General features: G+C 65.7%; 195 protein-coding genes and 6 pseudogenes (2 of these 201 running past the window's edge). 98 read left to right on the top strand and 103 right to left on the bottom strand.

All coding sequences use genetic code 11. From position 1 onward, the window contains the following. Positions 1-2: a 2-nt sliver of an IS1182-like element ISThsp16 family transposase gene (locus THIX_RS02265; RefSeq protein ID WP_112484377.1), read on the bottom strand. Its footprint begins 1,354 nt before the window's first position; just 2 of its 1,356 coding nucleotides fall inside the window; its start codon straddles the left edge of the window (only 2 of its three bases are visible, at positions 1-2); the stop codon falls past the left edge of the window. 94 nt (positions 3-96) lie between these two features. Here THIX_RS02265 and THIX_RS02260 point away from each other — a divergent pair, with 94 nt between their 5' ends. The 7 genes from THIX_RS02260 (at position 97) to THIX_RS02230 (ending at position 7,057) form a co-directional block, all read left to right on the top strand. Then, complete coding sequence (locus THIX_RS02260; protein WP_112484664.1) at positions 97-1,272, top strand: UxaA family hydrolase; 1,176 nt, start codon at positions 97-99, stop codon at positions 1,270-1,272. Positions 1,273-1,439: 167 nt separating this feature from the next. Further along, the gene (locus THIX_RS02255) at positions 1,440-2,444 is read left to right on the top strand and encodes an ABC transporter substrate-binding protein (protein ID WP_112484663.1); all 1,005 of its coding nucleotides are present in this window, start codon (positions 1,440-1,442) and stop codon (positions 2,442-2,444) included. Positions 2,445-2,519: 75 nt separating this feature from the next. Further along, complete coding sequence (locus tag THIX_RS02250; RefSeq protein WP_112484662.1) at positions 2,520-3,323, top strand: ABC transporter ATP-binding protein; 804 nt, start codon at positions 2,520-2,522, stop codon at positions 3,321-3,323. Continuing rightward, positions 3,316-4,194, top strand: coding sequence for an ABC transporter permease (locus THIX_RS02245; RefSeq protein WP_112484661.1), 879 nt, complete (start codon positions 3,316-3,318; stop codon positions 4,192-4,194). The genes THIX_RS02250 and THIX_RS02245 overlap by 8 nt, the downstream gene beginning before the upstream one ends. Positions 4,195-4,239: 45 nt before the next feature. After that, the gene (locus tag THIX_RS02240; RefSeq protein WP_112484660.1) at positions 4,240-5,175 is read left to right on the top strand and encodes a hydroxyacid dehydrogenase; all 936 of its coding nucleotides are present in this window, start codon (positions 4,240-4,242) and stop codon (positions 5,173-5,175) included. A 27-nt stretch (positions 5,176-5,202) separates the two neighbouring features. Further along, the gene (locus tag THIX_RS02235) at positions 5,203-6,207 is read left to right on the top strand and encodes an Ldh family oxidoreductase (RefSeq protein ID WP_112484659.1); all 1,005 of its coding nucleotides are present in this window, start codon (positions 5,203-5,205) and stop codon (positions 6,205-6,207) included. A 100-nt stretch (positions 6,208-6,307) separates the two neighbouring features. Next, entirely contained in the window at positions 6,308-7,057 is a 750-nt protein-coding gene (locus THIX_RS02230) for a sulfite exporter TauE/SafE family protein (RefSeq protein ID WP_112484658.1), read from the top strand. Between the two features lie 111 nt (positions 7,058-7,168). Here THIX_RS02230 and THIX_RS02225 read toward each other — a convergent pair whose 3' ends face one another. From THIX_RS02225 to THIX_RS02200, 6 genes are read right to left on the bottom strand one after another with little or no spacing between them, the layout of a single operon-like run. Then, positions 7,169-8,920 (bottom strand): L-aspartate oxidase, encoded by a 1,752-nt coding sequence (locus THIX_RS02225; RefSeq protein ID WP_112484657.1) that lies wholly within the window; start codon positions 8,918-8,920, stop codon positions 7,169-7,171. A gap of 13 nt (positions 8,921-8,933) precedes the next feature. Beyond that, positions 8,934-9,548: a fumarate hydratase C-terminal domain-containing protein gene (locus THIX_RS02220; protein WP_112484656.1), complete on the bottom strand. Its 615-nt coding sequence runs from the start codon at positions 9,546-9,548 to the stop codon at positions 8,934-8,936. 2 nt (positions 9,549-9,550) lie between these two features. Beyond that, positions 9,551-10,426 carry a fumarate hydratase gene (locus THIX_RS02215; RefSeq protein WP_112484655.1) on the bottom strand — a complete coding sequence of 292 codons (876 nt, stop codon included), beginning with the start codon at positions 10,424-10,426 and terminating at the stop codon, positions 9,551-9,553. Between the two features lie 34 nt (positions 10,427-10,460). Next, positions 10,461-10,817: a succinate dehydrogenase, cytochrome b556 subunit gene (sdhC, locus tag THIX_RS02210; RefSeq protein WP_112484654.1), complete on the bottom strand. Its 357-nt coding sequence runs from the start codon at positions 10,815-10,817 to the stop codon at positions 10,461-10,463. Next, on the bottom strand, positions 10,814-11,155 hold the full coding sequence (locus tag THIX_RS02205; RefSeq protein WP_112484653.1) for a succinate dehydrogenase: 342 nt from the start codon (positions 11,153-11,155) through the stop codon (positions 10,814-10,816). Before THIX_RS02205 ends, sdhC begins: the two co-directional genes overlap by 4 nt. Beyond that, the gene (locus THIX_RS02200; RefSeq protein WP_112484652.1) at positions 11,152-11,877 is read right to left on the bottom strand and encodes a succinate dehydrogenase/fumarate reductase iron-sulfur subunit; all 726 of its coding nucleotides are present in this window, start codon (positions 11,875-11,877) and stop codon (positions 11,152-11,154) included. The genes THIX_RS02205 and THIX_RS02200 overlap by 4 nt, the downstream gene beginning before the upstream one ends. A 194-nt stretch (positions 11,878-12,071) precedes the next feature. Here THIX_RS02200 and THIX_RS02195 point away from each other — a divergent pair, with 194 nt between their 5' ends. From THIX_RS02195 to THIX_RS02175, 5 genes are all read left to right on the top strand, one after another. After that, positions 12,072-12,968, top strand: a complete 897-nt coding sequence (locus THIX_RS02195; RefSeq protein WP_112484651.1) for a LysR family transcriptional regulator — start codon at positions 12,072-12,074, stop codon at positions 12,966-12,968. Between the two features lie 296 nt (positions 12,969-13,264). Continuing rightward, entirely contained in the window at positions 13,265-13,843 is a 579-nt protein-coding gene (locus THIX_RS02190; RefSeq protein WP_112488082.1) for a ferritin-like domain-containing protein, read from the top strand. A 238-nt stretch (positions 13,844-14,081) separates the two neighbouring features. After that, on the top strand, positions 14,082-14,639 hold the full coding sequence (locus tag THIX_RS02185; RefSeq protein WP_112484650.1) for an RNA polymerase sigma factor: 558 nt from the start codon (positions 14,082-14,084) through the stop codon (positions 14,637-14,639). After that, positions 14,636-15,403: an anti-sigma factor domain-containing protein gene (locus THIX_RS02180; protein ID WP_158540780.1), complete on the top strand. Its 768-nt coding sequence runs from the start codon at positions 14,636-14,638 to the stop codon at positions 15,401-15,403. Before THIX_RS02185 ends, THIX_RS02180 begins: the two co-directional genes overlap by 4 nt. Before the next feature lie 97 nt (positions 15,404-15,500). Then, on the top strand, positions 15,501-15,890 hold the full coding sequence (locus tag THIX_RS02175; RefSeq protein WP_112488081.1) for an HIT family protein: 390 nt from the start codon (positions 15,501-15,503) through the stop codon (positions 15,888-15,890). A gap of 25 nt (positions 15,891-15,915) precedes the next feature. Here the strand turns inward: THIX_RS02175 and hemN are convergent, their stop codons facing one another. Next, a complete protein-coding gene (gene hemN, locus THIX_RS02170) occupies positions 15,916-17,313 on the bottom strand; it encodes an oxygen-independent coproporphyrinogen III oxidase (protein WP_112484648.1) in 1,398 nt (465 codons plus the stop codon). Positions 17,314-17,489: 176 nt separating this feature from the next. Here hemN and THIX_RS02165 point away from each other — a divergent pair, with 176 nt between their 5' ends. The 4 genes from THIX_RS02165 to THIX_RS02150 all read left to right on the top strand — a co-directional run bounded on the left by THIX_RS02165 (position 17,490) and on the right by THIX_RS02150 (position 22,375). Then, on the top strand, positions 17,490-19,376 hold the full coding sequence (locus THIX_RS02165; RefSeq protein ID WP_233224348.1) for a potassium transporter Kup: 1,887 nt from the start codon (positions 17,490-17,492) through the stop codon (positions 19,374-19,376). Positions 19,377-19,527: 151 nt separating this feature from the next. After that, positions 19,528-20,487 (top strand): AAA family ATPase, encoded by a 960-nt coding sequence (locus tag THIX_RS02160; protein WP_112484646.1) that lies wholly within the window; start codon positions 19,528-19,530, stop codon positions 20,485-20,487. Between the two features lie 190 nt (positions 20,488-20,677). Further along, positions 20,678-21,301 (top strand): MarC family protein, encoded by a 624-nt coding sequence (locus THIX_RS02155; RefSeq protein WP_112484645.1) that lies wholly within the window; start codon positions 20,678-20,680, stop codon positions 21,299-21,301. 297 nt (positions 21,302-21,598) lie between these two features. Then, entirely contained in the window at positions 21,599-22,375 is a 777-nt protein-coding gene (locus THIX_RS02150) for a TSUP family transporter (RefSeq protein WP_112484644.1), read from the top strand. A gap of 34 nt (positions 22,376-22,409) precedes the next feature. Here the strand turns inward: THIX_RS02150 and THIX_RS02145 are convergent, their stop codons facing one another. Together THIX_RS02145 and THIX_RS02140 are read right to left on the bottom strand one after the other, a co-directional pair. Further along, positions 22,410-23,384 carry an MBL fold metallo-hydrolase gene (locus tag THIX_RS02145; RefSeq protein ID WP_112484643.1) on the bottom strand — a complete coding sequence of 325 codons (975 nt, stop codon included), beginning with the start codon at positions 23,382-23,384 and terminating at the stop codon, positions 22,410-22,412. Between the two features lie 207 nt (positions 23,385-23,591). Then, positions 23,592-23,792, bottom strand: a complete 201-nt coding sequence (locus THIX_RS02140; protein ID WP_112484642.1) for a DUF2892 domain-containing protein — start codon at positions 23,790-23,792, stop codon at positions 23,592-23,594. A 419-nt stretch (positions 23,793-24,211) separates the two neighbouring features. On the opposite strand from THIX_RS02140, the gene mnmG reads away from it, so the two are divergent. Genes mnmG through THIX_RS02115 form a run of 5 tightly spaced genes read left to right on the top strand, consistent with a single transcriptional unit; the run spans position 24,212 to position 29,279 of the window. Beyond that, positions 24,212-26,140 carry a tRNA uridine-5-carboxymethylaminomethyl(34) synthesis enzyme MnmG gene (gene mnmG, locus THIX_RS02135; RefSeq protein WP_112488080.1) on the top strand — a complete coding sequence of 643 codons (1,929 nt, stop codon included), beginning with the start codon at positions 24,212-24,214 and terminating at the stop codon, positions 26,138-26,140. A 13-nt stretch (positions 26,141-26,153) separates the two neighbouring features. Further along, on the top strand, positions 26,154-26,921 hold the full coding sequence (gene rsmG, locus THIX_RS02130; protein ID WP_112484641.1) for a 16S rRNA (guanine(527)-N(7))-methyltransferase RsmG: 768 nt from the start codon (positions 26,154-26,156) through the stop codon (positions 26,919-26,921). 9 nt (positions 26,922-26,930) lie between these two features. Further along, positions 26,931-27,725, top strand: a complete 795-nt coding sequence (locus THIX_RS02125) for a ParA family protein (protein WP_112484640.1) — start codon at positions 26,931-26,933, stop codon at positions 27,723-27,725. 4 nt (positions 27,726-27,729) lie between these two features. After that, a complete protein-coding gene (locus tag THIX_RS02120) occupies positions 27,730-28,368 on the top strand; it encodes an alpha/beta hydrolase (RefSeq protein WP_112484639.1) in 639 nt (212 codons plus the stop codon). Then, the gene (locus THIX_RS02115) at positions 28,365-29,279 is read left to right on the top strand and encodes a ParB/RepB/Spo0J family partition protein (protein ID WP_112484638.1); all 915 of its coding nucleotides are present in this window, start codon (positions 28,365-28,367) and stop codon (positions 29,277-29,279) included. The genes THIX_RS02120 and THIX_RS02115 overlap by 4 nt, the downstream gene beginning before the upstream one ends. A 796-nt stretch (positions 29,280-30,075) precedes the next feature. Here THIX_RS02115 and THIX_RS02105 read toward each other — a convergent pair. Together THIX_RS02105 and THIX_RS02100 are read right to left on the bottom strand one after the other, a co-directional pair. Next, a complete protein-coding gene (locus tag THIX_RS02105) occupies positions 30,076-31,305 on the bottom strand; it encodes an FIST N-terminal domain-containing protein (RefSeq protein ID WP_112488079.1) in 1,230 nt (409 codons plus the stop codon). Between the two features lie 260 nt (positions 31,306-31,565). Beyond that, positions 31,566-32,417, bottom strand: a complete 852-nt coding sequence (locus tag THIX_RS02100) for a PhaM family polyhydroxyalkanoate granule multifunctional regulatory protein (RefSeq protein ID WP_199195219.1) — start codon at positions 32,415-32,417, stop codon at positions 31,566-31,568. A 253-nt stretch (positions 32,418-32,670) separates the two neighbouring features. On the opposite strand from THIX_RS02100, the gene THIX_RS02095 reads away from it, so the two are divergent. Further along, entirely contained in the window at positions 32,671-32,910 is a 240-nt protein-coding gene (locus THIX_RS02095) for a hypothetical protein (protein ID WP_112484636.1), read from the top strand. A 24-nt stretch (positions 32,911-32,934) separates the two neighbouring features. On the opposite strand, the gene THIX_RS02090 is transcribed toward THIX_RS02095, so the two are convergent. Next, positions 32,935-33,921, bottom strand: coding sequence for a fumarylacetoacetate hydrolase family protein (locus THIX_RS02090; RefSeq protein ID WP_112484635.1), 987 nt, complete (start codon positions 33,919-33,921; stop codon positions 32,935-32,937). 272 nt (positions 33,922-34,193) lie between these two features. On the opposite strand from THIX_RS02090, the gene THIX_RS02085 reads away from it, so the two are divergent. Then, positions 34,194-35,450 (top strand): DUF3108 domain-containing protein, encoded by a 1,257-nt coding sequence (locus tag THIX_RS02085; RefSeq protein WP_233224347.1) that lies wholly within the window; start codon positions 34,194-34,196, stop codon positions 35,448-35,450. 82 nt (positions 35,451-35,532) lie between these two features. Here THIX_RS02085 and THIX_RS23910 read toward each other — a convergent pair whose 3' ends face one another. The 3 genes and pseudogenes from THIX_RS23910 to THIX_RS02075 form a co-directional block, all read right to left on the bottom strand. Beyond that, on the bottom strand, positions 35,533-35,700 hold the full coding sequence (locus THIX_RS23910; RefSeq protein ID WP_233224346.1) for a hypothetical protein: 168 nt from the start codon (positions 35,698-35,700) through the stop codon (positions 35,533-35,535). Between the two features lie 23 nt (positions 35,701-35,723). After that, a pseudogene (locus THIX_RS02080) lies at positions 35,724-36,425 on the bottom strand (methyltransferase, TIGR04325 family); the annotation flags it as partial. 71 nt (positions 36,426-36,496) lie between these two features. Beyond that, on the bottom strand, positions 36,497-36,766 hold the full coding sequence (locus tag THIX_RS02075) for a hypothetical protein (protein ID WP_112484634.1): 270 nt from the start codon (positions 36,764-36,766) through the stop codon (positions 36,497-36,499). Between the two features lie 173 nt (positions 36,767-36,939). Here THIX_RS02075 and THIX_RS02070 point away from each other — a divergent pair, with 173 nt between their 5' ends. Beyond that, positions 36,940-37,911: a cupin gene (locus THIX_RS02070; RefSeq protein WP_146748434.1), complete on the top strand. Its 972-nt coding sequence runs from the start codon at positions 36,940-36,942 to the stop codon at positions 37,909-37,911. 99 nt (positions 37,912-38,010) lie between these two features. On the opposite strand, the gene THIX_RS02065 is transcribed toward THIX_RS02070, so the two are convergent. Beyond that, positions 38,011-39,654 carry an L-lactate permease gene (locus THIX_RS02065; RefSeq protein ID WP_112488077.1) on the bottom strand — a complete coding sequence of 548 codons (1,644 nt, stop codon included), beginning with the start codon at positions 39,652-39,654 and terminating at the stop codon, positions 38,011-38,013. A 471-nt stretch (positions 39,655-40,125) separates the two neighbouring features. On the opposite strand from THIX_RS02065, the gene THIX_RS02060 reads away from it, so the two are divergent. Continuing rightward, the gene (locus tag THIX_RS02060) at positions 40,126-40,410 is read left to right on the top strand and encodes a DUF3567 family protein (protein ID WP_112484632.1); all 285 of its coding nucleotides are present in this window, start codon (positions 40,126-40,128) and stop codon (positions 40,408-40,410) included. 74 nt (positions 40,411-40,484) lie between these two features. Here THIX_RS02060 and THIX_RS02055 read toward each other — a convergent pair whose 3' ends face one another. After that, the gene (locus tag THIX_RS02055) at positions 40,485-41,825 is read right to left on the bottom strand and encodes an MFS transporter (protein ID WP_233224345.1); all 1,341 of its coding nucleotides are present in this window, start codon (positions 41,823-41,825) and stop codon (positions 40,485-40,487) included. Between the two features lie 184 nt (positions 41,826-42,009). On the opposite strand from THIX_RS02055, the gene THIX_RS02050 reads away from it, so the two are divergent. Further along, complete coding sequence (locus THIX_RS02050; RefSeq protein ID WP_112484631.1) at positions 42,010-42,357, top strand: helix-turn-helix transcriptional regulator; 348 nt, start codon at positions 42,010-42,012, stop codon at positions 42,355-42,357. Positions 42,358-42,506: 149 nt separating this feature from the next. Then, entirely contained in the window at positions 42,507-44,306 is a 1,800-nt protein-coding gene (locus THIX_RS02045; protein WP_112484630.1) for a cation:proton antiporter, read from the top strand. Between the two features lie 100 nt (positions 44,307-44,406). Here THIX_RS02045 and THIX_RS02040 read toward each other — a convergent pair whose 3' ends face one another. Continuing rightward, positions 44,407-44,973: a CoxG family protein gene (locus THIX_RS02040; protein WP_112484629.1), complete on the bottom strand. Its 567-nt coding sequence runs from the start codon at positions 44,971-44,973 to the stop codon at positions 44,407-44,409. A gap of 254 nt (positions 44,974-45,227) precedes the next feature. Between THIX_RS02040 and THIX_RS02035 the strand changes: the two genes are divergently transcribed. Then, on the top strand, positions 45,228-46,235 hold the full coding sequence (locus THIX_RS02035; protein ID WP_112488075.1) for a D-2-hydroxyacid dehydrogenase family protein: 1,008 nt from the start codon (positions 45,228-45,230) through the stop codon (positions 46,233-46,235). 69 nt (positions 46,236-46,304) lie between these two features. Here THIX_RS02035 and tatA read toward each other — a convergent pair whose 3' ends face one another. The 6 genes from tatA to rpmH form a co-directional block, all read right to left on the bottom strand. After that, positions 46,305-46,598: a Sec-independent protein translocase subunit TatA gene (tatA, locus tag THIX_RS02030; protein ID WP_112484628.1), complete on the bottom strand. Its 294-nt coding sequence runs from the start codon at positions 46,596-46,598 to the stop codon at positions 46,305-46,307. A gap of 86 nt (positions 46,599-46,684) precedes the next feature. Beyond that, positions 46,685-48,109 (bottom strand): tRNA uridine-5-carboxymethylaminomethyl(34) synthesis GTPase MnmE, encoded by a 1,425-nt coding sequence (gene mnmE / locus THIX_RS02025; RefSeq protein ID WP_112484627.1) that lies wholly within the window; start codon positions 48,107-48,109, stop codon positions 46,685-46,687. A gap of 67 nt (positions 48,110-48,176) precedes the next feature. Beyond that, positions 48,177-49,847 carry a membrane protein insertase YidC gene (gene yidC / locus THIX_RS02020; protein WP_112484626.1) on the bottom strand — a complete coding sequence of 557 codons (1,671 nt, stop codon included), beginning with the start codon at positions 49,845-49,847 and terminating at the stop codon, positions 48,177-48,179. 69 nt (positions 49,848-49,916) lie between these two features. Next, positions 49,917-50,252: a membrane protein insertion efficiency factor YidD gene (gene yidD, locus THIX_RS02015; RefSeq protein WP_112484625.1), complete on the bottom strand. Its 336-nt coding sequence runs from the start codon at positions 50,250-50,252 to the stop codon at positions 49,917-49,919. Beyond that, positions 50,249-50,857, bottom strand: coding sequence for a ribonuclease P protein component (locus THIX_RS02010; RefSeq protein ID WP_158540779.1), 609 nt, complete (start codon positions 50,855-50,857; stop codon positions 50,249-50,251). Before THIX_RS02010 ends, yidD begins: the two co-directional genes overlap by 4 nt. A gap of 244 nt (positions 50,858-51,101) precedes the next feature. Continuing rightward, entirely contained in the window at positions 51,102-51,236 is a 135-nt protein-coding gene (gene rpmH, locus THIX_RS02005) for a 50S ribosomal protein L34 (protein ID WP_018912706.1), read from the bottom strand. Positions 51,237-51,728: 492 nt separating this feature from the next. On the opposite strand from rpmH, the gene dnaA reads away from it, so the two are divergent. The 3 genes from dnaA to gyrB all read left to right on the top strand — a co-directional run bounded on the left by dnaA (position 51,729) and on the right by gyrB (position 57,163). After that, positions 51,729-53,174 carry a chromosomal replication initiator protein DnaA gene (dnaA, locus tag THIX_RS02000; RefSeq protein WP_112484623.1) on the top strand — a complete coding sequence of 482 codons (1,446 nt, stop codon included), beginning with the start codon at positions 51,729-51,731 and terminating at the stop codon, positions 53,172-53,174. A gap of 211 nt (positions 53,175-53,385) precedes the next feature. Continuing rightward, the gene (gene dnaN, locus THIX_RS01995) at positions 53,386-54,504 is read left to right on the top strand and encodes a DNA polymerase III subunit beta (RefSeq protein ID WP_112484622.1); all 1,119 of its coding nucleotides are present in this window, start codon (positions 53,386-53,388) and stop codon (positions 54,502-54,504) included. 121 nt (positions 54,505-54,625) lie between these two features. Further along, on the top strand, positions 54,626-57,163 hold the full coding sequence (gene gyrB, locus THIX_RS01990; protein ID WP_112484621.1) for a DNA topoisomerase (ATP-hydrolyzing) subunit B: 2,538 nt from the start codon (positions 54,626-54,628) through the stop codon (positions 57,161-57,163). Between the two features lie 162 nt (positions 57,164-57,325). On the opposite strand, the gene THIX_RS01985 is transcribed toward gyrB, so the two are convergent. The 5 genes from THIX_RS01985 to THIX_RS01965 form a co-directional block, all read right to left on the bottom strand. Next, positions 57,326-57,784: an LEA type 2 family protein gene (locus tag THIX_RS01985; RefSeq protein ID WP_158540778.1), complete on the bottom strand. Its 459-nt coding sequence runs from the start codon at positions 57,782-57,784 to the stop codon at positions 57,326-57,328. Further along, positions 57,777-58,322 (bottom strand): adenine phosphoribosyltransferase, encoded by a 546-nt coding sequence (locus tag THIX_RS01980; RefSeq protein ID WP_112484619.1) that lies wholly within the window; start codon positions 58,320-58,322, stop codon positions 57,777-57,779. The genes THIX_RS01985 and THIX_RS01980 overlap by 8 nt, the downstream gene beginning before the upstream one ends. Positions 58,323-58,359: 37 nt before the next feature. Next, positions 58,360-59,208, bottom strand: coding sequence for a BPSS1780 family membrane protein (locus THIX_RS01975; RefSeq protein ID WP_112484618.1), 849 nt, complete (start codon positions 59,206-59,208; stop codon positions 58,360-58,362). Positions 59,209-59,406: 198 nt separating this feature from the next. Beyond that, positions 59,407-60,819 carry an MFS transporter gene (locus THIX_RS01970; protein ID WP_112484617.1) on the bottom strand — a complete coding sequence of 471 codons (1,413 nt, stop codon included), beginning with the start codon at positions 60,817-60,819 and terminating at the stop codon, positions 59,407-59,409. 115 nt (positions 60,820-60,934) lie between these two features. Further along, complete coding sequence (locus THIX_RS01965) at positions 60,935-61,828, bottom strand: pirin family protein (RefSeq protein WP_112484616.1); 894 nt, start codon at positions 61,826-61,828, stop codon at positions 60,935-60,937. A gap of 306 nt (positions 61,829-62,134) precedes the next feature. Here THIX_RS01965 and THIX_RS01960 point away from each other — a divergent pair, with 306 nt between their 5' ends. Next, positions 62,135-62,986, top strand: coding sequence for a pirin family protein (locus THIX_RS01960; protein ID WP_112488074.1), 852 nt, complete (start codon positions 62,135-62,137; stop codon positions 62,984-62,986). Between the two features lie 227 nt (positions 62,987-63,213). On the opposite strand, the gene THIX_RS01955 is transcribed toward THIX_RS01960, so the two are convergent. The 4 genes from THIX_RS01955 to THIX_RS01940 form a co-directional block, all read right to left on the bottom strand. Continuing rightward, positions 63,214-64,410 carry a PA0069 family radical SAM protein gene (locus tag THIX_RS01955; protein ID WP_112484615.1) on the bottom strand — a complete coding sequence of 399 codons (1,197 nt, stop codon included), beginning with the start codon at positions 64,408-64,410 and terminating at the stop codon, positions 63,214-63,216. Between the two features lie 164 nt (positions 64,411-64,574). Further along, positions 64,575-64,907: an AzlD domain-containing protein gene (locus tag THIX_RS01950; protein WP_112484614.1), complete on the bottom strand. Its 333-nt coding sequence runs from the start codon at positions 64,905-64,907 to the stop codon at positions 64,575-64,577. Beyond that, positions 64,907-65,668, bottom strand: a complete 762-nt coding sequence (locus THIX_RS01945; protein ID WP_112484613.1) for an AzlC family ABC transporter permease — start codon at positions 65,666-65,668, stop codon at positions 64,907-64,909. Before THIX_RS01945 ends, THIX_RS01950 begins: the two co-directional genes overlap by 1 nt. A 10-nt stretch (positions 65,669-65,678) precedes the next feature. Continuing rightward, a complete protein-coding gene (locus tag THIX_RS01940; RefSeq protein ID WP_112484612.1) occupies positions 65,679-66,563 on the bottom strand; it encodes an AraC family transcriptional regulator in 885 nt (294 codons plus the stop codon). 121 nt (positions 66,564-66,684) lie between these two features. Here THIX_RS01940 and THIX_RS01935 point away from each other — a divergent pair, with 121 nt between their 5' ends. Together THIX_RS01935 and THIX_RS01930 are read left to right on the top strand one after the other, a co-directional pair. Beyond that, entirely contained in the window at positions 66,685-67,428 is a 744-nt protein-coding gene (locus THIX_RS01935; protein WP_112484611.1) for an SDR family oxidoreductase, read from the top strand. 17 nt (positions 67,429-67,445) lie between these two features. Further along, the gene (locus THIX_RS01930; protein WP_112484610.1) at positions 67,446-68,078 is read left to right on the top strand and encodes an FMN-binding negative transcriptional regulator; all 633 of its coding nucleotides are present in this window, start codon (positions 67,446-67,448) and stop codon (positions 68,076-68,078) included. 187 nt (positions 68,079-68,265) lie between these two features. Here THIX_RS01930 and THIX_RS01925 read toward each other — a convergent pair whose 3' ends face one another. Continuing rightward, positions 68,266-68,907 (bottom strand): response regulator transcription factor, encoded by a 642-nt coding sequence (locus THIX_RS01925; RefSeq protein WP_112484609.1) that lies wholly within the window; start codon positions 68,905-68,907, stop codon positions 68,266-68,268. After that, complete coding sequence (locus THIX_RS01920; RefSeq protein ID WP_112484608.1) at positions 68,900-70,051, bottom strand: sensor histidine kinase; 1,152 nt, start codon at positions 70,049-70,051, stop codon at positions 68,900-68,902. Before THIX_RS01920 ends, THIX_RS01925 begins: the two co-directional genes overlap by 8 nt. Before the next feature lie 272 nt (positions 70,052-70,323). On the opposite strand from THIX_RS01920, the gene THIX_RS22855 reads away from it, so the two are divergent. After that, entirely contained in the window at positions 70,324-71,289 is a 966-nt protein-coding gene (locus THIX_RS22855) for a hypothetical protein (protein WP_146748433.1), read from the top strand. A 16-nt stretch (positions 71,290-71,305) separates the two neighbouring features. Then, entirely contained in the window at positions 71,306-73,165 is a 1,860-nt protein-coding gene (locus tag THIX_RS01910; RefSeq protein WP_146748432.1) for a hypothetical protein, read from the top strand. A 307-nt stretch (positions 73,166-73,472) separates the two neighbouring features. On the opposite strand, the gene THIX_RS01905 is transcribed toward THIX_RS01910, so the two are convergent. Further along, positions 73,473-75,011, bottom strand: a complete 1,539-nt coding sequence (locus THIX_RS01905; protein WP_112488073.1) for a cytochrome-c peroxidase — start codon at positions 75,009-75,011, stop codon at positions 73,473-73,475. A 142-nt stretch (positions 75,012-75,153) separates the two neighbouring features. Continuing rightward, positions 75,154-76,893 carry a phospholipase C gene (locus tag THIX_RS01900; RefSeq protein WP_112484605.1) on the bottom strand — a complete coding sequence of 580 codons (1,740 nt, stop codon included), beginning with the start codon at positions 76,891-76,893 and terminating at the stop codon, positions 75,154-75,156. A gap of 279 nt (positions 76,894-77,172) precedes the next feature. Here THIX_RS01900 and THIX_RS01895 point away from each other — a divergent pair, with 279 nt between their 5' ends. From THIX_RS01895 to THIX_RS01880, 4 genes are all read left to right on the top strand, one after another. Then, positions 77,173-78,429, top strand: a complete 1,257-nt coding sequence (locus tag THIX_RS01895) for a GGDEF domain-containing protein (protein WP_112484604.1) — start codon at positions 77,173-77,175, stop codon at positions 78,427-78,429. A 155-nt stretch (positions 78,430-78,584) separates the two neighbouring features. Continuing rightward, positions 78,585-79,376 carry a hypothetical protein gene (locus THIX_RS01890; RefSeq protein ID WP_112484603.1) on the top strand — a complete coding sequence of 264 codons (792 nt, stop codon included), beginning with the start codon at positions 78,585-78,587 and terminating at the stop codon, positions 79,374-79,376. Between the two features lie 241 nt (positions 79,377-79,617). Further along, on the top strand, positions 79,618-81,180 hold the full coding sequence (locus tag THIX_RS01885) for a sensor domain-containing diguanylate cyclase (protein ID WP_112484602.1): 1,563 nt from the start codon (positions 79,618-79,620) through the stop codon (positions 81,178-81,180). A gap of 70 nt (positions 81,181-81,250) precedes the next feature. Continuing rightward, a complete protein-coding gene (locus THIX_RS01880; RefSeq protein WP_112484601.1) occupies positions 81,251-82,840 on the top strand; it encodes a diguanylate cyclase in 1,590 nt (529 codons plus the stop codon). A gap of 281 nt (positions 82,841-83,121) precedes the next feature. On the opposite strand, the gene katG is transcribed toward THIX_RS01880, so the two are convergent. Beyond that, entirely contained in the window at positions 83,122-85,404 is a 2,283-nt protein-coding gene (gene katG, locus THIX_RS01875; protein ID WP_112484600.1) for a catalase/peroxidase HPI, read from the bottom strand. A 341-nt stretch (positions 85,405-85,745) separates the two neighbouring features. Between katG and queA the strand changes: the two genes are divergently transcribed. The 6 genes from queA to tgt all read left to right on the top strand — a co-directional run bounded on the left by queA (position 85,746) and on the right by tgt (position 91,751). Next, complete coding sequence (gene queA, locus THIX_RS01870) at positions 85,746-86,825, top strand: tRNA preQ1(34) S-adenosylmethionine ribosyltransferase-isomerase QueA (protein ID WP_112484599.1); 1,080 nt, start codon at positions 85,746-85,748, stop codon at positions 86,823-86,825. Positions 86,826-87,067: 242 nt separating this feature from the next. Then, entirely contained in the window at positions 87,068-88,060 is a 993-nt protein-coding gene (locus THIX_RS01865) for a polysaccharide deacetylase family protein (protein WP_112484598.1), read from the top strand. Next, on the top strand, positions 88,057-88,500 hold the full coding sequence (locus THIX_RS01860) for a GNAT family N-acetyltransferase (RefSeq protein ID WP_112484597.1): 444 nt from the start codon (positions 88,057-88,059) through the stop codon (positions 88,498-88,500). Before THIX_RS01865 ends, THIX_RS01860 begins: the two co-directional genes overlap by 4 nt. Positions 88,501-88,551: 51 nt before the next feature. Next, positions 88,552-89,589, top strand: coding sequence for an IS630 family transposase (locus THIX_RS01855; protein ID WP_112488072.1), 1,038 nt, complete (start codon positions 88,552-88,554; stop codon positions 89,587-89,589). Between the two features lie 23 nt (positions 89,590-89,612). Continuing rightward, positions 89,613-90,362 (top strand): GNAT family N-acetyltransferase, encoded by a 750-nt coding sequence (locus THIX_RS01850; protein ID WP_146748431.1) that lies wholly within the window; start codon positions 89,613-89,615, stop codon positions 90,360-90,362. Positions 90,363-90,608: 246 nt separating this feature from the next. Next, entirely contained in the window at positions 90,609-91,751 is a 1,143-nt protein-coding gene (tgt, locus tag THIX_RS01845) for a tRNA guanosine(34) transglycosylase Tgt (RefSeq protein ID WP_112484595.1), read from the top strand. A 71-nt stretch (positions 91,752-91,822) separates the two neighbouring features. On the opposite strand, the gene THIX_RS01840 is transcribed toward tgt, so the two are convergent. Both THIX_RS01840 and THIX_RS01835 read right to left on the bottom strand, forming a co-directional pair. Further along, positions 91,823-93,157, bottom strand: coding sequence for an MFS transporter (locus THIX_RS01840; RefSeq protein ID WP_112484594.1), 1,335 nt, complete (start codon positions 93,155-93,157; stop codon positions 91,823-91,825). A gap of 172 nt (positions 93,158-93,329) precedes the next feature. Next, the gene (locus THIX_RS01835) at positions 93,330-95,054 is read right to left on the bottom strand and encodes an L-lactate permease (RefSeq protein ID WP_112488071.1); all 1,725 of its coding nucleotides are present in this window, start codon (positions 95,052-95,054) and stop codon (positions 93,330-93,332) included. 296 nt (positions 95,055-95,350) lie between these two features. On the opposite strand from THIX_RS01835, the pseudogene THIX_RS01830 reads away from it, so the two are divergent. After that, positions 95,351-95,986, top strand: a pseudogene (locus tag THIX_RS01830) (sulfurtransferase); the annotation flags it as partial. A 65-nt stretch (positions 95,987-96,051) separates the two neighbouring features. Beyond that, positions 96,052-96,306 (top strand): histone H1, encoded by a 255-nt coding sequence (locus THIX_RS01825; protein ID WP_112484593.1) that lies wholly within the window; start codon positions 96,052-96,054, stop codon positions 96,304-96,306. A gap of 283 nt (positions 96,307-96,589) precedes the next feature. On the opposite strand, the gene THIX_RS01820 is transcribed toward THIX_RS01825, so the two are convergent. Continuing rightward, positions 96,590-97,447 (bottom strand): hypothetical protein, encoded by an 858-nt coding sequence (locus tag THIX_RS01820; protein ID WP_112484592.1) that lies wholly within the window; start codon positions 97,445-97,447, stop codon positions 96,590-96,592. Positions 97,448-97,594: 147 nt separating this feature from the next. On the opposite strand from THIX_RS01820, the gene THIX_RS01815 reads away from it, so the two are divergent. Next, positions 97,595-98,422 (top strand): DDE-type integrase/transposase/recombinase, encoded by an 828-nt coding sequence (locus THIX_RS01815; RefSeq protein WP_112484590.1) that lies wholly within the window; start codon positions 97,595-97,597, stop codon positions 98,420-98,422. Positions 98,423-98,519: 97 nt separating this feature from the next. Here the strand turns inward: THIX_RS01815 and THIX_RS01810 are convergent, their stop codons facing one another. Further along, positions 98,520-98,957, bottom strand: a complete 438-nt coding sequence (locus tag THIX_RS01810) for a hypothetical protein (protein ID WP_112484591.1) — start codon at positions 98,955-98,957, stop codon at positions 98,520-98,522. Positions 98,958-99,104: 147 nt separating this feature from the next. Between THIX_RS01810 and THIX_RS01805 the strand changes: the two genes are divergently transcribed. The 4 genes and pseudogenes from THIX_RS01805 (at position 99,105) to THIX_RS01790 (ending at position 102,394) form a co-directional block, all read left to right on the top strand. Beyond that, positions 99,105-99,932 (top strand): DDE-type integrase/transposase/recombinase, encoded by an 828-nt coding sequence (locus THIX_RS01805; protein ID WP_112484590.1) that lies wholly within the window; start codon positions 99,105-99,107, stop codon positions 99,930-99,932. Positions 99,933-99,969: 37 nt separating this feature from the next. Further along, a pseudogene (locus THIX_RS24735) lies at positions 99,970-100,302 on the top strand (hypothetical protein); the annotation flags it as partial. Continuing rightward, a complete protein-coding gene (locus tag THIX_RS01795) occupies positions 100,236-100,760 on the top strand; it encodes a DUF2147 domain-containing protein (protein WP_199195218.1) in 525 nt (174 codons plus the stop codon). The pseudogene THIX_RS24735 and the gene THIX_RS01795, both read left to right, overlap by 67 nt. Further along, entirely contained in the window at positions 100,757-102,394 is a 1,638-nt protein-coding gene (locus THIX_RS01790) for a gamma-glutamyltransferase family protein (RefSeq protein ID WP_305798514.1), read from the top strand. Before THIX_RS01795 ends, THIX_RS01790 begins: the two co-directional genes overlap by 4 nt. A 106-nt stretch (positions 102,395-102,500) precedes the next feature. On the opposite strand, the gene THIX_RS01785 is transcribed toward THIX_RS01790, so the two are convergent. The 3 genes from THIX_RS01785 to THIX_RS01775 all read right to left on the bottom strand — a co-directional run bounded on the left by THIX_RS01785 (position 102,501) and on the right by THIX_RS01775 (position 104,139). Continuing rightward, a complete protein-coding gene (locus THIX_RS01785; RefSeq protein ID WP_112488068.1) occupies positions 102,501-103,439 on the bottom strand; it encodes a DMT family transporter in 939 nt (312 codons plus the stop codon). A 91-nt stretch (positions 103,440-103,530) separates the two neighbouring features. Next, positions 103,531-103,794 (bottom strand): DUF167 domain-containing protein, encoded by a 264-nt coding sequence (locus tag THIX_RS01780; protein ID WP_233224344.1) that lies wholly within the window; start codon positions 103,792-103,794, stop codon positions 103,531-103,533. 153 nt (positions 103,795-103,947) lie between these two features. Continuing rightward, a complete protein-coding gene (locus THIX_RS01775) occupies positions 103,948-104,139 on the bottom strand; it encodes a ribbon-helix-helix protein, CopG family (protein ID WP_112484588.1) in 192 nt (63 codons plus the stop codon). Between the two features lie 67 nt (positions 104,140-104,206). On the opposite strand from THIX_RS01775, the gene hyfB reads away from it, so the two are divergent. The 6 genes from hyfB to THIX_RS01745 are packed head-to-tail and all read left to right on the top strand — an operon-like array spanning position 104,207 to position 111,362. Next, positions 104,207-106,210 (top strand): hydrogenase 4 subunit B, encoded by a 2,004-nt coding sequence (hyfB, locus tag THIX_RS01770; protein ID WP_112484587.1) that lies wholly within the window; start codon positions 104,207-104,209, stop codon positions 106,208-106,210. Next, on the top strand, positions 106,207-107,157 hold the full coding sequence (locus THIX_RS01765) for a respiratory chain complex I subunit 1 family protein (RefSeq protein WP_112484586.1): 951 nt from the start codon (positions 106,207-106,209) through the stop codon (positions 107,155-107,157). Before hyfB ends, THIX_RS01765 begins: the two co-directional genes overlap by 4 nt. 2 nt (positions 107,158-107,159) lie before the next feature. Next, on the top strand, positions 107,160-107,855 hold the full coding sequence (locus THIX_RS01760) for a formate hydrogenlyase (protein WP_112484585.1): 696 nt from the start codon (positions 107,160-107,162) through the stop codon (positions 107,853-107,855). Further along, positions 107,856-109,310, top strand: coding sequence for a hydrogenase 4 subunit F (locus THIX_RS01755; RefSeq protein ID WP_112484584.1), 1,455 nt, complete (start codon positions 107,856-107,858; stop codon positions 109,308-109,310). A gap of 5 nt (positions 109,311-109,315) precedes the next feature. After that, entirely contained in the window at positions 109,316-110,836 is a 1,521-nt protein-coding gene (locus THIX_RS01750) for an NADH-quinone oxidoreductase subunit C (protein ID WP_112484583.1), read from the top strand. Between the two features lie 10 nt (positions 110,837-110,846). Next, positions 110,847-111,362 carry an NADH-quinone oxidoreductase subunit B family protein gene (locus tag THIX_RS01745; RefSeq protein WP_112484582.1) on the top strand — a complete coding sequence of 172 codons (516 nt, stop codon included), beginning with the start codon at positions 110,847-110,849 and terminating at the stop codon, positions 111,360-111,362. An 88-nt stretch (positions 111,363-111,450) separates the two neighbouring features. Here THIX_RS01745 and THIX_RS01740 read toward each other — a convergent pair whose 3' ends face one another. Further along, positions 111,451-112,602: a ChaN family lipoprotein gene (locus THIX_RS01740; RefSeq protein WP_233224343.1), complete on the bottom strand. Its 1,152-nt coding sequence runs from the start codon at positions 112,600-112,602 to the stop codon at positions 111,451-111,453. 232 nt (positions 112,603-112,834) lie between these two features. On the opposite strand from THIX_RS01740, the gene thpR reads away from it, so the two are divergent. Next, the gene (gene thpR, locus THIX_RS01725) at positions 112,835-113,428 is read left to right on the top strand and encodes an RNA 2',3'-cyclic phosphodiesterase (protein ID WP_233224342.1); all 594 of its coding nucleotides are present in this window, start codon (positions 112,835-112,837) and stop codon (positions 113,426-113,428) included. 25 nt (positions 113,429-113,453) lie between these two features. Here thpR and THIX_RS01720 read toward each other — a convergent pair whose 3' ends face one another. The 14 genes from THIX_RS01720 to THIX_RS01655 form a co-directional block, all read right to left on the bottom strand. After that, complete coding sequence (locus tag THIX_RS01720; protein WP_112484581.1) at positions 113,454-114,974, bottom strand: lipopolysaccharide biosynthesis protein; 1,521 nt, start codon at positions 114,972-114,974, stop codon at positions 113,454-113,456. Then, on the bottom strand, positions 114,958-116,184 hold the full coding sequence (locus tag THIX_RS01715; protein WP_112488065.1) for a glycosyltransferase family 4 protein: 1,227 nt from the start codon (positions 116,182-116,184) through the stop codon (positions 114,958-114,960). The genes THIX_RS01720 and THIX_RS01715 overlap by 17 nt, the downstream gene beginning before the upstream one ends. Positions 116,185-116,272: 88 nt before the next feature. Beyond that, positions 116,273-116,974, bottom strand: coding sequence for a YdcF family protein (locus THIX_RS01710; protein ID WP_233224341.1), 702 nt, complete (start codon positions 116,972-116,974; stop codon positions 116,273-116,275). A gap of 174 nt (positions 116,975-117,148) precedes the next feature. After that, complete coding sequence (locus THIX_RS01705) at positions 117,149-118,084, bottom strand: alpha/beta fold hydrolase (RefSeq protein WP_112484579.1); 936 nt, start codon at positions 118,082-118,084, stop codon at positions 117,149-117,151. After that, a complete protein-coding gene (locus THIX_RS01700) occupies positions 118,077-118,907 on the bottom strand; it encodes a serine aminopeptidase domain-containing protein (RefSeq protein WP_158540775.1) in 831 nt (276 codons plus the stop codon). The genes THIX_RS01705 and THIX_RS01700 overlap by 8 nt, the downstream gene beginning before the upstream one ends. Then, positions 118,904-119,752 (bottom strand): 4'-phosphopantetheinyl transferase superfamily protein, encoded by an 849-nt coding sequence (locus THIX_RS01695; RefSeq protein ID WP_158540774.1) that lies wholly within the window; start codon positions 119,750-119,752, stop codon positions 118,904-118,906. Before THIX_RS01695 ends, THIX_RS01700 begins: the two co-directional genes overlap by 4 nt. A 22-nt stretch (positions 119,753-119,774) precedes the next feature. Continuing rightward, on the bottom strand, positions 119,775-124,784 hold the full coding sequence (locus tag THIX_RS01690; protein WP_112484576.1) for a non-ribosomal peptide synthetase: 5,010 nt from the start codon (positions 124,782-124,784) through the stop codon (positions 119,775-119,777). 25 nt (positions 124,785-124,809) lie between these two features. Further along, positions 124,810-132,195: a polyketide synthase gene (locus THIX_RS01685; protein ID WP_158540773.1), complete on the bottom strand. Its 7,386-nt coding sequence runs from the start codon at positions 132,193-132,195 to the stop codon at positions 124,810-124,812. 314 nt (positions 132,196-132,509) lie between these two features. Next, positions 132,510-133,865 (bottom strand): IS1182-like element ISThsp16 family transposase, encoded by a 1,356-nt coding sequence (locus THIX_RS01680; protein WP_112484377.1) that lies wholly within the window; start codon positions 133,863-133,865, stop codon positions 132,510-132,512. A gap of 216 nt (positions 133,866-134,081) precedes the next feature. Next, positions 134,082-134,981: an AAA family ATPase gene (locus THIX_RS01675; protein WP_112484574.1), complete on the bottom strand. Its 900-nt coding sequence runs from the start codon at positions 134,979-134,981 to the stop codon at positions 134,082-134,084. Between the two features lie 10 nt (positions 134,982-134,991). After that, positions 134,992-136,566: an XrtA system polysaccharide chain length determinant gene (locus THIX_RS01670; protein ID WP_112484573.1), complete on the bottom strand. Its 1,575-nt coding sequence runs from the start codon at positions 136,564-136,566 to the stop codon at positions 134,992-134,994. 134 nt (positions 136,567-136,700) lie between these two features. Then, the gene (locus THIX_RS23295) at positions 136,701-138,956 is read right to left on the bottom strand and encodes an XrtA/PEP-CTERM system-associated ATPase (RefSeq protein ID WP_158540772.1); all 2,256 of its coding nucleotides are present in this window, start codon (positions 138,954-138,956) and stop codon (positions 136,701-136,703) included. A gap of 14 nt (positions 138,957-138,970) precedes the next feature. Next, the gene (locus THIX_RS01660; protein WP_112484572.1) at positions 138,971-140,617 is read right to left on the bottom strand and encodes a TIGR03016 family PEP-CTERM system-associated outer membrane protein; all 1,647 of its coding nucleotides are present in this window, start codon (positions 140,615-140,617) and stop codon (positions 138,971-138,973) included. Between the two features lie 74 nt (positions 140,618-140,691). Beyond that, entirely contained in the window at positions 140,692-141,315 is a 624-nt protein-coding gene (locus THIX_RS01655) for an XrtA/PEP-CTERM system exopolysaccharide export protein (protein ID WP_112484571.1), read from the bottom strand. A 319-nt stretch (positions 141,316-141,634) separates the two neighbouring features. Between THIX_RS01655 and THIX_RS01650 the strand changes: the two genes are divergently transcribed. The 7 genes from THIX_RS01650 (at position 141,635) to THIX_RS01625 (ending at position 149,609) form a co-directional block, all read left to right on the top strand. Continuing rightward, entirely contained in the window at positions 141,635-143,044 is a 1,410-nt protein-coding gene (locus tag THIX_RS01650; RefSeq protein WP_112484570.1) for a TIGR03013 family XrtA/PEP-CTERM system glycosyltransferase, read from the top strand. A 70-nt stretch (positions 143,045-143,114) separates the two neighbouring features. Next, positions 143,115-144,395, top strand: a complete 1,281-nt coding sequence (locus THIX_RS01645; protein ID WP_112484569.1) for a nucleotide sugar dehydrogenase — start codon at positions 143,115-143,117, stop codon at positions 144,393-144,395. Between the two features lie 91 nt (positions 144,396-144,486). Continuing rightward, the gene (locus THIX_RS01640; protein WP_112484568.1) at positions 144,487-145,548 is read left to right on the top strand and encodes an SDR family oxidoreductase; all 1,062 of its coding nucleotides are present in this window, start codon (positions 144,487-144,489) and stop codon (positions 145,546-145,548) included. A gap of 23 nt (positions 145,549-145,571) precedes the next feature. Further along, positions 145,572-146,654, top strand: coding sequence for a glycosyltransferase (locus tag THIX_RS01635; protein ID WP_112484567.1), 1,083 nt, complete (start codon positions 145,572-145,574; stop codon positions 146,652-146,654). Beyond that, positions 146,651-147,550 carry a hypothetical protein gene (locus tag THIX_RS01630; RefSeq protein WP_146748428.1) on the top strand — a complete coding sequence of 300 codons (900 nt, stop codon included), beginning with the start codon at positions 146,651-146,653 and terminating at the stop codon, positions 147,548-147,550. The genes THIX_RS01635 and THIX_RS01630 overlap by 4 nt, the downstream gene beginning before the upstream one ends. A 21-nt stretch (positions 147,551-147,571) precedes the next feature. Beyond that, positions 147,572-148,690: a hypothetical protein gene (locus THIX_RS22850; RefSeq protein ID WP_146748427.1), complete on the top strand. Its 1,119-nt coding sequence runs from the start codon at positions 147,572-147,574 to the stop codon at positions 148,688-148,690. Between the two features lie 112 nt (positions 148,691-148,802). Continuing rightward, complete coding sequence (locus THIX_RS01625) at positions 148,803-149,609, top strand: class I SAM-dependent methyltransferase (RefSeq protein WP_112484565.1); 807 nt, start codon at positions 148,803-148,805, stop codon at positions 149,607-149,609. Positions 149,610-149,784: 175 nt separating this feature from the next. Here THIX_RS01625 and THIX_RS23905 read toward each other — a convergent pair. Together THIX_RS23905 and THIX_RS01620 are read right to left on the bottom strand one after the other, a co-directional pair. Beyond that, positions 149,785-150,259 (bottom strand): annotated as a pseudogene (locus THIX_RS23905) (hypothetical protein); the annotation flags it as partial. A gap of 100 nt (positions 150,260-150,359) precedes the next feature. Beyond that, a pseudogene (locus tag THIX_RS01620) lies at positions 150,360-150,536 on the bottom strand (IS630 family transposase); the annotation flags it as partial. A gap of 149 nt (positions 150,537-150,685) precedes the next feature. Between THIX_RS01620 and THIX_RS01615 the strand changes: the two are divergent. Beyond that, positions 150,686-151,768, top strand: a pseudogene (locus tag THIX_RS01615) (ISAzo13 family transposase); the annotation flags it as partial. A 55-nt stretch (positions 151,769-151,823) separates the two neighbouring features. Here THIX_RS01615 and THIX_RS01610 read toward each other — a convergent pair. The 8 genes from THIX_RS01610 to THIX_RS01575 all read right to left on the bottom strand — a co-directional run bounded on the left by THIX_RS01610 (position 151,824) and on the right by THIX_RS01575 (position 162,663). After that, positions 151,824-153,185: an IS1380-like element ISCARN34 family transposase gene (locus tag THIX_RS01610; RefSeq protein WP_086558171.1), complete on the bottom strand. Its 1,362-nt coding sequence runs from the start codon at positions 153,183-153,185 to the stop codon at positions 151,824-151,826. 401 nt (positions 153,186-153,586) lie between these two features. Further along, positions 153,587-155,221 carry a hypothetical protein gene (locus THIX_RS22840; protein ID WP_146748425.1) on the bottom strand — a complete coding sequence of 545 codons (1,635 nt, stop codon included), beginning with the start codon at positions 155,219-155,221 and terminating at the stop codon, positions 153,587-153,589. A gap of 202 nt (positions 155,222-155,423) precedes the next feature. Continuing rightward, complete coding sequence (locus THIX_RS22835; protein WP_158540771.1) at positions 155,424-156,455, bottom strand: hypothetical protein; 1,032 nt, start codon at positions 156,453-156,455, stop codon at positions 155,424-155,426. A 210-nt stretch (positions 156,456-156,665) separates the two neighbouring features. Next, positions 156,666-157,565, bottom strand: a complete 900-nt coding sequence (locus THIX_RS01595; RefSeq protein WP_158540770.1) for an AraC family transcriptional regulator — start codon at positions 157,563-157,565, stop codon at positions 156,666-156,668. Between the two features lie 304 nt (positions 157,566-157,869). Beyond that, positions 157,870-159,234, bottom strand: coding sequence for an FAD-dependent monooxygenase (locus THIX_RS01590; protein WP_233224340.1), 1,365 nt, complete (start codon positions 159,232-159,234; stop codon positions 157,870-157,872). Positions 159,235-159,262: 28 nt separating this feature from the next. After that, positions 159,263-160,675: an aminopeptidase P N-terminal domain-containing protein gene (locus THIX_RS01585; protein ID WP_112488063.1), complete on the bottom strand. Its 1,413-nt coding sequence runs from the start codon at positions 160,673-160,675 to the stop codon at positions 159,263-159,265. 129 nt (positions 160,676-160,804) lie between these two features. Beyond that, positions 160,805-161,518, bottom strand: coding sequence for an N-acetylmuramate alpha-1-phosphate uridylyltransferase MurU (gene murU, locus THIX_RS01580; RefSeq protein ID WP_112484561.1), 714 nt, complete (start codon positions 161,516-161,518; stop codon positions 160,805-160,807). 47 nt (positions 161,519-161,565) lie between these two features. Further along, on the bottom strand, positions 161,566-162,663 hold the full coding sequence (locus THIX_RS01575; RefSeq protein ID WP_112484560.1) for an aminoglycoside phosphotransferase family protein: 1,098 nt from the start codon (positions 162,661-162,663) through the stop codon (positions 161,566-161,568). Positions 162,664-162,942: 279 nt separating this feature from the next. Here THIX_RS01575 and THIX_RS01570 point away from each other — a divergent pair, with 279 nt between their 5' ends. The 3 genes from THIX_RS01570 to rsmA all read left to right on the top strand — a co-directional run bounded on the left by THIX_RS01570 (position 162,943) and on the right by rsmA (position 167,574). After that, positions 162,943-165,285 carry an LPS-assembly protein LptD gene (locus THIX_RS01570; protein ID WP_233224339.1) on the top strand — a complete coding sequence of 781 codons (2,343 nt, stop codon included), beginning with the start codon at positions 162,943-162,945 and terminating at the stop codon, positions 165,283-165,285. Further along, positions 165,278-166,690 carry a peptidylprolyl isomerase gene (locus tag THIX_RS01565; protein ID WP_233224338.1) on the top strand — a complete coding sequence of 471 codons (1,413 nt, stop codon included), beginning with the start codon at positions 165,278-165,280 and terminating at the stop codon, positions 166,688-166,690. The genes THIX_RS01570 and THIX_RS01565 overlap by 8 nt, the downstream gene beginning before the upstream one ends. Positions 166,691-166,761: 71 nt before the next feature. Further along, entirely contained in the window at positions 166,762-167,574 is an 813-nt protein-coding gene (gene rsmA, locus THIX_RS01560) for a 16S rRNA (adenine(1518)-N(6)/adenine(1519)-N(6))-dimethyltransferase RsmA (RefSeq protein ID WP_112484559.1), read from the top strand. Positions 167,575-167,747: 173 nt separating this feature from the next. On the opposite strand, the gene THIX_RS01555 is transcribed toward rsmA, so the two are convergent. The 4 genes from THIX_RS01555 to THIX_RS01540 form a co-directional block, all read right to left on the bottom strand. After that, entirely contained in the window at positions 167,748-168,194 is a 447-nt protein-coding gene (locus THIX_RS01555) for a barstar family protein (RefSeq protein ID WP_112484558.1), read from the bottom strand. Further along, on the bottom strand, positions 168,157-168,546 hold the full coding sequence (locus THIX_RS01550) for a ribonuclease (RefSeq protein WP_371412987.1): 390 nt from the start codon (positions 168,544-168,546) through the stop codon (positions 168,157-168,159). The genes THIX_RS01555 and THIX_RS01550 overlap by 38 nt, the downstream gene beginning before the upstream one ends. A gap of 440 nt (positions 168,547-168,986) precedes the next feature. Further along, complete coding sequence (locus THIX_RS01545; protein ID WP_112484557.1) at positions 168,987-171,278, bottom strand: NADP-dependent malic enzyme; 2,292 nt, start codon at positions 171,276-171,278, stop codon at positions 168,987-168,989. Between the two features lie 263 nt (positions 171,279-171,541). Then, a complete protein-coding gene (locus THIX_RS01540) occupies positions 171,542-172,897 on the bottom strand; it encodes an IS1182-like element ISThsp16 family transposase (protein WP_112484377.1) in 1,356 nt (451 codons plus the stop codon). Between the two features lie 183 nt (positions 172,898-173,080). On the opposite strand from THIX_RS01540, the gene thiL reads away from it, so the two are divergent. From thiL to THIX_RS01525, 3 genes are read left to right on the top strand one after another with little or no spacing between them, the layout of a single operon-like run. Then, positions 173,081-174,049, top strand: coding sequence for a thiamine-phosphate kinase (gene thiL / locus THIX_RS01535; protein ID WP_112488059.1), 969 nt, complete (start codon positions 173,081-173,083; stop codon positions 174,047-174,049). After that, positions 174,046-174,603, top strand: a complete 558-nt coding sequence (locus THIX_RS01530; RefSeq protein ID WP_112484556.1) for a phosphatidylglycerophosphatase A — start codon at positions 174,046-174,048, stop codon at positions 174,601-174,603. The genes thiL and THIX_RS01530 overlap by 4 nt, the downstream gene beginning before the upstream one ends. Next, positions 174,593-175,135: a CinA family protein gene (locus THIX_RS01525; protein WP_112484555.1), complete on the top strand. Its 543-nt coding sequence runs from the start codon at positions 174,593-174,595 to the stop codon at positions 175,133-175,135. The genes THIX_RS01530 and THIX_RS01525 overlap by 11 nt, the downstream gene beginning before the upstream one ends. A gap of 194 nt (positions 175,136-175,329) precedes the next feature. Here the strand turns inward: THIX_RS01525 and THIX_RS01520 are convergent, their stop codons facing one another. Together THIX_RS01520 and adh are read right to left on the bottom strand one after the other, a co-directional pair. Beyond that, positions 175,330-175,743, bottom strand: a complete 414-nt coding sequence (locus THIX_RS01520) for a DUF779 domain-containing protein (protein WP_112484554.1) — start codon at positions 175,741-175,743, stop codon at positions 175,330-175,332. Positions 175,744-175,879: 136 nt separating this feature from the next. Further along, complete coding sequence (gene adh / locus THIX_RS01515) at positions 175,880-177,400, bottom strand: aldehyde dehydrogenase (RefSeq protein WP_112484553.1); 1,521 nt, start codon at positions 177,398-177,400, stop codon at positions 175,880-175,882. Between the two features lie 300 nt (positions 177,401-177,700). On the opposite strand from adh, the gene THIX_RS01510 reads away from it, so the two are divergent. The 5 genes from THIX_RS01510 (at position 177,701) to THIX_RS01495 (ending at position 182,102) form a co-directional block, all read left to right on the top strand. Then, positions 177,701-179,671: a sigma-54-dependent Fis family transcriptional regulator gene (locus THIX_RS01510; protein WP_112484552.1), complete on the top strand. Its 1,971-nt coding sequence runs from the start codon at positions 177,701-177,703 to the stop codon at positions 179,669-179,671. 197 nt (positions 179,672-179,868) lie between these two features. Further along, positions 179,869-179,997 carry a hypothetical protein gene (locus THIX_RS24550; RefSeq protein WP_256359952.1) on the top strand — a complete coding sequence of 43 codons (129 nt, stop codon included), beginning with the start codon at positions 179,869-179,871 and terminating at the stop codon, positions 179,995-179,997. A gap of 10 nt (positions 179,998-180,007) precedes the next feature. Continuing rightward, positions 180,008-180,793 carry a dioxygenase gene (locus tag THIX_RS01505; protein ID WP_112484551.1) on the top strand — a complete coding sequence of 262 codons (786 nt, stop codon included), beginning with the start codon at positions 180,008-180,010 and terminating at the stop codon, positions 180,791-180,793. 46 nt (positions 180,794-180,839) lie between these two features. Next, entirely contained in the window at positions 180,840-181,640 is an 801-nt protein-coding gene (ypfH, locus tag THIX_RS01500) for an esterase (RefSeq protein WP_112484550.1), read from the top strand. A 54-nt stretch (positions 181,641-181,694) separates the two neighbouring features. Beyond that, positions 181,695-182,102 (top strand): DoxX family protein, encoded by a 408-nt coding sequence (locus tag THIX_RS01495; protein WP_112484549.1) that lies wholly within the window; start codon positions 181,695-181,697, stop codon positions 182,100-182,102. A gap of 178 nt (positions 182,103-182,280) precedes the next feature. Here THIX_RS01495 and THIX_RS01490 read toward each other — a convergent pair whose 3' ends face one another. Further along, positions 182,281-182,901, bottom strand: coding sequence for a glutathione S-transferase N-terminal domain-containing protein (locus THIX_RS01490; protein ID WP_112488058.1), 621 nt, complete (start codon positions 182,899-182,901; stop codon positions 182,281-182,283). Between the two features lie 133 nt (positions 182,902-183,034). Here THIX_RS01490 and purB point away from each other — a divergent pair, with 133 nt between their 5' ends. Then, positions 183,035-184,444, top strand: a complete 1,410-nt coding sequence (gene purB, locus THIX_RS01485; protein ID WP_112484548.1) for an adenylosuccinate lyase — start codon at positions 183,035-183,037, stop codon at positions 184,442-184,444. Positions 184,445-184,566: 122 nt separating this feature from the next. After that, positions 184,567-184,926 carry a phage holin family protein gene (locus THIX_RS01480; protein WP_112484547.1) on the top strand — a complete coding sequence of 120 codons (360 nt, stop codon included), beginning with the start codon at positions 184,567-184,569 and terminating at the stop codon, positions 184,924-184,926. A 68-nt stretch (positions 184,927-184,994) separates the two neighbouring features. Here the strand turns inward: THIX_RS01480 and htpX are convergent, their stop codons facing one another. The 3 genes from htpX to def form a co-directional block, all read right to left on the bottom strand. Continuing rightward, positions 184,995-185,873 (bottom strand): zinc metalloprotease HtpX, encoded by an 879-nt coding sequence (htpX, locus tag THIX_RS01475; RefSeq protein ID WP_112488057.1) that lies wholly within the window; start codon positions 185,871-185,873, stop codon positions 184,995-184,997. A gap of 108 nt (positions 185,874-185,981) precedes the next feature. Then, a complete protein-coding gene (gene fmt / locus THIX_RS01470) occupies positions 185,982-186,950 on the bottom strand; it encodes a methionyl-tRNA formyltransferase (RefSeq protein ID WP_112488056.1) in 969 nt (322 codons plus the stop codon). 59 nt (positions 186,951-187,009) lie between these two features. Further along, positions 187,010-187,516 carry a peptide deformylase gene (def, locus tag THIX_RS01465; RefSeq protein WP_112488055.1) on the bottom strand — a complete coding sequence of 169 codons (507 nt, stop codon included), beginning with the start codon at positions 187,514-187,516 and terminating at the stop codon, positions 187,010-187,012. A 299-nt stretch (positions 187,517-187,815) separates the two neighbouring features. Here def and THIX_RS01460 point away from each other — a divergent pair, with 299 nt between their 5' ends. The 4 genes from THIX_RS01460 (at position 187,816) to THIX_RS01445 (ending at position 191,647) form a co-directional block, all read left to right on the top strand. Beyond that, entirely contained in the window at positions 187,816-189,000 is a 1,185-nt protein-coding gene (locus tag THIX_RS01460) for a LysM peptidoglycan-binding domain-containing protein (RefSeq protein ID WP_233224337.1), read from the top strand. A gap of 22 nt (positions 189,001-189,022) precedes the next feature. Next, positions 189,023-190,183: a DNA-processing protein DprA gene (gene dprA, locus THIX_RS01455; RefSeq protein ID WP_371412868.1), complete on the top strand. Its 1,161-nt coding sequence runs from the start codon at positions 189,023-189,025 to the stop codon at positions 190,181-190,183. Positions 190,184-190,317: 134 nt separating this feature from the next. Beyond that, positions 190,318-190,776, top strand: coding sequence for a DUF494 family protein (locus tag THIX_RS01450; protein WP_112484546.1), 459 nt, complete (start codon positions 190,318-190,320; stop codon positions 190,774-190,776). Positions 190,777-190,855: 79 nt separating this feature from the next. Continuing rightward, complete coding sequence (locus THIX_RS01445) at positions 190,856-191,647, top strand: hypothetical protein (RefSeq protein ID WP_112484545.1); 792 nt, start codon at positions 190,856-190,858, stop codon at positions 191,645-191,647. Between the two features lie 82 nt (positions 191,648-191,729). Here the strand turns inward: THIX_RS01445 and secF are convergent, their stop codons facing one another. From secF to THIX_RS01425, 4 genes are all read right to left on the bottom strand, one after another. Then, on the bottom strand, positions 191,730-192,683 hold the full coding sequence (gene secF, locus THIX_RS01440; protein ID WP_112484544.1) for a protein translocase subunit SecF: 954 nt from the start codon (positions 192,681-192,683) through the stop codon (positions 191,730-191,732). A 33-nt stretch (positions 192,684-192,716) separates the two neighbouring features. Further along, on the bottom strand, positions 192,717-194,669 hold the full coding sequence (gene secD, locus THIX_RS01435) for a protein translocase subunit SecD (RefSeq protein WP_112484543.1): 1,953 nt from the start codon (positions 194,667-194,669) through the stop codon (positions 192,717-192,719). Positions 194,670-194,770: 101 nt separating this feature from the next. Then, on the bottom strand, positions 194,771-195,103 hold the full coding sequence (yajC, locus tag THIX_RS01430) for a preprotein translocase subunit YajC (protein WP_112484542.1): 333 nt from the start codon (positions 195,101-195,103) through the stop codon (positions 194,771-194,773). Between the two features lie 74 nt (positions 195,104-195,177). After that, positions 195,178-195,567: a DUF2784 domain-containing protein gene (locus tag THIX_RS01425; RefSeq protein ID WP_112484541.1), complete on the bottom strand. Its 390-nt coding sequence runs from the start codon at positions 195,565-195,567 to the stop codon at positions 195,178-195,180. Positions 195,568-195,789: 222 nt separating this feature from the next. On the opposite strand from THIX_RS01425, the gene THIX_RS01420 reads away from it, so the two are divergent. The 4 genes from THIX_RS01420 (at position 195,790) to THIX_RS01405 (ending at position 207,234) form a co-directional block, all read left to right on the top strand. Further along, positions 195,790-196,971, top strand: a complete 1,182-nt coding sequence (locus THIX_RS01420) for an acyl-CoA dehydrogenase (RefSeq protein ID WP_112484540.1) — start codon at positions 195,790-195,792, stop codon at positions 196,969-196,971. A 37-nt stretch (positions 196,972-197,008) separates the two neighbouring features. Continuing rightward, positions 197,009-197,329 (top strand): ATPase with chaperone activity, encoded by a 321-nt coding sequence (locus THIX_RS01415; protein ID WP_112484539.1) that lies wholly within the window; start codon positions 197,009-197,011, stop codon positions 197,327-197,329. 256 nt (positions 197,330-197,585) lie between these two features. Then, a complete protein-coding gene (locus tag THIX_RS01410; protein ID WP_112488052.1) occupies positions 197,586-198,365 on the top strand; it encodes a slipin family protein in 780 nt (259 codons plus the stop codon). 139 nt (positions 198,366-198,504) lie between these two features. Beyond that, positions 198,505-207,234, top strand: coding sequence for a GH36-type glycosyl hydrolase domain-containing protein (locus THIX_RS01405; RefSeq protein ID WP_371412867.1), 8,730 nt, complete (start codon positions 198,505-198,507; stop codon positions 207,232-207,234). Positions 207,235-207,299: 65 nt separating this feature from the next. On the opposite strand, the gene THIX_RS01400 is transcribed toward THIX_RS01405, so the two are convergent. From THIX_RS01400 to THIX_RS01390, 3 genes are all read right to left on the bottom strand, one after another. Further along, on the bottom strand, positions 207,300-207,455 hold the full coding sequence (locus tag THIX_RS01400; protein ID WP_112484538.1) for a DUF3096 domain-containing protein: 156 nt from the start codon (positions 207,453-207,455) through the stop codon (positions 207,300-207,302). Between the two features lie 159 nt (positions 207,456-207,614). Beyond that, positions 207,615-208,655, bottom strand: coding sequence for a GGDEF domain-containing protein (locus THIX_RS01395; protein WP_158540769.1), 1,041 nt, complete (start codon positions 208,653-208,655; stop codon positions 207,615-207,617). A gap of 44 nt (positions 208,656-208,699) precedes the next feature. Then, positions 208,700-209,095, bottom strand: coding sequence for a hypothetical protein (locus tag THIX_RS01390; RefSeq protein ID WP_199195217.1), 396 nt, complete (start codon positions 209,093-209,095; stop codon positions 208,700-208,702). A gap of 485 nt (positions 209,096-209,580) precedes the next feature. Between THIX_RS01390 and THIX_RS01385 the strand changes: the two genes are divergently transcribed. Continuing rightward, on the top strand, positions 209,581-210,171 hold the full coding sequence (locus THIX_RS01385) for a bacterioferritin (RefSeq protein ID WP_112484536.1): 591 nt from the start codon (positions 209,581-209,583) through the stop codon (positions 210,169-210,171). A 108-nt stretch (positions 210,172-210,279) separates the two neighbouring features. Here the strand turns inward: THIX_RS01385 and THIX_RS01380 are convergent, their stop codons facing one another. Then, positions 210,280-211,449 (bottom strand): IS4 family transposase, encoded by a 1,170-nt coding sequence (locus THIX_RS01380; RefSeq protein ID WP_112484535.1) that lies wholly within the window; start codon positions 211,447-211,449, stop codon positions 210,280-210,282. A 142-nt stretch (positions 211,450-211,591) separates the two neighbouring features. On the opposite strand from THIX_RS01380, the gene dksA reads away from it, so the two are divergent. The 5 genes from dksA (at position 211,592) to THIX_RS01355 (ending at position 214,931) form a co-directional block, all read left to right on the top strand. Further along, positions 211,592-212,035, top strand: coding sequence for an RNA polymerase-binding protein DksA (gene dksA, locus THIX_RS01375; RefSeq protein ID WP_112484534.1), 444 nt, complete (start codon positions 211,592-211,594; stop codon positions 212,033-212,035). A gap of 13 nt (positions 212,036-212,048) precedes the next feature. Continuing rightward, positions 212,049-212,528: a hypothetical protein gene (locus THIX_RS23705; RefSeq protein WP_199195216.1), complete on the top strand. Its 480-nt coding sequence runs from the start codon at positions 212,049-212,051 to the stop codon at positions 212,526-212,528. A 120-nt stretch (positions 212,529-212,648) separates the two neighbouring features. Beyond that, entirely contained in the window at positions 212,649-213,095 is a 447-nt protein-coding gene (locus tag THIX_RS01365; RefSeq protein WP_112484533.1) for a universal stress protein, read from the top strand. 120 nt (positions 213,096-213,215) lie between these two features. After that, positions 213,216-214,079, top strand: a complete 864-nt coding sequence (locus THIX_RS01360) for a transglutaminase family protein (RefSeq protein WP_112488049.1) — start codon at positions 213,216-213,218, stop codon at positions 214,077-214,079. A gap of 111 nt (positions 214,080-214,190) precedes the next feature. Then, on the top strand, positions 214,191-214,931 hold the full coding sequence (locus tag THIX_RS01355) for a serine protease (protein WP_112484532.1): 741 nt from the start codon (positions 214,191-214,193) through the stop codon (positions 214,929-214,931). Between the two features lie 68 nt (positions 214,932-214,999). Here the strand turns inward: THIX_RS01355 and THIX_RS01350 are convergent, their stop codons facing one another. The 10 genes from THIX_RS01350 to THIX_RS01305 form a co-directional block, all read right to left on the bottom strand. Next, the gene (locus THIX_RS01350) at positions 215,000-215,194 is read right to left on the bottom strand and encodes a hypothetical protein (RefSeq protein WP_112484531.1); all 195 of its coding nucleotides are present in this window, start codon (positions 215,192-215,194) and stop codon (positions 215,000-215,002) included. 77 nt (positions 215,195-215,271) lie between these two features. After that, positions 215,272-215,487 (bottom strand): glycine zipper 2TM domain-containing protein, encoded by a 216-nt coding sequence (locus THIX_RS01345; protein ID WP_112484530.1) that lies wholly within the window; start codon positions 215,485-215,487, stop codon positions 215,272-215,274. 262 nt (positions 215,488-215,749) lie between these two features. Next, positions 215,750-216,061 (bottom strand): BON domain-containing protein, encoded by a 312-nt coding sequence (locus tag THIX_RS01340; protein ID WP_112484529.1) that lies wholly within the window; start codon positions 216,059-216,061, stop codon positions 215,750-215,752. Positions 216,062-216,157: 96 nt separating this feature from the next. After that, positions 216,158-216,316, bottom strand: a complete 159-nt coding sequence (locus tag THIX_RS01335; protein WP_112484528.1) for a DUF3309 family protein — start codon at positions 216,314-216,316, stop codon at positions 216,158-216,160. 113 nt (positions 216,317-216,429) lie between these two features. Continuing rightward, complete coding sequence (locus THIX_RS01330) at positions 216,430-216,636, bottom strand: CsbD family protein (protein WP_112484527.1); 207 nt, start codon at positions 216,634-216,636, stop codon at positions 216,430-216,432. A 180-nt stretch (positions 216,637-216,816) separates the two neighbouring features. Then, positions 216,817-218,067, bottom strand: a complete 1,251-nt coding sequence (locus THIX_RS01325; RefSeq protein WP_112484526.1) for a beta-ketoacyl synthase — start codon at positions 218,065-218,067, stop codon at positions 216,817-216,819. Between the two features lie 155 nt (positions 218,068-218,222). Beyond that, complete coding sequence (locus THIX_RS01320; RefSeq protein ID WP_112484525.1) at positions 218,223-218,513, bottom strand: acyl carrier protein; 291 nt, start codon at positions 218,511-218,513, stop codon at positions 218,223-218,225. Next, positions 218,510-219,946, bottom strand: coding sequence for an NAD(P)/FAD-dependent oxidoreductase (locus THIX_RS01315; protein ID WP_112484524.1), 1,437 nt, complete (start codon positions 219,944-219,946; stop codon positions 218,510-218,512). Before THIX_RS01315 ends, THIX_RS01320 begins: the two co-directional genes overlap by 4 nt. Beyond that, positions 219,946-220,707 (bottom strand): trans-aconitate 2-methyltransferase, encoded by a 762-nt coding sequence (locus THIX_RS01310; RefSeq protein ID WP_112484523.1) that lies wholly within the window; start codon positions 220,705-220,707, stop codon positions 219,946-219,948. Before THIX_RS01310 ends, THIX_RS01315 begins: the two co-directional genes overlap by 1 nt. Positions 220,708-220,759: 52 nt before the next feature. Continuing rightward, positions 220,760-221,821 carry a type III polyketide synthase gene (locus THIX_RS01305; RefSeq protein ID WP_112484522.1) on the bottom strand — a complete coding sequence of 354 codons (1,062 nt, stop codon included), beginning with the start codon at positions 221,819-221,821 and terminating at the stop codon, positions 220,760-220,762. 482 nt (positions 221,822-222,303) lie between these two features. Here THIX_RS01305 and THIX_RS01300 point away from each other — a divergent pair, with 482 nt between their 5' ends. Together THIX_RS01300 and THIX_RS01295 are read left to right on the top strand one after the other, a co-directional pair. Further along, positions 222,304-223,620, top strand: coding sequence for a PHB depolymerase family esterase (locus THIX_RS01300; protein ID WP_112484521.1), 1,317 nt, complete (start codon positions 222,304-222,306; stop codon positions 223,618-223,620). A 142-nt stretch (positions 223,621-223,762) separates the two neighbouring features. Continuing rightward, positions 223,763-224,203 (top strand): PRC-barrel domain-containing protein, encoded by a 441-nt coding sequence (locus tag THIX_RS01295; protein ID WP_112488048.1) that lies wholly within the window; start codon positions 223,763-223,765, stop codon positions 224,201-224,203. Positions 224,204-224,350: 147 nt separating this feature from the next. Here the strand turns inward: THIX_RS01295 and THIX_RS01290 are convergent, their stop codons facing one another. From THIX_RS01290 to THIX_RS01275, 4 genes are all read right to left on the bottom strand, one after another. Continuing rightward, the gene (locus tag THIX_RS01290; RefSeq protein WP_112488047.1) at positions 224,351-225,043 is read right to left on the bottom strand and encodes a Crp/Fnr family transcriptional regulator; all 693 of its coding nucleotides are present in this window, start codon (positions 225,041-225,043) and stop codon (positions 224,351-224,353) included. Between the two features lie 167 nt (positions 225,044-225,210). Further along, on the bottom strand, positions 225,211-225,933 hold the full coding sequence (locus tag THIX_RS01285) for a Crp/Fnr family transcriptional regulator (protein ID WP_199195215.1): 723 nt from the start codon (positions 225,931-225,933) through the stop codon (positions 225,211-225,213). Positions 225,934-226,119: 186 nt separating this feature from the next. Then, a complete protein-coding gene (locus tag THIX_RS01280) occupies positions 226,120-227,001 on the bottom strand; it encodes an outer envelope protein (RefSeq protein ID WP_112484520.1) in 882 nt (293 codons plus the stop codon). Positions 227,002-227,198: 197 nt separating this feature from the next. Further along, positions 227,199-227,999, bottom strand: a complete 801-nt coding sequence (locus THIX_RS01275; protein ID WP_112484519.1) for an ABC transporter permease — start codon at positions 227,997-227,999, stop codon at positions 227,199-227,201. Positions 228,000-228,220: 221 nt separating this feature from the next. Here THIX_RS01275 and THIX_RS01270 point away from each other — a divergent pair, with 221 nt between their 5' ends. Beyond that, positions 228,221-229,446 carry the 5' portion of an IS1182-like element ISThsp16 family transposase gene (locus THIX_RS01270; protein WP_112484377.1) on the top strand. It continues 130 nt past the right edge of the window, so the window shows 1,226 of its 1,356 coding nt (coding positions 1-1,226); its start codon is at positions 228,221-228,223; its stop codon lies off the right edge, out of view.

Genomic DNA, 229,446 nt, shown 5'->3' with positions numbered 1-229,446 from the left:
ATCGGCTCGGGCTCTCGGTTGTGCAGCAGCAATTGTCTCGGATAGCGTCTTCATCCGGAAGACCGCAAAGTCCGACAGTCTCCTAGAGGAAAGCCAATGCCAACCATTTCCAAAGACACCACGATCCTGGGTTATCGCCGTGAAAACGGCCGGGTGGGTGTACGCAACCATGTCATCATTCTTCCCCTGGATGATCTATCCAACGCCGCCGCCGAGGCCGTGGCCCACAACATCAAGGGCACGATGGCGATTCCCCACCCATACGGCCGCCTGCAGTTCGGTGCCGACCTGGAGTTGCATTTCCGCACGCTGATCGGCACAGGATGCAACCCCAACGTCGCGGCCGTGGTGGTCATCGGCATTGAGGACGGCTGGACGAAGAAGGTGGTCGACGGCATCGCCGCGACGGGCAAGCCGGTGGTTGGCTTCGGCATCGAGGGCCACGGCGACCATGACACCATCAAGCGCGCCAGCCAGGCCGCGCGCGGGTATGTGCAATGGGCCAGTGAGAAACAGCGCGAGCCCTGCCCATTGAGCGAACTGTGGGTGTCGACCAAATGCGGCGAAAGCGACACCACCTCGGGCTGTGGCGCCAACCCGACCGTGGGCAACGCCTTCGACAAGCTCTACGAACTGGGCAACACTTTGGTGTTCGGCGAAACCTCTGAGATTACTGGCGGTGAGAGCATCGTGGCGGCACGCTGCGCCAACGATCAGGTGCGCGAGCGCTTCATGTTCATGTTCAACCGTTACCAGGACATGATCAATCGGCATAAGACGAGCGATCTGTCGGATAGCCAACCGACCAAGGGAAATATTGCCGGCGGGCTGACGACGATCGAGGAAAAGGCGCTGGGCAACATCCAGAAGATCGGCAAGCAATGCCGCGTTGACGGAGTGCTCGACAAAGCCGAGGTGCCGACCCATTCGGGGCTGTGGTTCATGGATTCATCGTCAGCCGCGGCCGAGATGGTCACACTGTGCGCCGCTTCGGGCTATGTGGCGCATTTTTTTCCGACGGGCCAGGGAAACGTGATCGGCAACCCGATCTTGCCGGTGATCAAGCTATGCGCCAACCCGCGCACGGTGCGCCTGATGAACGAGCACATCGACGTCGATGTCTCGGGGCTGTTGCAGCGCGAGATCAACCTCGACCAGGCTGGCGACAAGGCGCTGGAATGCCTTTTGCGCACCGCCAACGGACGCCTGACCGCGGCCGAAGCGCTGGGCCACCGTGAATTCGTGTTGACCCGTCTGTACGAAAGCGCATGAACGTGTCGATCATTGCCGCTGGCAATCACAAGGAGGTTGCGCCCGGCGCGGACCATTCATCGTGCCGGGGTTTAACCAGCGCCTGCAACAGAGGACTGTGAAGGCGCGCAACGGGGAGCGATACCACATCGCCCAACATCATCGCCTGACATTCATGAGGAGACACCATGAAAAAGCATCTGATCGGAGCCACTCTGTTGGCCGGAGTCCTGCTGGCCACTTCTGCGACAGCCAGCGCCGAGGTTAACGAGATATCAGTTGCACGCGAATTCGGCATCAGCTATTTGCCGCTGATCGTCATGCAGGAGCAGAACCTAATCCAGAAGCAAGCTGCCGCGCGGGGCATCAAGGACTTAAAGGTCAAGTGGGTGCAGTTCGCTGGAGGCAACGTGATGAACACAGCGCTTCTGTCGGATAGCCTGCAGTTCGCCTCCGGCGGTGTGGCGCCGATGGTCATTGCCTGGGCTCGTACCCGCGACAACTACAGGATTAAAGGTGTAGCCGCGCTCAATTCCATGCCGTTGTACCTAAACACCTCCGATCCGAATGTCAAGTCCATCAAGGATTTCACGAGCAAGGACAAGATCGGGTTACCAGCGGTCAAAGTCTCGATCCAAGCCGTGACACTGCAAATGGCAGCCGAGCAAATTTTTGGCCCTGGCCAGGAACACAAGCTCGACGCGCTCACAGTATCGATGAGTCACCCTGCTGCGATGGCGGCGCTGGCCAGCGGGGCAATCACTGCGCACTTCGGCGCGCCTCCGTTCCAGTACCAGGAACTGACGATGCCTCATGTCCACACGATACTGAACTCGTACACAGTCCTGGGCGGGCCAGCGTCGTTCAACCTGGTGTGGACTACGTCCAAGTTTTACAAAGAAAACCCAAAAATCTACGCCGCGTTCTATGCCGCTCTTAGGCAGGCGATCAGCGAGATCAACCATGACAAGAAATGGGCTGCCGAGCAGTACCTGAAATCGACCCACGACACCAAGGACAAGGTCGGGTTCATCCTGAACATGCTACAGAATCCGCAGATGGACTACACGACCACGCCCCAGCACGTGATGAAATATGTGCGATTCATGCACAAAGTCGGGACTATCAAGGCTGTTCCGCAGTCGTGGAAGGATCTGTTCTTCCCGAACGTGGACAACCTTCCCGGCAGCTGAGCCGCTGCAGGGCTTGCTTTTGCTTCGACTGATTCCGGCAGCGTTTCCCGTGCCTGAGGAGTTTGTGTAGTGACCATGAATCCATCGGTGAGTCCGAACCCGCAGGTGCTGCTGGACGTGCGGGGGGTGACGCTGCAATACAAGACTCAAAGCCACCTTGTAACTGCGACCTATAGGGTCGATTTCCAGGTCCACAAGTCCGACCGCTACATCGTGCTCGGGCCTTCGGGCTGCGGCAAGTCCACCCTGCTCAAGGCCATCGGGGGGTTTCTCACGCCCTCGGAGGGGGAAATCATGCTGAAGGGGGCGGCGATCTCCAAACCGGGCTACGACCGCATGATGGTTTTCCAGGAGTTTGACCAACTCCTGCCTTGGAAGACCGTCAAGCAGAACGTCATGTTCCCGCTGCTGTCATCCGGAAAATGGAAGGGGCGCGCGGCCGAAGACAAGGTGATGTTCTACCTGGAGATGGTCGGCCTGATGAAGTTCGCCAACCACTATCCCCACATGCTGTCCGGAGGCATGAAACAGCGCGTGGCCATCGCTCGCGGCATGGCGATGGAACCCGACGTGCTGCTCATGGATGAGCCCTACGCCGCGCTCGACGCGCTGACCCGGCGCAAGATGCAGGACGAACTCCTGCAACTGTGGGATGACACCCATTTCACGGTCATTTTCGTCACCCACTCGATTCCCGAGGCGATCAAACTCGGCAACCGCATCCTGCTGCTGTCCCCACACCCGGGCCAGGTCCGCGCCGAACTCGAGGGTCGCGCGCGCGACAGCACCGACCGCGAGGAAGCCAGCCGCCTCGAAGCGAAGATCAACGACCTGCTCTTCGCGGGCGAGAACATGAACCAGGAGGCCCAGCATGCCTGAAAGCGACAGCCTGCAACTGCCGCGTCCCGAGATCTATCGGGAGCCCACCGATTCGGCGAGCTTCGGTGTCGTCGAAAAACCTCTGTCGCGCTTCGAGACCTGCTACAACAGCGCCACGGTGCGCAAAACGGTCATCGTCATCCTGCTGGCCATCGCATGGGAAATCGGCGCGCGCCTGATCAACAACAGCCTGCTGTTTCCGACTTTCTCATCGACCATTCTCGCCTTCGTCAAGGGCATCGTCAGCGGCGAACTCTTGATCAAGATCTGGACCTCTCTCCAGATCTTGCTTATCGGCTATACGCTAGGCGTAGCCTTCGCCGCGGTGCTGACCACCTTTGCAGTGACCACGCGTGTGGGCGCTGATTTTCTCGAGACCTTGACGGCGATGTTCAACCCGTTGCCGGCCATCGCACTGCTGCCGATTGCGCTGATCTGGTTCGGCCTGGGCAACGGCAGCTTGATTTTCGTGCTGGTGCACTCGGTGGTCTGGGCGGTGGCGCTGAACACACAGTCAGGTTTTCTGTCGGTTTCCAACACGCTGCGCATGGTCGGGCGCAATTACGGGCTCAGGGGCTTTCCGTACATCGCCAAGATCCTAATTCCAGCGGCGTTCCCCAGCATTCTCACAGGGCTGAAAGTGGGCTGGGCCTTTGCCTGGCGCACGTTGATCGCCTCCGAGCTGGTGTTCGGCGTCAGCTCCGGCTCGGGTGGCCTTGGTTGGTATATCTACGAAAACAGTAACATTTTGCAAATCTCTAAGGTGTTCGCCGGGCTGCTGACCATCATCATCATCGGATTGATCGTCGAAAACCTCATTTTCCGCACCATCGAGCGCCACAGCGTACGCAAGTGGGGCATGCAGGCGTGAACAGCGCGCGACCGTTGGCCCTGTCCTGATCGAGAAGCAAGCCAGATGAGGATCGTCGTCAGCGAATTCATGGATCAGCAGGCCGTTGCGAAGCTGCGTACCCGCTTCGAGGTCGCCTACGCGCCGCAGCTGGTCGACGACCGCGCCGCGCTGTTGTCGCGGTTGCACGCGGCCGACGCGTTGATCGTGCGCAATCGCACCCGCGTCGATGCCGAACTGCTGGCGGCGACGCCGCAGTTGCGCGTGGTCGGCCGGCTCGGCGTCGGGCTGGACAACATCGATCTGACGGCCTGTGCCGCGCGCGACATCCAAGTCATTCCCGCCTCCGGCGCCAATGCGCGGGCGGTGGCCGAATACGTGATTGCTACGGCCATGCTGCTTCTGCGCGGCGCCTATCTGTCCAGCGCCGAGGTGGCCGCCGGCGCCTGGCCGCGCGCGCACCTGTCCGAAGGACGCGAAATCGCCGGCAAGACCCTTGGTCTGGTCGGCTTCGGCGACATCGGGCGCTGCACGGCGCGCCTGGCCGTTGCGCTGGGCATGCGTGTGCTGGCTCACGACCCGATGGTCGAGCTCCATTCCCCGATGTGGGCGCAGACCGGCGCGGCGCGGCGCGAACTCGACGCGCTGCTCGCCGAATCCGACGTCGTCAGCCTGCACGTTCCGTTGACCCCGCAGACACACCACCTGATCGACGCCGGAAAACTGGCGCTGATGCGCTTCGGGGCGGTGCTGGTGAACACCGCGCGCGGCGGCGTGATCGACGAACCGGCACTGGCCGCGGCACTACGCAACGGCCAGCTCGGCGGCGCCGCACTCGATGTATTCGAGCACGAACCGCTCGCCGCCGGCTCGCCGCTGGCCGGCCTTCGCAACCTGATCCTCACGCCGCACGTAGCCGGTGTCACGCGCGAATCCAACACCCGCGTCAGCACGATGATCGCCGAAAAGGTCGGCGATTTCCTGCAGGCCCTCGCCACTTGATCAGCCGCCATCTCAAACCACTCACCCATGCCTCACATCGCGCTGTCCGCTCTGACCGATCTCGTCGCCAGCGCCTTGCGCCGAGCCGGGGCCTCGCCACCCATGGCACAGTCCACCGCCCAGGCGCTGGTTGCGGCCGAGTCCCAGGGGCTGCCGTCGCACGGCCTGTCGCGCGTGGCGCAGTACACCGCGCATCTGCGCAACGGCCGCGTCAACGGCATCGCCGTGCCGAAAGTGATTCATGCCAAGAGCGCAGCCTGCCTTGTCGACGCCGACGACGGCCTGGCGTTTCCCGCCTGTGCGCTGGCGGTGCGCGAGGCCATCGCCCGCGCGCGGCTCTGCGGCGCGGCTTTCGCCGGGGTCACGCGCAGCCACCACTTCGGCGTCGCCGCCGAACACCTGGGCCCGGTCAGCAGCGCCGGCATGGTCGGGCTGGCCTTCGGCAACTCGCCAGCGGCGATGCCAGCCTGGGGCGGCAAGCGTGCGCTGTTCGGCACCAACCCGATCGCGGCGGTGTTTCCGCGCCGCAAGGCGGCGCCGTTGGTCATCGACCTGTCACTGTCCGAGGTCGCTCGCGGCAAACTGATGGTGGCGGCCAAGGAGGGGCGCAGCATTCCGCTGGGCTGGGCAGTTGACCGCGAGGGTCGGCCAACCACCGACCCGAAGGCCGGACTCGAGGGCTCGATGCTGCCGGCCGGCGGGGTCAAGGGGGCGATGCTGGCGCTGGTCGTCGAGCTGCTGTGTTGCGCACTGACCGGCGCGTCGTTTGGCTTCGAGGCCGATTCGTTTTTCACGGACGCCGGCAACCGGCCGCGCATCGGCCAGGCCTTCATGGTCATCGACCCGGGCGCGCTCGCCGGCAGCGACGTGTTCGACGAACGGCTGGAAACCCTGGTCGCGGCGATGTGCCAGGACCCCGAGGTCAGGCTACCGGGACAGCGCCGTTTCGAACTGGCCGAGAAGGCGCGCGCGGACGGCATCGAGGTCGCCGTGCCCCTGTACGAGCAGCTGCAGGCGCTGGCACGCGGGTGAAGCGGCCGCTGCCCAGGCCCGCAAGGCGAGGGGCCATGCCCCGGCGGCACCGCAACGAGAGCCCGGCCAAGCTCGGCTTGCCACCCACGGCAGCGCGCGCATGGTGATCGATCTGCCGTTTCCGTGGGTCACGCTGCTCAGCGCGACCCTGATCATCGCGCTGGCCTACACCATCTACGGTCTGACCGGCTTCGGCTCGTCGATCACCGCGGTACCGCTGCTGACGCATTTCCTGCCGCTGCGATCGGTGGTGCCGATGATGCTGATCTTCGACCTCAGCGCCGGCATCGTGCTGGGACTGCGCAACCACAGCGCCGTGGCGCGCGACGAGTTGCTGCGCATCATTCCGTTCATGGTCGCCGGCATGCTGATCGGCGTCACGCTGCTTGTGCGCGCGCCGCAAAGACCGCTGCTCATCACGCTGGGCTGCTTCATTCTGGCCTACGCGGCATGGAGCCTGGTGTTCCGGGTGCAGCAGCGGCCAATTTCGGTGGCGTGGGCAGCACCATTGGCCTTGCTCGGCGGCTTGTTCACGGCGCTGTTCGGAACGGGCGGTCCCATCTACGTTGCCTACCTGGCGCGCCGCCTGCCCGACGTGCGCGCCCTGCGTGCGACGATCAGCGCCCTGATTTTCTTCAGCGGCCTCACGCGACTCGTCCTTTTCACATCGGTGGGACTGTACAAACAGCCGCATGTGCTGCAACTTGCGCTCGCCCTGCTGCCCGTCGTGATGGGTGGTCTGTACCTGGGCAGCCACCTGAGCCGCAAGCTGCCGGCACATCGGATCGTGCAGGCAGTATGGGCGATCCTGATCGCCGGCGGCACGAGTCTGATCTGGCACAACCTCTAGCCAAGCCAATCCCGGCAAACAGTCTGCGCGCGCTCAACAGGCCGGGTGCGGCGTCGATCGCGCAACCTAGAAAGTCCAGTGCCGGCGTCATGGCGTCCCGGGTTGCCGGGATCACGCCGCGGCCAACTTCGCCTGCGCCGGGCCGATGTCAACCAGGATGGTCTGCCCGGGTTGGACGCGGGAGAACACCACGGTGTCGTGCGACACGGCAACGCGCTCGCCATCCTGGCGCACGACGCTGTAGGTCGACGTGGCGAGTTCGCCGGCATCCGGAAAGTCCTCGCGAAAATGCGCGCCGCGCGAATTCTCCCGGCTGGCTGCCGCCGCAGCAATCACGCGGCTGACCGCGATCAGGTTGCGCAGGTTCAGCCAGTCGTGCCAGCTCAGGTTGTAGGCACGCTCGCCGTCAGCCACGCCGACCGCGGCCAGTTCGCCTTCCAGTTCGGCCAGCCGGGCCTGGGCCCGCGCCAGTCCGCTCGCGTCGCGCAGCATGCCGACGTCTTCCCACATGCAGCCGTATAGCGCCTCGCGAATCGCATTGAGATCACCTGGCTTTTGCGTAAACGGGGTTTCGTGCGCGGCGATGCTGCGCCGGATCGCCCCCAGATCCGGCTCGCGGCGACCCGGGTTGCCGCGTACCCACAGCGCCATGGTTTCGCCGGCGATGCCGCCGAAGACCGTCGAATTGGCCACGCCGTTGCCGCCCAGGCGGTTGGCGCCATGCACCCCGCCGGTGTCCTCGCCGGCGGCGAACAACCCGTGCAGTTCGGTGCTGCAGTCGGGGCGGAACACCACGCCACCCATCATGTAGTGCGCGGTGGGAACGACCTCGACCTTGCCGCCCGCCAAGTCGAAACCGCAGTCGGCACAGCGCTCGACCATGCCCTTGAACTGCTGCCTGACCTTGTCCGCGCCGAGGTGGGACATCTGGATGTACACGCCGCCGTTGGGCGAGGTGCGCCCGGCACGCATCTCGGCGAAGATGCCGCGCGACACGATGTCGCGCGTGGCGCGCTCGCCGCGCGGGTCGTAGTTGTGCATGAAGCGCTCGCCCCGGCCGTTGAGCAGCCAGCCTCCGGCGCCACGCAGCCCCTCCTCGAGCACGGTACCTGTCATGCGCGTGTGCGCGCCCGCCAGCAGTCCGGTGGGGTGAAACTGCACCATCTCCATGTCGCGCAGCGCCAGCCCGGCGCGCAGCGCCATGGCCAGGCCGTCGCAGCTCTTGTCGCCCGACGGCGTGTTGAACTTGTACATGGTCGGCCCGCCGCCGGTGGCCAGCAGCACCGCGCCGGCGCGCACGAACACGAACCCGCCGCTGCGCATGTCGATCATCAGCACGCCAGCCAGCGCCCTGCCGTCGGGCGTGCGCACGAGTTCGATGGCGCGGTGCTCCTCGAGCCGGTCGATGCCGCGCGCCCAGACCTGCTCGGCCAGGCGATTGATGATCTCGATCCCGGTCAGGTCGCCCTTGTGCACCGTGCGGTCGAAGGTCTGCCCGGCAAAGGCCTTCTGGTGCACGGTGCCGTCCGGGTTGCGGTCGAAAAAGCAGCCGAGTTCGTTTTCAAGCTCGTGGATGCGCTCCACCGCCTTGGTCACCAGGGTCCAGGCCAGATCCTGGTTGGACAGCCACTTGCCTCCCTCGATGGTGTCCATGAAGTGCCGCTCGACCGAGTCGCCCTCGGCGAGGGCAACGTTGTAGCCGCCCTGCACCATGCGGGTGCAGCCACACTTGCCCAGCAGGCCCTTGACCGCGACCGTGATCGACAGTCGAGGGTCGGCTTGGTGCGCGTGCAGCGCTGCGAACAGCCCGGCGCCACCCGAGCCGAGGATCAGGATATCGATGTCGATCCGCTTCAAGTCCATGTGCGCGCTGGCCTCACGCCGTTCTCACGCCGAGCTCGGCCAGCACGCGGGCGCGGCGTTCCTGCACGTCGTGCTTCACGTCGTCGTACAGGCTGTTGCCGTGACTGTCCATCGCCACGAGCAGCGGCCCGAAATCACGGATGCGGAATTTCCACAGCGATTCCGGGTTCAGGTCGTCGAGGTCGACGTCCTCGATCTGCTCGATCCAGGTGCTCTCCAGGGCCGCCGTGCCGCCGACGATGGCCAGATACACGCCGCCAAGTTTGGCGAAGGCCTCGAGCGAGTCGGCGCGCAGGCCGCCTTTGCCGACGATCATGCGCACGCCATACTGCTGCATCAGCGGCCAGGTGAAGCGTTCCATGCGGTCCGAGGTCGTCGTGCCAACGCACACCGGCGCGTACCCCGCCGGGAACTCGGGGCTCGCCGCGACCCGGCGCACGTTCGGCGCGGTGTGGATCACGGCGTGCCCACGCAGATCGAAGCGGGTCGCGCGCCCGCGGTCGAACATGTGGATCTGGGTCGCATCGCGGATGCCGAACAGCGTGGACTGCAGGGTCACCGTGTCGCCCGCGTGCAGCGCGCGTACCTGCGCCTCGCTGACCGGGGTGTTCAGTGCGTGGTGGGCCATGGTCAGAATCCGTAGTGAACGCCGGCCGGGGTGAAGCTGGCGCGGGCGCGGCGTGCGGAATGGCACTGCATGTTCACGGCGACCGGGTTCATCGTGATGTGCGTGGCCGCCAGTTCGATGTGCACGGCAAAGGCGGTGGAGTCGCCCCCGAGTCCCTGCGGTCCGACCCCGAGCTGGTTGACCGCGTGCGACAGCTCATCCTCGAGAAGTGCGCCGTCGACGTCGTCGCAGCGGGTACCGAGCGGCCGCGTGGCAGCGCGCTTGGCCAGCGCGACGCACAGATCCGACGTGCCGCCCAGGCCGACGCCAACGATGGTCGGCGGACATGTCTTGCCACCGGCGGCGATCACGCAGTCGACGACGAAGGTCTTGATGGCGTCGAGGCCCTCCGCGGGGATCGCCATTTTCAGGAATGAGTTGTTTTCCGAGCCGCTGCCCTTCGGGATCATCTCGATGTCAAGAAAGTCCGTCGTATCGACGAAATCGATGTGGATCACCGGCACCTCGATGCCGCAGGAGGTGTGCTCGTTGCGGCGTGTCAGCGGATGCACCACCGACGAACGCAACGGGTACTCGCGCGTGGCCCGCTCGCAGCCACGCCGGATCGCCGCCTTCAGCGCATGACCATCGAACTCGACACCGCTGCCGATGCGCAGGTTGTAGATCGGTACCCCTGTATCCTGGCACAGCAAGTTGTCGGTGCGCTCAGCGACCTCAATGTTCGTCACCATGGTCCTGAGCACGCCTTGCGCGCGCGGCACGCTTTCGCTGCCGACGAGTCGCCCAAAGCCTTGTTTGATGTCGGGCGGCAGCACCTTGAGCGCGCGGATGTAAAGCTCGCGCGCCGTGTCCTCGATGGCTTGCAGGTCGATGTTCATGCCGGATTTCCTCGACAGGTCTGCTTGGGCGCGCTCAACCGAGCAGGGCCAGCGCGAAGGCCATGCCCGCGGCGGCCGCCGCGCCCAGCGCCACCGCGATCCAGTCCTGACGCAGGCCGGACCACGGGGCGAACTCGATGAGCAGCAGGCGGATGCCGCCGGTCATGTGCAGCGCCAGCAGCATCACCAGACCCCACTCGGCGAAGCGGAACAGCGGCTGGTCGGCCAGGCGCAGGAAACCCTGCAGCGAGGCCGCGCCGTGCAGCGCCTGGCCCAGGGCCCAGAAATGCAGCGGCAGGAACAGCGCCAGCAGCAGGCCCGAGACCCGGTGCAGCCAGAAGGCCCAGTACGCCGGGTGGTTGCGGGCCCGAAAGTCGTTGCGGCGCTTCATGACAGCACCACGCCGTAGACCGCGCGCAGCCCGGCCACCAGCACCAGCAGGCCGAAAGCCCCGCCCAGCAGCATGGCCTTCGCGCCGCGCCACGCCAGCCATTCCTCGGCGATGCGGGCCATGCCGACGGGCACGTGCGCCGCGCAGGCCAGCACGAACAGCGCGTAGAAGCCGCCGAACCACGCGTTGTCGTGCAGTCGCCCGAGGATGGCGGCCGCGCTCAGACCCGCGTGCACCGCGTAGATGATGGTGCCCAGGTGGATCAGCACCAGCGGCGCCAGCACCGCGGCGCTGATGCGCTGCCACAGCCACAGCCGCACCTGCATGCGCGTGTTCATCGCCGGCCCAGGAAGCTGCCGCCCAGCGCGAGGCGCTTGAGCCCGGCGATGCCGGCGGTCGGCGCGATCGATTTCGGGCAGCGCTGGGTGCACGAGCCCTGGGTGTGGCAAGCGTGGCAGCCGCTGTCGCCAGAGGTCGCCTGCACCCGCTCGTCACGCAGTACGTCGCGGACGTCGTTCACCAGGGTCCAGGCACGGTTCAGCGCCGCCGGCCCCAGGAACTCGGGTCGCCAGCCGACCACGTCGCACGATGCGTAGCACACACCGCAGCCGATGCACTCGATGCCGGCATCGGCGGCACGGCGCTCGCGACTGGCAGGATCGACACGCGCGAACGCGTCGGAGCGGGTCCTGCTGCCCTGGAAACGGCCCATCGAGCGTGCCCATTTGTCGAAAAATTCCCGCATGTCGGTGACCAGATCCTTGATCACCGGCAAATTCGACAACGGGGCGATCTCCAGCGCCCCGTTGCGTTCGACCTTGGCCACATGTGTGCGGCAGGTCCAGCGCGCCACGCCGTTGACGTTCATCGCGCACGAGCCGCACATGCCCACGCGGCAGGCGTAGCGATAACTCAGGCTGGGGTCGAGCTGGCGCTGAATATAGGTGACGACGTCGAGCACGGTCTGGCTTTCCAGTCTCGGGACGTCGTAGCTGGCGAAACTGCCTTGTTCCTTGCCACGCCAGATCGATACATGAAGGTGGGAATTTTTGTCCGCCATGGGGTTCGAGCGATGGGGCGACTGCGTCTCAATATGACTATTGTGGCCAGCCCCCTTAAAAAAGAAAAGCGAACCTTTGTTTCGTTGAGGACAAGAAAAACTTTAGTATTGCGGATGGATGCTCGTGAAAGCCGCTTCTGCCGCCAAAGCCACGGCAACTGCGCAACGTCAAACCAATCCGAAGCAACCGCCTTATGTCCTCGATCCGCAGCTTCAAGACTTTTCTGGCCGTCGTTCGTCATGGCAGCTTTACCGCGGCAGGCAGGGAAGTCGGCCTGACCCCGGCCGCGGTCGGATTGCAGATGCGAGCGCTTGAGCAAAGCCTTGAGCAGGCGCTGTTTGACCGCGGCCCGCGCTCGGTCGTGCTGAACACGGCGGGCCGGGCCATGGCGCCTCACATCGAGCAACTGGTGCTGCTCTACGACTCCCTGGTCGCCGAGACCGACCAAGATGCGTTGTCGGGCACTGTCGTCGTCGGCGCGTTGATCTCGGCGCTGATGGGAGCGTTTGCCGATGCGCTGCGCGCAGTCAAGCGGCAGCATCCTCGGTTGAAGGTCAAGATCTTGGCCGGCCTTTCAAGCGATTTCGCGGATCGCGTCGAACGCGGCGAACTCGACGCCGCGGTGGTGACGAAGTCGCCCCGCCCGCTGGCTTCCAGCCTACGCTGGACACCCCTGTACACCGAGGCCATGGTGCTGATCGTTCCGCGCCGCGCGCAGTTCAAATTGCCAGACGAACCGCTGGACATGCTTCGCCAAGCACCCTTCATTCGCTTCGACCGACACACATGGACCGGCCATCTGGTGAACGAGGTTTTGCACCGCTGCAACGTATCGACGTCGGACGAGATGGAGTTGAATTCGGTCGAGGCGATGATAGAAATCGTGCGCCAAGGCTTCGGCGTCTCGATCGTTCCGCGCCTGGCCAACGTCAACTGGGCAACCGATCGCTCGCTGCGTGTGATCACGTTGCCGGGGGTCGACGTTCAACGCCATGTAGGTCTGATCGAGCGTGCCAGCCACACCCGCATGCGCTTTACCGACGCCATCAAGCAACACCATTACACAGCAGTTGATGCCAAGAAAACATGAGACCTTGACAAAATTTGCCAGCGACAGAGTGATATAGCGCCCGGCATTCGCTAAAAATTCAATGAAAAGCCAGTTCGAATTTGCAATGATCGACCTTCGGTAAGGGAGCCTTGCCCCCGAGGGCATGCACACCTCGAAGTCATGGAACCATCAACTCCGCGAGTTCAAAGCTCGGTGAAACTTAAGAGCTGCCGATGGGGCAGCATGAATCCAAGTTCCGTATCTCGGCGTAGTGGTTTGCAAGGTCGCGCATCGGCACGGCCTGTTCGTTCAACCACTTTGCCAAGGACATGATCATGGATACCAACGCCCGTATGGATTCTCCCGCACTCGACCGCCGCACCTGGTTCAAGAAAGGCGGCCTGTTCGTCGCCGGCCTCACCGCTGCCAGCGGCCTGGCGTTGCCGGCCCGCAGCTTCGCCGCGTCGATGTCCAACGAAGATGACATCAAGATGCTGAACGTCGCTCTGGGCCTGGAATACCAGGCGATCGCCGCCTATCAGGTGGGCGCCGAATCGGGCCTGCTGCAAAAGCCGGTCTTGGCTGTGGCGGTGGAATTCCAGGGCCAGCACAAGGCGCACGCCGGCGTGCTGGAAAGCACGATCAACAAGCTCGGCGGCACGCCGGTGATGTCGATGAAACCAGCGGCCTACAACTTTCCGACCGACAAGCTGAAGAACCAGGCCGACGTGTTGCGCTTTGCCGCCGGGCTGGAAAAGGGCGCCGCCAGCGCCTATCTCGGCACGGTTCCGCAGTTCCACAACCGCGGCCTGGCCAAGGCTGCCGCCAGCATCATGGGTGACGAAACCATGCACTGGGCCATTCTGCTCAACGCCCTGGGCGAGAATCCGGTTCCGGCGGCGTTCATCGCCTGATGGAACACTGGACTGACCCCGGTCAATCGCAAGCCCACGCTTTCACTGGATTCGTCATGACTGGTTTCAGTCCGGCTGCGCAAGCGCAAGCCCTCCCATTAAGATGCGGCAACGCCCCCGCGCCGGGGCGGCTGCCGCGGCCATCGGGCCTGTTGCAGCTGCGGCTTGAGGCGCGGTGGCGGATGCGCTTGTTCCGCTCTGGTGTGCTGCGCCGGCCCACACCACCCGACCTTCTCCAATGCCCGATCTGGAAAAACTCCTGGCTTACACCGCGCTGGCCGACCAGCAGGCTTTCGCCGCGCTGTACGAAGCCACACGCCGCCGCGGCTGGGCCATCTGCCTGCGCCTGTTGCGCGATCCGGCGCAAGCCGAGGACGCTTTGCAGGATGCTTATGTGAAGATCTGGCATCAAGCCGCCAGCTACCGCCCGACGCAAGGTGCGGCCGAAGCCTGGCTGGCCACCGTGGTGCGCAACACCTGCCTCGACAAGCTGCGCGCCAAAGGGCGCGAACCCGTGGAGAGCCTCGACGCCATGGAAGTGCCGCTGGACCCGGCCGACGCCGCGCCCGGGCCGGAGCAGTTGCTGGAGCGCAGCATGTCGCATGGCTCGCTCGAGCGTTGCTTCGATGAACTCAAACCGCGGCAGCGCGAATTGTTGACCCACTCGTATGTGATGGGCATGTCGCATGGCGAACTTGCCAAGCTCAGCGGCATGGCCCTGGGCACCGTCAAGACCATTCTTCGCCGCGCCATCCTCGCCCTGCGCGCATGCCTCGGGGAGGGCGCCGGGTCATGACGCGCTACCACCAACCCGAACTCTGCAACCGGCTGGCGAGCGATTACCTCACCGGCGGCATGAGCCCGGCCGCGCGGCGGCGCTTCGAGGCGCTGCTGCAAACCGAACCCACGCTGGCGCAAGCCCTGCGGACTTGGCGCCAGCGGCTCGACGACGGTCTGCTCCGCCAGAAACCGCCGGAACGTGCCTGGGACGGCATACTTGCCCGCGTTCAACCTGGCACCGGCACACCCGTGTCGCAGCGGTTCGAAAAGGGCTGGGCCAAACGCACCTGGATGGGCCTGACGCTGGGCTTCGGCGTGCTGACGGCCTCGCTCATGGTGTCGCTGGTCATGCTGCTGCAGCAACCCGGCCCGGGAGCACCATCGGCGGCGCAAATGGCCGCCGTGCTCAAGGGCCCCGAGGGTCACAGCGCCGTGCTCACCGTGCACGGCAGCCGCCTCGTGCTCACGGCGGTGGGTCCGGTGGCCACGCCCGGCAACAAGTCGTTCGAACTGTGGATGCTGCCCAAGCAAGGCAAGCCTCAAGCCGTGGGCCTGGTGCAGCTCCGCTCCTCCGACACGCTGCAACTACCCGCACCGGCGCTGCTGGCCCTGTCCCAGGCCAAGGGCTTCGCCATCAGCGTCGAGCCCGCCGGTGGCTCGCCCACCGGGCAACCCACCGGACCCATCACCTATGTGGGCGATGTCGTGGCGATGACCCGGCTGCAACCCGGCCAGGCGCATCTGGCCCCGGGCCAGGGCGGCGGTGATTTCTACGAATAAGCCGACCGTGGCGCAGGGGCCGGTCGCAGACGCTTTGACGCCAGGGTGCCCGCTTTGCACCGAGCCCGGCGGCTTGCTGGTGTGGAGCGGCGACTGGATGCGGCTGATCCGCGCTGACGATGCGCTGCACCCGGCTTTTTACCGTCTGGTCTGGCAACACCATGCCCGCGAATTCACCGACCTGACCCCGTTGCAGCGCAGCACCTGCATGGACGCGCTGGCGCTGGTGGAGCAGGGCCTGCGCACGCATCTGACGCCCGACAAGATCAACCTCGCCAGCCTGGGCAACGTCGTGCCGCACCTGCACTGGCATGTGATCGCCCGCTGGGGCTGGGACGCGCATTGGCCGCAGCCGGTGTGGGCCGCAGCCCGGCGCACGCCAGCGGATGAGCGCTGTGCCGCCGTGCGGGCTCGCCTGCCAGCCCTGGATGCGAGCCTGCGCGCGGCATTGCACACTCGCTTCGGCTCGCGCGCGCAGGCGGCTTGACCGGCGGCGCGACGGCGCGACGGCGTCAAATCACCCGCGAATAGCGTGGTGCCTGCAACAGGGCGGCAGCGTCGTGCAGGTGATGATCGAACTGCATGGCGATGATGCGCACCAGCAGCCGGCCTTGCGGCGTGACCCGCAGCTTGAGCCCCTCGCGCTGGAGCAAGCCGGCTTGCTCCAGCGGCTGCAGGCGCCGCAGGTCGGCAGAGAAATAGCTCGCGGCATCGTCCACGCCGTGGCGCTGCGCCAAGGCCTGCAGGTCGAGGGCGAAATCGCACATCAGGCGTTGGATGGCGTCGCGGCGCAACAGGTCGTCGGCGCTCAAGCTGAGGCCGCGCTCCACCGGCAGCTCGCCGGCGGCGAGCGCCGCGCCATAGGCCTCCAAGGTCTTGACGCTTTGGATGTACTGACGCCCGAGCTTGGAGATGCCCGAGACGCCAAAGGCCAGCAAGTCCAGATCGGCCTGGGTGGAATAGCCCTGGAAATTGCGCTGGAGCTTGCCCTGCTGCTGCGCGCGGGCGAGTTCGTCGTCGGGCAGGGCGAAATGGTCCATGCCGACATAGACGTAACCGGCATGCGCCAGACGGCGGATGGCCAGGCCCAGCAGCACGAGCTTGGCTTGCGGCTCGGGCAGGTCGGCGGCGTGGATGCGGCGCTGCGGGGTGAAGCGCTGGGGCAGATGGGCGTAGCTGTAGAGCGCGACGCGGTCGGGCCGCAACGTGATGACTTGCTCCAGCGTGGCGGCGAAGTTGAAGGCGTTCTGCCTGGGCAAGCCGTAGATCAGGTCGACGCTGATCGACGCAAAACCGTTGGCGCGCGCGGCGACGATGACGTCCCGGGTTTCCTCGAAACTCTGAATGCGGTTGACCGCCTGTTGCACGGCGGGGTCGAAGTCCTGGATGCCCACGCTCATGCGGTTGAAGCCCAGCGCCGCAAGATGCGCCACGCGCGTGGCACTGACCTTGCGCGGATCGATTTCGATGGAGTATTCGCCGCCGGGTTGCAGGTCGAAGTGGCGCCGCGTCATGTCCATCAGGCGCTCGGCCTCGGCGTCCGACAAGAAGGTGGGCGTGCCGCCCCCCCAGTGCAATTGCGTCACGGGCAAACGCGCGCCCAGCAGGCCGGCCACCAAGCCCATTTCCTGCCCGACCTGGTCGAGGTAGGGGCTGCTGCGCGCATGGTTTTTGGTGGGAATCTTGTTGCAGCCGCAGTAGTAGCACAGGGTTTCGCAAAACGGGATGTGCACGTAGAGCGACAGCGGCGTGACCGTATCGCAGCCGCGTTCGCGCAGCGAAGCGGCGTAATCGGCCGCGCTGAAATCCGGGCGAAAACGGTCGGCCGTGGGGTAGGAGGTGTAGCGCGGACCGGCCACGTCGAAGCGGCGGATCAGCTCGGGCTGGAAATCGAGATTGGCGGGCATCATGGATTGGATGATGGCGGCACGCCGACGGCGTGGTTTTGATGTGGCGCAAAAAAGAGTGTCGGTGGCGCCCTGGCAACAGGGGGAATGCGAGCGATGCTGCAGCGCAAAACAGTCCTAAGATGGCAGTCCCTTCATTCGGGCACGCAGTGTGAGCAGTCGCCTGCGGCGCGCAAACCATGCAAAACACCGAAACACAACACAAGGGATCGATGACCGCCCTCAGTCTGGGCGCCTTGGGGGTGGTGTATGGCGACATCGGCACGAGTCCGCTGTACGCCTTCAAAGAAGCCTTCAACCCGGCGCACGACCTGGGCTACAGCATCCCCAACATCTACGGCGTGTTGTCACTCATTTTCTGGGCGCTGACCATCATCGTCACCGTCAAGTACGTCATGCTGGCGCTGCGCGCCGACAACAACGGCGAAGGCGGCATCCTGGCGCTGATGGCCTTGGTCATGCGGCGCTATGCGCCGCGCACCCGCGGCCGCACCATCGCCGTGGCGCTGGGCCTGATCGGCGCGTCGATGTTCTATGGCGACAGCATCATCACCCCGGCCATCTCGGTGCTCTCGGCCATCGAGGGCACGGCAGTGGCCACGCCGCTGCTGCAGGATGCCGTGGTGCCCATCACCGTGCTCATTCTCATTGGCCTGTTCCTGGTGCAAAAGCGCGGCACCGCGCTGGTGGGCTCCTACTTCGGGCCGGTCATGGTGGTGTGGTTCGGCGTGCTGGGCGTGCTGGGCTTGCTTCAAATCGTGCAAAACCCCGCCGTGCTGCTGGCGCTCAACCCCTGGTGGGGCATGGATATGTTCATCCGCGAACCGGGGCTGGCATTGTTCCTGCTGGGCGCGGTGTTCCTCACCCTCACCGGCGGCGAGGCGCTGTACGCCGACATGGGTCATTTTGGCCGCGAACCCATCCGCTGGGCCTGGCTGGGCGTGGTGATGCCAGGCTTGTTGCTGAACTACTTCGGCCAGGGCGCGCTGGTGCTGGCACGGCCCGAAACGGTGAAGAACCCGTTCTTCTACCTGGCGCCCGACTGGGCGCTGTGGCCGCTGGTCATCCTGGCGGCCATGGCCACGGTCATTGCCTCGCAGGCGGTGATCTCGGGCGCCTATTCCATGACCACCCAGGCCATCAAACTCGGCTATCTGCCGCGCATGAAAGTGCTGTTCACCAACGCCAGCAATCAGGGGCAAATCTATGTGCCCTTCATCAACTGGATGATGCTCATCTTCGTGGTGATTCTGGTGCTGACCTTCCGCAGCTCCGACAACCTGGCGGCCGCCTACGGCATCGCCGTGAACATCACCATGCTCACCACCACCGTGTTCCTGTGGATGGTGGCGCCCAAGCGCTGGGCGTGGAGCTCTCGGCGCGCCAATGTCGTGTTCGCTCCGCTGGCGCTGGTGGAGTTGCTGTTCCTGGCTTCCAACTCGCTGAAAATCGACCACGGCGGCTGGTTCCCGCTGGTGTTCGGCGCGTCGGTTTACGTCATGCTGTCCACCTGGAAGCGCGGCCGCACCTTGCTCAAGCGGCAGTTGCAGGAACATGCGCTGAACCTGAAGGACTTCGTCCACAGCCTGTCCACCTACCCGCCCACGCGGGTGGAAGGCACGGCCATCTATCTCACGCCCGATGTCAACACCGTGCCGCATGCGCTGCTGCACAACCTCAAGCACAACAAGGTGCTGCATGAGCGCGTGTTCTTCCTGTCGGCGCAGGCCGCCGATGTGCCGCATGTGCCACCCGAGCAAGCCATTGAGCTCACGCCGATGGAGGAGGGCATCTACCTGCTGCATGTGGACTTCGGCTTCAAGGACGAGCCTGACATTCAGCGCCTGCTGAAAGACTGCGAACGCCTCTTCGGGCTGGAATTCCACCTGATGGAAACCTCGTTCTTCCTCGCCCGCCAGACCATCGTTCCGTCCAAGATTCCAGGCATGGTGCTGTGGCGCGAAGTGCTGTTCTCGTGGATGAGCCGCAACGCGCAGGAAGCTTCCGACTACTTCCGCATCCCGCCCAACCGCGTGGTGGAACTGGGCACGCAGATCGAAATCTAGGGCCAGCCCCGCATACATGTTTGGGCCAAAGTGTGCAAAAGTTCACGCCATTGGCCCTCGGCCACGGCGAGCAGACTTGCTTGGTGGTCTCGGTCTGGCATGATTGGTGCATGGCCTTGCATGGGCTCTGTGTTTGCCGAGGAGGTGCATCATGATTGCCGTGGCTGCCTACAAGTCGGTTTATGCGGTGGACGAGGTCGAGCGCAAGCTCAAAGGCCTGCCGCCCGAGGCGCATGAACAGTTGCGCCACACCTATGCGCGCATGATCGAGGCTGGCGGCCAGCGCCTGGCGATCAAGCCGGCCGAGCTACCCGATAGGGACACGCTGCATCACGAACTGCCCAACTTCACTGAGCCGCTGGAAGACATCTGCCGCTCCGTCGCGCTCGCAGCCAACAGCCGCGACGCCATCGAGGTCACGCCCATGCTGCTGCTGGGCGAACCGGGCATCGGCAAAACCCATTTCGCGCGCCGCGTCGCCCAGCTGTTGGGCACCACCTGGGCACTCGCGCCCATGAATGCGCTCACCGCCGGGTGGATTCTGTCGGGCTCGTCCTCGCAGTGGAAAGGCGCGCGTCCCGGCAAGGTGTTCGAGACCCTGGTGCAGGGCGATTTCGCCAACCCGGTGGTGGTCATCGACGAGATCGACAAGGCCGCGGGCGGGGCGCAGTACGATCCGCTGGGTGCGCTCTACAGCCTGCTGGAATTCGACACGGCGCAGCACTTCACCGACGAATTCGCCGAAGTGCCGATCGACTGCAGCGCCGTGGTCTGGGTGGCCACCGCCAATGACGCCGCCGGCATTCCCGAGCCCCTGCTCAACCGGCTCAATGTCTATGAAATCGACCCGCCTGACGAAGCCGGGCTGCGCAGCATCGCCGAGCGCCTGTACAGCAGCATCCGCAACAGCCATGACTGGGGCGCCGCCTTCCCGGAAACCCTGAGTCCTGGCGCGCTCGACTTGCTGACAAAATGCAAGCCACGCGAAATGCGTCGCCTCATCACCGGCGCCTTCGGCGCCGCCAAGCTCGCCGGGCGTCGCGAGGTGCTGGCGCAGGATTTGACGCCGCACCAGGCCAGCAAGCGAGGACGCATCGGCTTCGTGCAGTGACGTCGACTTGGCCACGTCCTATTGTGGCGTGGCGCGTCTTTGCCTCCACTCCAAGGCCGCAAGGTCGCGCCCCGGGCGCCGCGTGCGCGGTGTCGGTCGGGCCAGGGCCTTGTCGGGCAACTTCGGCCAGGCGCTTCCTGCAGCGCCCGCCAGGCACTACGCTTGTGGCTGCGCATCCATACCCCACGCCATGAATCTCATCAAACCGTTGGTGGCGCTGCTGGCCATCGTCAACCCTCTGGGCGTGATTCCATTTTTCATCGCCTTCACTGAAAACTTCACGTCGGCGCAGCGCCAGCGCACCATTCTCATCAGCGCGTTCTCCGCTTTTATGGTCATTGCCGTCAGCGCACTCATCGGCATCGATCTGCTGCATTTCTTCGGCATCTCGCTGGCATCTTTTCAAGTTGGCGGTGGCATGCTGCTGCTGGTCTCGGCCTTCAGCATGCTCAATGCCCATCCGGGCGCCGTCAAATCCACGCCGGAAGAGGTGGATGAAGCCGTTGCCAGCGACAGCGTCGCCGTCGTGCCGCTGACCATCCCCCTGCTCACCGGCCCGGCCACCATCAGCACGGTCATCATCTATGCCAATAAGGCGCATCACTGGACCGACCAGTTCGTGCTGGTGGCCTACGGCGTGATCATCGCCCTGGCTTGCGCGCTGGCGTTTCGTGCGGCCCAACCCATTGCCAGGGCACTGGGCAAGACCGGAATCAACGTGATGACGCGGCTCATGGGTTTGATTCTGGCAGCGCTCTCGGTGGAAATGATGAGCGACGGCTTGCTCAAGCTATTCCCCGGCCTGGGACACTGAGCCGAACGGCAGCCCAGTCTTGCTGCAATGCAGCAAAATAGCTCGGGTTTTCCCGCGTGCGCCTTTGCTTGTATGCCTCAATAATCTTGCGTATTCGCAATGCTCACGCGTCAAATGACACAAGGGGAGCACTGAGGAGACAGCCCATAGGGGTAGCGGTCCACCGCAAAATCCCCAAGCCATCAGCGGCCATATGCTGAAACGGGCGCCCGAACCAGCGGTTCAGGCGCCTTTTCTTTTTCGCACCACGGCGGTGCGTCCTCATGCACCCGTCATGCAATCCTCCGTCTCCCGCCTATGGACTATGGCCTGTTGACCCTGGCTCTTGCCGCGCTGGCCGCCGGCTTTGTGGATTCCATTGTGGGCGGCGGCGGGCTGATTCTGGTCCCGGCGCTGTTTTCGGCTTTCCCCACCACGCCACCGGCAACCTTGTTCGGCACCAACAAGGGCGGGGCCATCTGGGGGACTTCCGCAGCCATGCTGTCTTTCCTGCGGCGGGTTCGTATCCCCTGGAGCACGGTTTTGCCGGCCGCCCTGGCTGCCTTCGTCGGATCCTTCTTCGGCGCGCTCGCCATATCGCATGTTGAATCGGGCGATTTTCGCAAGGCACTGCCTTTCATCCTCACCATCGTCCTGGTCTACACCTTCTGGCGCAAGGATCTGGGGCATCATCACAAACCGCACCTGACAGGGCGTACCGAGACGGTTCTTGCGGTGATTGGCGGCGGCGTCATTGGTTTTTATGATGGATTTTTCGGGCCGGGAACGGGGAATTTTCTGGTGTTCCTGTTCGTGCGTGGTTTTGGCTATGACTTTCTTCACGCCACCGCCAGCGCCAAAGTTGTCAACGTCGCCTGCAATCTTGCCGCGCTCATCCTGTTCGCCGCCAAGGGCCATGTGATGTGGCCTTACGCGGCACTCATTGCCGTGAGCAATATCACTGGCAGTGTTTTGGGCACGCGCTTGGCGATGCGCCGTGGCACGCACTTCGTCCGCTGGATGTTTTTGGCCATCGTTGCGCTCCTCATTGCCAAAACCGCCTGGGACGCCTTTTTCGGCGCGGTTGCCCGCTGAGATTGCATGGGCAGCGGCCGCGTTGGGTCGTGGCCTATTTCTTCAGCGTCTCCTGCTGCATCTCCAGGTAAGCGGTGTAGGCATTCAGCCGGTTGGCAGCGTCGAAGGCCGGCATGGACTTCCAGCGTCCCCAGTCGACGCGGTCATAGGCCTCATCAAAGGAGAGCATGTCGTCCGCGCCCCGGCCCATTTGCGCCATGAGAAACTGCAAGTAGTCCCGCGTCATGGCGATGCCCGGCGTCGGATCCTTCGAAGGCTGGCCATGCCCAGGCACCACCCAGGCTGCATCCAGCGTCGTCATCTTGTCCATCGACGCCAGCCAGCCACGCAGATTGGCTCCAACGACATAAGGCACCCGCCCCTGGAAGAACAAGTCGCCAGCGAAGAGCACCCGGGGCTCCTGCGCCCAGAGCAGAATGTCCTCGGCCGTATGCGCCGGGCCGGCATAGATGATCTTGAAGTGGGTGCCGCCCATCTCGAAATGGGTGTCGCCATTCAGCCAGCGATCGGCTGGGACGATTTTTTGGTTTTCGTCCACGTCGGGAAACAAGTCACGCTGACGTTGCTGGAGACGCTGCTTGAAAAGGTCCGTGCCCAACTCATGTCTTGCTTTCACGTCCGCCCAAATTTCAGCCCCCTGATCCTTGAAGGCCTGCAGGCCATAGAAATGGTCCGCGTGGTAATGGCTCACGATCACGAGTTTGATGGGTTGATCCGTGACGGTCTTGATGGCCCGCACCAGAGCTTCGCCCAGCACCGGCGTGCCCAGGGCATCGAAGACCACAACCCCAGCCTTGGTGATGACGAACCCGGCATTGGAGTTGAATCCCCGATTGGCAGAACTGGCGGGACCTGCCTCGCCCACGGCGACATAGACCTGCTCGGTCAGTTGCTTCAGCGCAATCGTCATCGCAGGCGTCGCGGCCTGCACCGATCCCAGGCACAACCACAGCACGCTCACCAAACAGGCGCGCAGGGCATGCCGCCGAAACAGGGATGAATGCTTCATGTCAGGCTCACCCATGGATTGAATTGGATGTAACCGAGTGTAGCTGACATGATGAGACACGGTCTGCTGGAAAGCACGCATCGCGATGAAGACATCGCTGCGCCGACCGACGCGGAACCCCAAAAAAGCGGGGGACGTTCCACGTGGAACGTCCCCCGTTGTTACTGTCTCTTGAGAGCCCGACAGGATCCACAAGAACCCAGTGCATCAGCTTTGGCGATTTTTCACCGGGCAGGTGTTCATGCCAAGCAAGGTATACACAGGGCAAAAACCGAACAGGCCGGTCAACAAGGGAACCACGCCGATGTAACCCCAAACCCCGACGGTCCCGCTTGCAGCAAGTGCAATCAAGACCACACCGACAGCAATGCGGAAACCGCGATCCAACCCACCAGCATTCTTCTTCATCGCACGCTCCTCCAATGGTTGCGTCTACCGACTAGATGCATGGATCCATGGCTTGGATGTAATTTAGGTCATGGACCTGAATCTATCCATGATTCACGTCAAAGGCAAGTGCTGTGCTGGCCTCAATGGCCACCACCGCATAAACGCGTGAGTGCCGGAATTCCCATGAGGCGGCCGCAAACGCGTGGTGCGCGCCGGCCCAGGCAACATATCCACTCAAATTTTGAGCGCCCCCAGGGTCGGCTGCCGACCCGCCCCCGTGGGGGTCAAGGAAATTTGGGACGGCCCCCTGCATTTCCTTGGGAGTGGATATGTTGCGGCTTTGGTTGGTGGTGGTGGTGGCGATGTTTCACGTGAAACATCGCAGCAAGCGAAGCAGGGGCGCCCTACAATCAGCGCGTCGCCGCCAATTGAACCCCATGGACTTTCCCAATATTTTCGATGTCATCGTCGTCGGCGGGGGCCATGCCGGCACCGAGGCAGCGTTGGCGGCTGCGCGCGTGGGCGCGGCGACTTTGCTGCTGACGCACAACATTGAAACCCTGGGTCAGATGTCGTGCAATCCGTCCATCGGTGGCATCGGCAAGGGCCATCTGGTGAAAGAAATCGACGCGCTCGGCGGGGCCATGGCGGCAGCCACCGACGAAGCTGGCATCCAGTTTCGCATCCTCAACGGCAGCAAAGGCCCGGCGGTTCGAGCGACTCGCGCCCAGGCAGATCGACTGCTGTACAAAGCCGACATCCGCAAACGGCTCGAAAATCAGACCCGGCTCTGGTTATTCCAGCAGGCCGTCGATGATCTGATGATCGAATCCACCGGGCAGGGCGATCGCGTCAACGGCGCCATCACGCAAAGCGGGATCCGCTTCCGTGCGCGCAGCGTGGTGCTCACGGCCGGCACCTTCCTCGATGGCAAAATCCACATCGGCCTGGACCATTACGCCGCAGGCCGCGCTGGCGACCCTCCCGCCATTTCGCTCGCGCAGCGCCTTCGCGAACTGAAGCTGCCCCAAGGGCGTCTCAAAACGGGTACGCCGCCGCGTATCGATGGCCGCAGCATCGACTTTTCCAAGATGGAAGAGCAGCCCGGCGACCTCCATCCCGTTCCCGTCTTCAGTTTCCTCGGTCGTGCCGAACAGCATCCAACACAGGTCCCCTGCTGGATCACGCATACTAACTCGCGGACCCACGACATCATCCGCGGCGGCCTCGACCGCAGCCCGATGTACACCGGCATGATCGAAGGTGTCGGACCGCGCTACTGCCCCAGCATCGAAGACAAGATTCACCGCTTTGCCAGCAAGGACGCCCACCAGATTTTCCTCGAGCCGGAGGGTCTGAACACCCACGAGTTCTATCCCAACGGCATTTCCACCAGCCTGCCATTCGACGTGCAACTCGAACTGGTGCACAGCATTCCGGGTTTGGAGCAGGCGCACCTGCTGCGCCCAGGATACGCCATCGAGTACGACTACTTCGACCCGCGCGCGTTGAAAACATCGCTGGAAACCCGGGCCATCGGCGGCTTGTTCTTCGCCGGGCAAATCAACGGCACCACGGGCTACGAGGAGGCCGCGGCGCAGGGTCTGCTGGCTGGGACCAACGCCGCGCTGCAGGTGCAGGGGCGCGAGCCTTGGTGCCCGGCGCGCGACCAAGCCTATCTCGGCGTGCTGGTCGACGATCTCATCATCAAGGGTGTGAGCGAGCCCTACCGCATGTTCACCAGCCGCGCCGAATACCGCCTGAGCCTGCGCGAAGACAACGCCGACCTGCGTCTGACCGAGGCCGGCCGCAAACTCGGTCTGGTGGACGACGCCCGCTGGGACGCCTTCTGCCGCAAGCGCGACGCCATCGAGCGCGAGCGCCAGCGTCTGCGCTCCACCTGGGTACAGCCCGAGGCCTTGCCGCCTGCGGAGGCGCTGCAACTCGTCGGCCAGACGATCGAGCGCGAATACCGGCTCGAAGACCTGCTGCGCCGGCCGGAAGTCGAATACAACCGCCTGGTCAATGCGCTCGAGGGCCGCTTCGCCCCGCCGGAGGCCCTGCAGCCCGAAGAGGCCGAGCAGGTGCAAATTGGCGTGAAGTACGCCGGCTACATCGACCGGCAGCAGCAAGACGTGCTGCGCGCGGCCGAGTACGAGCATCTACCCCTGCCGGCCGATCTCGACTACGACGCCGTTTCCGGCCTGTCCATCGAGGTGCGGCAAAAACTGGGGCGCGCGCGGCCGCAAACCCTGGGCCTAGCCTCACGCCTTTCTGGCGTGACGCCGGCTGCGATCTCGCTTTTGCTGGTGCATTTGCGCAAACGCCGGCTGCGCTCCGCGGCCGCACCGTCACAAGCCGCCTGATTCGCCATTGCCGATGCAACGCCTCCCCGCAAGCCGCGCCAAAGAACATGCCTCGGCCGTCCATGGCCAGGCCAACGTCATCAGCCCCACCAGCAGGCGGCAGCACCCTGCCGAGAACGCGAGCGCATCCGAGCGCCTCGACCGTCTGCTGCTCGCGCTGCAATTGCCAGCCACCCCAACGCAGCGCGCGCAGCTCCTGGCCTATCTGGAACTGCTCGAACGCTGGAATCGGGTCTACAACCTCACCGCGGTGCGCGCGCCGCAGCAGATGTTCACCCTGCATCTGGCGGATTGCCTCGCCCTCGTGCCGGGCCTGGCGGCACGGGCGCCGCGGCGCTTGCTGGATGTCGGTTCCGGCGGCGGCTTGCCCGGGCTGGTGCTGGCCATCATGCTGCCCGAGAGGCCGATCGTGTTGAATGACGCAGTGCAAAAAAAGTGCGCGTTCATGCAACAAGCGGCGGCCGAATTGCGCTTGCCCCAGGTCCAGGTGGCGCATGGCCGGGTGGAACGCCTGACGCAGCCCAGTTTCGACTGCATCACCAGCCGCGCGTTCAGCGACCTCGGCACCCTGATCCAGTTGACCACGCCTTTGCTGGGCGAGGGCGGCTGCTGGGCCGCGATGAAGGGCCATGCGCCGCAAGCCGAATTGGCCGCCTTACCGGCCGAGATCGACGCCCATGTGGAGGCACTGACCGTGCCCGAGCTGGATGCGCAACGCTGCGTGGTGTGGATGCTGCGGCGCAGCATTTCAACATCGCCCGACCCTGTGCAAGGTCAGTAAGGAAACCCCATGGCATCGGTTTTTTGCGTCGCCAATCAAAAAGGCGGGGTCGGCAAGACCACCACCTGCGTCAACCTTGCCGCCGGGCTGGCCCAGGTCGGCCAGCGCGTGCTGCTGGTCGACCTCGACCCGCAGGGCAATGCCACCATGGGCTCGGGCATCGACAAGCGCGGCCTCGCGCCCAGCGTCTACCAGGTGCTGCTGGGCATGGCTGGCGTGGCCGAAGTCCGCCGCCACAGTGACAAGGCCGGCTACGACGTGCTCGGCGCCAACCGCGAACTGGCCGGCGCCGAAGTCGAACTGGTGGACCTGGAGCGGCGCGAACACCGGCTGAAAGACGTGCTCAAGCCGATCGCGCCGGACTATGACTTCATCCTCATCGACACGCCGCCTTCGCTCGGTCTGCTCACCCTCAACGGCCTGTGCGCCGCGCATGGCGTGATCGTGCCCATGCAATGCGAATATTTCGCCCTCGAAGGCCTGTCGGACCTGGTCAACACCGTGCGCCAGGTCCATGCCAAGTTCAACCCCGAACTCGTGCTCATCGGCCTGCTACGCGTGATGTTCGACCCGCGCATCACCCTGCAGCAGCAGGTCAGCGAACAGCTCAAGACCCATTTCGGCGCCAAGGTGTTCGAGAGCGTCATTCCGCGCAACGTGCGCCTGGCCGAGGCGCCGAGCTACGGCCAGCCCGGTGTGGTGTTCGACAAATCCAGCCGGGGCGCGGTCGCCTACATCGAGTTCGCCCAGGAAATGGTGCGCCGCGTCCGCACTCCGGCTACGGCCTCCGTGGCTGCCGCCTGAAGCCATGATCGCCACCCCCACCGTTCTGCTGCTGCCCGGCTGGCAAGGCTCGGGGCCCGAGCACTGGCAAAGCCGCTGGGAAGCGCTGCATGGCGACCTGCGTGTGCAGCAGCACGATTGGGACACCCCACTGCGCGGCGACTGGATCTGCCAGCTCGAAGAAGCCGTCAACCAGGCCCGTGGGCCCGTGCTGCTGGCCGCGCACAGCCTGGGCTGCCATCTCGTCGCAGGCTGGGTCGCGGCCAGTCCGAACTTCAGCCCGTCCAGCAACAACCGCGCCGGGCGGGTGCTAGCAGCCTTGCTGGTGGCGCCGCCCGACTTGACCCGCGCCGACTTGCCGCCCGCCCTGCGCAGCTGGACCAGCCACCCGCTGCGGCGCCTGCCATTTCCGGCGCATCTGCTGAGCAGCAGCGACGACCCGTTTTGCAGCACCCAGGCCGCGGCACGCATGGCCGCAACCTGGGGCGCCCGCCACACGGATGTCGGCGCGCTCGGGCATATCAACAGCGCCAGCGGCCTGGGCGACTGGCCGCAGGGCCGCGCCTGGCTGCAGGAACTGGCTGCGGCTGCCGTGGCGGCGAACCCCGCCGGTTCGGCGGCACCGCCAGCAGCATCCCCATTCCATTCATCGAACCTCCCATGAGCGCCAATCCCTCCACTCCGCCGCCGGCTTCCGGCAAAAAACGCAAAGGCCTGGGTCTGGGCCTCGAAGCCCTGCTCGGCGCGCAAGGGGCCGATATCGCCCCGGCCGGCAGCCCCTCCAGCCTGCCGCTGGAAGTCCTGGTGCCCGGCAAATACCAGCCGCGCACCCGCATGGACGAGGGCTCACTGTACGAACTGGCCGAGAGCATCAAGGCCCAGGGCGTGATGCAGCCCATCCTGGTGCGCCCGCTGGGCGAAGGCCGCTACGAGATAATCGCCGGCGAACGCCGCACCCGGGCCGCGCGGCTGGCCGGGCTGGACGTGGTGCCGGTGCTGGTGCGCGAGGTGCCCGACCAGACCGCGCTGGCGATGGCGCTGATCGAGAACATCCAGCGTGAAGACTTGAACCCGCTGGAGGAGGCCCAGGGCATTCAGCGCCTCATCGCCGAGTTCCGCTTCACCCACGAGCAGGCGGCGCAGGCGGTGGGGCGCTCGCGCACCGCGGTGAGCAATCTGCTGCGCCTCATCAACCTTGCCCAGCCGGTACAGGCCATGTTGCTGGCCGGCGACCTGGACATGGGCCACGCCCGCGCCCTGCTGGCGCTGGACGGCGCCGCCCAGGTGCAAGTGGCGCAACAAGTGCATGCCAAGCGCCTGTCGGTGCGCGAAACCGAGCGCCTGTGCGCCCGCGCCGCGCAAGACGGCAGCGCCAAGCCACGCGCTGCGGCAGCGCCGGACCGCGATGCGCGCGAGCTGCAACGCATCGAAACCGAGCTGGCCGAGCATCTGGCCGCGCCGGTGCACATTCGCGTCAAGGGCAGCGGAGCCGCCTTGCGCGGCGAAATCAGCCTGGGCTTTCACTCGCTCGACGAGCTCAACGGCCTCATCGCCCTGCTGCGCCCAGCGGCCTGAGCCGCGCCCAAAATCCGCCAGCCGGCTTTGCCTCCTGCAGGTGTGAAGGGTGTTCGGTTGCAAAAACCGCATGCCCTTGGAAGCCCAGGCGCCGAGCCGGCGGCGCCCCCTGAGCGGGCGCTGGCAGCCCAGCACTGGCCCCGACACTGCAACCTCCACCCGCTTGATTGGCCTTGGGGTCTTACCGTGGAGCGCGCGCCATCATGGGGCTTTGGTCATCGCCATCGGGCCGCAGGGCCGGCAGGCCCCTGATCTGGCCGCTGGTTGTTCTGCTCGGGCTGGGCGCATGGCTGCCGGCTGCATTGCTGGCGCAACCGCCTCCCTCTGCGCCTTCTGCTCCATTGGCGCCGGCCGCGGCGCCGCTCCATGCCCCAGCCGGCACAGCGTTCATGAGACGTGCTGGAATGCAAGCCATGGCGCGCACCACTGGCGCTTTCAGCCCCCAGGCAAAGCTCGCCACACCGTCTTGAAGCAGCCTGCCGTGCCCGGGGCGCATCACGCTCACGGCTGCCGCCGCGGCACCAGCCCTCTTGCTGCCCCGCGTACCGCTGCCGCAGCGCGCACCCTGAACGGAAGCTGGGCTGCGTTCCGGTTCGTGGCAGCAGGCTGGCGCGAATCTTGAAGCCGCGCAGGTCACACAGCTGCCAGACCGCCTGTTCCAGCGTTCAGCCCACAACAATCTCGGCGTCAGCCGGCGTCCCGTCTGGGTGCGCCTGCGGCTTCGCCACCCTGGGGCGCAGCGCCGGCTTGGCTGCTCGCGAGCCTAGCCAGGCTTGGCTGCAAGCTAAGCGAGTACTTACATTGCCGGGTCTTCGCTGAAGACGGTCAACACCCCGGTGTAGCCGTAAAGGCGGTCACCGGCAATTTCCGCCGCGGCGAAAAAGCCGATCAGCGGCATATCGCCCAGATGCTGGCGGACCAACGCCAACTCAGCCGAAGGTCCGCCGAAATGCGCCCCGCCACGGCCGGTGCACGACACGTAGACCGCCCCACGCGCCGGCACCGAAGCCTGGGGCGCACCAGCGCTGGCGGCGGCATGCTGCAACGTGGTGGCCGTGCGCGCCTCGCGACGCTGCTCCAGTTCCTCGCGCACTTCGGCACACAGGCGGATCAGGTCACGCCGCGCCGCGTGCACATCGCGTCGGCAAAAGCGCAACAGCATGCCCGGCTCGGGAGAGCCGGCAATGGCCACGCCGCGCCCGGATGGGTCCACGCCGATGAGATGGCGCATGGAGGTTTCCGCGCCTATGTGGCGCGGCATGGGCTGCGCCTCGGCAACGCCCGGCGACAGTCCCGCCAGGGTGGCACGCAGCCGCGGCGCCAGACGGGGAAGTTCCAGCACCTCCTCGCCCAGGTCCCGCAGCAGCAAGCCCAGCGCCGGTTCGCCGTCGAGGGCGTAAATCACGTTCTGCGTGCAGCGGGTGATGGCACGCGGCGGCCCCACCGGCTCGCAACCCTGGGTGAGCCCGCCGGCCAAGGCCACCCGCGCGGAAAACGCCACGCCCGAAATGCCACCTTGGAACACGCCGTCGGCAATCTGCACCGCCGCCTGGCGCGATGACACCAGGCCGCCCCAGACGCGGTTCGACGCCGTGCGCCCAGCCATGTCGCGCACCAGGTCATCCATGTCCGGCGTCGCCGGGTCGCCATGCACCAGCGCGGTCTCGGCGCCGCGCCAACCCGTGGATGCCGGTGCCAGCGGCTTGAGTCCGGAGAACACGCGGAAGTCGCGCAAGGGAATTTGCAGCAACATCAAAGCCAGCGCGGGCTGATCAAAATACTCCTGCCCATCGGCCGCGATGCCCACGCCCACGCCGCCGACCCAGTGGGCCACCCCGGTGCGGGCGCGTAACGCCGCCAGCAGCGCCTCGGCAGCGGGGGCGAACGCCTCGGTGAAGTAGACGATGCCCAGATTCGGCCGCGCAATCGTGTCGGGCTGCGCTCGCGCGCGCGCCACTTGGCCCAGCGCCTGCTCCAACGCGGCGGTCCAGTGGGTGTGGCTTGAGTGGGCAGTGATGAAGCGCATGAAGAAATGGTGCAACGAAGGGCTTGGATCAAACGGGCCGGACGACACCGGGCCGACTCCACAAGGGCACGATGCTAGGGCTTGTCGACGCTATTTTCACGCCACGGATGCGGCTAGGTGTGGATGGCGGCCAAGAGCCGGACGCCGACAAGGGTCACGTTCAAGCGCTGAGCCAGGGCCTTGCCCAACCTTCGGCAAGCCACGTCAGCAGCAAGCCCGTCGCTTGCAACCTTTGCTCTGCGCCTGCACGCTACAGCGTGTTATTTGCGCCGCGTCCTGCTTGCTGCCGAGCGCGGCGCACCGGCGGCCTTGCGCACGGAGCTCGGGGCGGTCTGGGTTGGGGCCTGGGTCGAAACTTTGGCGGCGGCTTTGGCTGGGGATTTGGCCGCGGCGTTGGACGCCGCCTGACCACCGGAGCCGCGCACGACGGATTTGGGCTTGCGCGCCACGGGCTTGCTGGCGGATCGACGCGCAGGCGAAGGCGGCGATTCGGACGCGCCGGCAACGCCAGCCGCAGCACCCCCCGGCGGCATGGGCCAGGGGCTTTCGCGCAGCGCCTGCGTCGCCACCTGGGAGAACTGCTGGCTCACCGCATTCCACCACTGCATCGGATCCATCACGCCTGGCAGGGCCGATGCAGCGCCTGGCGACTCGGCCGTGGCGTGCTGCGCTGCCGCCCCGGACTCCGATTCAGGCTCTGGTTCTTCGTCCCAAACCGCTTCGGGCTCAGGCTCATCCTCCGCATGGGATTCCTCCGGGTTCGTCGCGCCACCGGCCGACGGCGCGGCCGCAGCGCCCATGGTCTGGGCGCCGGCCTGCATGGCCTCGGTCATGCGACTGGCCAGATCGCCCAGATCGACATTCATGGTCTTCAGCGCCGACAAGGTCATGCGCTGCACCTCCAGGGTCTGAATCGTGGCCTGGGTCAGGCGCGCATTGGCCTCCAGCCATTGCAGCACCGCTTTCAAGTCGGTGATCTTCTGCTCCAGCTCCTTCGGGTCCATGGTCGGCGCCATCCAGCTGGCAAAACCCGTAGGCATGCCCGAGCCCTTGAGCAGCGACTGGAAAAACTCCATGCCGGGCATGGCTTGACCTTGGGTGTAGGGGTTCATGGCGGGCCTCGCAAGCGATGCGGCCAGCATAGCGCCGCCCGCAGGGCTTGGAAACATGGCTTGGCTGCGCGTGGTGACAAGCGCTTACATCGGCAGGCCGCAGGCTGTCGCAATTCGGCGCGCCGCAACGTTACAGAGCCAAGCCCAAGCCGCCAACTGGCGGGAACGGCGAAACGCAAACTCGCAGCCCTCGCCCGCAGGCAAAGCCGACCAACAACCTGTCGCCCGCAGGCCCATCTCAAGGAGTTATTGCATGCAAAAAATCATCGCCACCCTCACCCTGGGCAGCGCGCTCATCGCCGGCCTGCCGCTGGCCAGCGCCGCGCCGCAGCCGCATATGCATGAAGCCCTGCGTGCGCTGATGGCCGCGCGCCAGCAGCTGCAAGTAGCCAGCCCCAACAAGGGCGGATGGCGTGTGCATGCCATCGCCCAGATCGACCAGGCCATCGCTTCGGTCAAGGCCGGCGTCCGCTACGGCAACCAGCATCCCTGACCACGGCTGCGTCCAGGCGCAGCATCACGCTGCGCCGGCCTGCACCACCCTCTGCTCGATAGCGCCGAACACGCTCTTGCCCTGCGCGTCGAGCATTTCGATGCGCACGCTGTCGCCGAAATGCATGAAGGCGGTGCGCGCCTCGCCATGCTCGATCATCTCCAGCGCCCGCAGCTCGGCGATGCAGGAATAGCCGCGCGCGCGGTCCTGGCTCGACACCGTGCCGGAGCCGACGATGCTGCCCGCCGCCAGCACCCGCGTCTTGGCCACATGGGCGATGAGTTGGCCGAAGTGGAAACGCATCTCCGGCCCGGCGTTGGCCGAGCCCACCAATCGGCCGTTCCACTGCACCCGCATGTCCAGGTGCAGGCGCCCGCCCTTCCACGCCGTGCCGAGCTCATCGGGCGTGACCGCCACCGGGCTGAAACCGCTGGCGGGCTTGCTCTGGAAAAAGCCGAAGCCCTTGGCCAGTTCGGGGGGAATCAGATGGCGCAAGCTCACGTCGTTGGCCAGCATCACCAGGCGAATGTGCTCCAGCGCCGCATCGGCCGTCGTGCCCATCGGCACATCGCCGGTGACCACCGCCACCTCGGCCTCGAAGTCGATGCCCCAGTCTTCGCTGGCGGCCTCGATGGCCTCGCGCGCACCCAGCATGTGGTCGCTCGCGCCCTGGTACATCAGCGGGTCGGTGAAAAAGCTCTGCGGCATGTCGGCGCCGCGCGCCTTGCGCACCAGCTCCACGTGGTTGAGATAGGCCGAGCCGTCGGCCCACTGGTAGGCGCGCGGCAGCGGCGCCATGCATTGCGCCGGGTCGAAGGCGAAAGCCTGCGCCGCGCGCCCGGCGTTGAGCGCGTCCGACAAGTCCTGCAATTGCGGCGCGGCGAAATCCCAGTCGTCCAGCGCCTGCTGCAACCGGGTGATGCCTTGCGTGAACACGGCATGTTTGAGATCGCGCGACACCACGGCGAGCTGGCCGTCGCGCGATCCGTCCTTGAGGCTTGCGAGTTTCATGGAATGGGGGCCTGCTGGCCGCGATGCTGAAGGATCCGAACGATTCTAGGAGCGCGTCGGACTCGGGGGGTGCAGGCAAAAGCCGCGAGCTTGCACTCCGGCGGCGACACACGACAGACCAAGCGCGCACCGCATGCGGCCACATGCTCGTCCCGCCGATTCGCCTCGGGCGCGAGCGTCGAGCCGCGCGGCACAATGCGCACATGCCGCGAACACATCCGCCAACACGCGCCCGACCCCCAAGCCCAGGGGGCGGGCCGGGTTGGCGCCTGATGGGGGTCTGGCTGGCACTGGTGCTCGTGCTGCATGCCCTGGCGCTGCACGCGCTGGGCGATGCCTTCGCCCCGATCGAGCCCGGGCGCCTGCCCGAGCCCATCTTCGCGCGCCTGCTCATGCCCAGCGCCCGCCCGGCCCCAGGTGCCACGCCCGCAACCACCACGGCCCGGCCTGCCGCGGCCGCCGCGCCACATGCCGCCGCGCCTGCGCGCGGCTTGCAACTGAGACCGGCCTCCCCCCAGGCGGCAGCGTCCCGGCCCGAGCTCGCGGCCTCGCAAACCCAGACCGGCATGGGGCCGCCGCCGGTGGAATCGGCGCCGCCCGTGGCGCGCTCCCTGGGTGGGGGGGATGCGTCCGGCCAGGTGGCGGTTTCGCGTCCGCCCGCGATGGCGCCATCGGCGCCGCCATTCCCCGCCTCGGCTGCGACGCCAACCCCGCCGGCGGTCGCGTCGGGTGCGCCGCCCGCAAAGCCCGGCGTGCAGACCGGGACGGCGCCAGGCGGCGCCTCCCAAGCGGCGAAGCCAGCCAGTGCTGCTGGGGCCATCCAGCCCGCCGCGACAGCGACAGCAGCGTCAGCCAGTTCCACCGCATCGGCGCCGGCTTCGACACCCGCCACAACCGACGCCTTCGGCTGGCCGCCATCGACCGAATTGCGCTATGAACTCAGTGGCAACTACCGCGGCCCTCTGCATGGCGACGGCGCGCTGCTGTGGGTGCGCGACGGCAACAGCTATCGGCTTGAAATCTCCGGCGCCGCGCTGGTCAGTTTTTCCTACACCAGCACCGGGCGCATCGACGGCAACTGGCTGGCGCCCGACCGCTATGTCGAGCGCATCTTCACGCGGCGCAAGGCGGTGAATTTCAACCGCGACAAGGGCACGCTCAGTTTCTCCGCCATCAGCACCGTCATGCCGCTGCCGCCACACCTGCAGGACAGCGCCAGCATCTTCATGCAGCTCGCCCACCAGCTCAGCACCCGGCCGCAGGATTTCCGCGTCGGCCAGCATCTGGCCTTCGAAGTGGCCCGGCCCAGCGGCACCACCACCTGGGACTTCACCATCCTCGGGCAGGACACGCTGCAAACCGGCGTCGGCTCGCTCGTCACCTGGCACCTCGCGCACCCGGCCGACTCCCACGGCCTCGGCGCCGAGGTCTGGCTGGCTCCCGCGCTGCAAAACCTGCCGGTGCAAATCCGGCTGCAACAGTCCGCCGACAACTACCTGCTGTTCAGCCTGCGCGAAGCGCGCCAGTAGGGAGGCAACGGACCCTGACGCGATGTGCACTGCGTCAAACGACGCGCCAAGTAGCGCAGCCGCCGGACCTTGCCAGCAGCACTCACACCCCCGTGCGTTGCAGGTAAAAGCCGTGGTAGTGGTGCAGGCTGTGGCGGGGATGAAAGGGTATCTCGCAAGCCTTGTCGGGGTTGGTCCAAGCTTGGCGCCACGACAGGAAGCCCAGCGCGAGCAGCAACAAGTCTCGCAAGCCTTGTCGGGGTTGGTCCAAGCTTGGCGCACGCTGTAGCCCAGTTCGGTCAGCTCTTGCAAAAACCGCTGCGCCGGGTCCACGCGGTAGGGGCAGTACGCCGTGCCGATGCTCTGCAGCGTGAAGTAGGCCTCGTCGGCGTGCAGCGGCGTGAGGTTGACGATGACGTGCCGCGGCAGGTGCGGCAGGCCGCGCAGGCGCTGGCCCAGGGTCTCGGGCAGGTATTGCAGCACCCCCAGGGCCATGAACACCTCGGCCTCGGCGGCCAGGGCGAAATCGGCCTCGAAACTCAGCTTGCCCAGCGTGTCCTTGTTGCGCGCGAAAGCAGCGCCGCGCTCCATCACCGCGGGCACGTCCGACACCATCCAGCGCATGGCTTGCGGATAGGCCATCACCGTCTGGTAGGCGTAGTAGCTGATGCCGATATGCCCACCGAGCTCGAACACGCGCGTGCAGCCCTGGGCGAAACATTGCTGCAACCAGAACAGCACGGGCCAGTCGCTGGGATAGATTTTCTGAAGCCGGTCGCGGTACATCAGCGCCGAATCCGGGTTGTCGTACCCCAGGGGCCGGGTCTTCGGCGCCGAAGCGGCGGCCGCTTCGAAACTGGGATAGACGCCGCGGAACAGGTTTTCGGATTGGTTGCGCGCGAAACGCCGCTCGTAGCGCCTGGCCAGCGCCTGCTGCAAACCCGGCACCGAGGCCAAGCCTGACACCCACTCGTGAACTTGTCCCAGCAAGATCATGTGCGCCCCCGTCAGGAAACCGGGCCGATGGTAGAACGCCCCGTCGTCGGCGGCTTCCCCCGTGTCAGGGGTCATGCCACGGCGCTCAGCCCAGCCGCAAGGCCGCCACTGGCGCCACCACCCAAGCCGCGCTGCAGATCGGTCCAGCGCAAACTCTCCAGCAGGCGTTGGGGCGCCATCGAAGCCCGCTCACCGCGCAGCAGCCGCACCAGAGTCGGCAGCGCGGTGAGCGGGAAGGTCCACAAGGCATAAGCCCCCGACGCGCTGCAGAGGCGGGCGCCGGCGGCATCGTTGAAGGCGTAGGCGGAGACAAAGGCGAGGGGCGCAATGGTGGTGGGCATGGGGCCGCAAAGTCGTGGAACAAGACTTGTCGAGACAGATGAGCCCCCATTAAACCGGGGCTGTCAGACCCCTATTTTCTGCGTAAGCTGTGGTCCACAAATCGCCGTTCATTGCGGGTCCATCATGGTTTGCCGCAACGCATGGCATGTCGAGGGGCGGGATGATGCGGTCGATGCAAACATCGGAAGTCGGTGAGTCCATGGCGCCGGGCCTGACCGGCCAGCAGGTCGCTTCGGGAGCGCAGGCGCAAGGGCACCTTCACGCTGTCGATCCCGCCCGGTTTTCCACCCACCGCATCAGCCCCATCCGGCACGATTTCGACCGCCACCCGCTGATGCAACTGCCCCGTCTGGCCCAACTGGCGCACGACCTCATGCCCAGCCGGCAGTGCCGCTTCATTCGCCCCGGCAGTTCGCAAACCTCGGAGTTCTTTCACACCCCCAAGACGCCTGACGGCCAAGACATCGACGCGGTGTTTGCCCGCATCGAGGAGCCCGGCTCGTGGGTGGCGCTGTACAACGTGCAGACCGACCCGCATTACGCCGCTTTTCTCGACGAAGCCATGGCCAGCGCCCGGCCGCTGATCGAGCCGTCGCAGCCGGGGCTGTTTCGCGTCGCCGGCTTCATCTTCATTTCCGCACCACCTTCGGTGACGCCCTTCCACATCGACCGCGAGAACAACTTCTGGCTGCAGATTCGCGGCCGCAAGATCATGACTGTGTTCGACCACCGCGACCGCGCCGTGGTGTCCGCGCGCGAGGTGGAGGAGTTCATCGTGCACGGCTCGCTGGCCAAGGTCCGGCTCGATCCTGCCTTGCGCGATCACGGGCGCGATTTCGACGTCGGCCCGGGCGACGGCGTCTACTTCCCCGCCACCTCGCCGCACATGACCCGCACCACCACCGACTGGGTGCGCCCGGGCGATGGGGTGTCCATCTCCATCGGCGTCGTGTTCTACACCGCCGTCACCCGCCACCTGGCGCGGGTGCACCAGTGCAACCGCGTGCTGCGCCAACTCGGGCTGCAACCCAGCTTCCCCGGCGCCAGCGCCTGGCGGGATGTGCTCAAGGCGCCGCTGGGGCGGGCCATCGCGGCTTCGCGCGTGCGCTGGCGCAACCATGTCGCGCCACCCGGAGCGTACTGAACACCCGGCGCCCACCCCGGGCCCGCACAGGTCCCGGACATGAAAAAGGCCCGGAACCGCAACGTTCCGGGCCTTTTGGGTTTGGCGATTCGCCGCGGCTTACTTGCCAGGCAGCGCCGGGATCATCCAGGATAGCCAGTGTTGTTGGGCGAAGACGAGCAAGCCCAGCAGCAGGGTGAGCAGCACACTGTGCCAGAAGGTGCGGGCGAACACCGCGCCCTCGTGGCCCTTGAGAGCCGTCGTGGACACGCCCGTGGCGATGTTTTGCGGCGAGATCATTTTGCCCATCACCCCGCCCGAGGAGTTGGTGGCGGCCATCAGCACCGGGTTCAGGTTCAGCTGATGCGCCGCCACCACCTGCAGGTTGCCGAACAGGGCGTTGCCCGAGGTGTCGCTGCCGGAGAGAAACACCGCAATCCAGCCCAGGAACGCCGACACCAGCGGGAAGAGCGCGCCGGTGGAGGCCACGCCCATGCCCAGCGTGTAGCTCATGCCCGAGTAATTGAGCAAGAAGGCCAGGCCCACGATCATCATCACCGTGGCGATGGCGATGCGCGTCTGCACCCAGGTGCGCTTCACACACCCGAAGAACGCCCCCGCGCCGGTGCGCGTCCAAGCCGCCGCGATGATGGCCGACAGCAGGATCGCCGTGCCCGTGCCCATGGGCTGAAAGTCCCACAGCGCCACATAGGGCTTGTGGTACAGGGTGATGAACACCGCCTGGTTCAAGCCGGGCCACAGCACCTGGGTGTCGCCGATCAGGAACAGCTTGAGGTTGACCCAGACGATGACCACCACCGAGACCACGACCCACGGCATCCAGCCGCCATAGCCCACGCGCGCCGCGCCCCGGGCCGGCGCCTGCGTGCGCATCACGGCAAAGGCCGGGTCGGGTTCGGGCTTCCAGGTCTTGAGAAAGGCCACGGTGACGAGGAGCGACACCAGCGAGGCCAGCACGTCGGTGAGCTGGTAGCTGATGAAGTTGGAGGTGGCGAACTGCGTGAGCGCAAAGCTGCCGCCCGAGACCAGCAGCGCCGGCCACAGCTTGGCGATCGATTTCAGCCCCCCGTACAGGCCGACGACATAAAACGGCAGCAGGAAGGCAAAAAACGGCAGTTGCCGCCCCACCATCGCCCCCAGGGTGTCCGGGTGCATGCTGGTGACGGCCCCCAGCACCGTGATGGGCACGCCCAGGGCGCCGAAGGCCACCGGGGCGGTGTTGAAGATCAGGGTGTAGGTGAGGGCCTCCAGGGCGGGAAAGCCCAGGCCGATGAGCAGGGCGCTGGTGATGGCCACCGGGGTGCCGAAGCCGGCGATGCCTTCGAGCAGGCAGCCGAAGGAAAACGCCACCACCAGCAGCACCAGGCGGCGGTCGTCGGGCAGGTGGTCCAGCATCCATTGGCGAAACTGCTCGAAGCGCCCGGACTGGACCGCCACGTTGTACAGCAGCAAGGCGTTGAAGACGATCCACATCACCGGCGCCAGCGCCAGCGCCATGCCCGCGGCAACGGCGTTCAAGGCCAGGCCCACGGGCATGCCCCACACCGCCACGGCCACGAGAAGGCCCACGATCAGCCCGGCCAGCGAGGCCTGCCAGGCGGGGCGGCGCAGCACCCCGAGCAGGATGAGCGCCACCGCAATGGGTATGGCCGCCACCAGAAACGACAGCAGCAGCGAGCCCGCTACAGGCGTCAGCGGCTGCGCAAAAAGAATGCCCGCAGGCAGGGCGGTCGACAGAGTCATGGAGTCTCCTTGTTGGGTTTGCTTCGGGGCCGTGGTTGGTCCACGGTCTTGCATCTGGAAGGGTGTATGGATGCCAGCGAAGTCATCGGCCGCGAATCCAGGCGGACGCATTCTGGCGGGCGCAATGTCGGCTTGCAACCCAAAGTCAGACACTGCTCCAGTATTTACATTTTCTTACCGTATTCACGACCTCACACACATGACAGTTGTGTCGTCCATCAAGGTAATCACGCGGTCTGTGCACGGACGCCGCCAGCACTGCGTTGACCACTGGCGTAGCGGGCCTTCATATAGCCTCCGCGCCAAGTTCGAATCCAACGGGCTTGATTCTTGCTTCTTCGTCCCTATCTGCTGCTCAAAGCCGAAAGCGAACGTTCCATGGCCTGAGCGACAGACACGTCGCCGCCGTGCATGAACCGTTCTGACGTTGCCCTTCACCAGACGTTGTCACCAACATTAACGAGGCTCGCCATGCAGACCATGATTTATGACTCCGACGCCTTCAGCGTCTTCCAGCTCGAATGGGCTGACGCCATCGCCGAGCCCAAAGCGGAAAGCTTCGGCGACGCGCAGCATGGTGGCTTCGAGATCGTCGACAAATTCGCCCGCAAGGAAATTTTCATCGAGGGCTTGGTGGCCGACGGCTTTCGCTTGCGGGTCCAGAGCCTGATGGCCGGCTCGCCGACCACCGACGACATCGACGATTTCCTCGACGGCTTCTCGGCGCTGTCGCGCCAGAACCTGCACGCCCACTGAAGCACCGGGCCGGCTGGGTGCGATCCATGCCGTCGTGGCGCCGCGCACGCACCCACGCACCGCCGCGACGGCCCTCAGGCCTCTGCCCGTAACCTCGGCTGCGGCCGTGCTGCTTCCAAAGGACGGGCGTGGCTCTCGTCCGCCAGCAGCACGCACACCAGCGACACCACCAGCCACGCCATCAGCACGCCGAACGCGGCCTGGAAGGCGAGCGGGTCATACAGGCGCACTCCTGCCTCGGCCCGGCCCGTCCAGAGCGCATCCAGCACCCAGCCGAGCAAAGGCAGTTGCACCAGCGCGCCGATCATCACCCCGGTGTTGTGCACCCCGGTGGCGGTGCCGGCCAGGCTTGCGGGTACCGACTCCTTGGCCCAGGCGAAGCCCACCACCATGGCGCCGGAGCCCACGGCGCTCAAGAGCTGCACCGTCCACAGCACCCAGCCCGGCGCCTGGGGCCACAAGCTGAGTTGGGCGAAGCCCAGCAGCGCAAACATCGCGCCGGTCACATAAGGCAGCTTGCGCCGCCGCAGCCGGTCCGACAGCCGGCCCCAGGCAATGCCGCCGGCCGAAAATCCCACCAGCATGGCCGCAATCATCCACGACGCCTGGCTGCCGCTCATGCCCCGGTGCTGCTCCAGGAAAGGCGCGCCCCAAAGCGTGGTGAAGGTGAGAAAAGCGCCACAAACACCACTCGGCGCGACAAAGAGCAGCGCCGTGTTGCGCCAGCCCCAGACGGCGCGCAAACCCCGCAGCACCTCGCGCGCCGAGGTGGGCGGGCGCGGCGGCAGATAATCGCGGTAGCCGCGCTGATGCGGCGAGTTGCGAATGGTGGCCCAGGCCAGCAAGCCCAGCAGCACACAGATCACGCCCACGCCAGCCAGCGTCCAACGCCAGCCCCACCAGTGACTCATGGCCAGAAGTGGCGCCTGCGCCAGCACCGCGCCCAGCGTGCCCGCGCCCAGCGACAGGCCGGACATGGTGCCGAACACGCGCGGCGCGAACCAGCGCGCTGAAATTTCCAGCAGCGACACCCAGGCCACCCCATGCCCCAGGCCGATGAGCCCACGCGCCGCCAGCGCCAGGGGATAGTTGGGCGCGGCTGCGAACAGCAGGGTGCCGACACCGGTCAGCAAGGTGCCGAACACGATCAGCGCCTTCGGGCCCCAGCGGTCGTTGGCAATGCCGGTGGGAATTTGCGAGGCGGCGTAGAAGTAAAAATAGAACGAGGCCAGATTGCCCAGTTGCGCCGCATTCAGGTGGAAATCGCGCATCAGCGGCACGTTCAACACCCCGGGGGTGACGCGCAGGAAAAACCCCGCCATATAGGCCGCAGCTGCCAGCGCCCACATCGCCAGGGCCAGACGCAAGGGCGGGTAGGAGGGCAGGTAGGTTGGGGGTTGAGAGGGGCTGGACATGCTGGCGGAAGATGGGCCACAAACTCTAGCAGCGCGGGGGCAGCTGTGCTGAGATGCCGTGGACCCGTCCAGCTCCGTCACCCAGCCCTGGGCGATGCAACCCTTGCAAACCTGTTGCGTTGTCGCGCTGAAAACTTGTGATGCATCAAACCATGGTGATGCCCGAATTCCTAGACTCACGCCCATGGAACATGCCACGACCCAGACCGCTTCGCCCGGGGCACGCCCAGGCGCCGCGCGTGCCCAGCGCCTGCAGGGCAGCGCCGGCGACTTGGCCGTGCGCGTGCTCAAGGCCATGGCGCATCACGAGCGCCTGGTCATTCTTTGCCTGTTGATGGACGGCGAGTTGTGCGTGCGCGACCTCGAACGCGGTGTCGGCATGCGTCAGGCCGCGCTGTCGCAGCAACTCGCCCGCCTGCGCGCTGAAAACATCGTCGAAGCCGACCGCCAGGGGCGCTTCATGCTCTACCGCATCAAGACCCCGCAAATCCTGGCCGTCGTTCGCGCCCTCTGCAGCGAACTGGCCGACTGACCGGGGCGGCCTGCGGGCCGAGCCGAAGCTCGAGTTCCGCGGCTCGGCGATCTCCGCGGTGCAACACATGGGTGGTTGAAGCCTCGAGCCGGTCGGCACGGTTCGAACGGTGGGCTGCGCCGGACGCCGCCTCACCCTACCATCGGACCATGTCCGCCACCGCCTTTCTCACCCTGCTGGCCGCCGCCGTGCTGCTCGTGCCGCTGTTCAAGCGCCTCGGGCTGGGCTCGGTGCTGGGCTATCTGGTCGCGGGCGTGGCCGTCGGCCCTTACGGCCTGGGCGTGGACAGCCGGCCCGAGGCCATTCTGCACACGGCCGAACTGGGCGTGACCCTGCTGATGTTTCTCATCGGCCTGGAGTTGCAGCCCAGCCGGTTGTGGGCGCTGCGGCGCCAGGTGTTCGGTCTGGGCACGCTGCAGATGGCCGGCGTGGCCCTGCCAGTCGCCGCACTCGGCGTCGCGTTCGGCCTGGGCTGGAGCGGGGCGGCGTTGGTGGGGGTGGCGCTGGCGATGTCGTCCACCGCCTACATCCTGCCGCTGCTGGCCGAGCGGCGCGAACTCACCACGCGCTTCGGCCGCGAGTCCTTCGCCATCCTGCTGTTCCAGGACGTGAGCGTCATTCCCATCCTGGCGCTGTTGGCCCTGGCGGGCGTTGGGGGCAAGGCCCCGGGCTGGCCGGCGCTGGCGGCGCTGGTGCTGCTGGCCGTGGCGGGACGGCCGCTGCTGGCGACCATGTTCCGCTATGTCGCGCGCTTCGGCGGTGGCAACCGCGAGCTGTTCGCCGCGGCCGCGCTGCTGGGCGCGGTGGGCATCGCGGTGGGCTTGAGCAGTGTTGGCTTGCCGGCTTCGCTCGGGGCCTTCCTCGCCGGAGTCTTGCTGGCCGATTCGGAATTCCGCCACGAGCTGGAAGCCGCGATCGAGCCTTTCGAGAGCCTCTTGCTGGGCCTGTTCTTCATCGCCGTCGGCATGGGCATCCAGCTGTCGCTGGTGGCAGCCCGACCCCTGCTGGTGCTGGGCCTGGGAGCGGGCATCCTGCTGTTCAAGGCCGGCGTGCTGTATGCCGGGCGCCGCGCCCTCGGCGGCGGCGACGCGCTCAGCCGACCGCTGGCCATCATCCTCGCCTGCGGCGGCGAGTTCGCTTTCGTATTGCTGTCCAGCGCCCAGAGCGGCGGCCTGCTCGACCTTTCGACAGCGGCGTTGCTGACGGTGGCCGTGGCCGTGTCCATGGCGCTCGCGCCCTTCCTGCTGATGCTGAACGACAAGCTCGTGGCGCCCTGGATGCGGGAGCGCGCCAAGCCCGCGTTCAGCGCCATCGACGAGCCCGCCAAGCCCGTCGTCATCGCCGGCTACGGCCGTTTCGGCCAGGTGGTCGGACGCATGCTCAACGCCCAGGGTGTGGAGTTCACGGCACTGGACGCAAGCCCGGAGCAGGTCGATTTCGTGCGCCGTTTCGGCAACAAGATCTACTACGGCGACGCCAGCCGCCTGGCATTGCTGCACGCCGCCCATGTGGGCGAGGCGCGCCTGTTCGTGCTGGCGGTGGACGACGTCGAAACCAGCCTGAAGATTGCCGAGTTGATGCGCATGCATTTCCCCGACGTGCCGCTGCTGGCGCGGGCGCGCAACCGCACCCACCTCATGCGCCTGCGCGAGATGGGCGTGCGCGAGGTGATGCGCGAAACCTGGTGGTCCAGCGTCGAGCTGGGCAAGCTGGCGCTGAAAACGGTGCGGCCGGAACTGGATGTGGAGCGCTTCGCCACCTTGTTCGCCGCCCACGACGCCCGTCTGCTGGAGCGCCAGCAGGCGGTGTATCACGACCAGGCGGCGCTCATTGCCCTGTCGAAAACGGCCAGTGCCGAGCTGGAAGACATCCTGCAAGGCGACGCGCAGTTGCGCGAACACCAAACCCAGGCCGAGGCCGCACCCGCGCCAACCACGTTGGCGGGTTGAATCGGCCGGCGAGTCGGCCCGGCGTTCGCGCGCCGACACCGGCAGGCGCTTGCGAGGCGTCGCGTGGCTTCAAGGCCCGGGCCGCGCGCCTGGTGCGCCCTCACCAGGTGCCGTGCAGGCCCCAGTAAATGATGAACACCGCCACCAGCGTGGAGATGGCCCAGGCCCAGGGCGGCATCTTGAGCCACAGACGCTCGACCATGCTGTTGGGCATGAGGCCGCCATCCTCGCCGCGCACATTGCGCTCGAAGCGGGCGAAGAAATCCTCGATCAGCCCCTTGACCGCCTGGTCCACCGCGCTCTGGCCCATCTGCGCGATGGCGCCGCCGACCTCGGCGTTCGCCTGGTAGTTCATCTGCGTGCCGCCGTCACTGGGCTGCAGGGCGATGAGCGCCCGACCCAGGCCGAAGCCCGCATTGCCGCCATTGCCCTCGAAACGCAGCACGTAGCTGTGCGGTGGATTCACGTCTTCCAGCGTCAGGGTGCTGGAAAAACGGGTCTTGTAGTTCGCAATGTTCAAAACCTGCACGACCTCGAACTGGCCGTCACCAGTCTGCGTGACCGACTCGCAGCCCGGAATGCAGGCTTTGAGCATGGCCGTGGTGTTGAGCGCTTCCCACGTTTGTTCCGGGGTGAGGGGGATGTTGCGTTTGCCTTGGACGTCCATGATGGCCTCGTAGATTTTGTGGGGTGAACGCGCTGCGTCCGATGCAATATTGATCTGTACTTATATTCCATCCGCCCCCCTAGATTCAAGCTGCAGTGCAGCAAAACTCGGGAAACCCCCTTTAGGGATTTCGCCAAACCCCCGGGGAGCCCCTGTGAAATCCGGTCGTCACGGGCCACTGGGAACGCGCCCGATGCGACATCGGGACGCAAGTTTGAAGCTTGAGCGTGCGGCAGGCGCGCTACAGTTGCGCCATGAATATCGTGATCCTGGATGACTATCAGGACGCCGTGCGCAAGTTGGCCTGTTTCGCCAGCCTGAGCGGGCACGACGTCAAAGTGTTCAACAACAACGTGAAGGGCTCCGGCCAGTTGGCCGTGCGTTTGCGCGATGCCCAGGTGGTGGTGCTCAATCGCGAGCGCACCACGCTGAACCGTGCGGTGCTGGAGAAGTGCCCCAAGCTCAAGCTGGTGGTGCAGACCGGACGCGCCGGCGCCCATCTGGATGTGGACGCCTGCACCCAGCTCGGCATCGGCGTGGTCGAAGGCAGTGTCGACGCCGCGCCTGCGGCCGAGTTCACCTGGGCCCTCATCATGGCGGCGATGCGGCGCCTGCCGCAGCATGTCGCCAGCCTGAAGCAAGGCGCCTGGCAGCAGCCGGGGCTGAAGTCGCAATCCATGCCCGTGAACTTCGGCCTGGGCCAGCGCCTGGCCGGCAAGACCCTGGGCATTTGGGGCTATGGCCGCATCGGCCGCATCGTGGCCGGCTACGGCCAGGCCTTCGGCATGCGGGTGTTGGTGTGGGGGCGCGAAGCGTCGCGTCATGCCGCGGCGGAGCAGGGCCTGGAGGTGGCCGAAAGCCGCGAAGTCCTCTTCGCGCAAAGCGATGTGCTCTCCTTGCACCTGCGCCTGAACGACGAGACGCGCGGCCTCATCACCCTGGCCGACCTGTCGCAGATGAAGCCTCAGGCCGTGTTGGTGAACACCGCGCGCGCCGAACTCATCGCCCCGGACGCGCTGGTTTCGGCGCTCAACCGCGGCCGCCCCGGCATGGCGGCGGTGGACGTGTTCGAGTCCGAACCCATCATGCGGGGCAATCCGCTGCTGCGCCTGGAGAACGCCATCTGCACGCCTCATGTCGGCTATGTGGAACTGGAGCATTACGAGCACCTGTTCGGCCAGGCCTTTGCCGCCATCGTGCATTTCGCCGCCGGCCGTACCGACGGCCTGCTCAACCCCAAGGCCGTGGAGCGGCTGCGCTGAACCGGTCAAGCCGGCTTCGGGCTCGAATGCACGACGCGCCAGGCGCGAACGTGCCAAGACCGGCCCGCGTCAGCGCGGCTCTTGCGTCGTGGTCTTGGCGGGCACTTCGGCCACGTCCACAACATCGTGCGCCGTCAACTTGCGGCTGACTTCGCCCGCGGCGTCGGCGGCAGAAGCCGACGTCGGCGGCGTCGTTGCGGTGGACGCCGCCGCTTCGGTCGACTCGGCGTCGCGGATGCCGTCCTTGAAGCCCTTCACCGCCTGGCCCAGATCGGTGCCGATGTTCTTCAACTTCTTGGTGCCGAACACCATCATCACGATCACCAGCACGATGAGCCAATGCCAGATGCTGAATTCACCCATGTCTGTCTCCCAATCTACAACGCAAACGATGCGCGCCATACCCCATGTTGGTCGGAGTCGGACGCGCGCTCAATGTTCCCCGCCGTTTACTTGCCGATGCAAAAGCGGCTGAAAATGTCGCCAAGTAAATCATCCGCCGTCACTGCGCCGGTGATCGCCATCAGCGGCTGATGCGCCAGCCGAAGTTCCTCGGCCAGCAGGTCGAGTGCCGGCACGGCCGCCCCCAACAGCCCCTGTCCCACCATGAGATGCGCGGCGCAGGCCTCGAGCGCCTGGACATGGCGGGTGCGGGCGAGAAACACGCCCTCGGGCAGCGTCCGCCAGCCACAGCCGGCAAGCAGGGCCTGGCGCAGCGCGTCCAGCCCGGTGTGCTGGCGCGCTGAAAAATTCAGCGCGGCGGTCTCGTCCTCAGCCCAGCCCATCGCCTGGCAGAATTGCCGGCGCCTGACCTCGGCCACGGACGCGTCCAGCGCGTCGACCTTGTTCCAGGCATGCAACAGCGTCGGGCGGTGCCGCGCCAGGCTGGCGGCAATTTGCGCCTCGGCCAGCGCGTAGTCGGGTTCGTGCAGGCGGGTGAGGTCGTGCAGGAACACCACGGCGTCGGCCTCGGCAATCGCGTCCCAGCTGCGCGCCACGCCGATGCGCTCGACGGCGTCACCCGTGTCACGCAGCCCCGCGGTGTCGATGATGTGCAGCGGCACGCCCTCGATCTGGATGGCCTGGCTGACGCGGTCGCGCGTGGTGCCGGGCACGTCGGTGACGATGGCCAGCTCCGCCCCCGCCAGGGCGTTGAGCAGCGAGCTCTTGCCCACGTTCGGCTGGCCGGCCAGCACCACATGCAGGCCCTCGCGCAGCAACGCCCCCTGGCGGGTGCGCGCCAACATCGCCGCCAGCTGCTCCTGCAACGCCTGCAGCCGGCCGGCCACGCCCGCGGCCCGGATGAAGTCGATGTCTTCCTCGGGAAAATCCAGCGTCGCCTCCACCAGGGCGCGAAGCTCGCGCAGGCGATCCGCCAGTGCGTGCACCCGCTGCGACAACTCGCCGGCGAGTGAGCGCGAGGCGCTGCGCGCCGCGGTTGCCGTGGTGGCATCGATCAGGTCGGCGACGGCTTCGGCCTGCGCCAGATCGAGCTTGCCGTTGAGAAACGCGCGCTGGGTGAACTCGCCCGGTTCGGCCGGGCGCAGACCGCTGTCGCGGCCCAGTTCCAGCAAGCGCAGCAGCAGCAGTTGCAGCACCACCGGACCGCCGTGCGCCTGCAACTCCAGCACGTCTTCGCCGGTATAGGAATGCGGCGCCGGGAAATGCAGCGCCAACCCGGTGTCGATGACGCGCCCCTCGGCGTCGCGAAACGGCAGCAGCGTGGCGTGGCGCGGTTCGAGGTCGCGCCCGCACAGCGCTCGAACCAGGTCGCGCAAGTCGCGGCCCGTGGCCCGCACGATGCCGACCGCGCCGCGACCTGGCGCGGTGGCCACGGCGGCGATGGGGTCCGCCTGCCGCGCCAGCGGGTTCATCGCGGGTCGAAGGTCGCGGACTGAATCCGCGGCCTCACACCGCCCGCGGCAGCAAACGCCGTGCCGTTCACTTGGGTTGGGTGAATTCCGGCACGCCCATTTTCTTGTTGATGAACCACTGCTGGGCGATGGAGAAGATGTTGTTCGTCAGCCAGTACAGCACCAGGCCGGCCGGGAAGAAGAAGAACATCACCGAGAACGCCAGCGGCATGATCATCATCAGCCGCGCCTGCATCGGATCGGGCGGCTTGGGGTTGAGCATGACTTGCAGGAACGAGGTCCCCGTCATGATCACCGGCAGGATGTAGAACGGATCCTTGGCCGAGAGATCGTGGATCCACAAAATCCACGGCGCCCCGCGCAACTCGACGCTGGACAGCAGCACCCAGTAGAGCGCGATGAACACCGGAATCTGAATCACGATGGGCAGGCAGCCGCCCAGCGGGTTGATCTTCTCCTTGCGGTACATCTCCACCATGGCGGCATTCATCGCCGCCGGGTCGTCCTTGTGGCGCTCGCGCAGCGCCGTCAGGCGCGGGGCCACGGCCTTCATCCGCGCCATCGACTTGTAGCTGGCGGCCGTGAGCGGGAAGAACAGCAGCTTGAGCAGGATGGTCAGGCCGATGATGGACCAACCCCAGTTGCCCAGCACCTTGTGAACCTGCTCCAGCGCCCAGAACAGCGGCTTGGCGATGATGGTCACCCAGCCGTAGTCCTTCACCAGCTCGAAGCCGGGTGCCAGGCCGGCGAGCTGGCTCTCGATCTCGGGGCCGACATACAGCGTGTCGCTCTGCACCGTCTGCGCCCCCGGCGCGAGCGTCGGCAGGGGCAGCATCACGCCGACCGCATACAGATTGGGCTCGAGCTTGCGCAGGTAGAACTCGCGGGCGCCCTTGTCCGGCTGCGGCAGCCAGGCGGTGACGAAGTAATGCTGCACCATCGCCAGCCAGCCATCTTCGCTCTTGATGGTCTTGACCTGGTCGCTGATGTCCTTGAACTCGTATTTTTGGAACTTGTCCTTGCTGTCGTAGACCGCGGGGCCGGTGAAGGTGTGATAGAAGTGGGTGCCGGTGCTCGGGTCGTTGCCGTCGCGCACGAGTTGCATGTAAAGCTGGGCCGTCGCTGGCGCCGCGCCCTTGTTGACGATGGTGTTGCGCACCGCGATCACATAGCTGCCGCGCTTGAAGGTGTAGCTGCGCGTGAGCTGCAGCCCGCCCACCACCGGCGACTGCAGGCGCACCGTGAGCGTGTCGGCCGAGCCCATGTCGGTCGGCCCGGGCAGCAGCGTCATCGGTGTCTTGTGGTTGGGGAAGTCGCCGCCCACCAGCCCGCTTTGCGCCATATAGATGTTGCTGCCGCTGTTGTCGAACAGCACCACGTCATCCTTGGCATCGACATGGCTGGTGTAGTCCAGCAGCCGCGCGTAGACCAGATTGCCGCCCTCGCTCGACACCTTCATGTCCAACACGTCGGTGCGGATGGTGGTGAGCCGGGCAGCGGGAGACGTTGCGGCAGTTGCCACCGCGGGCGCGGGCACCCCGCCAGGCGGCACAGCGGCGGTCGACGCGGTGGGCGTGGGCACATCGCCCGAGCGGCCGACGGCCGCAGGCGCAGGAGCCGTGGCCACCGGCGCTTCGCCAAACAGGCCGCTCTGGCCGTTGTAGCGCAGCCAGGAGTTGTACAGAAAGATCACCGAGATGGTGAAAATCACCCACAAAACGGAGCGGCGAAAGTCCATGCGAAATCCTGCGGCAATGCGGTTGAAATTCGGAGAGAAGCTGGAGGGGAGGCTGCGGTCAACCGGGTATTAGACCTGAGGCGGCGTGACAGCATCTTTCAGCGGCTTGCCAGCAGCTGCGGGCGCATCTTGCGCGGGTGAATCGAAGCCGTCGTCCGGCAGCTCGTCGCGGCGCCAGGCAGCCCAGCGAAAGACACGGGGGGCGGGATCGTGGCCACCCTCGCACCAGGGGTTGCAACGCACGATGCGCATCACCCCCAGATAGCTGCCCCGTGCGGCGCCATGCTGGCGCAATGCGTCGAGAGTGTATTGCGAGCAAGTCGGCGTGAAGCGGCATTGACCTCCCACCCAGGGACTGAGCAGCAACTGGTAGCCGCGCACCAACAGCATCAACAAACGCCTCATGACAAACTCCGCACATCGGCCACGGGCAGGCGTGCCAACCGCGCCGAATACTGGCTCAGCAAGGCCTGGAGTTGCTGCCGCACATAGCGGCCCAGCAACGGCGAACGCGCACTGCTGAAGGTTTCGGGCAATTTGCGCGTGAGCTTGAGCACCAGCACCGGCGGCTCCAGCGGCCAGTCCGGCGCCTGCAGCAGATGTGCACGCAAGCCTTCGCGCATATGGCGGCGAATCAGGTTGCGGCGCACGGCATGCTTGCACACCCGCTTGGGCAGGACGAAACCCAGCACGCAGCAGCGAGGCGCCATGGGGCTGGCGCCCGGCCTCACGGGCGCGGCGCCTGCAATCGAACTTTCCGTGTCCGGCCGGGCCGGGTTTGGCGGCGTCAAGCCCAGGCGCTCGGCCTCGAGCGCGAGCAAGCTGCGATGGTGCAGTCGAAACTCCTGCGCCTGCAGGCCAGGCGCACGCAGGCTGGCCAAGAAGGATTGCGGCTGGTCCAGTGGAACGATTCGCACATCGAACAAATCGACGTTCGCATTGGGGGGGAATGCCCCAAACGTGGCTTGCCCCGACACCGTCTGCCCAGCGGCGATCTGCGATGATCTCATCGGCGTTCCCCAAGCTTGTGCGGTGGCTGTCTGCCGTTGCGGCGGTCTACCGGCTGCACCGGGATCAAGACAGCGCATCGAGGTCGTACACCCAGGTTCTCCATCGAAGCGCTGCAAACAGCAAAGCCCACGAGCGCTCGCCTGGGTTCAGGCAGCCTTCATCGTGGGCTGAAACTGGAGCAGCTGGCATGGCGCCGCTGCCCTGGAGGCATGAAAACCGGCGTGCGACCCTGGACCGCCAAACTTAGACCGCCAAGCGCTTGCGACCCTTCGCGCGACGGGCGTTGATCACGGCGCGGCCGCCTGCGGTGCGCATGCGCACCAGAAAGCCGTGGGTACGTTTGCGACGGGTCTTGGAAGGCTGATAGGTACGTTTCATGATGAGACTCGGTGGGGCTGATCTTGGATGATCCTGGCGCGATCGCGATGCCTGCTGGCTTGGTCTGGATGCATTCCCTGGTCCGGACGCATTCGATCCTTATCCCCGCAAGCTCGAACAAAGTCAATGGCCAAGGCCATGTGAATTTTGCGAAAAGCATGTGATTTCAACAAATTAGGCTCAAGATGTCAATGCACGCGAATTAACTTGGCAAACCGGCGCTGCTGGGGGCCGGGTCTTGATGCCATGCACGGCGAGATCGCGATGGCGCGTCTGGCTAAAAATTTGAGTGGCCGGGTCTGTGGATAACTCCGTCTGTTGGACTAAACTGGAAGACCATATATTCCCACCGTCGATGGCTTTTCGGTTGCACGACCGCCGCGTCCATGAAACGCCCGGCTCTGACTGAATCCAGCGATCGCAACGTGGGCGCGGCGATCCCGGTGTCACACACCCGACGCCAGCGAAAACCAACCGTGTCCATCGACCCACATGTCCCTCGAACAGATCTGGCAAGCCTGTTATACCCAGCTTGCTGGCGAAATCCCCGTCCAGCAATTCTCCGCCTGGATCAAGCCCCTCGCGCCGCCTAGTTGGAGCGACGATCACTCCACGGCCACGCTGGCCGTGCCCAACCGCTTCAAAATGGATTGGTTGCGGGCGCAGTACAGCGAGCGCATCAGCCAGGCGCTGGCCAATGCCGCAGGACGGCCGGTGCAACTCGAGTTTGCGATTCAAAAACATGTGCACAAACCCGCCGCTGCGGTGCAGCGCGTCGACGCCGCCGAGGACCTGCAAAACACCGCGGCCAAGAATGGCATGGCCCGTGCCGGGCATGGTGTCCCAAACACCAGTGCCGCGACCCAGGCCGCCGAGGCACGGGCTGCTGCGTCCTTGCAGGAATCTGAGGCGATCGAGCGCTCGCGGCTCAACCCCGCGCTGACATTCGAGAGTCTGGTTCCGGGCAAGGCCAACCAGTTGGCGCGCGCGGCGGCGCTGCAAGTTTCGGAAAATCCCGGCAAGTCCTACAACCCGCTGTTTCTGTACGGGGGTGTGGGCCTTGGCAAGACGCACTTGGTGCAGGCCGTGGGCAACGCCTTGCTGGCGGCCAAGCCCGGGGCGCGCATTCGCTACCTGCAGGCCGAGCAGTTCGTGAGCGAAGTGGTGAAGGCCTACCAGCGCAAGACGTTCGACGAGTTCAAGCGCTATTACCACTCGCTGGACTTGCTGCTGATCGACGACGTGCAGTTTTTCGCCGGCAAGGAAAAAACGCAGGAAGAGTTTTTCTACACCTTTGAAGCCTTGGCGGCGAAACGGGCGCAAATCATTCTCACGAGTGACACCTATCCCAAGGAATTGCAGGAAATCGACGCCCGCCTGACCTCGCGCTTCGACTCGGGCCTGACCGTGGCGCTGGAGCCGCCGGAGCTGGAAATGCGCGTGGCCATCCTGCTGCGCAAGGCCGAGGCCGAGCTGGTGAGCCTGGGTGAGGACGTGGCCTTCTTCGTCGCGAAGAATGTGCGCTCCAATGTGCGCGAACTCGAAGGCGCACTGCGCAAGATCCTGGCTTACGCGCGGTTTTCGGGCGAGGAGATTTCCATCGGCCTGGCGCGCGAGGCACTGAAAGATCTGCTGTCGCTGCAGAACCGGCAGGTCTCGGTCGAGAACATCCAGAAGACCGTGGCGGACTTCTACAAGATCAAAGTGGCCGACATGTATTCCAAGCGCCGCCCCGCATCCATCGCCCGGCCACGGCAAATCGCCATGTATCTGGCCAAGGAACTCACACAGAAAAGCCTGCCCGAGATTGGCGAGCTTTTCGGCGGGCGGGACCACACCACGGTTCTGCATGCCGTGCGCAAGATGACGCAGGAGCGCACGCGCATGCAAGAACTCAACCAGCAACTGCATGTGCTGGAACAAACCCTGAAGGGATGAACAAGGCTGTGGACGGATTGTGGGCCAAGGTTGAACAAGCATGGCCTGACACCGCAGCGGCTCGAGTTGTTCATGTTGACGCGCCTAAACTTGCTGCGTTGTCCCCAGCGCAAAAATTTTGCAAGTCTTTGATATAAAAAAAGAAAATGACTTATCCGCAAGAATGTCGTCTCTCCTGTTACTAGTCCTATTCTGAAAAGGAAGATTCACAATGAACAGACTAAGCGTATCGCGTGAGGCCTTGCTCAAGGGGTTGGGGGGCGTGGCCGGAATCGTGGAACGGCGGCAGACACTGCCGGTACTGGCCAATGTGCTCATGCAGCCGCAAGGCGATGATCTGGCCTTGACCACCAGCGATATGGAAATTCAGATGCGCATGCGCACCGCCGTGGGTGAGGGCCATGCGGCCAGCGCGGATCTGCAACCCACCACGGTGAATGCACGCAAGTTGATCGACATCTTGCGTGCTGCTCCTGCTGCGGACGCGACGTTGGAATGGATGGACGGCAAGTTCACGGTCCGCTGTGGCAAGTCGCGGTTTTCCCTGCAGACCCTGCCGGCCGACGACTTCCCGTTGGTGAAAGAAGCTGCCGACTATTCCGCCCAGCCCCTGGTGATGGCGCAGGGCCAGCTCAAGCGCATGCTGGGGCTGGTGCATTTCGCCATGGCGCAGCACGACATTCGCTACTACCTCAACGGCCTGCTGCTGGTGGCGGACGGTCATCAACTCACCCTGGTGTCGACCGATGGCCACCGCCTGGCGCTGGTGACGACGCAGGTCGAAGGCCTGGCCGACAAGCGCGAAGTGATTCTGCCGCGCAAGACGGTGATGGAATTGCTGCGACTGCTGAGCGACGGCGACGAGCCCATCGAGATGCGCTTCGCCTCGAATCAGGCGCGGCTCACGTTCGGCACCATGGACCTGGTCAGCAAGCTGGTGGAGGGCAAGTTCCCCGACTATCAGCGCGTCGTGCCCAAGGGCCACAAGTTTCATTTGACGCTGGCACGGCAGGCTTTGCTGGCGGCGCTGCAACGCGTGGCCATCGTCACGAGCGACAAGTTCAAGGGCGTGCGCATCAATCTCGAACCTGCGACCCTGCGCATTTCCTCCACCAATGCCGAGCAGGAAGAAGCGCAGGAGGAACTCGATGTGGAATACAACGGCGACGCCATTGAAATTGGTTTCAACGTGGCTTACCTGATCGACGTCCTTTCCAACCTTCCCGGCGAAACCGTGCGCCTCGATCTGCTGGACGGCAACAGCAGCGTGCTGCTGACCCTGCCTGACGACGTCACCTTCAAGTACGTGGTCATGCCCATGCGCATCTGACGCCATGCGCCGACAGACGCGTGTGCCGCGTTCCCGCGCCACACGCGAACACTCTCCAGATTTTCGACCGTGCAGGCATCGACTTGGCCTGTGGTTTCCGATGTTTTGACCGAGCTTTCCCATGAGCGATACCACGAATTCCAGCACCAGCCCGACCCCCAGCGACGCCGCCAACGCAGGACAAAGCTACAGCGAATCGTCCATCCAGATCCTCGAAGGGCTGGAGGCTGTACGCAAGCGCCCGGGCATGTACATCGGCGACACCTCGGACGGCACCGGCCTGCACCATCTCGTGTTCGAGGTGGTGGACAACTCCATCGATGAAGCGCTGGCCGGCTATTGCGACGATATCGTCGTCACCATCCATTCCGACAACTCCATCAGCGTGACCGACAACGGCCGCGGCATCCCCATCGGCATCAAGCACGACGACAAGCACGAACCCAAGCGCAGCGCGGCGGAAATTGCGCTCACCGAATTGCACGCCGGTGGCAAGTTCAACCAGAACAGCTACAAGGTCTCGGGCGGCCTGCACGGCGTGGGGGTGAGTTGTGTCAATGCGCTGTCGCAGTGGCTGCGCCTGACCGTGCGCCGCGACGGCCAGGTGCATGTGCTGGAGTTCGCCCGCGGCGCGGTGCAGAACCGCATCACCGAGTTGCAGGACGGCATCGAACTGTCGCCCATGCGGGTGCAGGGCAAGACGGACAAACGCGGCACCGAGGTGCATTTCCTGCCCGATACCGAAATTTTCGACAACGTCGATTTTCACTACGACGTGCTGGCCAAGCGGTTGCGCGAGCTTTCCTTCCTCAACAATGGCGTGAAGATTCGCCTGGTCGACGAGCGCCAGGGCAAGGAAGAGAACTTCGCCTACACCGGCGGGGTCAAGGGTTTCGTCGAATACATCAATCGCGGCAAGAGCGTGCTGCACCCGACGATTTTCTACGCCATGGGCGAGAAGATGACCGAGCAGGGATCGCCCATCATTTCCGAAGTGGCGATGCAGTGGAACGATGGCTATGCCGAGAACATGCTCTGCTACACCAACAACATTCCGCAACGCGACGGCGGCACCCACCTCACCGGCATGCGCGCGGCCATGACCCGCGTCATCAACAAATACATCGACGACACCGAGCTGGCGAAGAGGGCCAAGGTCGAGGTCACCGGCGACGACATGCGAGAGGGCCTGACCTGCGTGCTGTCGGTGAAAGTGCCCGACCCCAAGTTCTCCAGCCAGACCAAGGACAAGCTGGTGTCCAGCGAAGTTCGCGCCCCGGTGGAAGATGTGGTGGCCAAGGCCCTCACCGACTACCTGCAGGAGAACCCGAACGATGCCAAGGTGATTTGCAGCAAGATCGTGGACTCGGCCCGGGCCCGCGAAGCCGCGCGCAAGGCACGCGAGCTCACGCGCCGCAAAGGCGTGCTCGACGGCATGGGTCTGCCGGGCAAGCTGGCCGACTGCCAGGAGAAGGATCCGGCGCTGTGCGAGATCTACATCGTCGAGGGCGACTCCGCCGGCGGCTCGGCCAAGCAGGGGCGCGATCGCAAGTTCCAGGCCATCCTGCCACTGCGCGGCAAGATTCTGAATGTGGAAAAAGCGCGTTACGAAAAGCTGCTCACCAGCAATGAAATCCTCACCCTCATCACAGCTCTGGGGACCGGGATCGGCAAGGACGATTTCGACGTCGCCAAGCTGCGCTATCACCGCATCATCATCATGACCGACGCCGACGTCGATGGCGCCCACATACGCACCCTGCTGCTTACTTTCCTCTACCGCCAGATGGCCGAACTGGTCGAGCGCGGCCATGTCTACATCGCCCAGCCACCGCTCTACAAGGTCAAGCACGGCAAGGACGAGCAGTACCTCAAAGATGCGCACGAGCTCGACGCCTACCTGCTGCAAGTGGCGCTGCGCGACGCCGCCATTCTCACCAGCGCGCAGCCCGACGCCATCACCCTCACGGGCGATGCCTTGCAGCAACTCGCGCGCCAGTACATGCTGGCCGAGGGCGTCATCACGCGCTTGTCCGCCTTCATGGACGAGGAGGCGCTGCGGGCCATCGCCAACGGCGTGGCCATCGCGCTCGACACACCCGAGCAGGCGACCGATTCCGCCGCCCGGCTGCAGGCCTCCTTGCTGGCGGCCCACGTCAATGGCGTGGTGCCCAATGTGCAGGCTGAAACAGATCCGCGCAGCGACAAGCAATTTCTGCGCATCGCCCGGCATCACCACGGCAATGTGCGCGCAAGCGTCATCACCGCCGACTTCGCGCACGGCGCCGACTACGCCGTGCTGGCGCAAACCGCGCAGACCTTCACCGGCCTGCTCGGCCAAGGCGCCGTGGTCAGCAAGGGCCACGGCGACAACGCCAAACAAACCGCGGTGGCCGACTTCCGCGAAGCCATGACCTGGCTGCTGCGCCTGGCCGAAGCCAGCGTCGGCCGCCAGCGTTACAAGGGCCTGGGCGAAATGAACCCCATCCAGCTCTGGGAAACCACGATGGATCCAGCCGTGCGGCGCATGCTGCGCGTGCAGATCGACGACGCCATCGAGGCCGATCGCGTGTTCACCATGCTCATGGGCGACGAGGTCGAGCCGCGCCGCGACTTCATCGAAACCAACGCCCTGCGCGCGGCGAATCTGGACGTGTAATTCTTCTGGGTCAACCCGGAGTCCCGCTTGGCGACGATGAGTTCCCGTTTCCGTCCGTGTCGCGGGAAAACGCAGGGCTGACGAGCAAGTCTTGGGCGGCGGCGTTCAGTGCGTTTCGCGGTGCTCGTTGGTGTCGACGTTGGCGTCGAGAAGCCAGCAGATTCAACGCAGTGCAATCACGCCTTGGTGGCTGAACGGGATCTGCAGCATGGTCAGGCCGATCTCGGCGTGGCCCTGGAGCTGGTAATTCACCTGGCCGTCGGGGGGCAGGTTGGCAAGGACGCCCAGCAGGCTGGCGCTGTCGACGTCCAGGCGCACCGGCACCATGGCCCGGCCGCCCGCGGGGATGTTGACCGGGGTGGTGCTTTGGCCCTGCGCCACGTCGATGCCGTTGAACCCGCAATGGAAACGCAGCGCCTGCAGCGGCAGGGCCAGACCGGCGGTGTTGCGGATCGACAGCGTCAGGTCCAGCACCGCGGTTTGGCCCTGGAAGTCGATGCCGTTGACGCTGGCGATGGAGACCTCGGGCGCGGTCTGCGCCAGCGCTGCCGGCACGCCGAGCCAGGCACCGAGGACGGTGCAGGCTGCGAGCTTGCAACAGGCGCGGCGGCGCTCAAGCACCGGCGTAGTCCACCAGGGTGAACAGCGACAGCCCGCTGGCGCGCAGCGCGGTCGAGCCCCCGAGTTCGGGCAGATCGACGATGGCGGCGCCTTCGATCACGCGGGCGCCGAGTTTCTCCAGCAGGCGCTTGCCGGCCATCATGGTGCCCCCGGTGGCGATGAGGTCGTCGATCAGCAGCACGCGGTTGTCCGGCCGCACCGCGTCGGTGTGGATTTCCACCGTGGCGCTGCCGTATTCCAGTTCGTAGCTTTCCTCCACCGTGGTGTAAGGCAGCTTGCCTTTTTTGCGGATGGGGACGAAGCCGATATTGAGTTCGTAGGCAATCACCGCGCCGAGGATGAAGCCGCGCGCGTCGATGCCGGCCACCACGTCCGGCCGCAGTTCGGGCGCCATGTAGCGGTGCACGAACTGGTCGATCAGCACGCGGAACACGCGCGGGTTCTGCAGCAAGGGCGTGATGTCGCGGAACTGCACGCCGGGCGCGGGCCAGTCGGGCACGGTGCGGATGTGGTCGCGCAGGTAAGTATTGACGTCCATCGGCGAGGTTTGGTTTTGGGGAAGGAGGAACGCGCTTTCAACCGACGAAGCCAGGCGCCTGATCGCGTGGTTCAACCGGGCTGGATGCTTGCCCGAACACGTCCTGATACGACGCGTACGACGCCCCCGACAACACCGGCAGCAGCACCAGCAGGCCAAGGCCCATCGGAATCATGGCGACGAAGCCGATGGGGATGAGCAGCAGCGTGAACAGCAGCAGCGCGCCGAAGTTGGCGAAGCCGGCCTTGAACGACAGTTGAATCGCATCCCACGGCGGCACGCCGCCCAGCGTGACCAGGGTGTTGACGAACCAGAACGCGACGTTCAGCAGGAACAGTGCGAGCAGCGCCAGCAGCATCAGCGTGAACATGCCGCTGGCGACGGCGCCCAGGCCGGCCATCATCCCCAAGCCCGGCGTCATCAAGTGCGGCAGCGCCCCCATGCTCGCCAGGCCGACGCCGAACAGCGCGCCCACGCCCAGCACCAGCAAGGCACCGAAGGCGCCGCCCAGCACCAGCACGAGCACCGACACCAGCAGCAAGGGGCCGACGCGGCCCTTCCAAAGCTGGGTGGAGTCCCGCAGCGCACCCTCGGTGGCCGGCTCCACCGGCATGCCCTGCGGCGTGATGCTGCGCGCCTGCGCCCAGCGCCGACTGAGGAATGAGGCATACACCGCGCCCAGGGCGAACAGCGGCAGGCTGAGCCATTGCGACAACAGCCCGCCCAGTGGCAAGGCGCGCAACACCAGCAGGATGATCAGCAGGCCGATGCTCAGGCCCACCCAGGGCAGCGGTGCACGCATGAAACTGCGCCAGCCCTCACCCCACCAGGTCAGGGCCTGGCCTGCGGGTACGTGGCGGTACGGCCGGTTGCTTGCGGGATTCATGGCAGCCTCCTGGTATGGGGTGACGCCATTATCCCCGGCCGCGGTGAAGGCGGTCCAGGGATGCTGGTCCGTGGCCGGTGGGACGGAGCGTGCACGCGGCGAGACGCCGCGCAAGGCCTGCCGACAGGCGTACCTCCGTAGCTGGTCCGCGCCGGAGGTACGCGGCAGGTATGCCGCGAGACCCTTCGCGCGCCGCGCTCAGCGGGCGATGTCTTCCAGGCGGCGCTGCGTCGCCTTCGGCCCCATGATGCCGATGACGATGGCCACGCCCACCATGGCGGCGGCGATGAAGGTGAACACGCCGACATCGCCCGACGTCTTGAGCAGGTCGGCAATGATGAAGCCGCTGATCACCGCGCTGATGCGGCTGAACGAATAGACGAAGCCCACGGCCTGGGCTCGGATGCGCGTGGGGTACAGCTCGCTCTGGTAAGCGTGGAAGGCATAACTCATGATGTTGTTGCAGAAGGTCACGAGAATGCCGAACAGGATGATGGCCGCAGCGCCGCCGGCGTTGGCGAACAGCAGCCCGAACAGCGCCACGCCCAGCGCGGGAACCACGATCAGCCATTTGCGCTCGAAGCGGTCGCCGAAGGTGGTGCCGATGAGCGAGGACACCGGGTAGGCGATGGCGATGATGAAGGTGTAGAGCAGCGACTTCGGAATGTCGTAACCCTTGGCGATGAGATAGGTCGGCGCCCAACTGGCAAAGCCGTAATAGCCCACGGTTTGCAGGATGTTGAACACGATGAGCATGACGGTGCGCTTGCGGTATGCCGCGCTCCAGATCTCGCTCCAGCGGCCCTGCACTTCGGCGGTTTCGCCCTGCACCACATGCGGTTGCGGCAGCGCCTGGCCGGTCTCGGCCGTCACCTTGGCTTCGATGCGCTGCAGGATGGCGTCGGCCTCGGCCACGCGGCCCTTGCGCTCCAGCCAGCGCGGCGATTCCGGCAGCCCCAGGCGGATGAACCAGATGGGAATGGCACCCACTGCGCCGATGATGGCCACCCAGCGCCAGCCGTCCAGCCCGGCCAGGGTGTGGGGCACCAGCAGCCAGCCGAAAAACGCGACGATGGGCACGGCGCTGAAGGTGATGAACTGGTTCATCGCAAAGTACGAACCGCGCTTGGCCTGCGGTGCCAGTTCCGAGACATAGGCGTCGATGTTCACCAGTTCGACGCCGATGCCGATGGAGGCAATGAAGCGCCAGATGTCGATGCTCATCGCCGTCTGCTGAAACGCCATGATGAGGGTGGCGATGCAGTACCAGACCAGCGCCCAAGTATAGACCGGCCGCCGGCCGTAGCGGTCCGAGAACCAGCTTACGAACAACGTGCCCACCCACAGGCCCAGGAACAGCGCGGCAACGAAGCTGGCGATGCCCTCGAAGCCGAGAAATGCCTTGGTGGTGGCCGTGAACACCCCGCTCTTGAACATGCCGGGGGCGATGTAGGCGGTGAGGAACAGGTCGTAGAACTCGAAGCAGCCGCCGAGCGACAGCAGCACGACCATGTTGCGCACCGTGTTTGATGGCGGCAGGCGGTCGATGCGGGCGGCGATGGTGGCGGCGGTGGACGTGGGCGCCGCCGACGACGCGGGAATGCTGCTCATGGTTTGTCTCCCCAATTGCTGCTATGTGGAAATCATGGGCGCAAACGCCGGAAAGCTGTGTATCAGAATGCGTGTTTGCGTCACGTTTGACGACGCGACGCATCGGGCATGCCGTCTACCGCACCGGCAGCGGAATGCGCTCGCGCTCGTCGCCCGGGATGGTGGGGAAGCGCTCGGCGGCCCAGTCGGCCCGGGCCTGCTCGATGCGCGCGCGCCGGCTGGAGGCGAAGTTCCAGTGGATGAAGCGTGGACCCTCCAAGGGCTCGCCGGCGATCAGCACGGCTTCGGTGCCGGCATCGGCTTGCACCTCCGCGGTCTGGCCGGGGGCGAGCAGCGCCATTTGACCGGCCTGCAGCGTGATGCCGCCCAGACGGATGGCGCCGCGCGCTGGATAGATGGCGCGCTCGGTGTAGTCCGGTTCAAGACGCCAACCGCCTGCCTCATGCCAGTGGGCATGGGCATAGGCCAGCGGCGAGAGCACCGGCACGGGCGAGGCCAGGCCAAAAGCACGGCCCAGCAGCACGCGCACATGCACCGCGCCCAGCGTGGTCTCGGGCAGATCGCCGGCCGCCGCATGGTGAAAGCCCGGCGCGTCGTCCTCATGCGCCTGGGGTAGCGCCACCCAGAGCTGCAGGCCGTGGCTGGTCCAGGGGCGGCTGCGCAGGTCGTCGGGCACGCGCTCGGAATGCACGATGCCGCGCCCCGCCAGCATCCAGTTCACCGCGCCGGGTTCGATGCGCTGCACGGTGCCGAGATGGTCGCGGTGCAGCATGGCGCCTTCGAACAGATAGGTGACGGTCGCCAGGCCGATATGCGGGTGCGGCCGCACGTCCACGTTCTGGCCGGCGGCAATGGTGGTGGGGCCGAAGTGGTCGAAAAAAATGAAGGGGCCGACGCCCTGCTGCGGATGACCGGGCAGCAGCCGCCGCACGACGAAGCCGCCGCCAAGGTCGTGTTCATGGGCCTGGTAGAGATGGCGAATGCCGGTGCTGGGATCGGGGGTGGTCATGGCTGGGGCTCCGGTCTTGGGCGTTATTGGACGCGTCGGCGTGCTTGGTCCGGGGGAGGCACGCGGGCGGCGCGGACGTCCCGCGAAGGTGGCGCAGGGCAGGGACATCGCCAAGCCCTTGCGTTCGGTGCGGGCGCCCACATATCACCATAATCGAAGATGACCCAACCCGCCGCGCCTGCAGCATTGGTCGGTGCGGCGGCCCCACTGGAGCTTGCCATGTCTGTCACCACCACGCGATCCGATTCCACGGGCCTCGGGCCTTCCGTCGCTGCGCCGGCATCAGCCGTCTCGGGCGACGCTCTCATGCGCGTGGCCCGCGTGGTGGACGGCCGCGCCAGCAGCGACGGCGACGGTGTGAAGCTCACCCGCGTGCTGGAGCCGGAACTCGCGGCGTTGATCGACCCCTTTCTGCTGTTCGACGAGTTCCGCTCCGACACGGCGGCCGACTACATCGACGGCTTCCCGCCGCACCCGCATCGCGGCTTCGAGACCGTCACCTACATGATGGCCGGGCGCATGCGCCATGGCGACAACAAGGGCAACCACGGCGACCTCTCCCCCGGCAGCGTGCAATGGATGACGGCCGCGCGCGGCATCGTCCACGAGGAGATGCCGCAGCAGGAGCAGGGGCTGATGTGGGGCTTCCAGCTCTGGGTGAACCTGCCGGCGGCCCACAAGATGGACGACCCGGCGTATCAGGACATCGCGCCCGAGCGTATTCCTGAGGTGCAGCGCGCGAACGGCGTGCAGGCGCGCGTCGTCGCCGGCAGCTTTGCCGGCGACGACGGCACGCCCGTGCACGGCCCGGTGCGCGGGCGCCCGACCCAGCCCACCTATCTCGACCTGACCGTTCCGGCAGGCCAGACCTTCCACTGGACCGCACCTGCCGGCCACACCGTGCTGGTGCACGGCATCGAGGGCGAATTCGGCGTCGGCCCGGATGCCGCGCCGCTGCGCCCGCACCGCATGGCCATCCTGCGCGCCAGCGACACCGCGTCCGTGCTGCGGGTGCAAGCAGGCGACACTCCGGGCCGCTTCCTGCTCATCGCCGGACGGCCGCTACGCGAGCCGGTGGCGCACTACGGCCCGTTCGTGATGAACACCCGCGAGGAAGTGATGCAGGCCGTGCAGGACTACCAGGCTGGGAGGTTCTGAACGTCCGAGGGGCGCGCCCAAGGAAACGCCGGGCCGTTCCCAAGGTTCCTTGACCCCCTCGGGGGGCGGACGCTGCAGGGCAGCGGCCTGGGGGCACTCCACCCATCAAGCGCTGCGGTCGTGCACCGGCGCCTGCTCGGCATGGGCATGCACGGCGGCGAGCGCTGCGCGATGGCAGGCGCCGCGAGTGGCGAATGCGACAACTGTCAAGACCACGGCAGGGCGCATCAAAACAGCATGCCCTGCCGCGCATCCACCGCCCGCACGCTGCACGGTGGGCGAAACGCGCTGCAGTCCAAGGCCGTTAACCCGCCTGCGCGCAGACCGGCGCGGGCGCTGGCTTTGGCGATGCGTTGGCGGATGAGGTCGGCCCAGGGGCCGGTGCCGTGCATGCGCTGGCCGAAGCTGGCGTCGTAGTCGCGTGCCGGGCGGCCATGATGCGCGGCGCGTTGCGCCGGGACGATGCCGTGCAGGTCCTGCACCCGCGCCATCACCCGCGCGGCGCGCTCGGGGACATGCACCTCCAGCCATCGCCGGAACAGCGGCGCCACTTCCCAGGGCAGGCGCAGCACGGTGTGGTGGATGCTGCGCGCGCCGGCTTCGACCGCGGCCTGGATGATGGTTTCGATTTCGCCATCGTTGATGAAGGGAATGATGGGCGCGACGTTCACGCCCACCGGCACGCCGGCCAGAGCCAGCCTGCGCACCACCTCCAGCCGGCGCTGAGGCGCGGCGGCGCGGGGCTCGAGGATGCGGGCGAGCGGCGCGTCCAGCGTGGTGATGCTCACGCTCACCCAGGCGCGGCCGGTCTGCGCGGCGGGGGCGATGAGGTCGAGGTCGCGCAGCACGCCGGCGGACTTGGTGATGATGGCGTAAGGATGGGCGCAGTCGCCCAGCACCTGCAGCACGGCGCGGGTGATGCGCAGTTCGCGCTCGATGGGCTGGTAGGCGTCGGTGATGGAGCCGATGGCGATGCTGCTGGCCTGGTGGCCGGGCCGTGCCAGTTCGCGCTCCAGCACACTGGCGGCGTTGATTTTCGCCACCAGCCGGGTCTCGAAATCCAGCCCGGGGGAGAGGTCCAGATAGGCATGCGTCGGCCGCGCGTAGCAGTAGATGCAGCCATGCTCGCAACCGCGGTAGGGGTTGAGCGAGAGGGTGAAGGGAATGTCGGGCGAACTGTTGCGCGTGAGCAGGGAACGCGCCTGCTCGTGGGTCACGGTGGTGGCGGGCGGCGGGGCCTCGCCGCGGGTGAGCACGTCTTCATCCAGCGTGCCCCAGCCGTCGTCGAAGGCATCGCGCGCGTTGTGCTCGAAGCGGTGGGCGATGGGCACCGCCGTACCCCGCCCCTTGAGCGCGGCGCGGCCTGGATCGGGAACGGCAGCGGCGACTGCTGCACGGTGGATGGGAATGGTTTTTGCGGGCATCACGATGCCTGAATAACTGGATAAAAACCAGTTTATGCCTGGCCTGGTGCGACCGCAAGGACGGTTCTGATCAAGGCCGACGCAGCCAACGCCACCAAGCCGCTGCCGGCGCGGCGGCTGAAAGGCGCATGACGCAACAGAATGGGGAGAAATGCTGGCGTCGATCAAGTCGCGCCAAAGCCCCAGCGCCACAGCAGATACACCGCCAGTCCCCCGGCGATGGCGGCCAGCAGGCGGCGCGTGCCCAGCACCAGCAAGGCGCTGGCCAGGGCGCCGGCCAGCCAGGGGTTGCGCCAGCTCAGGTCCCAATGCTGGCCGTCGGGCAGCAGCACCATGGGAGCGACGATGGCCGTGAGCACCGCCACCGGCACATGGCGCAGCGCCTGCCGCACACGCGGTGAAAACCGCAGCCGGCTGCCCAGCCCGAACAGGGCGTAGCGGATGGTGAAGGTCACCGCCGCCATCCCTCCGATCACGGCCCAGGGCGTGGCGTTCATCACGCATTCTCCGTGCTGTCGGGCTTGGGTGAGCGCGCGGCGGCGCGCGCGTCCAGCCACACCCCGACCAGCACCCCGGCGAGCGCCGCTGCCAACAGCGAAAGCTTGTAGGGCAGATCGCGCGCCAGCAAGGCCACCGCCGCCGCGGCGAGGCTGGCGGCGATGCTCGGCGCGTCGCGCAACAAGGGCACGACGATGCCCACGAACGTGGCCACCAGCGCGAACTCCAGCCCCAGATGCGCGAGCGCCGGGCTGGCCTGCCCCAGCCACACGCCAGCCGCCGTCCATCCCAGCCAGTTGGCGTACATGATGGCGCCGGAGCCCGCCGTGTACCAGTGCTTGAACGGGGCGCCGTCGTCGCGCGCGTAGCGGTGATACACCACGGCATAGGTTTCGTCGGTGAGCCAGAAGGCCAGCAGCATGCGCCAGCGCTGCGGCAGGCGCGCCACCTGGGGCTGCAGGCTGGCGGAATACAGCACATGGCGCAGATTGACCACCAGGGTGGTGAACACCACGATCAGCCCGCTGGTTCCGCTGCCGAGCAGGCTGAGCGCGATGAACTGCGCCGACCCGGCAAACACCAGCGCCGACATCGCCAGCGCTCCGCTGATGCCAAGCGCGCTACCCGCCGCCAGCGCGCCGAAAATCAGCCCGAAGGGGGCGGCCCCCAGCAGCAGCGGCACGGTGTCGCGCACGCCGCGCCGGAATTCACGGCGGCGGTCTGGCCAGGCGGGAGGGGGCGTGAGGGCGGATGCGGACATGCCGCGCAGACTACAGGGTCTGCGGCAGCTGGTCTTGAACGTTCTTGCGCTGGTATCCGCTATCAGCCCCGCGCTCGATTCGATAGGCCCCCGGGGTCACGCCGAAAGCACGTTTGAACTGCCGGTGCAGATGCGACTGGTCGGCAAAGCCCAGCGCCGCAGCGACCTTCGCCGGAGCTTGCCCACGCCGCAGCAGGGTCTTGGCCTGCGCCAGTCGCCATTGGTTGCGCCAGGCGTGCGGCGGCATGCCGACATCGCGGGCAAACACCCGGTTCAAATACCACGGGCTCAAGCCCACGGCGCTTGCCAACTCGGCCAGGCCCAGTGCTGCCCCGGCATCGGCGCGCAGCAGGTCTTGCGCCCTGCGCACCGCCGTGGTTTCGCGTCCGAGGCGGCGTGGTTCAACCCCGGCGTGCCGCAGCAGCAAATCGCCCATCGTCGTGCGCCAGGCGCTGGCGCGGTGCAGGGCATCGGCTTCCTCATGCAAGAGCATGTGCAGGCGGCGCAAGGCCTGGAACAGCGGCGGGTCGGTGAGCACCGCGGCGCCGAAGGCGGGCGGCGCTTCGGCGCCGCCTGGCAATTCCGCCATCAGCGCAGCCAGCATGTGCGGCGCTGGATAGAACACGCGGTAGCTCCAGCCCCATTCGCAACCGCGCTGCCCAGTATGCGACGCGCCCGGCGGCACGATCACCATGCTGCCCGCCGGAGCCAGCCATGTGTCGCAGCCGCAGCGGAATTGCTCGGCACCCTGCTCGATCAGCGCGATGACATAAGTGTCATGCACATGCGGCGTGAAGCGATGCGCCCAATAGCTTGCAGTAAGCATCTCCATGCCCGCAAAATCCGGGGCGAAGGCGAAGCGGGCTTGTTCGCGTGTCGGGTCTGTTCGGGGCATGGGTTGCGAGCCTGCTGCGTGTGTGGCATTCCAAGGACTTCAGCACGACGTATGGTAGGCCGGCGCAAGCACCGCAAAGGACGAGAATGAGGCCGTGTCCACCTCTGCATGTCGATCGACCATGAAACCTGTTTTGATGGTGACGGGCGGCAACCGCGGCATCGGCGCGGCCACGGCGCGACTGGCCGCGATGGCGGGTTATGCCGTCTGTCTGAGTTACCGCAGCCATGCCGACGAAGCCGCCGCGGTGGTGGCGGAGATACGGATGGGTGGCGGTGAAGCCGTCGCGGTCGCTGCCGATGTGGCGCTGGAGTGCGAGGTCTCGCGCTTGTTCGAGCAGGCCGACGCCCTGGGGCCGCTGCGGGCGCTGGTGAACAACGCGGGCATGCTGGAGCCGCAGGCGCGGGTGGCGGAGATGGACGCCGCGCGGCTGACGCGAGTGTTCGCGGTCAACGTCATCGGCAGTTTTCTCTGCGCGCGCGAGGCGGTGCGCCGCATGTCCACCCGGCAGGGCGGCGCGGGCGGGGCCATCGTCAATGTCTCGTCCGCCGCGTCGCGGCTGGGCTCGCCCGGCGAGTACGTGGATTACGCCGCGTCGAAAGGGGCGATCGACACCTTCACCATCGGCCTGGCCAAGGAGGTGGCGGCCGAGGGCATCCGCGTCAACGCCGTGCGCCCCGGCGTCATCCACACCGCCATCCACGCCAGCGGCGGCGAGCCCGGCCGGGTGGATCGGGTGAAAGCGGGCGTGCCGATGCAGCGCGGCGGCCAACCCGAGGAGGTGGCGCAGGCCATCCTCTGGCTGCTGTCGGACGCGGCCTCGTATTGCACCGGCAGCCTGCTCGACATCAGCGGCGGGCGCTGACATCACGGAGACAGACCATGTACCTGCCATCGCATTTCGCCCAGCCCGACGCGCCGGCCCTGCGGGCCTTGATGCGCGACCATCCGCTGGCCACTCTCATCACACACGGCGCGCCGGGGCTGGACGCCAACCCGGTGCCGCTGCTGTGGCTGGACGACGGCTCACCGCATGGCCTGTTGCGCGGCCATGTGGCGCGGGCCAACCCGGTGTGGCGCGACACGCCGCCGGGCAGCGAGGCGCTGGCCGTGTTCCACGGCCCCGACGCCTACATCAGCCCGAACTGGTACGCCACCAAGCGCGAGACCGGCAAGGTGGTGCCGACCTGGAATTACGCCGTGGTGCACGCGCGCGGCCCGCTGCGGGTGGTGGACGATGCGGCTTGGCTGCGTGAACTGGTGACGATGCTGACCCGCACCCACGAGGCCGCGCTGCCCCGCCCGTGGGCGGTGAGCGATGCGCCGCCGGACTACATCGAGCGCATGCTGGGCGCCATCGTCGGTATCGAGCTGCCGCTCAGCAGCCTGCAGGGCAAGTGGAAGGCGAGCCAGAACCAGCCTGCCGAGAACCGCGAGGGTGTCGTGACCGGACTGCGCCAGCGTGGCGGAGCGGCCGATCAGGCGATGGCCGATGTGGTGGGGCGCGCAGGTTGAGACGGCGCCCTCAAGAAACGCCGGGCCGCCAGCCGCCTGAGTCGTCTGGCCTTCGTGCCGTCCAAGCCTGCACTGGCAGGCTTGGAGCCGCGGCACTCAGCCCCAAGTTTGCTCGGGAGGCGCGGCGCAGAGCATGCGCCGAGGCCATTCGCCTGGCGCGCGAACCGGCGCAGGCCTGGGGGCGATCTCAGGTGATGAGCCCCTGGTGCATGGCGTAGCGCACCAGATCGGCGTCCTTGTCCAGGCCCAGCTTGGCCATGAGACGGGTCTTGTGGGTGCTCACGGTCTTGCCGCTGATGTGCAATTCCTCGGCAATGCCGTTGACGCTGCTGCCTTGCGCCAGGCGCATGAAGACCTGCATTTCGCGGTCCGACAGGCGCAGGTGCGGGGTCTCGGTGCTGTCGCCATCGTCGAGATGGATGGCGAGCTGGTCGGCCACGACGGCGGTGAGATAACGCCCGCCGCGCGCCACTTTGCGGATGGCCTCGATCACGATTTCCGGGCTGCAGCCCTTGGTCAGATAACCCGCTGCGCCGTTGCGCAAGGCGCGCAGGGCGAACTGCTGCTCGGGATGCATGCTGAGGATGAGCACCGGCAGGCCGGGCTTGACGAGCTTGATGCGCTTGAGCAAGTCCAGGCCGTTGCCGTCGGGCATCGACAGGTCCAGCAGCACCACGCTCCAGTCCTCCTCGCGCATGCGCTGCAGCGCCTGGCCGGGGTCGGCGCACCAGGCGGCCTCGATGGAGTTGGCCTGCAGAAACCGCGCCACGCTCTCGGCCAGCAAGGCGTGGTCGTCGACGATGAGCACGCGCAGGTTGAGCTTAAGCATGGCCCGGCTCCTGGGGCGGCAGGCAGACCCGGACCATGGCGCCGCCTTCTGGCGCCGGGCCGTGGCTGAAGCTGCCGCCCATCAGCAGCGCGCGCTCGCGCATGCCGCGCATGCCATAGGTCGGCCGCAAGGCCTCGGCGGGCGCCGCGGCAAAGCCCTTGCCATCGTCGCGCACTTCCAGGCAGACGCCCTCGGGCCCATCGGCCAGCTTCAGCCAGGCCTGGCTGGCCTGGGCATGGCGCGCGATATTGGTCAGCGCCTCCTGGGCGATGCGGAAAATCTCAGTCGCCATCAGTTCCCCAATCGGCGCTTGCAACCGGGCGCTGCAGCGCAGGCGTATGCCATAGCGCGCGCGGTGCTGGTCGGTCAGCCAGCGCAGCGCCGGCTCCAGGCCGAGATCGAGCACGCTGGGCCTGAGTTCCGCGGCGACGCGGCGGCCCGAATCGGCAGCGGCGTCGATCAGCCGGTCCATGTTCTCGAACAGCTGCGCATGGGCGTTGCCGCCGGGTTTGCGCAGCAGATGATGCAAGGAGGCCAGATCCATTTTCAGCGCCGTGAGCACCTGCCCCAGGTCGTCGTGCAGGTCGCGCGCCAGGCGTGCCCGCTCCAGCTCGCGCACGGATTCGAGCCGCACCGCCATGCTGCGCAACTCGGCCGACATGTCGCGCAACTGGCTTTCGCGCAGATGGCTCTGGCTCACATTCAGCATGATGCCCACCGACTCGGCCAACAGCGGGCCGAGCGGTCTGGTTTGCGCCCGGATATTGACCCATTTCGGCCCATGCGGCGTTTGCAGCCGCCCCTCCCAGTTCCACACGCCGACGACCGCGCTGGCCTGCAGCTTCGCATGAAACGCCGGCAGGTCGCGCGCGTCGATCAGGCTGAGGAATCCGGAGCCCTGCGCATTCAGCCCCTCGTAGGCGAGGCCGCAAACCGCCAGGCAACAGGCGCTGGCATAAGTGAAATGCAGTTGGTCGCCGGCATGCTCCAGGCTGAAGACGAAGCCAGGCAAGCGCTCGATCAGGTGACAGGCCTCGGCGGCCGGCAAGGCGGGCGACGGCGCAATTTCTGGCGGCCGCCCGACATGGCTCGGCTTGGCGCCGGTGGCGGGTTCGGTGCGTGAGTCGCGGCTGCCTGCATGCATGGCTTCAAGCCCGAGTTGGCGAGGCGAAACGGAACGGATCCAAACCTTGCAGCAGCACTCTGCGCGGCCGCGGCGTGTTGATACCAGCGGAAGCTGCGGACAGACGCTTGCAAGTGATAGGCATCGAGTTTTCGAGCTCTCGTGGCGGTGCGGACCCCGGAACGACACCCCGCGCAACCGAGGGAATTGTCGGATGCCCTGCCGCGCCCAGGCATCCCGCAAACATGGGTTGTCAGAATATTCCGACACGCGATTCAGTCGATTGCTGACAGTTGCAATCCGAAACACCCGATGGAGATATCACCTGGCGCCCGCCAGAATTCAGCCATCGAAATCCGGCAATCCTTCACATCCAGTTGCCAGGTTTGCGGCTTTTGTCACCCATCAGCCGACAGTGGAGCACAACGCGTGAAAACCTGGCATGCCCCTTCATGGCGCTGGTCGGAGCCTTGGTCATCGGCCTGAGCTTTGGCCAAGCCGAGGCCGCTGCTGAAACCGCCGTTGACGCGCAGATCGGTGTGCCGGGCGGCGTTGTCGCAGAGCAGTGGGCCATCAATTCTCGCTTCACCGCACGCACCGGGATTCATGGGTCGGATGACAGGGGCATTATCAAATCTAGAAAGGTCAAGCCATTACTGGGAAGGCACCCTTTAGAAGCGATCTTCCAGCGGGCTAGCGCGGTTTTCAACAACCGCTTTGATTTGAACGGGCAGCCGCGGCAGCAAATCTATCAAACAAACGGTATGGCCAACATATTGGCGGCCGACGGCTCGATCAATCACAAGGTTTCATTTTCAAAGAACGTCCCTTATTCCGGCTTCGGCTGGGGGAAGCAAGGGCCAACAGAAGGCTGGCAGTTCAGGAGTGACGTTGGCGTGGCTTATCAAGGGCAGATCAATGTGACGGCCGCAGGGCGGGCGTTCAGAGCCAACCTGGATTTCAGGCCTGATTCAGACCGAACCGGCGCGGCTCCTGAACACATTAAGTGGATATCGTTGGCATCCGGTACTCCAGATCGGTATGGCCTACGGTTTTTGAAACCGACCTGCCATTTATTTTATTCGTTTTTGTGGATTGGGCATCATGAATACCAATTATTTAAAAATAAGCGCCTTGGCCATCTTTTTTGCAGCGACCGTATCCGGCTGCGGTGGAGGGGCGGCAAGCACGGTCGGTGCGGCAGGCACGACGACATTTGCAGCAACCGGCGTTGTGCCATGCAAACCCACAGTCAGTAATCCGTCCAATTGCGCCGTGAGTGCCGCAGTCGGCGGTGCGCCCGCAGCGCCAACCACTCCAGTGCCCTGGCGAGTGTGGCAGCCGACGACGCCGGTGACACCGCCGTCCACAACCGGCAAGACCTACTACGTCAGCCCGACGGGCAGCGACGGCAACAACGGCACATCGATGGCGACGGCCTTTGCCACACCCCAACATGCGGCCGATATTGTGCAAGCGGGCGATACCGTATTGATCGCGGCCGGGACCTACCACGGCACCCTCAACCTGATCAACGGCGCCAGTGGCGTGGCCGGCAAGCCCATCACCTTCGGCTCCTACGGCAATGGACCCGTCATCATTGACGCTTCTCCCGTCATCGCAACAAGCGCCTGGAGGCAGGTTTCCGGCTCGGTCTGGCAGGCGCCGCTTGGCGTGACACCCGATGCGGTCGTGGTGAACAGTGTGCCGCTCAGGCCGGCGCTATCGGCGGCGTACCAGGCCACCTCGTCGCCCCCGCCCACCGACGCCAGCCTCGTGACGCCAGGCTCGGGGCTTTGGGCCTACACCTCCGGGGTGCTGAGCGTGGACTTCGGTGGCACCACGCCGGCAGCGGCCAATATCGTCATCCCGGCCCAGTCCAACCAGAATCCGATCTATTGGTTCAACAAGAACTATCTCATCTTCAATGGCTTGACAGCGCAAGGCTCGGGTGCCGGCGGCATCTGGGGCTACGGCAGCAACATCCTCGTCAGCAACTGCAACGCACAGTTCAACGACAAGGCCGGCATCAACTTCATGGCGATCGGTGGCGACGGCGCCAACAACGCCAACAACCAGGCCCTTTACAACCGCGTCTACCAAAACGCCATGCTCAACTGGCCACGCGGCAACAACGGCTTCGCCTCGTCCAGTGGTGGCTGGAGCGGTGGCCTGGTGTTCACCAACAGCCTCAACGGCTTGGCCCGTGGCAATGTGGTCTACGACAACGGTGGCGAAGGCATCATCTCCTACGGCAGCGCCCCGGGCGTGCAAACCGGGGGCACGGTGTTTGAGCAAAACGTGTCGATGGACAACTGGTCGGCCAATATGTACTTCGACAACCAGCCCAACGATATTGCACGCCAGAACATCCTGTACTTCAGCGGCTACAACCAGAGCGACTGGATTCATCCCTACGATCCCAATGTCTACCCATGGAGCACGATGTATAAGTTCAACTCCGGCATATCCATCGGCGATGAATGCGGCTCCTCCGGGGCCAACCCCTGCACCGCCAATCTGGCCAACACGCAGATCTACAACAATCTGATCGTGGGGTTCCGAGTGGGCATTGCCGAGTACTGGGAAGGCAACGCCATGCTCACCAGCAGCAGCCAGCATGGGCTGAAAAATACATTGATCGCCAACAACACCATCGTGATGCCACCGACGACGCCGCCCGGCACATACGCGATCGGGCTGTATCTGTGGGACAACGGCGCCAACAACTACAACAGCCAAGTCGTCAACAACCTCATTGTCGGCTTCGACAAGACCGAGCCGGTGATCTGGTATCAGGGCACTGGGGCCGATCCGGGCGTGAGCATCAACAACAATGCCTACTGGAACGCGGGCTATGCCAACACCTTCAACCTGGGGTTCAATCAGGTGGCGAATGACACGTTCGCGCAGTGGCAGGCCGCATCCGGGAACGATGCGCAGGGCATGTTCGGCAATCCGATGCTGACCAACCTGGGCGCGCTGGGCAATCCAAGCGCAGCCCCGTACAGCTATCTCAACGCGGTTCCCGCCGCGGGTTCCCCGCTGATTGGCAAAGGGCAGACCCTGGCGGCCTTCTCGACCAACTTGGCTGGTGCCGTGCGCTCTGGACCCTGGACTATCGGAGCCTTCTGAGCGCCCCCAGCAGTCCGCCAGCGGACTCCCCCCGAAGGGTCAAGACAACTCGGGAGCGGCCCTGCGTTTCCTTGAGCGTCCAAGAACATGCTGCCTCACGGCAGCCCTCGCAAGCCCACCTCGATGAACGGACGGTGGGCTTTTTTCTGTGCGCCCAGCGGGGGAGTCCCTGCTGAAAGATGAAAGACCTCTACCAGCCCGGTAAGGGGAACGGTTAGACAAAGGCAACGGTTTCATGAGCGACGGACCTGCTCATGCGCTGCCCCTGGGGATTCGTAGCAGGCAGGTTTAGGGTTCGATCAATGGTTCAGTGCGATGGGCGCCAGCCATCGTTGAGCGTCTTGAGGAAGGCGATGATGTCGCGCATGTCCTGCGCGCTCATCGCCGGCTTCTCTCCCGGCTTGCGGTTGAACGGAGGGTCGATGGTGTCGATATTGGCGTGGTATTCGGCGGGAAGATCGTTGTATTTCTCGACCTTGCCATCGGCGCCGACCGGATAGATGGTTTGCGGCTGCACGTCGCGGAAGTTGTAGAAGTCGAGCACCTGCTTCAGGTCGTGATACACGCCGTTGTGGAAGTACACCGGGCGCTGCGCCACATTGCGCAAGGTGGGGGTGAGGAACATGCCGCAGTACTGGGTCTGGTTCTTCAAATCCGTGCGGAAGGGGCCGCACAGGCCGAGGTCGACATAGCGCGGGTTTTTGTTCGCCGGAATGTGCGGATTGCGCGGCACGCCCAGTGCCTCGTACTGCGTGTCGGTGAACAGTGGCGGAAGCCCGTTCGCCGTCGGTTTGTCGAGATGGCAGGCGGCGCAATTGCCCTTGTGCACATCGTTGAACGCCAGATAGCCGCGCATCTGCTGCGCGCTCAAGCGCGCCTTGCCTTGCAGCCAGGCGTCGTATTGGCTCGTGAAGGGATGAAAGCTCGGATCCTCGATCTGGTAGCGGGCGATGGCGAACAGCGCCTCGGCCACGGTTTGCTGCGGATCTAGGAACACATTGGGGCCGAAGAGCTGGGTGAAGTCCTTGGCATACGGCTGCCGCCGCAGGATGGCGGCCACGCGCTGCGGCGAGCCGGCGTCCATTTCCACCGGGTTGAACAGCGGTCCATCGGCCTGCTGCTGCAAGGTGTTGACGCGCCCATCCCAGAACAAGCCGCCCTGCGGCACCAGGTTTTGCGCCGTGGCTGCCGTGCTTTGCGCAGTTTTGGTGATGCGCGCTGCGTCCTGGCCCAACTGGATGAGGCGTTGCAGGGTGATGGTTTCGTTCTCCGCGTTGTCGGGACCGATGGAGAAGTTCTGCTGGCGGTAGAGATAGGCCAGCGAGGGCGGCGGGCGGTAGCCCGGCGTGGTGAGATGCGGGCCGCCCAGCATCACCGGACCGCTGGCGCGGGGAGGATCGTTGTGAGCCCCCACGCTGACCTTCGGTTCGCTGCCCCCCAGGGGGGCCAACCCCGCCCCGGTGCGGCCCAGCGGCGGGTTGTATGCATGAGAAGGATCGTGACACGACGCGCACGACTGCTCGCCGGAGGCCGACAGCGCGGTGTCGAAAAACAGTTGCCTGCCCAGTTGCGCGGCGGCCGACAAGGGCTGGTTCGGTGGCAACAACAGTGGCACCGGATGCGGGTTGCCGCCCAGTGCCAGCGTGGTGCTGTCGATGGGGTGCAGCAGCCAGTCCATCGGCGTGAGATCGGGCTGCTGTGCAGCCACGTCCAGCATGGCGACTGCGGCGAGCGCCACGAGCGATCCGCCGATCCACCAGGCACGCCGCCGCCCCTTGCGCGTGGCGGGCGTCTTGAAGAGCGGTGCCGCAGGTGAAGTCAGACGAGGCTCAGGGGGAGGCGACATGATGTTTGCACTCAACATGACACTCTCCCCACGCGCGGGGGAGGACGGGAGGGGCAGGCGTGAGGGACAGGCGTGAGGGACAGGACCATCCTCCCCACCCCGGCCCTCCCCACCGGGGGGAGGGAGGGCACTTGCGCCGACCTCAGTTCTTCGCCACTGCAGCCGCGCTGGCCTGCTTCATCAGCACCGGCGCTGCGTTCAACGGCGTGCCGTAGGTGGAGTCGAGATACAGCGGCGCGTTCGCCCCGGCGCTGCCGGAAAAATTGAACATGTCCATGATCGACCCCGTGGTGGCGTCGAACGAGCCGCCGCCCAGGCGCTGCCCACCCAGCCAGTTGTCTTCGATGAACCGCACCACCGAAGCCTGTGAGATCGGGGTGTTGCTCACATAGTTGACCTTGGCCCAGGGCGAGATGACGAGGAAGGGAATGCGCGTTCCGGGGCCGCAGCGGCCGTTGACCGGCTTGCCGTTCACACCGTTCATCGGCGTGGCGCCTGCCGTGCCGCAGAGGCCGGGGCCATCGAGCTGGTCGGCCTGGCCGTCGAACGAGGGGTTGGTGGTGGTGGCGAAGGCGTGGTCGTACCAGCCGTCGGAGTCGTCCCAGGTGACGATCACCACGGTGTCTTTCCACTGCGGTTGCTGCTGCAGGAAGTTGACCACCTTGGTGACGTAAGCCTGTTCGTCGAGCGGGTCGGAGTAGCCGGCGTGGCCGTCTTCATAAGCGGGGGCTTTGAGGTAGGACACGGCGGGGAAGTTGCCTGCCTGCACCGTGGCGAAGAAGTCCTGCATGCCGTACTCGTGGTTGGCCGGGTCGGGGGTCTTGCCGTCGGCTTCCAGGGTGTGGCCGATGGCCGCGACCGTGCTTGGCCGTGCATGCGTCGGATTGGCGGTGGAGGCGAAGTACTGGAACCAGTTGTGGTGCTGGATGTAGTCGTTCACATTGCCGCCGACCACCGGGGAATAGGTGCTGCGCTTGCAGCCGGTGGTGCCGTTGGCGTTCACCGTTTGCAGGTTGAAGCCACCCATGAAGCCGCCCCAGGAGATGGTCTTGGCGTTGAGCAGATCGCCGATGTTCTTGCCCGTCATCATCACCTGGTCGGTGGTGCTGGAGCACACGTCGTGGCCGGGATCGACGTCGTTGATCATCGTGAGCCCGCCCTGGCCGTCGTTGACGTAGTACGAGTAGGCGGACGTGGTGAACGGCTGCTTGCTGGTCGCCACGATCTGCATGCCGTTGGTCTGGCCCGACACCACTTCCAGCGCGCCGGGGGTGGAGGGGCCGTAGGTGTCGGTGTAGGCGTTGTCGCTCATGGCGAAGTGCTGGGCGTAGTTCCACATCGCGGTGGCGGTGTTGCCGTCGAAGTAGCCCATCACCTGGCCCTTCGTGCCAAAGGCGCCGACGCCACCCGTCGTGGCCTTGCCGGTGTAGAGCGGAAACAGGTCGGCTTTGCCGCCGTCATACGCTTGCTGCTCGGCCGTGTAGGCGTGGTTCTGGTCGGAGGTGTTGGCCTGGCTGCGGTCGAGGCGGAAGGGCTCGGCGGCGTCGGCTCCGTTGGCGGTGTTGGTGGCGTTGGGGTTGTTGGTGAGCAGATTGGCGCTGACCAGGTTGTTCACCGTTGGCGTGCCGGCAGCGGCGGCAAAGGCGGGCTCGCCGGCGGGGTTGGTCGCCGTTGGATACGTGGCGAAGTAATGGTCGAAGGAGACGTTCTCCTGATAAATCACCACCACATGCTTGATCGGCGTGGCTGTCGCCAGCGCGCTGGCGGCGGTATAGACGGGTGCGGCCGAGGCGGTGGTGGACGAACCGCCACCGCCACAGGCGGCCAAGGCGCCGACGACGGCGGCCGTGGCGGCCGTCGCCAAAAAGGTTTTGCGCAACATCGAAACTCTCCCTGAAGAAGTCGGGCCGGCAATGGGCTGACCCGGTGCATCACCACTTTAGGCAGCCCCCGTGCAAGGAAGATGACAGCGCGCCCCAAAACACCCATCGTTTCACTTGCAACATTCGGTCACGTTCGGAGCCGTGCTCCGGCCCCGGCGCGGCCGTTGCCAGGGCAAGCGGTTCCCCCCTGTCCGAAACGCCTGCGGCCGCGTTAAGCTGATCGGCCTTGCAAACTCCATGCATTCGCGCTTGGCCAGGGCCAATTTCCTTCGATATCGATGCACGCCCCTCGACTCATTCCCGAAGCAGCCTGGCTGGAGCAACTCTCGGCTTGCGTGATCGTCGTCATCGACGGCAAGCTGCGGTATGCGAATGCCTCGGCGCTGTGCTTGCTGCAGGCGGAGTCGCCAGGCGAGGTCATCGGCCATGCCGTGACCGACTTCATCCACCCCCTGGACGTGTCGCGCGTGCTGGCGCGCATCCGCCGCGCCCAGAGCGAGGCCGTGACCAACCCGGCGACCGAGTTCCGCGTCTACACCTGCCGCCGGCGCCTGCTGGTTCTCGCCATGACCAGCACCCATTTCGAGCACGACGGGCAAGCGGGCGTGCTGGCCACCTTTCTCGACATGAGCGAACGCGCGGCGATGGAAACCCGGCTGCGCGAAACCGACGAGAACTTCCAGCGCATGATGAACACCATGCAGGACGTGTTCTACCGCACCGATGCGCAGGGCATCACCCGCTATGTCTGCCCGGCGGTGAAGAACGTGCTGGGCTATGAGGCCGAAGACATCATCGGCTTGCCGGCCGGCGCGTTCTACCCCGATCCCAGCGAGCGCGAGGCGCTGATCGCCGCCATACGCCAGCATGGCCAGGTGCACGATTTCCCCGGCCGCATGCGGCGCAAGGACGGCGCCATCATCGACATCTCCATCAGCACCCATGCGCTGTTCGACGAGCAGGGTCAGTACGCCGGGGTGGAGGGCATCTGGCGCGACATCACCGAGCGCAAGCGCATGGAGCGCGAGCTCGAACGCCTCGCCACCTACGACACCCTCACCGGCCTGCTCAACCGGCGCTGCATCATCGAGCAGTTGGAGCAGGCGCTGAAGCGGTGCACAGACGGCCGGGCGCACAAGCCATTGGCCGTTTTGCTGCTCGACCTCGACCACTTCAAGCGCATCAACGACAGCCACGGCCACGCCGTGGGCGACCGCGTGCTGCGCCAGTTCGTCGATGTGGTGATGGCGCAAAAGCGCGGGTCGGAAGAGTTCGGCCGCCTCGGCGGCGAGGAATTCCTGCTCATCCTGCGCGATGCCGACGAAGACATCGCGCAGCAGGTGGGCGAGCGCATTCGCCAGGCGGTGGAAGACGCGATCATCGCGCTCAAGCCAGGCCTGACCATGCGTTTGACCGTGAGCATCGGCCTGGCCCAGGCCCGCTCCACCGACCGCAGCCCCAGCGATGTGCTGGAGCGCGCCGACCACGCCCTCTACCAGGCCAAGCACCGCGGCCGCAATCGGGTCTGCGCCTGAATCCCGCGCCGTATCGGTGGCCTCGACACGGCAACCACCGCAGCCGGCGTCGCGTCAACAAGCCCTAATTCGCGGCTAAGACCGCCTGCATACATTGCGTTACATGCGGCTGCGCTGACGGGTTGCCGCGGGTCATCATTCAGGGAGCGAAAAACATGGACGCACACAACACACCGCCCGCCTTGGGACATTGGAGCGAACTGGCCAAGGTGCCGGTGCTCATCACGCTGTGGTTCTGGATCATCAAGATCATGGCCACCACGGTGGGCGAAACCGCGGCCGACTTTCTCGCCGTCGACCTCCACGCCGGCCTGGTCGCCACCTCGCTGGTGATGACCGGCCTGTTCGCCGTGGTGCTGACGGCGCAGATGCGGGCCAGACGCTACATCCCCTGGTTGTACTGGCTCACCGTGGTGCTCATCAGCGTCGTGGGCACCCTGCTGACCGACAACCTCACCGACCGACTCGGCCTGCCGCTCGTCGTCAGCACGGCGCTGTTCGCGCTGGCGCTGGCAGCCACCTTCATCGCCTGGTATGCCCGCGAGGGCAGCCTGTCGATTCACAGCATCGTGCGCGGCCGGCGCGAAGGCTTCTACTGGGCCGCCATCCTGTTCACCTTCGCCCTGGGCACCGCCGCCGGCGACCTCGCGGCCGAGCGCCTGCAGTTCGGCTACGCCAACTCGGCGCTGGCGTTCGGCGGGCTCATCGCCTTGGTCACGCTGGCGTATTACGCCTTCAAAGCCAACGCCGTGCTCGCGTTCTGGCTGGCCTACATCCTCACCCGACCCTTCGGCGCGACCTGCGGCGACTGGCTGTCCAAGCCTGCTGCCGAAGGCGGCATGGGCCTGGGCACGGTGGGCACCAGCGCGTTGTTCCTGGTGGTCATCACGCTGCTCGTGACTTACCTCACCATCAGCCGCAAGGACGCGCCGCGCCCTGCCGTCTGAGCTGGACGGGGGCGTGGCCCTGCAGAGCCATGGCTGCGCTCCAGGATTGCCGTTGAACCCCTGCGCCAGATCGGTGCGAGGACCGCGCGCATCTCTGGAGAGGAGCAAGGCAAGGGGCGCGGGAAGATGGGCGCGTTGGGGGAGCGGCAACAGGCACAGGAACGGGCGCGGGAAAGGGCGCGGGAAAGGGCACGGGAAGCGCCTACCATCGAAGCTCAGTTGAAGCTCCGCCGCTGCCCTCATGAGTCCCGATACCCTCATCGCCCAGGATCAGGCACGCAGTCCCATGCGGAGCAACGGCCTGTTCGCGCGACAGGAGGACGAGCAAGCCTTCCGGCGCGGCGAGTGGGACTACATCGGCGCGCGCCTGCGCAGCCTGGGTCTGTGGGGCACGGTCGCCTTCATGCTGGCCTCGATCACCGACTTCACGGTGCTCGGCGCCTCGCCCGTCTATTTCGGCCTGCTCGCGCTGCGCTTCGTCGTGCTCGGACTGGGCGCGCGCCTGGTGCTGCTGGGCCGCAAGCCCGAGGCGCCCGCGCCGCAACGCCTGTCGCGGGCGCTGCTGGTGTTCGAGGTCGCCATCCTCGTCATTTTCCTGCTGGTGGTGGCGGCCTATGGCGGCGCGGTGGACTATCACGCCATCACCGCGCTGCTGCTGACCATCGCCCTGTATACCTACGCGCCGGCCCTGAGCTCCGGCTCGCTCTGGATCGGCCCGGCGTTCACGCTGGTGTTCCTGCTCGAAGCGGTGTTCGTGCTGCGCGCACCGGCCAAGGTCAGCAGCATCGTCGCCGTGCTGCTGGTGTTCGCCAATTTCGCCGGCTGGCAGGTGGCCACGCAGCTCAACCGCATCCAGCGCCTGAATTGGCTCGACCGCCAACGGCTGCGCCGCGAAGTGGTGGAGCGCCTGGCCGCCGAGCAGCGCGCCCTGGCTGGCGAGGAGAACCTGCGACGCCTGTTCGACACCACGCCGGTGCCGATGGTGCTGGTGCACCAGCCCGACGGCCAGGTGCTGCGCTACAACCAGGCGGCCGAAAGCCTGCTCGACCCCGCCGGCAAGGTGCGCGCCGGACTCGTTCCCTTCAGCACCGATTTTTATGCCGACCCGGCACAGTCCGCGCAATTGCGCGCGACGCTGCTGCGCGACGGCCGCCTCGGCCCGCTGGACGTGCAGCTCAAGACCACCGACGGCAGGCCGGTGGAGGTGATGCTGTCGTCGACTCTGATGCAGTTTCACGGCGAGCCGGCCACCATCTCCAGCCTGGTGGAAATCACCGCGCGCAAGAATTACGAACGCGAGCTGCAGCGCCTGGCGCAGACCGATCCGCTGACCGGGCTGCTCAACCGGCGCGGTTTCTTCGGCCAGGCCGCGGTGCTGCTGCATGCCGTGCGATCGCGCGGCGAGACCATGGCCGTGCTGCTGATGGACGCCGACCACTTCAAGCGCGTCAACGACACCCACGGCCATGCGGTCGGCGACGAGGCGCTGCGGCAGATCGGCAGCATCATCCAGGCGCAGTTGCGCGATGCCGACGCCCTGGCCCGCGTCGGCGGCGAAGAGTTCGCCGGCCTGCTGCCCAACACGCCGCTGCCGCAAGCCATCGACATCGCCGAGAGCATCCGCGACGCCATCGCCAGACAAGGCCTGCACTGCGTCGGCGTGCGGGTTCAGGTGAGCCTGAGCGTGGGGGTGAGCTTGGTCGGCGCGTCCGAGCAGCGCATCGACGAAGCGCTCAGTCGCGCCGATCGGGCCATGTACGCGGCCAAGCTGGCCGGGCGCAACCGTGTCGACCAACTGGTCTGATGCGGGCCATCCTCCGCGTCAAACTCCAGCCCCCGCCCGACCGCACGCTCGACTGCCAAGAGACAAGCCGATGTCCGCCCCCAGTTCCAGCACGGCTTCCAACGCCGCCACGGCACCGCCCTCCACCCCGCGGCTGACGGCCAGCGGCCTGTTCGCCGAGGACCTGCAGGACGACGCCTATGTGCTGGCCAATTGGCCGCGCATACGCGGGCGCGTGCGCGACATCGGGGTCTATGGCGGCAGCGCGTTCCTCCTCATGGGGCTGGTGGACTATGCCATTCTCGGCCGCGTGCCCATGCTCGCGCTCATCCTGCTCGGACGCCTCGGCGTGGCCGGTTACGGCTGGCAGGTCACGCGCCAAGGCCGGCGCCCGACCATCACGCTGGAGTTGCTGCCGCGCCTGCGCCGGCAACTCTTCCTGTTCGAGCTGCTCACGGTGCCAACCTTCCTGCTCGAGGCCGGGGTCTTGCCGACCTCGGCTGCCTTCAGCATCATGAGCGCCCTCACCCTGGTGTTCGCGCTCTACGCCTTCGCCCCGCTGCTGTGCCGATATTCCCTCTGGCTCGGGCCTGTGCTCACCCTGCCTTTCATGGGCATGGTCGTTGCCGGGTTTCCGCTGGATTGGCGCTTGCCCGCCAGCGCCGCGCTGCTGCTGGGCTTCGCCAACATCGCCGGTTGGCAACTGGCCGTGGCGCAGGCGCGCCATCTGCGCCTGGCCTGGCTCGACCGCGAAGCCCTGCGGCTGGAAGTGGCCGAGCGCAAACTCGTGGAGCAAGCCCTGGAGCGCAGCCAAACCCATCTGCGCCGCCTGTTCGAGGCGGCTCCGGTGGCCATGGTGTTGCTGCGCCTGGAGGACGGGGCCATCCTGCGCTACAACCAGGCCGCGCGCACCTTGCTCGACCCCAAAGGCCTCAGCCGGCAACCGCTGGTTTCACTCGACTTCTACGCCGACCCGCAGCGCCGCGAACTCTTGCGTGCCCACCTGCGCGCCGGGCAGGCGCTCAGCCAGATCGAGCTGCAACTGCGCAACGCCGAAGGCTTGCTGCGCGACACCCTGGTGTCGGCCCAACCCATCGAGCACGAAGGCCAGGCCTGCGTGCTGATCGGTTTGACCGACGTCTCCGGCCTCAAGCAGCTGCAGCGTCAGCTGCAGCAACAGGCCGAGCAGGACATGCTCACCGGTCTGCCCAACCGGCGGGGTTTCGTCGCCGGCGCCAATGACCTGCTCGACAGGTCCGACTCGGCGCTGGCGCTGCTGATGATCGACCTCGACCATTTCAAGCGCATCAACGACAGCCACGGCCACCGCGTCGGCGATGAAGTGCTGGAGCAGTTCGGCGCCTTGCTGAACGCACACATGCGCCAGGGCGACCGGGTGGCGCGTTTCGGCGGCGAAGAGTTCGTCGTGCTGCTGGCCGTGGCCAGCGGCCGGGCCGCGGTGGACGCCGCCGAGCGCATGCGCAGCTATGTCGAGCAGCACCCCTTCGCCACCAGCGCCGGGGTGCTGCGCCTGAGCGTGAGCATCGGCCTGGCGCTGCGCGAACCCGGCAAGCCCGTGCAGAATGATCTGGCCAGCTTGCTGCAAGCCGCCGACGACGCGCTCTACCGCGCCAAGCAAGGCGGCCGCAACCGCGTGGAGATGCAGGCGCTCGGGGCTTGAGGGGAAACTGAGCGTCTACGGTGGCGAGGTCAAAAAAAACCGGGATCGCTCCCGGTCAAGTCCAGCCTTGATGTGGTCATCCCCATCGACGCGGTGGTTCCAGCGGTCGGCGTCGCCGCTGAGCTTCAGCGGCGACGCCTTGAACCGCGAGGCCTGCGCCGGGCCGCCGAACGAGTTGGGCTCGCCGTAGGCGTCGGGGGGTGTGTGGATTGCCCTGCATGTTCATCACTCCGTCCATGTGGTCATGCGCGAAGGGGCAGCGCGGCTGGTCGACCGGGATATCACGCGAGGTCGAATCGATCGAGATTCATCACCTTGTTCCAGGCCGCCACGAAGTCACGGACGAACGCCTGCTGCGCGTCACCGCACGCATAGACTTCCGCGAGAGCCCGCAGCTGAGAGTTCGAACCGAAGACCAGATCGACGACGGTACCCGTCCACTTGAGCTCGCCCGTCGCCCGATCGCGTCCTTCCAGTACGCCTTCGGACGCGGTGGACCGCTGCCACTTCGTGTTCATGTCGAGCAGATTCACGAAGAAGTCATTGGTCAGCGTCTCGGGGCGCTTGGTGAACACGCCGTGCTGGGCCTGCCCGACGTTTGCATTCAGGGCGCGCATGCCACCGATCAGCACCATCATCTCCGGGGCAGTCAGGTTCATCAGTTGCGCTTTATCCACGAGCAGCGCGGCCGCCGACCCTTCGAGTCCCTTGCGGGCGTAGTTGCGGAACCCGTCCGCCGCCGGCTCCAGCACGGCGAACGAAGCCACATCGGTCTGCTCCTGCGAGGCGTCCATGCGGCCCGGCGTGAAGGGCACGGTCACGTCGTGGCCGGCCTTCTTTGCCGCGGCTTCGATGGCCGCGCAGCCGCCCAGGACGATCAGGTCGGCCAGCGAGACCTTCTTGCCGCCGGACTGTGCGCCATTGAACTCCTTCTGGATGGCTTCCAGCTTCGACAGGACCTTGGCCAGTTCGGCCGGCTGGTTGACTTCCCAGCCCTTCTGCGGTGCGAGGCGGATGCGCGCGCCGTTGGCGCCGCCGCGCTTGTCGCTGCCGCGGAAGGTCGCCGCCGCCGCCCAGGCGGTCGTGACCAGCTGGGAGATGGACAGGCCGGACGCGAGGAGCTTGGACTTCAGGGCCGCGATGTCCTGCGCATCGACCAGCGGGTGGTCCACGGCAGGGATCGGGTCCTGCCAGATCAACGCTTCCTTCGGCACGAGCGGACCGAGGTAGCGGGCGCGCGGGCCCATGTCGCGGTGGGTCAGCTTGAACCACGCCCGGGCGAAGGCGTCGGAGAACTCGTCCGGGTGCTCGTAGAAGCGGCGGGAAATCTTCTCGTAAACCGGGTCGAAGCGCAGCGACAGATCCGTGGTCAGCATGGTCGGCGCGTGACGCTTGGCCGGGTCGTGGGCGTCGGGAATGGTGCCGGCGCCGGCACCATGCTTCGGCGTCCACTGATGCGCACCAGCCGGGCTCTTGGTCAGTTCCCAGTCGTAGCCGAACAGGTTCCAGAAGAAGTTGTTGCTCCACTGCGTTGGCGTGCTGGTCCAGGTGACTTCCAGGCCGCTGCTGATCGTGTCACCGCCTTTGCCCGTGCCAAAGCTGCTCTTCCAGCCGAGGCCTTGCTCCTCGATGCCGGCGGCCTCGGGCTCCGGCCCGACATGCGAGGCGGGGCCGGCGCCGTGGGTCTTGCCGAAGGTGTGGCCGCCGGCGATCAGCGCGACGGTTTCCTCGTCATTCATCGCCATGCGGGCGAAGGTCTCGCGGATATCCTTCGCCGCCGCCACCGGGTCCGGGTGGCCCTCCGGGCCTTCCGGGTTCACGTAGATCAGGCCCATCTGCACCGCGGCGAGCGGATTCTCCAGGTTGCGCCCATTGTCGGTGCGACTCTGCTCGCTGCCGTGCAGGTCCGGGTCGGCAACAAGCACACCGTCGCCGGGTTTTTCCATCGCCTTTTGCCTGCCGTAGCGCGAATCGTCGCCCAGCCAGGTGGTTTCGGAGCCCCAGTAGACGGCCTCGTCCGGCTCCCAGACATCCGCGCGCCCGCCGGCGAAGCCGAAAGTCTTGAACCCCATCGATTCCAGCGCGACGTTGCCGGCGAGGACGATCAGGTCGGCCCAGGAAATTTTCCGACCATACTTCTGCTTGATCGGCCAGATCAGCCGGCGCGCCTTGTCGAGGTTGACGTTGTCGGGCCAACTGTTGAGGGGCGCGAAGCGCTGCTGGCCGGCGCCGGCGCCGCCACGGCCGTCGCCGATGCGGTAGGTGCCGGCACTGTGCCACGCCATGCGGATGAAGAACGGGCCGTAGTGACCGAAGTCCGCCGGCCACCAGTCCTGCGAGTCGGTCATCAAGGCACGGAGGTCCTTGATCACGGCATCGAGGTCGAGGCTCTTGAACTCCTCCGCATAGTCGTACGCCTCGCCCATCGGATTGGACAGCGGCGAGTGCTGGTGCAGGATCTTCAGGTTCAGTTGCTCGGGCCACCAGTCCGCATTGCCTTTGGACCCGGCCATCGTTTGCTTGTGCGCGCCGCCCGAGAACGGGCACTTCGTTTCGCTTGACATGTTCACTCCTTTGGTGGTCTGCAGATCATCATGACGCGGTCCAATTTAGTTTTTGCGCCCGCGGTTCTGGTTGTCGGGCACCGGCGCGCCGTCGGCGGTGGTGAGTGTGGTTGGCTTGCTCATGGTCGGAATCTCCTGGACGTTGGATGGATCGTGCCTGGCATTGGCAAGATCAAAGTCGAAGGTTAGACCGTATCGGTAGAAAATAACAATTGAATGTTCTCATTCAATTGATTGAATAAAACTTTGCAGCGACGCATCATGCCGACCAAGCGGCGAGAATTCTGCTCCCGCATGGCGCGGTTCCGATCCACCCTGCGCTTAAACCCGACCTTCATTCCATGGCATCGCTGTCCATCGCCGATTTCGACTACGCGCTCCCCCCCGAGCTCATCGCCCAGCATCCCTCAGCCGAGCGCGCTGCCGCCCGCCTGCTCGACGCCCGCGCCCCGGTTTTGGTGGACCGCGTGTTCCGCGACTTGCCCACCCTGCTGCAGGCGGGCGACCTGCTCGTGTTCAACGACACCCAGGTCATCAAGGCGCGGCTGTTCGGCACCAAGGCCAGCGGCGGCGCGGTGGAGCTGCTGGTCGAGCGCGTGCTGGACGCCGGCGAAGTGGTCGCCCACATGCGCGCCAGCAAGAAGCCTGCCGCGGGCGCGGTGCTGCAGATGCAAGGCGGCTACCACGCCACCCTGCTCGGACGCTGGCCGGACGCAGCCGGCAGCCTGTTTCGCCTGCGCTTTTCCGCCGACCCTTACATGCTGATGCAGGCGCACGGCCATGTGCCGCTGCCGCCCTACATCCACCATGCCGACGACGCGGACGACGCGCGCCGCTACCAGACCGTGTTCGCCCGCGCGCCGGGGTCGGTGGCCGCCCCCACCGCGGCGCTGCATTTCGACGAGGCCCTGCTCGCCGCGCTGGACGCGCGCGGCGTGCGGCGCGCCCACGTCACCCTGCATGTGGGCGCCGGCACGTTCGCGCCGGTGAAGGACGACGACATCGCCGCCCACCGCATGCACAGCGAGCGCTACGCCGTGCCCGGCGCCACGCTCGAAGCCATCGCCAGCACCCGCGCGGCCGGCGGGCGGGTGCTGGCCGTGGGCACGACCACCGTGCGCACGCTGGAAACCGTGGCGCGGCGCTTGCGCGATGCGCCTGCAGCACCGGGCACTTGGCCCTCGGTGCAGGGCGAGACCGACATCTTCATCACGCCCGGCCATCGCTTCCACATGGTGGACCTGCTGATCACCAATTTCCACCTGCCACGCTCCACCCTGCTGATGCTGGTGTCCGCATTCGCCGGCACCGAGCGCATCCACGCCGCCTACGCCCACGCCGTGGCCCAGGGTTACCGGTTTTTCAGCTATGGCGATGCGATGCTGCTGCAGTTGCCGCCGCCAGACGCCAGCAATGGTTGACGCCGCGCCGATCGCGCGCTCTGGAACGACCCGCGCTCGAACCTCCCGAAGGGCGAATGCACCGACCTCGCAGCCAACGCAAGCCGCCCGAGACAGACAGGCACGCCATCCCATGACCAGGGGTTGCGCTGGCTGGCGCCGCCCTTCTATCTTCGCTGAAGAGAGTTGCAAACATTGCTGATTGATTGAACTACGGGGAAACAGGCCACGCTTCGGCATGGAGAAGCAGATCGGCCCACAACATGCTTGCCGAGTCTCATCCATCCTTGCTGCATGACGAGCATGCCGCCGCGGGGCGCTTGACGCAATTTGTCGGGGCCTCGGCGCAGAGCGTCGCCCTGGCCAGCGGCGTGTCGTCCTGGCTGGCGCGCAGGCAACTCTCCAGGCGCATCCTCATGCTGCACGGCGTCGGTGGGCCGAAACTGCCCGTGGCCGATTTCAAGCGGGCCATGGTCTGGCTGGCGCAAAACTTCCGCATCGTGCCGCTCGACGCCATGGTGAACGATATCGCCACCGCCAAGCCTGTCGCCCGCGATGCCGAATTGGCCATCACCTTCGATGACGGCTTGCGCAACCAGGGGCGGCTCGCCTATCCGATCCTCCAAGCCTTGGGCATCCCGGCCGCCATCTTCATGTGCCCGGGGCTGATCGACAACAAACAATGGCAGTGGAACCATGAGGCTCGCGCACGTCTGAACCGGCTGTCGCCGGCGCAGCGCAACGAATGGGCGCGCGCGCAGCAAGCACCTTCGGCACACATCGAGGCGCTCATCGCCTGGCTGAAGCAGCAGCCGCTGCAGCCACGCCTGCACATCGAGGCCAGCCTGCGCGACGCCACGCCAGGTTTCGCGCCCACGGCCGACGAGCATGCAGCCTATGACCCGATGGATTGGGACGAAGTCGCCGCGCTCGACCCCCGGCTCATCACCATCGGTTCGCACACGGTCACACACCCCATTCTGTCCACCCTGGACGAGACGGGCATCCAGCAGGAGTTGCAAGCCAGCCGGCTCATGCTGGAGGCACGGCTGGCGCGTCCGGTCGAGCTGTTTTGCTACCCGAATGGTTCGCACGATGAACGCGTGCGCCGCATCGCCACCCAGGTTTATCGCGCCGCGGTCACCACCGAAGAGGGGCTGGTGACCGAGCCCGTCGATATCTATGCCATGCCCCGCATTCCCGTCGCCGCGCAGCTGCCCCTGCTGGCGTGGCGCATGCATCGGCCTTGGGCATGAGCAAAAGGCTGGACATGATCCAACTCAGCGTCGTCACCAACATTGCTGCATTCGACAGCTTGAAACCCGCATGGCTCGCATTACAGGAGGCATGTCTCGGCACGAGTATTTTCCTCGGCTGGGATTGGCAACGCCTTTGGTGGAAGTATTACGGACATAGCCGTGACTTGCGCATCCTTACCGCACGCCAGGACGGAAACATCGTGGGCATCTTGCCGCTTTATCTCGAAACGTACCGAAAGGCCGGCGGTCTGTTCGCAGCGCGCAAGCTTCGCCAGGTCGGTGTCGGAGGCGATACGGCCCCCGACGATCTCGGCGCTCTGTTTGCCCCAGGCTACGAAAACGAGACATCAACCGCAATGGCCGAGCATTTATCCAAGGTACTCACCGACTGGGACATCCTCGACTGGACCGATCTACCTCCTCAAAGCCCATTATAGATAAGGCCCAATAAAATATGAACTTTCAGCAAGTTTTTTGATCCATTGATGATGGAAAAGGAAAACGCAAGGAAGCAAACACTGGAGCAACTTCACGAGCGGCGCAAGCAAGTCGTGAGGTTGCACAAGCGGGGCGTCAAGATCATGCAGATCGTGGACATGACGGGGCTGAGCTACCCGCCCGTTCGAGCGGCCATCGACTTGTACGAGGCCGGCGGCTGGAGCGCCATCCGACCGACTCGGCGGGGACGCGCCAGAGGCGACGGTCGGGTGCTCAGTCAAGCGCAAGAAGAGACGATCCAGCGCATGATCATTGACACACGTCCCGAGCAACTCAAGATGGACTTCCATCTGTGGAGCCGCGCTGCGGTGATGCAACTCATTGAACAAGAGTTCGACATCAAACTGCAGGTGCGCAGCGTTGGAAAGTACCTCACCCGCTGGGGCTTTACGCCACAAAAGCCGATCAAGCGAGCCTACGAGCAAAGCCCCGCGGCGGTGCAGGCTTGGCTGGAGGGCGAATACCCCGCCATCGAGCAGCGCGCCAGGGCTGAGGGCGGGGAAATCCACTGGGGAGACGAAACCGCGCTGGTCAACACGGACGTGCGCGGCAGAAGCTTTGCCCCTGCGGGCAAAACACCGGTGGCGATGGCGGTGGGCGGGACGCGCCAGAAGCTCTCGATGATCGCCACGGTCACCAACCAGGGCAAGACCCGCTGGATGATCATCGACGAGGCGTTTGACGCCGACAAGCTGATCGAGTTCTTGCAGGCGTTGATCAAGGATGCAGGCAGGAAGGTATTCCTGATTCTGGACAACCTGAGGGTGCATCACAGCAAGTTGGTGAAGGCTTGGGTGGCCTTGCATCACGCGCAGATCGAGCTGTTTTACCTGCCAAGCTACAGCCCCCAACTCAACCCTGAGGAGAGGCTCAACGCCGATCTCAAGCAGGAAATGGGCAAACACGTGCCGGTGCGAACCAAGGCCAAATTACGCGAAGCTGCGAACGACCACATGGCGATGCTGGAACAAAACCCGCAGCGTGTGATGCGCTACTTCCAGGACCGGCATGTTCGCTACGCAGCTTAATACTTCACCGGGCCGGAGCAATAGTGCCGGCTTTGCGGCAGCATTTTTTGGAGAGCGATATCCGCGCAAACTGCGAGGTTACGGCCCCGATCACTTTCGGCGTATTGCCTGACAGCTGGGAAAGCTACCGGCGCAGTCTCAGTCGAAACCGCAGGGAAACCATGGGGCGCAAACGCCGCAAATTTGAGAGCCAACCCGACGCGCAAGTCATAACAGTCAACACAATGGACGAGCTCGATGGGGCGTTTGATCGTTTGGCCGAATTGCACCGTTTGCGCTGGACTGGTCGCACGGAGCAGCCTGGGTTCAGTTCCCCCGAGTATCGGGGTTTCCACCGCGACGTGATGCACGCCCTTTTACCCCAAGGAAGGCTTCGTCTCATGAAGTTGAACATGGGCGGATGCACGATTGCGATGCTGTATTGCATGCGCTATCGCGACACCTTTTGCTTTTTCCAAAGCGGCTTCGATCCGGCCTACGCCGAGTACAGCCCAGGCGACGTCCTGCTTGGCTATGCGGTCGAGCACGCGATCGCGGAGGGTTGTCATGTGTTCGACATGCTCAAGGGCGAGCACGATTACAAGCGTCACTTTTTCCAGCAAGACCGCCGGAACGTCGAACTGCGAGCGTTTCGCCCAGGATTGATCGACCTAGCTTACCGGCTCAAGGACGCGTGGAGCGCGCGAGCATCGCGACGGCCTGAATTGGGTGAGTCACGACATCGTCCGGCGCGCGGCGAGACTTCAAGCGCAACAGCCGAGCAGCGTCGGTAGCGTCGCAACATGGTCGTGCAAGCCACGCATGCAGCAGACGTTCTGGTGAGCGTCGCCATTCCAGCGGACAACGCCCAAGCCACGCTCGCCGAAACGCTGGACAAACGCCTCCCAGCGAACACCTGAGCGCCTTTTAAAAATTGAAGGGCCAAACCGCATCATTTGTGCGCAGCCGCCGAGGCGACGCACTTGGACAAGACTTCGCGCTCCGTCGTCCAGGTTCGCGCCGTCTGAAACAATGCGCCCATGCTGCAATTCACCGTCCATCACACCGCAGGCCAGGCGCGCCGCGGCACCCTCACGCTCAACCATGGGGTCATCGACACCCCGCAATTCATGCCCGTGGGCACGTATGGCACGGTCAAGGGCATCACGCCCGACGGGCTGAAGGCCGCGGGCGCGCAGATCATTCTCGGCAACACCTTCCACCTGTGGCTGCGGCCGGGGCTGGACGTGGTCCGGCAATTCGGCGGGTTGCACCGCTTCATCGGCTGGGACGCGCCCATCCTCACCGACAGCGGCGGCTTCCAGGTGTGGAGCCTGGGGGCGATGCGCAAAATCAGCGAGGAGGGCGTGCGCTTCGCCTCGCCGACGAATGGCGACAAGCTCTTTCTCACGCCGGAAGTGAGCATGCAGATCCAGACCGTGCTCCATTCCGACATCGTCATGCAGTTCGACGAATGCACGCCTTACGACGTCGAGCGCGCCGGGCAGACGCATATCACCACCGAGGCCGAGGCGCGCGCGTCGATGGAACTCTCGCTGCGCTGGGCGGCGCGCTGCAAGGCCGAGTTCACGCGGCTGGAGAATCCCAACGCGCTGTTCGGCATCGTGCAGGGCAGCATGTTCGAGCCGCTGCGCGAGGCCTCGCTGGAAGGCTTGGCCGCGCTCGACCTGCCCGGCTACGCCATCGGCGGCTTGAGCGTGGGCGAGCCGAAAGACGACATGCTGCGCCTGCTGCGCCACACCGCGCCGCGCCTGCCCGCGCACAAGCCGCGCTACCTCATGGGCGTGGGTACGCCGGAAGATCTGGTGGACGGGGTGAGCGCGGGCATCGACCTGTTCGACTGCGTCATGCCCACGCGCAATGCGCGCAACGGCCACCTGTTCACCCGCTTCGGTGATCTGCGCATTCGCAACGCGCGGTTCAAGCTTGACGAGATGCCGATCGACCCCACCTGCGTCTGCCCCACCTGCCGCCAGTTCTCACGCGCCTATTTGCACCACCTCGACCGCTGCGGCGAAATGCTGTTCGGCATGTTGGCCACCGCGCACAACCTGCACTACTACCTGCAACTCATGCGCGACATGCGGCAGGCGCTCGACGGCGGGACGTTCGACGCCTATGTGGCGCAGTTCCGCGCCGAGCGGGCGCGCGGTGTGGGCTGAGAGCCCGCCCCGCGCCGACGCATGGTTGCAGCGGCGTCGCCGTTGGGGCCAGGCTGGAGGCACGGCCCGCATCAGGCCACGGCTCGCCGGCTGACCCACGCGACGAAGCGCTGGCCATACAGCGGTTGGCGCCAGAGCAGAAAGGCGGTGGCCAGCGCGTTGAGCAGGGCCACGCTCAGCAGCAGCACGGGCACGCTCACGCCGGCCACCAGCAGCGCGGCGCAATAGCCGGAGCAGACGACCATGTACAGCGCATTGATGATGTTGTTCGCGGCAATCACGCGTGAGCGGTGGGTCACGGGCGTGTGCTGCTGGATGAGGGCGTACAGCGGCACGCTGTAAATGCCGGCGCTGGCCGAGAGCAGGAACAGGTCGGCCATCACGCGCCAATGCGCGGGGTCGCGCACGAAGGCAGCCACGCCTTGCAGCGCCGCTTCGTGCGGCAGGTTCAGCGTGGCGAAATACATGTCGACGCCGAAGGCCGTCATGCCGATGGCGCCCAGCGGCACCAGGCCGATTTCCACCCGCCCGCGCGCCAGCCATTCGCACGCCACGGAACCCAGCGCGATGCCGATGGAAAACACCGCCAGCAGCAGCGAAGCCACCGCCTCGTCGCCGCCCAGCACATGACGGGCGAACACCGGGAACTGGGTGAGAAAGGCCACGCCGTAGAACCACATCCACGAAATGGCGAGCAGCGCCTGCAGCACCGTGCGGTCGCTTGCTGCCAGCTTGAGGTTGCGTGCGGTCTCGGTGAAGGGGTTCCAGTTGATGCGCAATTGCGGGTCCACCGGGGCCGTGGCGGGAATGAAGCAGGCCGCCGTCCAGCCCAACAGCGCCACCGCGACGCAGGCCAGCCCGGCCAGCAACGGGCCTTGCCGGAAAGCCATGAGCAGGCCGCCGGCCAGGTTGCCGAGCAGGATGGCGACGAAGGTGCCCATCTCCGTCATGCCGTTGCCGCCGGTGAGTTCCGCCATGTTCAGGTGCTGCGGCAGATAAGCGTATTTGGCCGGGCCGAAGATGGTGGAGTGCAGCCCCATGCCGAAGGCGCAGACCAGCAGCGCCGACACGTTGCCGGCGACGAAACCCCACAGCGCCAGCAGCATGATGGCGATCTCGAGCGTCTTGACCTTGCGCATCAGCCCCGCCTTGTCGAACTTGTCGGCCAGTTGTCCGCTGGTGGCGGAGAACAGCACGAAGGGCAGGATGTAGAGCGCGGCGATGAGGTTCACCATCAGCCCGGCCGAGAGCGTGGAGGCGCTCTCGACGCGGTAAGTGACCATCACCGTGAAGGCGAACTTGAACAGGTTGTCGTTGCCCGCGCCGCCGAACTGGGTCCAGAAAAACGGGGCGAAACGACGTTGCCGAAGCAGGGCGAACTGGTTGGGGCGGGCGGTGTCGGGCATGGCGAGCGGGGATCCGGCAAAAGTGCTTGCGCATGATGGCACAAGACCGGGGCCTGCACCCGCCGCACGCCTGCTGCGCCGCGTTCCCTCGGGCAGGACAATCCCGTCCGGGCGGAGCCGGGCGAGCCCCTGGTCCCCGTGATGACCAAGGTGACCAAGAACCGGGTGCTTTTCAGTGCACCACCAGGGCTGTCAATGGCCACACATAGGCCTGCCCCATGACCAGCAAACCCACCAGCGCGGCCAGCGCCAGACTGTGAAAGAACACATAGCGCAGGATCTCGCCCTCATGCCCGAACCAGCCGGTGGAGGCGACGACGATGGATTGGGCGTCGATCATCTTGCCCATGACCCCACCCGAGCTATTGGCCGATGCCATCAAAATGGGCGATAGTCCAAGCTGCTCTGATGTGACTTTCTGCAGTCCGCCGAACAGCACGTTGGACGCCGTGTCCGAGCCGGTCAGCGCCACGCCCAACCACCCCAGCAGCGTGCCGAAGAAGGGGTAGAAAAAGCCGGTTGCCGCGAAGGCCAGCCCCATGGTCGCGTCCAGCTCCGAGTAACGCGTGAGAAAGCCAAGGGCCAGCATCGCGGCGATGGTGATGAGCGAATAGCGCACCACCCACAGCGTGCGGCCGTAATGCGCGAGCAGTTCGCGCGGCTTGTAGCCCATCAGCAGGCCGGCAAGCATGGCCGCCAGAAAAATGCTGCTGCCGGTGGCCGTGAGCCAGTTCAGGCGGTACACGGCGGGCTCCTTCACCGGCTTGGCCACCACGGGCGGCACTTTCTCGATCTGGTTGTGAATCGCATCGAACTTGAAGTTGGGCACGAAAACCGGGCTGTCGGCGCGTTTGGGCTTGCCCTTGTCATCCAGGACCTGCTGGCCCTGTTGGTTCTGCACGATGCGTGTGTCCACCGCATTCTTGAACTGCGGCAGGCCCCAGATGAACACGAACACGGTGAGGATGACCCACGGCGTCCACGCGCGGCGCAGGGTGGCGCCGTCATGCCGCGTGGGCGTGCGAGCCGGCGCTTCAGGCGTGGCTGATTCGCGCCGCCCCAGGCGTGTGGAAGTCCAGATCTTTTTCGGGCGCCACACCTTCAGGAAGGCCACCAGAGCAGCCATGCTCACCAGGGCCGAGATGACGTCCACCAGCATCGGCCCGTGGTAGTTGGAGACGAAGAACTGAGAGATGGCGAAGCTTGCGCCAGCCACGAGAATGGCCGGCCAGATGGCCAGCATGCCACGCCATCCGGCGAAGGCCCAGATGAGCCAGAAAGGCACCAGCAGCGAGAAAAATGGCAGTTGCCGCCCGACCATGGCCGAGAGCATCATCTCGTCCAATCCGGTCACCTTGGCCAGGGTGATGATGGGCGTACCCAAGGCCCCATAGGCGACCGGCGCGGTGTTGGCGATGAGTGAAAGCCCGGAGGCCGCCAGCGGCGAGAACCCCAGACCGATGAGGATGGCGCCCGTCACGGCGACCGGGGTTCCAAAACCCGCGGCACCCTCGAAAAACGCGCCGAAACAAAACGCGATGAGCAGCAGCTGCAGCCGGCGGTCGGCCGTGATGACGGCGACCGAGTCCTGCAGAATCTGGAACGCTCCGTTGTGGGTCGTGAGGCGGTAGAGGAAGATGATGTTGAGCACGATCCAGCCGATGGGCAACAGGCCGTTGGCCGCGCCGAACAAGGCGGCCTCGCCGGCCATGGTCGCTGGCATGCCGAAGGCGAACACGGCAATGAGCAGCGCACTGGCCAGCGCCAAGAGCGCCGCCCAATGCGCCTTGATGTGGAAAAACGCCAACGAAGCCAGCATCACCACCACGGGAACGGCGGCCACCAGTGCCGACGTTCCCAGGGTGCCAAGCGCCAGATAGTTTTGTTGCCAGACCATGCGAGTCTCCGCGGATTTGAAAGCCGAACGCCCATCGTTGCGGGCGCAATCGATCACGAATGGATACACATTGAAGCTCTTGTTTGCATGCCCGGCATGAGGGTTAATCCGAGTGAAGCGACATGGTGAGGTGACTGTGCAGGCGATCGGCGTGCGCTAAAAACGCTGGCCTGACAAGGGTTTGCGGCCAACCGGACGCCATTGTTGTTAAGCAGCTTTGCTTCGGGTGCGGGTCATCAAATCCCGCTTTTGCCGTGCGATGCGGTGACGCCACCAGTGCTCCTACACTTTGAGCCATGTCCGTGATACCCACCCCGACCAGCAACTCGGCCCCAGATGCCGTGCTCAATATTTCAGCCTACAAATTCGTCGGCCTGGATGATTTGCCGGCGCGGCGCGAACGCCTGCTGGCGCGCTGCCGGGCGCTGGCGCTCAAAGGCACCATCCTGCTGGCGCCGGAGGGCATCAATCTGTTCCTGGCGGGTGCGCCGCAGGCGCTGGACGCCCTGCTTGCCGCCTTGCGCGCCGATCCGCTGCTGGCGGATCTGCGGGCCAAGCGCTCGTGGTCGGCGGCGCAGCCGTTTCGGCGCATGAAGGTCAAGCTCAAGCGCGAGATCATCACCCTGAACCGGCCGCAGATTCGCCCGGCGGCCGGGCGCGCGCCGGCCGTGTCGCCCGGCGGGCTCAAGCGCTGGCTGGACGCGGGCTGCGACGACGAAGGCCGCCCGGTGATGATGCTGGACACGCGCAACGCTTTCGAGCGCGAAATGGGCGGCTTCGACGGCTGTGTCGATTTCGGCATCGCCCGCTTCAGCGACTTCGCCCCAGCGGTGGAGACGCAGGCGGCGCGCTTCGCCGGGCAGACGGTGGTGACCTACTGCACCGGCGGCATCCGCTGCGAAAAGGCCGCCCTGCTGATGCGCGGCGCCGGGTAGTGTCTCAGTTTGAACGTAACGGCACTTGACGCTGCTGTGTGGGCTGCTAGGCTTAGATCATCATGAAAGCACGTTCAACCAAGAAGCTTGATCTGAACCAGCTAGCCAAGGCCATTGTTGACGAGGCGACCGGAGAAATTCCAAAGGTCATTATGGCTACGCCAAAGCAACGCGCAGGCCAAGCAGGCGGACTAAAGGGTGGAAAGTCGCGCATGTCCGCGCTGACGCCCGATGAGCGAAAGGCTCTTGCGATGAAGGGCGTTGCTGCGCGACAAAAGGCCCCGGCTCCTGCCGGGGCGGTTGAAGTTAAGAAGTGATCAGTGGAACAAGTCCATCTGACCAGGGTAGGATCGGCAGTGTTCGCATACCTGCTCGAACCGACCGAAACGGAATCGCACGTATGGACGGACGTGCACAGCCTTGGGGTACATGCAAAGCATAATTTGACCTCAAGAAAATTGAGGGCAAAAGCTGGCCCAACACACCAAGAGCGATTAAACTCTAGACGTTCCGCAAAGAACTTGTGCGTGGGTGGCGCGAGCCCTAACCAACGCCAAAAACGCCTCTACCCGGCAAGGTAGGGGCGTTTTCCTTTCCGCCCTACGTCGCGGAAGGGGATCCTCCTTGTTTCTCGCCAATGGTGATGCGGATATTGTTAGCTTCACCTTTGTAGATCATCGTGAAGATGCTGTTTGCCATCGTGAGCCAGTTAGCGCGGCCTTGCGCATCCCACTCACTCCCGGGAGCAGGAAGGGTCATTAAGAGGCCTTCGATCAGCGGATGTTCGCGACCGCCACCGCCGCCACCTCCGCTACCCCCAACTGTCTTTTGCTCTGTGGCGTGGAGATCGTTCTCAGACCCGGCGTGAGAAATGTGGACTTCTTTGGTGTGATGGGCCTGTTCGTTTTTGATCGAAGGCTTAATCAAACGGTCTGTTGCATGCTCAAAGAACCCCGCTTGCTTGGCACTACGCATTAGGACCTGTCTTGCCTTGTCCTTGACCTTGGCGCCGACGCCCATGTCCTCAATGGTTCGCTCTAGCCCTGCTTGGGGCGGCAACTGGCTGCCCTTGAATTGCTCGTAGACGCGCTGATACAGGGCCACATTCAAGAAGGCATCAACTCGAGACGAGCGTGCATGCTCTGGGTCGATGATCTTTTTACCGAGTTCAGTCAGGGTGATTCGTCCTCCGCGTTCGTAGGTCAACAGGCCGTATGCCTTCGCACCAAGTACGCGCATTCGGAAGCCGCCACCCTTGGCTTCCATCCCAAGACCTGCAGCCAGTTGGTCATAGTCGCACGCTGTTCCACCAACGTTGTGGACCGCCTTAACAACCTCAATAGCATTGTCCAAGTCGGTGTATGTAAATTCGATGGTCGAGCGTTCGCGCTCGGACGGTTGTTGGCTTTGGGCGGCCTCTCCCGTGCCCCTCTTCTGCGCTTCCGGTGTGCTATTCATGGGCTACTCCTGACTTTTGTCGGTCGGTGTCGCAGATTTTAGATCACCAGAAAGAAGTTACGCAATAGTTAAAAAGCGAATCGGAAAATAAACTCTTGCTAATTGTCTTCTTCTGGTCTATAGTTCAGTTCAAGCGAGGGCCTGAACATGAACCGACTCCCCATTGAGAAGCGCGCACAGATCATCGGCCTCCTGGTCGAGGGAAACAGCATGCGCGCCATCACGCGGCTTGTCGGGGTATCGATCAACACCGTCACGAAACTGCTTGAGGATGTTGGTTTTTCCTGCTCGCTCTATCAGAACGAGGTCATGCGCAACCTGCCGTGCAAGCGCGTGCAGTGCGATGAAATCTGGGCCTTCTGCGGCAGCAAGGAAAAGAACGTCACAGCCGAGCATCGTGGTGAGCTTGGCTATGGCGACGTGTACACCTGGACGGCAATCGATGCCGACACCAAACTCGTACCCTCGTTCCTAGTCGGTCGTCGGGACGCGTCCTATGCGCATGAGTTCATCCAGGATTTGGCTGGGCGTATGGCAAGTCGCGTACAGCTGACCACGGATGGTCACAAGGCATACATCACCGCCGTCGAAGCAGCCTTCTCAGGCGAGATCGACTACGCCATGCTGGTCAAGCTGTACGGCGAAGCGCCGAAGGAAGATCAGCGCCGCTACAGCCTGACCGAGTTCCGTGGCACCACCCAAGGCGTCGTGTCGGGCAACCCTGACCCGAAGCACATCTCGACCAGCTACGTCGAGCGCCAGAATCTCACAATGCGCATGAGCATGCGTCGCTTCACGCGGCTGACCAATGGGTTCAGCAAGAAGGTACAGAACCTGGAGCATGCGGTGTCGCTGCACTTCATGCACTACAACTTCGCTCGCATCCACAAGACTCTGCGCGTGACGCCGGCCATGGAAGCCGGCATCGCCGATCACGCCTGGACGCTGGAAGAGATCGCGCGGTTGGCCGACTGAAGGCTGTCACATCCAAACTGAGACACTACCNAGCGTTCGATCAGCGCGCCGCTGTCAAAAAAAACGCGTCGCACTGATCAATCGGATTCGCTCGGGTTCAAGTCCGACAGCCTCCTAGCCCTGCTTGGGGCGGCAACTGGCTGCCCTTGAATTGCTCGTAGACGCGCTGATACAGGGCCACATTCAAGAAGGCATCAACTCGAGACGAGCGTGCATGCTCTGGGTCGATGATCTTTTTACCGAGTTCAGTCAGGGTGATTCGTCCTCCGCGTTCGTAGGTCAACAGGCCGTATGCCTTCGCACCAAGTACGCGCATTCGGAAGCCGCCACCCTTGGCTTCCATCCCAAGACCTGCAGCCAGTTGGTCATAGTCGCACGCTGTTCCACCAACGTTGTGGACCGCCTTAACAACCTCAATAGCATTGTCCAAGTCGGTGTATGTAAATTCGATGGTCGAGCGTTCGCGCTCGGACGGTTGTTGGCTTTGGGCGGCCTCTCCCGTGCCCCTCTTCTGCGCTTCCGGTGTGCTATTCATGGGCTACTCCTGACTTTTGTCGGTCGGTGTCGCAGATTTTAGATCACCAGAAAGAAGTTACGCAATAGTTAAAAAGCGAATCGGAAAATAAACTCTTGCTAATTGTCTTCTTCTGGTCTATAGTTCAGTTCAAGCGAGGGCCTGAACATGAACCGACTCCCCATTGAGAAGCGCGCACAGATCATCGGCCTCCTGGTCGAGGGAAACAGCATGCGCGCCATCACGCGGCTTGTCGGGGTATCGATCAACACCGTCACGAAACTGCTTGAGGATGTTGGTTTTTCCTGCTCGCTCTATCAGAACGAGGTCATGCGCAACCTGCCGTGCAAGCGCGTGCAGTGCGATGAAATCTGGGCCTTCTGCGGCAGCAAGGAAAAGAACGTCACAGCCGAGCATCGTGGTGAGCTTGGCTATGGCGACGTGTACACCTGGACGGCAATCGATGCCGACACCAAACTCGTACCCTCGTTCCTAGTCGGTCGTCGGGACGCGTCCTATGCGCATGAGTTCATCCAGGATTTGGCTGGGCGTATGGCAAGTCGCGTACAGCTGACCACGGATGGTCACAAGGCATACATCACCGCCGTCGAAGCAGCCTTCTCAGGCGAGATCGACTACGCCATGCTGGTCAAGCTGTACGGCGAAGCGCCGAAGGAAGATCAGCGCCGCTACAGCCTGACCGAGTTCCGTGGCACCACCCAAGGCGTCGTGTCGGGCAACCCTGACCCGAAGCACATCTCGACCAGCTACGTCGAGCGCCAGAATCTCACAATGCGCATGAGCATGCGTCGCTTCACGCGGCTGACCAATGGGTTCAGCAAGAAGGTACAGAACCTGGAGCATGCGGTGTCGCTGCACTTCATGCACTACAACTTCGCTCGCATCCACAAGACTCTGCGCGTGACGCCGGCCATGGAAGCCGGCATCGCCGATCACGCCTGGACGCTGGAAGAGATCGCGCGGTTGGCCGACTGAAGGCTGTCACATCCAAACTGAGACACTACCCGGCGCCGGCATCGAGCGCGTCTACCAGCTCGACGGCGGTATCCTCGATTACTTCGAGCCGGTGGGCGGCGCGCACTACAGCGGCGGCTGCTTCGTGTTCGACGAGCGCACGGCGCTCGACCCCGCGCTGGCACCGCAAGGCGAGGCGGCACAGCAGGCCGCGCATCCGCTGCAGCATCCGGTCCGGCATTCCATCACCACCCTGCCAACATCCATCCCGATCCCGCTCGTGCTTCCAACCCCCTCACCGCTCCCAACCCCGACAGGTGCCCCATGTCTGAAACCCGCATCATCCCCCTCAGCCCCGCCCTGCGACATGACACCGGCCGCCAGCGGCTGACGCAGGCGCTGGCGCGTCTGCTGTTCGCGCTGTGCCTGGCCGGCATGGCCAGCGTGAGCTGGGCGCAGGCCCTGGGCATTGCCGGCACCTGGAAGACCATCGACGACAAGACCGGCAAGCCCAAGGCGCTGATTCGCATCGTCGAACAACCGGACGGCAGCTACAGCGGCACCATCATCAAGAGTCTGGTGCCCGGTGCCGACCCGCACCGCATCTGCACCCTGTGCAGCGGCGCGCTGAAGGACCAGCCGATGATCGGCCTGACCATCCTCACCGGCTTGCGCCAGGACGCCGAACACCAGCACAGTTTCAGCGGCGGCGAGATCGTCGACCCCGACAGCGGCAAGACCTACCACTGCAACGCCAGACTGGTGGACGACGGCGCCAAGCTGGACGTGCGCGGCTACATCGGCATCTCGCTGTTCGGCCGCACCCAGACCTGGGTGCGCGAGCCATGAGCGGCGCGGCGATGCAGGTCTTCGGCAGCCACGCCACTTACCCCAGCACGCGTCTGCCGCTGTTCGCGCGCAACGTGGTGGCCACCTCGCAGCCGCTGGCGGCGCAGGCCGGCTTGCGCATGCTGCTGGCTGGCGGCAATGCGGTGGACGCGGCCATCGCCAGCGCCGCGGCGCTCACCATCCTGGAACCGGTGAGCAACGGCCTGGGGTCCGACGCCTTTTGCATCTTGTGGGATGGCCGGCAACTCCACGGCCTGAACGCCTCGGGCACGGCACCTGCGGCATGGACCCCGGCCTACTTCCAGCGCAAGTACGGCATGGATGCGCGGCAGCCACCCAAGCGCGGCTGGGACAGCGTGACCGTGCCCGGCGCCGTGGCCGCCTGGGCCGCGCTCTCGGCCAGGTTCGGCAAGCTGCCGTTTGCGGATGTGCTGCAACCCGCCATCGACTACGCCGAGCGCGGCTGCGCGGTGCCGGTGGTGGTGCAGCGGAAATGGGCGGCAGCGGCCGGTGACGCCGAGCTCACACGCCAACCCGGTTTCGCCGCGGCCTTCCTGCCCGGCGGGCAGGCGCCGGCGCTGGGCGAAGTCTTTCGCTTCCCCGCCGCCGCCCGCGCCCTGCGCGCCATTGCCGCGACGCGCGGCGAAGCCTTCTACCGTGGCGAGATTGCCGCGGCGCTGGCGGCGCACGCACGCGAGCACGGCGGCGCCATGACCGAGGCCGATCTCGCCGGCTACGCGCCGCAATGGGTGCAGCCGCTGGAGCAGGACTACCGCGGCCACACCTTGCACGAGATTCCACCCAACGGCCAGGGCATTGCCGCGCTGATGGCGCTGGGCATGCTGAGGCGCTTCGAGCTCGGCAGCCTGAAGGTGGACGCGGCCGCCACCCAGCACCTGATGATCGAGGCGATGAAGCTGGCCTTCGCCGACATCTACCGCCATGTCGCCGAACCCGGGGCCATGGCCTGCGCGCCCGAGCACCTGCTGGACCCCGATTACCTGGCCGAGCGCGCACGCTGCATCGACCCTTCCCGCGCGCAGGACTTCGGCCCCGGCGCCTTGCCGCGCGGCGGCACCGTCTACCTGAGCACCGCCGACGCCGACGGCATGATGGTCAGCTTCATCCAGAGCAACTACATGGGCTTCGGCTCCGGTGTGGTGCTGCCGGACTGGGGCGTGTCGCTGCAGAACCGCGGCCACGCCTTCAGCCTGGATGCGGCGCATGCCAACGTCGCCGCCCCGGGCAAGCGGCCGTTCCACACCATCATCCCCGCCTTTCTCACGCGTGCCGGCCAGCCGCTCATGGCCTTCGGCGTGATGGGCGCGCACATGCAGCCGCAAGGCCATGTGCAGACCCTCGCCCGCATGCTGGACTGGGGCCAGAACCCGCAAACCGCCTGCGACGCGCCGCGCTGGCTGGTGAACCACGACGGCAGCCTGAGCCTGGAAGCGAGCCTGGACGCGGCCGTGGCGCAAGGCCTGGCCGCGCTGGGGCACCGGCTCACGACCATCCGCGACAGCTACCAGGACTTCGGCGCCGGCCAGTTCATCTGGCGCCTGGGGGACCCGGCTGTCGACGGCTATGTCGCCGCCAGCGACCCGCGCCGCGACGGCCAGGCCGTGGGGTTCTGAGCGCCCCTGCGTTTGCTCCTGAAGCGCCGGTGCGCTGATGTGTTCAAGGGATTGAGCGCATCAGCGCATGGTGGAAGCCTCCATGCAGGAGCCAGCACGGCAGACGCTACATGCCGCGCCGCGCCAGGTAAATGCCAACCAGCACCAGCGCCGCGCCGGCGATCTGCCAGCCGGCCAACGCCTGCCCCAGCAGCACCCAGGCATAGACCACCGCCATGGCCGGCTGCACCAGCAGGCCGACCGAGGACAGGGCCGGATTGAGCCGGCGCACGGCGTAGGCAATGACCACCTGGCCGCCAATCTGCACCAGCAGCGCCAGGCCCACCAGCCAGACCCAGCCGATGGCGGCGGTGGGCCACAGCCGGCCCTCGAACCAGGCGAAGGGCCACAGCACCAGCGCCGCCAGCAGGGTGACGGCGGCCATCAGCGGCGCGGTCGCCAACCGCTGGCGGGCCTGCTGCACGCCCACCTGGTAGGCGGCGTAGAACAGCGCCGAGGTCAGGCCGCAGGCGTCGCCCAGCAGGGCGCGCGGGTCGTGGAAATTCGGGCCGATCATCAGGCTGGCGCCCGCCAGCGCCGCCACCAGCCCGGTGACGTAGACCGAACTCGGCGCCACCCGGGTGATGGCCCAGAACGCCAGCGCGATGACCACAGGGGCGAAGTTCGATTCGAGCGTGGCGTTGCCCACGGTGGTCCAGATGGCAGCGACATGGAACAGCAGCAGGTCGAGCGCGAACATGGTCGCGGTGAACACCGTCAGCCAGCGCGTCGGCCAGTGTTGCAGCAGCGCCGGCGGCGCGTTGCGGGCGGGGCGGTGCTGCAGTTGCACGGTGCCGGGCGGCTCGGCTGCAGCCTCGGACAGTGCCACGATGGTGACCGGCTGCCGCTGCCAAGCCACCCAGGCCAGCAGCAGCGGGGCGGCGATGGCCATGCGCCAGAACGCGCTGGCAAAGGGGCCGATGTTCGCGGAGGTGTCGGCCAGATGCACGAACACACCGGCGAGGCCGAGCACGGCGCCGCCCAGGAGTAGAACCAGGAAATCCATCCGGACATTGTCGCTGGCATGCCGATGGCATGTTTGCCCGCCGCCGTAAGGCGCGCGGCCGCGGCCGCCGACAAGCTGGCCGGCCAAGGCGTCAATCCGGCAGGCTGGTTTGCTCAAACACCGGGGGCAGTTTTTGCGGCGCCCGGATGCGCAACTGCCGGTTGACGTTCATGCGGCCGAACACCACCTCGATGGCCGAGGCCGGCACGCCGAACTCCTTGGCGAGAAAGCGCGCCATGTGATCGGCCGCGCGTCCGGCACGCGGTGCGGCGGTCACGCAGGCCTTGAGTTGCGGGCCCTTGGGCTTGCCGATGGCGTCAACGCCCGCACTGGGCTTGCCCAGGATGTTGACCACCAGCGTCTCGCCCTCCCACCAAAAGAACGACGCTCCCCGAACCTATTGCGGTTTCATGGCACAGACCGTCCCCATGGCGCGGCGATGCGCGGCATCAAACCACCGGCGCCGAATGCGCAATGCGGCACGTCGCGGGCCTGCGCCGCCGGCCGCTCAGCGCTTCAACGCTTCATCGATGGACTCGCCCGGCCGCCACGGCCGGCCGAGCTGGAATTCGATGTAGTCGCGGATCAGGCGCCGCACCACTTGCGACGGCGTCTGGTCTTCGCGCGCGCACAAATGCTCGAACAATTCCTTCTTCTGCGGGTCGATCAGGACGGTCAATCGGCTGGTGCGTTGTTCCATGGCGGGGTGACTTGTATTAGTATGTGATGCACATCTTATGTGATTCATCATTCAACGCAACCCCACCATGAGTGCCCTCCTGCCCCTGCCCGTCGCTTTGGGTGTGGTCTCGGGGTGGATCCTGATCGGACTGGCGGGTTTGCTGGCGCCCCATTCGACGCGCTGGGTGGCCCACGGCCTTTTCCCCATGGGCGCCCTGGGCAGCGCGGTGATGGCCGGGGCGGGTTTGGCGGCCCTGTTCGCCCCGGCCACGGTGATGCAGTTGGCCATCGGCCTGCCGGGCCTGCCCATGCATTTGCGGCTGGACGCCCTGTCCGGTTTTTTCCTGCTCCTGCTCGGTGCCTCGAGCGTGGGTACATCGGTGTTCGCCGCCGGCTATTTCCGCACGGGCGAGGGCGCGGCGCCGGGCTTGCTGGGCTTGCAATATCACGTGTTTCTCGCCGGCATGAGCCTGGTGATGCTGGCGGCCGACGCCTACACCTTCATGCTCGCCTGGGAGGTCATGGCGCTGTCCTCCTACTTCCTGGTGGTGACGCAGCATCGCATTGCCGAGATTCGCAGCGCCGGCTTCACCTACTTGCTGCTGGCGCATCTGGGCGCCATCGCCCTGTTGCTGTGCTTCGGCGTGATGATGGCTGGTGGCATGGGCGGCCTCACCTTCGCCGCGATGCGCGCGCACCAGCTCTCCCCCGCCTGGGCCAGCGTGGCCTTCGGCCTGGCCGTGCTCGGCTTCGGCGCCAAGGCCGGTCTGGTGCCGCTGCACATCTGGCTGCCCGAGGCGCACCCGGCGGCGCCCTCGCCGGTCTCGGCCTTGATGAGCGGCGTGATGCTCAAGACGGCGCTGTATGGCTTGCTGCGCGTGAGCTTCGGCTTGCTGCACGCGCCGCTGTGGTGGTGGGGCGTGCCGCTGCTGGTGCTGGGCCTGTTCGGCGCCCTGTTCGGCGTGCTGTTCGCCGCGGTGCAGAACGATATGAAGCGCCTGCTGGCCTATTCCTCGATCGAGAACATCGGCATCGCCTTCACTGCGCTGGGCCTGGCGCTGGTGTTCCATGGCGTGGGCATGCCGCTGCTGGCGGCCTTGGCGCTGGCCGCCATGCTCTACCACGCGCTCAATCACGCATTTTTCAAGAGCCTGCTGTTTCTCGCCACCGGCTCGGTGCTGCATGCCACCCAGCAGCGCAGCCTGGGGAGCCTGGGCGGGCTGCTCAGGCGCATGCCCTGGGTCGGCTGGACCGCGTTGATCGGCACTCTGGCCATCGCCGGCTTGCCACCGCTCAACGGCTTCATCGCCGAATGGCTGCTGCTGCAGGCGTTTTTGTTCACGCCGAGCGTGCCGCAGCCGTTTTTCAACATGCTCATTCCGCTGGGTGCGGCCGTGCTGGTGCTCACCGCGGCGCTGGCGGCCTATGTCATGGTGAAGTTCTACGGCGTGATTTTCCTCGGGCGGCATCGCGAGCCGCAACTCGAGCACGCGCACGATGCCGGCTGGCTGGAGCGTTTCGGCCTGGTCTGGCTGGCGGCCGGCTGCATCCTGCTCGGCCTGCTGCCAGGCCTGGTGCTGCAGTTGATCGACCGCGTCAACCTCTTGCTGCTCGGGCAGCCTCTGGCGCAGACCGGCAACTGGTTCTGGCTGGTGCCGATGTCGGCGCAGCGTGCTTCCTACGACCCGGGAATCGTGCTGCTGGTGGGCGGCCTGGTCATCGGCCTGACAGTCTGGTTCACCCACCGCGTCTACACCGGGCGCACGCGCCGCGCCGACGCCTGGGACTGCGGCGCGCCCGGCCAGACCGCGCGCATGCAGGACACGGCCGAAGGTTTCGGCCAGCCCATCCGCCGCCTGTTCGCGCCGTTTTTCCAGACCCACGCCGAACTGCCCCTGCCCTCCGATGCTGCGCCGCGCTACCGCGTGGTGGTGAGCGACAAGTTCTGGGCGCGCTTCTACACCCCGCTGGCCGACGCCGTGCTGTGGCTGGCGCAACGGGTGGGGCGCATCCAGCAGGGGCGCATTTCCATCTACCTGCTCTACAGCTTCGTCACCCTGCTGGTGTTGCTCATGGTGGTGGTGCGATGAACGCGGCCAGCATCTTCACCCAAGGGTTCGCGGTCGCCGCCTCGGCCTTGCTCGCTCCGCTGTTTTCCGGCTGGGTGGCGCAGTGCCGGGCCTGGCTGTCCAACCGCTCGGCCCCGCCCATCTGGCAGCCCTATTCTCGGCTGCGCAAGCTGTTCCACAAAGACGCGGTCATCGCCCGAGACGCCACGCCGCTGTTCCGCGCCGTCCCCTACATGCTGTTCGGCGTGATGGTGGCGGCAGCCGCCATCATTCCCTCGCTGTCCACCGATCTGCCGTTCGCCTCGGTGGCCGACGCCATCGCGCTGGTGGGGCTGTTCGCCCTGGCGCGGGTGTTCATCGCCCTGGCCGGCATGGACATCGGCACCGCGTTTGGCAGCATGGGCTCGCGGCGCGAAATGATGGTGGGCTTCCTCGCCGAGCCGGCCTTGCTGATGGTGCTGTTCACCTCCTCACTGATCTCCGGCAGCACCCTTCTGCCCACCATCGCCGAAGCCCTGCAGTCGCGCGCCCTGGCGATTCACGCCAGCCTGGCGTTTGCCGGCGTCGCCTTCGTCATGGTGCTGCTGGCCGAGAACGCGCGCATCCCGGTGGACAACCCGACCACCCACCTGGAACTCACCATGATCCACGAGGCCATGGTGCTGGAGTATTCGGCGCGCCATCTGGCCCTGGTGGAATGGGCCAGCAGCCTCAAGCTGTTCAACTACGCCTGCATTGGCTTCGCCCTGTTTCTGCCCTGGGGCCTGGCCGGCCGGGCCGACGGCGTGCTGTGGCTGCTGCCGGCGCTGCCGCCCTTGCTGCTGAAGCTTCTCGTTGCGGGTTTCGCCATCGCCCTGATCGAAACCTTGAGCGCCAAGCTGCGCATTTTCCGCGCGCCCGAATTTCTCGCCACGGCGTTCTTGCTCGCCGTGCTCGGCCTGCTGGTGCACCTGATGCTGCAGCACTGAGCATGACGGCAGCCCCATCCATCGTGTCCGCCGCCGCCGCGTTGCCGCTGGCGACCCAGCTCATCCACCTGTTCGCCGCGCTGCTGCTGCTGCTGTCGTTCGCCATGCTGGCGCAGCGCCGGGTGGTGAACCTGGTGAACCTGTTCGCCGCGCAAGGCGCGACCCTGGTGGCCTGCGCCGTGGTGGTGGCCTACTCCACCCATCAGCCCGATCTGTATCAATCCGCCGCGCTCACCTTCGTCCTCAAGGTGCTGGTGCTGCCCTATGTGCTTCACAAGCTGATCGGCCGGCTGCATGCCGAGTGGGACACCGAGACCCTGGTGAACATTCCCACCATGCAGATCATCGGCATCCTGCTGGTCATCTTCGCCTTCGTCCTGGCGCAGCCGATCTCGCAGTTCGCCGGGGCCGCCACGCGCAGCACCCTGGGGCAAGCCATCGCCGTGGTGTTCCTGGCTTTCCTGATGATGATCGTGCGGCGCAAGGCCATTGCCCAGGTGGTGGGTTTCCTGGCGATGGAAAACGGCCTGCTGTTCGCCGCCACCAGCGCCACCCACGGCATGCCGATGGTGGTGGAGCTGGGCATCGGCCTGGACGTGCTGGTGGGCGTGTTCATCCTCGGCATTTTCTTTTTCCAGATCCGCGAACAGTTCGACAGCCTCGACCTGCAGCACATGGAAACGCTGAAAGAGGATTGAGTGGCACTCATCGTCCTGCTGGCCATTCCCCTGCTCGGCGCCGCGCTGCTGGCGCTGTTCGGGCATCGCGCTGCCGCGCCCCATCTGAACCTGGCCGCAAGCGCCGCCGCCTTCCTCGCCGCCTGCGTGCTCACCGCCGAGGTCATCGCGCATGGCCCGCTGCAGGTGCTTTCGGGCGAGTTTTTCATCGATCCGTTCAACGTCTTCCTGGTCGCGCTCACCGCCTTCATCGGCATGACCACGGCCGGGTTTTCGCGGCCGTACATGCGCATCGAGCAGGAGCATGGCCGGCTCAATGCCGCGCGGTTGCGGCTGTATCACAGCATGTACCAGCTCTTCATGTTCACCATGCTGCTGGCGCTGACCACCAACAATATGGGCATCCTCTGGGTGGCGATGGAGGCGGCGACGCTGACCACCGTGCTGCTGGTGTCGCTCTACCGCACCAAGGCCAGCCTGGAGGCGGCGTGGAAGTACTTCATCCTCTGCGGCGTGGGCATCGCGCTGGCGCTGTTCGGCACCGTGCTGCTGTATTTCGCCGCCGAGCGCGTGCTCGGGGCCGAGGGCATGAATGCCTTGCTCTGGACCCAGCTCGATGGGGTGAAGGGCAAGCTCGAACCGGGCATCATCGGCATCGCTTTCGTCTTCCTGCTGGTGGGCTATGGCACCAAGGTGGGCCTGGCGCCGCTGCACAGCTGGCTGCCAGACGCCCACGCCGAAGGGCCGACGCCGGTGTCGGCCGTGCTCTCCGGCCTGCTGCTGAACGTGGCGCTGTACGCGGTGATGCGCTGCAAGGTGCTGGTCGAAGGCAGCGTGCACGCCGCCTGGCCGGGGCAGATGCTGATGGGCTTCGGCCTGCTGTCGGCGCTGGTCGGCGCCTTCCTGTTGTGGCGGCAGAAGGATGTGAAGCGCATGTTCGCCTACTCGTCCATCGAGCACATGGGCATCGTCACCTTCGCCTTCGGCATGGGCGGCCCGGTTGCCAACTTCGCCGCGCTGCTGCACATGACCGGCCATGCGCTGACCAAGAGCGCCATCTTTTTCACCACCGGACACGCCACGCAAAAGGCCGGCACCCAGCGCATGGACGCCATCCAGGGCCTGCGCGAACAATCGCCCGCGCTGGGCTGGGGGCTGATGCTGGGGGCGCTGGCGATTGTCGGCATGCCGCCGTTCGGCGTGTTCGCCAGCGAGTTCCTCATTCTCACCACGGCGATGCAACAGCAGCCCTGGGCCACGCCCATCCTGCTGCTGGCGCTGGGCGTGGCCTTCGGCGCCATCTTCCTGCGGGCGCAAGGCATGGTGTTTGGCAGCAGCACCCTGCGCCGCCTGCCGCATCAGCCGAACATGGTGCCGGTGTTCGTGCATCTGGCGCTGGTGTTGCTGCTGGGGCTGTGGATCCCGGCATTCCTGGTGTCGTGGTGGCATCTGGCAGCCAGCATGCTGGGAGGCTGAAAGCCATGCGCGCACGCTGCTCCGTCATGCCGGTCGATCACCAGACCCTGGACGCGCTCGGCTGGGCGGCCCTCGCGCATCGCCTGCACGAGCAGGGCGCGCGGCTGCTGACCCTTTGGGGCAGCGACACGCGGCCCACGCGCGGCGGCTTCACGCTGTTCGCCTGCTGGCTGGGCGCTGAGTCGCTGACCCTGGCGCAACTCGACCTCGCCCCCGGCGTGACGCACTACCCCGGTCTGCACGAACGGTTCCCCGTGGCCGAGCGCCTGCAGCGCGCCGTGCGCGACCTGCTCGGCCTGCAGGCGCTGGGCATGGACCCGCGCCCCTGGCTGCGGCACACGGCCTGGGCGCCCGACGTCTACCCGCTGCGCCACGACGCCGCACCGCCCGCTCCCTGCGGCCAGCCGGAGGCCGAGCGCTACGCCTTCGTCCCGGTGGATGGCGAGGGCGTGCATGAAATCGCCGTCGGCCCGGTGCATGCCGGCATCATCGAGCCGGGCCAGTTCCGCTTCTCCGTGGTCGGCGAGAAAATCCTGCGTCTCGAACAACGTCTGGGCTTCACCCACAAGGGCGTGGAGAAACGCTTCGAACAGCTCGGCCTGCGCGAGGGCGTGCGCCTGGCCGCGCGCCTGAGCGGAGACAGCGCCGCGGCCAACGCCTGGGCCTATTGCATGGCGCTGGAGGCCCTGGCCGATGTGCAGGTGCCGCCGCGTGCGCTGCATCTGCGCGCGCTGCTGCTGGAGCGCGAGCGCCTGGCGAACCATCTGGGCGACCTCGGCGCCATCGGCAACGACGGCGGCTTCGGCTTCGCCCTGTCCCAGTTCTCGCGCCTGAAGGAAGACCTGCTGCGCCTCAACGCCCGCGCCTTTGGTGCGCGCTACCCCTTCGACGCCATCCAGCCCGGCGGGCTGGCCGCCGACCTGGCCGCCGCTGCCGCCGACATGCTGCACGACCAGGCCGTGGTGTTGCAGGCCGAAGTCGAACGCCTGAAGACCATCCTCGACCAGCACGAGGGCCTGCAGGACCGGTTCAAGACCACCGGCCGGGTCAAGCCCGAGTTGGCACGGGCCTTCGGCATGCTGGGCCTGGCGGCGCGGGCCAGCGGCCAGGCGCTGGACCTGCGCGCCCTGCCGGGCTGCGCGCCCTATGCCCGACACCAGGTCAAGCTTGCCGTGGAGCCGGATGGCGATGTGGCGGCGCGCGTCGCCGTGCGCTTTGCCGAAGTGTTCGAGTCGCTGCGCCTGTGCCGCGAACTGCTCGACACCTTGCCGGAGGGCGCGGTGCGCGTGGAGCTTGGCGATGCCATTGCGCCGGGACTGGCGCTTGGCATGGTGGAGGGCTGGCGTGGCCCGGCCTTCATCGCGCTGCAAAGCGGACCTGACGGCAGCATCGCGCGCTGCCACCCGCACGATCCGTCCTGGCAGAACTGGCCGGCGCTGGAGTGGGCGGTGACCCAGGACATCGTCCCCGACTTTCCGCTGATCAACAAGTCCTTCAACCTGTCCTATTCCGGGCACGACAGCTAGGAAACCTGCCATGTGGAAGACCTTGCGCCAGATCGCCCGCGTCGGCCGCATCAGCGAGCCGGGCAGCAGCGACAGCGCCGCGGTGCAGGCTGGAATCAGCCCGCAGATCCGCGCCGAGCTGCTGCGCATCCTCGGCCGGGCGCTGGCGGTGCGGGTGGTCGACGCCGGTTCGTGCAACGGCTGCGAACTCGAAATCAACGCCCTGTCCAACCCCTACACCAACCTCGAAGGCTTGGGGCTCCAGTTCGTCGCCAGCCCGCGCCATGCCGACCTGCTGCTGGTCACCGGCCCGGTGTCGCGACATATGGAACTGGCCCTGCGCCGCACCTTCGACGCCATGCCCGCGCCGCGCCTGGTGGTGGCCGCCGGCGACTGCGCCGCAAACTGCGGCGTGTTCGGCGCCGGTTATGCCAGTTGCGGTCGCGTGGCCGATGTGTTGCCGGTGGACGTGACGGTCTTCGGCTGCCCGCCGGCGCCGGCCGATTTGCTGGCGGGGATCTTGCAGGCGGTGCAAAGGCGGGTTTGACAGCGAGTTGAAAGCGCCGCGAAAGCGGGTCAAAAGCGCCACCAAAGCGGCTGTCCTGGCGGCGCGCGCATCGTGCCGCAGCGACCCGTCAAGGCTTGCCCGCCTTGTCCGCGAGCGACTTGCGCAACGCGGCGCAATGGTCCACCGGCGGCGTGGACGGCGTGAACCACACGGCGTCGAACCCGCTCGGCGGGCGCGGCGCGGTGTCACCATCCACCCCCTGCAACAACAGGCTGAAGACGCTTGGCAACTTGGTGCCGTGCGCAACCGGGCCGGCCGCCGCCAGATGCAGGGCGATGCCGACGGTCTTGTCGGCGTGAAAGCTGCCGGCGAGCAGCACGACCGTGCGCCTGGGCTGCAGCAGCGCAACGCAGCCCGCAGCCATGCTGGCGTCGCGGGCGAACTGGATGCGCGCCATCGCCGGCAACTGCGCCGCCGGCAGCAGGCCGCAATGGCTGTCGCGCACGTCGTCGATCACGCTCCGGCGCACGGCCTCGGGCACGCTCGCGTCCCACTTCGGGTCGCGGTAAGCATTCATCATCTCGGCATCCGGCAGGTTCACCCCGACGACGGGAATGCCGGCGCGCACCGCCGCCATCACCGGCCCGACGTACAAGGCCCAAGGCCAGCCGTCGTTGTTCCAGTGCAAGGCCTGGCGCACGCCGTTTTCTGAGCGCCCCCAGGGTCGGCTCGCCGACCCGCCCCCCGCGGGGGTCAAGGAAACTTGGGGCGGCCCGGCGTTTCCTGGAGATCGCCCCCAGGCTCGGCCCGCCGACCCGCCCCCCGTGGGGGCCAAGGAAACTTGGGGCGGCTCTGCGTTTCCTGGAGCGGCATCGGCCGGACCGTCGAAGCGCCTGCCGGCATCCACCATTTCCAGCGCCACGGCGGCAAGCTGGCCGCGCGCCGCCAGCGCCTGAATCACCCAGGCTTGCAGCGCGTGATGGTCGGGGTGGTCGTGCTGCTCGCCCAGCATGCAGATGGAGGCCGCTGCGCACTGCGCCAGAAGTTGCGCCGGCTGCAGCGCCAAGCCGTCGGCGCCAACGATGCGTCCGACCAGGGGCGAATCGGCAAACCCGGTCTCCTGAAACGCCGGCAGTGGCGGCAGGGCGGGCTCAACCGCCCACGCCCCTGGCTGGCTCAGCGCCAAACCCGAGGCTCCCAAGCCGAGGACAAGGGTGCGCCGGCGGGCGTCGTGGACGGGGCCGGAGCGATGGCGCGCGGGCAGGCGGGGCTTGGACATGGCAGGGCACATGCGAAAGCATGGATCGGAAAGGGCGGGCTGGGCTTGAACATAGCCCGAGGCGCTAAACCGTAGACATGATGGCGGTTTAGGGTGATGTCGTGCCGCAAGGCGGCATGCATCCTCGACAAGCGGCGGCGGTCGTCCTACGCTGAAACCCAGAACCCGCCCGCCGACCGTGGCCACGGCCCATCGACTTGCAAATCCCAGCGCGTCATCGCGCGCCTCGCCCATGCCACCCGATATGCCACCCCAGACGCCGCCTCACACCTCAACCGATGGCGCGGGTTTGCGCCTGTTCTTCGCCCTCTGGCCGCAACCCGCACTGCGCGCCCTGCTGGCGCAGCACATGCAGGCCTGGCGCTTCACGCCACCGGCCAAGCCGACCTTGCCGGACAAGCTGCATCTCACGCTGCTGTTCATGGACGGCGTGCCCGAAGCGCGTTTGCAAGACCTGGTTGGCATCGGCGCCAAGGTGGCGAGCGCGGCCCAACCTTTTGCCCTGCACCTGGACCAGGCTGCAGTCTGGCCACAGGGCGGCATTGCCCACCTGGCCGCAGGCCATCTGCCGCGCGAGCTGCTGGCTTTGCGCACGGCGCTGGCGCAGGCCGCGGAGCAGGCTGGCATCGACTGCGACCAGCGCGCGTTTCGGCCGCATGTGACCCTGGCGCGTCACGCCCAGGCCAGCCATGCGCCCCAGGCCTTCGCCCCCATCACGTGGCCGGCTGCGGAGTTGTCGCTGGTGCAGTCGATGCTGGGCAGCGGGCGCTACGCGGTGCTGGATCGATGGGCGCTCAGGCCAGGCATTAGGCCGATGGCCGGCTAAAGACGCGGACCTTCCCCTTGCGTTTTTAGCGTGAACGCAGGCGGTCCAGCATCTTGACCGCGAGGCCACGGATGGGTTTGTCGCTCACCAGCAGCAGCAAGCCGTAGAGCACGACGCCCACCAGAATTTGCAGCGGAATGCGAAGCGCAAGACTGGGCAGGTGGATCTGCGTGATCACGCCATACATCAGCAAGGCGAGTATCGAGAACTTGGCCAGATCCCACCAGGGCATGGGCACGTACACGGCGCGCCGGCCGTAGTAGGCCGTGGCGGCGGTGTACAGCAGATAGCTCGCCAGCGTGGCAACGGCGGCGCCCTCGATGCCATAGGGTCGCACCAGCAGCGCGCTGAGCGCGATGTTCAAGGCCGCGGCCGCCAGCACGGAATACATCACCACCTTGGTGAGTTTGTTGATGTAGATGCCGGCGCTGAAGATCGGCGTGCCGCCGGCCACCAGCATGCCGCCGACGATGAGCGCAAACAGCGATGTGGAAACCTCGTATTTGTTGGAGGCCAGAAGGCGCAGCAGATCCGGACCCACCGCGGCCATGCCGGCCAGGATGGGTAGCGCCAGCACCAGGTAATAGCGCAGCGCCTGCTGTAGGAAGGCCACCGTTTTCTCCCGGCCCTGCTGCTCCCACTGGCGCAGATACATGGGAATGACCGCTTGCGCGAACGAGGCCGTCAGCACGCCCTGGAGGTATTCGGAAAAGTTGTACGCCGCCGAATACGAGCCCAGCGGCTGAGGTCCGAGCTGGTAGTTGATGATGTAACGCCCGCCCATGCTCAGCAGCATGTATGACAGCTCGCTAGCAAGTAGCGGCAGGCCGAACGTGAGCATCGCGACGAATAGCGGGCGCGAAACACGCTTGATGTCGAACAGGCGCTGTCGCGCGTAGTAGCCGACGATGAAAATCAGGGCCAGAGCCTCGGCGATCATGGTGCCGATGAAAAAACCGTAGAGATTGCGTGCTATGAAAAACAGCACCAGCAGCACCAGCCCAAGGCCGATGTATTTGCGCACCACCGTGAACAAGCTGTAGAGGCCACTGCGCTGTTCGGCGTTCACCAGGTTGAGCATGGCACTGTCGACCACGCGAAACAGGATGAGCGGGGCGGCAAGGGCGATGAGGTATTGCGCTCCCGTGTGACTCCACCAGGAGTTGGGCAAGGCCAGGAAAATCAGCGCGCTCAGCAGTGCAATGATGGCACCCACGGCGATCATGCTGAACAGCACCGTGGAGAACAGCTCGACCTTGTCTCCATCACGCTTGCCGCCTTCGATTTCGGCATAAAAGCGCACGATCGACTTTTGCAGCCCCATCTTGCCCACGCCAACGAGAAAGCCGAGCGTGACGTTGACCAGGCCGAGCACGCCGTATTCCGCCACCGTGAAAATGCGCGTGAAAATCGGAAACGAGATGATGCTGGCCAGCGTAATGAGCAGCGTGCCGATGGAATAATTCGACGTATGCCGCAGCAGGCGCATGAGCATGCCGCCCTGCTCCTTCGGCGCGGAGCTGATGCCGTCAGTGCCGGTGGCCATCGGTGTGCAGAGGCCGCGTTTCGGTGGCCGGCGCAGTCGGGTGGGCGCCGCGATACAGACGCAGCAGGGAGGCGGTGACGATCTCGGCGCAGTATGTGCGTTCGATGGCCGCGCGCCCAGCACGGCCCATACGCAGGCGCAGGCCCGAGTCGTCGAGCAGGGCCTGCATCGCGGCAGCCAGCGCCGCAGGGTCGTTCGGCGGCACCAGCAGCCCCGTGCAGCCATGGTCCACCACGTCTTCGTGGCCGCTCACGCGCGTGGCCACCACCGCCAGCCCAGAGGCCATGGCTTCGAGCACCGCGTTGGGCAGGCCTTCCTGGTGCGAGGCCTGCACATACAGGCCGGCGTCAGCCAGAATTTCGGGAACATGGCGCACCGCGCCGGGGAAGTCCACGCTGTCGTGCACGCCCAACTCGCGAGCCAGCGCCCGCAGTTGGTCGTGCTTGGGCCCGTTGCCGGCCAGCACCAGGCGCAGCTCCGCCGGGCGCCGCACCAGCGCCCAGGCGCGTAACAGCACGTCGATGCCTTTCACCGGCACATGCCGGCCGACGAACACCACGCGTTGCAAGGGCGCGTCGGTACGGTTGCAGGCGAAGCGCGCGCAATCCACCGCGTTGGGGATGAGGTGCATCCTGGCAGCCGGGTAGCCGGCTTCGAGCATGGCCCTGCGCGTGTGCTGGCTGATGCACTGGAAGGCGTCGATGCGCTTGGCGCCGGCGTTGAGCAGGCGGTGGATGGGGCGGTGCATCAGCGCCGGGTCGAGAATGCCGCCGCGAAATTCGTCAGCCCCGGAAACTTTTGCCACCATGGGTATGCCCACCAGCCGACGCACCCAGCCAGCCGCCCCGGCCAGATTGCGCACCATGTGGATGTGGATGGCGTCGAATTCGCGGCGATGGCGCAACAAGTAAGCGGCGAAACGCAGATCGAGCAGGATGGAGCCCAGGCCTCTGACGCGGGGATAACTCAGGCGCCGCACCGCGATGCCGTCGATCACTTCAAATTTCGCTTGCGATGCCTGCAGCCGTGGCGCCAGAACCCGCACCTCGTGGCCCTGCTGTGCAAAGGCCGTGCACAGCAGCCGCGCCTGCATTTCGGCGCCGCCGGTGGCGGGATACTGCCCATCCACCACCATCAGGATGCGCAGAGGAATCAGGGTGTGAACACGATTGGTCTCCACAGAGCCCCCAAAGGTCTTGCGAAATGGCATGGAACTGGACATAGGTTTGACAAGCGCGGCGCAATTTTTCAGCCTAGCTGCAATACGATTGAAAAGTCACCCCATGTTCCGGTGCTGGTCAGGAATGTGTTTGAACGAACGGCAATTGGCGGAACTTCACCAAGCTGTAAAAAATCATGCCTAAATATTCATGCAACAACAGGGATGATTTCTCCAGGCCACCGAGTTGCGGGATGAGTCGGTCAAGCAGCGGGGCGTGCGTGCTGAGAAAGCCGGCTGGCCATGCACAGACCTTTTGCCCCGCGTCGCGAAAGGCCCTGTAAGAGCGCGGCATGTGATAGGCCGATGTCACGAGGTAGCGCGCGGCCGGCGGGTCACGGGCCAGCATGGCGCGGGTGTTGATGGCGCTCTCGTAGGTTGTGTGAGAGCGCTGCTCCAGTTCGATGCGGTTTGCCGCAATTCCCAGGGCTTCGGCGAGTGCGCCCATCACGGCAGCCTCGCTAAAGCGCGTGTTGCCCCCCCCGGTAAACAGCAAAACACTGTGTGGTGTTCGTCGCGCGAGCGCCACCGCTGCGAGGGTGCGGCGCAGGCCGTCGCCTTGCAGGGCGTTGAAATCGGTGAGCCGGTCGGGGGCATGTTCGAAGCCACCTGCCAGCACGATGATCACACTGCCGGCGGGCGGCTGCCCGCAGCGGGCGTCGCGCCGGGCCCAGTCTTGCAAAGCGGAAAAAGCAGGATCGACGGTCAGCGGCATGGATAGCGCGAGATAAACCAGCAGCACGCCGGCGGCGCCGAAACGCATGAGCTTCGGAATGGGCATGCGCCAGGCCATCGCCGTTAACAGGACCAGGCACCAAGCGATAAGGGCCACGGGCGCAAGCAGGGATTCAAGCCAGAGTCTCAAGTCGAACACGATGGCGCATCCATCCTCTTGATGGTGGTCGATGACCGGTTTTTGGGTGAATGCCAGTGGGCTGGATGCTGCGCCTCAAACCTAATCGGGCGCATGTGCAGGTTCCGGCGTGGGCGGGGAATGATGCACGTGGTTCGGCAACTGATCCACGACAACGGTTTGCCGCTCCAGCAAGTCGGCACAAATCCAGTCCATGAACTCGCGCTGGGCGTTGATCGAGGTCATGACGTGGTCAATGGGCGCCAGCCAAGCCGTGCGCAGATTGGGGATGGGCGCATCATCCAGGCCAAAGGCCTCGACGATTTGCGCCGCGTAGTTGACGTTGCTGAAGTCAGCGCCCGACTGCAGCACCGAGACATGCACGCCCTTTTGCGCCAATTGCGCGAAGCCCTGTGCAAGCTGAGCTTTTGAGGGTCGGTCGTCGACGGGGGGAGCGGCTTCGACGTGCAAGCGTCGGAGCTTGCTTTGCAGCCACTGCGGCAGCGATCCCAGCAAACTCGCGGCACGTCGCAGATACAGCGCGATGGCGACCGGATCGAAACCATGATTGCGTAGACGAACGACGAAAAAGCGCCTCCGGCTCTTGCCGGTTTGCAGGGAGAAGGCGTCGTACAGGATGATGTGGCGCACGCGCGCATCTTGCTGCGCGGCCCAGTAGCTGGGCAGCGCACCGGAGCAGAAGCCGAGCAGGGCGAAGTGCTGCACGCTCGCGGCGTCCTGCAGCGTGTCCATCGCGGCCTGCAAATCGCGCACCACCTGCTGCTGGTAGCTCAGTTTGCCGTCCGCCCCCAGGCTGTCGCCGATGCCGTGCAGGTCGAAACGGATGGTGGGAATGCCGTGGCGCGCCAGTTCGCGCGCGAGTTTCACGTTGATGCGGTGCGGCCCGATGCGGTGCACCACGCCGGCGTTGAACAGCACCATGCCGCATGGGGCGGCAGCGTCTGCGCGCGCGGCGGGCAGGGTCAGGGTGCCGATCAGCCCCTGGTCGGGGCCGAAGACGAGGGTGGCTTCATGCATGGACGGCTTCCGTCAGGGCGCCGAGCGCATGGTCCACCCAGGCCCGGGGAACGATGGCGGTGTTCAACGCGCTGTTGGTGGCCCAGTCGATGTCGGAGTCGGAGGGAGCGACGTGCAAGCGGGGTGAGGCCAGGAGGTCGCGCTTGGCCGCCCAGACGGTGAACGCATCGACTTGCGGCGTGAGGATGATGGTGTTGCGGGCGCGGCCGGGCCAGGGTTGGTGCAGGCCGATGCGCTCGGCAATTTGCGCCTTGCAGGCCGGCGTCAGCGCAAAGCCCAGCGCTTCGCCGCCGGGGTCGGGCAGGTTGAATTGGCGCAGCGCGGGGTCGATGCGCCAGCGCGAGCCGAACATGCCGGCCATGGTGTCGGCGTTGGACTGCTGCAAGGCCAGCAAATGGCTGCCGCCTTCGGCCACGGGCTCGAACAGCAGCAGTTGGTCCAGCGCCTCGGCCCAATGACTTGAAGCCAGTGCCGCGATGTTGCCGCCCAGCCTCAGTCCCAGGCACGACAACTTTCCGGCGCGGCTGCGTTGCAGCAGCAAGTTGCCGGCGGCCACGGTGTCGGCGATGGCGCCGTCGAGGTCGAAGTCGGCGTCATCGCCGGCCGAATCGCCGCTGCCGTAATAGTCGAAGCGCAACACGTGGAAGCCGGCGGCCGTCAGACGGTCGCCGAGCACGCGGTACAGGCGGTGGGCGCGAATGGCCTCCTGGCCGAAGGGGTTGCACAGCAGCACGGCGTGGTCGCGCGCCGCGGCGTCGGCGCTCGGCTCAAGATGCAGCGCGAACAGCTCGCGCGCGTCGCGCAAGAATCGCAGTGGGGTCAAGTTCGCCACTCCGGCTGATGGGCGGCGTCCTGCGGCTCGATGTGCGCGAAACCCCCAACCGCGGCGAGCGCAGCGCAATAGCCGCTGGGTGCGGGCAGCGGGGTGATGTCGATGGGCGCCGCGGCACCATCCACCTGCACAGTTTGGCGCTGCGTGCGCAAGCCCACGTGCAGCGCGCGCGGCTCCAGCCGCAGGCCGATGCCCAGCGCTTTCAGGCAGGCTTCCTTGCGTGTCCAGCAGCCGACGAAGGTGTCGGCATGGTCGGGCGCGGCGCATTGCGCCAGCTCGTCGAGCTCCGTTGCGCTCAGCACGCCGGCGGCCAGGTCCGGCCCCGGCAGATCGCCCCGCACGGCCTCGATGTCCACGCCCACTTCGATGCCTGCGGTCACGGCGATCAGCGCCAGATCCTTGCTGTGGCTCAGGTTGAAACACAGCGGCGCCTGGCCCGCCCCGCGCAGCGCTTGCAGCAGCACCGGCTTGCCGTAAGCGCCGGTGGCGAAGCGCAACTGCTGCGACGGCACGCCGAGATAGGCGCCGAGAATGCGCCGCAGCCAGGCATGCGCCGCCACGTAGCGCCGCCAGTCGTGGGCGTAGACGAAGCGCTGCGCACGTTCGGTCTCGGCGGCGTCGAGCAGGGCGACGGCATCGGCCCCCATATCGCGCAGATCGAGCCGCCACACATGCACATTGCGGCCCTGTGGCCAAGCCAGCGTGGCCACGCCATGGGCGCGCAGGCGGGGCGGCAGCGTGGCGGCGAGGCTTGGCGGCCTGGGGTTGTACGGCGCATTGCCCTGCGCGCGCGACCAGCGTTGGGCATGGGGTTCGCGGTTGGGTGTGGACAGCATGGGGGCCTCCATCGGGGGTTGTTCAGTGCATGCTCTTGCTGCGGCCCAGGCCACCGAACAGGCGTTTCACCAGCCCGGGTTTGGTCAGTGCCTCAACTTCGAGTGCGTCGTAGTGAAGGGCGATTTGCCCCAGTGTCTCGAAAATGAGCAGGCGGGCGTTGGCGCGCTTGCCGGTGCGTTCATGCATGCCGATGACCGCCTGCATGGCGGTGAGCGAGTCGCCGCCGAGGTCGAAGTAGTTGTCTTGCGGTTCAATTTGCTCCGGCTTCAGGCCCAGCAATCCCGCCCAGACTTCGCTCAGAGCTTGCTCGGTGGGGGTGAGGGGTCGGGTGGGCTCGCGTGGGGGGCGGGCCGCATCAGGCGGGGCCAAGCTCGGCGCGGGTTGCGGCATGTCGCCGGACGAGAGATGCCGCAAGCCCGCAGCCGCGGCGGAATGCTCCGTCGCCAGCAACGTGCGCAGCGGCTGTCCCGGGTCGGTGACGAAGCGCTGCACAAGTTCCAAGTAGCGGGCCTTGAACGCCGCTGCGGTTTGGGCCGTGTAGATGTCGGTGTTGTAGGTGAATCCGCCTTCCAGACCGCCCGGCACCTCCATCAGCCACAGGCCCAGGTCTTCGGTGGCGCCTTTCTGGAAAATGAGAATGCTGCTCTGCTCCAAATCAGCCCATTGTCGGGTGCGTTCCCGTGCGTCCTGGAACGAGAACAGCGCCTGGTAAATGCCAGCGCGCTGCGAGCGCGCCATCATCTCCGGCTCCATCGCCAGGCGTTCGAACGGAATGTCCTGGAAGCTCAACACATCCATGAACTCCTGCTTCACGCTGCGCAGATAGTCGCTTGCCGTCTGGTTCAGGTCGATGCGCAGCTGCAAGGGAAGCAGGTTGTTGAAAAAACCCATCACCGGCTCGACCTCGGTCATCATGCGCCCGCGCACAGGCACGCCGATGACGAGTGTTGAGCTGTCCGCCGCGTGCGCCATCATGGCGCCGTAGAGCGCAAGCGCCAGCATATTGAGCGTGACATCCGTCTGCCGGGCCATGTCGTGCAAGCTTTCCGTCGTGGTCTTGTCGATGCGCACCCATTCGGTCGCGCCCCCTCCGCTCATGCCGGCGCTGCGGGGTTTGTCGGTTTTTGGCGCCTTGGGCGCCGGTGCCTCGGCCATGCGGGCGTTCCAATCGCGCAGCTGGGCGGCAAAGACCGGGCTTTGCATCCATTCGGTTTGCCACTGGGCGTAGTCGGCATACGTGACGGGCAAGGGCGGCAGGGTGTTGGCCGTGCCGTGCTTGCGTGCCGTGTAGCACGCGGCCATTTCGCTGTAGAGCAGATCGAAGGACCAGCCATCCCAGATGATGTGATGGGGCATGAACAGGAAGGCATGCTCCTCAGGGGCCAGCCGGAACAGCGCGGCGCGGAACAACGGAACTTGGTGAATGTCGATGGGCCGGTCGACCATGGCCTGCATGCGGCGCATCAACTCGGCCTCGCGCTCGGCATCCGGCCATTGACTGAGGTCGTCGAAAGGCAGCTCGAACTCCACCTGCGGCGCCACCACCTGCGCGTGCGCGCCGTTCGTCGTGCGAATGAAGCTGCGCAGCACGGGCTGGCGCGACACCATGTCGTGCAGTGCCTGCTCGAAGGCGTCGAGCGCCAGCGGGCCGCGCAGGCGGTGTGCCGAGGGCGTGTTGTAGACCACACGCCCCGGGTACAGTTCTTCCATGAAGGCGATGCGCTCTTGCTGCGCGGTCAGCGGCGCGTCGATGCGCGAGGGGTCGTGGCGGATGGCGACGCGGCCCATGCCTCCGGCGACCCTGGCTTTCTCGATGGCCTGAGCCATGCGCTCGGCGGTGGGTGACTCGAAGACCAGCCGCAGGGGTAGATTGAGGTCGAGTGCCCCATTGAGTTGGGCGATCAGGCGCGCGGCGAGCAGCGAGTGTCCACCCAGGGCGAAAAAATCGTCCAGCACGCTCATTTCGGGGAGCTTGAGCACTTGCTCCATGAGGCCGAGCACCGTTTGCTCCGTGACATCGCGCGCTGGCACGCGGCTGCGCCCGGACCCGGTTTGCGCCGGGTTCGGCGCGGGCAGCGCACGGCGATCGAGCTTGCCGCTGGACAGCAGCGGAATGGCGTCGAGTTGGACGATGTTCTGCGGCACCATGTAGTCCGGCAAAACCTGACGCAGACGTTCGCGCAGGCGTTCGCTGTCGACCGGGCCGTCGCGTCCAACCACATAGGCGACGAGGCGCAAGTCACCGGGGCTGTCTTCGCGGGTGATGGCCACGGCGTGGCTGATGCCGGGCAGCGTGAGCAGATGGTTTTCGATCTCGCCCAGTTCGATGCGGTAGCCGCGCACCTTGACCTGATGGTCGCTGCGACCCAGATAGTCGAGCGCGCCGTCGCCGCGCCAGCGGGCGATGTCGCCGGTTTTGTACAGGCGTCCACCGGGTTTGAACGGATCGGTGATGAAGCGCTCGGCAGTCAGCTCCGGGCGCTTGACATAGCCCATGCCGACTTGCGCACCACCAATGTAGAGATCCCCCGCCGTGCCGATGGGCAAGGGCCGCAGCCGGGTGTCGAGCACATGCAACTGGGTGTTGGCAATCGGCGCGCCGATGGGCACGGTGCCGGAGGGCTCCGCAGGCCGGCATTCCCAGGCGCTGACGTCGACGGCGGCTTCGGTCGGGCCGTAGAGATTGGCCAATTTGGCTTGCGGCAACAGCGTGAAAAAGCGCTCGACCAGATCGAGCGGCAGCGCCTCGCCGGAGCAGACGACGCGGCGCAGCCGCGTACATGCGGGTGCGGCGGGCTCATCGAGGAAGAAGCGCAACATCGAGGGAACGAAGTGCATCACGTCGATGCGCTCGCGCTGCGCCAGATCGGCCAGATAGGCGCTGTCGCGGTGGCCGTCGGGCCTAGCCACGACCAGCGTGGCTCCAACCGAGAGCGGCCAGAAGAACTCCCACACCGACACGTCGAAGCTCAACGGGGTTTTCTGCAGCACGCGTTCGCCGGGCTGCAGGGCGTAGGCCTGCTGCATCCACAGCAGGCGGTTGACGATGCCGCGATGCGCGTTCATCGCGCCCTTGGGTCGGCCCGTGGAGCCCGAGGTGAACATGACGTAGGCCGGGTCGGCATCGCCACCCAGCTGCGGCAACGGCGGCACCGCGTCGTCGGCTTGCCAGACGATGGCGTCGATGAACACGGCATGGCCGGCCGCAGCGAAAGCGCTGCTGCGGCCGGCATGTTCGGTGTGGCGCGTGACCAGCAGCTTGACCCCGGCATCTTCGACCATGCCAGCCAGGCGCTCGACGGGCAGGCATGGGTCCAGCGGCACATAGGCCGCGCCGCTGGCGATGATGCCCACCAGCGCCACCACCAGATCGAGGCTGCGCTCCAGACACACGCCCACCAGCCCGCCCGGACCGGCGCCCTGCGCGCGCAGCGCATGGGCAAGTTGGCGGGCGCGGGCATGCAGCTCGCGGTAGCTGAGGGTTTGACCCTCGAACACGAGCGCGGTGGCCGTCGGGTCATGCTGCAGGCCGGCTTGCAGCAGATCGTTCAGACGCAGCCCTGGCGGGCCGTCGCGCGCTGTGTTGTTCCAGGCAGCGAGCAGGGCTTGCTCGGCTGGCGGCGGGGCCAACAGGGCGGCCAGGGTTTGGGCCGGGTCCGCCGCGGCGCGCACCAGCGCTTCGCGGTAAAGCTCGAGCCAGCGGCGCACCGTGGCCTGATCGAACAGCGCGGTCTTGTACTGGCATTCCAGCAGCAGCCCTTGCGCGTCCTGGGTGGCGTTGAGATACAGCTCGAAATTTTCAGCGCTGCGCGGATTGGAAAAAACCTCCGCCTGCAGACCCGCCGGGGCGAAGGCGGCGGCATCCATGCGCGCATCCAGATTGAACAGCACCGACACCAGCGGCAGGCGTCCCGGTTCGCGCTGCAGTTGCAGATGTTTGAGCAGGCCGCCGAAGCTCACGCTCTGGTGCTCGTAGGCGTCGAGCACGGCGGTGCGGGATTGCAGCAAAAGCGCGGATGCGTCGGCTTCGACATCGACCAGCATGCGGATGGGCAGCAGGTTGACGCAGTGGCCGACGAGGCTGTGGCTGCCCTCGGCCGACTGCCCTGCGGCGGAGACGCCGATGACGACTTCGTCCTGCCCAGACAAGCGTGAGATCAGGCCGGCGAAGACGCCGAACAGCGCCGCGAACAGGCTGACGCCATGGCGCGCGCCGAGCTTGCGCACGGCTTCGAGCGTGCCGGAGTCGAGACGCAAGTCCTCGCGCCGGGAGGCAAAAGCACGCTGGGGCAGGCGCGGGCGACGGGTGGGTAAATCGAGCACGGGCACCGAGCGGTCGTACAGCGAGACCCAATAGCTTGTATCGGCCTCGGCCTGCTGGACATGGACTGGGTCGAGCTGCGCCAGGGCATGGTCGGCATAGGTTTCAGCGACTGGCAAGGCGGCATCGGGATGGGTTGACGCCGCGACGGCGAGCAAGGCGGCCAGCTCGCGCAGCAGCACGCCGAACGACCAGCCGTCGCAGACGATGTGGTGGGCGGTGAGCACCAGCACGGCATTGCATTCGCTCAACTCGATGAGCTGGGCGCGCAGCAGCGGGCCTTGTTCGAGGTTGAACGGGGTGTCGACGTCGGCGCGGATATGGCGCTGCAACGAGGCCTCGCGCTGCTCGGCGGTGAGGGCGCTGATGTCGTGCACGGGCATGTCGAGCGCGAGGGTTTCGGCGATGAACATGTCCTGGCCGTCGGCACCGAAGGTGGCGCGCAGCGCGTCGTGGCGGGCGACGAGGGCGCCCAGCGCGCGGCGCAGGGCTTCGGCATCGAGCGCGCTCTGCGATGGGCTTTGCAAGCGCAGGCTGACCGATTCGTTATAGGCCAGGCTGGCTTCGGCGCCGAGCTGGCAGGCGAGCCAGATTTCGCGCTGCGCTTCGGTGGCGGGCACGACGCGGGCGATGGGCGCGGCGTCGGCGAAGGGGTTGTAATCGACGGCGGAGAAACCGCCTGGGCCTGGGTCTTGGCTCATGTCGTTCATGAGTGTGTGCTCCCGGGCGAGAGGCTCACGCGCCCACCTTGAGGAAGCGGCCGGGTTCGGCCGGGTTGGGCACGAACCAGGCGGGCTTGCCGCTGGCGTCCTTGCCGAGGCGGGCGCCGGGCACGGGCGGCCTGGCGGCGTCGAACACCACCGACACCGGGGACTTGTGGCGCGGCAGGAATTCGGACTCCTGCAGCTCGCGCACCGAGTCTTTGAAGGCGGTGGCGACGAGGCGGATGTCGGCCTCGCTGTGCGCGGTGGTGAGGAAACAGGGGAAGTTGTCGAGGATGTGCACGCCGCGGCTGCGCATCATGGCGAACAGCAGGTCTTGCAGCGGGTGGTCTTCCAGCCAGGCGACGCGCCAGAGCGAGGCGAAGTGGCGGATTTCCAGCGGGGCGCCTTGCTCGCGGCAGAAGGCGCTGAGTTCTTCGGCCAGCGCGGCGGTCGAAGCGTTGAGCTTGTGTTGCAGCATGGGCCCGGCTGCTTTCAGGTGCAGCAGGCTGGCGTGGGCGGCGGCCAGGGCCAGCGGGTGGCGCACGAAGGTGCCGGCGAAGTAGGTGACGCCGACGCTGGGGATGGAGTCGTCGCCGAACTGCCAGGGGCCGCCGTCGAGCGCGTCCATGAACTCGCGCTTGCCGGCCACCACGCCGATGGGCATGCCGCCGCCGATGACCTTGCCGTAGGTGGCCAGGTCGGCGCGGATGCCGAACAGCTCTTGCGTGCCGCCGAGCGCGCAGCGGAAGCCGGTGATGACTTCGTCGAAGATGAGGCAGGTTCCGCTGGCGGCGGTGATGCTGCGCACCTCCTTGAGGAAGTCCACCGGGCGCAATTCGGGGCGGCGGCTTTGCACCGGCTCCACCAGCACGGCGGCCAGGTCGCCGGCGTTGGCGCGGATGAACGCCAGCGCCTCGGGGCTGCCGTAGTCGAGCACGCGCACGTCGCCGAACATGCCGCGCATGATGCCGGGCGCGGCCGGAATGCCCTTGTGCTGCTTGCCGGAGCGCACCAGCACTTCGTCGAACGTGCCGTGGTAGGAGCCGGTGAACAGCACCACGGTGCTGCGGCCCGTCACGGTGCGGGCGATGCGCACCGCGGCCATGACGGCTTCGGAGCCGGTGTTGCACAGGCCGGCGCGGTCGAAGCCGGTGAGCTCGCAGACCAGCTCGGCCACCGGGCCGGCGAGCGGGTGCTGCGGGCCGATGTCGTAGCCGGCGTCGAGCTGCTGGCGCACGGCGTCGAGCACGAAGTCGGGCTGCCAGCCGAACAGGCTCATGCCGAAGCCATTGAGCACGTCCACATACTGATTGCCGTCCAGGTCCCACATGTGCGCGCCCTTGCTGCGCTCGATCACGACTTGATAGACGATGTCCTTGATCATCGGCCGAAAGCCGTTGACCACGCGCGGGTCGGCGAGGTGGCCGCGGTGCTGCGTGGTGTAGGCGCGGCTCTTGGCGGTGCGCTCGACATACCGCCGCATGAACGCGGCCAGGCGGACGCGCTGGCGCTCGGTCAAGGGATTTGCCTGGGTATGAATGCGGGCGATGGCGCCGAAGGCCTGCTTCACGTCGTAGCGCTGGGTGTCGGTGTCGTCGGGCGACGCTGCAGCGGGCATCGATAGGGCTGGCGTGGCGTGTGTTGCGACAGCCGCGGACCCAGGGGCTGCAGCGGGCGACGCGGCCAGCATGGCAGGTGCTGCGGCAGCCTGCGCGGCCATGAGCGGCGTGCCACTCAGCAAGGCGAGCTGCTGCGCCATGAGCTGCATTTGCTGCTGGATGAGTTGCTGCAAGGCGCTGGAGGGCACGCCTGTCGCGAGCGGTGGCATGGGCATGGGCATGGCTTGCATGCTGGCTTGTGCGGTGGCGAACATCGCGGGCATGGCCGCAGCACATGGCGCGGCCTGCTCCATGCCCGCTCCCTGTGCCTGCGCGGCGGCCACTGGCTCGGGCGGCAGTTGCGCGTCGAGGTGGGTGGCGAGCAGATCCATGCTGCGCAGGCTTTCCATCAGCTGGCGGAAGGTGACGGGAACGCCGAACTCCTTTCTCACCTGCAGCGCCGCTTGCGTCAGGGTGAGCGAGTCGATGCCGAGTTCGACGAAGGCGGCCGCGGCGTCGGCCTGGCTCAGGTCTTCGCCCGAGACATCCTCGAACATGTCGCGCAGGCGGGCGATGAGTTGGTCCTTGCGGGCAGCGGATGTCGGCGCGGCGGCGATGTCGGGCTGGGTCGTGGACATGGCGGGAGACATGGCAGAAGGGGGAACGGGCGGAACGAAGGCCAGCACGGTGGCGCTGGGGTTGGATGCTGAGGAGGCCCTCCCCCTCCCGACCTCCCCCACGGGGTGGGGGAGGGGCGCACGACCGGCGTCCGCAGTGGGGTCTGCGGAAACTTCCGAGGGGGCGCTGGTTGGAGCGCCTTCTTCCAAGGGGAAGTGCAAGAGGGGCGCACGGCCTGCATTTGCGGCGGGGTCTGCGGACGCTTCAGCGGGGGGAGGTGCGGGAACGCATGTGGTGGCGGTGCTGGAACTCGGGTCTTGCTCCATCCCCACGGCGTGGGGAGGGTTGGGGAGGGGAAGGTTTTGCGGCGTTGGCGCGGCCTGCGCCACGGGCGCGTCGATCCAGAAGCGCTTGCGCTCGAAGGCGTAGGTGGGCAACTGGATGCGGCGGCGGCCGGTGGCGGGGTTGGCGGCGGGCGCGGGCAGGTCGAGGCCTGCGGTCCACAACGCGCCCTGGGCGAGCAGCATCTGCGCGGCTTCGCGCTCGGGCGCGTCGGCCAGGCTGGCCACGGCGAACAAGGAAACGCCGGGCCGCCAACCGCCAGAGTCGGCTGGCCTTTGCGCTGTCCAATCCCGCGCAAGCGGGATTGGAGCCGCGGCGCGCAGTCCCAAGTTTTCTTGGCCCCCTTGGTGGGCGGGGATGGCTTCACCAGCGCCAGGGGGCCGTTTGCCATTTCCGGCCGGACCATGCTGACGCGCCAGGGTGGCGAGCGCGGCGCGCGGGCCGAGTTCGACCCACGCGGCGTCGGGATGCCGTTGCAGCGCGGTGCGCACGGCGGGCGAGAAGCGCACCGGCTCGCGCAGATGGCGCATCCAATAGTCGGCGCTGGTGGCGTCGGCATCGGTGAGCCAGGCGCCGGTGCGGGTGGAGGCGATGGGGATGGTGGGCGGCGAGAGCTTCACCGCGCCCACCGCGGCGGCGAAGGCGTCGAGCGCGCCGTCCATCATCGGCGAATGGAAGGCGTGCGAGGTTTGCAGCAGGCGGCATGGCACGCCGGCGGCTTCCAGCTCGGCCTGCCAGGCTTGCACGTCGGCGCTGGGGCCGGCGACGACGCAGGCGCTGGGACCGTTCTCGGCGGCCAGGGCCAGGGGGGCAGGCAGGCGCGCGAGCACCTCGGCCACGGACAGGCGCACCGACAGCATGCCGCCGGGCGGCTGCGCCTGCATCAGCGCGCCACGCTGCGCCACCAGGCTGGCGGCGTCTTCCAGGGTCATCACCCCGGCGAGCGCGGCGGCGACGAACTCGCCGACGCTGTGGCCGATGAGCGCCGCGGGCTGGGCGCCGCGCGCCAGCCAGCTTTGCGCCAGCGCGCATTCGAGCGCGAACAGCGCGGGCTGGGTGGTGGCGGTTTGGGCGAGGGCCGCGCCGTCGCCGTCGAACATGCGGGCCTTCAAGTCGAAGGGCAGGTGTGGGGCGAGCGCGTTCACCGCCGTATCGAAAGCCGCGCGGAAAGCCGGGTCTGCCGCGTACAAACCGCTGCCCATGCCGGGGTATTGCGCCCCCTGGCCGGAGAACATCCAGATGGGCGCCGGCGCGCTGCTGCCGATCTGGCGTTGAGCGCGCAGCGCGTGGCTGGGCGTTTGCAAGGCTTGCACGGCTTCGTCCGCCGTCGTTGCGACGACACACAGGCGATGCGCAAAGACGCTGCGCCCGACTTGCAGGGTGTGGGCGCAATCGGCCAGATTGATGTGCGGGTGCGCTTGCAGATGCGCGGCGAGCTGCGTGGCCATGGCGTCCAGCGCCGCGCGCGTTTTGGCCGAGAGCGTGAGCAACTGCGGGCCGACGGCGGCGGCGGACGGCGCGCGCAGCGGCGCTTCTTCCAGCACCACATGGGCATTGGTGCCGCCGACGCCAAAGCCGCTGACTCCGGCGCGGCGCGGCTGTTCGCCGCGTGGCCAGGGTGTGAGCGCGTTGCAGACCGTGAACGGGCTGTTGGCGAAGTCGATGCCGGGGTTGGGCGCGGTGTAGTGGATGCTGGGCGGCAGGGTTTCGTGCGCCAGCGCCAGTGCGGTTTTGATCACGCCGCCGGCACCGGCGGCAATCACCATGTGACCGACGTTGCTCTTGAGCGAGCCGATGCGGCAAAAGCCGGTGTCGGCGGTGTGCTGGCGAAAGGCGCGGGTGAGGGCTTCGACCTCGACCGGGTCGCCCATGGGCGTGGCGGTGCCGTGGGTTTCGACATAGCTCACGCTGCGGGCGTCGATGCCGGCGTCGCGCTGCGCGGCGGCGATGACGGCGGCCTGGCCGTCCACGCTCGGCGCGGTGAAGCTGGCCTTGTCGCGGCCGTCGTTGTTGATGGCCACGCCGCGAATCACGGCGAGCACCGGGTCGCCATCGGCCAGCGCGTCCCCCAGGCGCTTGAGCAGCACCACGGCGGCGCCGTCGGAGAACACCGTGCCCTGCGCGCGGGCGTCGAAGCTGCGGGTGGCGCCGTCGGGCGAGAGCATGGCGCCGTCCTGATACAGATAGCCGCTGTTGGGCGGGCAGGTGACGGAGCTGCCGCCCGCCAGCGCCATGTCGCACTGCCCGGCGCGCAGGCTGACCACGGCTTGGGCGATGGCCACCAGCGAGGTGGAACAGGCGGTGTGCACGCTGACCGCCGGGCCGGTGAGGTTGAGGCGGTTGGCGGTGCGCGTGGCGATGTAGTCCTTCTCGTTGCCGAGCATGACCTGGAAGGCGCCGAGCTGGTCGATGAGGTCGGGCCGGTGCTGCACGTGATGCTGAAAATACGTGGCGTTGTACATGCCGGCGAACACGCCGACGGGGCCGGGCACGGCGTCGGGCGCGTGGCCGGCGCGCTCCAGGCATTGCCAGCACAGCTCGAGAAAAATGCGCTGCTGCGGGTCCATCAACGCGGCTTCGCGCGGGCTGATGCCAAAGAAGGCGGCGTCGAACTGATCGACGCCGTCGATGATGCCGCGGGCCTTCACGTAGTCGGGGTTGGTGCTCAGGCTGGCGGGGATGCCGGGGTCGAGCGAGGCCAGCAAGGAAGCGCCGGGCCGCCGACCGCCAGAGTCGGTTGGCCTTTGCGCGGTCCAATCCCGCGCCGACGGGATTGGAGCCGCAGCGCTCAGTCCCAAGCTTTCTTGCCCCCCTTGGGGGGCGGAGGTGGCGCGGCCATCACCTGGGGGCTGACTCGAATTGAAATGGGTGATGCTGTCGCGCCCGGCGAGCAGATTGGCCCAGAACTGCTCGACATCGGCCGCGCCGGGAAAGCGCCCGGCGGTGGCGATGATGGCGATGGGCACGGCGCCGTTTGCCTGCGCCGTGCGCTCATGCCGTGCGGCTGCGTCCTGCGCTGACCCGGCCAGCATGCGGCTGGGCAGGCGGCGCGCATCCAGCGCGGGCGCGGCGCTGTCACGATGGTTGAACGCGGTCTCCAGCAAACGTGCCAGGGCGGCGGGCGTGGGCTGGCTGAAGAACGCATGGGTGCCCAGCCTGCGCGCCGCATCGCCCAGCAGCGACAGCACCTTGAGCACCAGCAGCGAGTTGCCGCCGAGGTCGAAAAAGTTGTCCCGCCGGCCAACCTGCCGCAGGCCCAGGGCCTGGGCAAAAGCATCGCACACGCGCTGTTCGGCTTCGCCCTGCGCGGCTTGGTAGGGGGTGGTCAGGTCGGGGCGGCGGCTTTGCGGCTCGGGCAGAGCGTGCTGGTCGAGCTTGCCGTTGGTGGTGATGGGCAGCGCGGGCAGCCAGACGAAGGCTGCGGGCAGCATGTAATCGGGCAGGCGTTTGGCCAGCAGGGTGCGCAAATCGGCGCTGCTCGGGGCTTGGCCGGAAGCAACGCCATAGGCGATGAGGCGAGCGTTGCCGGAGGCGTCATTGCGCGCGATGACGGCGCAGGATTTGACGGCGGGATGCGCGGCGAGCGCAGCTTCGATCTCGCCCAGCTCGATGCGAAAGCCGCGAATCTTGACCTGGGTGTCGGCACGGCCGATGTAGTCGAGGTTGCCGTCGGGCAGTTGGCGCACGTGATCGCCGGTGCGATAGAGACGCTCACCGGCCGCGCCGAAGGGGTTGGGCACAAAACGCTCGGCGGTGAGTTCGGGCCGGTTGAGATAGCCGACGCCGAGCCCGGCTCCGCCGACGAACAGTTCGCCGACTTCACCTGCTGGAACCGCGGCCAGATCGGCGCCCAGCACATGCACCTGCGTGGCGTTGATCGGCCTGCCAATGGGGATGCTGCGGGCGTCTGCGGGCAGATCGCGCGGGATGGAGAAGGTGGTGGAGAAGGTGGTGCACTCGGTGGGGCCGTAGCCGTTGATCAGGCGCACCTCGGGCAGGGCCTGCAGCGCGCGGCGCACGTGGCGCACCGACAGCGCCTCGCCGCCGGTGAGCAGTTGCGCCAGGCCGCGCAAGTGCTTGGGGTCGTCGTCGACCACGGCGTTGAACAGCGCTGCGGTGAGCCAGGCGGTGTTCACGGCGTGCGTGTCGATGGTGCGGGCCAGGCCCGCCGGCGTGGGCAGGTTTTCGTCGTGCAGCACGCACACGCCGCCGTTCAGAAGCGGACCCCAGATTTCGAGGGTGGAGGCGTCGAACCCCAAGGGGGCGGCGTGCAGCATGCGGGTGTCGGGCCCCAGACGCATGTAGTTGGGCTCGATCACCAGCCGCAGAATGGCCGTATGCGGGATGCCGATGCCTTTGGGCAGGCCGGTCGAGCCCGAGGTGTACATGATGTAGGCCAGCGGCACGGCCTGCGGCGGCAGTGGCAGTGCGCGTGGCGGGGGATTGGCTTGCGCGGCGTCGAGCACGAGCAGCGGGGCGTGCGTCGAGAACCGTTCGGCATGCGCGGCATGGGTGATGACGAGGCCGGCGCCAGCGTCGCGCAGCATGTGGCTGGTGCGCTCGACGGGATAGGCCGGGTCGAGCGGCAGATAGGCGGCGCCGACCTGCAGGATGGCCAGCAGGGTGGTGATGCTGTCGATCGAACGCGGCAGCGCCACGCCGACCACGCAGGCCGGCACCACACCGCAGGCGCGCAGGCGCAGGGCCAGGGCGCCGGCGCGTGCTTGCAGCTGCGCGTAATTCAGGGCTTGGGCGCCGTGCACCAGGGCCGTGGCATCGGCATGCCGCACCGCGAGCTGCGCGAAAACGTCAGCGACGGTTCGCGGCGTGCTTGCGGATGGGGCTTGGTGATCGGTCATGGCATTCCCTCTGCTGCCGGGCATCTTGGTCGTGGTGTGCGAGATGCTCAAACTTGTGTCGGATTCGACGTTCGAGCCGGATCGCTGAGGCAGGAAAAACAAGAATGAAGGACTGCGGCGCGACGGAATCGATTGGTGATGAGTCTAGGAGGCTGTCGGACTTGAACCCGAGCGAATCCGATTGATCAGTGCGACGCGTTTTTTTTGACAGCGGCGCGCTGATCGAACGCTCTCGATGGTTGGCGAGACACTGTGAGGGCACATGGGGCGGCCTGGGGACTCGGTTTTGGCGTGGTCGGGGCGCACTATTGCCCTCACGCGGCTCGCAGGACGTGCATGCGCTTGATGTTCCAAGCCATGGTCACCAAGCTCCATTCGCCTTGTGCCTTGGCCAGCCCGCGCATGCTCATCTGGCGCCAACCCATCACTTGCTTGATGATGCCGAACACCGGCTCCACTGTCTGCTTGCGCAGGCCGTACAGGGCTCGGCCTGCTTGCGTGCCCAGGCGGTGTGCCATCTGCACGAGCGGATCCGTCGTCTGGGGCTCGGGCACATCGGGTGCAAAGCGCCCCATCACCGGCGTGTGATGCGACTCCCGCTTGAGCGCCAGCAGCGGCTCGATACCCGCGTCGTTGCACGCGATCACGTTGGCTTGGCTGAAGAAGCCGTTGTCCGTGATGAGCGTGTGCACCTCGCCCAGCACCGCGGGTAACGCTTGGATCTGCTGCAGCGTAGGCACAACTTCGCGCTTGTCGTTGGATGCCTGGCTCACATGCTGGGTGATCACCATCATCGTCGCGATGTCCACGCCGGCTTGTGCGTTGTAGCTTTGCTCGAAGCCCCCACCCGACACGGGCATGATGCGCGACTCTTCATCCGTGAGGTTGACCTGATCGCTGCTCCGGGGGCCGGCCTCTGGCGGCTCAGGGTCCTTGCCGCGCGGCTTCTTGCCCGCCTCGCGCTGGGCTTGGCGCTTGGCGGTCTTGGCCTCGTACTCCTGCTGCTCGACCTGATGGCGTTCGCTGGCGCGCTGCTCGATCTTGGCCTTGGCCTGCGCGATTGCGCTCAAGCGATCTGCACGCAGGGCGATCTCCGCCGGCACATCCATGCCGTCGGGTACCGTCGCGCGGTCGCTGTTCTCTGCCAGCGCCAGCAGCGTTTGTACTTCCTGGCGCAGCTGCGCCTCGATCTTGTTGGCATGAGCCCACGACAAGGCCTTGTGCTTGCTGGCGTTGGCGTCGATCTTGGTGCCATCCAGCGCGATGTGTCCGAGCTTGAGCAGCTTCATCTCGCGCGCCAGAACCAGCACCTGCACGAACAGTGCCTCCACCTCCTTCAAGAAGCGGCGGCGGAACGTCGCCAGCGTGTCGTGATCGGGGTGGGTATTGGCCGCAACAAAGCGGAACGCCACCGAGTCGTAGGTCGCCCGCTCGATCTTGCGGCTGGAGTGCACGCCGTTGGCGTAGCCGTAGATCAGCAGGCCCAGCAGCACCGCCGGATGGTGCGCCGCCGAGCCCCGGCCTGCGTACTGTCGGGCCAGATCGCCCAGATCAAGCTGCTCGATGACTTCGACCACGAAGCGCGCCAAGTGATCAGTGGGCAGCCATTCGTCCACCGACGGTGGCAACAGATATGCGGTGTCTCGGTCAACAGGGACGAAGCGGCTCATCGGCTCGGGCTCTCGGTTGTGCAGCAGCAATTGTCTCGGATAGCGTCTTCATCCGGAAGACCGCAAAGTCCGACAGTCTCCTAGAAGCGCATCTCGCAGATTTGTGCCCCCCGAATAGGGTGAAACGGCTGGCGTGGGCGCCGCGCGAGGGACGAAATGCACAGCGCCGCGACCCGTTCGCGGCGCTGTGCTGCACCGGCTGCAAGTTGCGTGGCGTCAGTAGGCGTAATAGCCGTAGGGCGACGATGCCGAGGGCGTGCGCGACTGGTTCAGCAGGGTCATGACGATGGGGCTTTCTTCCAGGATGGCCAGCGACTGCTGCACCGAACCCTGGTGGGTCTTTCCGGCGCACACCACCAGCACGATCTGGCCCATTTGCGGCGCCAGGGCCCGCGCCTCGGCCGATGGCAATAACGGGGGGCAGTCGAAGATGACGATGCGATCCTGCTGGTGCGCGGCGAGGCGGTTGAGAAATGCGACCATGGCCTGGCTGCTGAAAATTTCGGTGGCGCGCTCGTTCTGCGTGCCGACCGGCAGGAAAGTGAGCGTGTCCACATTGGTGGCGAGCTCCACCTCCGACAGGTCGAGCGCGGGGTCGAGCAGCAGATCGATCAGGCCGCGCCGCCGGCCGGTGAGCCCCAGGCGCTGGGCCGCGGCCATGCGGGTGGCGTCGGCATCGACCAGCAGCACGCTGTGGTTCATCTCCATGGCCATGCTCATGGCCAGGTTGATGGACGTGTAGGTTTTGCCCTCGCCGGGCAGACTGCTGGTGATCATGATGAGGTTGCCGCGGTCCACCGGCTCGGCGGTCTTGCTGCCGTGGGCGTTGGCCAGGAGCGGGCGCTTGACGCCGCGGAACTCGTCGAGCAGGCGCGAGCGCGGGGCGTCGGGCACGAGATAGCAGGCGTCTCGCAGCGCCGCGAAGTCGATGTCGACGCGGTGCTTGGGGGCTGCGAGCGGAGCCGGTGCGGGGGCGACGTCCTGCAGCGCGCCGGCCAGGGCGGCGGGCTGGTCCGGGCTCAGCGTCGCCGCCTCGGGATCGCGCGCCCAGGGCATGTCGACCCCGGCTTTGCGGAGCTCTTCGAGGCGTTTGCTGGCTTGTTCGATGGTGCTCATGGCGTCGTTCTCAATGGGTCAGGTGCAGCGTGTTGATGACAGTCCAAACCACGAACACGACCACCAGGGCGCCGCTGCCGAGCATGAAAAGGTTGCGACTGCGCTGCTCGTGCTGCGCGGCGGCCGGCGTCAGGCTCAGGGAGATGGAGCCGAGCACGGCGCGCTCGGTGCTTTCACGCAGCTGACGGGCGTTGCGATAGGTGGGCACGAGCAGCACCAGCAGGTAAGTGGTGAGCACGCCGAGAAAGACCGAGAGCATCAGCACAAAGGCAATGAGGAAGGTGCGGCGGGGAAACAGCGCCGTGGGCCCCAGACGCGGTGGATCCACGATGCGGAAGTAATCCAGCTTGCGGCTGTCGTCCTGGTTGCGCGACAGCATGGCCGCTTCACGCCGTTGCACCAGTTTCTGGTAGTTGTCGTTGAGCACGTTGTAGTCGCGGTTGAGCTGGATGTACTGCTCGTCGAGCTTGGGCATTTGCGTGGCCTGGGTGCGCAGTTGCGCGAGGCGCGCTTGCACATCGCCCATTTGCGACTGCAGTGCCGCCACGCTGGCGTCGGCCTGTGCGAGGCTGATGCGCAATTGCTGGTAGACCGGGTTGTTGGCCTCCGAGTATTGCGGTGACACCGTGGGCGCTGCAGGCGGCGCGTTGGCCAGACGCTGTTCCTGCTGCTGGCGTTCGCGCTCCAGCCGGGCGAGGGTCTGGCGTGTGGCAATGACGTCGGGGTAGGCGTCGGTGTAGCGCTGCAGCAGGTCATCCAGGCGTTTGCGTTGTGCGGCGATGCGCAGGTCGATGTCGGAGGGCTGGCCGCCGACGACGATATTGGTGCCAGGCATGAGCGAGGGCGCCAGCGTAGGCTTCACATCGGCGAGTTGCCGTTGCAGCGCGTTGCGCGAGCTGGCGGCCGAGCTGAGCTGGCCCTGCAGCATGGTGAGCTGGTCCTGCAACTGCGCCTGCCTGGTGTAGTAGTCGGTCGCGGCCTGGCCGGAATAGCCTGGATGCGCGGTCTTGAACTGCTTGAGCTTGTTCTCGGCGTCGCGCAGCTTTTTGTCGTAGATGGCGATCTGACTGTCGATGAACCGCACCGCCTGCTCGGAGTCCTTGCGGTTGGCGTTGATGCCATTGCTCACGAACAGGTTAAGCAGACTACGCACCACGCCCAGCGTTTTTTGTGGATCGTTGCTGACGTAATCGATTTCGTAGAGATTGTCCTGCCCGTTAATCTTGACGTGTAGGGTTTTCATCAGCTGCTTGATCAGGAATTCGCGCTGAATTTCAGTGCTGCCGGGCTTGAGCAGGTGGTTTTCGTCGATGATGGTGTTCAGGTTGGAACGCGCCAGTAGCGTGCGCGCCAGCAGGTCGACTTGCTGGCTGACGTCCGGCTGCACCGTCAAGCCCTGGAGCAGCGGGCCCAACATGGTTTTGGTATCGACGTACACGGTGGCGCTGGCCAGGTAGCGCTCTTTGTAGACTACCAGGCCGAAGGCGCCGAGCAGGGCGAAGACCCAGGCCACGGCCAGGCCCCACCAGCGTTTTTCCCACATGGCGGGGAGCAGATTGAACAGGGGGCGGAGCAGATCATTCATGGCGTGTCAGGGAGTGCAAGATTGAAGCAGGATCGAATCATCCGGGTCTTGGTCCGATGGGTAAACCTGCAGATGCGGGGGTTGATCTCCAAGTTCGGATGGAGCTCCGCGTGTGGGCGCGCCGTCTGCGGTCTTCATGCCCTTTCCAGATAGGCGCGAAATGCATGATCCTGCCGCGCCAGCAGCCAGTTCGACAGATGCCATGCGATGCGCTCGGCAGCGTGGCCGTCCCACAGTTCGGGCAGGCGCGAGGGTTTATCGCCGGAATCGAGTATTTCGGACATTTCACGAAAAATGCGGCGAATGCTGCCGCCCACCAGGACGTTCGTGCCGCCCTGGATGGAGGCCAGGCGCTCGCTTTGGGTCGCCAGCGTCAGGCAGGGAATGCCCAGCGCTGCCGACTGGTCCTGCAGCCAGCCGCTGTCGGTGAGAACGCAGGTGGCTTCGCGCATCAGGCCCAGCATTTCGAGATAGCTCAGCGAGGACATGGTGGCAATGGTCGAGGACTGGGCCTCGGCGCCTGTCCGGTTCGCGTACAAGGCCGCCTGCAGCGCCGCTGGCATGGGCCAGATCAGCGCGATGGTCTTGCTGATGCGGCGCAGGGCCGAGTCCAGTTCGGTCAGGACTTTCACGCCGTCGCCCTCCAGCGCATGCTCTAGCCAGACCAGGGCATAGCCTCTGGGATGGGTCAAGATATCGCTCGGAACGCCATGGCTCTTGACGGTCAGGTCGGGGGGCACGCTGCGCGGCAAGGCCTGGTGCATGGCGTCGATCCAGGGGTTGCCGGTCATGTGCACCCGGTTGGCAGGAATGCCTTCGGCCTGCAGTCGCACCAGGGCGGGGCGTTCGCCGGCGCAGAGCAGGCTGGAGGCGTGGTCGATGAGCACACGGTTGGTTTCGCGTAGCGCGGCGCGGTCGCCATGCCGCAAGCCGGCATCGACCCGCACCACCGGAACCCCGATCTGGCTGGCGGCGACGGCGCAGACCACCATCGCGGCTTCGTCCCCACTCAGGATGACGGCGCTGGGCCGCTGCTGATTGAGCAGGCCGGCGAATGTGGCCATGACCTCGGCCAAGCGGCCGGCCACCGTCTGCGCCTGCGGCTCCAGGATGAAGTCGGTGTACGGCAGATCGAGATCGGCCGCATTGCGCGCGGCCAACTCGGCGTCCTCGATGGCATCGTGCGCGAGGATCTGCACCAGCACCGTCCGCGGCAGATCTTCGCGCTGCGCGAATGCGCGCAGCAGCGCGCTCATGACCACCACCCCAGCTTGCGACGCCGCGACGCATAGCAGCGGCCCCGGCATGCCGTCGCCAGCTTCGGGCGGAGGCGAGCATGGCAAATTCAGGTCGAGGCGAGCACCAGAGGCGGCGGTGATGTTGGGCGGGGCGATCGACGCGGAGCGCAAATGCGGTTCAGCATTGCCTTCATGCCTCGGTGGCTTGGTGTCGTCGGAAGGGCGGCTTTTGCCTTTCGCCGCGGCAGATGTGGCTTGCGCCGGCTCGGTGAAGGTCGCATGCGTGGCGGACGCAGGCTTGCCAGGTGCAGCGTCGGGTTGCGTGGTCGGGTCCGTGCCGCTGAGCTCGGCACGGATTTCACTGGCGACGCGGTCCACCCGCGCAGCGTCGATCGTCTCCTGGCTTTCCAGAAAGGCCGACAACAACAAGCGGCTGCACAGCATATTGATGCGCCGCGGCACACCGCCCGACCAGTGGTAGATGGCGACAAAGGCGTTGTCGGCGAACGCGGGGCGGTTGTTCCAGCCGACATGGCGCAGACGGTGCTCGATATAGGCGCGCGTTTCGGCCTCGTCCATCGGACCGAGGTGGCAGCTGGCGATCACGCGCTGGCGCAGTTGTTCCATTTGCGGCAGGCGCAGGATGTCACGCAGTTCGGGCTGGCCGACCAGAAAGCTTTGCAGCAGGGCGCGGCTGCCGAACTGGAAGTTCGACAGCATGCGCAACTCCTCGATGGCCGCCGGCCCCAGGTTTTGCGCTTCGTCGATGATGAGCAGGGCGCTGCGGTTGGACGTGGCCAGCGAAGCGAGATAAGCCTCCAGCGTGACCAGCAGCTTGGCCTTGCTCATGCCGTCGCAGGGTATGCCGAAAGCCAGGGCGACTGCCGAGAGCAACTCGCCGGCTTCGAGCTGGGTGCTGACGATCTGCGCCGCCACGACCTTCGCCGGATCGAGCTCGGCGAGCAAGGCGCGCAGCAGCGTGGTCTTGCCGGCACCGATGTCGCCGGTGACGACGATGAAGCCTTCGCCCTGGAAGGCACCGAAGCGCAGGTACTGGTGCGCGCTGCCGTGGCCTTTGCTCTCGAAGTAGAAGCTGGGGTCGGGGTTGATCTGAAACGGCGGCGCCGTCAGGCCGAAGAACTGCTCGTACATGGCCGCTTTCGCGTTCAGAAGCGGTGGACGACGCCTGCAAAGACAGCCGACTCATTCGAGTTCCCCACCAAAGTGGATCTCAGGAGCTGGCGGCGTACGCCAAGCAGCCCCGTGGTTCTGGGGGAGAACTGATGATCGAACTGGGCGACGAGGCTGGTCTGGCGCGAGCTTAGCCCCGCATTGAAGCCAAAGCCCGAGTTGTCCGCGCGCAGTAATGTGACGTTCAGGTTGTCAAGGGGGGTCAACCGGCGACCGTAATTGAACGCTACCCCGGTCTGAATATTGTCAGATGAGAACGTCTGCACGAGTTGAAGCAGGCTTTGCCCTGGCAGGAAGAGGTCTTCGGTCTTGGTGCGGTAGAGCGAGATGGCGTAGCTGTTGCGCTGGCGCAGCAGCAGAGCGGTGATGGACAAGGCGTTTTGCAGCGTGGCCGAGGAGGTGTAGAAGCTGTTGGCGGTGGACAGCCCGGCCGGCAGTCCCGAATTGGTCAACAGGCCTTGCACAGCCTGGGCGCGCGCCACCGGATCCGGGTATTGCGAGAGCAGCATGCCATCGAGGAGGGTGGTGATATTGCTGCCCGGCACGCCGCCGCCAGCCAGGGCTGAGAGGTAGGTGGATGGGCCGCGCGTCCAGTTCATGCTGAACCGCAGCAAGGGTGAGCCGCCAAGCGCCTGGATATTCCAGCCCGTGCCGAAGTAACGGTGCTCCACCGTGGCGTCAATGTTGCCGAGGGCATTGGGTTGCCACGAGCCGCGGACACCGTAGATGGGCTTTTTCTCCTCGGCGAGAAAGGCCGTGACCTTTTCATAGCCGCCGATGAGGCCCAGTGTCAGGCGATCGGACAAGGCGTAATTGCCGATGGCGCGGAACGAGGTGTCCTTCAGCGAGGCGAATGGCAGGTTGGTGTAAGTGGTGTCGGTCTGTCGTGCAACCAGGGTGTAACCCCAGGGCAGGGGGCGCTGATCCAGGCTGACCGTCTGGACCGAGTAGCGCCCGCCGAACACCCCCGCATTCGTCGGGTTGTTGTTGATCTTGGTCCAGATATCGTCGCTGCTGGCAATGAAGCGCAAATCCGGGTTGATCAGTCGGTCGATATACGGATTGATGCGGTACTGGGTGGACGTGTACTGATTGGATGTTCCCGGTGTCTGCTGCCCGACATAGGGGTTCACGATGTTCTGCTGGGACTGGACGCCGGCATTCAGGTAGACGAAGCGATCGACCAGTTCCGACCTCAGATTCAGGCTGCCGATGGGCAGCACGCGGTTGGTTTGCGTGCCGCGCGCATAGTACAGCCCGTCCAGGCTGAAGTCGCCGCGCAAATGCCAGTGGGCATGGTCGGAGACGACGACCAGGCGAGGCACGACCTCCAGAACGGTGTCGCTACGCGGGCTCAGGCCCGTGCCGAAGTTGGCATTGCTGGTGCCGGTCGCCAACACCGCCACGGAGGGAGACAGATAGGTTGTTGGCGCCGGTGCCAAGTTCTCGGCTGCAGCCCCCGATGCCGCCTCGGCTGGCAAGACCGGGGCGGCGGGAATGGCTGGCATCGCCGGGATCGCAGGAGCACCAGGAACAATCTGCGCTTGCGCCGCGTTCCAGTTGCCGAAAGCAGCACAAGCGGCAACGATGGCGCTGGCAAGCGCCGTGCGATGAAAGGTCATGGTGGGCTCCCGGGGTTCACGCCTGTTTCGGCATGTGGTTGTTGGCTTGAGGCTGCGACGTGATTGCTGCGCGCTTAGAACCAGCCTTGCGGGATGACGATGGTGTCTCCCGGCAGGAGCGGCACGTTGTCGGCCATGTTGCCGCGGCGCAGCAGGCCGTCGAGACGCACGCTGTAGGACTTGCCATCACGAATGAGCACGGCGTCGTTGCCGTTGGCGTAGGGGCTCAGGCCGCCGGCGGCGATCATGGCGTCGAGCAGGGTCATTTTGTCGCGGTAGGGAATGCTTTGCGGCTTGGCCGCCGCGCCGACGATGCTGACCTGCTGGCTGAGCGCGCCATGGAAGTTGCTCACGACCACGGTCACCACCGGATCGCGCACGTACTTGGCGATGTCCTTGGAGATCTTGGCGGCAAGCTGATCGGCCGTCAGGCCTGCCGCCTGCATGCCGCTCACCAGCGGCGAGGAAATGCGGCCATCGGGGCGAACTTGCACGGTTGAGGACAGGTCAGGGTTCTGCCACACGGTGATGTGCAGCGTGTCGCTGGGGCCGATGATGTAGTGGTAGTCGGACGCCGCGACCTGGCCGGGCGCGGGAGGAAACCGATTGCTCGCGCAGGCCGACAGCAGCAGGGCCAGCAGGGCGACGAACACGAGGGAAATGCGGGTCAGCCGAAGCGGCGTCGCGGTGGTGCGCATGAACTTCTCCAGAGACAGCGTGCAAGCTGGCGAACGTCGGGAACAGCCCGAGTTTCAGCGCAGTCTAGGACAGCCTTTCGTGCTGCGGTCACCCTCTATCAGGGGGTTACTGCCGGGTGGGGGCTATGAAAAGATGTGCCATCGCTTCGAAATCCGCATACGCGCTTTCGGCTCGGTGACAAACACCATCACTGCCTGCAGCCAATCGGTCGTCCCGAGTGGTCAGCAGGGTCGGCAGGCCGCTCGCCATGCGCCTGTGACGACCCCTGAAAGCCGGGCAGCGCATGCAGACACAGGCTGTCCACGGGGGATTCCTTCCATGATCCGGGTTTTTGATCAGTACGTTCCGACACGAACGGTGCTGGAGCTGTTGACCGATTTCATCGTGCTGATGCTCTCGGCCGTGCTGTCCGGCGCCACCTTGGTGATGCTGGCGCGCCCCAACGATCCCGACCTGGTGGCGGTGCAGGCCACGCTGCTGCCGGCGGCCATTTTCGCCAGCGGCATGTTGCTTTTGTACGTCACGTTCGGCGCCTACCAGCGCGATCGCGTGAACTCCCTGCGCACGCTGCTGCTGTGCGCGCTGCTGGCCACGATGGTCAGCGTCGGCCCTTTGTTTTTCGTCTACGCCCAGTCGTTCTTCCCGCACCGCTACGCCTTGCGCTTTCTCGGCTTCGCCTACCTCTATCAGTTCTTGCTGCTGCTGCTGATTCGCCAGCCCCTGCTCGGCAGCCACACGGCGCGGTTGTGGACGCGAAGCGTTCTGCTCGTCGGTTGCGGACCTGACGCGTTGAGCGTGGCCACCGACATCGACAGCCAGGCCTCGGGGGTCTATCGTCTGGTCGGGTTTTATCCCTCGGGGCACGAATCCGGCCAGGCTCCCAAGCTGCCAGCTCCGCTGTTTTCCCGGGACCAGGAACTCAACGCCCTGGTTGCCGAGCACCGCATCGATGAAATCGTGGTGGCCGTGCGCGAACAGCGGGGCGGGGCGCTGCCGCTGCGGCAATTGCTGGAGTGCCGCATCCAGGGCGTTCCGGTGCATTCGCTGGCCACGTTCAGCGAGCGGCTCAAAGGCGAGGTGCCGTTGGACAGCCTGAAGGCGAGCTGGCTGATTTATGGCCATGGCTTCGCGCAGGGCGCGGTGCGCACGGTGGTCAAGCGGGCGTTCGACATCTTGACGTCGCTGGCGTTGCTGGCGCTGGCGTGGCCGGTCATGCTGCTCACGACGCTGGCCATCTGGATCGAGGACGGTGCGCCGGTGATCTTCCGCCAGGAGCGCGTCGGCCGCTTCGGCAGGACCTTCGACGTGCTGAAATTCCGCAGCATGTGCAAGGATGCCGAGAAGGACGGCGTTGCGCGCTGGGCCCAGGCCAACGACAGCCGCATCACCCGCGTCGGCCGCTTCATCCGCAAGACGCGCATCGATGAACTGCCGCAGTTGTTCAACGTGCTCAAGGGCGAGATGAGCCTGGTGGGGCCGCGCCCCGAGCGCCCGAGCTTCGTCGACCAGCTCACCGAGGACGTGCCGTACTACGCTGTTCGCCACAGCGTCAAGCCGGGCGTGACCGGCTGGGCGCAGGTGCGGTTTTCCTATGGTGCCTCGCTGAGCGAGGCACGGCGCAAATTGCAGTTCGATCTGTATTACGTCAAGAACCATTCGCTCATCCTCGATTTGCAGATCATTCTGGAAACGGTTCGGGTGGTGATTTTTGGCGAGGGCGCGCGCTAAAGCCTGGACGTCTCGCTTCACGGCCCGGCTTGTGCCGTGCCTTTCATCCAACCAAGTTCGAAGGTGATGTATGACGGTTGTCGCAGTAGTCGGGATGGGTTATGTCGGGCTGCCCCTGGCGGTCGAGTTCGGCAAGAAACATCGCACCATCGGTTTCGATCTGGCGCAAGGCAAGATCGACGCCTACCTGAAATGCGTCGATCCCACCGGCGAGGTGGCCACGAGCGAGCTGCAGGCCGCCAAGCTGCTGGAGCCAACGTCGGATGCGACGCGGCTGCGCGAGGCGGATTTCATCGTCGTCGCTGTGCCCACGCCGGTGGACGCGGCGCATAACCCCGACTTCTCGCCGCTGGTGTCGGCCAGCCGGTCGGTCGGGCGCCATCTGAAACCCGGCGCCATCGTGGTGTTCGAGTCCACCGTGTACCCGGGCGCGACCGAAGACGTCTGCGTGCCCATCATCGAGCGCGAATCCGGCCTGCGCTGGAAGACCGATTTTTTCGTCGGCTACTCCCCCGAGCGCATCAACCCCGGCGACCGCGAGCACACGCTCACGCGCATCGTCAAAGTGGTGTCGGGCGACACGCCCGACACCCTGGAGAAGGTTGCCGCCATGTATGGCAGCATCATCGCCGCCGGCGTCTACAAGGCGTCGAGCATCAAGGTGGCCGAGGCCGCCAAGGTCATCGAGAACACGCAGCGCGACCTCAATATCGCGCTGATGAACGAGCTCTCGCTCATCTTCCACCGCATCGGCATCGACACCACCGAGGTGCTGCAGGCGGCGGGCACCAAGTGGAACTTCCTGCCCTTCCGCCCGGGCCTGGTCGGCGGGCATTGCATCGGCGTCGACCCTTATTACCTGACGCACAAGGCCGACACCCTCGGCTACCACCCGCAAGTGATTTTGGCCGGGCGGCGCATCAACGACAGCATGGGCACCTACATCGCCGAGCAGACCGTCAAGCAGATGAGCCAGGCCGGCTACCCCATTCGCGGCGCCAAGGTCATCGTGCTGGGCCTGACCTTCAAGGAGAACTGCCCCGACTTGCGCAACTCCAAGGTCATCGACGTCATTCATGAGCTGCGCTCCTACGGTGTCGAGGTCTGCGTGCACGACCCCATTGCCACGCCGGCCGAGGCCAAGCACGAATATGGCGTCGACCTCGTCGCTTGGGAGCAACTGCCGCGCGCCGCGGCCATCGTTGCCGCCGTGGCCCACGAGCCCTATCGCCAAAAGCCGATGCAGGACTTCCTCGGCAAGCTCGAACCGCGCGGCGTATTCATGGACGTGAAAGCCGTGTTCGACGCCGCACAATTGCGCAGCCACGGCGTACAGGTCTGGCGGCTATGAAGATCCGCAGGTCACGGCAAGCACTGCCCACCCCCCAAGGAGGTCAGCGAACCTTGGGGCGGCCCTTCGATTGGCTGGTCAGGAACCATCGATGAGCGACTTCTCCCTGCCCCCGCTGTCCCCGTCCTTCGACCTGCAGGCCGCGCTGCACACGCCCCGGCGTTGGCTGGTCACCGGCAGCGCCGGGTTCATCGGCTCGCATCTGCTCGAACACCTGCTGCTTGCCGGTCACGGCGTGGTCAGCCTGGACAACTTCGCCACCGGCCACCGCAGCAACCTGGATGAGGTGCGCAGCAAGGTGGGCGAAGCCGCCTGGGCGCGCCATCACTTCATCGAGGGCGACATCGTCGACCCGCAAACCTGCCAGCAAGCCTGCCGCGGCGTCGATTTCGTGCTGCACCAGGCCGCACTCGGCTCGGTGCCGCGCTCGCTCGAAGACCCGCTGCGCACCCACGCCGTCAACGCCACCGGTTTTCTCAACATGCTGGTGGCCGCGCGCGATGCCGGCTGCGCCCGTTTCGTCTTTGCCGCATCCAGCTCCACCTACGGCGACCACCCGGCGCTGCCCAAGGTGGAGTCCGTGATCGGCAATCCGTTGTCACCCTATGCCGTGACCAAATACCTCGACGAACTGTACGCCAGCGTGTTCACCCGCAGCTACGGCATGCAGACCATCGGCTTGCGCTATTTCAACGTGTTCGGCGCACGCCAAGACCCGAACGGCGCCTACGCCGCAGTCATCCCCAACTGGGCGCGCAAAATCAGCCGGGAGGAAGTCTGCCTCATCAATGGCGATGGCGAGACCACACGCGACTTCTGCTTCATCGCCAATGTCGTCCAAGCCAATCTGCGCGCCGCTCTGGTCCCGGCGCAAGGCGCGGTGCATGAGATTTTCAACGTCGCGTTCGGCGAGCAAACCACGCTCAACCAACTCCACGGCCTGCTGGGTGAGAACCTGCAGGCACTGATGCCCAATCTGAAGCTATTGCCGCCCACCTACCGCGACTTTCGCAAGGGTGATGTGCGTCACTCCTTGGCCGACATCGGCAAAGCCCGAAGTCTGCTGGGCTACGCCCCCACCCACAGCGTGCGCCAAGGACTTCACGAGGCGATGCGGTGGTATGTCGCGCCTGGTGTGGCGTATGCAGCCTGATCGAACAAGAAAGGAATACATCGGTGCAACTCGACACATCCATGTCTGGGGAACCAGCGGACGCGTTTATGCACCAGGCGTTACGCGTCGACTCACTGCTGCATCGTTGCCAAAGCTTGCGCATTTTGTCGACCCTTCCCTACGCGAAGATCGTGTTCTGGAACGACTGTGTCGCGACACATCCGCTGCAAGGTGGCCGGCTGAGTTATCTCTGGCGTCTGATCACACTGGCTCCAAAATACGATCTTGTGCTCTTAACTGGCGGCGAACGCATCGATTTGATCTATCTCGCCATTGCTGGCCTGCTGCCTTGGATTAAGACGCCGCATGTCATCGCCGATGCCCATTGGCAAAAGGCTCATGGCCTGCTGTATGCCTTGCAATACATTTTGCTCAGGATGGGTGGGCGTCTGACCGCTCAGGTGCAACCCCACTCGGATGAGAAGATCGACATTTATCACCGCATCTACGGCATCCCGATCAATCGTCTGCATGCGGTACCGTGGGGCTCGACCCTTACCGGCTACGACGTTTCACCGGCTTCGCCCGAGGAAAGCGGAGACTATTTGCTGACGGGCGGCCTGTCATTCCGTGATTATGAAACCCTTTTCAAGGCCATCGTAGGCATGGACGTCCAGTTGCAGGTAGGCTTGCCATCTGGTGCGCAGGCGGACGCTTTGATTGCGCGTTGGAAGCACGCCTCCAATATACATTTTTACACCGATTGGAGTAATGCACGATTCATACGTAAGATGGCAGGCTGTCGCTTGTTCGTTATGCCTATCGTTGCTGGTTTGACACGCAGCACGGCTGATCAGACCCTTGTGAATGCCATGCATTTTGGCAAAATTGTCATCGCCACGGATTCGATCGGTCCGCGCATCTACATCCGTAATCGGGTCAACGGATTCTTGGTTCCCGCAGGGTCGGTGCAGGCTTGGCGCGAAGCGATCCAAGATGCGCTGAGCCTTCCACATGCCGATCAACAAGCTATGTGCGGGCGCGCTGCTTATAGCGCACAGGTTGAATTCAACGAGTCTCTGCGCATGATTCGAACTTTAGAAGCCGCTCTCGATAGGCCGGCGATCGCAAGACCTGTATCGTGAATCATGTCATATCGAAAGAAGACACGGTGCAAATGTTCAGAAGAAGGTGGACGGCTCCGCTGATCCTTATTTTGGTGTGCGTTTTTGCCTTTGCATTTGCGTATGCTGAGCGGTCCAGCATCAAGGATGCGCTACGCCCGATATTGATGCAGATATATGCACGCGCTAAGTCGATCTATGCCAACCAAGTCTATCGGGATGCGAGTTTCGCATCGATATGGTCACAAGGCACGGCCGCACATGCTGATGTCTCACACCTAGACCGTCTTGCACAGTTGCCAATCCAGACGCCTTGGAAGGTCTGGTCTCCTAAGACGCCAGCCACCTCTCCTTCGACCATCGGAAAAACTTACTACGTTGACGGCAAGACAGGCAGCGACAGCAATAGTGGCCTGAGCTTATCCAAAGCGTTCGCCACGACTCAGCATGCGGCTGACGTGGTGCAGGCCGGTGACACGGTGCTTATTGCTGCTGGCATCTACCACAGCACTATCCGGATGATCAACGGCGCAAGCGGAGAACCTGGCAAGCCCATTACATTTGGCTCCTACGGTAACGGGCCTGTGATCATCGACGGTTCTCCGATAGTCACCGGCTGGAGGCAGATTTCGGGTTCGGTGTGGGAAGCGCGCATTAACTTCAAACCCATTGCGGTTGTTATTAACGCCGTGCCGCTAAAGCCATCGCTAGACGGTGCGATAGGAGTCACGCCGAATTCAGGGCTTTGGTATGCGACGCCCTCCTCGCTTCGGGTGGACTTCGGCCGCACGACGCCCGCCAAAGCTGACATCGTGATTCCAAGCACCCAAAACGAAACAGTCGTTTATTTCTATAACAAAGACTATCTTATATTCAACGGACTGACCGTGCGTGGCTCAGGTGCAGGGGGCATATAGGGTTATGGCAGCAACATCGTTGTGAGCAACTGCAACCTGGAATTTAACGGTAAAGCCGGGATCAATTTTATGCGCAGCGATAATCCTAACAGCAATAATAAGGCATTATATAACAGGGTATACCAAAATGCCATGCTTAACTGGCCGCGCGGCAATAACGGATTTGCCGAGGCTGGAGGAGGTTGGAGTGGTGGACTGGTGTTTTCGAGTAGTCTGAACGGCGTAGCACGGGGTAATCTGGTCTATGGCAACGGCGGCGAAGGAATGATCTCCTATGGCAGCGCACCAGGCATTCAGACCGGGGGCACGCTATTCGAGAAAAATGTATCAATGGATAACTGGTCGGCGAATATGTATTTCGATAACCAAGCCAACGATACCGCGCGCCAGAATATGTTGTTCTTTAGCGGGTACGATACGAGCAGTTGGCTTAAGAAGCCTAGCGCTGGTTATCCTTGGGACACTTTATACAAGATGAATTCTGGCATTTCAATTGGTGATGAATGCAGCTCATCGGGAAATTGCTCAGCCAATCTAGCAAACATTAAGATTTACAATAATCTGATTGTAGGCTTTCGTTTGGGAGTAGCAGAATATGCTGAGGGAAAATTACGTAATCCGCATGGTCTAAAAAATACTTTGATTGCCAACAATACGATCATCCTGCCGCCGACGACGCCCCCAAATACCTATACGGCCGGAATATTCTTGCGAAACAATGGTTCAGCTAATCATGGCAGCTTAATCGTCAACAACATAGTGGTCGCTTTTGATCGCACTGAACCTGTCATTTGGTATGAAGGCGTCGGCCCCGACCCAGGCGTTAGCATTGAGCGCAATGCCTACTATAATCAAGAATCGAAACGAGCCTTGTGGAATGGTTTTTTAATTGTTAGAAAATATGACATTAAACAGTGGCAGCAGCATGCCAGATGTGATTTAGATAGCTTTTTTACGAATCCTGAGTTTGTCGACTTAAAAAATCTGATGCAGGGTAGTAAAAATATATATGACTATAGAGATGCCGGGCTAATGAAAGACTCACCATTGCTGGGCACTGGGCAGTCACTCAACAAAAAATTCAATTCAAACTTGGAGGGTATGCCCCGTGGGAAAAAATGGAATATTGGCGCTATTTAGTTGAGGGTGATTGGTGTTCTTGCATGTTTTACGCTGCACTATGCGTTATGAGTATTAATAATAATTAAGTCTATTTAAATAGGCCTTCATTCGCATTTAATCGGAGATCGTTATGATGGATGAAATAGAGATAAAAGAGCGTGAGAAAAAATTTCACGACGAAAGATTTGGTCAGAATGTAGATCCTCGATCAAAATTAGAGATTTTTTACTCCATAACGTCTGCATCTGATCTTTGCTTTAAAGGCCTTGTAAAAAAGGGTTTTCCATTCGAGGGAAAAATTCTCGAATATGGCTGTGGTACAGGGGGCGACTTCAATTTATACAAATCGCTAAATTGTAGGCTCTATGGAATAGATATATCGGATGAGGCCATCACCAAGGCACAAAATAGGGCCGAAATTGATAAAATAAAGGCATTTTATGTTGCCGGCGACGCAGAGGCCACAAAATATGAATCTCAATATTTTGATCGTGTCGTTGGACTTGGTATTCTCCATCATTTAAATTTAAATCGGTCCTTGGCAGAGCTTGCCAGAATAACAACTCCGGAGGGTTCTTGTATTTTTTCTGAGCCTCTTGGGCATAATCCCATTATTAATGTTTTCAGGAAGTTGACACCAAAACTTCGAACGCCGGACGAGCACCCTTTAAGGGATGTTGATTTTATATTAATGAAAAATTATTTTAATCAAGTTAATATTAATTATTTTTATTTGATTAGCCTGTTATCCTTTGCGTTTAAGAAAACAAGATTTTTTGATGCGGTTTATAAATCGCTTGTTTCCCTGGATGACAAGATATTTAAGATTTTTCCGGGCATGGGCAAATATGCTTGGATATGCATTATTGAACTTAAGTCTCCGAAAATAACAAATGGCTCTGAAATTGCAAATAACTCACCTATCAAGGCAGAATAAATTCTGAGGGGCCTCTTTTACGCTTCTGTTGTTTTTTGGGCTTGGCAATTATGTTTTTTAAAATAAATGATATTGCGAAATTTGGTCCGCAATTTTGGCGCTTTATGACTGGGCCGGCTCAAATTTGAAGTGCAATTCCCGTTGGGTTGATGTGTCCTTCCTGAACAATTCTGTTTTAGCCGGTGACGTGGATGTTGATGGCGAGCGGCAACCAGATTGCGGTCAACCAAGCCTGCCATTGCGGGCGATTTGGGCGCAAAGAAGCCACAACTTCTTCTGGAGCCGCCAGCTGTTGTGCCTCCGGCATCGCACGGCACAGTACTGCATGCAGCGCGTCGCCCAGGGTGCCTTTGAGCGGATTGCGAGCCAGGCTTCCGTCCGATTTCTATGGCCAATGGCCGACTTGATCGCGCTGCGCCGCTTGACCATGGCCTGCAGCGTTGCGTGAGTCCTCGCTTCTGTCCTGAGTGCCGGATGCGCACACCGTCGACCGTCACGCCCTGATAGCCCTTGTCGACGATGACGATCTTCGGCTTGGCGCCAGTCAGGATGCTGAACTGCTCCGGCGTCTCGGCCAGCATATGCTCATCCCAAGGGTTGCCGGGCATGGAGCGCATGCCCTCGACCAGATCTCTCTTGCGCGTGGTGGCGCGATTGTGACTTGCCGCAGGTGTCGTCCGTGCGGGGTGTCGGAGGCGATAGCTGCAGTGCGCTAGGGCGGTGGCTTATTGATTCGGCACGCAAACAGTTTCAAGCTGCATAGCGGACATAAGGGTCTTGGAAGTAGGCTTTGACACGTTCGGGTTCGCGAGCGATGACGTGCATGTGCGTTTCAGTCGCCTTTTGCAGCCGGGCCTTGGTGCGCACGGGAACCTTTTTGCGCATGACCTGCTTCAAGTCGGCATTCGGCCGCTCTTCGGGGTTAATGGAATGGGTGCCCCCACCCGATACGGCATCGATGTGCCAAAGTGTGGGGTTTTGAAGTTCCACGAACACGAGAGGAGCACCCGCGATGAAGGTTAGCGATCGTTAACAAATAACTTGCTCAATCAGAGTAGGAGGACTAGTCTTGCAGGATGCAAGGCGAATCCACGATCAAGCGGCGATGGGAGGTTCTGCGCGGAGTGCTTGATGAGCGCCAGCGCCGACTGTTTGTGGGCGTCGAAGCGCTGGTGCTGGGGCGCGGCGGCATCTCCCATGTCGCGGCGGCGACGGGGGTCTCGCGTCGTACGGTGCTCTCCGGGCTCCAGGAGGTTGGGGCGCTTGCTACGCGCGGGGATGCGGCCCCGGGAGATGGAAACGCAGGAGCTCGGGTGCGAGCTCCTGGCGCAGGGCGCAAAAGGCTTGCCGAGAAGGACAGCACTCTGGTGCCCGAGTTACTCGACCTGGTCTGTCCGGCGACGCGCGGCGATCCGCAATCTCCCTTGCTATGGAGTTGCAAGAGTTTGCGGGTGCTGGCCGATGAACTCCAGGCGCGCGGCCACGTGGTGAGCCACGTCGTGGTGGGGCGGCTGCTCAAGGCCCAGGGCTACAGCTTGCAAGGCAACGCCAAGGTCATTGAGGGGCATCAGAGCCCGGATCGCAACGCCCAGTTCGAGTTCATCAATGCCACGGTGAGTGCAGCCCTGGAGGCGGGGCAACCGGCGATCTCGGTGGACACGAAGAAGAAGGAGTTGGTGGGGCCGTACAAAAACAACGGGCGCGAGTGGCACCCCAGCGGCGAACCGGTACAGGTCAAGGTGCACGACTTTGTGGATCCCGACCTGGGGCGCGCCAATCCCTACGGGGTGTATGACATCGGGGCGGACGCAGGTTGGGTGAGCGTGGGCACCGATCACGACACATCGGCGTTTGCGGTGCAGACGATCCGGCGTTGGTGGTTTGCCATGGGCTGCCCGCTTTACCCCGAGGCCCGGCAACTGACCATTACCGCCGATGGGGGCGGCAGCAACGGGCATCGGGTGCGCCTGTGGAAGCTGGAGTTGAGTCGCCTCGCGCAGGAGACGGGGTTGACCATCCACGTCTGCCACTTCCCGCCAGGCACCAGCAAGTGGAACAAGATTGAGCACCGCCTGTTCGCGTTCATCACCATGAACTGGCGCGGCCGCCCCTTGATCAGCCATGAGGTCATCGTGAATCTGATCGCCAACACCCGCACGNGCTGAGCCCTTGTGGCCAGCGTCTTGGGGTGCTGGGAAAGCTTGGACTGCGTCTTCAGCCGCTGGCGGCGAACTGCGCATGCAGATCGCAAAAGGCACGGGCTGCCTTGTCGTTGGCGCCCAGTCCCAACCACAGCCGCCCGCCATGGTTGATCACGCGTGCTGCGCGGATGACAAGTTCCTGGATCACAGTCTTCAGACGCCGTCGCCTGGCCGCATGGCGCACCGGTGCATGCGGCCCCAGCAGCCCTTGCTGCCCCATGAGGCGCAGCACGTTCATCGTCAGGGCCGCAAGCTGGCAGACAAGATCGTTCGTGTCGAACTTCCCCGAGGGCAGTCGCTCCAGATCCATGTCGGTTTTGAATTCCGCATGGAACTGCTCGTGCGTAGCGTGCCCGGCGTACAGGTCGATGATCGCCTCGGCGCTGATGGCCTTGGGCAAGCTTGTCGTCCAGCCCTCCAAGATGATCTCGGGGACCAAAAACTGCTGGCCACGGGCATCGACGGTGCGCTCCGTGATGCGCACAATGCGGCGCAGGCGATGGGCGATGCCTTCGACCTGCACGGCCACCTCCCAAACCGCCACGCGCTTGCCTGCGCGCGGATGCTGCCACAACAAACCCCCTTCCAGTTCCTGCCGTCGCAAGACCTCCAGAGGATCGGTCTTGCGGGGATTCCACTTGATCAGAACATCGACCCGGGGCAGTCCTGGCCTGTTGCAGCGCTGCATGTCGGCCATCAAGGCGGCCGAGCAAAACCCCGCATCCATGCGCACGAGAATCGGCGCCTTGGGGCCTGCGGTCGACAGGCGCTGCGCCATGGGCACGGCCGTCTCGAGGTTGTAGGTCGTCTCCGAAGCCGAGTGCTGCGCGCCCGGACGTAGGGCGAACTCCAGGCAAAACCCATGCGTGCCCAGGTAGGCCGCCAGCGGGCAGTAGCCATCGACCCCCGCGTAGGTGCGGCTCACCCCATCCTTGGCTGTGCCCGAGTTGTCCATCGCGAAGGTGTCGATGTCCAGCGGCACATGACCGCAAGGCAAAAGACCATAGTCCGGTTGGCTCTTGCGCAGCAGCGCTTCAATCGCCTGGGAGGTGAAGTCAAACCACAGGGCGGCCTGCGCATCCAGGCGCTGGCGCAGGGTGGGCGAGGACGGCACACCCACCAGACCCAGCGCCTCCTGGAAGAAACGATCGCCTCGAAAGCCTTCGATGGCATCGAAGTCGCTCTTGCTCTGCGCGAGCAAGCCAACATAGCTGCGCATCAGTGTGCTGGGCGGCAGTCCGCCGCGGCAAGGCCACTGGGCATCCAGGCGTTTGAACAGAGGATCGAGGCGCTTGAGGTGATGACCGACAAGGGCCAGACCGGCCACCGGCGTCAGGTCATAGTCGAGTTGCTTGACGCGAAATCCAAACCCCATGCCATACCCCGGAACGTTCACCCGCTGGGTGAGAAGACAAAGGGGTCATTTTATCGAATAAACCATTATGCATCAACAACTTATGAAAATTCCGCATGCCCGAGCTCACGGATTCAGGAATAAATAAAGACCGGCAAGATGATGAGAAGCGACAGCACAGCAAATCTTGGCATCATTCGGCCTCGTTTTCAAGATGCGCAAAAGCGGCATTTCGAAAATAAAAGAAGTCAGTTCCCACTTGGCCCATCTTGAGATTATTGAGTAGCCGGGCTGATCTTGCCTTCGAACCGCCAAAATTGCTTGGAAGCAATGTCGGGGATGACGAGAACAGCAAGCCCTTGATGTGTCGAACTGGCGATTCTCGATTCAATTCTTCTCAAAAACGGTGGGATACTCGCGACTCAACCAGGCACAAAGGTCGCCGTGATCGAACCGCTGACCGCAGGACAAGTAGCGGGCTGCTGAGAATATGTTACGGACAGCATCCCGTTGGTGATTTGCCCCGACGTCCATGGCGCCGCAAAAAAGTTCTGACAGCCATTGGGGTTGTTACCTGCGGACGCATTGATCGCGCCTGACGAGGCCACTCTACCCTGGAAGCCTACATTGGCGCCGAAATTGTCTCCGTTGATATTCGAGGTAAATGTCGTCGACGTAACGGTGGAAAAGGTGCCGTCGGAATTGACTGTAATCATCATGGTTCCATTGGCGCTTTCCCCGTTCCCGCCATTGCAACCGGGGCAACTGAGCTTGTAGTGCCCGCTGTAAACTCCTGCATAGGGCAGGGGGGGCGGAGGATTGCGTGACAAGTTGAGCGATCCCACCACTGTCCCGTTGACGCTAAGCGTTCCGGTCTGCGTCGCGAAGCTGCCCACCATCGACGTGGTGCTGCCACCACTGCTGCCGCTGCCGGAGATGGCGCCAGTCGATGGGGTCCAACTGCCGTTGGCCGACGCGTTTCCTTGCCCAAGCACCTGCCCGAAGATCGACCCGTTCGATTCAGCGATGAAGGCGATGGTCCCGCTTTGCATGTTGTTGGCGGTCCCCGCGCTGTTGGGCGTGAAAGTGGAGAACCAGATCCCGGCGTATGGATTCTGGCTACCGGGCGAGGACTGCGTCATCGAGCCCGTCCACGGAGTGCCGTTCCCCGGCGTGACCTGTAAGCAACTAGAACACGAGGAGGGATTTGCGGCAAGATCCGCGCTCGTCAAGGTTGCGGTTGCGGTTCCCCCGCCTCCGCCGGCCACGTTGACCGTGAGCGATCGGTCGCTATTGACTGTCCATATACCGTAGACCACTGTCTGCGAGCCCGTCAGACCTTCCACGGTCCCGTTGGCGAGGAATTGAAGAGTGGCCCCGCCGCCGCTTCCCGTAGCAGTCCAGGTGCTGTTCGCATACTGAGGGCTTGCCGCCGCCGATGTTGTCGCCTGGATGGCCGCGTTCATCGTGCTAATTGCGGCCGCCGACGATACCACCGTCACCCCAGTGATGCCGGCGTTCGACAAGGCCGTTTGCAAGCCATTGACGACCGCAGTGAGCCCACCACTGTTGAAGAGCGCTACCAACTGCTGCTGCAGCGCGGTATTTGTCGTCGGCATGACGAGTGCGCCATTCGACGTGGTCGGTGAGATATTGCCCAGCGTTTGGAGCAATTGGGCCATGAGCGTCGCATTCGGCGCGTTCGCCGTCGTGACCGTTGCGCCGGAGGAATCCTCCCCTGTGATCGTCACGGGGGTGACCACGCCATTGGCAGGGACCGCGACGGCATTGCCCAAGCCAATACCAAGGACTGTGAACTTAATCTTGTCGCCAGTGTGGTAGGTGAACGAACCGTCGTTGGCCGTCACACCGCTCAAACCCGACGATGTCGTGTAGCTCGCCCCCGCAACCGGCGCATCGATGAGATAGCCAGTGGCTGTGCCGCCTGTGCTGCTGGTCAGCGCTCCCCCTCCGCCACTGCCCCCACCACCGCAGGCAGCCAGCAAGCTGACGAAGACCCAAGCCGCGATGACGCGGACCACTCTCAGTGTGCGCATGATCATCCTCCCTGCCGTTTTTCGGCAATTTTTTGTCTAACTGCAGATCACGATGAACCTTTTATTCATCATTAAGACCATCTTCTTACCCCCAATGCATCCATGGCCCAGAATTAAATCGGCACGGGGGCTCAAAATTACATCGACGCCGACAGTGAATCACTGAGGTGCAAAAAAAACCACACCGAATTTCTATGGTCGTTTATTGGGATATGGTGAATGTGCTCCCACCAACTGCGATGAATTGGTTGTTTCCAAAGGCCACACTGCTGAGAGTCCCTCCTCCTACGACTGGTTGGGTCAAGCTTCTCGCAGTCCAAGTATTGCCATCGGAGCTTGTGTGAATTCCTCCAACAGCCACAAACTCATTATTTCCAAAGCAGATAGAACTGAGCCCGCTCGCTGAACTTAATAGGGTTTTTGTCCATGTAACACCGTCCGGGCTGCTGTACGCGTCACCAAGGCTACCTACGGCAACAAATAGGTTATTACCAAACGTGACGCTCGTAAGTCCATCTGAAAAGCCTAACGACTGCTTAGTCCAAGTGGTTCCGTTGGCGCTCGTAGCGACAAAGCTGCCGTAGCCTACGGCGACAAACTTGCCGTTGCCGAAAGCAACAGAAGCTGGCTGCGCATACGGCATAGGTGTGGTTACATACGTCCAATTGGCACCATTATTTGAACTCACTTCAAAGGCAATGAAATCATCGGTTAAATAGCGGTTATCAACAGCAACCCATGTGTTGTTGCCAAAGGCGATTCCAGCTAGGCCTTGAGGTTCAGGGTTGGATCCCGAATTATTGCTTAGATTTTTAAATAGCCACGTTACCCCATCAGTGCTGGTGCTAACGCCAAATTCAGAAGTTGCCATGAACAGGCCGTTTGCAAAAGTGAGAGCACCCTTGGCGTAAGAGGGGTCGCTAGTACTAACCGTCATCGACGTCCAGTTCGATCCGTTGGTGCTGTAGCCAGTGACACCACTTCCGACGGCGGCCCAAGTTTTGTTTCCGAAAGCAACCCCGTTCCAGCTCGTCCCGCCGGGAGGTGGGCTAAAAGACGTCCACACTATTCCAAGGGTAGAACCACCTGGTGAGGGTGCTTGGCTTGGTGTGGATCCCGTGCCTGATGTTGTCGCCGTGCCTGGTGTGGTCCCACCGCCCCCACCACCGCAAGCGGCAAGCAAGCTAACGAAGACCCAAGCCGCGATGACGCGGACCACTTTCAGTGTGTGCATGATCATCCTCCCTGCCGTTCTTGTCGGCGATTGTTGGTCTAACTGCGGGTTACGATGAACCTTGCGTTCATCAATCAGGCCTTCTGCTGGATGCTTTGACCCAATGCTAGGCGGTTTCACCGAGAAATCGCTTCGGATTCTGGCGCTCAGCTTGAGATTCTGGGCATGCGTCACGGTGGGCACGCTGCGCGACGCAAAAAGTGGCGCCCGTCACAGGGAGCGACGGAATTCGCTAGGCCGCTGGCCGTAGAACTTCCTGAACACCGCGATGAACTGCGAGTAAGACTCAAACCCGCAGGCTTCGGCGATCTTGGACAGCGGCAGGGTGGGATGCGCGGCAATCCATCGATGTGCCTCTTTGGCTCGACACTCCAGGACAAATTGCCAGAGGGTTCTGCCGGTCGTGGCGCGAAACACGCGCCCGAGGTGGTAAGGGCTCATGTTCATCATGGCCGCAAGCGCATTCAGGTTGAGATCCGAACTCAAGTGCTCTTGGATGAATTGCCGCAGTCGCTGTTGCTTCCAGCGCGGCAGGCTCGGACCCCGCAACAGTTCCCGGCGGCCCGCGCCATAAGTCATCGAGACATGCGCCGCAACCGCCGTCAACAAGGACTGCTCAAACAGTCGCCCACCCAGACGTTGCCCCATCGCGTAGGCTTGGATCGCATGCAGCAGATGGGCCAAGAGCCGATCCTCATGGGGCGTCAGTCTGGAAACCAATTCGATTGGCCGGGTGTCAACGCTGTCCCCGAGGGCCTGCGCAAACAAGGCTTGTGGCAGCGTCAAAAACAATCCCTGGAGTGGCGCGTTCCACGATGTCGCGAGCGTGTCGCCATGCGCAAGAAAGCGAAAGCGTCCAGGCTCGATCAAGCCCGAGACCGGGCGCCCATTGAGACGGCTCCAGAATCGCACCGGATCCGGCCCCACCGGCAGCATCAGGACATGGGCGTCGAATGTGTGGGATCCCAGGCTGCCGGCATCCACTGCGCGATGCTCGAAGGCATAGGAGCCAGTGTCCCCACCGCTCGCTACGGGCGGGACAGCAAAATAGGGGATCCGTGCCTGCTCGTCCGTGCGGATAAAAATCCGTGGAAGCTGGTCGTTGGACATGAAAAGCCCTCTAGGACGGTTGCCGAACTCTGGTGGCATCAACAGAATGTCGTTGTTCTCAGCTGCTGCATCCAAGACACTTAGCCAAACAGCCTTCAAAACACCAAGTCAGCAAATCCATTCAACAGATCTTGCGCTTTTCGGGCTGGGCATTGATCGCAACACCAAAGCCCAGTTTACCGATAGCATGTATAGGGAATAGGCCAGGTTTTGTAATTTTCTGAAACGCCGTGGCCGGATTGCATGTTGATGTCGATTTCTGGCTCGTAACACGGCCTGACCGATAACGACAACACCACCAAGATCAACGCCAGCCGAACACCATGCGCTCCTGCAACTCCCGCCGCAGCGGTGGCAGCAGGGTGAGCGCGGCGAGACTGGCGGCGCGTAGCGCGGCGGCGCCGGGGGTTTGCCAGGTGAAGCCGCGCGCCAGCAGGTCGGTGAGGCCGAGCAGGACGGCGCGGTCGGGCAGGCGGTTGCGGTCGTAGCGCCGCAACATGGCGTCGAGGTCGGCAGGGGTTGGCGTTGCAGCGGTCGTTGGAGAGGCGAGCGCTCGTGCCAGGGTTGCGGCGTCGCGCAGGCCGAGGTTCAGGCCTTGGCCGGCCACCGGGTGCAGGGTTTGCGCGGCATTGCCGAGTTGCACGACGCGGCCCTGGCGCGCGCGCCACTGGGCGTTGAGACCCAGCGGGTAGCTGCCGGCCATCTGCAGCGCGGTGACGCGGCCGCAGATGGCGGGCAGCAGGGCTTGCAGCGCGGCGATTTGCGCTGCTGCGTCCAACTGCCGGATGGCTTCGGCCCCGGCGGGCGGGGCACACCACACCAGGGCATAGTCCGCCCCGCGCGGCAGCAGCGCCACGGGGCCGCCCGGGGTGAAACGCTCGACCGCCAGGCCTGCATGTGGGCGGTCGCAGCGCACCCGGCCGACCAGCGCCTGCTGGCCGTAGTCGCGCCGCAGGGCGCGCGCCGGCTGGGTGTGGAAGGCGCCGCCTTCGGCGAGGATGGCGAGGTCGTAGCCGGGCGCTGCGCTTGCAGGCGCAGGTTGGCTCGCGCTTGCCGCGTGTGTTGGGGAGGCTGCATCGGCCGTGCTTGGTGGTGGCAGCGTGGCAGTGGGTGTGTCGATGGCTTCCCCGGTTTCGCCTTGGGAGGACGTGGCCGCAGCGCCCTGGTGGACGAGGTGGACGTGACCGCCATCGGCATCCGGCACGGCCTGCACGGCTCGGCCGTACTGCACATGGATGCCGGCGTGCCGCGCCGCAGCCTGCAGCGCGGCCAGCAGCTCGCCATAGCGCACGGTGTAGCCCAGCGCGGGCAGCTCGGTGTCGTCGGCCTGCAGCATGACGCGCGGCAGCGCGGCCAGACCAGGCGCGACTTGCGACACATGAATGCGGCGGATGGCGGTGGCGGCCTGTTCCGGCCAGGCGCCGATGGCGGCGAGCAACTGGCGGCTGCCTTCGGACAGCGCCAGCACGCGCGGGTCGGCCAGCGCGGCAGCGGCGTCGGGCAGGGCGTCGAACACCGCGACCTGGAGCGCTGCGCCCAGCTGATGCAGTTGCAGCGCCACGCTCAGGCCCACAGGGCCGGCGCCGATGATGGCGATGCGCAGCGGGGCGGCGCTGGCGGACGTCGCCTGACTCGTGCGCGCAGGTCCGAGCTGGGTCATCGCGGCCATTGGGTTGGCGTGCTGGCAGGGCTCGCCATCACACGCGCATCAGGTCTTCGATCTCGGCCACGGCCTTGGGCGCGGCGTGGGTCAGCACCTCGCAGGCCGCGCCGCCATCGCGCACCACGACATCGTCCTCGATGCGGATGCCGATGTCGTGGAAAGCGGCCGGAATGTCGTCGGCCGCGCGCACGTACAGGCCGGGCTCGATGGTCAGCACCATGCCCGGGCGCAGGATGCGCGAGGCGGGCTTGGCGCTGCCGTCGGCTTGCGGCTGCGGCGCCTCGCCCGGTTCGGTGTAGTCGCCGCAGTCGTGCACGTCCATGCCCATCCAGTGGCTGGTGCGGTGCATGTAGAAGCGGCGGTAGGCGCCGGTGGCGAGCACGGCGTCGACGTCGGGCGCGGTGTCGCGGGCGATCAGGCCGGTGTCGAGCAGGCCTTGCGCCAGCACGCGCAGCGCGGCGTCGTGCGGGTCGTTGAAGCGCCGTCCGGCGCGCGTGGCGTCCAGCGCGGCGTGCTGCGCCTGGAGCACGATGTCGTACAGCGCGCGCTGCGCGCCGCTGAAACGCCCATCCACCGGAAAGGTGCGGGTGATGTCGCTGGCGTAGCCGTCGAGTTCGCAGGCGGCGTCGATCAGGCACAGGCTGCCGGGCGGAAGCGTGGCATCGGCCGCGCGGTAATGCAGGATGCAGGCATTGGCCCCGGCGGCGACGATGCTGCCGTAGGCCGGCGCCTGCGCCCCGCCGGCACGGAAGGCGTACAGCAGCTCGGCTTCGAGGTGGTATTCGCGCAGGCCACCGGTCGGCGCTGCGCGACTGCCTTCGGCCGAGCGGCGCATGGCGCGGCGGTGGCCTTGCGCCGAGATGGCGGCGGCGCGGCGCATCACGGCCAGCTCAAAGTCGTCCTTGAACAGGCGCATGTCGTCGAGCACGGCGCACAGATCGTACTGCGCGGCGGGCGCACGGCGGCCGGCGCGGGCCTGGGCGCGCACGGCGGCCAGCCAGCCCTCCACCTGGGTCTCGAAGCCGGCGTGGATGGCGAACGGCCACCACACCGCAGGCCGGTCGGCAAGGAAGGGCGGCAGCGCGGCGTCGCGCTGGGCAATGGGCAAGGCGGCGTCGAAACCGAAGGCTTCCTTCGCCGCCTCGGGGCCGAAGCGGAAGCCGTCCCAGATTTCGCGTTCGGCGTCTTTCTCGCGGCAGAACAGCGTGGCCTGGTGGCTGCCATCGGCCTGCACGGTGAGCACCAGCAGGCTTTGGGGCTCGGTGAAGCCGGTGAGGTAGTAGAAGTAGCTGTCGTGACGGTAGGGAAAGTCGGCGTCGCGGTTGCGCATGACTTCCGGCGCGGTGGGTACGATGGCCACGCCGCCGCCAGCTTGCGCCATGTGCGCCGCCAGTCGGGCGCGACGCTCGGCGCAGCGCTCGAGCAGTTGGAGGGCGGGTGGGTTCATGGGTTTGGAGGAATTGGGGGGCGTGTGGCGTCGAAGTTGCGGCTCGATGAAGCGCAGTGACAGCTTAGTCCGCTGGATTTGGCCGTGGAGCATCGGTGGATTTGCCGCCCGGGCCATGTTCGGCTTGGGTCAGCACCTTGCTGCAGAAGCACGCAGTCCAGCGTCGAGCACGGCCAGCTGCTCGGGCGTGCCGAGGTTGTGCCAGGCGCCGCGGAAGTGCTCGCCGCTGACCCGGCCGGCGTCCACTTCCGCAAACATCCAGGGAAACAGCGTCCATGCCTGGCGCACCGGCTGGCTGGCGAACAGGGTGGGGTGGAACACGCCGATATTGCCGTAGTTGAGCCGCAGGCCGTCGCGCCGCACCCGGCCAGAGGCGTCCAGCGCCACATCGCCTTGCGGGTGGTGTGGCGGGTTGTCGGTGAGGACGAAATGCGCCGAGGTGGTTTGCGGCGCGGCGGCGATGCGCGCGGCGGCGGCGTGCAGCCGGGCGTAGTCGAAATCGGTGTGAATGTCGCCACTCGCCACCACGAACGGGGCGCCGCCCGCGCCCCCGAGCAGCGGCAGCGCGGTGGCGATGCCGCCACCGGTTTCGTACGCATCCTGCGGTTCTTCGGAGTAGGCGATGCGCACGCCGAAGGCGCGGCCGTCGCCCAGCGCCGCTGGAATTTGCGCGCCCAGCCAGCCGAGGTTGATGACCAGGTCGACGATGCCCGCGTCCCGCAGGCGCTCGATCTGCCAGACGATGATGGGCTTGCCCGCCAACGCCAGCAAGGGCTTGGGGGCATGGTCGGTGAGCGGGCGCATGCGCTGGCCGCGTCCGGCTGCGAGGATGAGGGCGCGCATGGATGGCTGAAGCAAACTTTCGGGGTGGCTCAAAACTTCGGCGCCGCTCAAAACGTGTAGGCGGTGCGCGGCTGTACGCCCTGCAGCCGGTCCAGCAGGCGCATCAGGGGGTTGAAGTCGTGATAGCGCGCCGCGGTGGCGCGGGCGTAGGCTAGCACCATGGGCAGGTGGTCCAGGTATTGCGCCTTGCCGTCGCGGTGCCACAGCCGGGCGAAGATGCCCAGCACCTTGAGGTGGCGCTGCAGGCCCATCCACTCGAAGTCGCGGTAGAAGACGGAGAAGTCGGCGTCCACCGGCAGGGCGGCCTTGCGCGCGCGCTCCCAGTAGCGAATCGCCCAGTCGAGCTGCTGCTCTTCGGGCCAGGCGATGTAGGCGTCGCGCAAGAGCGAGGCGAGGTCGTAGGTGATGGGGCCGATGACCGCGTCCTGGAAGTCGAGCACACCGGGGTTGCCCTGCTCCTGGCCCGCGTCCAGCAGCATGAGGTTGCGGCTGTGATAGTCGCGGTGCACCAGCACCTGCGGTTGCGCCATGTTGTTGGCCAGCAGGGCGCCGAACACCTGCTGCAGACCGGCCTGCTCATCGGCGCTGAGCGTGGCGCCCAGGTGCTGTCCCACATACCAGTGGGGAAAGAGTTCGAGCTCGGTGCGCAGCCGCGTCGCGTCGTAGGCGGGCAGCTCGGGCGCGGGGAGGGCTTGCAGGCGCACGAGCGTGTCCATCGCGTCGAGCATCAGCGCCAGGCAGCGCGGCATGTCGCCAGCCGCGCGCGCGGCTTGCAGCGCCTGCAGATAGGTGGTGCAGCCCAGGTCGGACAGCAGGATGAAACCCTGCTGCGCATCGCTCGCCAGCACCTGCGGGGCAGAGATGCCGCCGGCGCGCAGCAGCGCGTCCACCTGCAGGAAGGGGCGAATGTTTTCCTGCGGCGGCGGCGCGTCCATCACGATGCAACTGCCCGCTGCGGGCGCCGCGAACTGCACGCGGAAATAACGCCGAAAACTGGCATCGCTGGAGGCGGGTTGCAGGCTGGCGACATCGACCTGCATGCCGCTGGGGGCGGTGGCGAGCCAGGCGTGCAGGGCTTGCAGACGGGCATCCGCTGGGACGACGGGTGTCTGGGGCGTGGACTGCAAGGGGTGCGGCTGTGGCATGGGGCTCAAGGTCGTGTGGGCTCTGGGCGGGGACGCAAAGGCCCGAGATGTGGGTCGAGATGCGGGATAGAGATGCAGTGCGGTGCGCAAGGAAGGGGCGCGGCACGCGCAAGCGGGATGGCTTCCTATAATCCGCGAGGATTTTAGGGTGCGCTTGTCGCTTGCGAGCGCCCCGGCTCCCGTCGTCCGGTCCGCAGTCTTCGGCCCGCGTCCAAGCAACCGCGTCGTCCGTCCTGCAGCATCCATCCCACGCCGGCCCAACCCGTCCGTCCCCGCCCAGTGCCCAAGTCCCCGCCGACCCCTTTCCGACCGCCGCGCAGGCCGCGTCTGCGGCTGCTCGCGGCGGCGCTGGGCCTGGCGCTGGCGGAGCTGGCGCCGGCCGGCGCGCAACAAGCCCCCGAGGCGGCTGCGCCACCGACGCCGCCGCAGGAAACGGACGCGCTGCAGCTCACGCCCAGTCTGGATCTGGCGCAACGTCTTTCACCGGCGGCGCAGATGCGCGAGCCCCTGTTCATCTGGGCCGACCAGCTTTCCGGCCAGACCGACATCGACATGAACGCCAGCGGCAACGTGGAGCTGCGCAAGCACAGCGTGGTGTTCAAGGCCGAGCGCTTGCACTACGACATCGCCCAGGACGCGATCGATGCGCAGGGCGATGTGCGCGTCGTGCGCGACGGCAATGTCTTCAGCGGCCCCAGCCTACAGTACAACCTGGCCTCGGGCACCGGGCAGATGCCGCAGGCGCACTATTTTTTCAACCGGACGCAAGGCCACGGCCACGCCGACGTGGTGAAGTTTCTGAGCCACAACCGGGTGGAGGCCAAGAATGCGACCTACACCACCTGCACCGCCAGTCCGCTGGACTGGTTCATGCAGGCCACCGACCTGGAGCTGGACTCGGCCGACAACACCGGCGTGGCGCACGACGGGCGCGTGGTGTTCAAGGGCGTCACCATTCTGCCGCTGCCCTATGCCAGTTTTCCGCTGAGCGATGCGCGCAAGTCGGGCTTCCTGCCGCCCACCATCGGCCTGGACAGCCAGAATGGCCTGGACTACGCCCAACCGTATTACTGGAACATCGCGCCGAACTACGACGCCACCCTGACCCCCAGGCTGCTGCAGCGCCGGGGCTTCATGGGCAGCGCCGAGCTGCGCTGGCTGGAGCCGAGTTTTTCCGGCCGCAGCTTCATCGACTACATGCCGTCCGACAGCGCCGCGGGCGGCAGCCAGCGCTGGGCCGGCGTGTTCCAGCAAAACGGCGCACTGGCGCCCAGCGTGAGCTACGGCCTGAACCTGCAGCGCGTGTCCGACAACAACTGGTGGCAGGATTTCGGCGGCGTGGACCCCGTCATCGGCGCCAACCGCATCCTGCCGCAACAAGGCCAGGTGACCTGGAGCCAGCCCAACGGTTCCATCCAGGCCAGCTTCAACCAGTGGCAGACTTTGCAGAACCCGGCTTCGCCCATCGGCGTGCCTTACAACACCCAACCCCGGCTGTACGGCACCTGGCATAGCGACAACTACACCGGCCTGCAGTGGCAGTTGCAGGCCGAGGCCGCGCGCTTCACCAATTCCACGCCCGGGCTGCTGTCGGGCGACCGGGTGTACATCAACCCCAGCATCAGCCGGCCGTTCATCGCCCCGGAGGGCTTCATCACGCCCAAGCTGTCGTTCAACAGCACCTACTACAGCACCGACACCGCGATGGCCAACGGCGCCACCACGGCCACGCGCAACCTGCCCACCTTCAGCCTGGACTCGGGGCTGGTGTTCGAGCGCAAGACGCGCTTCTTCGGCCATGACGTGACGCAGACGCTGGAGCCTCGGCTCTACTACGTCTACACGCCCTACAGCAACCAGCAATACCTGCCGAATTTCGACAGCGCCCCACTGGATCTGAACCTGTCCACCATCTATGTGGACAACGTGTTTTCCGGCAGCGACCGCATCGCCGACGCCAACAACATCACCGGCGGCGTCACCACCCGTTTTCTCGACAATGCCACCGGCGCGGAATACGCCCGGCTGACCTTGGCGCAACGCGTGCTGCTGCGCGAGCAGCGGGTCACGCTCACCGGACCGCCCGTGCCGGCGGGTCTGAACGACAGCTTTGCGCTGGCCAGCGTTTCGCTCGATCCGCGCTGGAGCGCCAATGCCGCGATCGACTACAACACGCGCCTGCGGCAACTGGTGCAGGCCGCCGTGGGTGCGCAATGGAACCCCGATGCTTTCAAGCGCGTGAGCGTGTCCTACCAGGTGCAAAGCGCCACGGCAACGCAGATTCCCTTGAAATACGTCAACACGGCCTGGCAGTGGCAGTTGTCCAGCCGCTGGTACTCGGTCGGCCAGGCCAACTACAGCATTCTGGACAAGCAATTCAACGACGGCCTGCTGGGTTTCGAGTACAACGGCGGTTGTTGGCTGGCACGCATCGCGGTGCAGCGCAATTCGCTGTCCACGTTCACGGCATCCACCCGCCTGTTATTCCAACTCGAGCTCACGGGTTTTTCCCGTCTGAGCGTGATCGGCAATCCCTTGTCGGCATTCGAGCAAAATATCCCCGGTTACCAACTGCTGAACCAACCCACGGCGCCTCCCAGCCGTTATCTCAACTATGAGTAATTTCTCCCTGCGCCGCGCCACGGCCCTGGCTGCCTTGCTGCTCAGCGGCGCGGCCGGCGCCCAAGGTCTTGGCTTGAAGTCTGCTCCCGGACTCTCGGGCCAGGGCTCGGCGCTGATGCAAACCCCACAGCTCCCCGCCACGCCGCAAGCGGCCTTGTCCGGGGGCGGATCGCAAGGCAGCGACGGCATTGCCGCGGTGGTGGGCAGCCAGGTCATCACCCAGTACGACCTGGATTTGCGGGTGCGCGCGGCCGAGCAGCAAATCGCGCAGCAACGGGCGCAAATGCCACCCATCGCACAGCTGCGCGCCGAGCTGTTGAACCAGCTGATCGACCAGGTGGCGATGGCGCAGTACGCCGAGGACAGCGGCATCGTCGTCAGTGCCGAGGCGGTGGACCGGGCCATCGCCCAGGTGGCTGCTGGCTACAAGCTCAGCACCGAGCAATTCCGCAAGCAGATCACCGCCGAAGGGCTGGGCTGGAGCGAATACAAGGAGCAGGTCAAGCGTGAAGTGTTGATTGGCCGCCTGCGGCAGCAGGAGGTGGCCGCGCGCATCAAGATCAGCGACCAGGAGGTGGACGACTATCTGGCCAAACAGGCGAAACAGCCGCTGGCTGCGCAAACCCAGATTCAACTCGCACAAATTTTCATTCCCCTGCCCAGCCAGCCCACGCCCGAGCAGGTGGCGCAGGCCAAGGTGCGCATCGACGAGGCCCTCGGCAAGCTCAGGCAGGGGCGTGATTTCAGCAAGCTGGCGATGGAATACTCGCAGGGCCCGGAGGCGAAAAATGGCGTCAACCTCGGCGTGCGCCCCGCCAGCCAGTGGCCCGGCCTGTTCATGGAAGCGATCCGCGGCCTCAAGCCGGGCGAGATCAGCGGCGTGATCCGCAGCCCCGCCGGTTTTCACATCCTGAAGCTGGTGGCCGAGCAGGGCGGCCAGCTTGGCGCCGCCACGGCGATGCAAAGCCGGGTGAGCGAGATCGTCCTCGACGTCAACAGCGGCAAGTCACGCCAAGCGGCCGTGAAAGAGTTGGCGAGCATTCGCGACGCCGTCGAGCAGGGCAAGGTGCAATTCGCCGACAAGGCGCGTGAGCTGTCGCAGGATGTGGCCACGGGCAAGAAAGGCGGCGATCTCGGCTGGGTGCTGCCCGGGCAGCTGCCCCCGGCGCTCGACGCCGCGCTCAACCGCTTGAACCCGGGGCAGGTGTCCCAGCCCATCACGCTGCCCGGCAAGGTGGTCCTGCTGCAGTTGGTGGACCGCCGCGAACACGCCCTCGGCAAGGATCAGGAGCGCGCCGTGGCGCGCAACATCCTGCTGCAGCAAAAAGAAGAGAAAGACTTCAACGAACTGGTGAAAGACGTGCGCGCGCGCACCTATGTGCGGATCCCGGATGCGGACTCCTGATGCCGCGCTGGGCATGCCGCTGGCCATGCAGCCCCAGCGCTTGACCACCCGTGTGATGCCGCGTCGCCGCCATGGCCGGTTCTAGCCGCCACGGCACCGCCGCCGGCCCGACCCGCATCGCCGGGCACACCGCGCGCAAGCGCTTCGGCCAGCACTTTCTCACCGACACCGGGGTGATTGCCGAGATCGTCGGCCTCATCGACCCGCGCGCCGGTCAGCCGCTGGTGGAAATCGGCCCCGGACTGGGCGCGCTCACCTGGCCGGTGCTCGACCGCACCCGGCAGCTGACCGTGGTCGAGCTCGACCGCGACCTCGCGGCGCGCTGGCGCACGCGCGAACCCGAGCGCGTGCGCGTCATCGAGTCCGATGCGCTGGCTCTGGACTTTGCCGGTCTCGGCTCCCGGTTGCGCATTTTCGGCAACCTGCCCTACAACATCTCCAGCCCGCTGCTGTTCCATTTGATGAGCGCGGCGAGCGCGGTGCATGACCAGCATTTCATGCTGCAGAAAGAAGTGGTGGCGCGCATGGTGGCGCCGCCCGCCTGCGGCGACTACGGGCGGCTGTCGGTCATGCTGCAGTGGCGCTACGCCATGTGGGATGTGCTGAACGTGGGGCCGCAGGCGTTCTCGCCGCCACCCCGGGTGGATTCGGCCGTGGTGCGCATGCACCCGCGTTCGCCGGCGGAACTGTCGGGCCTCGATCCCGCCGTGTTGCAAGCCCTGACTGCCGCGGCGTTCTCGCAACGCCGCAAGCTGCTGCGCCATGCGCTGGAGCCCTGGCTCGTCAGCCGGGGTTATGCCGGAGATTTCGACATCAAGCGCCGCGCCGAGGAGGTGAGCGTGGGCGAGTATGTGCGCCTGGCGCTGGAATTGAACCCAGGCTGAGGCAAGGGTTCAAGCAAGGGGCAAGGCCGCTTCCGGCAACCTCAGACAACCTCAGGCAGCTTCGGCAACCCACGCGCCATACCAGGGTGCGGGTGGCGCATAGGCCAGTTTGCCGCTGAGTCGGGAGCCCGGTTCGTCTTCGCCCCGCAACGCCGTCCGGTCCGGCGCGCGGGTTACAGAAAAGAATAGAAAACCCGGAATTCCACGCCTTGCTCGAACCAGAAATCGGCCGCGTCGCGGAAGACATCGAGCAGGGTTTCGCGCGCTTCCTTGTCGAAGCGCTGGGTCATGGGCAACTGCTCCAGCACGATGACGAAGCCCGGCTGCTTGCCCGAGCTTTGGATCATGTCGGTCAGGCAGTCGCGCAGGGCGTCGAAATTCTTGCCGAAATGTTTGGGGAAGGTGAAGGAACGCGCCACGATTTCCAGCACTTCCTGCTTGGTCGTGGCCTCGGCCAGATTGGCGTAGAGGAAATGCTGGCCGGCGTCCTGCGCGGCGGACATCAGCGCCGGCACGCGAAAGGCGCGGATCGACTGCACGATATTCGGGCGCAGGAGTTTGAGATTGACCCCGCCCTCGGCCTCAGTGAGCGATGGCTTGGAAACTTGCGTAGTGATCATGGGTGTAGTAGCAGAGATCGGGGGTGCGCGGAGGTCCCCCGCAGACAAGGCGTTGTGCCCCCCGGTTGCGGCTTGCCGGGGTTGGTACGGTGTATTCACGGTAATAGCCGCGTCGCCGCTGCGGCAGGATGTGCTCATAATTTCCAAAAACAATGCCGTCCTTCGCGTAGGGGAAGGGCCCTCCCTGCCGAATCAACTGCAGTGTGTGCTGGGCTTCACGCGGAAGTTCCCCGGCACGCACGGCTGGCGTGGCCTCATCGCGCCAGCTTTCGGCATGCCGTTCGCGCCCCTGGGCCAAGCCCCAACCCTGGACGCCGCCTGCGGACCAAGCTGCAAGTTGAAGGCCGAACAGTGCGATGCACAGTGCCAATGCCCGGGTGATGCGCTGGCCCGGTTTAACAGGTGGTTGGATCGGGGCTGCGAACCTGTACACGAACGATGAATGGGCCAGTTTGCGAAAACCCCGGTGGAAAACGCTCGCCGGGGGTGAATGAATGCGTGATTGGCCTGTGCTTCTGGCCTGTGCTTCGGCTTGCAGTTTGGCCTGCAATCGCTTGCGATGCGACAGGTTTGCAGCAATGCCCACAAGTCCAACCGATGTTGCGTCACGACCAAACTGGATGCCGCGGGAGGCGCATCATGCGGCGCGTCAAACTCAAAGCGTATTGGAATCGGCCGCTGAAAGCAAGAATTGCGCCTATTTTTTGTGCAGCACAGCTTTCTTGAGTGAGCGCACACTCAGCCTGATCGTCCCTGAAAATGAGGTGCGGTGTGAATGCAGGGGACTGGGCTTCAGCGCGTCGAGTTGGCGTCCATCACGGTGAGCGCGGTCATATTGACGATGCGCCGCACGGTACTCGATGCGGTGAGGATGTTCACCGGCTTGGCCGCCCCGAGCAGCATGGGGCCGATGGCGACGTTGTTGCTGGCGGTGGTTTTGAGCAGGTTGTAGGCAATGTTGGCGGCGTCCAGACCCGGGAAAACCAGCAGATTGGCCTCGCCCGACAAGGTGGTCTGCGGCAGCAGGCTGGCGCGCAGCCCGGCGTCGAAGGCGCAATCGCCATGCATCTCGCCGTCCACCTCTAGCGCGGGGTCGCGCTGGTGCAGCAACTCGAGGGTCTGGCGCATTTTGAGTGCGCTGGGGGCATTGCTGGAGCCGAAATTGGAATGCGACAGCAGCGCCACCTTGGGCGTGATGCCGAAGCGGCGCAACTCCTCGGCGGCCATGAGGGTGATCTCGGCCAGATCCTCGGCGCTGGGGTCGAGATTGATGTGCGTGTCCACCAGCATGACCTGGCGCCCTGGCAGGATGAGCCCGTTCATCGCGGCGTAAACCTTGGCGCCGGTGCGTTTGCCGATCACCTGGTCGATGTAGTGCAGGTGCAGATGGGTGTTGCCCCAGGTGCCGCAGATCATGCCGTCGGCCTCGCCCTTGTGCAGCATCATCGCGCTGATCAGGGTGAGGCGGCGGCGCATCTCGATCTTGGCGAACGGCGGGGTGATGCCCTTGCGCCCGGCGATCTGCTGATAGCTCTGCCAGAAGTCGCGGTAGCGCTCGTCGTTGTCGGTGTTGACCACGTCAAAGTCGCGCCCTTCCTGCAGGCGCAGGCCAAAGCGCTCCACCCGCTGTGCGATGACCGCCGGGCGGCCCACCAGGATCGGGCGCGCAAGCTGCTCATCGATCACCACGCGCACGGCGCGCAGCACGCGCTCGTCCTCGCCTTCGGCGTAGACGATGCGCTTTTTCTGCGCGTGTTTGGCGATGGAGAAAATGGGCCGCATCATCGCGCCCGACTGATAGACGAACTGCTGCAGTTGCTCGCGGTAGGTGTCGAGGTCGGCAATCGGCCGCGTCGCCACACCGCTGGCCGCAGCCGCCCGGGCCACGGCCGGGGCGATGTGCAGAATCAGGCGCGGGTCGAAAGGCTTGGGGATCAGGTAGGTGGGGCCGAAGCCGGCTTCCTGCATGCCGTAAGCGGTGGTCACCACATCGCTCTGTTCCATCTGCGCCAGCGCGGCAATGGCCTGCACCGCGGCCACTTCCATCTCGGTGGTGATGGTGGTGGCGCCGCAGTCCAGTGCGCCGCGGAAGATGTAGGGAAAGCACAGCACGTTGTTGACCTGGTTCGGATAGTCCGAACGGCCGGTGGCGATCACCGCGTCGCCGCGCACCGCCTTGATTTCCTCGGGGAGAATTTCCGGCGTGGGGTTGGCCAGCGCCAGGATCAGCGGCTTGGCGGCCATGCGTGCCACCATCTCGGGCTTGAGCACGCCACCGGCGGACAGGCCGAGGAAGATGTCGGCGCCGTCGATGATGTCGCCAAGCTTGCGGGCCTCGGTGGGCTGCGCGTAACGCGCCTTGTCCGGGTCCATCAACTCGGTGCGCCCGGCCCACACCACGCCGGCCAGATCGCTGACCCAGATGTGTTCGCGCGCCAGGCCCAGATGCTCCAGCAGGTGCAGGCAGGCCAGCGCCGCGGCGCCCGCGCCCGAGCACACCAGCTTCACGTCTTCGATGCGCTTGCCCAGCACCTTCAGCCCGTTGAGCACGGCGGCGCCGACGATGATGGCGGTGCCATGCTGGTCGTCGTGGAACACCGGAATGCGCATGCGCTGGCGCAAGCTGCGCTCCACCTGGAAACACTCCGGCGCCTTGATGTCTTCCAGGTTGATGCCGCCGAAGGTGGGTTCCAGCGCCGCGATGATCTCGATGAGCTTGGCCGGGTCTTTCTCGTTGATTTCGATGTCGAACACATCGATATTGGCGAACTTCTTGAACAGCACCGCCTTGCCTTCCATCACCGGCTTGGCTGCCAGCGGGCCGATGTCGCCCAGCCCCAGCACCGCCGTGCCGTTGGTGATGACGCCCACCAGATTGCTGCGCGCGGTGTAGCGCGCCGCATCCCCCGGGTTCTGCACGATGTCTTCGCAGGCCGCGGCCACGCCCGGCGAATACGCCAGCGCCAGATCGCGCTGGTTGGAGAGTTGCTTGGTCGGGGTGACGCTGATCTTCCCCGGGCGGGGAAATTCGTGATATTCCAGGGCCGCGCGGCGCAGCTCGGCCTTGGCATCGGGGGTGGACATGAAGGGTCTCCGTCGAGAGGATGCGCCGGGTTTGGGGCCGCACGCGTTTTTGATGATGTGCTTTTGATGGCTTTCGATGATCCACGATTCATTCTAGGAGGCTGTCGGACTTGAACCCGAGCGAATCCGATTGATCAGTGCGACGCGTTTTTTTTGACAGCGGCGCGCTGATCGAACGCTCTCGATGGTTGGCGAGACACTGTGAGGGCACATGGGGCGGCCTGGGGACTCGGTTTTGGCGTGGTCGGGGCGCACTATTGCCCTCACGCGGCTCGCAGGACGTGCATGCGCTTGATGTTCCAAGCCATGGTCACCAAGCTCCATTCGCCTTGTGCCTTGGCCAGCCCGCGCATGCTCATCTGGCGCCAACCCATCACTTGCTTGATGATGCCGAACACCGGCTCCACTGTCTGCTTGCGCAGGCCGTACAGGGCTCGGCCTGCTTGCGTGCCCAGGCGGTGTGCCATCTGCACGAGCGGATCCGTCGTCTGGGGCTCGGGCACATCGGGTGCAAAGCGCCCCATCACCGGCGTGTGATGCGACTCCCGCTTGAGCGCCAGCAGCGGCTCGATACCCGCGTCGTTGCACGCGATCACGTTGGCTTGGCTGAAGAAGCCGTTGTCCGTGATGAGCGTGTGCACCTCGCCCAGCACCGCGGGTAACGCTTGGATCTGCTGCAGCGTAGGCACAACTTCGCGCTTGTCGTTGGATGCCTGGCTCACATGCTGGGTGATCACCATCATCGTCGCGATGTCCACGCCGGCTTGTGCGTTGTAGCTTTGCTCGAAGCCCCCACCCGACACGGGCATGATGCGCGACTCTTCATCCGTGAGGTTGACCTGATCGCTGCTCCGGGGGCCGGCCTCTGGCGGCTCAGGGTCCTTGCCGCGCGGCTTCTTGCCCGCCTCGCGCTGGGCTTGGCGCTTGGCGGTCTTGGCCTCGTACTCCTGCTGCTCGACCTGATGGCGTTCGCTGGCGCGCTGCTCGATCTTGGCCTTGGCCTGCGCGATTGCGCTCAAGCGATCTGCACGCAGGGCGATCTCCGCCGGCACATCCATGCCGTCGGGTACCGTCGCGCGGTCGCTGTTCTCTGCCAGCGCCAGCAGCGTTTGTACTTCCTGGCGCAGCTGCGCCTCGATCTTGTTGGCATGAGCCCACGACAAGGCCTTGTGCTTGCTGGCGTTGGCGTCGATCTTGGTGCCATCCAGCGCGATGTGTCCGAGCTTGAGCAGCTTCATCTCGCGCGCCAGAACCAGCACCTGCACGAACAGTGCCTCCACCTCCTTCAAGAAGCGGCGGCGGAACGTCGCCAGCGTGTCGTGATCGGGGTGGGTATTGGCCGCAACAAAGCGGAACGCCACCGAGTCGTAGGTCGCCCGCTCGATCTTGCGGCTGGAGTGCACGCCGTTGGCGTAGCCGTAGATCAGCAGGCCCAGCAGCACCGCCGGATGGTGCGCCGCCGAGCCCCGGCCTGCGTACTGTCGGGCCAGATCGCCCAGATCAAGCTGCTCGATGACTTCGACCACGAAGCGCGCCAAGTGATCAGTGGGCAGCCATTCGTCCACCGACGGTGGCAACAGATATGCGGTGTCTCGGTCAACAGGGACGAAGCGGCTCATCGGCTCGGGCTCTCGGTTGTGCAGCAGCAATTGTCTCGGATAGCGTCTTCATCCGGAAGACCGCAAAGTCCGACAGTCTCCTAGGAGTCCGGCCCGCCCCCTGGTGTTCCAGCCCAAACAGCGTGTCGTGCAGCGGCCCTCGCGGCAGAGTTGCCGGTCTTGGGCAGCGACGACAATACCCGCATGGCCTCCACCCTCGGCGAATTCGATCTCATCGCGCGCTACTTCACCCGCCCTGCGCGCAACGCAACCCTGGGCGTGGGCGACGATTGCGCCCTGCTCGCCATTCCCTCCGGCCAGCAGCTCGCGGTGTCCAGCGACATGCTGGTGGAAGGCCGCCATTTCCTGCCCGGGGCCGATGCCCGCAAGCTCGGCCACAAGGCGCTGGCCGTGAATTTGTCGGACCTGGCCGCGATGGGCGCGCAGCCGCTGGCGTTCACCCTGGCTCTGGCCTTGCCCGCCGCCGACGCAGCTTGGCTCGAAGGCTTCAGCGCCGGGCTGTTCGCGCTCGCCGACGAACAGGCCATCGAACTGATCGGCGGCGACACCACCAAGGGGCCGCTGAACATCTGCATCACCGTGCTGGGCTTGGTGCCACCGGGCCTGGCCTTGCGCCGCGACGCCGCGCGCGCAGGCGATGCGCTCTGGGTGTCGGGCACGCCCGGCGACGCCCGCCTCGCGCTCGGCCATGTCTGGGGCGAATGGAGCTTGGCTGCCGACGACCTCGCCGCGATGCGCGCGCGCATGGACCAGCCCGCTCCGCGCGTGGCGCTGGGGCAGGCGCTGCGCGGCATCGCCCATGCCGCCATCGACATCTCCGACGGCCTGCTCGGCGACCTCGGCCATGTGCTGCGCGCAAGCCATGCGGGCGCGTGCATCGAAGCCGACCGCATTCCCGCAAGCCGCGTCGTGCAGGCCCAGCCCGCCGCTCGCCGCCGCGCCTGCCAACTCGCCGGCGGCGACGATTACGAGCTGCTGTTCACCGCGCCCGCGCATCGGCACGAGGCGGTGCTCGCCGCCGCCAGCAAGGCGCAAACTTCCGTGGCTTGCATCGGCCGCATCACCGCTGCGCCCGGCGTCACCCTGCTGGACGCACAAGGCCAGGAACTCCCCGCGCATTACGCCGCGTTCGACCATTTCCGCACCCCATGAACCCATCCTCTCCAACCCCCGCAAGCTCCACGGCGCCGCAGCCCAACTGGCGCTTCGCCTTCTCAAGCCCGGTGCATTGCCTCGCCCTCGGCTTCGGCTCGGGGCTCGCGCCCATCGCCCCCGGCACGGCGGGAAGCCTGTTCGGCTGGGCCAGCTACCTGCTGCTCGCGCCCTGGCTGCCCAACGGCGCCTGGGCCGCGTTCTTGCTCGGCGGTTTTGCCCTCGGCGTGTGGGTTTGCGGGCGCACCGCGCAGGCTTTGCAGACCGACGACCCCTCGCCCGTGGTGTGGGACGAAATCGTCGCCATCTGGCTGGTGCTGTGGTTGCTGCAGCCCGCGCCGCAAACCCCCGCCGTGTGGTGGCTGCAAGCGGCAGGCTTCGCCCTGTTTCGCATGTTCGACGCCGTCAAGCGCGGCCCGGTGGGCTGGGCCGACCAGCATGTGAAAGGCGGCCTGGGCATCATGCTCGACGACCTTGTGGCCGCACTGCTCACACTGGCCGTGGTGTTCGGCGCCATGCTGCTGTTGGCGTGGAGCGCAAGCCATGGCGCATGAAGCGCAAGCGCCATGGCGGGACGTGCTGGACGCCGCGTTGGCGCTGCGCGCGCCCTTGCTCGATCGCGGCTGGATGCTGGGCTGCGCCGAGTCCTGCACCGGCGGGCTGGTGGCCGCAGCCGTCACCAGCTTCGCCGGTTCGAGCGACTGGTTCGAGCGCGGCATCGTCACCTACAGCAACCGCGCCAAGACCGAGCTGCTGGGCGTGCCCGAAGCCCTGCTCGCCACGCACGGCGCCGTCAGCCGCGAAGTGGCACTGGCCATGGCGCGCGGGGTGCTGGCGCACGCCCCCGTGCAGGCCGCCCTGTCCATCACCGGCATCGCCGGCCCCAGCGGCGGCACACCGGACAAGCCGGTGGGACTGGTGTGGTTCGGCTGGGCCTGGCTGGATCAGGAGCAGCCGGACAGCCTACGCGCTGAGGCCCAATCCATCATCTGGCCCGGCGACCGCGAAGCGGTGCGCCTGGCCTCGGCGCGGTATGCATTGGAGGGATTGCGGCGACGACTGCTCGGGGCGGCGCGCGACGCGTGAATGATGAAAGGCGCCGAGCCTTCCGGCGATGCAGCCTCGGCAAAAGCAACTGGAATGCGGGTGGCTGTGTTCCCGAAACTCCTTTGTCTTGCCGTGGCCCATGAAGATGCCCACACGAATTTGGTTTCGCACGGGAGAGCAAATCTTTGCTCATCCGATCGATGGTACTCAATCTTGGATCGATGAATGCAGGATCAGATGCGTCCCTCCTGTTCCAAAACTCTCCATTCGTCGTCGTCAAAAAGCCTTGAGCGCGTGAGAAAGCGCAGACCTGTTGAACCCTCGAGAGAAAACATGCCGCCGCGGCCGGGAACGACATCGATGATGAGTTGCGTGTGTTTCCAATACTCGAACTGTGCAAGCCCGATGTAAAACGGCACGCCACCGATAGACCCTAGAAGCCGATCTGCCTCCCCAACCAAAAATTCGCCCGCAGCAAAGCACATCGGCGCGCTGCCATCGCAACAGCCGCCGGACTGATGAAACATCAGCTCCCCGTGGGTTGCTTTGAGCTTGGCGATCAGTTCGAGCGCCGCAGTGGTCGCGATGACTCGAGGGACGACCGGTGCCGTCGTGGATGCTTCGCGCAAGGTTTGCTCGGTGTTCATGGCAGGTCATCCGTCGGCGTTTGGAAAGCTGCGGGATTACAGGGTTGCAATGCGCATGCGGTGCTGTCCGGCTGCGCCACTGCCCGCGTTCACGGGCAGTGGCGCAGCGCGTCCTCTCAAGGAAACGAAGGGGCGCTCAGAAGAAGCCCAGCTTGCTTTCGCTGTAGCTCACCAGCAGGTTCTTGGTCTGCTGGTAATGGTCGAGCATCATCTTGTGGTTTTCGCGTCCGATGCCCGATTGCTTGTAGCCACCGAACGCCGCGTGGGCGGGGTAGAGGTGGTAGCAGTTCGTCCAGACGCGGCCGGCCTGGATGCCGCGGCCCATGCGGAACGCCCGATTCATGTCGCGCGTCCAGACGCCCGAGCCCAGGCCGTACAGCGTGTCATTGGCAATCTCCAGCGCTTCTTCCTCGTCCTTGAACGTGGTGACGGACAGGACCGGGCCGAAGATTTCCTCCTGGAAAATGCGCATCTTGTTGTGCCCTTTGAAAACCGTGGGCTTGACGTAATAGCCGCCCTCCAGTTCACCCGGCAGCTTGTTGCGCTCGCCTCCAATCAGAACCTGGGCGCCCTCCTGTTTGCCGATGTCGAGGTAGGAGAGGATTTTTTCCAGTTGCTCGCTCGATGCCTGCGCGCCGATCATGGTTTCCATCTCCAGCGGGCTGCCTTGCTTGATCGCCGCCACGCGCTTGATGGCGCGCTCGATGAAGCGCTCGTAGATCGACTCCTGGACCAGCGCACGGGAAGGGCAGGTGCAGACCTCGCCCTGGTTGAGCGCGAACATCGCAAAACCTTCGAGCGCCTTGTCGAAGTAGCCGTCGTCCTTGTCCATCACGTCGGCAAAGAAGATGTTCGGTGACTTGCCCCCGAGTTCCAGCGTGACGGGAATCAGATTCTGGCTCGCATACTGCGAGATCAGCCGGCCGGTGGTCGTCTCTCCGGTGAAGGCGATCTTGCCGATGCGGCTGCTGGAAGCCAGCGGCTTGCCCGCTTCCAGACCGAAGCCATTGACCACGTTCAGCACACCCGCAGGCAGCAAGTCGCCAACCAATTCCACCAGCACCAGGATGGAAACCGGTGTTTGCTCGGCGGGTTTGAGCACGACGCAGTTGCCCGCCGCCAGCGCCGGCGCCAGCTTCCAGACGGCCATCAGAATCGGAAAATTCCAGGGAATGATCTGCCCGACGACGCCGATCGGCTCGTGGTAGTGGTAGGCATAGGTCTCATGGTCGATCTCGCTGATGCCGCCTTCCTGCGCGCGTACGCACGAGGCGAAATAGCGGAAGTGGTCGATGGCCAGCGGCAGGTCGGCCAGCGTGGTTTCGCGGATGGGCTTGCCGTTGTCCCAGGTTTCGGCGGCGGCGAGCATGGGCAGGTTGGCCTCCATGCGGTCGGCGATCTTGTTCAGGATGTTCGCGCGATCCGTGGGCGATGTGCGGCCCCAGGCGCCCTTGGCCTTGTGCGCGGCATCGAGCGCGCGCTCGATGTCGGCCGCCGTCGAGCGCGGAATGTCGCAAAAGGGCTTGCCAGTGACGGGCGAAATGTTCTCGAAGTATTGGCCGCCGGCAGGCGCAACCCACTCGCCGCCGATGTAGTTGCCATAGCGCTTTTTGAAGGCAACGGCAGTGCCAAACTTGCCGGGTTCAAGCATGTCCATGAACGTCTCCTGAGATTGTTGGATAGGGAGTTGAACTGCAGATGCAGCGCCCTCATCCCTATCAGGATTCGTGCCAGACCCAACGCTTGCGCCAGGACGAAATATCTTCGTTCATTGACAAGCACTTAGGCGAATGCATCCGGGATGACCCGGAGTACGCTCTCCGGTCTTCCTTCTCGATTTGCATCACTGAAGCGTCGCATCTTGCGACAGGTGACATGGCGCCCTTTGAGTGCGACACTTCGCCAGCAGAAGATTGGCTGCCATGGCCTTGATGGCACGCCAACCCAGGAGACGGAAATGCCCCAGACCAGGCCGCCGGGCAGCGCGGGAATTGCCACGCCGTCGACCACGTTGCAGTTGGCGCGACAGCGTTTTTTCGAAGACGGGAGTGATCCGCAAGGCGCGGTGCCGGAGCTGATCGCAAGGTCGTGGCGGCGGTGCCTGGCCCTCCCCGCCACCCTCAGTGAGACTCCCGAGCCCCTGGCGCATGAGGCGCTGTTTGCCCGGCGCGACGCGCAGGGGCGGCTGCGTCGGCACGCGCTGCCCGAGCTGGAGGCTCTGGCCGAGGCGCTGTCGCCCTCACGCGTGGTCGTCTTGCTGGCCGACCCGCAGGGCATGATTCTCGACGCAGCGGGCTCAGATGTGTTCATGAACAAGGCCCAGCGCGTGGCGTTGATGCCCGGCGTCGAATGGTCCGAAGTCCAGCGGGGGACCAATGCGATCGGCACGGCGCTGACGGAGCTCTCGCCGATCACGGTCCTCGGGCAGCAACATTACCTCGAGCAAAACGGAACCTTGGGGTGCACGGCCGCACCTCTGCTGGGCTCGCAAGGGCAGGTCCTGGGCGTGCTGGATGTCTCGGGCGATGCTCGCTGCATTCAAGCCCAGACCGTTGGTCTGGTGCGCATGGCGGCGCAGATGATCGAATACCGCATGGCCATGGACAACCGGCCCGCGCAGACCGAAATCCTGCGCTTTGCCCATGACCCGGCCTTGATTGGCTCGCACCGCGAAGCTTTGCTGTGGATTCGCAATGCAACGATTGTGGGCGCCAATCGCGCTGCCATGCGCGTTTTAGGGATGACGTTCGAACAACTGCGCGGCCGCTTCGTCGACGATCTGTTCAGCTCCTTGCCCACGACCGAGCGGGACCAGTTCGAGTTGTGCCTTCACCCCTGGCTGGCGCGGCCTGGGCGATCGGCATCGTGGGCTTCAGGCTGGGTCGGGCTCAAGAGGGCCTCGAATCACTTGGACTCGATCACGGCGCCAGAACGCACGCCGCAGATCCACCAAGTCGCAGCCTCGAGGCCGCCCATCATCGCCGACCCACAGCGCGAGGCGCAACTGGACCGCGCGGTGCGTGTCCTGGACTGTGGCATCCCGGTCTTGATCCTGGGGGAGTCGGGCGTCGGCAAGGAGGTTTTTGCCCGGCAGGTTCACCAGGCCAGCCAGCGCTGCCGGGGGCCCTTCGTCGCCGTCAATTGCGCGGCGGTCCCGGAAGGCCTGATCGAGGCCGAGCTCTTCGGCTACGAGGAGGGAGCGTTCACAGGCGCCCGGCGCAAGGGTCAACCGGGACAGATTCGGGAGGCTCATGGCGGCGTCTTGTTTCTGGATGAAATCGGGGACATGCCGTTGTCGATGCAGGCCCGGCTCCTCCGGGTTTTGCAGGATCATGAAGTCAAGGCGCTTGGCGGCGGGCGCCGGCAGTCGGTGGATTTTGCGTTGGTGTGCGCCACCCATCGCGACCTCAAGGCGATGGCCGCCGAGGGAAGCTTCCGAACCGATCTGTACTACCGCCTGCAGCATTTCGTGGCCGTCCTGCCCGCCCTGCGTGAACATGCCGAGGCCAAGGCGCTTATCGATGAACTCCTGCAAGCCATGTTGTCGCCCCGCAAGCTCCGGCTCGGCCCGCAGACCCGCGAAGCCCTCTTGGCCTACACATGGCCGGGCAACTGGCGGCAGCTCGTCGCCGTCGCGCAGACGCTGCTGGCGCTGGCCGAGCCGGGGAGTTGCATCGAGCTCGCCGACCTCCCCGATGACATTCGGCGCGATTGGCGAACGCATCAACAACAGCCACCCACGATTTCGGCCTCGCCGGCGCGCTCAGACCCTGAAAGGGACGGCGCCGCCACATCCCCTGTGCCGCTGCGTGCCATGACCGAATCGGCCATTCATGCGGCAATCGCGTCTTGCAGCGGCAACGTCAGCCGCGCTGCACGGCTGCTAGGGGTTCATCGCAGCACGCTTTACCGTCACGTTCGCAAGTGACCGATCAGGCGCGGTTGCCATGAGCCGTCGGCCCGTCGGCAGCTCGATCCGCGCGCGCGGGACAGGTGGACAGAAGTGGAAAGCAGGGTGAGTCGGTTGAAGTGACCCTTCTCCGCATAGTAGTTCTAACACGAACTAATATCGCAGCTCTTCGCTCCGCAAGCCTCAGCCCGCCCGTGACCACCCATCCACGTTTCATGCCGCTGCTGCGCAAGTCGATGCGTCGCCCTCAGACGCACGAGCGCGATTCGGCCGCCGCTGCGCAAAGTCTGGGATGGGTGCTGCACAGCACCGGCCGTTCCGCCGGGCATGGGGCGAAAACATGAGGACATCACGATGACTCACCTGCCTTCCCTGTTCGTCTCCCACGGCTCGCCCATGCTGCCGCTGGAGCCCGGCACCGCCGGTCCCATGCTGAGTGCCCTCGGAGATGAGCTGCCGCAGCCGGCGGCCATCCTCGCCTTCTCGCCGCACTGGATGGCCCGCATCCCGGCTGCGGGATCGAGCGCAAGACCCGCGACCATCCACGATTTCGGCGGCTTTGATCCGGCCTTGCACGAACTGCGCTATCCGGCAGCCGGAAACCCCGAACTCGCCCAGCGTGCGGCCAGCTTGCTGCAAGCTGCCGGCTGGGCCGCCATCTTGGACCCGGGTCGGGGCCTGGATCATGGCGTGTGGGTGCCGCTGCGTTTCATGTTCCCGCAAGCGGATATTCCAGTGGTTCCGCTGGCCATGCCATGGCCCCTGGACGCCGCGGGCGCCTACAAGCTTGGCCAGGCCCTGGCTCCACTGGCCGACGAAGGCGTGCTGCTGTTCGGCACCGGCAGCCTGACCCACAACCTGCACGAATTTCGTCCCGGTGCGACGACCGACGAACCGCCGGAGCCCTATGTCCAGGAATTCGCCGACTGGATGCGCGAAGCCATCGACCGTGGCGCAACCGCCTCCTTGCTCGACTACCGCCGCCAAGCTCCGCATGCCGCCCGCGCGCATCCGAGCGACGAACATCTGCTGCCGCTGTTCTGGGCGCTCGGTGCGGCCGGCAACCCGGTCAAGCCGCAGCACAAGAGCGGCGGCGTGCACTACGGCATGCTCAGCATGGATGCGTGGGTGTTGGCCTGAAGGCCGCCGCGCGGCCACCTCCTGATGCCTCGACGAGAACCGAACCATGTCCGCATCCATCATCGTTGCCCAGCCCGGAGGCCATGCCGAGCAGTTCATGCTGCTGTTCCACGGCGTGGGCTCCGACGCCCAGGATCTGGTGCCGCTCGGCCAGCAGTTGGCTGCGGCGTTTCCCAGGGCCTGGATCGTCAGCGTGCAGGCGCCCGAACGCTGCGACTTCGGCCATGGCTACCAATGGTTTTCCGTGAACGGCGTGACCGAAGCCAACCGCGCCGAGCGCGCCGCGCAGGCCTTGCCCGCATTCGTGGAGGCGGTGCGGCACTGGCAGGGCCTCGCGCATGTCGGCGTCGGGCAGACGGCTCTCATCGGGTTCTCGCAGGGCGCCATCATGGCACTGGAGTCGACTCGCGATCGAACCCCCATCGCGGGGCGCGTGGTGTCGATCGCCGGGCGCTTTGCCCAGTTGCCGCGCGAACCGGCCGCGGGCACGACACTGCATTTCCTGCATGGCAAGAGCGATCCGGTGATGCCTTACGGGCTCACGGTGACGGCAGCCGAACATCTGGTCGCCTTGGGCGGGGATGCGACGGCGGATGTGCTGCCGTTCCTCGGCCATGGCATCAACGCGGAGCTTGTCGCGCTGCTGATCGAACGCCTCTCAAGGAAACGCAGGGCCGCCCCAAGTTTCCTTGACCCCCACGGGGGGCGGGTCGGCGAGCCGACCCTGGGGGTGCTCAAAGGCTATGTGCCGCGCAGCATGTGGCGGGCCGCGCTTGCCGCAGACCCTGGACGCAAGAACAGCCAGGATCGAACCGTTTTGCAGGGGCCTGACGATTCAGGACCCTAGCCCCCAACTCGTGCTCGCGCGAGTGTCGCCAACCCCCGTCCATCGGAGTTCATCATGATCAAACAATCAACCGCCCCCTATGCCGCTCTGCTCCTGCGTGTGAGCCTGGGGATCATGTTCCTGGCCCACGTGGGCCTCAAGATCTTCGTCTTCACCGTCCCCGGTTTCGTGGGGTATTTTGCTTCGCTCGGACTGCCCGCGATTCTGGCTTATGCCGTCATCGCGCTGGAACTGCTCGGCGGCATTGCCCTCATCCTGGGCATCTACGCACCTCTGGTCGCAATCCCCCTGGCGCTGGAGATGCTCGGCACGATTGTTCTCGTGCATGGCGCCAACGGCTGGCTGTTCACCAACAAGGGCGGGGGCTGGGAATATCCCGCGTTCTGGACGGTGGGCCTGATCGCCCTGTTCCTGCTGGGCGACGGCGCCATGGCGCTCAAGCCTCAGCGCAGTCGTGCATGAACGCTTGGGCGCCAGCGGTCAGGGTCCAGCGGCGAACGCTCGTCTTGCGCCTCGGCCCGGTCAGACACCCACCGCCAAGTCGGCGATGGCATTCTCCAAAAGAAGGCATAGGCAATCGCCCCGATCTGGGCGCGTGGAACGCCATGCGCGCCCCATGCCCGTCACGCAAGCGCCGCGTTCACGCCGGCGGTGGCGCGGTGTCCTGAAACGAGGCGCGCTGGGCGAGTTTGTCGAACAGCTTGGCCAGTTTGGGTTCGTCGTGTTTCCAGCTGACGTCGGGGCAGCGGAAATCGACATAAGCCAGGGCGGTGCCGATGGCGATGTCGGCCAGGGTCAGGTGGTTGCCGCACATCCAGGGCGAGTCGCCCAGGCCGGCGGACATGGCCTTGATGGCGGCGCGCACCTTGCCGAGCTGGCGGTCGATCCACGCCTGGCTGCGCTGGGCATCGGTGCGGCCGGGCCAGGTCCGCTCCAGACGGGCGGCGGAGGCGGCATCCATCACGCCGTCGGCCAGGGCTTCCCAGGTGCGAACCTCGGCGCGCTCGCGCCCGGTGCCGGGAATGAGTTTGCCCACGGGCGACAGGGTGTCGAGGTACTCGACGATGACGCGCGAGTCATAGATGCTGCTGCCGTCTTCCAGCACCAGGCAGGGCACTTTGCCCAGCGGGTTGCTGTCCTGGATGCGCGTGGCGGCATCCCAGACGTTTTCCTCGACGAACTTGTATTCGAGCTTTTTTTCCGCGAGAACGATGCGGACTTTGCGCACATAAGGGCTGGTACGCGAGCCGATGAGTTTCATGACCATGGTGAGCTTGAATTTAAGGCCGCAGTATAAGTAAGTCGCCACCCCTCGCGGCAGCGGCCTGGAATCAGGCCGAGCGTCCGCGGCCTGTGGCTCGAACTGCGGGAGCCGGGCTTTCTACAATGCCCGGATGAACACCGCCAAGCCCTCCAACTCCCCCGCGGACCCGAGCCCGCTCATGGCCCTGTCGCCGCTCGACGGGCGTTACGCCAACAAGGTCGACGCCTTGCGCCAGCACCTGTCCGAGTGCGCGCTGATGCGCTGTCGCGTGCAGGTTGAGATCGAATGGTTGATCGCGCTGTCGCAGGCCGGCCTGCCCGAATTGCCCGTCATCACCACGGGCACCCGGGTGGCCTTGCGTCAGCTCGCGGTCGATTTCACGGAAGCCGACGCCCTGGCGATCAAGGCGATCGAGCGCGTCACCAACCACGACGTCAAGGCGGTTGAATACTGGATCAAGGAGCGGCTGAGCGCCTGGCCCGAGTTGGCAAGGTCCAGCGAGTTCGTGCACTTCGCCTGCACCTCCGAAGACATCAACAACACCGCGCATGGCCTCATGCTCAGCGGCGCGCGCGAACAGGTGCTGCTGCCGGCGGTGCGTGCGGTGCTCGTGCGCCTCAAGCGCCTGGCGCATGGCCTGGCCGACGCGTCCATGCTGTCGCGCACCCACGGCCAAACCGCCAGCCCCACCACGCTGGGCAAGGAGATGGCCAACGTCGCGGCAAGGCTCGAGCGCGCCATCGTCCAGGTGGCGGCGGTGGAACTCACGGCGAAGATGAACGGTGCCGTGGGCAACTACAACGCCCACCTGGCCGCCTATCCGGACGTGGACTGGGAGGCCTTGGCGCGGCAGGTGGTGGAGCAGCAGCTTCACCTGCGCTTCAACCCCTACACCATCCAGATCGAGCCGCACGACGCCATGGCTGAGTTGTTCGACGCCGTGGCGCGCCTGAACACCGTACTGCTGGACCTGAACCGCGATCTCTGGGGCTATATCTCCTGGGGCTATTTCAAGCAGCGCACGAAGGCGGGCGAGATTGGCTCGTCCACCATGCCGCACAAGGTCAACCCCATCGACTTCGAAAACTCCGAAGGCAATCTGGGCCTGGCCAACGCCCTGCTGCGCCACCTGAGCGACAAGCTGCCGGTGTCGCGCTTCCAGCGTGACCTGACCGACTCCACCGTGCTGCGCAATATGGGCGTGGCGCTGGGCTACGGCCTGCTGGCTTATGACAGCCTGCAGCGCGGGCTGGACAAGCTCGAACCCAATCCGCAGCAATTGTCCGCGGACCTGGACGCCGCCTGGGAAGTGCTGGCCGAGCCGGTGCAAACCGTGATGCGTCGCCACGGCCTGCCCAACCCCTACGAGCAGCTCAAGGAACTGACGCGCGGCAAGGCCATCACGCGCGAACTGCTGCGCGAGTTCATCGCCACCCTGCCCTTGCCGGAGGCCGACAAGGCGCGCCTGCTTGCCCTCACCCCGGCCAGCTACACCGGCAAGGCGGCGGAGCTGGCGCGGCGCATGGGCAGCGCCAGCTAGGCTTGGGTCGCCGCAGCGCAGCTGAGTCGTCCCCAAGCCAGCCGCACCCAAGCCGAGTTTCCTCCGAGCCCTTTCCCACCGCCAAGCGTCCACGACACTTCGCCCACGCCAGGACCATTCCCATGCTCAAGCTCATCGTCAAGTGGCTGCTCTCGGCCACGGCCCTGCTGGCTGTCGCTTATTTGTACAGCGGCGTGCAGGTCTCGGGCTTCGCCGCGGCCATGTGGGCGGCGTTCATCATCGGCTTGCTCAACACCCTGGTGCGTCCGGTGCTGTTCATCCTGACCTTGCCCATCACGGTGCTCACTCTCGGGCTGTTTTTCTTCGTCATCAATGCGCTGATGTTTTACGCCGCATCCGGGTTGATCGATGGTTTCGTCGTGCGCAGCTTCGGCGCCGCCATCATCGGCTCGCTGCTGTACAGCGCCGCCGGGCTCATCATCGACAGCGCGCTGGAAGGCCTGTTCGTGGCCAGGCGCTGAGGCGCGCAGGACTTGCGACCCAACGAAAAGCGACCCGGCGGGGTCGCTTTTCGTTGGGCGGGGCCGGGTCAGACGCTGCGGCTCTGGTATTGCCCGGTGCGCATGGATTGCGCGATGTGCAACAGCGCTGCAACACGCTCCTCGGTCGGCGGGTGGGTGGAGAACAGCTTGCCGATGCCGCCAGCATGCAGCGGGTTCAAAATCATCATCTGCGCGGTTGCCGGATGCGACTCGGCGGCCTGGAACGGCACGCCACGCGCCACGGCCTCGATTTTTTGCAGCGCTGTGGCCAGCGCTTCGGGATCGCCCGAGATTTCGGCGCCGCCACGGTCGGCCTCGAACTCGCGGGCGCGCGAGATGGCCATCTGGATCAAGCCCGCCGCCAGCGGCGCCAGGATGGCCAGGGCGATGCCCGCGATCGGGTTCACCGGGCGGCCATTTTCATCACGCCCGCCGAAGAACAGGGCGAAATTGGCGAGCGCGGAGATGGCGCCGGCCATGGTCGCGCTGATGGTGGAGATGAGAATGTCGCGGTGCTTCACATGCGTCAGCTCGTGCGCCATCACGCCGCGCAGTTCGCGCTCGGTGAGCACGCGCATGATGCCGGTGGTGGCGGCCACCGCGGCGTGCTCCGGGTTGCGCCCGGTGGCGAAGGCGTTGGGCGCGTCTTCGTTGATGACGTAGACGCGCGGCATGGGCAGTTGCGCCCGCTGCGCCAGATCCTGCACCATGCGGTAGAACTGCGGCGCGCTGTGCTCATCGACTTCCTGCGCGTTGTACATGCGCAGCACTATCTTGTCGGAAAACCAGTAGCTGAAAAAGTTCATGCCCAGCGCGAACAGCAGGGCCAGCATCATGCCTTGTTTGCCGCCGATGAAGGAGCCGATCACCATGAACAGCGCCGTGATGGCGGCCATCAGCATGGCGGTCTTGAGCAGATTGAACATGGCATTCACCTCGTTTACGTTTGGAAACATAACGGTAGATTGTGCCGCAGGCGGAAAGTTCAAGTCCGCCGGGGGTTCAGGCTCAAGGGCTCGTCAGGCGGGGGCGACCTACGGAGCGCCGGACGCGAAGACCTGGCCGGCTTGCACCATGACGCTCTGCAGGACGATGCTCGCATCCAGCGGCTTGCCGCCAGGTTTCTGCAGCCTTGTGAGGCGCAGGCAACCGGCGCCGCAAGCCACGTCGATGCCCTGTGGCTGCACAGCAAGCACTGTGCCGGGCCGATGCCCGGCCGAGGCCGCGGGCACCACTGTGGCGGCGTGGACTTTCAGCGGCATATCGCCCCAACGCGTTTGTGTTCCCGGTGCTGGCTGGAAGGCGCGGATGCGCCGCTCCAGGACGTCGGCCGGCAGCGACCAGTCCAGCCACGCTTCACGCTTGTCGATTTTCGCTGCGTAGGTGGCGTCCTCGGCGGGCTGGGCCGTGGGATCGGCCACCCCGGCACGCAGGTCCTCCAGGGTTTGCAGCAGCAGGCGCCCGCCCAGTGCCGCCAGCTTGTCGTGCAGGCTGGCGGTGGTGTCGCCGGGGGCGATGGGCATTTCCTGCATGCGATAGACCGGGCCGGTATCCAGCCCCGCGTCCATGCGCATGATGCTGATGCCGGTCTCAACGTCGCCGGCTTCGATGGCGCGGTGGATGGGCGCCGCCCCCCGCCAGCGCGGCAGCAGCGAGGCGTGGATGTTGACGCAGCCCAGTGGCGGCAGGTCCAGCACCCATTGCGGCAGGATCAGCCCATAGGCGGCAACCACCAGCACGTCCGGCGCAGCTTGCCGCAGCGCCTCGCGTGCCGCTGCGGCATCTTCATGCCAGCGGCCGTCCAGCCGCAGGCCACGCGGTTGCAGCAGCGGCAAGCCATGCGCCACGGCCACTTGCTTGACGGCGCTGGGTTGCAGTTGCAGGCCGCGTCCGGCGGGGCGATCGGGCTGGGTCAGCACCAGCGGCAGCTCGAAGCCTGCCGCAAGCAGATCGCGCAGCGCGACCGCGGCGAATTCCGGCGTGCCGGCAAAGGCCACGCGCAACTTGGGGGTGGAGGCGAGGGCAGTGTTCGCGTCGAGCCCCGATGCGGTGGGCGCGGAGCTCAAGCCGCTTCGCGCTGGCGCTTGAGCATGCGCGATTTGATGCGGCTGCGCTTGAGCGGTGAGAGGTAGTCGACGAACACCTTGCCTTCGAGGTGGTCCATCTCGTGCTGGATGCAGACCGACAGCAGGCCATCGGCCTCCAGTTCGAAGCTCTCGCCCTGGGCATTGAGCGCGCGCACGCGAATGCGGTCGGGGCGGGTCACCTTGTCGTAAATGCCCGGCACCGACAGGCAGCCTTCTTCCCACTCCTTCAGGTCGGCGCTGCGCGCGACGATTTCCGGGTTGATCAGCACCAGCGGCTGGTCGCGTTCCTCCGAGGTGTCGGCAACAATGATGCGTTCGTGGATGTCGGCCTGCGTCGCCGCCAGCCCCACGCCCTTGGCCGCGTACATGGTTTCGAACAGGTCGGCCAGCAGCGCGCGCACGCGGTCGTCCACCACGGCAACGGGCTTGGCCACCTTGTACAGGCGGGGGTCTGGATACTGAAGAATGGAGAGTTGGGTCATGGTGAACTCCGGGCCGAAGGCGGCCCCGGTACGGGTCAAGAAAACACCTGGCGCGGCATTCATGCAACTGCATCGAGCCGCAAACTGCACTTTTCATTGCAGCGACAGGGCCTTGTGGAGACAATGTAACAAGTCTTTGAGGTTTTGCGCCGCGCCGAGACAGTGCAGCTCCAGCCGATTCCGCTTCGGCCCGCGAGCTGCGAAACTGCTGGCGGCAGTCCGGCGCCATGGTTTGGACTGCACGTCGTTTTGCTGGCCGCTGTCGCGGATACCGATATTTTCTTCCTGGGGGCGGATTCATGCAATGCAAGCTCATCAACCACGTTGCCGTAGCAGGGCTCCTGCTGTGGTCCGCCGCGGCGCTCGCCCAGACGGGGGCAGCCACGCCCTCGGCAACCGCCCCCGGCATTGGGAGCTTGCCCAACTATCCCGTGGCGCCGCCGCAACTGGCGCAAGCCCAGGCTGCCGCGCAGCAAGGCATTCCCGTGTCGGAGCTGGCGCCCAATGCGCCGCAGCGCTACACCATCAAGCGTGGCGACACGCTTTGGGGCATTTCCGGCCGCTACCTGAAAAAACCCTGGAACTGGCCCACGCTGTGGGGCATGAATCTGGCGCGGATCCGCAACCCGCACTGGATTTTCCCCGGCCAGGTGCTCGTCCTGACCATCGCCAACGGGCGCGCAACCCTGGCGCTGGACAACGGCCAGAGCGTCCAAGGCGAGGCCGGCATACCCACCGTGACGCTGGAGCCGCATGTCATCAGCGAGGCGCTGCCGCCGTCCGGCATCCCCACGCTCGACCCGGCGCTGATCGACTCCTTCCTCACGCGCCCGCTCATCGTCGAGCCCGATGAACTCGCCAAGTCGCCGCGCATCGTTGCGCTGACGCCCGAGCATGCGATGCTCTCGCCCGGTGACCGCGCCTATGTGCGCGGCCCGCTGGGGGCCACCACCCGCTTCGACGTCTACCGGCCGGGGCGGCCGCTGCTCGACCCCACGACGAAGAAGACCATTGCCTACGAATCCGAATATCTCGGAGCGGTGGAATTGATCCGTCCGCCGCAGGGCAAGGACGAAGTGGCCACGGTCAAGGTGCTGTCCACCGTCCGCGAAATGGGCGTGGGCGACAGGCTCATCGCCCAGCCGCCACGCCAATTCCTCAACTTCATGCCGCATGCGCCAGACAAGCCCGTGGACGGGCAAATCGTCTCCATCTACGGTGATATGCGGATGGCCGGCAAGAACAGCGTGGTGGCCCTCAACCGCGGCGCCGAGGAGGGTCTGGAGCGCGGCGACGTGCTCGCCATCCTGCAAGGCCCGCGCGAGGTGACCGACACCACGCTGGAAGACAAGCCGGTGATCGAGATTCCGGCGCGCCGCATCGGCCTGCTGATGGTGTTCCGCACCTTCCACCATGTCGCCTACGGCCTGGTGCTGGCGTCCGACGAGCCGGTCGTGGTGGCCGATCACGTCAAGCAGCCTTGAAGCGTGTTCAGCCAGCCTCACGATGATGGGCGAGGCTGAGTTCGCGTCCTGGCTGCGGCTGCTGGAGACGCCGGGTGTCGGGGGCGAAACCGCGCGCCGCCTGCTGGCCGCCTTCGGCCTGCCCGAGCAGGTGTTCGCACAAAGCGCGGCGTCGCTCGAGCGCGTGGTGCCCGCAGCCGTGGCCCGTGCGCTGCACGGCGCACCCGAGGCGCCCCTGCTGGATCTCATCGCCCGCACCCGCGAGTGGCTGCGCGAGCCCCAGCACCATCTGCTGGCCCTGGGCGACACCGACTACCCGCCGTTGCTGCTGCAGACCGCCGACCCGCCGCCCCTGCTCTATGCCAGGGGTCGGCTGGAACTGCTCCACAGCCAACATACCCTCGCCATCGTCGGCAGCCGCAACCCTTCCGCGCAGGGCGGGCGCGACGCGCATGACTTCGCCCGCGCCCTCAGCGCCGCCGGCGTGAGCATCGTCTCCGGCATGGCGCGCGGGGTCGATGGCCAGGCGCATCTGGGAGCGCTGCAGGCCGCGCAGGAGGACGCTGACGGCGCCGGCTCCACCATCGCCGTGCTCGGCACCGGCTGCGACCGCGTCTATCCCGCAGCGCACCGCGAGCTGGCGCAGCGCATCGCGGAGCATGGCTTGCTGCTCTCCGAATTCCCCCTTGGCACCGCCCCGGCCCGCGGCAATTTCCCGCGCCGCAACCGCATCATCAGCGGGCTGTCCCGTGGCGTGCTCGTCACCGAAGCCGCAGTGCATTCCGGCTCGCTCATCACGGCCCGCCTGGCCGCCGAGCAGGGCCGCGAGGTGTTCGCCATTCCCGGCTCCATCCACAACCCCATGTCGCGCGGCTGCCATCGCCTGCTGCGCGACGGCGCCAAGCTGGTGGAGTGCGTGGACGACGTGTTGAGCGAGTTGCACTGGACCGCACCGCAGGCCCAGCCGGCGCCGACCGAAACGAATGAAGCCGCGACGCAGATGCAAGCGGACCTCGACGCGGCAACCCCCGCCGCGCGTGAATTGCTCGATGCCCTCGGCTACGCCATCCTGAGTTTCGACGAACTCGCCGCGCGCACCGGCCGCAGCGCCCAGTGGCTGGGGGAGCAGCTGATCGAACTCGAACTGCAAGGCCGCGTCGCCCGTCTGCCGGGCGCGCGCTACCAGCGCATCGAGCGCGCCTGAGGTCGCCGCCCAATCACCCGGACAAGCCCGGTTTCGCGACGGCTTTCGCCGCGCCAGGGCCGGACTTTTCAGCGGCGCTGGCCCTGCCCGGCCTTGCGCCGCGGCCGTCACGGCCTTGTGCATAAAATGGGTTCATGTTCGACATCCTCATGTACGTCTACGAAACCTACTGGCACCCCGAGGCCTGCCCGGAGCTCGGCCAGTTGTCGCGCAAGCTGAGCGCCGCCGGTTTCGAGAACGAAGAAATCAGCGACGCCCTCGACTGGCTGCGTGGCCTGGAGCAGGCCGTCGCCGGCAGCCGCACCCTAGGCGCGCCCAGCGACCGATCCATCCGGCTGTACGCCCAGCAGGAACTCGACTGCCTGGGTGTGGACGCCGTGGGCTACCTGAACTTCCTCGAGTCCGCCGGGACGCTGCAGGCCCATCTGCGCGAAATCGTCGTGGAACGGGCTTTGGCCACCGGCATCAAACAACTGCCGCTGGAGCAGCTCAAGACCATCGTCCTGATGGTGTTCTGGCGCCTCGACGAAGAGCCCGACGCCCTCATCCTCGACGAGCTTTTCGTCGAAGCCGACGATCGGGTCGTGCATTAAGCCTTCAGCCTCGCCCGCAACGGCCGGCAAGCCGCTGCGGCTGCGCATACACCCTTCGCCTTCCCCTGGAGAAACCCCCATGTCCTGGAATCACAGCCGCGCCGCCCTGGGTGCCGTGCTCCCCTTGACCCTGCTGCTCGCCGCATGTGGCGGCGGCGCCAGTACCCAGTACCAGGGTTCCATCCTCAACGGTACGGTGTTGATGGGCGCGGGGCAGCCTGTTAACAGCAATGGCGCGGGTACCGTGTGTTTATACGCGGTGACCAACGGCCAGGGTAATCCGATCAACACGGCGGTTTCTCCTCCAGCCAACCGGGGAACAAACCTGACCTCGTTCAATACGTGCAATATTCCCATCGCTGCCAATGGCACGTTTTCGGCCAATCTGACGAGCTACTATGGCCCGGTTCTCATCCAGGTCGCGGGCGGCAGCTACACCAATGTGGCGAACGGAGCTGCGACCTCCCTGGCCAATCTCGCCAGCACCAACGCCAGCCTCCAGGCCATGGTCCAAATCGGCGGCGGCGGCACGGTGAATGCCGTGGTGACCCCGCTGACCACCGTGGCCACGGCCATGATCACCCCCAACAGCGGCCTGACGATGGCCAACTACGCTGCGGCCTCGGCCAAGGTGGCCAGCGAGTTTCAACTGGGTGGCCTCAACATCAATGCCATGCCGGCATCCGGTGATGCCTATGACCTGGCGCTCAAGGGCGTGCAGGAATACCTGGCGGTTGCGCCGGCTTCGACCGACGACCCGAATGCCAACAATCTGCTGACCTGGAACCTCACGGCTTCGCCTGTTGCCAGCGACTACACCGCCGCCTACAACGCCATCAACGGCACGGCGCTGACGTTCACATTCAACTGAAACCAGGTCTGGATTTTGTTCCCAGCCATGAAAAAGCCGCCATCAGGCGGCTTTTTCATGCAGGTCATGGCCCCGTGTCCGCCTACACCACAGCTCCCGCATTCGGGTCGTTCGGGTTCTTGGGGCGGCCAGGGCCGGACTTGAGCATGTCGTCGCGTTTCACCCCCAGCCACATGGCGATGGCGGCGGCGACGAACACCGAGCTGTAGATGCTCATCGAAATGCCGATGATCAGTGCCAGGGCGAAGAAGTGCAGCGCCGGGCCGCCGAAGAAGAACATGGAGAACGCCATCGCCAGGGTCGAGCCGTGGGTGATGATGGTGCGGCTGGTGGTGTTGGTGATGGCGCTGTCGATCACCTGCACCGTGGTGTATTTGCGGTACTTGCGGAAGTTCTCGCGCACCCGGTCGAAGATCACCACCGACTCGTTGACCGAATAGCCGAGCACGGCCAGCACCGCCGCCAGCACCGGCAGTGAGAACTCCCACTGGAACAGCGCGAAAAAGCCGAGCACGATGATGACGTCGTGCAGATTGGCGACGATGGCGGCGATGGAGAACTTCCACTCGAAGCGGAACGCCAGGTACAGCATGATGCCGACGATGACGAAGGCCAGCGCCTTCAAGCCGTCGGTGGCGAGTTCGGATCCCACCTGCGGGCCGACGAATTCGGTGCGCCGCATCTGCACCTGCGGGTCGGCGGTCTTGAGCGCGGCCAGCACCTTGTCGCTTTGTTGCGCGCTGGACTCGCCCTCGCGCAGCGGCAGGCGGATGACCACGTCCTGCGCGGTGCCGAAGGTCTGGACCTGCACGTCGCCATAGCCCATCTTGGAGACCGTGCCGCGAATGGAGTCGAGATTGGCCGCCTGCGGGTAGCCCACTTCCATCACGGTGCCGCCGGTGAACTCGATGGACAGGTGCAGGCCGCGCGAGACCAGGAAGAACACGGCGGCGACGAACATCAGCGCCGAGACGATGTTGAACACCGGCGCATAGCGCATGAAAGGGATGTCGCGCCGGATGCGGAAAAATTCCATCAGAGTCTCCGATTGGGGATGGCGTTCAGGCGCTCAGCGCTTGGCCGGTTGTTTGGCCGGCTGCTTGTTGCCGGACCCGGCGGCGGGCTTGGCCGGGCGGCCGGTGGCAGCGACGGCCGTGGTCGCGGCCTCCGGCTTCCAGATCTGGCCGATGGACAGCGACTGCAAGCGGCGTTTGCGCCCGTACCAGAAGTTCACCAGGCCGCGCGAGAAGAACACCGCCGAGAACATGGAGGTGAGAATGCCCAGCACGTGCACCACGGCGAAGCCGCGCACCGCGCCCGAGCCGAAAATGAGCAGGGCGAGGCCGGCGATCAGGGTGGTGACGTTGGAGTCGAGAATCGTCGCCCAGGCGCGCTCGTAGCCGGTGGCGATGGCGGCCTGGGGGCTTGCGCCATTGCGCAGCTCTTCGCGAATGCGTTCGTTGATCAGCACGTTGGAGTCGATGGCCATGCCCAGCGCCAGGGCCATGGCGGCGATGCCTGGCAGCGTGAGCGTGGCCTGCAGCATGGACAGCAGCGCGACCAGCAGCATGAGGTTGACCGCCAGACCGATGGACGAGATCACGCCGAACAGCATGTAGTACACGCACATGAAGACGACGATGGCCACGAAACCCCAGGTGACCGAGTGGAAGCCCTGCAGGATGTTCTGCTGGCCGAGGCTCGGGCCGATGGTGCGCTCCTCAATGATCTGCATCGGCGCCGCCAAGGCGCCTGCGCGCAGCAGCAGGGCGATGTCGTTGGCTTCGGGCACGGTCATGTTGCCCGAGATCTGCACCCGGCCGCCGGCAATCTCGCCGCGCACCACCGGCGCGGTGACGACCTGGGCGCTGTGGCGGTCGATCAGCACCATGGCGATGCGCTTGCCGACGTTGGCGCGGGTGACGTCGCGGAAGATGCGCGAGCCGCGCGAGTCCAGCGTGAGAAACACCGCCGGGTCGTTGTTCTGCGGGTCGAAGCCGGTCTGCGCGTCGGTCAGGTTTTCACCCGTCAGCAGCACGTCCTTGTTCACCATCAGCGCATTGCCGGAACGGTCGTACAGCTTCTGGTCGCCGGGGGGCGGTGGGCCGTTGCTCGTCAGCGCGGCCTGCGCCACGGGGCTGTCGTCCACCATGCGCACTTCCAGCGAGGCGGTGCGGCCGAGAATGTCCTTGGCGCGGGCCGTGTCCTGAATGCCGGGGAGCTCCACCACCACGCGGTCGGCGCCCTGCTGCTGAATCACCGGTTCGGCCACGCCCAGCTCGTTGATGCGGTTGTGCAGAGTCTGGATGTTCTGCTTGATCGCGTAATCCTCGGTCTGCCGGATGGTCTGCGGACTGAGCTTGATGCTGATGCTGCCGCCCGATGCCGCCGGGGTGCTGGTGACGAGCGCGTCACCGACGATGTCTTTCAGCACCGGCTGCGCGGCGGTGAACATCTCCGGGTCGCGGAAGTCGAGCTGCACGGTGTCGCCCACGCGCTTGAGTTCGCTGTAGCGCACGTCCTTGTGGCGCAGCGCGGTTTTCAGCTCGCCGGCGATGGAATCGAGCTTTTTCTGGATGGCCGCCTGCATGTCCACCTGCAGCAGGAAATGCACGCCGCCGCGCAAGTCCAACCCCAGATACATGGGGTTGGCATGCAGGGCGCTGAGCCAGGCCGGCGACAAGCTCAGCAGATTGACGGCGACGATATAGCTCGGGTTGTCGCGGTTCGGATTGAGCGCATGCGCCAGGATGTCGCGCGCCCGCAGCTGCACCTCGGTCTTGGCGAAGCTGTAATTCAGCGTCGAGCCGCTGATGAAGCTGCGCAGCGGCGTGATGCTGGCGGCCTTCAGGGCCTGCTCGCCCTGGTTCAGCAGGGCGGCGTTCGGCAGGTCGCGCCCGGCATGCGCCGAGGTGATTTGCACGGCCGGCGCTTCGCCGTAGAAATTGGGCAGGGCATAGACGAACCCCACCACCAGCACGGCGGCCATGATGAGGTACTTCCACAGCGGGTAACGGTTCATGATGGGCTCGGACGGCAGAGGCCAGGCGTGGCGGCCTCTGCGTGGGCTTGCAGCGCGCGGGGCGCTGGCGGTGCAAATGCGTGCGGCTGGTGGCCGTGGCTTCAGACGGCCTTGATCGTCCCCTTGGGCAGCACCATGCTCACGGCCGAGCGCTGCAGCTGCACTTCAAGCTTGTCGGCCACTTCGAGCTGGATGTAGTTGTCGCCCACCTTGGTGACGCGGCCGACCAGGCCGCCGGTGGTCACGACTTCGTCGCCCTTGGTCAGCGCGTTGATCATCGCCCGGGTTTCTTTCTGGCGCTTCATCTGCGGGCGGATCATGACGAAGTAGAGGATGACGAACATCACCACGATGGGCAGCAGGCTCACCAGCGTGGATTCGGCACCAGATTGCGGCGCAGCGCTTTGGGCATGCGCGATGGAAATCAGATTCATGGGGCTATCCGTTCAAGAACAGGCGTTGAAATGGCTTGCGCACGGCTTGGCGCAAGCCCGCATTGTCGCAAATCTCAGTCCTGGTCCGGCCCGACCGGGGCAAGGCGCCCGAGGCGGCGCGCGAGAATGGCGTAGACGATCCCATTCAGCGCGAACAGGCCGGCCCCCAGCGCCCACTGGATCGGGCGCGTCAGCCCGTCGGGATAGAGCGCGGCCAGCAGGTAATGTGTGATGAATCCGCCCGAGTAGCCGGCCTGGTGCGCCTGGTGCAACAAGGCATTCTGCAGAACGGTCAGCGGGCACATCAGCCCGGCCCATTCGACCAGCACGCCCCAGGCCAGCGCCGGCAGATGCAGCCAGGCCAGTCGCGGCCGGCGCAGCACCAGCAACCCCCCCAGCACGACCCAGAGCACGAACAGCGCGTGGACCAAGACCACCAGATCGGCAAGGAATTGCGCAAGCATGACCGTTTTTCCCGTGTTAGCGTGCGTGGATGCCAGGCATTCTCCCAGTCTTCATCCCGTAGACTCGTTTCACACCGTAAGGTTGCCGCCGCCCATGCCAGCCAGTTGCTGGCAGGAACAAGACCCAGCGAAGACCGTGCCCAAGTGCCCATGCGCATATCGCGGCCAATGTGGCCAACGCGGCCATGGCGGTCGAGCCAGTTCAACATCGGAGCTTCCCGCATGTCTTCTTCCAAACCCGTCTTCCACTGGGACGACCCGCTGCAACTCGACGCCCAGCTCAGTGCCGACGAGCGCGCCGTGCGCGACGCGGCCCATGCCTACTGCCAGGGCCGACTCGCGCCGCGGGTGCAAGACGCGTTCCGCCACGAGACCACCGACCCGGCCATCTTCCGCGAGATGGGCGCGCTCGGCCTGCTCGGCCCCACCATTCCCGAGGAGTACGGCGGCGCCGGCCTGAACGCTGTCGCCTACGGTCTGATTGCCCGCGAAGTCGAGCGGGTGGATTCCGGCTACCGCTCCATGATGAGCGTGCAAAGCTCGCTGGTGATGGTGCCCATCCACGTCTTCGGCACCGAAGCGCAGAAACAGAAGTACCTGCCCAAACTCGCCACCGGCGAATGGATCGGCTGCTTCGGCCTGACCGAACCCAACCACGGCTCCGACCCCGGCGGCATGACCACGCGGGCGCGCCAAGTGCCCGGCGGCCACGCGCTGAACGGCGGCAAAATGTGGATCAGCAACAGCCCGATCGCCGACGTGTTCGTGGTCTGGGCGAAAGACGACGCCGGCGAGATTCGCGGCTTCATCCTCGACAAGGGCGCCAAGGGCCTTTCGGCTCCCGCCATTCACGGCAAGGTGGGGCTGCGCGCCTCGATCACCGGCGAGATCGTGATGGACGAGGTGTTCTGCCCCGAGGAGAACGCCTTCCCGCATGTGCGCGGGCTCAAAGGCCCGTTCACCTGCCTCGACAGCGCACGTTTCGGCATTGCCTGGGGCGCACTGGGCGCCGCCGAAGACTGCTACCGCCGCGCACGGCGGTACGTGCTCGACCGCCAGCAGTTCGGCCGTCCGCTGGCCGCCAACCAGCTCATCCAGAAAAAGCTGGCCGACATGCTGACCGAAATCAGCCTCGGCCTGCAAGGCTGCTTGCGGCTGGGGCGGATGAAAGAGGACGGCAGCGCCGCCGTGGAACTCACCTCCATCATGAAGCGCAACAGTTGCGGCAAGGCGCTCGACATCGCCCGCACCGCGCGCGACATGCTGGGCGGCAACGGCATCTCCGACGAGTTCGGCGTCGCCCGCCATCTGGTCAACCTGGAAGTGGTGAACACCTACGAAGGCACGCACGACGTGCATGCGCTCATCCTGGGCCGCGCCATCACGGGGATTGCGGCGTTTTGATGGAACGTCGTCCGTCACAGCCGGGGCTTGCGCAACCATGACCGACGCATCCCAAATCCAGATCCCGCCCTCGTTCATCGCGCTTTATCTGGCGCCGAACCGCAGCAAGCCCAACGCGACGCGCGAGCAGATCAGCCAGCGTTACGAGTTTTGCGAAGACCTGGCGACGATGCTGACCGAGCACGCCGCCGACATCAAAGCCAGCCTGCACGTGACCGAGGGCGATGTGCTGGTGCGCATCCACCGCGGCTTGCTGGCGGATGGCTCGGGGGTCAGTGCGCAGGAAGCGCAGTGGGTGCTGACCCGGCTGGCGGAGCTGCTGCACTGGCCGATGACGCTCGCAGCACGCGATGCGTGACCCGGCCTGCGCGCAGCAGCGGCCTGCAACTGCCAACGGGGGAGCGTGACAAGTCCAAGAGCGCAACACATCCCGGTGCCATTCGTCCTTATGTACGCAAACGCACGGAGCTGCGCCGAGGTTTGATCTATATTAGAAACCCGGCACAACTCGGGTGCGTGCGCTGCACGTCAGGCCGCGCCATTGCAAGCGTTCGGGCAGGACCGTTGTGCGTCGCACCCGCGAGTTGCGCGACTTGCTGAGCCTCATCGAATCCATGCCCAACCTGCACATTCTTTCCCCGTTTTTTCTCGTACTGGTCGTGATCGGCCTGTTTTTGGCCTCATCCCTCAAAATCATCTACGAGTATCAGCGGGCGGTCGTTTTCCAACTCGGACGTTTCCTCAAGGTCAAGGGGCCTGGGCTCATCATCGTGATTCCCATACTCCAGCGCATGGCCCGCATGGATTTGCGCACCGTGGTGCACGAGGTGCCATCGCAGGACGTGATCTCGCATGACAACGTCTCCGTCAAAGTCGATGCGGTGCTGTATTTCCGGATCGTCGATCCGGAAAAGGCCTTCATCCAGGTGGCGGATTTTTTCTCCGCGACCAGCAAGCTCGCGCAGACCACCTTGCGTGCGGTTCTGGGCAAGCACGATCTGGATGAAATGCTGTCCGAACGCAGCAAGATCAATGCCGACATCCAGGCCATCCTGGAAGCCCAGACCGAGGCCTGGGGGATCAAGGTCAGCGTCGTCGAAATCCGCAATATCGAACTCACGGAAGACATGGTGCGGGCCATTGCCAAGCAGGCCGAGGCCGAGCGCGACCGCCGCGCCAAGGTGATTCATGCCGACGCCGAATTTCAGGCGGCGCAGACGCTGGTCAACGCGGCGGCCATCCTGGCCTCCGCGCTTGGTGGCATGCAGTTGCGCTATCTGCAAACGCTTTCCGAGATCGGCACGGAAAAAAATTCCACCGTCATCTTTCCCATGCCCATCGATCTGATCAAACCGATTTTGCAGATCATCGAAAAAGTGGCCGACACCCATTGAGCCGCAACGCCAGGCCCGGGTTCGTGCGTTGCGCTGGGGCGTTCCCACCCGCCGAATCACCCGTCACGACCGAGAAGGAGAACCTGCTTTGAAGCGCGGTGGCGCCGCTCGTCGTAGCTGGGGCGGGGTGCGAAAAAAATTGTTGCGCCTCGATGTTTCGCGCCCCGCCCTGGTGGCCGAACCCGCGCTGCGCTCGGAGTTGCTGAGCGCCGACCAGATGGAGCATTACGGCGTGGTGCTGGCCAACAGGCACCGCGCGTCGGAACGAACGTTGGCCAATGCCCTGCTGGCGCGCTTGGCCGATAACGAAGCCATGCTGGCGCAGGCCAGCGAGAGGCTGACGCAGGCCGTCGGTGCGGGCCACCGCATCACGCCGGCGGCGGAATGGCTGCTCGACAACGATTACCTGATCGAGGAGCAGATTCGCACGGCGCAGCGCGACTTGCCCAAGGGCTACAGCCGCGAGCTGCCGCGACTGCTCGACGGCCCGTCGGCCAAGTTGCCACGGGTCTATGACATCGCCCTGGAAACCATCACCCACGGCGATGCCCGCGTGGACGGCGAGAGCCTGCGCCGCTTCGTGGCGGCGTACCAGACGGTGACGCCGCTCAAGCTGGGCGAGTTGTGGGCGATTCCGATCATGCTGCGGCTGGGCCTGATCGAGAACCTGCGCCGCGTCGCCGTGCGTGTCATGGAGGCATGGAACGATCGCAACCTCGCGGGGCTTTGGGCCGACCGCATGACCATGATTGCCGAGAGCGATCCCAAGAGCGTGGTGCTCGCGGTGGCGGACATGGCGCGCTCGAATCCGCCGATGACCAGCTCGTTCGTTGCCGAACTGACGCGGCGGCTGCAAGGACAAGGCCCGGCGCTGGCGCTGGCGCTGACCTGGATCGAGCAGACCCTGTCCGAATCCGGCCTCGGCATCGAGCGACTGGTGCAACTGGAGGCGCAGCAGCAGGCCGCCGACCAGGTGACGATCGGCAACAGCATCGGCAGTCTGCGCATGCTCGCCAGCATGGACTGGCGCATGTTCGTCGAGTCCATGAGCCACGTCGAGCAGGTGCTGCGGCAGGATCCGCCCGGGGTTTATGCGGCGATGGATTTCGTCACGCGCGATCACTACCGCCACGTGGTGGAAAGTCTGGCGCGGCGCAGCACCCGCAGCGAATGCGAGGTGGCGCGCGCAGCCATCGACTTGGCCGGCGGCAGCGCGCACAGTGCCGCACGCGACCTCGCACACGACACCGCAGACGACACCGCACAGCGGGCGGTGCGAAGCCATGTGGGCTACTACCTCGTCGATCAGGGTCTGGCGGCGCTGGAGCAGCGCGTCGCCGCGCGCGACACGGCTGTCACCGCCCTCAAACGACTGGCGCAGCGCGCGCCACTGACCCTGTACCTGGGTTCGATCGTGGTGCTGCTGGCCTTGCTGGCGCAGCCGCTGCTGCAGGCCGTGCTGCGCCATGGCTGGCAGGGCTGGCAAGGGTTGGTATGGGCGCTGATTGCCGTGCCGGTGATCCTGATCAGCAGCCAGCTGGCCATCAGTCTGGTGAATTGGCTGGTGTCCATCGTGGTGCTGCCGCACATGCTGCCGCGGCTGGATTTTTCCAAGGGCCTGCCGCCGCAGGTCCGCACGCTGGTGGTGATTCCGGCCATGCTGACCCGCGCGCAGGACGTGGACGCATTGGCGGATGCGCTGGAAGTGCGATTCCTGGCCAACCGCGATGCGCACTTGCACTTTGCGCTGCTCACCGATTTCGCCGATGCGCCCAGCGAGGTGCTGGAGTCGGATGCGGCGCTGTTGCTGCAGGCCAGGCAACGCATCGATGCCCTCAATGCCAGCCACCCCGATGACCAGGCCGACCGCTTTTTTCTGCTGCACCGGCCACGCCGCTGGAACGCGGCCGACAAGTTGTGGATGGGTTACGAGCGCAAGCGTGGCAAGCTGGCCGAGCTCAACGGTTTGCTGCGCGGCGCCGGGCCTGCGCGTTTTTTGCTGATCGTCGGCCGCACCGAGGTGTTGTCCGAGGTCAAGTACGTCATCACCCTGGATACCGACACGCAGTTGCCGCGCGATGCCGCGCGCCAGTTCATCGGCGCCATGGCGCATCCGCTCAATCGCCCGGTGGTTGACGCCGTCACGCAGTGTGTCATCGCGGGCCACGCCATTCTCCAGCCGCGCGTCGGCATCAGCCTGCCCAGCGCGGCGCGCTCGGTCTATGCGCAACTGTTCGGCAGCGACGCCGGCATCGACCCCTACACGCGCGCCGTGTCGGATCTCTACCAGGATCTGTTCGGCGAAGGCTCGTTCATCGGCAAGGGCATTTACGACGTCGATGCCTTCGAGCAGGCCACCGGCGGCCGCTTCGCCGAGAACAGCATCCTCAGCCACGATCTGGTGGAGGGCTGCTTCGCGCGCTCGGGCCTGATCAGCGACGTGCAGTTGTACGAGGACTATCCGTCACGCTACAGCGCCGATGTCAGCCGCCGCCACCGCTGGATTCGCGGCGACTGGCAGCTGCTGCCGTGGCTGCTGCCGTGGGTGCGCACGCCGGGACGCAGGCGCGCGCGCAATCCGCTGTCCGCGCTGTCGCGCTGGAAAATCCTGGACAACCTGCGCCGCAGCCTGGTGCCCGCCGCGCTGCTGGCCTTGCTGCTGCTCGGCTGGTTCGCCATGGCGCAAGCGGCGGCATGGACCGTGGCGGTGCTGGCCGTGGTGTTCGTGCCGCCGCTGCTGGCCGTACAGCTTGACCTGTTCCAGAAGCCGAGCGACGTGCTGCTTGGCCAGCATCTGCGCGCCGCGCTGCGCAGCGGCGGCGCGCAGGCTGCGCAAGTGCTGTTGAAGCTGGCGTGGCTGCCGCACGAGGCGCTGTACAGCGTGGACGCGGTGTTGCGCACACTGGGGCGCATGGCGGTGACGCGGCGCAGGCTGCTGCAATGGAACCCGTCCCAGGAGGTCGAGCGCGGCAACGGCGACACATTGGCCGGACTGTTCAAGTCGATGGCGGTGGGGCCGGCGCTGGCGTTGCTGACGGCACTGGCGCTGGCGTTGCAGCGGCCGGGCGCGCTGCTCGTCGCCGCGCCCTTGCTACTGCTGTGGCTGGCGTCGCCGGCCATCGCCTGGCGCATCAGCCAGCCCTTGACCACGGTGGCGTTCGCGCCGACACCGCAGGCGCGGCGCTTTCTGCGCCGGCTGGCGCGCAAGACCTGGGCATTTTTCGAGGCCCATGTCGGCGCGCAGGATCACTGGCTGCCGCCCGACAATTTCCAGGAGCAGCCCGCGCCGGTCATCGCGCACCGCACCTCGCCCACCAATATGGGGCTGGCGCTGCTGGCGAATCTGGCGGCCCATGACTTCGGCTACCTCGGCATCGGGCGGCTGCTGCAGCGCACCGGCCAGGCCTTGCAAACCATGCAGGGCCTGCCGCGCTACCGCGGGCATTTCTACAACTGGTACGACACGCTCGACCTGCAGCCATTGGCGCCGCGCTACATCTCCACCGTGGACAGCGGCAATCTGGCCGGCCACTTGCTGACCCTGCGCCCGGGGCTGCTGGCGCTGATCGACGCGCCGCTGTTCGACGCAGGCCTGCTGCACGGCCTGGACGATACCCTGGCCTTGCTGCGCGAGGCCACGCGCGCCAGCCATGGCGATGCCGCCGCGCTGGATGCGTTTCGCAGCGCACTGGACAGCGCGCGCGCCCAGCCGCCGCAGACCCTGGCCGCCGCCGCCGCCTGCCTGCAGCGCCTGCTGGATGACATCGAGGCCGTCGTGCTCGACGCCGCATCGCCCGATGCCCAGCAAGCCAGCGATACCGCCTTCTGGCTGCAGGCGCTGCGCGAGCAATGCCGCGATGTCAGCGCCACGCTGCAGCCGTTCGCAGCGTGGACATCCCCGGCGGAACACACCGGGCAGCACGCATTTCCCACGCTGCGCCAGTTGGCGGGCGCCGGCGTGCAGTCCGCGCCGGCGGGCAAGGCCAGCGATGCCGGAGGCGATGCGTCGGGCGCAGCCCACGCCGCGCGGCGGCATGCCGCCGCGCTGATCCAGACCATCGAGCAGCTGGCGCAGCAGGCCGGGGCGCTGGCGCAGATGGACTACGGCTTTCTCTACGACACCGAGCGCGACCTGCTGTGCATTGGCTACAACGCCGACGAGCGCCGGCTCGACGCCGGCTTCTACGACCTGCTGGCCTCGGAAGCGCGGCTCACCAATTTCGTCGCCATCGCGCAGGAGCAATTGCCGCAGGACAGCTGGTTCGCGCTCGGCCGCCTGCTCACCACCAGCGGCGGCGAGCCGGTGCTGCTGTCGTGGTCCGGCTCGATGTTCGAGTACCTCATGCCCATGCTGGTGATGCCGAATTACGCCGGCACGCTGCTCGACCAGACCTGCCGCGCGGCGGTGGCGCGTCAAATCGAATACGGCGAACAACTGGGCCTGCCCTGGGGTGTTTCCGAGTCAGGCTACAACACCCAGGACACGCACTTCAATTACCAGTACCGCGCCTTTGGCGTGCCCGGTCTGGGGCTCAAGCGCGGGCTGAACGAAGAACGGGTGGTGGCACCCTATGCCTGCGCGCTGGCGTTGATGGTGGCGCCCGCCGCCGCCTGCGCCAACCTGCAGCGGCTGGCCGCGGCCGGCGTGGAAGGGCGTTATGGGCTTTACGAGGCGGTGGACTACACACCGGCGCGCCTGCCGCGCGGGCAGAGCGCGGCGGTGGTGCGTTCGTTCATGGCGCATCACCAGGGCATGAGTCTGCTGGCGCTCGACCATCTGTTGCAGCAGCGGCCGATGCAGCGGCGTTTCGAGTCCGACCCCAGCCTGCGCGCCACCCTGCTGCTGCTGCAGGAGCGGGTTCCCAAAACCGCTGCCGAGTACCGCCATGCCTCCGCCGCGCTGGCGCCGCAGGCGCTGGCCCGCGCGGCCGAAACCAGCCTGCGCATCCTCACCGACCCCGACCGCGCGCGGCCCGCCGTGCAACTGCTGTCGAACGGCCGCTACCACGTCATGGTGAGCAGCGCGGGCGGTGGCTACAGCCGCTACCGCGGCATGGCGGTGACGCGCTGGCGCGAAGACATCAGCAGCGACAACTGGGGCACGTTCTGTTATTTGCGCGATGCCGACAGTGGCGAGTTCTGGTCCGGCGCGCATCAGCCCACGCCGCAAGCCGCGCCGGCGAAACCCATGGCCTACGAGGCGATTTTTTCCGACGCCCGCGCCGAGTTCCGCGTGCGCGCGAACGACTTCGACACGCACACCGAAATCGTGGTGTCGCCGGAAGACGACATCGAGCTGCGGCGCATGCGCGTGACCAACCGCAGCCGCGCCCGGCGCACCATCGAGATCACCAGCTATGCCGAGGTGGTGCTGGCCCCGGCGCTGGCCGATGCGCTGCATCCGGCGTTCAGCAAACTGTTCGTGCAGGCCGAGCTGGTGCGGCCGCTGCAGGCCATCGTCTGCTCGCGGCGCCCGCGCTCCAGCACCGAGCCGGTGCCGTGGATGTGCCATCTGCTGGCGGTGCACGATGCCCACATCGACGAAATCTCGTACGAGACCGATCGCGCCCGCTTCATCGGCCGCGGTCGCAGCGTGGCCGACCCCCTGGCCATGGGGAGCTTCAGCCAACGCCACCGCAGTCTCTCGAACAGCGAAGGCTCGGTGCTCGATCCGATCGTCGCCATCCGCTGCCGCATCACGCTCGATCCGGAGCAGTCGGCGCTGGTGGATCTGGTCACCGGTGTTGGCGACAGCCGCGAGGCCTGCATGCACCTGATCGAGAAATACCGCGACCGGCACCTGGCCGACCGCGTGTTCGACCTGGCCTGGACCCACAGCCAGGTGATGCTGCGTCAGCTCAACGCCAGCCAGGCGGACGCGCAGCTCTACGAGGAACTGGCCGCGGGCCTGCTCTACGCCCACGCCTCGCTGCGCGCCGAGGCCGGCATCCTGCGCGCCAACCGGCGCGGGCAGTCCGGGCTGTGGGGGCAGGCCATCTCCGGCGACCTGCCGATCGTGCTGCTGCACATCGCCGACCCGGCCAATATCGAGCTGGTGCGGCAACTGGTGCAGGCGCATGCCTACTGGCGCCTGAAGGGATTGGCGGTGGATCTGGTGATCTGGAACGAGGACCGCGCCGGCTACCGCCAGCAGCTGCAGGATCTGATCATGGGGCTGATCGCGTCCGGTATCGAAGCCAGCCTGATCGACCGTCCCGGCGGCATCTTCGTGCGACCTGCGCAGCAGATCTCCGGCGAAGACCGCATCCTGGTGCAGTCCGCCGCGCGCGTGGTGCTGACCGACGCTCGCGGCACGCTGGCCGAGCAGGTCGGGCGCCGGCGGCTGCAGAAGCAGCCCGAAGCTTTCGTTGCGACCCGCATGCGGCCGGCGGAGCCGAAGCGCCCGGGCGACGCGCCCGTGGACGCACCCGCCGAAACCCTGCTGCTGGGCAATCCCTACGGCGGTTTCAGCGCCGATGGCCGCGAGTATGTGATCACCCTGGCCGCCGGGCAGACCACGCCGGCGCCGTGGGCGAACGTGCTGGCCAATGCCCAGTTCGGCACGGTGGTGTCCGAGAGCGGCAGCGCCTACACCTGGGGCGAGAACGCGCACGAGTTCCGCCTCACGCCCTGGCACAACGACCCGGTCACCGACGCCAGCGGCGAAGCCCTGTACCTGCGCGACGAGGAAACCGGCCACTGCTGGTCGCCCACGCCCTGGCCGTGTCGCGGCGAAGGCGCCTACCGCACCCGCCACGGCTTCGGCTACAGCGTGTTCGAGCACAGCGAAGACGGCATCGGCACCGAGCTGTGGGTCTACGTGGCGCTGGACGCGGCGGTCAAGTTCTCGGTGCTGAAGGTGCGCAACGCCTCCGGGCGGGCGCGCCGACTGTCGGCCACCGGCTATGTCGAATGGGTGCTCGGCGACCTGCGCGACAAGACCGCCATGCACGTGGTGTCCGAGTCCGATCCGGTCACCGGCGCGCTGTTCGCGCGCAATGCCTACAACACGGAATTCGCCGGTCGCGTGGCGTTCTTCGATGTCGACAATCCGGCGCGCAGCGTCAGCGGCGACCGCAGCGAATTTCTTGGCCGCAACGGCAGCCTGCGCGCCCCGGCAGCGATGGCGAACGCGCGCCTGTCGGGCCAGGTCGGCGCCGGGCTGGACCCTTGCGCGGCGATGCAAATCCCCTTCGATCTGGGCGCTGGCGACGCGCGCGAAATCATCTTCCGCCTGGGCGTGGCCGGCGACGCCAAGGCGGCCAGCGAGCTGGTGCAGCGCTGCCGTGGCCTCGGCACCGCGGCGGTCACGCTCGATGCCGTGCGCAAACACTGGCGCACCACGCTGGGCGCGGTGCAGGTGCGCACCCCCGACCCGGCCGTCGACGTCCTGGTCAACGGCTGGCTGATGTACCAGGTGATCGCCTGCCGCTATCTGGCGCGCAGCGGCTACTACCAGTCGGGCGGCGCCATCGGTTTTCGTGACCAGCTGCAGGACGCCATGGCCATGATCCACGCCCAGCCCGACGTCGTGCGCCAGCACCTGCTGCTGTGCGCGGCGCACCAGTTCAGCGAGGGCGACGTGCAGCACTGGTGGCATCCGCCGCTGGACCGCGGCGTGCGCACGCGCTGCTCCGACGATTACCTGTGGCTGCCGCTGGCCGCCAGCCGCTACGTGCAGATCACCGGCGACCACAGCGTGCTCGGCGAGTCCGCACACTACCTGGAAGGCCGCGGCGTCGGCCCCGATGAAGAGGCCTATTACGACCGGCCGACGCGCTCGGAACGGCGCGAGACCCTCTACCAGCATTGCGTGCGCGCCATCGAGCACAGCATGCCGCGCGGCGCGCACGGCTTGCCGCTGATGGGCACGGGCGACTGGAACGACGGCATGAACCGGGTCGGCGACCAGGGCCGTGGGGAAAGCGTCTGGCTCGGTTTCTTTCTGCACGAGGTGCTGCTGCGCTTCGTCCCGCTGGCGCATGGGCGCGACGACCCCGCATTCGCCGCGCGCTGCGAGGCCGCGGCGGCCGCGCTGCGCGCCAGCCTCGAGCAGCACGGCTGGGACGGCGCCTGGTACCGGCGCGCCTACTTCGACGACGGCACGCCGCTGGGTTCGGCCGGCGGCGCGGAATGCCAGATCGACTCGATCGCGCAGAGCTGGTCGGTGCTGTCCGGCGCCGCCGGCGCGGACCGCCAGCGCCAGGCCATGGATGCGCTCGACCAGCGCCTGGTGCGGCGCGACGCCGGGCTGGTGCAATTGCTGGACCCGCCGTTCGACGTCTCCGCGCTCGACCCCGGCTACATCAAGGGCTACGTGCCCGGCGTGCGCGAAAACGGCGGCCAGTACACGCACGCCGCGGTGTGGGCGGCGATGGCCTTTGCCGAACTGGGCGACAGCGCCCGCGCCTGGGAACTGCTCGGCATGATCAACCCGGTGAACCACGCCCGCAGCGCCGCCGACATCGGCATCTACAAGGTCGAGCCCTATGTGATGGCGGCCGACGTGTACGCCGCCCCGCCGCATGTGGGCCGTGGCGGCTGGAGCTGGTACACCGGCTCGGCGGGCTGGATGTACCGGCTGATCGTGGAGTCGCTGCTCGGCCTGCGCCGCGAGGGCGAGCGTCTGCGCATCGCCCCGGTCATGCCCGCTGGCTGGCGTTCCTTCGAGCTGGATTACCGTCACGGCAACGCGCTCTATCGCATCCGCGCCACACAGGCCGAAGCCACGATGGGAACGCCGGAAGTTGCTGCACGGATCGTCCTCGACGGCGAGGTGCAAGCCGAGCCCGGCATCGCCCTGCTCGAAGATGGCCGGGAACACCGGGTCGAGATTCGTCTGCGGCCCGGCATCGGTCAAGCGCACTGAAGCTGCGAGAGGCAGTGGCCGCCGAGACAGGGGCCGTCGAGGCAGCAGGCCTGCTGCCTGGCTGCTCAATGCAGCGACAAGCCGCTGGCGCCGAAGATGCCGATGAGCCCGATGACGATCAGGTAGATGGCCACGATGTAGTTCAACAACCGTGGGATGGCGAGAATCAGGATACCGGCAATCAGGGAGACGACCGGGCCAATGCTGAGGTGAAGGTTCATGGTGAGTCCTTGCCGCTGTGGCGGAATGCACTTGCGTCCGCAGCACGTTAGCTCGCTGTCCGGCTGCGGTCTGTGCGCTGGCGAACGTCGTTCGGTGGAGCCGTCGCCGGTTTGGCGTGCGCTTGCGCAGGGCGAGCCAAGCAAACGCCAGGGTTGGATTCAGGGCTTTCTCGGATAGAGCCGTTGCATATCCTGAAAATTCTCGAGCAACTGGCTGGCATGGTCAAGGCGCCGCTCGAGCATGGCGCGAACCTGCGCGAGATCCGGCAGCTCGGGCTCGGGCTGGGACGGATGCAACATCGCGGCCGCCTCCCGGATGAGCGCCAGCGACTCGCCAAGCCGTTGCGTCAGGGTGGTGAGGAATTCCGTTTGGCGCCGCTGCGCCCGATCCGTGGCGATGCGCAACTGCTCGGCGCTGGACGCGGCGGACACGAGCTGCTGGTTGGCCAGGCGCAACTGCTCGTGGCGCAAGCCGTGATCCGCGTCCTCCCAAGGCGCGTGGCTGTGATGCACCTGCGGTGGGGGCGGCATTGGCGCATCCATCTTGGTGACTCCAAGAACCGGGTCGGCATGAAAGACGAAATGTCCTCGCATCTGCTTTTTGATGCGATACATCGCCATGTCGGCACGGTGGATGAGCGTGTCGGCGTCTTCACCGTCTTCGGGATAGACGCTGATGCCGATGCTGGCGGTCAGATTCGGCAGGCCATCGCCGAGAAAGGCCGCCTGGGCCAGTGCGGCAATGATTTTTCTGGCCGCCGCGGCAGCGTCGGACGCATGGGTGATGTCGGTCAGCAGGATGAGGAATTCATCGCCACCGTGACGACTCACCGTGTCGGCCTCGCGAACCGCCGAGACCAGGCAGTTCGCGGTTCGCTTCAGCACCCTGTCACCCACGAGATGGCCATGGGTGTCATTGATCATTTTGAAATGGTCCAGATCCAGGAACAACAGCGCGATATGGCCGCCGTTCCGATGGGCGTGGGTGATGGCCTGCATGAACCGGCCGAGAAACAGCGTGCGGTTGGGCAGTTCGGTGAGGGTGTCGCGCTCAGCGGTGCGCGACACCAGGTCCAGCGCCTTGACGGCCAGCGTCAGGTCGCCCTGGGCGCGCAGCATCGCCAGGACCAATTGCTGGTTGGCCTCGATCAGTGGGTTGGCATGCCCGTCGTTGAACCTGTCTTCGTGAGCATTCATCATGGTGTGTTCGCCTCGACGCGCGGTTTGGCGCAGCACGGCGGCCATCAGTGGGCGACCACGGCGCCCAGCAGGCGCTCGGTGAGCGCTGGCCCGAGCAGGCTGTCCAGCAACTCGTAATACGTATGCAGCAGCGCCCCTCCTCCGGCGACCGCACTGTCGCGGTTTTGCTGCTGGAGCACGGTTTGCAGCAAGGCCAGGTCCGGGTGCGTCAACGTGTCGGCCTGCACACGCATCAACCAGGGGTATTCAGCGCTGGTGAGCAGCAAGCTGCGTGAGAACAGGGCGGCGACGCCCTGTTGACCCAGGATGGGGCGCAGCGCGGCGTTGATGTCTTCCCAGGTCGAAATGACGGACTGCGCGGCCGATGCGGCATCGGCGCCATCGCGCATCGCACTGGGGGAGTGCGCCACTGCAGGCTGGCATTGCGCGAAGTTGTCCATGGGATGTCGGGCTGATAGGTGCTGGGCGATGGTGGAACTGGGCGTTGTCGTGACATCCCAGGCTTGAGCACTTCGCACAGGCCTTGGGGCCTGCATGAGGTGGCTCGTCATGCGATCTGGCTTGAGCTTGGCTCACGGCCACGAGGCCAGGCGGCGCCGCAAGTTTGAACATCGACGGATTTCAGCCTAGTCATTCGGGGGGCGATGTGTCCGTGCGTTAGCGAACATTGGCCGGCGCGACCCGGGCCGTCGATCACGCCACGCCAGCGCATGCCCAGACACTGTGCGCTGGCGCACAGACGTGAGCACCCTGGAGGCCTAGCCTGCAAGGGTTGAGGCGACTGCGGTGACCGCTTCGCCGGGCCGACACCAGACACAGGCTTCGGTCGGAGCCTGCCGGCCGGGCGCTCGCATCGCGCGCCGCCACGGCGCGTACGCGCCGTGTGGCGTCGTCCGCCTTCCATGCCTTCGAAAGGAACGTCCCGATGAGTACCAAGACCAAAAGCACCAAGCCGAAGCTCAAAGTCAAAGCCAAGCCCGAAACCGCGGCCAGCAACACCCGCCTGAAGCTGAACACCGCGGCCATCGATGCCGCGAGGAACAGCCTGAGCCGGGGCGCCATGACGCCGCACTACGGCCCGTGGAGCCAAGACATCATCCAGTTGCTCAACGACTCGCTCGCCACCGAGCTGGTTTGCGTGCTGCGCTACAAGCGCCACCACTTCACCGCGCAGGGGCTGGCTTCGCCCAAGATTGCCGAAGAGTTCCTGGTCCATGCCCAGGAAGAACAGGGCCATGCCGACCGCCTGGCCGAGCGCATCGTGCAACTGGGAGGCCAGCCCGACTTCTCGCCGGATTCGCTCGCCGCGCGCAGCCATGCGGCCTACAACGACGCGCTCGACCTGAAGGCCATGATCCGCGCGAACCTCGTGGCCGAACGCGTGGCCATCGAAACCTACAGCCAGATCATCACGCTCATCGGCGACAAGGACTCGACCACCAGGCGCCTGGTGGAAGACATCCTGAGCAACGAGCAAGAGCACGCCGAGGAACTCAAGGACTGGCTGGCAGACTGAAGCGTCCGACCAGAAAGCTGCGCGACGCGTGCCCAGTCCATCTCGTTTTTCACGCCCGCATTTCGACAAGACCGAGGTCCATCATGATGCATCGATAGTAGTGTCCGGTTAAATCTCGAACAGATTCAATTGGTTAGCGATCGAGACCAGTTCGGGTTGGGTGCGATCGGGCTGCAAGGCGCATGAAAGCTGGGTTTTCTCGAAAACCGAGACCGACAGAATCTGTAGACATGTGTAGAGCGAGGCATCGAGGTGAAGCTCCTGTTTGATGATGGCAATCAGCACGTAGGTGGCGATGGCACACCAGATTTGCGTTTTCACCGCGTTCTCGCTGGTGCCCAGAAAACGCTTGATCCGCAGATGCTGCTTGATCCATTTGAAGAAGAGTTCGACCTGCCAGCGGCTCTTGTAGAGTGCGGCGATCGTCAAGGCTGGCAGGCTCGTGTTGTTCGTCAGGAAGATCAGCGTCCTGCCCGATTCGGGGTCTTTGAAACGAATGCGGCGCAGATGCTCGGGATAGTCCCGGCTGGCGTAAAAGCCGTTGAAGCGGATGCTCTGATCGCAGATCACCCCCGTGCTGCGGTCGGTGGCAGCCGAGTACACCCGCCGCGCGTCCATGCCCTTCTTGGCTCGCGTGATGAAGAAGGCGCCGGCCTGATGCAGTGCATACAGCCGCGCGAAATCCACGTAGCCCCGGTCCATCACGTAGAACGCTCCAGCCTCCACGGGCAGGACGTCGAGCACGTTGACATCGTGCAGTTTGCCGTCGCTGATGTGAATGAAGGCGGGAATCGCCCCACGCAAGTCCAAGAGCGTGTGCAGCTTGATGGCGGCCTTGGTGGAGCGAAATGGTGCCCAGTCGAACAAGCTCAGGCACAGATCGATGGTGGTGGAGTCCAGCGCGTAGACCGTGGCGTCGAGCCCCAGGTCCGAAGGCTCCTGCGCATACAGCGCCCGTGCCCGGGCGATCAACCGCTGCGCCAGCGCGTGATAGATGCGCCAATCGCGCTGAGTCAACGCATCGGACAGCGTGGAGCGCGCAGGCACAGCTTTGATCCCCATGTGGAACAGCTTGGTCTGGTTGGCCGCCAGACACGCCTCGATGTCGCGCAGCGATTCGCGCCAGGTGAGTTGCGCGAACGCCAGGACGCGAAACACATCGGCGCACCCCAGCGTACGCACACCGGCATCGCCCTGGTGCCGCTCGATGATGCGACCAAACGTCTTCCATGGCACAAACTCCATCACCTGCGCAAACAGCGTCTTGCCGATGTTCATGCATCACCTCGGGTCGTGCAAACCCGTCAGCATCGCAAATCGGCAAACCGAAATTCAAATCGTGGACACCCATGAATCGCTCAAAACCCGCGTCAACATTGGCTCGGCGGCTCGCTGACATCCAATCAACCGGACACTACTGATGCATCGACAAGTTTCAGTCACGGCTTCCATCCGGCGCATCAAGCCGCTGCCGCCGACGGTTGATCAACCCCTCACGGCCGAGCAATTGGCGTTTTTCGAGGCCTTGCTGCTGCGTGAGCGCGAGGCCTTGTTGCAGTCGGCGCACGAGACCACCAGCCATCTGCAGGAGTTCGAGCCGACTCCCGACCCGTCTGACCGCGCCTCGCTGGAAGAGGACCATGCGCTCGAACTGCGGGTGCGTGACCGCGAGCGCAGGCATCTGCACGCCATCGACCAGGCGCTGGTGCGGATTCACGATGGCAGCTATGGCCTGTGCGAGGAGTCCGGCGAACCCATCGGCTTGGCCCGCCTGATGGCGCGCCCCACCGCGACGCTTTCCCTGGACGAGCAGGCCTTGCGCGAATCGACCCGCAACCGCCGGCCCGTGCGCGGCCATGCATGAGCGTGCAAGGCCCGTGCACGCCGCCCCGCAGGCGAGTTCCGGCCTGGAGCCTTCCATCATGGTCAAGCCGCATGCCGTCACGGCGCGCAAAGCCCTTCTGACGCTGGCTTTCATCGGCGCCTGTGCGTCATGGCTCATGGGTGTGGCCCAGGCCCGAGCCCAGGAGCCGCAGCAGAACCCGGCTGAGCCGCATGCGGCCATCGTCCACCTTTGCGGCGGCGTGGGCGATGCAAGCCTGCAGCAGTTGAAAGCCCGGGCGAAGGACTTCAACCTTGGTTTCTGGATGGTGGGCGGGCCGGGTGGGGCCTATCTGGCCGATGTGCCGATCCAGATCCAGTCCCACGGCAAGACCGTGGCCAGCTTCACGGCCAGCGGGCCGCTGTGCTACGTCAAGTTGCCAGCGGGCACGTACACCGTGATGGGCACCCACCATGGGCAGACGCGGAGCATTCAGGTGCATGCCGGCAGCATGAACCAGTCTTTGCGCTGGTAGGCCTCGCGCTGGTCGGGGTCCGCCGATGGCGCGGGCCGATTCGGAAACAGGCACGCCCCAGGCTCAGAAGACTCCTACGATGCACACAGACTCGACACCGGCGCCCAGCGCACACCAACCATGACCACCAAAATACTCATTCCCCTCGACGCAAGCGACACGGCGCAGGCTGCGGCGGCACATGCCATCGGCCTGGCGCGCGAGCACGCGGCCGCCGTGCGTTTTCTGGTCGTCATCGACTTCAACAGTTTCATGGGTTCCGTCCCCAACATGATCGAAGTGATGAGCAACGATGCCCGGCTGATGCTCGATGGCTGGATGCAAAGCGCCACGGATGCCGGCCTGCAAGCCAGCACCGCCATCGCCGAGACCAGCCCCGAGGCCACCGACATTGCCGCCGTCATCACGGCCGACGCGCAGGCCTGGGGCGCCGACCTGATCGTGTTCGGCAGCCATGGGCACGGCGGCCTTTACCACCTGCTGCAGCCCAGCGTGGCGGCTGGCGTGGAGCGCCTGTGCGCCATTCCCGTGCTCAACGTGCAGCTGGGCGACGTGCCGGCGGCCTGAAGCCGGCGGTCATGGCCGCGCCTGGTGGCAGGGGCGATGCACACCCGTGCGTCGCGGCCAAGCCGCCAATTCCTCATCCACCAACCCAAACACCACCCGCGCGCCGAGCGTGACTCCCCCATGATCCGCATGCGTCTGACACTGGAGTTGAACTACGAGGTCTTCGAGCCCGGTTGCGACTTCGTCTTCAATATCCACGCCGCCCACACCGAGCAGCAGCATGTGCTGGAGGAGACCCTGACGCTGAGCCAGAACATCCAGTTCAAGGTCGAGACCAGCCCCGCCTCCGGCAATCGCGCCATGCGCCTGCGCGCGGCTGCGGGCCCTTTGCAAGTGCGCTACGGCGCCACGGTCGACCTGCAGCACCATGTCGCCGAACCCGGGCAGATCGCGGAAGTCGCGGTGGCGCAGTTGCCGGCGCGCGTGCTGGGCTACATCTACCCCAGCCGCTACTGCCAGTCGGACCGGCTGTACAAGCTGGCGCTGCGCGAATTCGGCCAGATCAAGCCTGGCTACGGCCGCGCCATGGCGATACGCGACTGGGTGGAGCAGCACACGACCTTCGTGATGAACACCTCGAACTCCAACACCTCGGCGATCGACACGCTGGTCGCGACCGAAGGGGTGTGCCGCGACTTCGCTCACCTGATGATTGCGCTGTGCCGGGCCAGCAACATCCCGGCGCGCTTCACCACCGGCATCGACTACGGCGCCGACCCCGGCCTCGGCCCCACCGACTTCCACGCCTATGTCGAGGTCTATCTGGGCGGGCGCTGGTACATCTTCGACCCCTCGGGCACGGCCATCCCCATGGGCTTCGTGCGCTTCGGCTCCGGGCGCGACGCGGCCGACGTGGCGTTCGCCACCATCTTCGGTCCGGTCCGCTCGTCCGCGCCCATCATCACCATCGAAGCCATTGCCGGCGCCGACGGCCAGCTGATCCTCCCGCACCACAGGACCGAGGCGCTTTCAACGGATGATTGACCCGCAACGCGCCGGCTTGGCGCCTGGGTCGGCGACCCGGGCGCCAGTGCTGCGCGACCTCGACCGGCGCGGCAAGAGGCGAGCGCGCCGCGGCTTGAAGCGAGGCTGCTCATGATCGAACCCCTGCTGCTGACCACCGCCCGTATTTCGACCTTCGATCACGGCCGGCCGTTGACCGGGGCCAGCGGGTTTTACTTCGAGCGCGACCAGCATCTGTATCTGGTCACCAGCCGGCATGTGCTGATCGACGCGCCGAGCGGGCATGCCCCGAGCCGCATCGAAATCGAGTTGCACACCGAGGCCGACAACCTCGCCCGCTCCACCGCGCTCTCGGTCCTGCTCTACGACCATGGCGAGCGGCTCTGGCGCCAAGGCAGCGATGACGGTGGCGAAATCGACGTGGCGGTGATCGAGATCGATCGCGCCATGCTTCCGGCCGGTGTCCTGCTGTGCAGTTTCACGCCCGCGCACCTGCAGCGTTGCCTGCGGGAGGTGGAGGTGGGCAGCCCCCTGCTCGTGGTCGGTTTTCCGCTCGGCTTCCACGACACCTTGCATCATCTGCCCGTGGTGCGCCAGGCGACCATCGCCTCATCCTTCGGCCTGTGCTTTCAGGGCCAGGGCTACTTTCTCACCGACGCGCGCACCCATCGCGGCACCAGTGGCGCGCCCGTCGTGCTGCGCCATCCCGACGGCGACCCGGAACTGCCCTGGAAGCTGCTGGGCGTGCACACCACGCGCATCGACATCGGCAGCCGCGACCTGCGACAGGACGAGTCGCTCGGGCTGAACTGCGCCTGGTATGCCGACATCCTGCTCACGCTCACCGCGCCAGCCAATGCCGCCGAGCGCTGATCGGCCCGCGCCTGCGGCAAGGCGGTCAGGCTCCTGCGGTCGGTCCGCCGTTGTCAGAGCGGCGTTTGCTACGGGTTGCCCTTGGCCGTTTTTTGAATGCTGTTGCCGGCGTTTTGAATCGCCTGCCCAGCCTTCGCCGCGCCCTGGTCGATGGCCTTGCCCGCCTTCTGCGCCGGGCCCTCGGGCTTCTGACAGCCGGCAAGCGCGACCATCACGGCGCTGATGGCGAACGCGGTGGCAAGACGTTTGATGTGTGGAGTCATGGGGGTACCTGGGTTGTGCGCCGCATCAGGCCAACACCGCAGCGTTTGGACTGACGCCTCGCGCAAGGGGGGCTTACTTACTTGCCGACTTGGTTGCCGATGACGCCGCCGACGGCCGCGCCACCCACCGTGCCAATGCCACTGCCGCCCGACAACACGGCGCCACCCACGGCGCCGACACCGGCGCCGATGGCCGTGTCTTTATTCTGCCTCGACATGCCGGCGCAGCCCCCCAGGGCGAGCAGCATGGCTGCGGCGGCGATGGAGGGTAGGAATCTCTGCTTGGTTCTCATGGTGTGACCTCTCGAATCAGGTTGATTTGAAAAGGCACGGCTGGCGGTGAGGCGCAACCGGCCGACTTGCCAATGCGGGTCTTTGCCCGATGCAGGCATCGATCCATGGCATTTCCTGCGAACGTCTCGCGTGGCACCTTCGATACCGCCTGGGGCGTCCGTCTCGTCAACGGTGGCGGGGTGCGGCTCGCTCGTTTTTTCCCGGCATCGCGATGGGCCAGGCGCGTCGCACGGCAAGGTCCGGGGTCTCGATGCCGATGCTCTACTTCACGCTCATGTTGTTTTGCACCGCCTTCACGCCGCTCACATGCCGAGCCAAGTCCACCGCCTTGAGTTCCTCCTCGCGCGAGCCGACGAAGCCGCTGAGCTGCACCACGCCCTTGAACGTCACGACCTTGATCTCGAAAAGCTTGAGGTTGGGGTCGGCGAAGATGGCGGCTTTCACCTTGGCGGTGATCGCGGTGTCATCGAGATACTGGCCGGTGCTGTCCTGTGTCGGTGTCGCCGCGCAACCCGTGAAGCTTGCGACCGACGCCGCAAGCATGAATGCATAAAGAACCTTGTTGAATCGCATGATGAACTCCTGGTGAACGCATTGACGCGGCCCGCTGATGATTCGGTTCTGCCGGTTCCATGATTTAATAATCATGACATGGGTGCGAATTGATATTTACATCCGGCCCGTCAGAAAAAGAATAAGAACGATAATCAAAATAAATCCGAGAATACCGCTTGGGAAATAACCCCAGCTGCGGCTATGGGGCCAACTTGGAAGAACGCCGATCAACATGAGAACGAGGATGATCAGCAGTATCGTGCCTAATGACATGGTGGAGCTCCTGGTTAAGACCGAGATCCATCGGGATCTGGTCGCATCAATACATTGCAGGTCAGTCGGCTGACCTTGCGCATCATGGACTCGGGTCGGTGTTCAGCGATTGATCAATCGAATTTGCGGCTTTTCTGCCAGGCGTCGAGCTGCTTTTCGGCCTCGTCCTTGGTGATTCCATACGATTCCTGAATCTTGCCGGCGAGCTGGTCGCGTTTGCCGGCAATCACATCCAACTGGTCATCCGTGAGTTTTCCCCACTGCTCCTTGGCCTGGCCCTTGAGCTGTTTCCAGTTTCCTTCGATACGTGCCCAGTTCATGATCGCTCCTTGTCGTGGCAGAGCGTGACGCTCCGCGTGAACCCAGTCCGGCCGCCGTTGTGCATGTCAGCGCCGGGTCTGGGCAGGAACCAAACGTATCGCGTTGCAAGTTGGGTGTCTGTGCGTTAGCGCACATGGCCGGCCCTGGTGGGCCTTGGGGCTGAAGGCTTGATCGCGCGGTCAGCCGCTGGCAGCGGGCGATGCCGCGCGCAGCACGAGCACGGCGTTGGTGCCGCCGAAGGCGAACGAGTTCGACAGCAGGGTGCGCGCCGCAACGCCGTCGCGCGCGACGTTGGGCACATAGTCCAGATCGCATGCCGGGTCCGGGCACTGCAGGTGCATGGTCGGCAAGGCGGTGCCGTGCTGCAGGGCCAGCAGCGACAAGGCGCATTCCAGTGCGCCCGCGGCACCGAGCAGGTGGCCGTGCATGGCCTTGGTCGCGCTGATGGGGATGTGCAGGGCGCGGGCGCCGAACACGGCCTTGATCGCAGCCGTCTCCACGGCGTCGTTGGCCAGCGTGCCGGTGCCGTGCGCGTTGATCATGTCGATGTCCTGCGGGTCGAGCGCGGCAGATTGCAGCGCGGCGCGCATCGCCGCAGCCTGGCCCGCGACGCTCGGCCGGGTGAGGTGGCCGGCATCGGTGCTGAGCCCGTAGCCCAGAATTTCGCCGTGAATCGCAGCCCCCCGGGCGACGGCCTGCTCCCAGGGCTCCAGCACCAGCATGGCCGCGCCTTCGCCGAGGACCATGCCACTGCGGTTTTGTGAGAACGGCTTGCACGATGCCGAGGGCTCGGCGGCGTCGATGGTGGCCAGTGTGCGCAGCGCCTCCCAGGCCTTCAGGGAGCCGAAGGCCAGCGGGGCTTCCGCGCCACCGGCAAGGGCCAGATCCAGGCTGCCGCTGGCGATGCGCAACCAGGCCTCGCCGATCGCCACGGCCGACGCGGCGCAAGCGGTCGAGTAGGTCAGGCCGGGGCCGAGCAAGCCATGCTCCAGGCCGATCCACCCGGCTGGCGCGTTGGGCATGCCCAGCAGCACGGTGTAGGGCTTGATGCGGTCGGAAGCTTCGCCGTAAAGCGTCTGGTAGCCCTCGTCGTTGCTGAGGCAACCGCCCATGCCCGTGCCGACGAAAACACCGGCACGGCTGCGGTCGCAGGCGTCGAGCATGCCGCCAGCGGCGTCGAGGGCCTGGCGCGCGGCCACCAGGGCGAACTGGCTGACGCGGTCGAGCATGCGCAGCTTGGGCGGATCGAAATGCTCCGTGCCGTCGAACCTCGGCACCGTGGCGGCGAGCGGCGCGATCAGCCGATGGGCAAACGGCGCTTCGAGGCGGTGAACGCCGGAGCGCCCGGCATGCGCGTTGCCGTAAACCTCCGCCACACTCTTGCCCAGTGGGCAAAGCACGCCGATGCCGGTGACTGCGACCCGTCTCATGACCACAACCCGACCACCAACCGCCAGGATTCCTGCCCCCCTCGGGGGGCGCCCGCTTTGCGGGCGGGTGGGGGCGGTCGCAAGGAAACGCCGGGCCGCTCCCAAGTTTCCTTGCCCCCCTCGGGGGGCGCCCGCTTGCGGGCGGGTGGGGGCGGTCATCTCGCCTGCTGCGCGGCAGGCTCGGCTGGCGTCGCCTTGGGCTTGCCGCCATGTTGTTCCGCAAGCAGCGCGTCGATGTAGCGCACCACATCGCCGAGCGTGAGCAGCGGCACCTGCTCCGGCGGGAAGGTGACACCGAACACATCCTCCGCGTTGAAAAACAGTTCGGCGGCGCCGAGCGAATCGATGCCCAGGCTTTCCAGCGTGGCATCCGGGGTCAGCGATTCCGGGTCGAGTTTGTAATCCTTCACCAGAATGGCGCACAGGCGCTCGAAGGTCGTTGTCATGGCAGTTCCTTGAGTGGGTTGGACGTGGCCTTGCCTTGGCTGGAGCGGGGTCCCTGCGTTGGCGTTGCCGTGGCGCGCGCATGGCGCGGCAAGGCCAGGGCCGCTGGGCCGGCAATGCCGCGGGTCTTGCCGCTCCAGCTTGCGCCTTGCGTCAGCAGCCCGGGCCATGCCCGCGCAAGGGTCAGGAGCGGCGCCGACGCCGCCGGCCGCATGGCCGCGTGGGCGAAGGCCGCAGCCAGCCACAGCCGCGGCGCGAACTGGCGCCGCCAGGCCGTGGCATAGCGCAGGGCCATGGCGCGCTGCCAGGCCTCGCTGCCGATGGTGGGGTGTGGCATGGCCCTGGCCGCAGCGGAAAATGCGGTGCCCGGCCCCGCTGCATCGACGGTCTGCGGCCCGAGCAGATGGGCGCACAGCAGCCAGGCCGATTGCAGCGCCATGCTCATGCCTTCGCCCACGATCGGGTGGGCCTCGCCGGCGGCATTGCCGATGCGGAACATGGCGTCGCCGGCGCTGAGCCGGATGCCAGGGTCGAGCGGCCCGACAGCCAGCCACGGCCCTTCGCGCTGCGCCGGGGCCAGCGCCCTGCGCACACCGGCGCAGGTTCGAATCAGCCAGGCTTCGACGGCGTCTCCCGCACGCAGCCCGGGTTCGTCGCGCCTGCAGGCGGCGAGCCGGTCGCGGCGCACACAGCAGGCCACGGTGGTGATGCCGCGGTCGGCCAGCACCATGCCGCCGTAGCCGCCGTCGAGCGCGAGCACCGAGAGCCGGCTCTCGGCCTGTGCGGCGTGGCGGAAGTTGGCCTTGAAGGCGAACAGATCGGCGTCGCGGCGCAGCCGCTGGCGCCGTGGCCGGTCCTGAGAAAACGCCCGGCCGTCCGAAGCGGTCTCATCATCCTCGGAAGGCCGGCCTCGGGGGCGCTCCCAAGGCAGCACCTCCCAGGAGCCCTGCGCGGCAATGGCCACCGGCGCGCGCAGCGTCAGCAGGGCGCCGGTTTCGGCCTCGCGCGCCTCCATGGTCCAGTCGCCCCTGCCACCGCGCACCGCCTGCACCGCCCAGGGTTGCAGCACCTGCGCGCCCGCCGCGCGGGCCTGTTCGAGCAGCAGCGTGTCCAGGGTTTCGCGCCCGAGCGCGCGGCCCCAGCGCTGGCCTTCCTGCGCCGCGCCCGGCAGTTCCGCCAGCACCTGTTGCTGGCCGCGCAGCAGCGCGACCTGGCGCAAATCGGGGCCGGCCGCGGCTTGGAAGGCGGGTCCGATGCCGAGGTGGTCGAGCAGGGGCAGATTGCTCGCGGCGAGACATTCGCCGCAAACCTTGCGGCGCGGAAAACGCTGCCTCTCGAGCAGCGCGACCGACCATCCGGCGCGCGCCAAGAGGATGGCGGCGGCCGAGCCTGCAGGCCCGGCGCCGATGATGATGGCGTCGAGAGGCGCCTGCATCAGCCCGCCCCGGAGCGCTCGGCGAGCAGGCAGTGGCTGAACAGGCCGGCGGAATGTTCCCGCAGGTTCCAGCTGCCGTCCCACACCGGCCACAGCGACGAGAGCTCGACGCCCTGGAAGCCCGCGTGCACGCTCAGGACCGCGTCCTGGCGCGTGACGGCATTGGCACCGAGGGCGCCGACGAGATGGCTGCCCGCGAGCGCAAACCTGGCGCGACGTGGCTCACAGGCGAAGAAGCGGTCGCAGCGGGCTGCGATGGCGCGCAGCAGCGCTGCAAGCTGCTGCGCCTCGAAATGATGCAGGAACAGGTTGGCGATGATCACGTCCCAGCGTTCGGCGCGGCCGTCGCCCGGCGAGACCTCCGCCGGCTCGGCGGCCCAGTCCAGGACATCGACGGTCCTGCTCGTCGCGCGCCAGCCCGCCTGGGCATAATGCTCGACGGCCGCCGGCGTGATCAGCGCCTGGCGGTCCAGCAGCGTGAGTTCGACGCGCGGCCACGCCGGTGCCAGGGCGCGGGCGACGCCCAGCATCAGGCTGCCATCGCCGGCGCCGAGTTCGAGCACGCGCAAGGGTGTGGCCGCGTCGCGCGGCATGGGCCAGCGGCGCAAGGCGCGCAGCACGATGGAGCGCGTGCCCATGAAGCGATGCACCCGCTGCAGGTCGCGGCGCGAGCGCATGGCGACGGGGTCGTCCTCGGCCAGGCCGTCGAGGGTTTCAGCGCTGACGCTACGCGGCAGAGGCGTCATGGCCACGCCTTTCATCGCTGATCCTCATGTTGATGCAGGGCATGTCCATGCCAGGCGGCGCAGCGCTTCATGCCGTCACCTCCAGCAGCGCGCCGTGGCAGCTGAAGCCGGCGCCGAAGGACGAGAGCCACCACCAGCCCGGCGGCGCCGCGTCGGCCAGTGCCGCTTCCAGCACGAAGTAGACGAAGGCGCTCGACAGATTGCCGTACTGGCGCAGCATCGTCGAACTGTAGCGTAGGTTCCCGGCCGGCAGGCCGAACTGGCGTTCCAGCGCGAGCAGCACGTCGCGCCCACCGGCATGCATGATCCAGGTGCCGATGTCGCCCATGCCCAGCCCGGCGCGCGCCAGCACGGCGTCGAGCACGCGGCGCGCATGCGCGGCGGCCAGGGAGGGCACGGCGCGCGTCAGGATGTTGCGCAGCATGCCGTCGCTGCTCTCGAACATCAGCGCCTTGCGCTCGGTCGGGTCGATCAGCGACATGCTGTCCTTCCAGGCGATGCGCGGCCCGGCGGCATTCGGCGCGCTCGACAACACCACCGCGCCGGCGCCGTCGCCGAACAGGCAGGCGCTGATCAGCACCCCGGGGTCATTGTCGAGAAACATCGCGGCGCTGCAGATTTCGACGCAAACCGAGAGCACATGCTCGGCCGCTCCCGAAGCGAGCAGGGCGCGGCCGAGCTGCATATTGGGCAGCGCCGCGGCACAGCCCTGGCCCACGAGGTCGAAGGCCTGCACATCGGCGCGCAGCCCCAGGCGCTCGACCACATAGCCCGACAGCCCCGGGCAGAGGTAGCCGGTGCAGGTGCTGACGATGACCGCGCCGATGTCGCCTAGCTCCAGACCGGCCTTGGCCAGGGCACGCTGCGCCGCCTGCGCCGCCAGCACGGGGGCGTTGTCGAGAAAACGCTGGGCCAGGGTGTTCGGGTCGATGGTGAAGACATCGCCGAGCGTATCGACCGCAAGCTGGCGCGCTTCCATGCCGTTGTCGCGCTGCAGGACGGTGCTGGCAATGAAGTGCGAGCGCACGTCCAGCCGCGCGAACCAGTCGGATTGCTGGAACGCGTCGAGGCACTCGGCCTTGGTGTAGCGCGCGGGTGGCGTAGCGGTACCGATTCCACGAAAGTACATGGGTGCGTAGGGGCCGAAAAATGCAGCAGTACAGGTTGGCGGGCAAGCTGAAGCCAAGTGCCCCGCCACGCGGTCAAGACAGCGTGGGACTTCTCCGAACGCAATGTAGGGGCGCAGCTTGCAAGAGGTCTGTGCGCGGGCGAACACAGGTCAAACGAAGGGACAGGCGAACGCCGCGTGGGCTTGGAACGAGCTGCAATGTGCGGTTTGTCATCGGCAGCCAGGCATGCAAGCCTTTGGATGCATTGTGCACAACACAAAAAGCCCTTCTAAACCCTACGTTACCTTCCGCACAGACCACAGGTTCTGAAGCCAGGTAACTTGCGGATGCTCACGCCTGTCTGAATGCCGCTCGAAACAGGGTTTGAACGCCAGGCCCTTGGCCCAGGATGGTTGCCGGCACCTGAACAAGGGCCAGAATCGAGCCCAAGGACACCCATGAACGCATCCATGACGGCAAGCACGGATACCATCGGCAAGCCATGCATGCATCCCTGCAGAATCTGATTCGCGAGGCGACGAGGCTGACCCAGGCCGGCCGCTTGGACGAGGCCACCGCGGCCATTCAGCGGGCGCTGGGCGTGATGCGTGCCGACAAGGCCGACGCTGCCAGCGCCGACCGGCCTGCCGATGGCAGATTTGAACTGCCGGCGCCGGCAGCCGCGGCTCGCGGGGAAACGCACGGCCGCCCGGAGCGTGCTCTTTCCCCCGCGGGGGCTGCCGCGGGGGCGCAGCAGCTTGGGGATGGTCTCGAAATGGATCGACAGAAGAACATCGAGGATGCGCACGGCGACAGCCAACCCGGCTTCACCGCCTTGGGGCGCAGGCTGGTGCCGCAAGGCGCTGCCGGAGTCGTTCGGGAGCCAAGCGGCCGGAGCGCCTTCGTCGACGGCGTGTTCGAGCATGCGGGCACGACGCGCCGCTACAAGCTCTACATCCCAGCGGGGCACGACGCGCGGGCGCTGCCGCTCGTGGTCATGCTGCATGGCTGCAATCAGAGCCCTGAGGATTTCGCCGCCGGCACGGGCATGAATGCGAGGGCTGGCGAGCAGGGATTCTTCGTGCTCTACCCCGAGCAGGCGCAGGAGGCCAATCCCGCCCGCTGCTGGAACTGGTTTCAGCAGGACCACCAGTTGCGCGGCCTGGGAGAGCCGGCCTTGATCGCCGCGATGGCGCAGGCGCTGGTGCTGCGGCATGGCATGGATGGCCGCCGCGTTTACATCGCGGGGCTGTCGGCCGGTGGCGCGATGGCGGCCATCGTTGCGGCGGCTTATCCCGACGTTTTCGCGGCGGTCGGGGTGCATTCCGGTCTCGCCCCCGGCGCGGCAGACAACCTGCCGGACGCCCTCGCGGCCATGCGCGGCGGTGCGGCGGGGCGGCGCCCACAGGGCCAGGGCAAAGGTAAAGGCCCGGTCCCGGTCTCGGGCCCAGCCATCAGGCCGCGGATTCTGGTGCCGACCATCGTGTTCCACGGCGACCAGGACCGCACGGTTCATCCGCGCAATGGCGAGCAGGTCATCGCCGCGGCCATGGACCGCCTCGGCGCCACCGAGCCGGCCGCGCCTGAACGGCAGCTCCGCACGGAACGAGGCATTTCTGCGGGCGGCCAAAGCTACACCCGCAGCCACCACGACGCACAAGGCCAGGCCATGAGCGAACACTGGTCCTTGCATGGTGCGGGGCATGCCTGGTCCGGCGGGCGCGCCGAGGGTTCGTACACCGACCCCAGCGGACCCGATGCCACCGGCGAGATGCTGCGATTCTTCTTCGCCCAGCCGTATGGCCCGGCCGGGCATTGAACCAAGGGGCGATGCGCGCAATGTTCGCTGCCGAACAGACGTCACGTTTCGAGGGGCTTACGTTCTCTTCAAGCGTTCCCTGGCACTGCCAATGCGAGCGCTTGGGTCGATTCTCAACACACATTCTTGAAGCGAGATGAACATGAACTACGAAGAGCGGGATACCTATGGCATGTACAAAGGCCGGACGAATGGCGGGAACGTGGGCGCCGTGCATGAAGGCAGCCGCACCGGCCTGATGGGCGCCGACACGCTGATTGGCACCGATGTGCATAACGAGCAGGCGGACAACCTGGGCGAGATCAAGGAAATCATGCTGGACATGCGCAGTGGCCGCGTTGAATATGCGGTGCTGTCGTTCGGCGGCTTTCTTGGCATGGGCGAGAAGTTGTTTGCCGTGCCGTGGGGTGCTCTGAAGCTTGACGCTGACCACAAATACTTCGTGCTGAATGTGGACAAGGAGCGCCTCAAAAGCGCCCCGGGTTTCGACAAGGACAACTGGCCCAATATGGTGGATCCAACCTGGGCCACGAGCATCCACAGCTACTACGGCACCAAGTCCTACACGGCTCGCGCCACGTAGGACCGCTAGGCGCCACGGGGACTCCGTGCGCCACACGGGCTGATGGCGAGTGCTCGCCATCAGCCCGCAACCGCATCGACTCTGAACCTGGATCTGGACCGGCCGCCTCGGCTCTAACCTACGAGCGCGGCGGGCGGAGCACGATGTTCAGTGCATCAATGTGCGGTAAATCTCCTTGTCCATGTTGTAGCAACTGCATGCCGCAGCTTCGAGGCCGATGCGATCGAGCACCTTGAGTTCGCCGCGGTGATACTCGATCAGGCCGCGGCGCTGCAAGTCCCGCGCGGCCACCGTCACGCCGACGCGGCGGACGCCGAGCATGTGGGCGAGAATCTCGTGGGTCACGTGGAACACGTCGGAGTGCACGCGGTCCTGGCTCATCAACAGCCAGCGCGCCAGACGCGCCCCGATCAGATGAAAGCGCTGGCACGACGCCGAGGCGGCCAACTGCGCCATCAACACATCGACATAGCGGTGCAGGCTTTGCTGCAACGCCGGACTTTGCAGCAGCTCGTGCTGGAAAGCGCTCTGTTCGACGCGCCACGCACTGCCCGAGCCCTGCACCACGGCCAGCAGCGGTGTCGTTGCCACCCCCAGCGCCAACTGCACACCCAGCATGCCTTCGCGCCCGACCATGCCCACTTCCAGCGGTGGATGGGTGTCGATCCGCTGCAGCAGGGAAATGAACCCGTCAACGGGAAAGTAGGCGTACAAGGACGGCGCCCCCTGCACGAACAGCACGTCGGACAGAACCAGATGCACGGGCTCGCAAAGGTTCAGGAGGCGCTGGCGATCCGTGCGGGGCAGGCGCTCGATGATGTGATTCTGTGCGGTGGTCAAGGCGGTTTTCGTGAGGTGGCAGCCCCAAAGCCTGGGGACGCGCCAGCCCATGCATTGCCCTTGAATGCCGCTGGACTGGCCGTTGCACATTGCACGAAAACCACCGCCCTGACTGTCCGCTGCCGTACATAGCGGCCAATCACGGTCGTTCCCGGCCCGATTCGGGCTCAAGTCGCCACGGTATGGGGCAGCAGGCGGTCGTACTCGGTCTTCACCACGGCGTAGCACTCGCAACTGCGCTGTTCCAGCCCCGGGCGATCGAGCACCTTGATGTGCCCGCGTGCATACTCGATCAGCCCGGCGCGCTGCAGCTTGAGCGCCGCTTCGGTGACGCCTTCGCGGCGCACCCCCAGCATGTTCGAGATCAGCTCCTGCGTCATGGCCAGGCTGTTGCCCTGCAGTCGGTCCAGGCTCAGCAGCAGCCAGCGGCAGAGCTGCTGGTCCAGCGAGTGGTGGCGATTGCACACGGCTGTTTGCGACATCTGCGTGATCAGCGCCTGCGTGTAGCGCAGCAGCAGGTGCAGCACCGGGCCGCCGCGATTGAACTCGGTTTGCATCCCCGATGCCCGCAGCCGGTAGCACTCGCCAGCGCTTTGCACCACGGCGCGGCTGGGGGTGGACTCGCCGCCCATGAAGAGCGACACTCCGACCAGCCCTTCATGTCCGACAATCGCGATTTCGGCGGAGGAGCCGTCTTCCAGCACATACAGCAGGGAGACGATGGCCGTGGTGGGGAAATACACATGGCTCTGCGGATTGCCCGACTCGTACAACACCTGGCCGAGTTCGAGGTTCACCCATTCGAGCTGCGGCTGCCAGCGCAACCACTCCGTCTCGGGCATGCAGGCCAGCAGCCCATTTGTTTTCGGTGGCATGGAGAGGGCGGGCATGGGCTGGACTCCTCCATGGCGATGTGTGCAGGGGCAGCCGGTGGCCGTTTCGATTCTTCAAGTTTAGGTGGCGAAATCCAGCAACTCTGTGCGATAGCGCACAGAGTTGCACGAGAAAACAACATTGAGCATGAAGGCCGTTCCAGCCCGGCGGGCGGCGGCTTCACGCCAGCCGCCCGAGCCGCTTCAGAAGTGATATTCCACCCGCACCATGGGCGTGGAGGCCTTGGCGCCTGGGGTGGTGCCGGAGGGGTTGCCGAACTTGTTGCGCCAGTACTGGTACTGCAGGCCGGCCCACAGCTTGTTGGGCGCGCCAGACAGCGCCCGTCCCACGTCGTACATCACCTCGGTGGACAGCAGGGTCTCCGGCACGGTGCCAAAGCCCTTGGCGCCGATGTGGTCGACATAGCCGCTCCACTTCCATTGGCCGCCCGCCAGGGGAATGCCCCAGTCGGCCGCCAGCACATAGGTGGTGTTGAAGGTCACGTCACCGCCTTGCGGGTAGGGGGTGAAGCCGTTGTGGTTGCTCTCCTTGTACAGCTCCAGCCCCACCTCGGCGAATCCCGGCACGTTCAGGCCCACCATGGGGCCGAGGCGCAGCTTACGCACCCGCGGGCCGAAGGTGGTGTTCTTGGCGGAGTAGTCCACCCCCATGGCCAGCTTCACGTCGTTGATCGGGCCCCACTGGATGGTGTTGCCGCTGATCTGGTCGTACGACCAGGTGCGGCGGTACACGGCGTACAGCTCCTGCGCCCCGGCGGCGGCGCAGGAGGGGGAGTTGGCGCCGGCGGCGCAGGCCTCGGGGTCGCCGGCGTCGGACATGAGCACGTCGAGGTTGAAGAAGTTGGTGCCCCAGCCGTCGCCCCCGGCATAGGAGAAGCCGACGATGCGCTTGGCGATGCTTTGCCTATAGCCCGGCTCGGCAAACTGGGTGCCGTAGGCAAAGTGCACCCAGGCGTCGCTCCAGGTGGCGGCTTGCGCGGCGTTGGCGGCACCGAGAGCCGCAGCCAGGACGGCGGCTGCAGCCAGGGCGCTTGGTTTGGATGAAGAAGCTCGCTTGCGATTCATGTGGGTTCTCCCAGTGTCGTGTGAAATCGGTGGCATGGATGAAGCTGGCGGATGAAGCCGATGGGTGAAGCTCAAAATTCAGCGGGTGGCAGCGGCGCGTTGGCGTGCGCTGGGCTCCTCCGCAGTGAGGAGCCCAGCGCTGCCATGGAGGCGGGACATGAAGATGCCGGGAACAGGGGTTGTCGTCATGTCCGGGCTCAGCGATCCATGGCGCTCTCGTGCCAGTTCTTCAGCGCCTGCCTGGACAGCAGCAGCATCAGCGCGAACAGCGCCACGCCCGCCAGCGTCAACAAGATGAGCGCGGCGAACATCTCCGGGATCTGCAGGTTGTAGCCCGACTGCAGGATCTGATACGCCAGCCCGGCGCTCTGTCCGCCGGTGCCGGCGACGAACTCCGCCACCACGGCGCCAATCAAGGCCAGCCCGCTGCTGATGCGCAGGCCGCCGAAAAAATAGGGCAGGGCGCCGGGAATGCGCAGCCGCACCAACCGCCGCCAACGCGTGGCGCGGTACAGCGTGAACAGGTTGTCCAGATTGCCGCTGACGCTGTTGAGTCCCAGCGTGGTGTTGGAGATGATGGGGAAGATGGCAATGATGGTGGCGCACACCACCAGCGCCAGTTCGGTGTTCTTGATCCAGATGATGATGAGCGGCGCAATGGCGACGATGGGCGTGACCTGCAGCATCACCGCGTAGGGAAACAGGCTGAGCTCCAGCAAACGGCTCTGCGCGAACAGCAGCGCGGTCAGCGTGCCCAGCAAGGTGGCGATGAAGAAGGCGAGGAAGGTCACCTTCATGGTCGTCCACAAGGCCCAGAACAGGGTTGGGGCGTTGGCCGCCAGGGCTTGTCCCATCGTGACCGGACCGGGCAGCAGATAGGCGGGGATGTGCGACAGATCCACCGCGAGCTGCCAGCACAGCAGGAAGACGAGGCCGACCAGCACGGGGGCCGCGATGCCCAGCAGGCGTGTGTCATGGAGCAGGGGTTTGGGGCGCATGGCGGCGATGCTCGAATCGTGGGGGTGTGCGGAGCGAGGAGGGCTGGCTGCGCCGGGACGCGACTGGACGGGCGTTTGCCGGCGCGTAGGGATGCGCGTATGGAGGCACGTAGGGAGGCGCAATGGCCGTGGCGGGCCTAGGAGACTGTCGGACTTTGCGGTCTTCCGGATGAAGACGCTATCCGAGACAATTGCTGCTGCACAACCGAGAGCCCGAGCCGATGAGCCGCTTCGTCCCTGTTGACCGAGACACCGCATATCTGTTGCCACCGTCGGTGGACGAATGGCTGCCCACTGATCACTTGGCGCGCTTCGTGGTCGAAGTCATCGAGCAGCTTGATCTGGGCGATCTGGCCCGACAGTACGCAGGCCGGGGCTCGGCGGCGCACCATCCGGCGGTGCTGCTGGGCCTGCTGATCTACGGCTACGCCAACGGCGTGCACTCCAGCCGCAAGATCGAGCGGGCGACCTACGACTCGGTGGCGTTCCGCTTTGTTGCGGCCAATACCCACCCCGATCACGACACGCTGGCGACGTTCCGCCGCCGCTTCTTGAAGGAGGTGGAGGCACTGTTCGTGCAGGTGCTGGTTCTGGCGCGCGAGATGAAGCTGCTCAAGCTCGGACACATCGCGCTGGATGGCACCAAGATCGACGCCAACGCCAGCAAGCACAAGGCCTTGTCGTGGGCTCATGCCAACAAGATCGAGGCGCAGCTGCGCCAGGAAGTACAAACGCTGCTGGCGCTGGCAGAGAACAGCGACCGCGCGACGGTACCCGACGGCATGGATGTGCCGGCGGAGATCGCCCTGCGTGCAGATCGCTTGAGCGCAATCGCGCAGGCCAAGGCCAAGATCGAGCAGCGCGCCAGCGAACGCCATCAGGTCGAGCAGCAGGAGTACGAGGCCAAGACCGCCAAGCGCCAAGCCCAGCGCGAGGCGGGCAAGAAGCCGCGCGGCAAGGACCCTGAGCCGCCAGAGGCCGGCCCCCGGAGCAGCGATCAGGTCAACCTCACGGATGAAGAGTCGCGCATCATGCCCGTGTCGGGTGGGGGCTTCGAGCAAAGCTACAACGCACAAGCCGGCGTGGACATCGCGACGATGATGGTGATCACCCAGCATGTGAGCCAGGCATCCAACGACAAGCGCGAAGTTGTGCCTACGCTGCAGCAGATCCAAGCGTTACCCGCGGTGCTGGGCGAGGTGCACACGCTCATCACGGACAACGGCTTCTTCAGCCAAGCCAACGTGATCGCGTGCAACGACGCGGGTATCGAGCCGCTGCTGGCGCTCAAGCGGGAGTCGCATCACACGCCGGTGATGGGGCGCTTTGCACCCGATGTGCCCGAGCCCCAGACGACGGATCCGCTCGTGCAGATGGCACACCGCCTGGGCACGCAAGCAGGCCGAGCCCTGTACGGCCTGCGCAAGCAGACAGTGGAGCCGGTGTT

It is taken from the genome of Thiomonas sp. X19 (genome assembly GCF_900089495.1).
GTDB lineage: Bacteria > Pseudomonadota > Gammaproteobacteria > Burkholderiales > Burkholderiaceae_C > Thiomonas_A.
This window is presented reverse-complemented; position numbering and strand designations above follow the sequence as displayed.

Excerpts from the sequence above, each read along its gene's own strand:
- THIX_RS01355 (WP_112484532.1), top strand. The coding sequence starts at position 214,191 with ATGATCGAACCCCTGCTGCTGACCACCGCCCGTATTTCGACCTTCGAT.
- THIX_RS02065 (WP_112488077.1), bottom strand. The coding sequence starts at position 39,654 with ATGACTCTGTCGACCGCCCTGCCTGCGGGCATTCTTTTTGCGCAGCCG.
- htpX (WP_112488057.1), bottom strand. The coding sequence starts at position 185,873 with ATGTTCAATCTGCTCAAGACCGCCATGCTGATGGCCGCCATCACGGCG.
- THIX_RS01685 (WP_158540773.1), bottom strand. The coding sequence starts at position 132,195 with ATGACCGATCACCAAGCCCCATCCGCAAGCACGCCGCGAACCGTCGCT.
- THIX_RS02155 (WP_112484645.1), top strand. The coding sequence starts at position 20,678 with ATGAATCTCATCAAACCGTTGGTGGCGCTGCTGGCCATCGTCAACCCT.
- THIX_RS22835 (WP_158540771.1), bottom strand. The coding sequence starts at position 156,455 with ATGCACACACTGAAAGTGGTCCGCGTCATCGCGGCTTGGGTCTTCGTT.
- THIX_RS01765 (WP_112484586.1), top strand. The coding sequence starts at position 106,207 with ATGAACGCGGCCAGCATCTTCACCCAAGGGTTCGCGGTCGCCGCCTCG.
- THIX_RS01640 (WP_112484568.1), top strand. The coding sequence starts at position 144,487 with ATGAGCGACTTCTCCCTGCCCCCGCTGTCCCCGTCCTTCGACCTGCAG.
- sdhC (WP_112484654.1), bottom strand. The coding sequence starts at position 10,817 with ATGAAGCGCCGCAACGACTTTCGGGCCCGCAACCACCCGGCGTACTGG.
- THIX_RS01835 (WP_112488071.1), bottom strand. The coding sequence starts at position 95,054 with ATGGTCTGGCAACAAAACTATCTGGCGCTTGGCACCCTGGGAACGTCG.
- THIX_RS02195 (WP_112484651.1), top strand. The coding sequence starts at position 12,072 with ATGTCCTCGATCCGCAGCTTCAAGACTTTTCTGGCCGTCGTTCGTCAT.
- THIX_RS02100 (WP_199195219.1), bottom strand. The coding sequence starts at position 32,417 with ATGAACCCCTACACCCAAGGTCAAGCCATGCCCGGCATGGAGTTTTTC.
- THIX_RS01900 (WP_112484605.1), bottom strand. The coding sequence starts at position 76,893 with ATGTTGCGCAAAACCTTTTTGGCGACGGCCGCCACGGCCGCCGTCGTC.
- THIX_RS01815 (WP_112484590.1), top strand. The coding sequence starts at position 97,595 with ATGAACCGACTCCCCATTGAGAAGCGCGCACAGATCATCGGCCTCCTG.
- dksA (WP_112484534.1), top strand. The coding sequence starts at position 211,592 with ATGCATCGACAAGTTTCAGTCACGGCTTCCATCCGGCGCATCAAGCCG.
- THIX_RS02095 (WP_112484636.1), top strand. The coding sequence starts at position 32,671 with ATGCAAAAAATCATCGCCACCCTCACCCTGGGCAGCGCGCTCATCGCC.
- THIX_RS02075 (WP_112484634.1), bottom strand. The coding sequence starts at position 36,766 with ATGCCCACCACCATTGCGCCCCTCGCCTTTGTCTCCGCCTACGCCTTC.
- THIX_RS01885 (WP_112484602.1), top strand. The coding sequence starts at position 79,618 with ATGAGTCCCGATACCCTCATCGCCCAGGATCAGGCACGCAGTCCCATG.
- THIX_RS01335 (WP_112484528.1), bottom strand. The coding sequence starts at position 216,316 with ATGTCATTAGGCACGATACTGCTGATCATCCTCGTTCTCATGTTGATC.
- THIX_RS01660 (WP_112484572.1), bottom strand. The coding sequence starts at position 140,617 with ATGACCTTTCATCGCACGGCGCTTGCCAGCGCCATCGTTGCCGCTTGT.
- THIX_RS02115 (WP_112484638.1), top strand. The coding sequence starts at position 28,365 with ATGAGCGCCAATCCCTCCACTCCGCCGCCGGCTTCCGGCAAAAAACGC.
- THIX_RS01775 (WP_112484588.1), bottom strand. The coding sequence starts at position 104,139 with ATGGAACAACGCACCAGCCGATTGACCGTCCTGATCGACCCGCAGAAG.
- THIX_RS01795 (WP_199195218.1), top strand. The coding sequence starts at position 100,236 with ATGTCTGAAACCCGCATCATCCCCCTCAGCCCCGCCCTGCGACATGAC.
- THIX_RS01565 (WP_233224338.1), top strand. The coding sequence starts at position 165,278 with ATGAGTAATTTCTCCCTGCGCCGCGCCACGGCCCTGGCTGCCTTGCTG.
- THIX_RS01895 (WP_112484604.1), top strand. The coding sequence starts at position 77,173 with ATGCACGCCCCTCGACTCATTCCCGAAGCAGCCTGGCTGGAGCAACTC.
- THIX_RS01670 (WP_112484573.1), bottom strand. The coding sequence starts at position 136,566 with ATGAATGATCTGCTCCGCCCCCTGTTCAATCTGCTCCCCGCCATGTGG.
- THIX_RS22840 (WP_146748425.1), bottom strand. The coding sequence starts at position 155,221 with ATGCGCACACTGAGAGTGGTCCGCGTCATCGCGGCTTGGGTCTTCGTC.
- THIX_RS01575 (WP_112484560.1), bottom strand. The coding sequence starts at position 162,663 with ATGCCACAGCCGCACCCCTTGCAGTCCACGCCCCAGACACCCGTCGTC.
- THIX_RS02175 (WP_112488081.1), top strand. The coding sequence starts at position 15,501 with ATGCGGCTGATCCGCGCTGACGATGCGCTGCACCCGGCTTTTTACCGT.
- THIX_RS01715 (WP_112488065.1), bottom strand. The coding sequence starts at position 116,184 with ATGCCATTTCGCAAGACCTTTGGGGGCTCTGTGGAGACCAATCGTGTT.
- THIX_RS02160 (WP_112484646.1), top strand. The coding sequence starts at position 19,528 with ATGATTGCCGTGGCTGCCTACAAGTCGGTTTATGCGGTGGACGAGGTC.
- hemN (WP_112484648.1), bottom strand. The coding sequence starts at position 17,313 with ATGATGCCCGCCAATCTCGATTTCCAGCCCGAGCTGATCCGCCGCTTC.
- THIX_RS02125 (WP_112484640.1), top strand. The coding sequence starts at position 26,931 with ATGGCATCGGTTTTTTGCGTCGCCAATCAAAAAGGCGGGGTCGGCAAG.
- THIX_RS01340 (WP_112484529.1), bottom strand. The coding sequence starts at position 216,061 with ATGCGATTCAACAAGGTTCTTTATGCATTCATGCTTGCGGCGTCGGTC.
- THIX_RS01935 (WP_112484611.1), top strand. The coding sequence starts at position 66,685 with ATGAAACCTGTTTTGATGGTGACGGGCGGCAACCGCGGCATCGGCGCG.
- THIX_RS01310 (WP_112484523.1), bottom strand. The coding sequence starts at position 220,707 with ATGAAAGGCGTGGCCATGACGCCTCTGCCGCGTAGCGTCAGCGCTGAA.
- THIX_RS01525 (WP_112484555.1), top strand. The coding sequence starts at position 174,593 with ATGGCGCATGAAGCGCAAGCGCCATGGCGGGACGTGCTGGACGCCGCG.
- THIX_RS02225 (WP_112484657.1), bottom strand. The coding sequence starts at position 8,920 with ATGGACTTGAAGCGGATCGACATCGATATCCTGATCCTCGGCTCGGGT.
- THIX_RS01460 (WP_233224337.1), top strand. The coding sequence starts at position 187,816 with ATGCAATGCAAGCTCATCAACCACGTTGCCGTAGCAGGGCTCCTGCTG.
- THIX_RS01930 (WP_112484610.1), top strand. The coding sequence starts at position 67,446 with ATGTACCTGCCATCGCATTTCGCCCAGCCCGACGCGCCGGCCCTGCGG.
- THIX_RS01965 (WP_112484616.1), bottom strand. The coding sequence starts at position 61,828 with ATGACCACCCCCGATCCCAGCACCGGCATTCGCCATCTCTACCAGGCC.
- THIX_RS02200 (WP_112484652.1), bottom strand. The coding sequence starts at position 11,877 with ATGGCGGACAAAAATTCCCACCTTCATGTATCGATCTGGCGTGGCAAG.
- THIX_RS01395 (WP_158540769.1), bottom strand. The coding sequence starts at position 208,655 with ATGATGAATGCTCACGAAGACAGGTTCAACGACGGGCATGCCAACCCA.
- yidD (WP_112484625.1), bottom strand. The coding sequence starts at position 50,252 with ATGAGGCGTTTGTTGATGCTGTTGGTGCGCGGCTACCAGTTGCTGCTC.
- THIX_RS01860 (WP_112484597.1), top strand. The coding sequence starts at position 88,057 with ATGAGCAAAAGGCTGGACATGATCCAACTCAGCGTCGTCACCAACATT.
- THIX_RS02220 (WP_112484656.1), bottom strand. The coding sequence starts at position 9,548 with ATGGCCCACCACGCACTGAACACCCCGGTCAGCGAGGCGCAGGTACGC.
- THIX_RS02055 (WP_233224345.1), bottom strand. The coding sequence starts at position 41,825 with ATGTCCAGCCCCTCTCAACCCCCAACCTACCTGCCCTCCTACCCGCCC.
- THIX_RS01785 (WP_112488068.1), bottom strand. The coding sequence starts at position 103,439 with ATGGATTTCCTGGTTCTACTCCTGGGCGGCGCCGTGCTCGGCCTCGCC.
- THIX_RS01520 (WP_112484554.1), bottom strand. The coding sequence starts at position 175,743 with ATGAACACCGAGCAAACCTTGCGCGAAGCATCCACGACGGCACCGGTC.
- THIX_RS01740 (WP_233224343.1), bottom strand. The coding sequence starts at position 112,602 with ATGTCCAAGCCCCGCCTGCCCGCGCGCCATCGCTCCGGCCCCGTCCAC.
- tatA (WP_112484628.1), bottom strand. The coding sequence starts at position 46,598 with ATGGGTGAATTCAGCATCTGGCATTGGCTCATCGTGCTGGTGATCGTG.
- THIX_RS01285 (WP_199195215.1), bottom strand. The coding sequence starts at position 225,933 with ATGCCCGCCCTCTCCATGCCACCGAAAACAAATGGGCTGCTGGCCTGC.
- THIX_RS02260 (WP_112484664.1), top strand. The coding sequence starts at position 97 with ATGCCAACCATTTCCAAAGACACCACGATCCTGGGTTATCGCCGTGAA.
- THIX_RS02250 (WP_112484662.1), top strand. The coding sequence starts at position 2,520 with ATGAATCCATCGGTGAGTCCGAACCCGCAGGTGCTGCTGGACGTGCGG.
- THIX_RS01695 (WP_158540774.1), bottom strand. The coding sequence starts at position 119,752 with ATGCTGTCCACACCCAACCGCGAACCCCATGCCCAACGCTGGTCGCGC.
- THIX_RS01595 (WP_158540770.1), bottom strand. The coding sequence starts at position 157,565 with ATGTCCAACGACCAGCTTCCACGGATTTTTATCCGCACGGACGAGCAG.
- ypfH (WP_112484550.1), top strand. The coding sequence starts at position 180,840 with ATGTCCGCATCCATCATCGTTGCCCAGCCCGGAGGCCATGCCGAGCAG.
- gyrB (WP_112484621.1), top strand. The coding sequence starts at position 54,626 with ATGAGCGATACCACGAATTCCAGCACCAGCCCGACCCCCAGCGACGCC.
- THIX_RS01400 (WP_112484538.1), bottom strand. The coding sequence starts at position 207,455 with ATGAACCTTCACCTCAGCATTGGCCCGGTCGTCTCCCTGATTGCCGGT.
- yidC (WP_112484626.1), bottom strand. The coding sequence starts at position 49,847 with ATGGACTTTCGCCGCTCCGTTTTGTGGGTGATTTTCACCATCTCGGTG.
- THIX_RS01505 (WP_112484551.1), top strand. The coding sequence starts at position 180,008 with ATGACTCACCTGCCTTCCCTGTTCGTCTCCCACGGCTCGCCCATGCTG.
- katG (WP_112484600.1), bottom strand. The coding sequence starts at position 85,404 with ATGTCAAGCGAAACGAAGTGCCCGTTCTCGGGCGGCGCGCACAAGCAA.
- THIX_RS01295 (WP_112488048.1), top strand. The coding sequence starts at position 223,763 with ATGAACTACGAAGAGCGGGATACCTATGGCATGTACAAAGGCCGGACG.
- secF (WP_112484544.1), bottom strand. The coding sequence starts at position 192,683 with ATGGAATTTTTCCGCATCCGGCGCGACATCCCTTTCATGCGCTATGCG.
- THIX_RS01625 (WP_112484565.1), top strand. The coding sequence starts at position 148,803 with ATGATGGATGAAATAGAGATAAAAGAGCGTGAGAAAAAATTTCACGAC.
- THIX_RS01325 (WP_112484526.1), bottom strand. The coding sequence starts at position 218,067 with ATGAGACGGGTCGCAGTCACCGGCATCGGCGTGCTTTGCCCACTGGGC.
- dprA (WP_371412868.1), top strand. The coding sequence starts at position 189,023 with ATGATGGGCGAGGCTGAGTTCGCGTCCTGGCTGCGGCTGCTGGAGACG.
- THIX_RS01880 (WP_112484601.1), top strand. The coding sequence starts at position 81,251 with ATGTCCGCCCCCAGTTCCAGCACGGCTTCCAACGCCGCCACGGCACCG.
- THIX_RS01650 (WP_112484570.1), top strand. The coding sequence starts at position 141,635 with ATGATCCGGGTTTTTGATCAGTACGTTCCGACACGAACGGTGCTGGAG.
- THIX_RS02140 (WP_112484642.1), bottom strand. The coding sequence starts at position 23,792 with ATGAAGAAGAATGCTGGTGGGTTGGATCGCGGTTTCCGCATTGCTGTC.
- THIX_RS01960 (WP_112488074.1), top strand. The coding sequence starts at position 62,135 with ATGCGCGTGGCCCGCGTGGTGGACGGCCGCGCCAGCAGCGACGGCGAC.
- THIX_RS01790 (WP_305798514.1), top strand. The coding sequence starts at position 100,757 with ATGAGCGGCGCGGCGATGCAGGTCTTCGGCAGCCACGCCACTTACCCC.
- THIX_RS02240 (WP_112484660.1), top strand. The coding sequence starts at position 4,240 with ATGAGGATCGTCGTCAGCGAATTCATGGATCAGCAGGCCGTTGCGAAG.
- adh (WP_112484553.1), bottom strand. The coding sequence starts at position 177,400 with ATGGACATGCTTGAACCCGGCAAGTTTGGCACTGCCGTTGCCTTCAAA.
- thiL (WP_112488059.1), top strand. The coding sequence starts at position 173,081 with ATGGCCTCCACCCTCGGCGAATTCGATCTCATCGCGCGCTACTTCACC.
- THIX_RS24550 (WP_256359952.1), top strand. The coding sequence starts at position 179,869 with ATGCCGCTGCTGCGCAAGTCGATGCGTCGCCCTCAGACGCACGAGCGC.
- THIX_RS01510 (WP_112484552.1), top strand. The coding sequence starts at position 177,701 with ATGCCCCAGACCAGGCCGCCGGGCAGCGCGGGAATTGCCACGCCGTCG.
- THIX_RS01425 (WP_112484541.1), bottom strand. The coding sequence starts at position 195,567 with ATGCTTGCGCAATTCCTTGCCGATCTGGTGGTCTTGGTCCACGCGCTG.
- THIX_RS01750 (WP_112484583.1), top strand. The coding sequence starts at position 109,316 with ATGCGCGCACGCTGCTCCGTCATGCCGGTCGATCACCAGACCCTGGAC.
- THIX_RS02255 (WP_112484663.1), top strand. The coding sequence starts at position 1,440 with ATGAAAAAGCATCTGATCGGAGCCACTCTGTTGGCCGGAGTCCTGCTG.
- THIX_RS01330 (WP_112484527.1), bottom strand. The coding sequence starts at position 216,636 with ATGAACTGGGCACGTATCGAAGGAAACTGGAAACAGCTCAAGGGCCAG.
- THIX_RS01940 (WP_112484612.1), bottom strand. The coding sequence starts at position 66,563 with ATGCCCCGAACAGACCCGACACGCGAACAAGCCCGCTTCGCCTTCGCC.
- THIX_RS01825 (WP_112484593.1), top strand. The coding sequence starts at position 96,052 with ATGAAAGCACGTTCAACCAAGAAGCTTGATCTGAACCAGCTAGCCAAG.
- THIX_RS02230 (WP_112484658.1), top strand. The coding sequence starts at position 6,308 with ATGGTGATCGATCTGCCGTTTCCGTGGGTCACGCTGCTCAGCGCGACC.
- THIX_RS01890 (WP_112484603.1), top strand. The coding sequence starts at position 78,585 with ATGGACGCACACAACACACCGCCCGCCTTGGGACATTGGAGCGAACTG.
- THIX_RS01680 (WP_112484377.1), bottom strand. The coding sequence starts at position 133,865 with ATGAGCCGCTTCGTCCCTGTTGACCGAGACACCGCATATCTGTTGCCA.
- THIX_RS01540 (WP_112484377.1), bottom strand. The coding sequence starts at position 172,897 with ATGAGCCGCTTCGTCCCTGTTGACCGAGACACCGCATATCTGTTGCCA.
- THIX_RS02165 (WP_233224348.1), top strand. The coding sequence starts at position 17,490 with ATGCAAAACACCGAAACACAACACAAGGGATCGATGACCGCCCTCAGT.
- murU (WP_112484561.1), bottom strand. The coding sequence starts at position 161,518 with ATGCGCGCCCTCATCCTCGCAGCCGGACGCGGCCAGCGCATGCGCCCG.
- THIX_RS01970 (WP_112484617.1), bottom strand. The coding sequence starts at position 60,819 with ATGAGCAGCATTCCCGCGTCGTCGGCGGCGCCCACGTCCACCGCCGCC.
- dnaA (WP_112484623.1), top strand. The coding sequence starts at position 51,729 with ATGTCCCTCGAACAGATCTGGCAAGCCTGTTATACCCAGCTTGCTGGC.
- THIX_RS01555 (WP_112484558.1), bottom strand. The coding sequence starts at position 168,194 with ATGATCACTACGCAAGTTTCCAAGCCATCGCTCACTGAGGCCGAGGGC.
- THIX_RS01905 (WP_112488073.1), bottom strand. The coding sequence starts at position 75,011 with ATGTCGCCTCCCCCTGAGCCTCGTCTGACTTCACCTGCGGCACCGCTC.
- THIX_RS01865 (WP_112484598.1), top strand. The coding sequence starts at position 87,068 with ATGCTTGCCGAGTCTCATCCATCCTTGCTGCATGACGAGCATGCCGCC.
- THIX_RS01280 (WP_112484520.1), bottom strand. The coding sequence starts at position 227,001 with ATGAATCGCAAGCGAGCTTCTTCATCCAAACCAAGCGCCCTGGCTGCA.
- THIX_RS01810 (WP_112484591.1), bottom strand. The coding sequence starts at position 98,957 with ATGAATAGCACACCGGAAGCGCAGAAGAGGGGCACGGGAGAGGCCGCC.
- THIX_RS01320 (WP_112484525.1), bottom strand. The coding sequence starts at position 218,513 with ATGACAACGACCTTCGAGCGCCTGTGCGCCATTCTGGTGAAGGATTAC.
- THIX_RS01275 (WP_112484519.1), bottom strand. The coding sequence starts at position 227,999 with ATGCGCCCCAAACCCCTGCTCCATGACACACGCCTGCTGGGCATCGCG.
- THIX_RS01610 (WP_086558171.1), bottom strand. The coding sequence starts at position 153,185 with ATGGGGTTTGGATTTCGCGTCAAGCAACTCGACTATGACCTGACGCCG.
- THIX_RS02070 (WP_146748434.1), top strand. The coding sequence starts at position 36,940 with ATGCAAACATCGGAAGTCGGTGAGTCCATGGCGCCGGGCCTGACCGGC.
- THIX_RS01380 (WP_112484535.1), bottom strand. The coding sequence starts at position 211,449 with ATGAACATCGGCAAGACGCTGTTTGCGCAGGTGATGGAGTTTGTGCCA.
- THIX_RS01545 (WP_112484557.1), bottom strand. The coding sequence starts at position 171,278 with ATGTCCACCCCCGATGCCAAGGCCGAGCTGCGCCGCGCGGCCCTGGAA.
- THIX_RS02180 (WP_158540780.1), top strand. The coding sequence starts at position 14,636 with ATGACGCGCTACCACCAACCCGAACTCTGCAACCGGCTGGCGAGCGAT.
- THIX_RS01705 (WP_112484579.1), bottom strand. The coding sequence starts at position 118,084 with ATGCATGAAGCCACCCTCGTCTTCGGCCCCGACCAGGGGCTGATCGGC.
- THIX_RS01480 (WP_112484547.1), top strand. The coding sequence starts at position 184,567 with ATGCTCAAGCTCATCGTCAAGTGGCTGCTCTCGGCCACGGCCCTGCTG.
- THIX_RS02145 (WP_112484643.1), bottom strand. The coding sequence starts at position 23,384 with ATGAAGCATTCATCCCTGTTTCGGCGGCATGCCCTGCGCGCCTGTTTG.
- THIX_RS02205 (WP_112484653.1), bottom strand. The coding sequence starts at position 11,155 with ATGAACACGCGCATGCAGGTGCGGCTGTGGCTGTGGCAGCGCATCAGC.
- THIX_RS01655 (WP_112484571.1), bottom strand. The coding sequence starts at position 141,315 with ATGCGCACCACCGCGACGCCGCTTCGGCTGACCCGCATTTCCCTCGTG.
- THIX_RS01315 (WP_112484524.1), bottom strand. The coding sequence starts at position 219,946 with ATGCAGGCGCCTCTCGACGCCATCATCATCGGCGCCGGGCCTGCAGGC.
- dnaN (WP_112484622.1), top strand. The coding sequence starts at position 53,386 with ATGAACAGACTAAGCGTATCGCGTGAGGCCTTGCTCAAGGGGTTGGGG.
- queA (WP_112484599.1), top strand. The coding sequence starts at position 85,746 with ATGGCATCGCTGTCCATCGCCGATTTCGACTACGCGCTCCCCCCCGAG.
- THIX_RS02045 (WP_112484630.1), top strand. The coding sequence starts at position 42,507 with ATGTCCGCCACCGCCTTTCTCACCCTGCTGGCCGCCGCCGTGCTGCTC.
- THIX_RS02245 (WP_112484661.1), top strand. The coding sequence starts at position 3,316 with ATGCCTGAAAGCGACAGCCTGCAACTGCCGCGTCCCGAGATCTATCGG.
- THIX_RS01820 (WP_112484592.1), bottom strand. The coding sequence starts at position 97,447 with ATGAATAGCACACCGGAAGCGCAGAAGAGGGGCACGGGAGAGGCCGCC.
- THIX_RS01855 (WP_112488072.1), top strand. The coding sequence starts at position 88,552 with ATGGAAAAGGAAAACGCAAGGAAGCAAACACTGGAGCAACTTCACGAG.
- THIX_RS01365 (WP_112484533.1), top strand. The coding sequence starts at position 212,649 with ATGACCACCAAAATACTCATTCCCCTCGACGCAAGCGACACGGCGCAG.
- THIX_RS01350 (WP_112484531.1), bottom strand. The coding sequence starts at position 215,194 with ATGACTCCACACATCAAACGTCTTGCCACCGCGTTCGCCATCAGCGCC.
- THIX_RS01305 (WP_112484522.1), bottom strand. The coding sequence starts at position 221,821 with ATGTACTTTCGTGGAATCGGTACCGCTACGCCACCCGCGCGCTACACC.
- THIX_RS01950 (WP_112484614.1), bottom strand. The coding sequence starts at position 64,907 with ATGAACGCCACGCCCTGGGCCGTGATCGGAGGGATGGCGGCGGTGACC.
- THIX_RS02060 (WP_112484632.1), top strand. The coding sequence starts at position 40,126 with ATGCAGACCATGATTTATGACTCCGACGCCTTCAGCGTCTTCCAGCTC.
- THIX_RS01490 (WP_112488058.1), bottom strand. The coding sequence starts at position 182,901 with ATGAAACTCATCGGCTCGCGTACCAGCCCTTATGTGCGCAAAGTCCGC.
- THIX_RS01975 (WP_112484618.1), bottom strand. The coding sequence starts at position 59,208 with ATGAATCCCGCAAGCAACCGGCCGTACCGCCACGTACCCGCAGGCCAG.
- THIX_RS02120 (WP_112484639.1), top strand. The coding sequence starts at position 27,730 with ATGATCGCCACCCCCACCGTTCTGCTGCTGCCCGGCTGGCAAGGCTCG.
- THIX_RS01345 (WP_112484530.1), bottom strand. The coding sequence starts at position 215,487 with ATGAGAACCAAGCAGAGATTCCTACCCTCCATCGCCGCCGCAGCCATG.
- THIX_RS01300 (WP_112484521.1), top strand. The coding sequence starts at position 222,304 with ATGCATGCATCCCTGCAGAATCTGATTCGCGAGGCGACGAGGCTGACC.
- THIX_RS01420 (WP_112484540.1), top strand. The coding sequence starts at position 195,790 with ATGTCTTCTTCCAAACCCGTCTTCCACTGGGACGACCCGCTGCAACTC.
- rsmA (WP_112484559.1), top strand. The coding sequence starts at position 166,762 with ATGGCCGGTTCTAGCCGCCACGGCACCGCCGCCGGCCCGACCCGCATC.
- hyfB (WP_112484587.1), top strand. The coding sequence starts at position 104,207 with ATGAGTGCCCTCCTGCCCCTGCCCGTCGCTTTGGGTGTGGTCTCGGGG.
- THIX_RS02235 (WP_112484659.1), top strand. The coding sequence starts at position 5,203 with ATGCCTCACATCGCGCTGTCCGCTCTGACCGATCTCGTCGCCAGCGCC.
- THIX_RS01980 (WP_112484619.1), bottom strand. The coding sequence starts at position 58,322 with ATGGACGTCAATACTTACCTGCGCGACCACATCCGCACCGTGCCCGAC.
- THIX_RS01945 (WP_112484613.1), bottom strand. The coding sequence starts at position 65,668 with ATGTCCGCATCCGCCCTCACGCCCCCTCCCGCCTGGCCAGACCGCCGC.
- THIX_RS02040 (WP_112484629.1), bottom strand. The coding sequence starts at position 44,973 with ATGGACGTCCAAGGCAAACGCAACATCCCCCTCACCCCGGAACAAACG.
- mnmE (WP_112484627.1), bottom strand. The coding sequence starts at position 48,109 with ATGAACCCGCTGGCGCGGCAGGCGGACCCCATCGCCGCCGTGGCCACC.
- def (WP_112488055.1), bottom strand. The coding sequence starts at position 187,516 with ATGACCCAACTCTCCATTCTTCAGTATCCAGACCCCCGCCTGTACAAG.
- mnmG (WP_112488080.1), top strand. The coding sequence starts at position 24,212 with ATGGACTTTCCCAATATTTTCGATGTCATCGTCGTCGGCGGGGGCCAT.
- THIX_RS01720 (WP_112484581.1), bottom strand. The coding sequence starts at position 114,974 with ATGGCCACCGGCACTGACGGCATCAGCTCCGCGCCGAAGGAGCAGGGC.
- THIX_RS02105 (WP_112488079.1), bottom strand. The coding sequence starts at position 31,305 with ATGCGCTTCATCACTGCCCACTCAAGCCACACCCACTGGACCGCCGCG.
- THIX_RS02085 (WP_233224347.1), top strand. The coding sequence starts at position 34,194 with ATGGGGGTCTGGCTGGCACTGGTGCTCGTGCTGCATGCCCTGGCGCTG.
- THIX_RS01360 (WP_112488049.1), top strand. The coding sequence starts at position 213,216 with ATGATCCGCATGCGTCTGACACTGGAGTTGAACTACGAGGTCTTCGAG.
- THIX_RS02090 (WP_112484635.1), bottom strand. The coding sequence starts at position 33,921 with ATGAAACTCGCAAGCCTCAAGGACGGATCGCGCGACGGCCAGCTCGCC.
- THIX_RS01445 (WP_112484545.1), top strand. The coding sequence starts at position 190,856 with ATGTCCTGGAATCACAGCCGCGCCGCCCTGGGTGCCGTGCTCCCCTTG.
- THIX_RS02010 (WP_158540779.1), bottom strand. The coding sequence starts at position 50,857 with ATGAGATCATCGCAGATCGCCGCTGGGCAGACGGTGTCGGGGCAAGCC.
- THIX_RS01385 (WP_112484536.1), top strand. The coding sequence starts at position 209,581 with ATGAGTACCAAGACCAAAAGCACCAAGCCGAAGCTCAAAGTCAAAGCC.
- THIX_RS02190 (WP_112488082.1), top strand. The coding sequence starts at position 13,265 with ATGGATACCAACGCCCGTATGGATTCTCCCGCACTCGACCGCCGCACC.
- THIX_RS01390 (WP_199195217.1), bottom strand. The coding sequence starts at position 209,095 with ATGGACAACTTCGCGCAATGCCAGCCTGCAGTGGCGCACTCCCCCAGT.
- THIX_RS01925 (WP_112484609.1), bottom strand. The coding sequence starts at position 68,907 with ATGCTTAAGCTCAACCTGCGCGTGCTCATCGTCGACGACCACGCCTTG.
- THIX_RS01450 (WP_112484546.1), top strand. The coding sequence starts at position 190,318 with ATGTTCGACATCCTCATGTACGTCTACGAAACCTACTGGCACCCCGAG.
- THIX_RS01955 (WP_112484615.1), bottom strand. The coding sequence starts at position 64,410 with ATGCCCGCAAAAACCATTCCCATCCACCGTGCAGCAGTCGCCGCTGCC.
- THIX_RS01410 (WP_112488052.1), top strand. The coding sequence starts at position 197,586 with ATGCCCAACCTGCACATTCTTTCCCCGTTTTTTCTCGTACTGGTCGTG.
- THIX_RS02185 (WP_112484650.1), top strand. The coding sequence starts at position 14,082 with ATGCCCGATCTGGAAAAACTCCTGGCTTACACCGCGCTGGCCGACCAG.
- THIX_RS02050 (WP_112484631.1), top strand. The coding sequence starts at position 42,010 with ATGGAACATGCCACGACCCAGACCGCTTCGCCCGGGGCACGCCCAGGC.
- THIX_RS02035 (WP_112488075.1), top strand. The coding sequence starts at position 45,228 with ATGAATATCGTGATCCTGGATGACTATCAGGACGCCGTGCGCAAGTTG.
- THIX_RS01415 (WP_112484539.1), top strand. The coding sequence starts at position 197,009 with ATGACCGACGCATCCCAAATCCAGATCCCGCCCTCGTTCATCGCGCTT.
- THIX_RS23295 (WP_158540772.1), bottom strand. The coding sequence starts at position 138,956 with ATGTACGAGCAGTTCTTCGGCCTGACGGCGCCGCCGTTTCAGATCAAC.
- THIX_RS01675 (WP_112484574.1), bottom strand. The coding sequence starts at position 134,981 with ATGAGCACCATCGAACAAGCCAGCAAACGCCTCGAAGAGCTCCGCAAA.
- secD (WP_112484543.1), bottom strand. The coding sequence starts at position 194,669 with ATGAACCGTTACCCGCTGTGGAAGTACCTCATCATGGCCGCCGTGCTG.
- THIX_RS01585 (WP_112488063.1), bottom strand. The coding sequence starts at position 160,675 with ATGAACCCACCCGCCCTCCAACTGCTCGAGCGCTGCGCCGAGCGTCGC.
- rpmH (WP_018912706.1), bottom strand. The coding sequence starts at position 51,236 with ATGAAACGTACCTATCAGCCTTCCAAGACCCGTCGCAAACGTACCCAC.
- rsmG (WP_112484641.1), top strand. The coding sequence starts at position 26,154 with ATGCAACGCCTCCCCGCAAGCCGCGCCAAAGAACATGCCTCGGCCGTC.
- THIX_RS01495 (WP_112484549.1), top strand. The coding sequence starts at position 181,695 with ATGATCAAACAATCAACCGCCCCCTATGCCGCTCTGCTCCTGCGTGTG.
- THIX_RS01645 (WP_112484569.1), top strand. The coding sequence starts at position 143,115 with ATGACGGTTGTCGCAGTAGTCGGGATGGGTTATGTCGGGCTGCCCCTG.
- THIX_RS02150 (WP_112484644.1), top strand. The coding sequence starts at position 21,599 with ATGGACTATGGCCTGTTGACCCTGGCTCTTGCCGCGCTGGCCGCCGGC.
- THIX_RS01805 (WP_112484590.1), top strand. The coding sequence starts at position 99,105 with ATGAACCGACTCCCCATTGAGAAGCGCGCACAGATCATCGGCCTCCTG.
- THIX_RS01710 (WP_233224341.1), bottom strand. The coding sequence starts at position 116,974 with ATGCCCATTCCGAAGCTCATGCGTTTCGGCGCCGCCGGCGTGCTGCTG.
- THIX_RS02215 (WP_112484655.1), bottom strand. The coding sequence starts at position 10,426 with ATGAACATCGACCTGCAAGCCATCGAGGACACGGCGCGCGAGCTTTAC.
- tgt (WP_112484595.1), top strand. The coding sequence starts at position 90,609 with ATGCTGCAATTCACCGTCCATCACACCGCAGGCCAGGCGCGCCGCGGC.
- THIX_RS01690 (WP_112484576.1), bottom strand. The coding sequence starts at position 124,784 with ATGAACGACATGAGCCAAGACCCAGGCCCAGGCGGTTTCTCCGCCGTC.
- THIX_RS01840 (WP_112484594.1), bottom strand. The coding sequence starts at position 93,157 with ATGCCCGACACCGCCCGCCCCAACCAGTTCGCCCTGCTTCGGCAACGT.
- yajC (WP_112484542.1), bottom strand. The coding sequence starts at position 195,103 with ATGAATCTGATTTCCATCGCGCATGCCCAAAGCGCTGCGCCGCAATCT.
- purB (WP_112484548.1), top strand. The coding sequence starts at position 183,035 with ATGAACACCGCCAAGCCCTCCAACTCCCCCGCGGACCCGAGCCCGCTC.
- THIX_RS01590 (WP_233224340.1), bottom strand. The coding sequence starts at position 159,234 with ATGGCCGCGATGACCCAGCTCGGACCTGCGCGCACGAGTCAGGCGACG.
- THIX_RS01745 (WP_112484582.1), top strand. The coding sequence starts at position 110,847 with ATGTGGAAGACCTTGCGCCAGATCGCCCGCGTCGGCCGCATCAGCGAG.
- THIX_RS01760 (WP_112484585.1), top strand. The coding sequence starts at position 107,160 with ATGACGGCAGCCCCATCCATCGTGTCCGCCGCCGCCGCGTTGCCGCTG.
- thpR (WP_233224342.1), top strand. The coding sequence starts at position 112,835 with ATGCCACCCGATATGCCACCCCAGACGCCGCCTCACACCTCAACCGAT.
- THIX_RS01530 (WP_112484556.1), top strand. The coding sequence starts at position 174,046 with ATGAACCCATCCTCTCCAACCCCCGCAAGCTCCACGGCGCCGCAGCCC.
- THIX_RS01920 (WP_112484608.1), bottom strand. The coding sequence starts at position 70,051 with ATGCATGCAGGCAGCCGCGACTCACGCACCGAACCCGCCACCGGCGCC.